This is a genomic window from Viridibacillus sp. KH_047, from assembly GCF_057838945.1.
On record NZ_CM174479.1, the window covers coordinates 346,029 to 576,714 of the forward strand.

The 230,686-nt window shown below is 37.3% G+C and carries 192 protein-coding genes, 27 tRNA genes, 9 rRNA genes, 1 pseudogene and 7 riboswitches (1 of these 236 running past the window's edge); of the genes and pseudogenes, 183 read left to right on the forward strand and 46 right to left on the reverse strand.

Features of this window, described 5'->3' with window-relative positions:
* From cshA to AC3IS5_RS01820, 3 genes are all read left to right on the forward strand, one after another.
* A protein-coding gene (gene cshA, locus AC3IS5_RS01810) for a degradosome RNA helicase CshA (protein ID WP_489426328.1) crosses the window boundary here: on the forward strand, positions 1-311 show its 3' end. 1,264 nt of this gene lie to the left of the window's left edge; only the last 311 of its 1,575 coding nucleotides appear in the window; its start codon lies beyond the left edge, outside the window; the stop codon is at positions 309-311.
* 172 nt (positions 312-483) lie between these two features.
* The gene (locus AC3IS5_RS01815) at positions 484-963 is read left to right on the forward strand and encodes a PH domain-containing protein (RefSeq protein WP_489426329.1); all 480 of its coding nucleotides are present in this window, start codon (positions 484-486) and stop codon (positions 961-963) included.
* Positions 956-2,533 carry a PH domain-containing protein gene (locus AC3IS5_RS01820; protein WP_489426330.1) on the forward strand — a complete coding sequence of 526 codons (1,578 nt, stop codon included), beginning with the start codon at positions 956-958 and terminating at the stop codon, positions 2,531-2,533. The genes AC3IS5_RS01815 and AC3IS5_RS01820 overlap by 8 nt, the downstream gene beginning before the upstream one ends.
* Positions 2,534-2,570: 37 nt before the next feature.
* Here AC3IS5_RS01820 and AC3IS5_RS01825 read toward each other — a convergent pair whose 3' ends face one another.
* Positions 2,571-3,185 (reverse strand): rhomboid family intramembrane serine protease, encoded by a 615-nt coding sequence (locus AC3IS5_RS01825; RefSeq protein WP_489426331.1) that lies wholly within the window; start codon positions 3,183-3,185, stop codon positions 2,571-2,573.
* 67 nt (positions 3,186-3,252) lie between these two features.
* On the opposite strand from AC3IS5_RS01825, the gene acpS reads away from it, so the two are divergent.
* From acpS to tsaD, 26 genes are all read left to right on the forward strand, one after another.
* Positions 3,253-3,606 carry a holo-ACP synthase gene (gene acpS, locus AC3IS5_RS01830; protein WP_053419214.1) on the forward strand — a complete coding sequence of 118 codons (354 nt, stop codon included), beginning with the start codon at positions 3,253-3,255 and terminating at the stop codon, positions 3,604-3,606.
* A gap of 57 nt (positions 3,607-3,663) precedes the next feature.
* A complete protein-coding gene (locus tag AC3IS5_RS01835) occupies positions 3,664-4,833 on the forward strand; it encodes a LolA family protein (RefSeq protein WP_489426332.1) in 1,170 nt (389 codons plus the stop codon).
* 70 nt (positions 4,834-4,903) lie between these two features.
* Positions 4,904-6,022, forward strand: coding sequence for an alanine racemase (gene alr / locus AC3IS5_RS01840; protein ID WP_489426333.1), 1,119 nt, complete (start codon positions 4,904-4,906; stop codon positions 6,020-6,022).
* Between the two features lie 178 nt (positions 6,023-6,200).
* Positions 6,201-6,482, forward strand: a complete 282-nt coding sequence (locus AC3IS5_RS01845) for a transcriptional regulator (protein ID WP_489426334.1) — start codon at positions 6,201-6,203, stop codon at positions 6,480-6,482.
* A 4-nt stretch (positions 6,483-6,486) separates the two neighbouring features.
* A complete protein-coding gene (locus AC3IS5_RS01850; RefSeq protein WP_038185900.1) occupies positions 6,487-6,837 on the forward strand; it encodes a type II toxin-antitoxin system PemK/MazF family toxin in 351 nt (116 codons plus the stop codon).
* Positions 6,838-7,046: 209 nt separating this feature from the next.
* A complete protein-coding gene (locus AC3IS5_RS01855) occupies positions 7,047-7,388 on the forward strand; it encodes an STAS domain-containing protein (RefSeq protein WP_489426335.1) in 342 nt (113 codons plus the stop codon).
* Entirely contained in the window at positions 7,375-7,845 is a 471-nt protein-coding gene (gene rsbW, locus AC3IS5_RS01860) for an anti-sigma B factor RsbW (RefSeq protein ID WP_489426336.1), read from the forward strand. Before AC3IS5_RS01855 ends, rsbW begins: the two co-directional genes overlap by 14 nt.
* Positions 7,823-8,605, forward strand: coding sequence for an RNA polymerase sigma factor SigB (gene sigB / locus AC3IS5_RS01865; RefSeq protein WP_489426337.1), 783 nt, complete (start codon positions 7,823-7,825; stop codon positions 8,603-8,605). The genes rsbW and sigB overlap by 23 nt, the downstream gene beginning before the upstream one ends.
* 319 nt (positions 8,606-8,924) lie before the next feature.
* On the forward strand, positions 8,925-11,087 hold the full coding sequence (locus AC3IS5_RS01870) for a Tex family protein (protein ID WP_489426338.1): 2,163 nt from the start codon (positions 8,925-8,927) through the stop codon (positions 11,085-11,087).
* 65 nt (positions 11,088-11,152) lie between these two features.
* Complete coding sequence (locus tag AC3IS5_RS01875; protein ID WP_489426339.1) at positions 11,153-11,608, forward strand: SprT family protein; 456 nt, start codon at positions 11,153-11,155, stop codon at positions 11,606-11,608.
* A gap of 102 nt (positions 11,609-11,710) precedes the next feature.
* Positions 11,711-11,785, forward strand: a tRNA-Asn gene (locus AC3IS5_RS01880).
* 3 nt (positions 11,786-11,788) lie between these two features.
* Positions 11,789-11,863 (forward strand) — tRNA-Glu (locus AC3IS5_RS01885).
* 10 nt (positions 11,864-11,873) lie between these two features.
* A tRNA-Asp gene (locus AC3IS5_RS01890) sits at positions 11,874-11,950 on the forward strand.
* A 9-nt stretch (positions 11,951-11,959) separates the two neighbouring features.
* Positions 11,960-12,034: transfer RNA gene (locus tag AC3IS5_RS01895), tRNA-Gln, on the forward strand.
* A gap of 19 nt (positions 12,035-12,053) precedes the next feature.
* Positions 12,054-12,129: transfer RNA gene (locus AC3IS5_RS01900), tRNA-Lys, on the forward strand.
* Between the two features lie 58 nt (positions 12,130-12,187).
* A tRNA-Leu gene (locus tag AC3IS5_RS01905) sits at positions 12,188-12,274 on the forward strand.
* Positions 12,275-12,302: 28 nt separating this feature from the next.
* Positions 12,303-12,379 (forward strand) — tRNA-Arg (locus AC3IS5_RS01910).
* A gap of 26 nt (positions 12,380-12,405) precedes the next feature.
* Positions 12,406-12,479: transfer RNA gene (locus tag AC3IS5_RS01915), tRNA-Gly, on the forward strand.
* A gap of 148 nt (positions 12,480-12,627) precedes the next feature.
* Positions 12,628-14,180: ribosomal RNA gene (locus tag AC3IS5_RS01920) — 16S ribosomal RNA — on the forward strand.
* A 184-nt stretch (positions 14,181-14,364) separates the two neighbouring features.
* A 23S ribosomal RNA gene (locus AC3IS5_RS01925) occupies positions 14,365-17,294 on the forward strand.
* Between the two features lie 63 nt (positions 17,295-17,357).
* Positions 17,358-17,473: ribosomal RNA gene (gene rrf, locus AC3IS5_RS01930) — 5S ribosomal RNA — on the forward strand.
* Together the 16S, 23S and 5S rRNA genes with 9 tRNA genes alongside form the textbook arrangement of a ribosomal RNA operon.
* Before the next feature lie 457 nt (positions 17,474-17,930).
* Positions 17,931-18,007: transfer RNA gene (locus AC3IS5_RS01935), tRNA-Asp, on the forward strand.
* A 150-nt stretch (positions 18,008-18,157) separates the two neighbouring features.
* Complete coding sequence (tsaE, locus tag AC3IS5_RS01940; RefSeq protein ID WP_053418966.1) at positions 18,158-18,610, forward strand: tRNA (adenosine(37)-N6)-threonylcarbamoyltransferase complex ATPase subunit type 1 TsaE; 453 nt, start codon at positions 18,158-18,160, stop codon at positions 18,608-18,610.
* Positions 18,607-19,308 (forward strand): tRNA (adenosine(37)-N6)-threonylcarbamoyltransferase complex dimerization subunit type 1 TsaB, encoded by a 702-nt coding sequence (gene tsaB, locus AC3IS5_RS01945; protein ID WP_489426340.1) that lies wholly within the window; start codon positions 18,607-18,609, stop codon positions 19,306-19,308. The genes tsaE and tsaB overlap by 4 nt, the downstream gene beginning before the upstream one ends.
* Before the next feature lie 11 nt (positions 19,309-19,319).
* Positions 19,320-19,763, forward strand: a complete 444-nt coding sequence (rimI, locus tag AC3IS5_RS01950; protein WP_489427800.1) for a ribosomal protein S18-alanine N-acetyltransferase — start codon at positions 19,320-19,322, stop codon at positions 19,761-19,763.
* The gene (tsaD, locus tag AC3IS5_RS01955) at positions 19,763-20,782 is read left to right on the forward strand and encodes a tRNA (adenosine(37)-N6)-threonylcarbamoyltransferase complex transferase subunit TsaD (RefSeq protein WP_489426341.1); all 1,020 of its coding nucleotides are present in this window, start codon (positions 19,763-19,765) and stop codon (positions 20,780-20,782) included. The genes rimI and tsaD overlap by 1 nt, the downstream gene beginning before the upstream one ends.
* A 377-nt stretch (positions 20,783-21,159) precedes the next feature.
* Here tsaD and abc-f read toward each other — a convergent pair whose 3' ends face one another.
* Positions 21,160-23,100: a ribosomal protection-like ABC-F family protein gene (abc-f, locus tag AC3IS5_RS01960; RefSeq protein ID WP_489426342.1), complete on the reverse strand. Its 1,941-nt coding sequence runs from the start codon at positions 23,098-23,100 to the stop codon at positions 21,160-21,162.
* A 126-nt stretch (positions 23,101-23,226) separates the two neighbouring features.
* Between abc-f and AC3IS5_RS01965 the strand changes: the two genes are divergently transcribed.
* From AC3IS5_RS01965 to tatC, 3 genes are all read left to right on the forward strand, one after another.
* Positions 23,227-23,865, forward strand: coding sequence for a redox-sensing transcriptional repressor Rex (locus AC3IS5_RS01965; protein ID WP_193737630.1), 639 nt, complete (start codon positions 23,227-23,229; stop codon positions 23,863-23,865).
* Positions 23,866-23,946: 81 nt separating this feature from the next.
* Positions 23,947-24,141: a twin-arginine translocase TatA/TatE family subunit gene (locus AC3IS5_RS01970; protein ID WP_489426343.1), complete on the forward strand. Its 195-nt coding sequence runs from the start codon at positions 23,947-23,949 to the stop codon at positions 24,139-24,141.
* Between the two features lie 17 nt (positions 24,142-24,158).
* Entirely contained in the window at positions 24,159-24,932 is a 774-nt protein-coding gene (tatC, locus tag AC3IS5_RS01975; RefSeq protein WP_489426344.1) for a twin-arginine translocase subunit TatC, read from the forward strand.
* An 89-nt stretch (positions 24,933-25,021) separates the two neighbouring features.
* On the opposite strand, the gene AC3IS5_RS01980 is transcribed toward tatC, so the two are convergent.
* On the reverse strand, positions 25,022-25,732 hold the full coding sequence (locus AC3IS5_RS01980; RefSeq protein ID WP_489426345.1) for a CPBP family intramembrane glutamic endopeptidase: 711 nt from the start codon (positions 25,730-25,732) through the stop codon (positions 25,022-25,024).
* A gap of 186 nt (positions 25,733-25,918) precedes the next feature.
* Here AC3IS5_RS01980 and groES point away from each other — a divergent pair, with 186 nt between their 5' ends.
* Together groES and groL are read left to right on the forward strand one after the other, a co-directional pair.
* The gene (gene groES / locus AC3IS5_RS01985) at positions 25,919-26,203 is read left to right on the forward strand and encodes a co-chaperone GroES (RefSeq protein ID WP_489426346.1); all 285 of its coding nucleotides are present in this window, start codon (positions 25,919-25,921) and stop codon (positions 26,201-26,203) included.
* Positions 26,204-26,240: 37 nt separating this feature from the next.
* Positions 26,241-27,866, forward strand: a complete 1,626-nt coding sequence (gene groL, locus AC3IS5_RS01990; protein ID WP_489426347.1) for a chaperonin GroEL — start codon at positions 26,241-26,243, stop codon at positions 27,864-27,866.
* 67 nt (positions 27,867-27,933) lie between these two features.
* On the opposite strand, the pseudogene AC3IS5_RS01995 reads toward groL, so the two are convergent.
* Both AC3IS5_RS01995 and AC3IS5_RS02000 read right to left on the reverse strand, forming a co-directional pair.
* A pseudogene (locus AC3IS5_RS01995) lies at positions 27,934-28,116 on the reverse strand (site-specific integrase); the annotation flags it as partial.
* 368 nt (positions 28,117-28,484) lie between these two features.
* The gene (locus AC3IS5_RS02000) at positions 28,485-28,802 is read right to left on the reverse strand and encodes a DNA alkylation repair protein (RefSeq protein WP_489426348.1); all 318 of its coding nucleotides are present in this window, start codon (positions 28,800-28,802) and stop codon (positions 28,485-28,487) included.
* A gap of 412 nt (positions 28,803-29,214) precedes the next feature.
* On the opposite strand from AC3IS5_RS02000, the gene AC3IS5_RS02005 reads away from it, so the two are divergent.
* Entirely contained in the window at positions 29,215-29,919 is a 705-nt protein-coding gene (locus tag AC3IS5_RS02005; protein WP_489426349.1) for a class I SAM-dependent methyltransferase, read from the forward strand.
* A 36-nt stretch (positions 29,920-29,955) separates the two neighbouring features.
* Here the strand turns inward: AC3IS5_RS02005 and AC3IS5_RS02010 are convergent, their stop codons facing one another.
* Positions 29,956-30,801 (reverse strand): DUF2268 domain-containing putative Zn-dependent protease, encoded by an 846-nt coding sequence (locus AC3IS5_RS02010; protein ID WP_489426350.1) that lies wholly within the window; start codon positions 30,799-30,801, stop codon positions 29,956-29,958.
* Between the two features lie 176 nt (positions 30,802-30,977).
* On the opposite strand from AC3IS5_RS02010, the gene AC3IS5_RS02015 reads away from it, so the two are divergent.
* Positions 30,978-31,256: a hypothetical protein gene (locus AC3IS5_RS02015; RefSeq protein ID WP_489426351.1), complete on the forward strand. Its 279-nt coding sequence runs from the start codon at positions 30,978-30,980 to the stop codon at positions 31,254-31,256.
* A gap of 277 nt (positions 31,257-31,533) precedes the next feature.
* Here AC3IS5_RS02015 and AC3IS5_RS02020 read toward each other — a convergent pair whose 3' ends face one another.
* Positions 31,534-32,931, reverse strand: a complete 1,398-nt coding sequence (locus AC3IS5_RS02020) for an alanine/glycine:cation symporter family protein (RefSeq protein WP_489426352.1) — start codon at positions 32,929-32,931, stop codon at positions 31,534-31,536.
* Between the two features lie 596 nt (positions 32,932-33,527).
* On the opposite strand from AC3IS5_RS02020, the gene AC3IS5_RS02025 reads away from it, so the two are divergent.
* The gene (locus AC3IS5_RS02025) at positions 33,528-33,692 is read left to right on the forward strand and encodes a hypothetical protein (protein ID WP_489426353.1); all 165 of its coding nucleotides are present in this window, start codon (positions 33,528-33,530) and stop codon (positions 33,690-33,692) included.
* Between the two features lie 107 nt (positions 33,693-33,799).
* Here AC3IS5_RS02025 and AC3IS5_RS02030 read toward each other — a convergent pair whose 3' ends face one another.
* Positions 33,800-34,516 (reverse strand): 3-ketoacyl-ACP reductase, encoded by a 717-nt coding sequence (locus tag AC3IS5_RS02030; protein WP_489426354.1) that lies wholly within the window; start codon positions 34,514-34,516, stop codon positions 33,800-33,802.
* A gap of 348 nt (positions 34,517-34,864) precedes the next feature.
* Here AC3IS5_RS02030 and AC3IS5_RS02035 point away from each other — a divergent pair, with 348 nt between their 5' ends.
* The 4 genes from AC3IS5_RS02035 (at position 34,865) to AC3IS5_RS02050 (ending at position 37,841) form a co-directional block, all read left to right on the forward strand.
* Positions 34,865-35,434, forward strand: a complete 570-nt coding sequence (locus AC3IS5_RS02035) for a manganese efflux pump (RefSeq protein ID WP_489426355.1) — start codon at positions 34,865-34,867, stop codon at positions 35,432-35,434.
* Between the two features lie 474 nt (positions 35,435-35,908).
* Complete coding sequence (locus AC3IS5_RS02040; protein ID WP_489426356.1) at positions 35,909-36,313, forward strand: MerR family transcriptional regulator; 405 nt, start codon at positions 35,909-35,911, stop codon at positions 36,311-36,313.
* Between the two features lie 115 nt (positions 36,314-36,428).
* Entirely contained in the window at positions 36,429-37,457 is a 1,029-nt protein-coding gene (locus AC3IS5_RS02045) for an LLM class flavin-dependent oxidoreductase (protein WP_489426357.1), read from the forward strand.
* A 198-nt stretch (positions 37,458-37,655) separates the two neighbouring features.
* Positions 37,656-37,841, forward strand: coding sequence for a hypothetical protein (locus AC3IS5_RS02050; protein ID WP_489426358.1), 186 nt, complete (start codon positions 37,656-37,658; stop codon positions 37,839-37,841).
* Positions 37,842-37,892: 51 nt separating this feature from the next.
* On the opposite strand, the gene AC3IS5_RS02055 is transcribed toward AC3IS5_RS02050, so the two are convergent.
* A complete protein-coding gene (locus AC3IS5_RS02055; protein ID WP_489426359.1) occupies positions 37,893-39,515 on the reverse strand; it encodes an N-acetylmuramoyl-L-alanine amidase family protein in 1,623 nt (540 codons plus the stop codon).
* Between the two features lie 1,032 nt (positions 39,516-40,547).
* Between AC3IS5_RS02055 and AC3IS5_RS02060 the strand changes: the two genes are divergently transcribed.
* Positions 40,548-42,476 carry an acyltransferase family protein gene (locus AC3IS5_RS02060; RefSeq protein ID WP_489426360.1) on the forward strand — a complete coding sequence of 643 codons (1,929 nt, stop codon included), beginning with the start codon at positions 40,548-40,550 and terminating at the stop codon, positions 42,474-42,476.
* Positions 42,477-42,628: 152 nt separating this feature from the next.
* Here AC3IS5_RS02060 and AC3IS5_RS02065 read toward each other — a convergent pair whose 3' ends face one another.
* From AC3IS5_RS02065 to AC3IS5_RS02085, 5 genes are all read right to left on the reverse strand, one after another.
* Positions 42,629-44,182: an alanine/glycine:cation symporter family protein gene (locus tag AC3IS5_RS02065; protein WP_489426361.1), complete on the reverse strand. Its 1,554-nt coding sequence runs from the start codon at positions 44,180-44,182 to the stop codon at positions 42,629-42,631.
* Between the two features lie 400 nt (positions 44,183-44,582).
* Positions 44,583-45,806: an NAD(P)/FAD-dependent oxidoreductase gene (locus AC3IS5_RS02070; RefSeq protein WP_489426362.1), complete on the reverse strand. Its 1,224-nt coding sequence runs from the start codon at positions 45,804-45,806 to the stop codon at positions 44,583-44,585.
* Complete coding sequence (locus AC3IS5_RS02075) at positions 45,799-46,137, reverse strand: (2Fe-2S)-binding protein (RefSeq protein ID WP_489426363.1); 339 nt, start codon at positions 46,135-46,137, stop codon at positions 45,799-45,801. The genes AC3IS5_RS02070 and AC3IS5_RS02075 overlap by 8 nt, the downstream gene beginning before the upstream one ends.
* A complete protein-coding gene (locus AC3IS5_RS02080; protein ID WP_489427801.1) occupies positions 46,134-46,388 on the reverse strand; it encodes a (2Fe-2S)-binding protein in 255 nt (84 codons plus the stop codon). The genes AC3IS5_RS02075 and AC3IS5_RS02080 overlap by 4 nt, the downstream gene beginning before the upstream one ends.
* 93 nt (positions 46,389-46,481) lie before the next feature.
* Positions 46,482-48,179 carry a sigma-54 interaction domain-containing protein gene (locus AC3IS5_RS02085; RefSeq protein ID WP_489426364.1) on the reverse strand — a complete coding sequence of 566 codons (1,698 nt, stop codon included), beginning with the start codon at positions 48,177-48,179 and terminating at the stop codon, positions 46,482-46,484.
* Between the two features lie 330 nt (positions 48,180-48,509).
* Here AC3IS5_RS02085 and AC3IS5_RS02090 point away from each other — a divergent pair, with 330 nt between their 5' ends.
* The 5 genes from AC3IS5_RS02090 to AC3IS5_RS02110 all read left to right on the forward strand — a co-directional run bounded on the left by AC3IS5_RS02090 (position 48,510) and on the right by AC3IS5_RS02110 (position 54,148).
* Positions 48,510-49,682, forward strand: coding sequence for an NAD(P)/FAD-dependent oxidoreductase (locus tag AC3IS5_RS02090; RefSeq protein ID WP_489427802.1), 1,173 nt, complete (start codon positions 48,510-48,512; stop codon positions 49,680-49,682).
* Positions 49,682-50,722 (forward strand): proline racemase family protein, encoded by a 1,041-nt coding sequence (locus AC3IS5_RS02095; protein ID WP_489426365.1) that lies wholly within the window; start codon positions 49,682-49,684, stop codon positions 50,720-50,722. The genes AC3IS5_RS02090 and AC3IS5_RS02095 overlap by 1 nt, the downstream gene beginning before the upstream one ends.
* A complete protein-coding gene (locus AC3IS5_RS02100; RefSeq protein ID WP_489426366.1) occupies positions 50,723-51,625 on the forward strand; it encodes a proline racemase family protein in 903 nt (300 codons plus the stop codon).
* 22 nt (positions 51,626-51,647) lie between these two features.
* Positions 51,648-52,541 carry a 4-hydroxy-tetrahydrodipicolinate synthase gene (gene dapA / locus AC3IS5_RS02105; RefSeq protein ID WP_489426367.1) on the forward strand — a complete coding sequence of 298 codons (894 nt, stop codon included), beginning with the start codon at positions 51,648-51,650 and terminating at the stop codon, positions 52,539-52,541.
* Positions 52,542-52,654: 113 nt separating this feature from the next.
* Positions 52,655-54,148 carry an aldehyde dehydrogenase family protein gene (locus tag AC3IS5_RS02110; protein WP_489427803.1) on the forward strand — a complete coding sequence of 498 codons (1,494 nt, stop codon included), beginning with the start codon at positions 52,655-52,657 and terminating at the stop codon, positions 54,146-54,148.
* 121 nt (positions 54,149-54,269) lie between these two features.
* Here AC3IS5_RS02110 and rpoN read toward each other — a convergent pair whose 3' ends face one another.
* Positions 54,270-55,562: an RNA polymerase factor sigma-54 gene (rpoN, locus tag AC3IS5_RS02115; RefSeq protein WP_489426368.1), complete on the reverse strand. Its 1,293-nt coding sequence runs from the start codon at positions 55,560-55,562 to the stop codon at positions 54,270-54,272.
* 309 nt (positions 55,563-55,871) lie between these two features.
* On the opposite strand from rpoN, the gene opp3b reads away from it, so the two are divergent.
* The 4 genes from opp3b to AC3IS5_RS02135 are packed head-to-tail and all read left to right on the forward strand — an operon-like array spanning position 55,872 to position 60,201.
* A complete protein-coding gene (gene opp3b / locus AC3IS5_RS02120; protein WP_489426369.1) occupies positions 55,872-56,798 on the forward strand; it encodes an oligopeptide ABC transporter permease in 927 nt (308 codons plus the stop codon).
* Complete coding sequence (gene opp3C, locus AC3IS5_RS02125) at positions 56,798-57,832, forward strand: oligopeptide ABC transporter permease (protein ID WP_489426370.1); 1,035 nt, start codon at positions 56,798-56,800, stop codon at positions 57,830-57,832. The genes opp3b and opp3C overlap by 1 nt, the downstream gene beginning before the upstream one ends.
* 12 nt (positions 57,833-57,844) lie before the next feature.
* Complete coding sequence (locus AC3IS5_RS02130) at positions 57,845-59,830, forward strand: ABC transporter ATP-binding protein (protein WP_489426371.1); 1,986 nt, start codon at positions 57,845-57,847, stop codon at positions 59,828-59,830.
* Complete coding sequence (locus AC3IS5_RS02135) at positions 59,830-60,201, forward strand: DUF3899 domain-containing protein (protein ID WP_489426372.1); 372 nt, start codon at positions 59,830-59,832, stop codon at positions 60,199-60,201. The genes AC3IS5_RS02130 and AC3IS5_RS02135 overlap by 1 nt, the downstream gene beginning before the upstream one ends.
* A gap of 96 nt (positions 60,202-60,297) precedes the next feature.
* Here AC3IS5_RS02135 and AC3IS5_RS02140 read toward each other — a convergent pair whose 3' ends face one another.
* A complete protein-coding gene (locus AC3IS5_RS02140; RefSeq protein ID WP_489426373.1) occupies positions 60,298-61,959 on the reverse strand; it encodes a peptide ABC transporter substrate-binding protein in 1,662 nt (553 codons plus the stop codon).
* Positions 61,960-62,140: 181 nt separating this feature from the next.
* Here AC3IS5_RS02140 and AC3IS5_RS02145 point away from each other — a divergent pair, with 181 nt between their 5' ends.
* Positions 62,141-63,220, forward strand: coding sequence for a M24 family metallopeptidase (locus tag AC3IS5_RS02145; protein ID WP_489426374.1), 1,080 nt, complete (start codon positions 62,141-62,143; stop codon positions 63,218-63,220).
* Positions 63,221-63,303: 83 nt separating this feature from the next.
* Here AC3IS5_RS02145 and AC3IS5_RS02150 read toward each other — a convergent pair whose 3' ends face one another.
* On the reverse strand, positions 63,304-65,337 hold the full coding sequence (locus AC3IS5_RS02150; RefSeq protein WP_489426375.1) for a Na+/H+ antiporter: 2,034 nt from the start codon (positions 65,335-65,337) through the stop codon (positions 63,304-63,306).
* A 258-nt stretch (positions 65,338-65,595) separates the two neighbouring features.
* On the opposite strand from AC3IS5_RS02150, the gene AC3IS5_RS02155 reads away from it, so the two are divergent.
* From AC3IS5_RS02155 to AC3IS5_RS02190, 8 genes are all read left to right on the forward strand, one after another.
* Positions 65,596-66,987 carry a protoporphyrinogen oxidase gene (locus AC3IS5_RS02155; RefSeq protein ID WP_489426376.1) on the forward strand — a complete coding sequence of 464 codons (1,392 nt, stop codon included), beginning with the start codon at positions 65,596-65,598 and terminating at the stop codon, positions 66,985-66,987.
* 143 nt (positions 66,988-67,130) lie between these two features.
* Entirely contained in the window at positions 67,131-67,259 is a 129-nt protein-coding gene (locus AC3IS5_RS02160; RefSeq protein WP_489426377.1) for a hypothetical protein, read from the forward strand.
* A 106-nt stretch (positions 67,260-67,365) separates the two neighbouring features.
* Positions 67,366-67,472: riboswitch (SAM riboswitch) on the forward strand.
* Between the two features lie 73 nt (positions 67,473-67,545).
* On the forward strand, positions 67,546-69,405 hold the full coding sequence (locus AC3IS5_RS02165) for a bifunctional homocysteine S-methyltransferase/methylenetetrahydrofolate reductase (protein WP_489426378.1): 1,860 nt from the start codon (positions 67,546-67,548) through the stop codon (positions 69,403-69,405).
* A complete protein-coding gene (gene metH / locus AC3IS5_RS02170; RefSeq protein ID WP_489426379.1) occupies positions 69,386-72,820 on the forward strand; it encodes a methionine synthase in 3,435 nt (1,144 codons plus the stop codon). The genes AC3IS5_RS02165 and metH overlap by 20 nt, the downstream gene beginning before the upstream one ends.
* A gap of 280 nt (positions 72,821-73,100) precedes the next feature.
* Positions 73,101-74,153 carry a Delta(5) desaturase DesA gene (gene desA, locus AC3IS5_RS02175; RefSeq protein ID WP_489426380.1) on the forward strand — a complete coding sequence of 351 codons (1,053 nt, stop codon included), beginning with the start codon at positions 73,101-73,103 and terminating at the stop codon, positions 74,151-74,153.
* Positions 74,154-74,251: 98 nt separating this feature from the next.
* Positions 74,252-75,391, forward strand: a complete 1,140-nt coding sequence (locus AC3IS5_RS02180; RefSeq protein WP_489426381.1) for a sensor histidine kinase — start codon at positions 74,252-74,254, stop codon at positions 75,389-75,391.
* Positions 75,384-75,989: a response regulator transcription factor gene (locus AC3IS5_RS02185; protein WP_193737584.1), complete on the forward strand. Its 606-nt coding sequence runs from the start codon at positions 75,384-75,386 to the stop codon at positions 75,987-75,989. Before AC3IS5_RS02180 ends, AC3IS5_RS02185 begins: the two co-directional genes overlap by 8 nt.
* A 253-nt stretch (positions 75,990-76,242) precedes the next feature.
* A complete protein-coding gene (locus AC3IS5_RS02190) occupies positions 76,243-76,797 on the forward strand; it encodes an NADPH-dependent FMN reductase (protein WP_489426382.1) in 555 nt (184 codons plus the stop codon).
* Positions 76,798-76,872: 75 nt separating this feature from the next.
* Here AC3IS5_RS02190 and AC3IS5_RS02195 read toward each other — a convergent pair whose 3' ends face one another.
* Positions 76,873-77,628: an ABC transporter permease gene (locus AC3IS5_RS02195; protein WP_489426383.1), complete on the reverse strand. Its 756-nt coding sequence runs from the start codon at positions 77,626-77,628 to the stop codon at positions 76,873-76,875.
* Positions 77,625-78,356, reverse strand: a complete 732-nt coding sequence (locus AC3IS5_RS02200) for an ABC transporter ATP-binding protein (RefSeq protein WP_489426384.1) — start codon at positions 78,354-78,356, stop codon at positions 77,625-77,627. The genes AC3IS5_RS02195 and AC3IS5_RS02200 overlap by 4 nt, the downstream gene beginning before the upstream one ends.
* Before the next feature lie 362 nt (positions 78,357-78,718).
* On the opposite strand from AC3IS5_RS02200, the gene AC3IS5_RS02205 reads away from it, so the two are divergent.
* The gene (locus AC3IS5_RS02205; RefSeq protein WP_489426385.1) at positions 78,719-79,210 is read left to right on the forward strand and encodes a methylated-DNA--[protein]-cysteine S-methyltransferase; all 492 of its coding nucleotides are present in this window, start codon (positions 78,719-78,721) and stop codon (positions 79,208-79,210) included.
* 313 nt (positions 79,211-79,523) lie between these two features.
* Here the strand turns inward: AC3IS5_RS02205 and AC3IS5_RS02210 are convergent, their stop codons facing one another.
* A complete protein-coding gene (locus AC3IS5_RS02210) occupies positions 79,524-80,069 on the reverse strand; it encodes a phosphoribosyltransferase family protein (protein ID WP_489426386.1) in 546 nt (181 codons plus the stop codon).
* Positions 80,070-80,491: 422 nt separating this feature from the next.
* On the opposite strand from AC3IS5_RS02210, the gene AC3IS5_RS02215 reads away from it, so the two are divergent.
* The 7 genes from AC3IS5_RS02215 to AC3IS5_RS02245 all read left to right on the forward strand — a co-directional run bounded on the left by AC3IS5_RS02215 (position 80,492) and on the right by AC3IS5_RS02245 (position 91,447).
* On the forward strand, positions 80,492-81,961 hold the full coding sequence (locus AC3IS5_RS02215; RefSeq protein ID WP_489426387.1) for a nicotinate phosphoribosyltransferase: 1,470 nt from the start codon (positions 80,492-80,494) through the stop codon (positions 81,959-81,961).
* 13 nt (positions 81,962-81,974) lie between these two features.
* Positions 81,975-82,802, forward strand: coding sequence for an NAD(+) synthase (gene nadE, locus AC3IS5_RS02220; RefSeq protein WP_489426388.1), 828 nt, complete (start codon positions 81,975-81,977; stop codon positions 82,800-82,802).
* A gap of 396 nt (positions 82,803-83,198) precedes the next feature.
* On the forward strand, positions 83,199-84,149 hold the full coding sequence (locus tag AC3IS5_RS02225; RefSeq protein WP_489426389.1) for an AAA family ATPase: 951 nt from the start codon (positions 83,199-83,201) through the stop codon (positions 84,147-84,149).
* 44 nt (positions 84,150-84,193) lie between these two features.
* A complete protein-coding gene (locus AC3IS5_RS02230; protein WP_489426390.1) occupies positions 84,194-85,363 on the forward strand; it encodes a DUF58 domain-containing protein in 1,170 nt (389 codons plus the stop codon).
* A complete protein-coding gene (locus AC3IS5_RS02235; protein ID WP_489426391.1) occupies positions 85,360-87,588 on the forward strand; it encodes a DUF4129 domain-containing transglutaminase family protein in 2,229 nt (742 codons plus the stop codon). Before AC3IS5_RS02230 ends, AC3IS5_RS02235 begins: the two co-directional genes overlap by 4 nt.
* A gap of 33 nt (positions 87,589-87,621) precedes the next feature.
* A riboswitch (purine riboswitch) is annotated at positions 87,622-87,723 on the forward strand.
* 140 nt (positions 87,724-87,863) lie between these two features.
* Positions 87,864-89,417 (forward strand): glutamine-hydrolyzing GMP synthase, encoded by a 1,554-nt coding sequence (gene guaA, locus AC3IS5_RS02240; RefSeq protein ID WP_489426392.1) that lies wholly within the window; start codon positions 87,864-87,866, stop codon positions 89,415-89,417.
* Between the two features lie 401 nt (positions 89,418-89,818).
* Complete coding sequence (locus AC3IS5_RS02245) at positions 89,819-91,447, forward strand: Na/Pi cotransporter family protein (protein ID WP_489426393.1); 1,629 nt, start codon at positions 89,819-89,821, stop codon at positions 91,445-91,447.
* A 127-nt stretch (positions 91,448-91,574) separates the two neighbouring features.
* On the opposite strand, the gene AC3IS5_RS02250 is transcribed toward AC3IS5_RS02245, so the two are convergent.
* Positions 91,575-92,198: a pentapeptide repeat-containing protein gene (locus tag AC3IS5_RS02250; RefSeq protein WP_489426394.1), complete on the reverse strand. Its 624-nt coding sequence runs from the start codon at positions 92,196-92,198 to the stop codon at positions 91,575-91,577.
* Between the two features lie 199 nt (positions 92,199-92,397).
* Positions 92,398-92,499: riboswitch (purine riboswitch) on the forward strand.
* Between the two features lie 128 nt (positions 92,500-92,627).
* Here AC3IS5_RS02250 and AC3IS5_RS02255 point away from each other — a divergent pair.
* The 18 genes from AC3IS5_RS02255 (at position 92,628) to purD (ending at position 115,218) form a co-directional block, all read left to right on the forward strand.
* Positions 92,628-93,944 (forward strand): NCS2 family permease, encoded by a 1,317-nt coding sequence (locus AC3IS5_RS02255; protein ID WP_489426395.1) that lies wholly within the window; start codon positions 92,628-92,630, stop codon positions 93,942-93,944.
* Positions 93,945-94,451: 507 nt separating this feature from the next.
* Positions 94,452-96,004: ribosomal RNA gene (locus AC3IS5_RS02260) — 16S ribosomal RNA — on the forward strand.
* Between the two features lie 184 nt (positions 96,005-96,188).
* Positions 96,189-99,118: ribosomal RNA gene (locus tag AC3IS5_RS02265) — 23S ribosomal RNA — on the forward strand.
* A gap of 63 nt (positions 99,119-99,181) precedes the next feature.
* Positions 99,182-99,297: ribosomal RNA gene (rrf, locus tag AC3IS5_RS02270) — 5S ribosomal RNA — on the forward strand.
* A 687-nt stretch (positions 99,298-99,984) separates the two neighbouring features.
* On the forward strand, positions 99,985-101,184 hold the full coding sequence (locus AC3IS5_RS02275) for an NAD(P)-dependent malic enzyme (RefSeq protein WP_489426396.1): 1,200 nt from the start codon (positions 99,985-99,987) through the stop codon (positions 101,182-101,184).
* A gap of 166 nt (positions 101,185-101,350) precedes the next feature.
* Positions 101,351-101,539 carry an NETI motif-containing protein gene (locus AC3IS5_RS02280; RefSeq protein WP_489426397.1) on the forward strand — a complete coding sequence of 63 codons (189 nt, stop codon included), beginning with the start codon at positions 101,351-101,353 and terminating at the stop codon, positions 101,537-101,539.
* A gap of 96 nt (positions 101,540-101,635) precedes the next feature.
* Positions 101,636-101,734, forward strand: a riboswitch (purine riboswitch).
* A gap of 148 nt (positions 101,735-101,882) precedes the next feature.
* A complete protein-coding gene (purE, locus tag AC3IS5_RS02285; protein WP_489426398.1) occupies positions 101,883-102,371 on the forward strand; it encodes a 5-(carboxyamino)imidazole ribonucleotide mutase in 489 nt (162 codons plus the stop codon).
* Complete coding sequence (purK, locus tag AC3IS5_RS02290) at positions 102,368-103,483, forward strand: 5-(carboxyamino)imidazole ribonucleotide synthase (protein WP_489426399.1); 1,116 nt, start codon at positions 102,368-102,370, stop codon at positions 103,481-103,483. The genes purE and purK overlap by 4 nt, the downstream gene beginning before the upstream one ends.
* Before the next feature lie 18 nt (positions 103,484-103,501).
* Positions 103,502-104,797, forward strand: a complete 1,296-nt coding sequence (purB, locus tag AC3IS5_RS02295; protein WP_489426400.1) for an adenylosuccinate lyase — start codon at positions 103,502-103,504, stop codon at positions 104,795-104,797.
* Positions 104,798-104,813: 16 nt separating this feature from the next.
* Complete coding sequence (gene purC / locus AC3IS5_RS02300; protein WP_489426401.1) at positions 104,814-105,530, forward strand: phosphoribosylaminoimidazolesuccinocarboxamide synthase; 717 nt, start codon at positions 104,814-104,816, stop codon at positions 105,528-105,530.
* Positions 105,527-105,775 (forward strand): phosphoribosylformylglycinamidine synthase subunit PurS, encoded by a 249-nt coding sequence (gene purS / locus AC3IS5_RS02305; protein WP_489426402.1) that lies wholly within the window; start codon positions 105,527-105,529, stop codon positions 105,773-105,775. Before purC ends, purS begins: the two co-directional genes overlap by 4 nt.
* Before the next feature lie 2 nt (positions 105,776-105,777).
* Positions 105,778-106,464, forward strand: a complete 687-nt coding sequence (gene purQ / locus AC3IS5_RS02310; protein WP_489426403.1) for a phosphoribosylformylglycinamidine synthase subunit PurQ — start codon at positions 105,778-105,780, stop codon at positions 106,462-106,464.
* Positions 106,448-108,679 carry a phosphoribosylformylglycinamidine synthase subunit PurL gene (purL, locus tag AC3IS5_RS02315; RefSeq protein WP_489426404.1) on the forward strand — a complete coding sequence of 744 codons (2,232 nt, stop codon included), beginning with the start codon at positions 106,448-106,450 and terminating at the stop codon, positions 108,677-108,679. The genes purQ and purL overlap by 17 nt, the downstream gene beginning before the upstream one ends.
* Positions 108,655-110,079: an amidophosphoribosyltransferase gene (gene purF, locus AC3IS5_RS02320; RefSeq protein ID WP_489426405.1), complete on the forward strand. Its 1,425-nt coding sequence runs from the start codon at positions 108,655-108,657 to the stop codon at positions 110,077-110,079. The genes purL and purF overlap by 25 nt, the downstream gene beginning before the upstream one ends.
* A 13-nt stretch (positions 110,080-110,092) precedes the next feature.
* Positions 110,093-111,154, forward strand: a complete 1,062-nt coding sequence (purM, locus tag AC3IS5_RS02325) for a phosphoribosylformylglycinamidine cyclo-ligase (RefSeq protein WP_489426406.1) — start codon at positions 110,093-110,095, stop codon at positions 111,152-111,154.
* Entirely contained in the window at positions 111,147-111,716 is a 570-nt protein-coding gene (purN, locus tag AC3IS5_RS02330) for a phosphoribosylglycinamide formyltransferase (RefSeq protein ID WP_489426407.1), read from the forward strand. The genes purM and purN overlap by 8 nt, the downstream gene beginning before the upstream one ends.
* Before the next feature lie 93 nt (positions 111,717-111,809).
* On the forward strand, positions 111,810-113,345 hold the full coding sequence (purH, locus tag AC3IS5_RS02335; protein WP_489426408.1) for a bifunctional phosphoribosylaminoimidazolecarboxamide formyltransferase/IMP cyclohydrolase: 1,536 nt from the start codon (positions 111,810-111,812) through the stop codon (positions 113,343-113,345).
* Positions 113,346-113,961: 616 nt separating this feature from the next.
* Positions 113,962-115,218: a phosphoribosylamine--glycine ligase gene (purD, locus tag AC3IS5_RS02340; protein WP_489426409.1), complete on the forward strand. Its 1,257-nt coding sequence runs from the start codon at positions 113,962-113,964 to the stop codon at positions 115,216-115,218.
* A 53-nt stretch (positions 115,219-115,271) separates the two neighbouring features.
* On the opposite strand, the gene AC3IS5_RS02345 is transcribed toward purD, so the two are convergent.
* The gene (locus AC3IS5_RS02345; protein WP_489426410.1) at positions 115,272-115,772 is read right to left on the reverse strand and encodes a hypothetical protein; all 501 of its coding nucleotides are present in this window, start codon (positions 115,770-115,772) and stop codon (positions 115,272-115,274) included.
* A 183-nt stretch (positions 115,773-115,955) separates the two neighbouring features.
* On the opposite strand from AC3IS5_RS02345, the gene AC3IS5_RS02350 reads away from it, so the two are divergent.
* The 19 genes from AC3IS5_RS02350 to AC3IS5_RS02440 all read left to right on the forward strand — a co-directional run bounded on the left by AC3IS5_RS02350 (position 115,956) and on the right by AC3IS5_RS02440 (position 139,841).
* Positions 115,956-117,686 carry an adenine deaminase C-terminal domain-containing protein gene (locus AC3IS5_RS02350; protein ID WP_489426411.1) on the forward strand — a complete coding sequence of 577 codons (1,731 nt, stop codon included), beginning with the start codon at positions 115,956-115,958 and terminating at the stop codon, positions 117,684-117,686.
* Between the two features lie 11 nt (positions 117,687-117,697).
* Positions 117,698-118,741 (forward strand): DUF3048 domain-containing protein, encoded by a 1,044-nt coding sequence (locus tag AC3IS5_RS02355; RefSeq protein WP_489426412.1) that lies wholly within the window; start codon positions 117,698-117,700, stop codon positions 118,739-118,741.
* Positions 118,742-118,762: 21 nt separating this feature from the next.
* A complete protein-coding gene (locus AC3IS5_RS02360; RefSeq protein ID WP_038178690.1) occupies positions 118,763-119,083 on the forward strand; it encodes a YerC/YecD family TrpR-related protein in 321 nt (106 codons plus the stop codon).
* A 210-nt stretch (positions 119,084-119,293) separates the two neighbouring features.
* Positions 119,294-119,980 (forward strand): heptaprenylglyceryl phosphate synthase, encoded by a 687-nt coding sequence (pcrB, locus tag AC3IS5_RS02365; RefSeq protein ID WP_489426413.1) that lies wholly within the window; start codon positions 119,294-119,296, stop codon positions 119,978-119,980.
* Positions 119,981-120,032: 52 nt separating this feature from the next.
* Complete coding sequence (gene pcrA / locus AC3IS5_RS02370; protein WP_489426414.1) at positions 120,033-122,276, forward strand: DNA helicase PcrA; 2,244 nt, start codon at positions 120,033-120,035, stop codon at positions 122,274-122,276.
* A 22-nt stretch (positions 122,277-122,298) separates the two neighbouring features.
* Positions 122,299-124,305 carry an NAD-dependent DNA ligase LigA gene (ligA, locus tag AC3IS5_RS02375; RefSeq protein WP_489426415.1) on the forward strand — a complete coding sequence of 669 codons (2,007 nt, stop codon included), beginning with the start codon at positions 122,299-122,301 and terminating at the stop codon, positions 124,303-124,305.
* A 14-nt stretch (positions 124,306-124,319) separates the two neighbouring features.
* Positions 124,320-125,462 (forward strand): CamS family sex pheromone protein, encoded by a 1,143-nt coding sequence (locus tag AC3IS5_RS02380; protein WP_489426416.1) that lies wholly within the window; start codon positions 124,320-124,322, stop codon positions 125,460-125,462.
* 287 nt (positions 125,463-125,749) lie between these two features.
* A complete protein-coding gene (gene gatC / locus AC3IS5_RS02385) occupies positions 125,750-126,043 on the forward strand; it encodes an Asp-tRNA(Asn)/Glu-tRNA(Gln) amidotransferase subunit GatC (RefSeq protein ID WP_038178678.1) in 294 nt (97 codons plus the stop codon).
* Positions 126,044-126,065: 22 nt separating this feature from the next.
* Complete coding sequence (gatA, locus tag AC3IS5_RS02390; protein ID WP_489426417.1) at positions 126,066-127,529, forward strand: Asp-tRNA(Asn)/Glu-tRNA(Gln) amidotransferase subunit GatA; 1,464 nt, start codon at positions 126,066-126,068, stop codon at positions 127,527-127,529.
* 1 nt (position 127,530) lies between these two features.
* Positions 127,531-128,958, forward strand: coding sequence for an Asp-tRNA(Asn)/Glu-tRNA(Gln) amidotransferase subunit GatB (gatB, locus tag AC3IS5_RS02395; protein WP_053418878.1), 1,428 nt, complete (start codon positions 127,531-127,533; stop codon positions 128,956-128,958).
* Positions 128,959-129,285: 327 nt separating this feature from the next.
* A complete protein-coding gene (locus tag AC3IS5_RS02400) occupies positions 129,286-129,846 on the forward strand; it encodes a thioredoxin family protein (RefSeq protein ID WP_489426418.1) in 561 nt (186 codons plus the stop codon).
* A 235-nt stretch (positions 129,847-130,081) separates the two neighbouring features.
* Entirely contained in the window at positions 130,082-130,993 is a 912-nt protein-coding gene (locus tag AC3IS5_RS02405; RefSeq protein ID WP_489426419.1) for a diacylglycerol kinase, read from the forward strand.
* 325 nt (positions 130,994-131,318) lie between these two features.
* Positions 131,319-132,665 carry a cytochrome ubiquinol oxidase subunit I gene (locus AC3IS5_RS02410; protein ID WP_489426420.1) on the forward strand — a complete coding sequence of 449 codons (1,347 nt, stop codon included), beginning with the start codon at positions 131,319-131,321 and terminating at the stop codon, positions 132,663-132,665.
* Positions 132,662-133,687 carry a cytochrome d ubiquinol oxidase subunit II gene (locus tag AC3IS5_RS02415; protein ID WP_489426421.1) on the forward strand — a complete coding sequence of 342 codons (1,026 nt, stop codon included), beginning with the start codon at positions 132,662-132,664 and terminating at the stop codon, positions 133,685-133,687. Before AC3IS5_RS02410 ends, AC3IS5_RS02415 begins: the two co-directional genes overlap by 4 nt.
* Positions 133,688-133,702: 15 nt before the next feature.
* Positions 133,703-133,810, forward strand: a complete 108-nt coding sequence (cydS, locus tag AC3IS5_RS02420) for a cytochrome bd oxidase small subunit CydS family protein (RefSeq protein ID WP_427735691.1) — start codon at positions 133,703-133,705, stop codon at positions 133,808-133,810.
* A gap of 223 nt (positions 133,811-134,033) precedes the next feature.
* The gene (gene rlmD / locus AC3IS5_RS02425; RefSeq protein WP_489426422.1) at positions 134,034-135,395 is read left to right on the forward strand and encodes a 23S rRNA (uracil(1939)-C(5))-methyltransferase RlmD; all 1,362 of its coding nucleotides are present in this window, start codon (positions 134,034-134,036) and stop codon (positions 135,393-135,395) included.
* Between the two features lie 489 nt (positions 135,396-135,884).
* Complete coding sequence (locus AC3IS5_RS02430; protein ID WP_489426423.1) at positions 135,885-136,853, forward strand: tRNA dihydrouridine synthase; 969 nt, start codon at positions 135,885-135,887, stop codon at positions 136,851-136,853.
* A gap of 716 nt (positions 136,854-137,569) precedes the next feature.
* Positions 137,570-138,829, forward strand: a complete 1,260-nt coding sequence (locus tag AC3IS5_RS02435; RefSeq protein ID WP_489426424.1) for an MFS transporter — start codon at positions 137,570-137,572, stop codon at positions 138,827-138,829.
* Between the two features lie 505 nt (positions 138,830-139,334).
* Entirely contained in the window at positions 139,335-139,841 is a 507-nt protein-coding gene (locus tag AC3IS5_RS02440; protein WP_489426425.1) for a YehS family protein, read from the forward strand.
* Positions 139,842-140,157: 316 nt separating this feature from the next.
* On the opposite strand, the gene AC3IS5_RS02445 is transcribed toward AC3IS5_RS02440, so the two are convergent.
* The gene (locus tag AC3IS5_RS02445) at positions 140,158-141,249 is read right to left on the reverse strand and encodes an NAD(P)-dependent alcohol dehydrogenase (RefSeq protein WP_489426426.1); all 1,092 of its coding nucleotides are present in this window, start codon (positions 141,247-141,249) and stop codon (positions 140,158-140,160) included.
* Between the two features lie 234 nt (positions 141,250-141,483).
* Here AC3IS5_RS02445 and AC3IS5_RS02450 point away from each other — a divergent pair, with 234 nt between their 5' ends.
* The 3 genes from AC3IS5_RS02450 (at position 141,484) to AC3IS5_RS02460 (ending at position 145,183) form a co-directional block, all read left to right on the forward strand.
* Positions 141,484-142,374, forward strand: a complete 891-nt coding sequence (locus AC3IS5_RS02450; protein WP_489426427.1) for a LysR family transcriptional regulator — start codon at positions 141,484-141,486, stop codon at positions 142,372-142,374.
* Between the two features lie 364 nt (positions 142,375-142,738).
* Positions 142,739-142,923, forward strand: a riboswitch (Lysine riboswitch).
* A gap of 169 nt (positions 142,924-143,092) precedes the next feature.
* Entirely contained in the window at positions 143,093-143,809 is a 717-nt protein-coding gene (locus AC3IS5_RS02455) for a cysteine hydrolase family protein (protein WP_489426428.1), read from the forward strand.
* Between the two features lie 15 nt (positions 143,810-143,824).
* A complete protein-coding gene (locus tag AC3IS5_RS02460; protein ID WP_489426429.1) occupies positions 143,825-145,183 on the forward strand; it encodes an APC family permease in 1,359 nt (452 codons plus the stop codon).
* Between the two features lie 159 nt (positions 145,184-145,342).
* Here the strand turns inward: AC3IS5_RS02460 and AC3IS5_RS02465 are convergent, their stop codons facing one another.
* Positions 145,343-145,552 (reverse strand): alpha/beta-type small acid-soluble spore protein, encoded by a 210-nt coding sequence (locus AC3IS5_RS02465; RefSeq protein ID WP_489426430.1) that lies wholly within the window; start codon positions 145,550-145,552, stop codon positions 145,343-145,345.
* Between the two features lie 468 nt (positions 145,553-146,020).
* On the reverse strand, positions 146,021-146,572 hold the full coding sequence (locus AC3IS5_RS02470; RefSeq protein WP_489426431.1) for a DJ-1/PfpI family protein: 552 nt from the start codon (positions 146,570-146,572) through the stop codon (positions 146,021-146,023).
* Positions 146,573-146,811: 239 nt separating this feature from the next.
* On the opposite strand from AC3IS5_RS02470, the gene AC3IS5_RS02475 reads away from it, so the two are divergent.
* The 3 genes from AC3IS5_RS02475 to AC3IS5_RS02485 all read left to right on the forward strand — a co-directional run bounded on the left by AC3IS5_RS02475 (position 146,812) and on the right by AC3IS5_RS02485 (position 149,232).
* Positions 146,812-147,240, forward strand: a complete 429-nt coding sequence (locus AC3IS5_RS02475) for a S1 domain-containing RNA-binding protein (protein ID WP_053418864.1) — start codon at positions 146,812-146,814, stop codon at positions 147,238-147,240.
* Between the two features lie 186 nt (positions 147,241-147,426).
* Entirely contained in the window at positions 147,427-147,675 is a 249-nt protein-coding gene (locus AC3IS5_RS02480) for a YkuS family protein (RefSeq protein ID WP_053418863.1), read from the forward strand.
* 227 nt (positions 147,676-147,902) lie between these two features.
* A riboswitch (SAM riboswitch) is annotated at positions 147,903-148,003 on the forward strand.
* A 107-nt stretch (positions 148,004-148,110) separates the two neighbouring features.
* Positions 148,111-149,232, forward strand: a complete 1,122-nt coding sequence (locus AC3IS5_RS02485; RefSeq protein ID WP_489426432.1) for a 5-methyltetrahydropteroyltriglutamate--homocysteine S-methyltransferase — start codon at positions 148,111-148,113, stop codon at positions 149,230-149,232.
* 66 nt (positions 149,233-149,298) lie between these two features.
* Here AC3IS5_RS02485 and AC3IS5_RS02490 read toward each other — a convergent pair whose 3' ends face one another.
* Entirely contained in the window at positions 149,299-149,793 is a 495-nt protein-coding gene (locus AC3IS5_RS02490) for a L,D-transpeptidase family protein (protein ID WP_489427804.1), read from the reverse strand.
* Between the two features lie 300 nt (positions 149,794-150,093).
* On the opposite strand from AC3IS5_RS02490, the gene AC3IS5_RS02495 reads away from it, so the two are divergent.
* From AC3IS5_RS02495 to AC3IS5_RS02585, 19 genes are all read left to right on the forward strand, one after another.
* Entirely contained in the window at positions 150,094-151,989 is a 1,896-nt protein-coding gene (locus AC3IS5_RS02495) for a PrkA family serine protein kinase (RefSeq protein ID WP_489427805.1), read from the forward strand.
* 293 nt (positions 151,990-152,282) lie between these two features.
* Positions 152,283-153,446 (forward strand): sporulation protein YhbH, encoded by a 1,164-nt coding sequence (yhbH, locus tag AC3IS5_RS02500; RefSeq protein ID WP_489426433.1) that lies wholly within the window; start codon positions 152,283-152,285, stop codon positions 153,444-153,446.
* A 62-nt stretch (positions 153,447-153,508) separates the two neighbouring features.
* Positions 153,509-154,909 carry a SpoVR family protein gene (locus AC3IS5_RS02505; RefSeq protein WP_489426434.1) on the forward strand — a complete coding sequence of 467 codons (1,401 nt, stop codon included), beginning with the start codon at positions 153,509-153,511 and terminating at the stop codon, positions 154,907-154,909.
* 177 nt (positions 154,910-155,086) lie between these two features.
* Positions 155,087-155,389: a YunC family protein gene (locus tag AC3IS5_RS02510; RefSeq protein ID WP_489426435.1), complete on the forward strand. Its 303-nt coding sequence runs from the start codon at positions 155,087-155,089 to the stop codon at positions 155,387-155,389.
* A 220-nt stretch (positions 155,390-155,609) separates the two neighbouring features.
* On the forward strand, positions 155,610-156,314 hold the full coding sequence (locus tag AC3IS5_RS02515; protein WP_489426436.1) for a DUF421 domain-containing protein: 705 nt from the start codon (positions 155,610-155,612) through the stop codon (positions 156,312-156,314).
* Between the two features lie 214 nt (positions 156,315-156,528).
* Positions 156,529-156,834, forward strand: coding sequence for a S8 family serine peptidase (locus AC3IS5_RS02520; RefSeq protein WP_489426437.1), 306 nt, complete (start codon positions 156,529-156,531; stop codon positions 156,832-156,834).
* Positions 156,835-156,935: 101 nt separating this feature from the next.
* Positions 156,936-157,811 carry a radical SAM/SPASM domain-containing protein gene (locus tag AC3IS5_RS02525; RefSeq protein ID WP_489426438.1) on the forward strand — a complete coding sequence of 292 codons (876 nt, stop codon included), beginning with the start codon at positions 156,936-156,938 and terminating at the stop codon, positions 157,809-157,811.
* Positions 157,812-158,215: 404 nt separating this feature from the next.
* A complete protein-coding gene (locus tag AC3IS5_RS02530; RefSeq protein ID WP_489426439.1) occupies positions 158,216-159,385 on the forward strand; it encodes an aminotransferase-like domain-containing protein in 1,170 nt (389 codons plus the stop codon).
* Between the two features lie 224 nt (positions 159,386-159,609).
* Positions 159,610-159,804, forward strand: a complete 195-nt coding sequence (locus AC3IS5_RS02535) for a hypothetical protein (protein ID WP_489426440.1) — start codon at positions 159,610-159,612, stop codon at positions 159,802-159,804.
* A gap of 396 nt (positions 159,805-160,200) precedes the next feature.
* Positions 160,201-161,463 (forward strand): alpha/beta hydrolase, encoded by a 1,263-nt coding sequence (locus AC3IS5_RS02540; protein WP_489426441.1) that lies wholly within the window; start codon positions 160,201-160,203, stop codon positions 161,461-161,463.
* Positions 161,464-162,062: 599 nt separating this feature from the next.
* Positions 162,063-163,289 carry a peptidase gene (locus tag AC3IS5_RS02545; RefSeq protein WP_489426442.1) on the forward strand — a complete coding sequence of 409 codons (1,227 nt, stop codon included), beginning with the start codon at positions 162,063-162,065 and terminating at the stop codon, positions 163,287-163,289.
* Between the two features lie 745 nt (positions 163,290-164,034).
* Positions 164,035-164,631, forward strand: a complete 597-nt coding sequence (locus AC3IS5_RS02550; protein WP_489426443.1) for a VanZ family protein — start codon at positions 164,035-164,037, stop codon at positions 164,629-164,631.
* A 57-nt stretch (positions 164,632-164,688) separates the two neighbouring features.
* Positions 164,689-164,841: a Fur-regulated basic protein FbpA gene (locus AC3IS5_RS02555; RefSeq protein WP_083446317.1), complete on the forward strand. Its 153-nt coding sequence runs from the start codon at positions 164,689-164,691 to the stop codon at positions 164,839-164,841.
* Positions 164,842-165,054: 213 nt separating this feature from the next.
* Positions 165,055-166,875 (forward strand): asparagine synthase (glutamine-hydrolyzing), encoded by a 1,821-nt coding sequence (gene asnB, locus AC3IS5_RS02560; protein ID WP_489426444.1) that lies wholly within the window; start codon positions 165,055-165,057, stop codon positions 166,873-166,875.
* Positions 166,876-166,907: 32 nt separating this feature from the next.
* Positions 166,908-167,903: a C39 family peptidase gene (locus AC3IS5_RS02565; protein WP_489426445.1), complete on the forward strand. Its 996-nt coding sequence runs from the start codon at positions 166,908-166,910 to the stop codon at positions 167,901-167,903.
* 131 nt (positions 167,904-168,034) lie between these two features.
* Positions 168,035-169,255 carry a carboxylate--amine ligase gene (locus AC3IS5_RS02570; RefSeq protein ID WP_489426446.1) on the forward strand — a complete coding sequence of 407 codons (1,221 nt, stop codon included), beginning with the start codon at positions 168,035-168,037 and terminating at the stop codon, positions 169,253-169,255.
* Positions 169,256-169,258: 3 nt separating this feature from the next.
* On the forward strand, positions 169,259-169,960 hold the full coding sequence (gene cuyB / locus AC3IS5_RS02575; RefSeq protein ID WP_489426447.1) for a cysteate racemase: 702 nt from the start codon (positions 169,259-169,261) through the stop codon (positions 169,958-169,960).
* 100 nt (positions 169,961-170,060) lie between these two features.
* The gene (locus tag AC3IS5_RS02580; protein WP_489426448.1) at positions 170,061-171,206 is read left to right on the forward strand and encodes a DEAD/DEAH box helicase; all 1,146 of its coding nucleotides are present in this window, start codon (positions 170,061-170,063) and stop codon (positions 171,204-171,206) included.
* A 2-nt stretch (positions 171,207-171,208) separates the two neighbouring features.
* Positions 171,209-172,438, forward strand: a complete 1,230-nt coding sequence (locus tag AC3IS5_RS02585; protein ID WP_489426449.1) for an aminopeptidase — start codon at positions 171,209-171,211, stop codon at positions 172,436-172,438.
* Between the two features lie 263 nt (positions 172,439-172,701).
* Here AC3IS5_RS02585 and AC3IS5_RS02590 read toward each other — a convergent pair whose 3' ends face one another.
* The 3 genes from AC3IS5_RS02590 to AC3IS5_RS02600 all read right to left on the reverse strand — a co-directional run bounded on the left by AC3IS5_RS02590 (position 172,702) and on the right by AC3IS5_RS02600 (position 174,343).
* Positions 172,702-172,830 (reverse strand): hypothetical protein, encoded by a 129-nt coding sequence (locus tag AC3IS5_RS02590; RefSeq protein ID WP_489426450.1) that lies wholly within the window; start codon positions 172,828-172,830, stop codon positions 172,702-172,704.
* A 58-nt stretch (positions 172,831-172,888) separates the two neighbouring features.
* The gene (locus tag AC3IS5_RS02595; protein WP_489426451.1) at positions 172,889-173,158 is read right to left on the reverse strand and encodes a hypothetical protein; all 270 of its coding nucleotides are present in this window, start codon (positions 173,156-173,158) and stop codon (positions 172,889-172,891) included.
* A gap of 114 nt (positions 173,159-173,272) precedes the next feature.
* Positions 173,273-174,343 (reverse strand): M20 family metallopeptidase, encoded by a 1,071-nt coding sequence (locus tag AC3IS5_RS02600; protein ID WP_489426452.1) that lies wholly within the window; start codon positions 174,341-174,343, stop codon positions 173,273-173,275.
* 147 nt (positions 174,344-174,490) lie between these two features.
* Positions 174,491-174,596, forward strand: a riboswitch (TPP riboswitch).
* Positions 174,597-174,730: 134 nt separating this feature from the next.
* Between AC3IS5_RS02600 and thiT the strand changes: the two genes are divergently transcribed.
* Together thiT and map are read left to right on the forward strand one after the other, a co-directional pair.
* Positions 174,731-175,291, forward strand: a complete 561-nt coding sequence (gene thiT / locus AC3IS5_RS02605) for an energy-coupled thiamine transporter ThiT (RefSeq protein WP_489426453.1) — start codon at positions 174,731-174,733, stop codon at positions 175,289-175,291.
* A 207-nt stretch (positions 175,292-175,498) separates the two neighbouring features.
* Positions 175,499-176,251, forward strand: coding sequence for a type I methionyl aminopeptidase (gene map, locus AC3IS5_RS02610; protein ID WP_489426454.1), 753 nt, complete (start codon positions 175,499-175,501; stop codon positions 176,249-176,251).
* A 58-nt stretch (positions 176,252-176,309) separates the two neighbouring features.
* On the opposite strand, the gene AC3IS5_RS02615 is transcribed toward map, so the two are convergent.
* Positions 176,310-177,038: a tryptophan-rich sensory protein gene (locus tag AC3IS5_RS02615; RefSeq protein ID WP_489426455.1), complete on the reverse strand. Its 729-nt coding sequence runs from the start codon at positions 177,036-177,038 to the stop codon at positions 176,310-176,312.
* 221 nt (positions 177,039-177,259) lie between these two features.
* On the opposite strand from AC3IS5_RS02615, the gene AC3IS5_RS02620 reads away from it, so the two are divergent.
* The 3 genes from AC3IS5_RS02620 (at position 177,260) to AC3IS5_RS02630 (ending at position 180,436) form a co-directional block, all read left to right on the forward strand.
* Complete coding sequence (locus AC3IS5_RS02620; RefSeq protein WP_489426456.1) at positions 177,260-178,030, forward strand: polyphosphate kinase 2 family protein; 771 nt, start codon at positions 177,260-177,262, stop codon at positions 178,028-178,030.
* Positions 178,031-178,093: 63 nt separating this feature from the next.
* Positions 178,094-179,884, forward strand: a complete 1,791-nt coding sequence (locus tag AC3IS5_RS02625; RefSeq protein ID WP_489426457.1) for a M3 family oligoendopeptidase — start codon at positions 178,094-178,096, stop codon at positions 179,882-179,884.
* 6 nt (positions 179,885-179,890) lie between these two features.
* Positions 179,891-180,436 carry a GNAT family N-acetyltransferase gene (locus AC3IS5_RS02630; protein ID WP_489426458.1) on the forward strand — a complete coding sequence of 182 codons (546 nt, stop codon included), beginning with the start codon at positions 179,891-179,893 and terminating at the stop codon, positions 180,434-180,436.
* Positions 180,437-180,598: 162 nt separating this feature from the next.
* Here AC3IS5_RS02630 and AC3IS5_RS02635 read toward each other — a convergent pair whose 3' ends face one another.
* The 4 genes from AC3IS5_RS02635 to AC3IS5_RS02650 all read right to left on the reverse strand — a co-directional run bounded on the left by AC3IS5_RS02635 (position 180,599) and on the right by AC3IS5_RS02650 (position 184,039).
* On the reverse strand, positions 180,599-181,159 hold the full coding sequence (locus AC3IS5_RS02635) for a beta-class carbonic anhydrase (protein WP_489426459.1): 561 nt from the start codon (positions 181,157-181,159) through the stop codon (positions 180,599-180,601).
* 72 nt (positions 181,160-181,231) lie between these two features.
* Complete coding sequence (gene mreBH, locus AC3IS5_RS02640) at positions 181,232-182,239, reverse strand: rod-share determining protein MreBH (RefSeq protein WP_489426460.1); 1,008 nt, start codon at positions 182,237-182,239, stop codon at positions 181,232-181,234.
* 240 nt (positions 182,240-182,479) lie between these two features.
* Positions 182,480-182,614, reverse strand: coding sequence for a hypothetical protein (locus AC3IS5_RS02645; RefSeq protein ID WP_489426461.1), 135 nt, complete (start codon positions 182,612-182,614; stop codon positions 182,480-182,482).
* Between the two features lie 192 nt (positions 182,615-182,806).
* The gene (locus tag AC3IS5_RS02650) at positions 182,807-184,039 is read right to left on the reverse strand and encodes an aminopeptidase (RefSeq protein WP_489426462.1); all 1,233 of its coding nucleotides are present in this window, start codon (positions 184,037-184,039) and stop codon (positions 182,807-182,809) included.
* Positions 184,040-184,230: 191 nt separating this feature from the next.
* Here AC3IS5_RS02650 and motA point away from each other — a divergent pair, with 191 nt between their 5' ends.
* From motA to AC3IS5_RS02670, 4 genes are all read left to right on the forward strand, one after another.
* Positions 184,231-185,034: a flagellar motor stator protein MotA gene (gene motA, locus AC3IS5_RS02655; RefSeq protein ID WP_489426463.1), complete on the forward strand. Its 804-nt coding sequence runs from the start codon at positions 184,231-184,233 to the stop codon at positions 185,032-185,034.
* The gene (gene motB / locus AC3IS5_RS02660; protein WP_489426464.1) at positions 185,018-185,803 is read left to right on the forward strand and encodes a flagellar motor protein MotB; all 786 of its coding nucleotides are present in this window, start codon (positions 185,018-185,020) and stop codon (positions 185,801-185,803) included. The genes motA and motB overlap by 17 nt, the downstream gene beginning before the upstream one ends.
* A gap of 94 nt (positions 185,804-185,897) precedes the next feature.
* A complete protein-coding gene (locus AC3IS5_RS02665; RefSeq protein ID WP_489426465.1) occupies positions 185,898-186,989 on the forward strand; it encodes a carbohydrate kinase in 1,092 nt (363 codons plus the stop codon).
* Positions 186,990-186,992: 3 nt separating this feature from the next.
* Entirely contained in the window at positions 186,993-187,901 is a 909-nt protein-coding gene (locus AC3IS5_RS02670) for a pseudouridine-5'-phosphate glycosidase (RefSeq protein ID WP_489426466.1), read from the forward strand.
* Between the two features lie 56 nt (positions 187,902-187,957).
* On the opposite strand, the gene AC3IS5_RS02675 is transcribed toward AC3IS5_RS02670, so the two are convergent.
* Positions 187,958-188,182 (reverse strand): DUF1128 domain-containing protein, encoded by a 225-nt coding sequence (locus AC3IS5_RS02675; RefSeq protein ID WP_489426467.1) that lies wholly within the window; start codon positions 188,180-188,182, stop codon positions 187,958-187,960.
* A gap of 71 nt (positions 188,183-188,253) precedes the next feature.
* Entirely contained in the window at positions 188,254-189,639 is a 1,386-nt protein-coding gene (locus AC3IS5_RS02680) for an alanine/glycine:cation symporter family protein (protein WP_489426468.1), read from the reverse strand.
* 210 nt (positions 189,640-189,849) lie between these two features.
* Between AC3IS5_RS02680 and AC3IS5_RS02685 the strand changes: the two genes are divergently transcribed.
* Together AC3IS5_RS02685 and AC3IS5_RS02690 are read left to right on the forward strand one after the other, a co-directional pair.
* Positions 189,850-190,200 (forward strand): YtxH domain-containing protein, encoded by a 351-nt coding sequence (locus AC3IS5_RS02685; protein ID WP_489426469.1) that lies wholly within the window; start codon positions 189,850-189,852, stop codon positions 190,198-190,200.
* Positions 190,201-190,223: 23 nt separating this feature from the next.
* Positions 190,224-191,165, forward strand: coding sequence for a YihY/virulence factor BrkB family protein (locus AC3IS5_RS02690; protein WP_489426470.1), 942 nt, complete (start codon positions 190,224-190,226; stop codon positions 191,163-191,165).
* 22 nt (positions 191,166-191,187) lie between these two features.
* Here AC3IS5_RS02690 and AC3IS5_RS02695 read toward each other — a convergent pair whose 3' ends face one another.
* From AC3IS5_RS02695 to AC3IS5_RS02705, 3 genes are all read right to left on the reverse strand, one after another.
* Positions 191,188-193,092, reverse strand: a complete 1,905-nt coding sequence (locus tag AC3IS5_RS02695) for a heavy metal translocating P-type ATPase (RefSeq protein WP_489426471.1) — start codon at positions 193,090-193,092, stop codon at positions 191,188-191,190.
* Between the two features lie 244 nt (positions 193,093-193,336).
* Positions 193,337-194,872 carry a fumarate hydratase gene (locus AC3IS5_RS02700; protein ID WP_489426472.1) on the reverse strand — a complete coding sequence of 512 codons (1,536 nt, stop codon included), beginning with the start codon at positions 194,870-194,872 and terminating at the stop codon, positions 193,337-193,339.
* Positions 194,873-195,000: 128 nt separating this feature from the next.
* Entirely contained in the window at positions 195,001-195,189 is a 189-nt protein-coding gene (locus tag AC3IS5_RS02705; RefSeq protein WP_038178566.1) for an SE1561 family protein, read from the reverse strand.
* Positions 195,190-195,615: 426 nt separating this feature from the next.
* Here AC3IS5_RS02705 and AC3IS5_RS02710 point away from each other — a divergent pair, with 426 nt between their 5' ends.
* Together AC3IS5_RS02710 and AC3IS5_RS02715 are read left to right on the forward strand one after the other, a co-directional pair.
* Positions 195,616-196,791 carry an MFS transporter gene (locus AC3IS5_RS02710; RefSeq protein ID WP_489426473.1) on the forward strand — a complete coding sequence of 392 codons (1,176 nt, stop codon included), beginning with the start codon at positions 195,616-195,618 and terminating at the stop codon, positions 196,789-196,791.
* 128 nt (positions 196,792-196,919) lie between these two features.
* Positions 196,920-197,807, forward strand: a complete 888-nt coding sequence (locus AC3IS5_RS02715; protein ID WP_489426474.1) for a D-alanyl-D-alanine carboxypeptidase family protein — start codon at positions 196,920-196,922, stop codon at positions 197,805-197,807.
* 268 nt (positions 197,808-198,075) lie between these two features.
* Here AC3IS5_RS02715 and rlmD (AC3IS5_RS02720) read toward each other — a convergent pair whose 3' ends face one another.
* The 3 genes from rlmD (AC3IS5_RS02720) to AC3IS5_RS02730 are packed head-to-tail and all read right to left on the reverse strand — an operon-like array spanning position 198,076 to position 201,251.
* Positions 198,076-199,446 carry a 23S rRNA (uracil(1939)-C(5))-methyltransferase RlmD gene (gene rlmD, locus AC3IS5_RS02720; protein WP_489426475.1) on the reverse strand — a complete coding sequence of 457 codons (1,371 nt, stop codon included), beginning with the start codon at positions 199,444-199,446 and terminating at the stop codon, positions 198,076-198,078.
* A 33-nt stretch (positions 199,447-199,479) separates the two neighbouring features.
* Positions 199,480-200,301: a polysaccharide deacetylase family protein gene (locus AC3IS5_RS02725; RefSeq protein ID WP_489426476.1), complete on the reverse strand. Its 822-nt coding sequence runs from the start codon at positions 200,299-200,301 to the stop codon at positions 199,480-199,482.
* 50 nt (positions 200,302-200,351) lie between these two features.
* Positions 200,352-201,251 carry a TIGR01777 family oxidoreductase gene (locus tag AC3IS5_RS02730; RefSeq protein ID WP_489426477.1) on the reverse strand — a complete coding sequence of 300 codons (900 nt, stop codon included), beginning with the start codon at positions 201,249-201,251 and terminating at the stop codon, positions 200,352-200,354.
* A gap of 181 nt (positions 201,252-201,432) precedes the next feature.
* On the opposite strand from AC3IS5_RS02730, the gene recX reads away from it, so the two are divergent.
* From recX to AC3IS5_RS02745, 3 genes are read left to right on the forward strand one after another with little or no spacing between them, the layout of a single operon-like run.
* Positions 201,433-202,242, forward strand: coding sequence for a recombination regulator RecX (recX, locus tag AC3IS5_RS02735; RefSeq protein ID WP_489426478.1), 810 nt, complete (start codon positions 201,433-201,435; stop codon positions 202,240-202,242).
* Entirely contained in the window at positions 202,235-202,561 is a 327-nt protein-coding gene (locus AC3IS5_RS02740; RefSeq protein WP_038178552.1) for a YfhH family protein, read from the forward strand. Before recX ends, AC3IS5_RS02740 begins: the two co-directional genes overlap by 8 nt.
* A gap of 1 nt (position 202,562) precedes the next feature.
* Entirely contained in the window at positions 202,563-202,823 is a 261-nt protein-coding gene (locus AC3IS5_RS02745; RefSeq protein ID WP_053418815.1) for a YfhJ family protein, read from the forward strand.
* A 538-nt stretch (positions 202,824-203,361) separates the two neighbouring features.
* On the opposite strand, the gene AC3IS5_RS02750 is transcribed toward AC3IS5_RS02745, so the two are convergent.
* Positions 203,362-204,339, reverse strand: coding sequence for a metal-dependent hydrolase (locus AC3IS5_RS02750; RefSeq protein WP_489426479.1), 978 nt, complete (start codon positions 204,337-204,339; stop codon positions 203,362-203,364).
* 127 nt (positions 204,340-204,466) lie between these two features.
* On the opposite strand from AC3IS5_RS02750, the gene mutY reads away from it, so the two are divergent.
* The 9 genes from mutY (at position 204,467) to AC3IS5_RS02795 (ending at position 214,098) form a co-directional block, all read left to right on the forward strand.
* On the forward strand, positions 204,467-205,540 hold the full coding sequence (mutY, locus tag AC3IS5_RS02755) for an A/G-specific adenine glycosylase (protein WP_489426480.1): 1,074 nt from the start codon (positions 204,467-204,469) through the stop codon (positions 205,538-205,540).
* A gap of 65 nt (positions 205,541-205,605) precedes the next feature.
* Complete coding sequence (locus AC3IS5_RS02760; protein WP_489426481.1) at positions 205,606-205,794, forward strand: gamma-type small acid-soluble spore protein; 189 nt, start codon at positions 205,606-205,608, stop codon at positions 205,792-205,794.
* Between the two features lie 136 nt (positions 205,795-205,930).
* The gene (gene ntdP / locus AC3IS5_RS02765) at positions 205,931-206,476 is read left to right on the forward strand and encodes a nucleoside tri-diphosphate phosphatase (RefSeq protein WP_053418811.1); all 546 of its coding nucleotides are present in this window, start codon (positions 205,931-205,933) and stop codon (positions 206,474-206,476) included.
* Between the two features lie 56 nt (positions 206,477-206,532).
* Positions 206,533-208,281: an ABC transporter ATP-binding protein gene (locus tag AC3IS5_RS02770; protein WP_489426482.1), complete on the forward strand. Its 1,749-nt coding sequence runs from the start codon at positions 206,533-206,535 to the stop codon at positions 208,279-208,281.
* Positions 208,282-208,459: 178 nt separating this feature from the next.
* Positions 208,460-209,479: an ABC transporter ATP-binding protein gene (locus tag AC3IS5_RS02775; protein WP_340705668.1), complete on the forward strand. Its 1,020-nt coding sequence runs from the start codon at positions 208,460-208,462 to the stop codon at positions 209,477-209,479.
* Positions 209,454-210,437 carry an ABC transporter ATP-binding protein gene (locus tag AC3IS5_RS02780; protein WP_489426483.1) on the forward strand — a complete coding sequence of 328 codons (984 nt, stop codon included), beginning with the start codon at positions 209,454-209,456 and terminating at the stop codon, positions 210,435-210,437. The genes AC3IS5_RS02775 and AC3IS5_RS02780 overlap by 26 nt, the downstream gene beginning before the upstream one ends.
* 31 nt (positions 210,438-210,468) lie before the next feature.
* A complete protein-coding gene (locus tag AC3IS5_RS02785) occupies positions 210,469-212,082 on the forward strand; it encodes an ABC transporter substrate-binding protein (protein ID WP_489426484.1) in 1,614 nt (537 codons plus the stop codon).
* Between the two features lie 97 nt (positions 212,083-212,179).
* Positions 212,180-213,184: an ABC transporter permease gene (locus AC3IS5_RS02790; protein ID WP_390011932.1), complete on the forward strand. Its 1,005-nt coding sequence runs from the start codon at positions 212,180-212,182 to the stop codon at positions 213,182-213,184.
* 26 nt (positions 213,185-213,210) lie between these two features.
* Positions 213,211-214,098, forward strand: coding sequence for an ABC transporter permease (locus AC3IS5_RS02795; RefSeq protein ID WP_390011951.1), 888 nt, complete (start codon positions 213,211-213,213; stop codon positions 214,096-214,098).
* A gap of 51 nt (positions 214,099-214,149) precedes the next feature.
* Here the strand turns inward: AC3IS5_RS02795 and AC3IS5_RS02800 are convergent, their stop codons facing one another.
* Positions 214,150-215,241 (reverse strand): FUSC family protein, encoded by a 1,092-nt coding sequence (locus AC3IS5_RS02800; RefSeq protein ID WP_489426485.1) that lies wholly within the window; start codon positions 215,239-215,241, stop codon positions 214,150-214,152.
* Positions 215,242-215,431: 190 nt separating this feature from the next.
* Here AC3IS5_RS02800 and bcp point away from each other — a divergent pair, with 190 nt between their 5' ends.
* From bcp to perR, 3 genes are all read left to right on the forward strand, one after another.
* Entirely contained in the window at positions 215,432-215,905 is a 474-nt protein-coding gene (gene bcp / locus AC3IS5_RS02805) for a thioredoxin-dependent thiol peroxidase (protein WP_489426486.1), read from the forward strand.
* 2 nt (positions 215,906-215,907) lie between these two features.
* The gene (locus tag AC3IS5_RS02810; RefSeq protein WP_489426487.1) at positions 215,908-216,852 is read left to right on the forward strand and encodes a D-2-hydroxyacid dehydrogenase; all 945 of its coding nucleotides are present in this window, start codon (positions 215,908-215,910) and stop codon (positions 216,850-216,852) included.
* Positions 216,853-217,099: 247 nt separating this feature from the next.
* A complete protein-coding gene (gene perR / locus AC3IS5_RS02815; protein WP_489426488.1) occupies positions 217,100-217,543 on the forward strand; it encodes a peroxide-responsive transcriptional repressor PerR in 444 nt (147 codons plus the stop codon).
* A 117-nt stretch (positions 217,544-217,660) separates the two neighbouring features.
* On the opposite strand, the gene AC3IS5_RS02820 is transcribed toward perR, so the two are convergent.
* Positions 217,661-218,017: a YgzB family protein gene (locus AC3IS5_RS02820; protein ID WP_489426489.1), complete on the reverse strand. Its 357-nt coding sequence runs from the start codon at positions 218,015-218,017 to the stop codon at positions 217,661-217,663.
* Positions 218,018-218,157: 140 nt separating this feature from the next.
* Between AC3IS5_RS02820 and AC3IS5_RS02825 the strand changes: the two genes are divergently transcribed.
* The 25 genes from AC3IS5_RS02825 to AC3IS5_RS02945 all read left to right on the forward strand — a co-directional run bounded on the left by AC3IS5_RS02825 (position 218,158) and on the right by AC3IS5_RS02945 (position 229,747).
* Entirely contained in the window at positions 218,158-219,033 is an 876-nt protein-coding gene (locus tag AC3IS5_RS02825) for a nucleotidyltransferase-like protein (protein ID WP_489426490.1), read from the forward strand.
* 354 nt (positions 219,034-219,387) lie between these two features.
* Positions 219,388-220,940 (forward strand): 16S ribosomal RNA (locus AC3IS5_RS02830).
* A 96-nt stretch (positions 220,941-221,036) separates the two neighbouring features.
* Positions 221,037-221,113 (forward strand) — tRNA-Ile (locus AC3IS5_RS02835).
* Between the two features lie 14 nt (positions 221,114-221,127).
* Positions 221,128-221,203: transfer RNA gene (locus AC3IS5_RS02840), tRNA-Ala, on the forward strand.
* A 96-nt stretch (positions 221,204-221,299) separates the two neighbouring features.
* Positions 221,300-224,229: ribosomal RNA gene (locus tag AC3IS5_RS02845) — 23S ribosomal RNA — on the forward strand.
* 136 nt (positions 224,230-224,365) lie between these two features.
* Positions 224,366-224,481: ribosomal RNA gene (gene rrf, locus AC3IS5_RS02850) — 5S ribosomal RNA — on the forward strand.
* 11 nt (positions 224,482-224,492) lie between these two features.
* A tRNA-Asn gene (locus AC3IS5_RS02855) sits at positions 224,493-224,567 on the forward strand.
* 5 nt (positions 224,568-224,572) lie between these two features.
* Positions 224,573-224,664, forward strand: a tRNA-Ser gene (locus AC3IS5_RS02860).
* A 22-nt stretch (positions 224,665-224,686) separates the two neighbouring features.
* Positions 224,687-224,761: transfer RNA gene (locus tag AC3IS5_RS02865), tRNA-Glu, on the forward strand.
* Positions 224,762-224,776: 15 nt separating this feature from the next.
* Positions 224,777-224,852, forward strand: a tRNA-Val gene (locus AC3IS5_RS02870).
* Positions 224,853-224,874: 22 nt separating this feature from the next.
* Positions 224,875-224,951, forward strand: a tRNA-Met gene (locus tag AC3IS5_RS02875).
* A 3-nt stretch (positions 224,952-224,954) separates the two neighbouring features.
* Positions 224,955-225,031: transfer RNA gene (locus AC3IS5_RS02880), tRNA-Asp, on the forward strand.
* Between the two features lie 29 nt (positions 225,032-225,060).
* A tRNA-Phe gene (locus tag AC3IS5_RS02885) sits at positions 225,061-225,136 on the forward strand.
* 7 nt (positions 225,137-225,143) lie between these two features.
* Positions 225,144-225,219 (forward strand) — tRNA-Thr (locus AC3IS5_RS02890).
* Positions 225,220-225,228: 9 nt separating this feature from the next.
* Positions 225,229-225,312, forward strand: a tRNA-Tyr gene (locus AC3IS5_RS02895).
* A gap of 12 nt (positions 225,313-225,324) precedes the next feature.
* Positions 225,325-225,398: transfer RNA gene (locus AC3IS5_RS02900), tRNA-Trp, on the forward strand.
* A gap of 17 nt (positions 225,399-225,415) precedes the next feature.
* A tRNA-His gene (locus AC3IS5_RS02905) sits at positions 225,416-225,491 on the forward strand.
* A 44-nt stretch (positions 225,492-225,535) separates the two neighbouring features.
* A tRNA-His gene (locus AC3IS5_RS02910) sits at positions 225,536-225,611 on the forward strand.
* Between the two features lie 6 nt (positions 225,612-225,617).
* Positions 225,618-225,689 (forward strand) — tRNA-Gln (locus AC3IS5_RS02915).
* 8 nt (positions 225,690-225,697) lie between these two features.
* A tRNA-Gly gene (locus tag AC3IS5_RS02920) sits at positions 225,698-225,772 on the forward strand.
* A 12-nt stretch (positions 225,773-225,784) separates the two neighbouring features.
* Positions 225,785-225,858 (forward strand) — tRNA-Cys (locus tag AC3IS5_RS02925).
* A 42-nt stretch (positions 225,859-225,900) separates the two neighbouring features.
* Positions 225,901-225,982: transfer RNA gene (locus tag AC3IS5_RS02930), tRNA-Leu, on the forward strand.
* 794 nt (positions 225,983-226,776) lie between these two features.
* Entirely contained in the window at positions 226,777-227,994 is a 1,218-nt protein-coding gene (locus AC3IS5_RS02935) for an ATP-grasp domain-containing protein (RefSeq protein WP_489426491.1), read from the forward strand.
* Positions 227,995-228,010: 16 nt separating this feature from the next.
* On the forward strand, positions 228,011-228,451 hold the full coding sequence (locus AC3IS5_RS02940; protein ID WP_489426492.1) for a CotY/CotZ family spore coat protein: 441 nt from the start codon (positions 228,011-228,013) through the stop codon (positions 228,449-228,451).
* A 255-nt stretch (positions 228,452-228,706) separates the two neighbouring features.
* Positions 228,707-229,747 (forward strand): YheC/YheD family endospore coat-associated protein, encoded by a 1,041-nt coding sequence (locus AC3IS5_RS02945; RefSeq protein ID WP_489426493.1) that lies wholly within the window; start codon positions 228,707-228,709, stop codon positions 229,745-229,747.
* Positions 229,748-230,019: 272 nt separating this feature from the next.
* On the opposite strand, the gene AC3IS5_RS02950 is transcribed toward AC3IS5_RS02945, so the two are convergent.
* Positions 230,020-230,559: a helix-turn-helix domain-containing protein gene (locus tag AC3IS5_RS02950; protein ID WP_489426494.1), complete on the reverse strand. Its 540-nt coding sequence runs from the start codon at positions 230,557-230,559 to the stop codon at positions 230,020-230,022.
* Positions 230,560-230,686 lie beyond the last annotated feature (127 nt).

Sequence of the window (230,686 nt, forward strand, 5' to 3'; positions counted from 1 at the left end):
TGACTAAAGAGCCTGATGATACACCAATCAAAATCACTGAAGAACGCCCATTACCACAACGTGGCGGACGTTCAGGTGGTGGCGGTAGTCGTGGCGGTCGCTCAAGCGGCGGCGGTGGCGGTTACCGTGGCGGTCGCTCAAGTGGCGGCAGCAGTCGTGGTGGAGAACGCGGTGGACGTGGCGGAGAACGCGGTGGAAGCCGTGGAGAACGTGGCGGAGATCGTGCTCGTCGTGAAGGTGGCGGTCGTCGTGAAGGCGGAGCTAGCCAAGGTGGACGCACTCGTGCACCACGCAAACGTAGCGAAGACTAAAATTTATTTATTAAAGCTATCCCATTTCGGTGGGATAGCTTTTTTGTTTACTCTATATTGATTTAGACTTAACTATTGGACAGTTCACCTGCCTCTCTGTAGACTGAAAATAAATGAAACATTTCTTACTATTCAAACGTAAAAGAGATATAAGAGAAGAGAGGTGGACAAAGTGAGTGTAGAACCAAAATATCAAATATCAAGAAAAGGTCTAACCGTATGGCGTGTTTACGGTATCATTCAATCACTAATTGTTTTATTAATAGTCGCAGGCGTTGGAGCGTTAACGTGGTTTTTTGAATGGTATTGGTGGATATACATAATCTGCGCAGTAGTGCCGTTTGTTTTTGCATTTTTATTTATTTATCTATTTCCTAAAATACGTTGGGATCATTGGCGTTACGAAGTACGTGAACAAGAAATTGAAGTGCAACATGGGCTGTTTATTGTTGTTAGGACATTAGTGCCGATGGTGCGTGTACAACATGTTGATACTTCTCAAGGTCCAATATTAAAGCGTTATGGATTAGCTGAAATGACAATCTCAACAGCAGCAACAACACATACAATTCCGGCTCTCGTTATGGCTGAGGCAGATGATTTACGAGCGCGTATATCTGAATTAGCAAGGGTGGCGGAAGACGATGTCTGATGAAAAATTTAAATTACACCCAATATCAGCTGTTATAAATTTCATCACAGGTTTAAAGGATTTAATATTACCGTTTGTCATTATTTTTGTTAGTAATGGATTTAAGTTGAATTTAGATCCGCATGATGAAGAGTTTTGGGCGGATCTCGTACCATTAGCGATTGTTGGGCTCTTATTAATATTAAATTTAATTAGTGGGATTGTGAAATGGCGACGCTTTGTTTACTGGTTTGAAGATGGTGAACTGAGAGTAGAGTATGGGCTCTTCGTGAAAAAGAAACGTTATATCCCATTTGAACGGATTCAAAGCTTGAATTATCAAGAGGGAATCTTTCATCGACCATTTGGGCTTGTTAAGGTCAGTGTAGAAACAGCTGGTAGTAATGATGGGAAAGCAGAAGCGGAATTGACTGCTATTACGCGAACTGCTGCAGATATGATTGAAATTGAGATGAAACGGACAAAGAAGGAGAAACGACAAGTATCTACCCTAAACAAATCAGTAGATGAAATTGGTCATGACTATTTATCTGAAGCTGATGTCAAGCTAGTCGCAAATCAACAAAAACAATTTATTGAAGAGAATATTCAAAGAGATGTTATCTTCAACATGTCTATAAAGGACTTACTTGTTTTAGCAACTACATCAGGTGGTGTTGGTGTGGTATTTTCAGGTTTGGCAGCTATAGCATCGCAGTTTGGAAATATTATTCCGTATGATTATTTGTATGGGGAGTTTCAAGCATTTATTAAAGTGGGTGTATTATTAATAGCGCTAGTGATATTTTTTGTGTTACTTGTTGCTTGGGCCTTATCTGTGGTTCTAACATTATTGAGTAATTATGGGTTCATTGTTGAACGTGAAAATGACAAGCTTATTATTACGCGGGGGTTATTAGAGAAAAAGCGTATAACTATTCCTATTAATCGAATTCAAGGTATTAAAATTGTAGAGAATCCACTGCGTCAAATGTTTGGCTATGCAACGGTTGTTGTAGAAAGTGCTGGAGGTGCAGTGCTTGATAAAGATAAGAAAATTATTCTTATGCCACTTGTGAAAAGTGGCCAAGCAATAGCTCCATTACAACAATTGTTCCCGGAAATCAATTGGTTACCAATGTTAAAACGCTCTCCTAAAAAAGGTCGTCCATTTTACTATCGCATAGATTTTTTATGGATGCTACCATTAATAGCGTTAGTAAGTTACTTTTTCTTCCCTTATGGATTATTGTCACTAATCATTATTCCGTTAGCGATGTTACTTGGCATGTGGCAGCATAAGACTGCAGGCTATTCTGTAGAGGGGCATCAACTAACAATTAGTTATCGTTCATTTAGTAGGACAACAATCTTCATGGAGAAAAAACGTATTCAGCAGATGAGTTTGCGACAAACGTATTTCCAAAGAAAAAAAGGTGTTGCTTCAATTGGAACGACGATTATGTCAGGTTCAATGGGGTCATCAGCTGTGATTGCTCATTTTGAAAAAAATGATATGGAAAAAATAATGGCTTGGTATAAACCGAATACGAAACAGGTTCATGATGAACGGCAGGTTTATGGGCCATAAGAAAAAAGCTGTTGAGTAAGAAACTCAACAGCTTTTATTATTTTTTCTTTTTTATCCGCCAATTTAAAATTCTGCGTGGATGGAAGTCGATTAGACCGATAACGAAACCAGTTAGCAAACCAACAATGTGTGCAGTTGCATTAACATTGGATTGTAGGAATGTCATTATAATACTAACGATGATAATAGGCATGAATGTTTGCTTTAATTGCGGCATGGTATTTCTTGTATAATAGACTAGTGCAGCAAATGCACCGAAAATACCAAATATCGCACCACTAGCTCCAACACTGATGTAGTTTGGTGGCTGTATTAAATAGGTTGCTACATTACCTAAAAGTCCTGCGAAAAAATAGATGGTGAAGAATCTCATCTTCCCTGCAATTTTTTCGAGTTCAGGACCAAATAAATAAAGCCAGAACATATTAAATAGCAAGTGTAGAAAACCTGCATGAAGGAAGATTGGAGTCACTAGTCGCCAATATTCCCCGTCGGCAATTAAAAAGTTTGCACCGGCACCTAAGTTGAATACGTTATCTCCAACGATAGGTATAACACCCATTGCATAGACTAAAATATTCAGTGCAATTATTAATGAGACGACAGGGTAGTATTTTATGTACTGTGAAAAATTTTCTCTACGATTAAACATCTATTCACCTCAATTTTGTATAATTATTATACATTGTTTTAGCTAATGAAAGAAAGGAGAACCTTATATGATAAAAGGAATCGGATTAGATATCGTCGAAATCAAACGTGTCAAACGATCCAATGATCTCAGTGAAAAATTTAGACAGCGTATTTTAACAAATAAGGAACTCGCTATTTTTGATACATTAAAAGCACGCCGCCAAATGGAATTCTTAGCTGGGAGATTCTCTGCTAAAGAAGCTTACTCAAAAGCAAATGGAACGGGTATTGGTAAGAGTTGTGGCTTTCTAGACATCGAAGTCTTACCTAATCAGTTGGGTCAACCGACTCTTTATTTTAAAGGGAAAAGTGTAGATGGTTATGTTAGTATAACCCATTCAAAAGAATATGCTGCAGCTCAAGTAATCCTTCTAGCATAAACGCTTAGCTTGTTTCATAAGATATCTTAACGGATAGAATTGAGAAGGGATGGGAAATTGCGAAAACGTTTTATAGTAGTTGCGTTACTTATGATTGTATCACTGGTTTTGGGAGCTTGTGGTTCAAATTCAAAGGAAGCAGTTTTGAAAAAAACGAGTAATAAATGGACTGAAACTAAGGGGTATGATTTGACTGCTCAAATGGAGATTAAATCAGGTGCAGAACCTCGTACTTATGATGTCAATGTATGGCATACAAAACCTGATTTTTATCGTGTAGCCGTTGCACAACAAGGTGAAAAAGATTCGCAAATGATTATTCGTAATGAAAATGGTGTATTTGTTGTAACACCCTCTATGAAAAAGACGTATAAATTCCAAAGTGATTGGCCGAAACAAAATAGTCAGGCTTACTTAATCGGTGCACTTGCTGAAGATTTAAAAGCTGACGAGAATGCGAAGATGACAGAATCAGACAAGTCTTATGTCTTTGAAGTCAAGACACGTAATAATCATTCGAAGATGTTACCTTATCAGCAAATCTTTATTGATAAAAAGACATTACTTCCAACTAAAGTTTCGGTATTAAATGAAGCGAAGGAAGAACAAATTGTTATTACATTCAAGAAAATCTCGCTTGGAACGTCAAGAAAAGGTACAGACTATGCAGTAGAGGATTTCTCTAAAAAAGGCGCGAATGATAAAGGGACAACTGATGGAACAGCAACAAAAGAAAATGCAACTGATGAAAAAGCTGACGGAACCACAACTGAAAAAGAAAATGCTAAAGATGACTCTGGAAAAACATCAGAGAATACAACTGGAGAAGACAAAGCAGGGACTAAAAGCGTAACGGGTGATGCACAAGCAGGAGCTGAAATTGAAAATCCTGAATTCCAAACACATTACCCAGTTCTTAAATGGGATAATGTCAAACTGACTGATGAAAAAACAGTTGCAAGTGCAGATGGTGAAAGAAGAATTTTGACATTCGAAGGTGACAAGCCATTCACAGTGATTGAACAAGCTGCTAATACAAATCCACTCTCTGTTCCGGTATTTGCACCAGGAGATCCTGCTGATTTAGGGTTTACTATTGGAGCAATTACAGATAATTCGATTAGCTGGGAGAAAAATGGGGTATCTTTCTTTATAGCGACAAATTCTTTAACTCGTGAAGAGATGGTGGAAGTTGCATCATCTATGGTAAATGGCGAAGTAAAATGATGAAACATTTGACCTGACCTTTTTCAGGGCGGATAATAGAAAAAAATCCATTTTTAAAGAGGGATCATCTATGTATCAGCTTCAAAATTTCCGCCCTACTAAGGCAATCATTGAATTAGAAAATATTCAGTATAACATCAAACAACTGCGTGAACACTTACATACTACGACAGAGATTATTGCAGTTGTTAAAGCGAATGCATACGGTCATGGTGATTTACAGGTAGCAAATGCGGCGTTGCAGGCGGGAGCCTCAATGCTAGCTGTTGCAACTCCTGAGGAAGCACTTCATTTAAGAGAGTTTATAAAAGAAGCCCCAATATTAATTTTAGGAGCAACACCGGTATATTTTGCAACTTTTGCTGCACAATATGATATATCTCTAACTGCGTTTTCGTTAGATTGGGTAAATGAAGTTGCGAAACAAGCGATGAATTTTAAAAAAGCTTTGAAGCTACATATTAAAATTGATAGTGGTATGGGACGTATCGGCGTTAGAAAACAAACTGAGTTAACAGCATTATATAATGCCATCGATGCGAACAAGCACTTTTTAATCGATGGCATGTTCACTCATTTTGCAACAGCAGATGAAGAAGATTCTACTCAATACAACGAACAATTAGCAACGTTCGTATCATTTGTTGAGAGTTTACCTAAGAAGCCGCGTCTTGTACATGCTGCCAATACAGCTGCGACACTAAATAAAGAAAATGTACAATTCGATGCCGTCAGATTTGGTATTTCTATGTATGGACTAGCACCATCACCATATGTGGATAAGCATCTACCATTTTCTTTGAAACCTGCTTTGTCACTTGAAAGTGAACTTGTTCATGTGAAGAAAATTGAACAAGGTGATAGAGTGAGTTATGGTGGCAACTATGTAGCAACTGAAGAAGAGTGGATTGGTACAATGCCGATTGGCTATGCGGATGGTCTATTACGAGGACTTGCCGGTCAAGAAGTATTGATACAAGGGAATCGCGTTCCGATTATTGGACGTATATGCATGGATCAATGTATGATCAAGCTACCATATGAAATGTCGGTTGGAGAAAAGGTTATATTAATTGGTCAACAACAGCAAGAGGAAATTCATATGAAAGAATGGTCAGAAAGACTTCAGACAATTGTATATGAAATACCGTGTATGTTAACATCAAGAATTCCAAGGATTTATAAATAATTTCAACAACTTTAAGTCTTTAATAACAATGATTGCAGCCGACAAATAAAAACATTTCCACCCACAATGTCAAATTCTTACCTTTCTTGTCTATTCAACAATTAATTTCAATGTTAAGATAGGGATAAGTTGAAAGTTGAATTGAAAAAGATGGAATGTTTTGTCGGAGGTGCTGGCCGTGAATAAGAAGAGGATAAGTGAAGTTATCTTAGAGCTACCTAAGCATAAGATGGCTGAGAATATTGAACAAGCTTATAGACAAGTTACGACAGAATGCGATGAATTCGTTTATACACCAACAAAGAGATACAAAAGAGAATACAAACAAAATCAAATACGAGAAGCAATGGTTAAAGGTTATATAGAGATGTCACAAATTAACTTATCCATATGTAGCGAATGTCTACATTTAGAGTATGAAGCAGAACATATGGTGGAGCGTCTCGTAAGCGGAGGATGAAAACTTGATCGTAAAACGTGGTGACGTTTTTTTTGCTGATTTATCACCAGTTATCGGGTCTGAGCAAGGTGGTACAAGACCCGTTCTGGTTATTCAAAATGACATAGGAAATCGTTTCAGCCCAACAGTAATTATTGCGGCCATTACTGCGCAAATTCAAAAGGCAAAACTACCAACTCATGTCGAAATAGATGCTAAGCAGTATGGTTTCGAAAGAGATTCAGTCATCTTACTTGAACAATTGCGTACAATAGATAAATCACGATTGACTGATAAAATAACACAACTTGATGATCCCTTAATGGAAAAAGTAGAAGAAGCATTAGAAATTAGCTTGGGACTTTTGAAATTCTAACGGTATACATAAATGTTAAGCACTGAAGTGGATCTCACTTTGGTGCTTTTTTTATTTGCCGATTGTCATTGTTATTCTGATGAGAGGGTGGATACGGATTACATTTAATGCAAGAGATTTAAAAAAACTAACGAAAAGGTTTAATGCTAGCGTAATAGGGTAATATATGAGTACTTGAACTAGATTAGTAGATGGAAGGAGATTTTAATATGGATTTCAAACTAGAAACTGTAGATGTACAAAAAAGTATAGCTTATGTCAAAGGTGAAATAGATGCTTTCACTGCACCTAAGCTTCGTGAGCAACTAAATAACATTAAATTAACTGAGAGTATCCAGATTGAATTAGACTTTCATGAAGTAGTATATATGGATAGTACAGGACTAGGTGTCATCGTTGCTTTTTATAAAAACGTAATTAGCGTCGGTGGAGATGTGAAATTAAGAAGGTTATCACCACGTTTATATCGCTTGTTTAATATAACTGGACTAAGTGACATTATGAATATTGAAGAAGAGGGGAAGGCGACTACTAACCATGAAGGAATTTGATTACTTTGAAATGAGAATACCAGCAAAGCCTCAGTATGTAGGGGTTGTACGATTGACCATTTCAGGTTTAGCGAATCGAATTGGCTTTTCTTATGATGATATTGAAGATTTAAAAATTGCCTCTAGTGAAGCGATTACCAATGCTATTCAACATGCTTATGAAGAAGATGATGACGGTGAAGTTGTAGTAGGATGTGCGTTATATAAAGAAAAAATTGAAATCATGGTAGCGGATTATGGTTATAGCTTTGATTTTAAGGAAGTGAAAAAAAGGGTAGGACCTTATCATGAAGAAGAAGATATTCAATTTATTCGAGAAGGTGGCCTAGGTCTTTATTTAATTGAAACTCTAATGGATGAGGTAAAAGTGCTTAACGACAATGGCGTTACTGTTTTAATGACAAAATATGTCGCCAGAGAGCAGGTGACTGACAATGTGGAAAAAATCACCCTCTAAATCAGCCTCAAAAGAACAAGTTATAGAATGGATTAATAGATATCAAGAAAATGAAGATAATGAAGCGCAAACCAATTTGGTTTTACAATATAAATACTTAGTTGAGTCGCTTGCAAGAAAGTATTCAAAAGGTGGTTCTTACCACGAGGATATTGTCCAAGTAGGTATGCTTGGGTTACTTGGGGCTATTAGAAGATTTGATGTGTCTTTTGGTCGTAACTTTGAAGCTTTTGCAGTTCCTACAATCATCGGTGAGATAAAGCGTTTTTTACGCGATAAATCATGGGATGTCCATGTGCCAAGGCGTATTAAAGAGCTTGGGCCACGTATCAAGTCCGCAGTAGAACAACTGACAATAGAATTCCAACGTTCCCCGCGTGTAAATGAAATTGCGGAGTACTTGGGAGTTGAAGAAGAAGAAGTATTAGAAGAAATGGAGATGGGACGGGGTTATCAAGCATTGTCGATGGATTATACGATGGAATCCGATTCAGATGGTAGTTCTATGACCCTTTTCGATATTGTTGGTGATGAAGATGAGGGGTATGAAAAAACAAATCGACGTATGATAGTGGCTGAAGCTATGGCGGTTTTAACAGAAAAAGAAAAGCATATCATCCAGCTTACATATTTGGATCAATTAAGTCAGAAAGAAGCAGGAGAAAGTCTGGGGATTTCTCAAATGCATGTTTCTAGATTACAGAGGAAAGCGATAAAAAAGCTACAAGAGGCTGTTGGTACCACCAGTAGTATCCATTAAAAATTCAATTTAGATTAGAATAATGGTTTAATGATAGTTATAAATACAGGTTTATGTAATACAAGAATCCCTATCTATGCCATACTCGAAGTAATAAAATGGCGCGGCGTTGGAAGACTGGACACCTTATTAAAGCGGTGATGGTTGGCGAAAGCCAAAATAACAATAGAAACTTTGATGTTAGGAGTCTGCTCTTTTGGAGTAGGCTTTTTATTTATTGTGAAATAATAGAATTTAAGGTGATGCAATGCAACGTGACAAAGGTTTTTATAATTACCTATATGATAATATAAATAGGATAGAGAAAGGTTGTGACTGAATGGACAACAAAAAAATGCAGCAATTAATTTCGAAAGAACTTAGCATCCGACCAAAACAAGTAGAATCGGTTATCGAATTGCTAGAAGGTTCAAATACGGTGCCGTTTATAGCGCGCTATCGTAAAGAAGCAACTGGTTCACTTGATGAAGTCCAAATTAAAGCAATCGAAGACCGTTATCATTATTTACAACAACTACAACAACGAAAAGAAGAAGTGCTTCGCCTTATCGATGAACAAGGTAAACTAACTGAAGAACTTAAAAAAGATATAGAGGCGGCAACCATTTTAAAACGAGTGGAAGACTTATATCGTCCCTATAAACAAAAACGTAGAACAAAAGCGACAATCGCTAAAGAAAAAGGGTTAGAGCCTTTAGCGGATGAATTGATGAAATTTGCGGCAACTTCACTAGCTGATTTAGCTGCACCATATATCAATGAGAATGTGGAGTCAGTTGAGGAAGCATTGCAAGGTGCTAGCGATATTTTAGCAGAGCGTTTTGCAGATGATGCTGCTATTCGTGAGAAAATTCGTAAACTATCATGGCAAAATGGCAAGATTCTTTCCGCAGTGAAAGATCAAAATTTGGACGAAAAATCAGTTTATGAAATGTACTATGAATACGAAGAACCAATTAATAAAATTGTTCCTCACCGCATATTAGCTATTAATCGCGGTGAAAAAGAAGACATTTTGAAAATTAATATAGCTGTACCAGTAGAGCGTGTTCATCAATTGATGTGTACAGAATGGATTCCGCGTACATCCTCACCAGCAGCTAAACAAGTTGAATTAGCCATTGAAGATGCTTACAAACGATTAATTCAACCTTCAATTGAAAGAGAATTGCGTGGAGAGTTGACGGAGAAGGCGGAGGCTCAAGCGATTCATATTTTCTCTGAAAATTTACGTAATCTGTTATTACAACCGCCACTAAAAGATCGCTTTGTATTGGGACTGGACCCAGCATATCGAACGGGTTGTAAATTGGCTGTAGTGGATGACACGGGTAAAATGCTTGAAATCTCTGTTATCTATCCACATCCGCCAAAAGCAGATCCTGTTCAAGCTAAAAAGGTATTCAAGGATATATTGCAAAGGTATCCGATATCTATTATCGCTATTGGTAATGGGACAGCCTCCCGCGAGTCAGAGCAGTTTGTAGCAGAATGTTTGAAAGAGTTAAATAGTGAAACTGCGTTTGTTATTGTTAATGAAGCTGGAGCAAGTGTATATTCCGCATCGGAAGTAGCGCGGGAAGAGTTTCCGGATTTGCAAGTTGAGCAACGCAGTGCCGTTTCAATTGCGAGAAGATTACAAGATCCGCTGGCTGAGCTTGTGAAAATTGAACCGAAAGCAGTAGGTGTGGGGCAATATCAACATGACGTATCTCAGAAGAAGCTTGCAGACTCTTTAACGTTCATTGTTGAAACAGCTGTTAACCAAGTTGGTGTAGATGTGAATACTGCATCATCTTCACTTTTACAATATGTATCGGGGTTATCAAAAACAGTTGCAGAAAACATTGTTAAAGTTCGTGGTGAAAATGGGAAATTTACAGCTCGTACACAGTTGAAGAAAATTCCGCGCCTAGGGGCTAAAACGTATGAACAAGCAATCGGTTTCTTACGAATTTCTGAAGCGAAAAACCCATTGGATGCAACGGGCATTCACCCAGAGAGTTATGACCTAGCAAACAAACTACTCGAAGTAGCTTCTATTAAGAAGGAACAACTAGGAACAGCGGAGGCTGAACAAGCGCTAGCTAACTTAGATATTTCAACTTTAAGCTCGCAGTGGGATGTAGGAGAAGTAACATTAAAAGATATCATTGATACATTGATGAAACCATCACGTGATCCACGCGATGCCTTCCCGCAACCATTGTTGAAGAAAGATATTTTGAAAATGGAAGATTTGCAACCAGGAATGGAGATGCAAGGGACAGTACGCAACGTAGTGGATTTCGGTGCATTTGTCGATATTGGTGTTAAACAAGATGGTCTTGTCCATATTTCTAAATTAAAAAACGGCTATGTAAAACATCCTTTAGATGTAGTAGCTCTTGGTGACATTGTAACAGTATGGGTAGAAAAGATTGAGAAAGATAAAGGGAGAATTGCATTAACTATGCTTCCCCCAGCAAAACAAATCGATTAAAATAGCAGAAAAATAAACCTCGCATTAAAGCGAGGTTTATTTTATAGAAGAAAGGGAAGGATAATATGACAGATGAAGAACTACAAAACCTTGTAATAGAAATCTCTATAAACGTATTCCATAAGCCTTTTAGACATCAAGCCTATTTTAATAAGCGATTACGTTCTACTGGCGGTAGATACTTATTACAATCACATAATATAGAGATTAACCCGAAATCCTTTGAAAAGTTCGGTATACAGGAAGTAGAAGGAATTATTCGTCATGAGCTATGTCATTATCATCTTCATATAGAAGGAAAGGGGTATAAACATCGTGATGCAGATTTCCGCATTCTATTAAAGAACACGAATGCTCCTAGATACTGTTCTAATTTAACAGGTATAAAGGGAAGAAGCTCTAATAAAAGTTATACCTATATATGTGTAAAATGCGGTACAAACTATGTTAGGAAAAAAAGAATGAACCCTTCTAAATACCGTTGTAGCAAGTGTTCAGGGCGCATCAAGGAAAATGGTTAAAAGTTTTTTTAGAAAAACGCTTGACCTTTTCTGAATACCTGTCTATAATAATAAAAGTCGACAAGGTGATGACGACAAAATGTAACAAAATGCAACATGTTTTCCGAAGTAGCTCAGTGGTAGAGCATCCGGCTGTTAACCGGACGGTCGTAGGTTCGAGTCCTACCTTCGGAGCCATATGGCCCCTTGGTCAAGCGGTTAAGACACCGCCCTTTCACGGCGGTAACACGGGTTCGAATCCCGTAGGGGTCACCAAATTTTATATGGTCCGGTAGTTCAGTTGGTTAGAATGCCTGCCTGTCACGCAGGAGGTCGCGGGTTCGAGTCCCGTCCGGACCGCCATTTACTTTTTGGGGTATAGCCAAGCGGTAAGGCAACGGATTTTGATTCCGTCATGCCCTGGTTCGAATCCAGGTACCCCAGCCATTTCCATTCTTCAAGCTACGAGTCATTAGCTCAGTTGGTAGAGCATCTGACTTTTAATCAGAGGGTCGCAGGTTCGAATCCTGCATGACTCACCATTTTAACTTGACATTATGTTTTAAGGTGATATAATATAACCTACACGTCAATTAAAATGCGGCCGTGGCGGAATGGCAGACGCGCTAGGTTGAGGGCCTAGTCGAGGTTTACTCGGTGGAGGTTCAAGTCCTCTCGACCGCACCAAACACTTACAATATATAATATACGATATGCGCCCGTAGCTCAATTGGATAGAGCGTCTGACTACGGATCAGAAGGTTGTGGATTCGACTTCTGCCGGGCGCGCCATATTTTTTAAAAATTATAATTTCAACGCGGGTGTAGTTTAGTGGTAAAACCACAGCCTTCCAAGCTGTTGTCGAGAGTTCGATTCTCTTCACCCGCTCCAATATAATTTATGAACCTTGAAAACTGAACATGCAAGACGTTAATCAATAAATGTTTTTGAACATCAACTCTGTTGGTGGATCAAAACAAAAAAATAGATATCATCTTCGGATGATACGCTAGCAAAGCTAATGAGCTTTCAAACTACTTTTATGGAGAGTTTGATCCTGGCTCAGGACGAACGCTGGCGGCGTGCCTAATACATGCAAGTCGAGCGAATGATGAAGAAGCTTGCTTCTTCTGATTTAGCGGCGGACGGGTGAGTAACACGTGGGCAACCTACCTAGTAGATTGGGATAACTCCGGGAAACCGGGGCTAATACCGAATAATCCATTTTGTCACATGGCAAAATGCTGAAAGGCGGTTTCGGCTGTCACTACTAGATGGGCCCGCGGTGCATTAGCTAGTTGGTGGGGTAACAGCCTACCAAGGCAACGATGCATAGCCGACCTGAGAGGGTGATCGGCCACATTGGGACTGAGACACGGCCCAAACTCCTACGGGAGGCAGCAGTAGGGAATCTTCCACAATGGACGAAAGTCTGATGGAGCAACGCCGCGTGAGTGATGAAGGTTTTCGGATCGTAAAACTCTGTTGTAAGGGAAGAACAAGTACGTTAGTAACTGAACGTACCTTGACGGTACCTTATTAGAAAGCCACGGCTAACTACGTGCCAGCAGCCGCGGTAATACGTAGGTGGCAAGCGTTGTCCGGATTTATTGGGCGTAAAGCGCGCGCAGGTGGTTTCTTAAGTCTGATGTGAAAGCCCACGGCTCAACCGTGGAGGGTCATTGGAAACTGGGAGACTTGAGTGCAGAAGAGGAAAGTGGAATTCCAAGTGTAGCGGTGAAATGCGTAGAGATTTGGAGGAACACCAGTGGCGAAGGCGACTTTCTGGTCTGTAACTGACACTGAGGCGCGAAAGCGTGGGGAGCAAACAGGATTAGATACCCTGGTAGTCCACGCCGTAAACGATGAGTGCTAAGTGTTAGGGGGTTTCCGCCCCTTAGTGCTGCAGCTAACGCATTAAGCACTCCGCCTGGGGAGTACGGCCGCAAGGTTGAAACTCAAAGGAATTGACGGGGGCCCGCACAAGCGGTGGAGCATGTGGTTTAATTCGAAGCAACGCGAAGAACCTTACCAGGTCTTGACATCCCAATGACCGCTCTAGAGATAGAGTTTTCCCTTCGGGGACATTGGTGACAGGTGGTGCATGGTTGTCGTCAGCTCGTGTCGTGAGATGTTGGGTTAAGTCCCGCAACGAGCGCAACCCTTGATCTTAGTTGCCATCATTAAGTTGGGCACTCTAAGGTGACTGCCGGTGACAAACCGGAGGAAGGTGGGGATGACGTCAAATCATCATGCCCCTTATGACCTGGGCTACACACGTGCTACAATGGACGATACAAAGAGTCGCTAACTCGCGAGGGTATGCTAATCTCATAAAATCGTTCTCAGTTCGGATTGTAGGCTGCAACTCGCCTACATGAAGCCGGAATCGCTAGTAATCGTGGATCAGCATGCCACGGTGAATACGTTCCCGGGCCTTGTACACACCGCCCGTCACACCACGAGAGTTTGTAACACCCGAAGTCGGTGAGGTAACCTTTATGGAGCCAGCCGCCGAAGGTGGGATAGATGATTGGGGTGAAGTCGTAACAAGGTAGCCGTATCGGAAGGTGCGGCTGGATCACCTCCTTTCTAAGGATAATTACGGAAACAGATCTTGGATCTGTCGATTAACGTCTTGCGTTCAGTTTTGAAGGCTCATTGTAAAATGATCTTCAAAACCTTGTTCTTTGAAAACTGGATAAAACGACATTGAAGCAAATTAAGTAACACATTTTTTATTATTAAGTTTTTTAGGCTTAATAACTAACTTTTAGGTTAAGTTATTAAGGGCGCATGGCGGATGCCTTGGCACTAGGAGCCGAAGAAGGACGGCACTAACACCGATATGCTTCGGGGAGCTGTAAGTGAGCTTTGATCCGGAGATTTCCGAATGGGGGAACCCACTGTTCGTAATGGAGCAGTATCTTGACGTGAATACATAGCGTCTTGATGGCAGACCCAGGGAACTGAAACATCTAAGTACCTGGAGGAAGAGAAAGAAAAATCGATTCCCTGAGTAGCGGCGAGCGAAACGGGAATAGCCCAAACCAAGAGGCTTGCCTCTTGGGGTTGTAGGACACTCTATATGGAGTTACAAAGGAATGAGTTAAATGAAGCGGTCTGGAAAGGCCCGCCAGAGCAGGTAACAGCCCTGTAGTTGAAAGTTCATTCTCTCTTGAGTGTATCCTGAGTACGGCGGAACACGTGAAATTCCGTCGGAATCTGGGAGGACCATCTCCCAAGGCTAAATACTACCTAGTGACCGATAGTGAACCAGTACCGTGAGGGAAAGGTGAAAAGCACCCCGGAAGGGGAGTGAAATAGATCCTGAAACCATGTGCCTACAAGTAGTTAGAGCCCGTTAATGGGTGATAGCGTGCCTTTTGTAGAATGAACCGGCGAGTTACGATTACATGCGAGGTTAAGTTTTAGAAGACGGAGCCGTAGCGAAAGCGAGTCTGAATAGGGCGAATGAGTATGTGGTTGTAGACCCGAAACCAGGTGATCTACCCATGTCCAGGGTGAAGGTAAGGTAACACTTACTGGAGGCCCGAACCCACGTACGTTGAAAAGTGCGGGGATGAGGTGTGGGTAGCGGAGAAATTCCAATCGAACCTGGAGATAGCTGGTTCTCTCCGAAATAGCTTTAGGGCTAGCCTCGTGATAGAGAATCCTGGAGGTAGAGCACTGTTTGAACTAGGGGTCCATCCCGGATTACCGAATTCAGACAAACTCCGAATGCCAGTGATTTATGCACGGGAGTCAGACTGCGAGTGATAAGATCCGTAGTCAAAAGGGAAACAGCCCAGACCACCAGCTAAGGTCCCAAAGTAATTGTTAAGTGGAAAAGGATGTGACGTTGCTTAGACAACCAGGATGTTGGCTCAGAAGCAGCCATCATTTAAAGAGTGCGTAATAGCTCACTGGTCGAGTGACGCTGCGCCGAAAATGTATCGGGGCTAAACAATTCACCGAAGCTGTGGATGGACATCTTAGATGTCCGTGGTAGGAGAGCGTTCTAAGTGCTGTGAAGTCAGACCGGAAGGACTGGTGGAGCGCTTAGAAGTGAGAATGCCGGTATGAGTAGCGAAAGACGGGTGAGAATCCCGTCCACCGAATGACTAAGGTTTCCTGAGGAAGGCTCGTCCGCTCAGGGTTAGTCGGGACCTAAGCCGAGGCCGATAGGCGTAGGCGATGGACAACAGGTTGATATTCCTGTACCACCTATTTACCATTTGAGCAATGGGGGGACGCAGTAGGATAGGGTAAGCATGCTGTTGGTTATGCATGTTCAAGCAGTGAGGCGTGAAATGAGGCAAATCCCATTTCTATAACGTTGAGCTGTGATGACGAGGACGTATGTCCGGAGTTCCTGATTTCACACTGCCAAGAAAAGCCTCTAGCGAGGTAAAAGGTGCCCGTACCGCAAACCGACACAGGTAGTCGAGGAGAGAATCCTAAGGTGTGCGAGAGAACTCTCGTTAAGGAACTCGGCAAAATGACCCCGTAACTTCGGGAGAAGGGGTGCTCTAGTAGGGTGAAAGCCCGAGAGAGCCGCAGTGAATAGGCCCAGGCGACTGTTTAGCAAAAACACAGGTCTCTGCAAAACCGTAAGGTGACGTATAGGGGCTGACGCCTGCCCGGTGCTGGAAGGTTAAGAGGAGTGCTTAGCGCAAGCGAAGGTGCGAATTGAAGCCCCAGTAAACGGCGGCCGTAACTATAACGGTCCTAAGGTAGCGAAATTCCTTGTCGGGTAAGTTCCGACCCGCACGAAAGGCGTAACGATCTGGGCACTGTCTCAACGAGAGACTCGGTGAAATTATAGTACCTGTGAAGATGCAGGTTACCCGCGACAGGACGGAAAGACCCCGTGGAGCTTTACTGTAGCCTGATATTGAATTTTGATACATCTTGTACAGGATAGGTAGGAGCCAGAGATTCCGGAGCGCCAGCTTCGGAGGAGGCGTTGGTGGGATACTACCCTAGATGTATTGAACTTCTAACCCATGCCCCTTAGCGGGGTAGGAGACAGTGTCAGGCGGGCAGTTTGACTGGGGCGGTCGCCTCCTAAAGAGTAACGGAGGCGCCCAAAGGTTCCCTCAGAATGGTTGGAAATCATTCGTAGAGTGTAAAGGCATAAGGGAGCTTGACTGCGAGACCTACAAGTCGAGCAGGGTCGAAAGACGGGCTTAGTGATCCGGTGGTTCCGCATGGAAGGGCCATCGCTCAACGGATAAAAGCTACCCCGGGGATAACAGGCTTATCTCCCCCAAGAGTCCACATCGACGGGGAGGTTTGGCACCTCGATGTCGGCTCATCGCATCCTGGGGCTGTAGTCGGTCCCAAGGGTTGGGCTGTTCGCCCATTAAAGCGGTACGCGAGCTGGGTTCAGAACGTCGTGAGACAGTTCGGTCCCTATCCGTCGTGGGCGTAGGAAATTTGAGAGGAGCTGTCCTTAGTACGAGAGGACCGGGATGGACACACCGCTGGTGTACCAGTTGTTCTGCCAAGGGCATCGCTGGGTAGCTATGTGTGGACGGGATAAGTGCTGAAAGCATCTAAGCATGAAGCCCCCCTCAAGATGAGATTTCCCATTACGCAAGTAAGTAAGATCCCTCAAAGACGATGAGGTAGATAGGTTCGAGGTGGAAGTGTGGCGACATACGGAGCTGACGAATACTAATAGATCGAGGACTTAACCAAATTTTACTTAACAAACTTCAATGTAATTTATCCAGTTTTGAGAGAACAAGTTCTCTAATATAGTCTAGTGATGATGGCAAAGAGGTCACACCCGTTCCCATGCCGAACACGGAAGTTAAGCTCTTTAGCGCCGATGGTAGTTGGGGGTCTCCCCCTGTGAGAGTAGGACGTTGCTAGGCAAATTAAAGCACAGCTGATTTAATCAGTTGTGCTTTTTTATTTTTCAAAACATAATGTATATAAGATTTATATATCATTGAATATAATTTTTTATATTGTTATAAGTTTGACTGGTTTTATTGCATGTCTCAGTGGTGATGGTTTAGTAGAATCATTCCTAAAGTCTAGTTTTATTCATAAGATAATTAATATTGATCCAGAATTGCATGGCAAGAAAAATTCATTATTTAAGAAACTTTGAGACTTACAACTTTTGAATATTACTTTTTAATAGAGAGTTTATGTAACCTCATTATTAAATTATTAATGATAGATAGTTTAAAGTGTTAGAAATACTAGAATCATACAATATTAGCTGGATAAAGTGAAAATATTTTATGTAAAAGTAGTTTTTTTTTGAAAAACTATTGCTAAAGCATAGATTAGCTGATATAATAAATCTTGTCTTAAAGAAATGGTCCGGTAGTTCAGTTGGTTAGAATGCCTGCCTGTCACGCAGGAGGTCGCGGGTTCGAGTCCCGTCCGGACCGCCATTTACTTTTACTTATAAATTCAAATGTAAACACAGCTAATGTAGCTGTGTTATTTTTTTATGTCTAAAAAATTTTTAGCCCGTTCACTTTGAACATTTGCGATGCTTTAGGTAAACTATAGTTAATGTAAGTTTGAGAGGATAAGGTCGAATGACAATGGAGATATTGGTTAATTCATTAGAAGAAACAAAAAGTCTTGCTTTGAAACTGGCTGATTTGCTGGAAGCACAGGATACGATTACACTTGAAGGAGATCTTGGCGCAGGTAAGACAACTTTTACACAGTCTTTGGCTAAGGGATTGGGAATTACACGTACAGTGAATAGCCCAACCTTTACAATTTTAAAGCAATATGAAGGTAGGTTGCCATTCAATCATTTAGATGTCTATCGACTAGCTGATAGCGATGAAGATTTAGGCTGGGATGAGTTGTTTTTCGGTGATGCTGTGTCTGTAATAGAATGGGCTCATCTTATTGAACAAGATCTACCTGCTGAACGACTAGGAATTGAAATCCATCGAATAGATGAGAATAAAAGACGATTTTTATTGAAACCAATCGGTAAGCGTTATGAACGATTGTGTGAGGAGTTAATGAAATGATTTGGTTAGGAATAGATACATCGAATTCCCCATTAGCTGTGGCCATTGTAAAAGATGGTCAAGTTGTAGCGGAGGAAGTAACGAATATTAAATTAAATCATTCAATTGGGGCTATGCCAGCGATTGAGCGATTGTTTGAAAGAACTAAGATGAAACCAGCCGAAGTTGATGCAATTGCAGTTGGTGAGGGTCCGGGTTCTTATACAGGTGTGCGTATTGGTGTTACAATCGCTAAGACACTTGCTTGGACGCTGAAAAAACCACTAGTTGGTATTTCTAGCTTAAAGCTCTTAGCAGCAAATGCTGCACTTTATAATGGAGTTGTATGCTCTATTATCGATGCGAGAAGACAAAATGTCTATGCAGGAGCTTATAATACGACGGCAGACCTAACGTCAGTAGTTGAGGATGGGCATTATAGCTTGCAAGGCTTACTTGAAAAATTAAAGGATTTAAATGCACCGGTAATGTTCGTTGGACATGATGTGGATTTATTTTGGGAATCAATTCAAGCCCAATTAGGAAATCATGCAGTACGTGCACCTTTTACATTAGATCTGCCTAGTGCTAGTCAGCTTATTCAATTGGCTTCACAACAAGAATTGCCTGATATTGAAGCTGTACATTCATTTGTACCTCAATATCGTCGTTTAGCTGAGGCTGAGGCAAATTGGATAAAAGAGCAGAAGGGTCAGTAATAGGTGAAAAGATGATTACTTATCGAGAGATGACAGTGACGGATGTACCAGCAGTGTATGCAATTGAAGTTGAAGTATTTCCATCACCGTGGACGATGGATTCTTTTTATCATGAAATGACTACAAATACACAAGCTACCTATGTTGTTGCTGTGGACGGCACAGAGCAAATTATAGGGTTTTGTGGCATGTGGATTGTATTAGATGAAAGTCAAATTACAAATGTGGCAGTAACAGCATCTGCTAGGGGTTTAGGAATAGGTGAAGGGCTAATGCGTGAAGCAATTCGTATCGCTCGTGAACGGGCAGTTGTCGTCATGAGTTTAGAAGTACGTGTTACAAATACAGTTGCCCAAAATCTTTATCGTAAACTTGGCTTTCAAGATGGAGGTATCCGTAAAGGATACTATACAGATAATCAAGAGGACGCTCTTGTCATGTGGGTGAATTTATAATGGAAAATCGATATATATTAGGGATCGAAAGTAGTTGTGATGAAACAGCAGCTTCTATTGTCAAAAATGGGTGTGAAATAGTGTCAAATGTAGTGGCATCTCAAATTGAGAGTCATAAACGTTTTGGTGGTGTTGTACCTGAAATTGCTTCAAGACACCATGTAGAGCAAGTGACACTAGTAATTGAAGAAGCATTAGCGCAGGCAAATCTGAAGCCAGAGGATTTGGATGCGGTAGCTGTAACGGAAGGTCCTGGATTAGTTGGTGCACTTTTAATCGGTATTAATGCTGCGAAGGCTTTTGCATTTGCTAATGGCCTCCCATTAATAGGCGTGCATCATATTGCAGGGCATATTTATGCGAATGCTTTAATGCAGCCGATGGAATTTCCTTTACTTGCTCTTGTCGTATCTGGTGGACATACTGAGCTTGTTTTCATGAAGGAACATGGCTCATTTGAATTGATCGGAGAAACACGCGATGATGCTGCTGGTGAGGCTTATGATAAGGTAGCTCGCGTATTGAATATTCAATACCCAGGTGGTCCGCACATTGACCGTATGGCGCATGAGAGTGATGAAGCAGTTAAATTCCCTCGAGTTTGGCTGGAAGAGGATTCATATGATTTCAGTTTTAGTGGTTTAAAATCTGCAGTGATTAACTATAAGCATAATGCAGAACAACGAGGCATCGAAGTGAATCCATTGCATGTTGCCAAAGGGTTCCAAGATAGTGTTGTAGAAGTATTAACAGCGAAAACATTACGAGCAGCGCGCCAGTATAATGTGAAGCAAGTAATTGCAGCTGGAGGAGTTTCCGCTAATAAAGGTCTGCGTAAATCATTAGAAGAAACATTCGCTAATGAAGGTATTCCTTTTTATGTGCCGCCACTTAAGCTATGTACAGATAATGCGGCGATGATTGCAGCTGCCGGTACATTTATGTTTGAGGCTGGAAAACGTAGCGATATGGGAATGAATGGACGCCCAGGTATGGAATTAGTATCTTGGCATAAATAAGATCACTTCTATTTACTAAAACTAAATTGTGTATGAGAAAAGATTACTTTCGTCAGAAAGTGATCTTTTTTTCATAAAATGGGAACACGGGTCGAAAAATGCGAACATTCGTACTTATGCACAATCTGTGGATAAGTTGTGGATAATATGTGTGTTTTCAATATATAGTGTTGTCTTTTACACAACTAAATGTGTGCAAAATAAATTTATACTGTGAATAATGTGTATAACTATATTGATATGTTGGAAATAAAGGATTTGTAATGTGTATAACCCCGTGGATAAAATATACTTAAAATTTCTTCTTGACCTATATATGGGACGTGAATTGTTCTTGTACGACAAAAACCGCGTGTTCATCGACACGCGGTTTTCTTTTAAAACATTTCAAGTTGTTCGTTTAGTTCTAGCCATTCCATTTCAGCTGTTTCGTGCTCTTCTTTGGTTTCATCAAGTTGATGTTGAAGGGCCATTACTTTTTCGTGATCAGGAAAGATTTCTGGATCGCACAGTTGCTCTTCTATGAAACGGATTTGCTCTTCATAGTTTGCCATACTATCTTCAATCTCTTCAATTCGTCGACGAATTTGGCGTTCTTTCTTTTTCGCGTCCTTATCGATTTTTCCATTTGTAGTCACTTTCTCTGGAGCTTGCTCTTTTGAAAGAGGCATTGCCGCAAGTTTTTCAGCTGCTAATTCTTCAAGCTCTTTTTTCTTCTCTAAAAAATAATCATAATCACCTAGATATTCAAAGCTTCCATCAGCTGATAAATCAATAACTTTTGTAGCAATACGATTAATGAAATAACGGTCGTGCGAAACAAATAGTAATGTGCCTGGATAATCGATGAGCGCATTTTCCAATATTTCTTTACTATCTAAGTCTAAATGGTTCGTCGGTTCATCAAGAATAAGGAAATTACATTTTTGTAGCATTAGTTTCGCGAGTGCAAGACGTGCTTTTTCTCCACCCGATAAATCTTGTACGATTTTACTAACGTCATCACCAGAGAATAGGAAGCGACCTAGCACTGTGCGAATGTCTTTTTCGTTCATCAATGGCCATTCATCCCAGAGCTCTTTTAAAACAGTTTTGTTGCTTGTAAGTTTCGCTTGCTCTTGGTCATAATAACCGATTTGAATATTCGTACCATAATGAATGTCTCCTGCAATCACAGGTTTGTCCTTCACAATGGTTTTTAGTAGTGTAGATTTACCAACACCATTTGGTCCAACAAGCGCGATGCGATCTTCGCGGAAAATACGCATATTAATATGTTGAGATACTAATTTCCCATTATAGCCTATCGCCACATCATTCACTGCCAGTACATCATTACCGCTTTGTCGGTCGATGCCAAAGGTAAATGTTGCTGATTTCTCATCGCCATCAGGTGAATCCATCCAATCCGTTTTCTCTAGCACTTTACGTCGGCTTTGAGCCATTTTCGTCGTGGAAGCACGAGCAATATTTTTTTGGATAAAGACTTCTAATTTTGCTTTTTCATCTTGTTGCTTTTCAAATAGTTTCATATCACGTTCATAGTTTTTCGCCTTCTCATCTAAGTAGCGACTATAGTTACCTGTGAACTTTGTGACATGATGACGAGAAACTTCGTACACAATAGATACAACTTGGTCCAAGAAATAGCGGTCATGTGATACGATTAAAATAGCGCCGTCATAATTTTTTAAATAGTTTTCAAGCCAGCTTAATGTTTCGATATCTAGATGGTTTGTCGGTTCATCCAAGATTAGCAAATCAGGCTTTGTTAAAAGAAGCTTTGCAAGGGCAAGACGCGTACGCTGTCCACCAGAAAGGGCGGAAATATACTTATCATAATCAGCTGGATAGAATTGCATACCATGCAAAACGGAGCGTGTATCGGCTTCGTATTGATAGCCACCTTGCTCTTTGAAATCATGCTGTAACTGATCGTACTCAGCCATTACCTTAGCATAAGTTTCTGCATCATCATACACAGCTGGATCAGCCATTTTATGTTCTAAGTTTCGTAACTGCTGTTCTTGTTTTTTTATTGGTTCGAAAATAGTCATCATCTCTTCCCATATAGTTAGAGAAGATTCTAAACCAGCATGCTGTTCTAAATATCCTAGTCGAACATCTTTTGGCATAATGATATCACCAGAGTCATAAGAAAGCTGACCCGCGATAATTTTCAGTAATGTAGATTTACCAGCGCCGTTACGACCAACAAGTGCAACACGATCTCGATGCTGCACTTCTAGCTTAACACCACTTAAAATTTCGTCCGCAATGTAAGATTTATATAATTGATTGACTTGTAAAACAATCATTTTAGACACCTCAGTTCAATCTTAGTTTATCGGATTGCGCAGTAGGGTGCAATGAGATAACTTTACAGGAGAACAATCGTCATGTAATATTGAAACGATTTCGGATTGATTGCAGGAGGAAACTGTGTGAAACACGAATCAACTAAAATTCCACAAGCTACGACAAAAAGGCTTCCTCTCTATTATCGATTTATTCAAAACTTCGCTAAAGCAGGGCAGGAACGCGTCTCTTCAAAAGAATTAAGTGAAGCGATGAAAATTGATTCTGCGACCATTCGTAGAGACTTTTCTCATTTTGGAGCGCTTGGCAAAAAGGGCTACGGCTACGATGTCCAAAAAATGCTAGCGTTTTTTAGAAATATTTTAGACCAAGATGAGCGCATGAATGTAGCCCTAATAGGGGTGGGGAATTTAGGGAATGCCTTTTTGAAATATAACTTTCAAAAGAATCATAATACGAAAATTGTCGTTGCATTTGATACAAAAGCTCCACTAGAAGGTAAAATGATAAGTGGTATACCTGTGTATCATCCAGATGCGTTAGAGGACAAGTTTGTTGAGTACGGAGCAGAGCTTCCAATCTTAACAGTACCGTCACGCTCTGCTCAGATGATGACAGATCGTCTAGTGAAGATGAATGTTAGAGGTATATTAAACTTTACACCGATTAGAATATCAGTACCGGATTCAATCCGGGTGCATACAATTGACTTATCTATCGAGTTACAAACACTCATATATTTCATGCGAAATGATGAAGAATAACTCGAAATATTCACATAAATAAAATAGCAAAATTTAGCGAAATGAGTTAAAATAAGAACATATTATGAGGAGGTGTCTGTTATGGGAATTGGCGCTGGGAGTGCTATTATCATTGGGATTGTAGCCCTACTTATTTTCGGACCGAAGAAATTACCTGAGCTTGGAAAAGCAATGGGTTCTACTCTCCGCGAATTCAAAAACGCTACTAAAGGTTTAGCAGATGACGAAGATGAATCAAAAAAAGTTATCGAAACTAAAAAAGTAGAAGAAAAATAAGTTAGGATGTTAGTTGGATGAACAATAATGAACTAACGATTATCGAACATATAGAAGAAATAAGAAAACGGTTATACATAGTTGCCGTTTTCTTTGTTATTAGTGTGGTTGGTAGTTTCTTTTTAGCGGAACCGTTAATCCACTTTTTACAATTTAATAGTGAAGAAGCACAACAATTACAATTGCATTCATTTAAAGTAACAGATCCTGTCAAAGTCTATTTTCAAGTTATTTTCATTTTATCCGTTATCATAACATCACCTATTATTTTGTATCAGATTTGGTCATTTATTAGTCCAGGTTTATATGAAAAAGAACGTAGAGTAACATTGAGCTATATTCCTTACAGTGTGTTACTTTTCTTAGGCGGAGTAGTCTTTTCTTACGAAGTATTATTCCCTTATATTATTAAGTTTATGATGCAAATGTCTGTTGAATTAGATATACAACAAACGATAGGGATCAATGAATATTTCCAATTTTTAATGCAAATCACCTTGCCGTTTGGTGTAATATTCCAATTACCGATAGTGGTTTTATTCCTTACACGTTTAGGCATAATCACACCAATGATGTTGGCTAAAGTACGGAAATACGCGTACTTTATCTTACTAGTCATTGCTGCTATCATTACACCGCCAGATATTATGTCTCATATGTTTGTAACATTACCACTTTGTATTTTATATGAGATTAGTATTCTTATTTCTCGCGTAGGCTACCGCAAGTACTTAAGAGCAGAACAGCAACGCCAGATTGAATTAGCAAAAAACCCTTCGACTGATGAATAATCAGTTGAAGGTTTTTTTTATGGGAAATATACATTATATAAAATACATACAAAAAAACCTACTCAACAAAAGAGTAGGTTGTGCAAATCTTACTGTCCTAAAAACTTCATAAGATCATCTTGATAAAGCTGAACTATTGTCACAAAGCCGTTTAGCATCATATGCGCAATAATCGATGTAATAATGCGTTGTGTCTTATGGTATAGAAACGCGAATATAAAACCGGAAATCGCATACAGTATGATGTGTGAAAAGTCGAAGTGGATAACAGCAAAGACAATTGCACTCACAGCAGCAGCGATAAAGAAATTAGTTTTTCGGAAAATTGAACCGAAAATAACACGACGGAAGATAAATTCCTCTAAAATTGGTCCAAACACTACAATTCCTATAATAGCTACTGGAGCCACATCTGCAATTTCGATTAAATTGGCTGTATTTTCTGAGCCAGTTTTTATGCCTAGGCCTTGTTCGATTAGAGCGCCGACTGTTTGGCCAAAGAATACGAGGAAGAAGCCAATTATACCCCAGCCAATTGACATAGGAATGGAAGCTTTTTCACCTTTAAAAACTTGCCAAAAACCTTTGTCTCGCCTAACAAGAATGAGTGAAACGATTAGAGCAGTACCCATACTGATGAATATCCACCAACCTTGGGTCATTAGAATAGCTGTCTTTAAACTAAGGTCAGGATTCATTTTTTGTATGAGCTTGAGAAGCGGTTTCAAAAAAAGAATAGATGACAGTTGCATAATAATGTAGACAATCAAAACAAAAAATGCGGTTTTCTTTGATTTCAAATTTAAAATCCTCTCTTAAAAAAGGTATTATCTCTATTGTAGAATACTCGCTTTCGAAAACAAAATAATTTATGCTTCATACTTGCAAAAAAAGACGGAATTCTTTATTATTAGAATTGTGTTAGCACTCATGACTTAAGAGTGCTAATAAAATATAAATTCCACATTTCTAGGAGGTTGTTTCACTTGTTAAGACCATTAGGTGATCGCATTATTATCGAATTAGTCGAAGTAGAAGAAAAAACAGCATTCGGCATCGTCCTTCCAGACTCTGCAAAAGAGAAACCTCAGGAAGGTAACGTTATCGCAGTAGGTACTGGCTTCTTGACTGACAGTGGTACAACTGTTCCACTTAACGTAAAAGAAGGAGACCGCGTTATCTACTCTCAATACGCTGGTACAGAAGTAAAATATGATGGTAAAGAATATTTAATTTTACGCGAAAGCGATATTTTGGCTATTATCGGCTAATAACTGAAACTAAAAACTATTCAGGGGGTACGCATCAATGGCAAAAGATATTAAATTTAGTGAAGAAGCACGCAGCTTAATGCTTCGCGGTGTAGATAAATTAGCAGACGCTGTTAAAGTAACATTAGGACCTAAAGGACGTAACGTCGTTCTAGAAAAATCTTTCGGCTCACCACTAATCACAAACGATGGTGTAACGATCGCAAAAGAAATCGAGTTAGAAGATCCATACGAAAACATGGGTGCAAAACTTGTATCTGAAGTTGCTTCTAAAACTAACGAAATCGCTGGTGACGGTACTACTACGGCAACAGTTCTTGCGCAAGCAATGATCCGTGAAGGATTGAAAAACGTTACAGCTGGTGCTAACCCAGTCGGCATTCGTAAAGGTATCGATAAAGCGGTTGCTACAGCTATTACTGAACTACAAACTATTTCTAAACCAGTTGAAAACAAAGAAGCTATCGCTCAAGTAGCAGCTATCTCTGCAGCTGACGAAGAAGTAGGCGAATTAATCGCAGAAGCTATGGAACGCGTTGGTAACGACGGCGTTATCACTATCGAAGAGTCAAAAGGCTTCACTACTGAACTTGATGTAGTAGAAGGTATGCAATTCGACCGTGGTTATGCATCTCATTACATGGTGACTGATACAGATAAAATGGAAGCTGTCCTAGACAACCCATACATCTTAATCACTGACAAGAAAATCGCTAATATCCAAGAAATCTTACCAGTACTTGAACAAGTTGTTCAACAAGGTAAACCACTTTTAATCATTGCTGAAGACGTAGAAGGCGAAGCACTTGCTACATTAGTAGTGAACAAACTTCGTGGTACATTCAATGCAGTAGCAGTTAAAGCTCCTGGATTCGGTGACCGTCGTAAAGCTTTATTAGAAGATATCGCAATCCTAACTGGTGGACAAGTAATCACTGAAGATATCGGTTTAGATCTTAAACAAACTTCAATCGATATGCTTGGTCGCGCAGCGAAAGTTGTTGTAACTAAAGACCACACTACAGTAGTAGAAGGCGCTGGCGAAATCGGTTCAATCGAAGCTCGCGTAGGCCAAATTCGTGCACAATACGAAGAATCTACTTCTGAATTCGATAAAGAAAAACTACAAGAACGCCTTGCTAAATTAGCTGGTGGTGTAGCAGTAATCAAAGTTGGTGCTGCAACTGAAACAGAACTTAAAGAACGTAAACTACGCATTGAAGATGCTCTAAACTCAACTCGCGCAGCAGTACAAGAAGGTATTGTAGCTGGTGGTGGTGTTGCACTAGTAAGCATCTATAACAAAGTAGCTGAAGTTGCAGAGGCACACGAAGGCGACGTAGCAACTGGTGTTAAAATCGTTCTTCGTGCTCTTGAAGAACCAGTTCGTCAAATCGCTAATAACGCAGGTCTTGAAGGTTCAATCATCGTAGACCGCCTAAAACGCGAAGAAAACGGCATTGGTTTCAACGCAGCAAACGGCGAATGGGTTAACATGATCGACGCTGGTATCGTAGATCCAACTAAAGTAACTCGTTCAGCACTACAAAACGCAGCATCTGTAGCAGCTCTATTCTTAACTACAGAAGCAGTTGTAGCAAACATTAAAGAAGCAGCAGCTCCTGCAATGCCTGATATGGGCGGCATGGGCGGTATGATGTAATAAGCCCCTGCAACCTTTGATATATAAGGGTTTGTATGTAAGGTGAAAGTGAAATGCTAACATTTTGCTAACATAGAGGATTATAATAGAGGCTTCTCATTAGTTGTGTAAACTTTTGGGAAGCTTCTTTTTTTATTTCTTTCGTTATATGAAGATAAACGTTTTTAGTTGTTTCATCAACACAATTTCCCAATCGATTCATAATTTCTTCTAATCCTACTTTAGCCTTTGCAAGTAACGACGTATGTGTGACTCCGTGGCTTTCTAACCATTTCAATAGATGAAACAAATCTTTGGTGAGGGTAGGGAGATGTGGAAAGATTTTAGAGTTGAGAAAATCAATAGAAAATCGAAATTTGCATTGGACACATAAAGCCAATCAAAGGTATTTAATTCATATATATAATAGCAGTGTATTTTTTGCGTAATGAAAAACCATCATATACAAGCTTGTGATTGATTTCTTATATATAATGGCGTAGTTTTAATGATCAACAATTGGGCGAACTTGTTGGATTTGATAATAAGAAGGGATTCGTAATTGTAATGTTTGTCTCGATTAAGCATTATGTTTTCTTAAAGTATTTCCTCACCGCTGCTATCATCTATCTAAAAAATCTAAGGCTGATCGAACTGATTTTGTTCAAATTGTTCATTAGGATTGACTGCTACTTGCGACGGCGAAGTGCCCTCTCCAAATTTTAAGCGCTTAGCAGTAGCGATAAAGCTTTGCTCATCTTCTATTAAACCACATGCTCCACAATGAACGCGCAATTCGCTCCCATTGTATTGTATTTGCAGTTGTTCCGGATTATCATACTGTTGGATGATCTCCCCACTCTGTGGATCTAATTTTATATAAATGGGGGTCTGTTCAATAATAGCAAAGCGAGTACGGTTAGTTCGACATTGTGGGCATAAATACGGTTGACTCATAATTTTAACTCATCCTTTCTTTTCGATTCCATATTATCTTCCTACAAGAGCTTATCATTTATTCAAAAATGTGAATCTCACTCAAAAAAATTCCTTTTTGAAAAAGATTGAAATTCCTAAACCAAACTATGCAGTGGAATACCTGCCTCAAATCTTTTGTATTTACCAACAACAAACCTAATAGCTTAACTAAATAGTAGAAATATAATCTATACCAAAAGTTTAATACTCTAAATTTTAAATATCACTTTCTTATGAAAGTAAAAGCAACCCTGCAATCACTGCAAGGTTGCTTTTTTGTATCAAAAATTATTATTACTATGAAGTAATATTTTCGTTAAGTGCTTACTCTATACATCTACATATCTAAAGAGCAAGCATACTATAACCTTATAAATAGGGGGGATATCCAGTGTCTAACGCTTACTTAGACTTATTAGCTTACTTTGGAATTGGTGGTGCACATCCTGGTGGGTTTAATCTAACCCAAACTATATTGGAAGACGCAAATATTCAGCTAAGTGAATCCGTACTAGATGTAGGTTGTGGTACAGGGCAGACATCAGCTTTCTTGGCAAAACGATTTAATTGCCAAGTGACTGCAATAGATAAGCATCCAATTATGATAGAAAAAGCAGTGGAACGATTCAAGAATAATCCAGCCTCAGTTAAAGTAGTGGAAGGGGACGCGGAATGTTTGAATTTTGAGGATGACTCCTTCGATTTCATCATCGCTGAATCTGTTATCGTGTTTACGGATATTGAAAAGACTTTACATGAACTTGCTAGAGTTATGAAAAGTAATGGAAGGATAATTCTTCTTGAAATGACAGCAGAAAAGAACCTGTCGAAAGAATTACAAAGGACTGTATGCAACTTATATGGTATCAAAGAAATTTTAAGTGAAGAAGAGTGGCGGGAAAAGCTACATCAAGCTGGATTTACCCGTATTGAAATAATCGATACACCATCTGAACTTAGTCCAAGTGAAGTAGATGATATTAATCAATCGGATAACATAAAAAAAGAACTCTTTGATTTATTGGAAGAGCATAACGAATTAATAACTCATTATCGTCATTTCATAGGTTATCGTGCTTTTAAATGCTATTTCTAATTTAACTAAAAAAAGAATGGAAATGGCATTTAATAGTTACTCATCAATTGCAAATTTGGAACCGGCAATTATTTCGTCAGAGGATTTATAATATAACTCGCCTTTTTTAAAGGGACCGTGATTTTGTTGATAGCTATCAACAATCTGAAAGCCTAGATGATAACCAATCCATTTTGGAAGTGGGCCTCTAGATTTACCATATAAAAAAGGGTAATGATTATTTATGTCTTGAACATTTAAAGAAGGTATAAAGCGTCGTTTCCATATAGCAGAAGCGTCTTCAAATGAGTAGAGATTAACCCAAGGACCAAGCCATTTTTCACCATATAAATCTTTTACTGCATATTCTCCAAGACCTTCAATGATGAGTGAATCTTTTAACGTAATTTTATTCGAAGCCAAATCTAAATGTTTTATGCGACAAACATGGTTATATTCATGGGCTAATAAAGCCTTTAGCTCTGTTATTGGAAGATCTACAGATACAAATAAAAATAATGCCCCACTATAGGCCACACCGTTTTTATTTGGTGTTTGTTTTCCTGATTTCATATTTGCGTTTTTTATAGGGAAAATATAGATTGAAACTTTTGGACCCTTCCATAATCCCCGTAAATACTGATATTCTTGCTCGACAATTTGCCAAACTTTCTGATTTTCTAACGCCTTCATGGTGCTCTTTAAGTCGGTCCATTCATATGGCTCAAAAAGTCCATAATTCTGAAGTTCATATTGCCAGACTTCTGGATTGGCTTTAGGCTTTAATCCTTCGAGCGGTCCACATAGTGTCTCACATTGTATGTAAGATGCGCCTTTACCAGACTGCTCCTCACATAGTTCGATAAATTCATAAAGCCAAGGTTGCGTTTTTATCACTGACATATATCTCCTCCTTTTAGTTTTGATGTCTTTTATTATATGTTTGGGATTCTTCATTGCTTTTCATAAATATAATTTGCTACTAATCCTTTATTCACTAGACGATTGTCCATTACGATAATTTATCACTCCCATATACTAGCAGAGCATACTTGTATGTAAATAGTCGTGGGAGGAGGATGAAAATGAATCAAATATATGATCAATGTTGTAGATTTCATGGAAGAATGGTGAGGATTAATTGCCATGATGGTAGAGTTCATGTAGGAGAAATTACCAGAATTAATAGAGATATGGTCTGGATTCGACCTACTAGAGGTCTTGGTGGATTTGGTTTAGGATTCTTTGGAGAAGGTTTTGGATTCAGAGGTGGATTCGGACGTGGATTCGGAACTGGATTTGGTATAGCTCTTGGTGCAATTGCTGGGATCGCATTAGTTTCAGCATTCTTCTGGTAAAACATATTCTATCTTACTCAAACCAATTACACTATTTAACAAGCATAGTATAACTGCCATTAATCGATTTCTTGCAAATTAATAAGGGAAATGGGGCAAACACTAGCTTTGGCTGAACGATATAGCCATAAAATGGGGAGCAAATTGAACTGCACTCAATTGTTAAGCGTAAACTGGCAATTGAGATGCAGTTTTTTTGTATTTAAGCACCTTTATAATATAAAATAATATTTTTCCATAAAAAAACGTGCAAGCAAGTGCTGCACGTTTTTGTTTCTTATCTATCTTCTTCTTCCCAACATTCCGTATTTTTTAATCCCGGAATTGATTTTGCATAAAACGATGGGTTTTTCCCTTGTTTACGTTGTTTAGTAAAGTCATCCAATACACGGAAAGCTACTTTTCCTAGTAAGATAATGATGATGATATTTAACATCGCCATTAGTCCCATAAATAAATCGGCTAAGTTCCAAACAAGTGATACATGAGCTACAGAACCGAACATGACCATTCCTAGAACTACTAAACGATAACCAGTTAACCATCCTTTATGTGCGTTCATAAATTCGATATTTGTTTCGCCATAATAGTAATTTCCCACAATCGAACTAAATGCGAAGAAAATAATCGCAATTGCTATAAAGTATGGAGCCCAACTTCCTACATGTACAGCGAAGGAATTTTGAGTTAGGACAATTCCGTTATCTGGTCCTGTTGAATATAGACCTGCCAAAATAATAATGAAAGCAGTAGCGGAACAAATAACAATTGTATCGAAGAATACGCCTAGGCTTTGAACGAGACCTTGTTTTGCCGGATGTGAAGTGCTTGCAGTAGCAGCTGCATTAGGTACACTACCCATACCAGCTTCATTTGAAAATAAGCCTCGACGTACACCTTGCATAATCGCAGCCCCTATAGCTCCTCCAGCTGCTTCTTTCAAGCCGAATGCCTCAGATAATATTAAGTTGAAGACTGAAGGGATTTCAGAAATATTAGTCACGACAACGTAAAGAGCGATGAGTAAATAGAAGATGGCCATAACGGGTACAATTACTTGTGTAACTTTCACAATTCTATGTACACCACCAAAAATAATCATAGCTGTTAACACAACTAATACAATCCCAATGATATAAGGTTTGATATTAAATGCTTCACCAACTGAAGTAGCAATCGTATTGGACTGCACCGCATTAAATATAAAACCAAAGCTTAAAGTTAAAAGAATACTAAAAACTATTGCCAATTTACGTTGGCCAAGCGCTTTTTCCATGTAGTAAGCAGGACCGCCTCGGAAAGATTTTCCATCTCTTACTTTGTAAACCTGTGCAAGTGTACTTTCAATAAACGCGGTAGCCATTCCGATAATGGCGATAATCCACATCCAGAATATAGCTCCAGGTCCACCGACCCCGATAGCTAGTGCTACTCCTGTTATATTTCCTGTACCTACACGAGAAGCTGTACTAATAGTAAAAGCCTGAAACGCGGAAACGCCCTCGTCTTTTTCTTTTTTCTCCATTATTAAACGGAACATTTCGCCAAACATACGAAACTGTACAAATTTAGTCCCAATCGTAAAATACAAACCAGCACCTAGTAGTAATACGATTAATATATATGTCCATAAAACATTATTTGTTTCATCAACTATATTCCCGATCCATTCCATTTATCTGCCTCCTTTATTGCATACTTTTAAGTTTATAACACTTTTTAATAAACAATCAACTTAAAAGGGAAAATAAGTGCGGTTAGTCTTTGACTTAATATTTTTATTTGATGAATAATATTAAAGTCATGAGCAAAGTTAGATTTATGTTGATTACAAAGTTATCTTTCGAGTGTTGCTTAATCCATAGTAATGATTCTCGCTAATTTATTTTGTCTTTCTTCATATTTAAATAAGTTTAATTTTTATAGCACTATAATGTGTTGATGGTGGACCAATCGCGGAACCAGCAGTTGCTGAATATGTGATTAACAAAGTGGACGGTATTTGTGGTTTTTTCGGTACTTCAAGTATAGAGCATTTCGCTGCAGAAAAAGAAAAAGAGAACAATTAGAAGCGTTCAAAAATATGCGTCCTTAATTTGCTAAGTAAGAGAGAGTTACTTTTTTAAATGATAATAATTTACTCTTGCTCAAAATGAAAATCTAAAGCAACCTTGCAGATACTTAGCAAGGTTGCTTTTACATATCATCTATCTTCTGCATAATCCATTTTTCCGTGGAAAGACTATATTTACAGAAAGGATGAGTGTTTAGATGGAGGAAAATAAATACGCACAACTTAATCATGAACAATTGAGAGAAATTAATGAAATGGAAGAGAAATTGGGTGTAACTCTGATTGCCTACGATACATCTGCAACTCAAACTAATAGGTCAACATCCTTTAACACTGCATCTTCTGAAATAAATCCGTCTTAGAATCCCATTACTCATGGGCAGTGGTTAGTAAGAGTATAAGCTGAAAATCAAAAGAAACTCCTCATCTTATGAAAAAGGTGAGGAGTTTCTCTTTTTTATACAAATACTTATGGATTTGTTGACCATAAACCAGCTGATTTTAGAAGAACTCTTGGGTGCAATTTAAGTTGAGCAACCATAAAGTCTGCAATATCTTCCGGCTGCATTACTTTATCTGGATTTCCATCAGTTAAATTCAGTTCGACTGCCATATCAGTAGCTACAGTGCTTGGTGTTAAGGTACTAACACGAATATTGTGTTTTCTTACTTCAAGCATTAATGATTCACTTAGAGCTATAACAGCAGCTTTTGAAGCACTGTATGCACTAGTAACAGGTGCCCCTTTTTGACCAGCTGTTGAAGAGATATTAATGATATCACCAGTTTGGCGTTCAATCATTTCTGGAAGAACAGCACGTGTTATGTAATATACGCCCATGACATTTACTTGGATGATTTTAGCCCACTCTTCTGGATCTAGTTCAAGGAAGTTTCCGAATTTAGAAATACCAGCGCTGTTTACTAAAATATCGATAGCACCAAGTTCCCCGTGAATTTTTTCGACTGCTGCATTTGCTTCATCGATATTCGATACATCCCCAGTTGCAATGGCTACCTTCACTCCATATTCTTTTAGTTCAGCCACTACATTTTCTAAATTTTCAAGAGTACGTCCAATTAAGCCAATGTTAATGCCTTCTTTTGCGAAAGCAATTGCCGTAGAACGGCCAATTCCACGTCCTCCACCAGTTATAAGCGCTGTTTTACCATTAATATTTTGCATCTATATCTCTCCCTACTAATTATAAGATTGTACAAATTTTAATTTAGTATTCATATATGGTACCTTGACCGAACGTAAATGTATATCATTTTGCTTTGTAGGCGTTGTCTAACACACTGTAAAATGATTACGAAAATATAGTTATGTACTTCAACTAAAACTAATCAGTTGCTTTGTAGCAGAAACTTGCGCAGCTAAACAAATGATTTATATAAAATCATAACGTGGATGTGAATTTTAGTATTGATGTTTTATATGGAAGGGCGCATTCAAATTCATTTAAATGCACCCTTTAATTATTTATGCATATGATTTAAAGAATGAGTGTATCGTTACAAGGAGGTCATTATGCATTGGGTTACCATTCTACTTATGGGGGTTGCAGCTAATCTAGACAACTTAGGCATTGGTCTAGCTTATGGGGTTAAACAAACAAAAATCCCTATGATTTCAAACATTACTATTGCGTTTATGGCGATGGTCATAACGTATATAGCGGTAATCGCGGGTTCTGAGGTGACCAGATATATTTCGACCCATAGCGCTAGCCTTATAGGGAGCTTTTTGTTGTGTGGAATTGGGCTTTGGACTCTATTGTCCTCAAGGTTCAAAAATCAGGAATCTTTGAAAAATCCTGAAACAATGGATAGAGATATGAATCGAATTATTTCTATTAAAGAATCGATGCCTCTAGGGTTGGCTCTATCTGCAAACTGTCTTGCAGGAGGGATAGGGATTGGTGCCAATGGTATTTCAGCTATATGGACAGTTGTATCAATTGGTTTATTTTCACTAATTACGATTGGAGTAGGTAACCATTTTGGCTCATTATTAACCAATACTTTTATTAGTAAATATTCCACTGTGCTTTCAGGATTATTGCTTATCTGTATCGGGATATTTGAGATGTTCATTTGACTACAAGGACGCCCTAAATCTAATTGGATTTAGGGCGATTTTTTATGAGTTTATTTGAATGCTAAATGTAGGTGACAAATACACTTTAAATAAAAGAACTATAAGTCCATTAAATAAAGTAAGAGAATTAAAAATAAAATAGTTCCAGTGATTATATAATGTCGCCAATTATTCTTCCCATAAAGAGCTAGGCCATTAAGTATTCTTGATACAAATATTAGGAATCCAGTTGCAACTAACCAGGTGAAGGACAAAGCACTAAATAAGGTTATTATGCCTAAAGCTAAAAAGAAGAGGTGACTTATTGCGAAAAAAGTCAGCGAAATCTTTTGAGAAATACTAACTGTTATGCTCTGTTTTAAATTTCCAATTATTAAGGCAACCAAGCCAATAATGCATACCATAGAATATAATATTATTATTAAACTACTAACCAATTTCATCCATCCTTTCATATTTATTAAAGGATAGAATATGGGGTTAACCCCACGTCAACCAATTACTTTTTTAGGGGCTGAAGCAGTGAAAATTAGTGAATTCATAAAACAAGTGAATACGACAAAGGATACAGTTCGCTACTATGAGGAATTGGATTTAGTGAAACCGGATTGGATCAATGGAATAAGGGATTATTCAGTAAAAGATATTAATGATTTTCATGCAATTAAGGAGATGCAGTTAATTGGATTTACATTAAAGGATGTACAGGAAATATTCAATTTAAAGCGAACTGATGGCTGCGGGTCAGAAAAGTTAATTCAAGGATTATTAAATAGCCTTGATCTGGAACTAGAATCCGTACTAAAAGAAGAACAAGAACTTCACCATAAAAAAAATAAAATTACAACAATGATGTTGGAATTAAATCAGTTAAAGTAATCCTATGTAGAGCATTTTGTAGTGTAGGAGAAGAGGTTTACAAAATAAAAAGGATTTTAAAGTAACAGATTCATCTATCAATCATATTCTAATCTCACAATGAGGAGTTGGCAAAATGGAGTTTGGAGTATATACCTTTGCTGATTTAGGAGTCGATCCTCAAACAGGAAAGTTGGGCAATGCAAAGGACCGTTTGCAAGAGATATTACAAGCCGCAAAACTTGCGGATGAAGTTGGACTTCAAGTATTTGGAGTAGGTGAGCATCATCGACTTGATTATGCAATTTCTTCAGTGCCAGTAGTATTAAGTGCAATTTCTCAGCAGACAAAAAATATAAAGTTAACAAGTGCAACAACCGTCCTTAGTACTGTAGATCCAGTTCGATTATATGAAGATTTTGCAACTTTAGATTTATTATCGAATGGTCGTGCGGAAATTATGGCAGGACGTGGAGCTTTATTAGATTCATTTCAATTGTTTGGTTACAATCTTGAGCAATATAACGAATTATTTGAAGAGCATCTTGAATTGTTTTTAAAGTTAAATAGTGAAGCTACTATTACATGGAAAGGAAATCACCGTCCTGCCTTATCCAATGCAGAGATTTCCCCACGAGCGACAAATCCCATTCCTGTATGGGTTGGTGTGGGAGGTACACCAGCAAGTGCGAAAAGAGCTGGGCGTTATGGGGTAGGGATGGCAATTGTTATTCTCGGAGATGAGCCAAAATGTTTTGTACCTTTAGTAGAGGATTACAGAACAGCTTTTAATGCAGCGGGCCATCCAAAAGAACAGTGTCAATTAGCTATAACGGGTCATGGTTATTTTACTGAAGATGGAAAGCAAGCGAGAGAGAAATTTTATACTTATTTTAATAATTATTGGACATATGTTAACAAACAACGTAATATGTTTTTTCACTTAGATCGTGAAGATTATGATCAAATGACATCCCCAGATGGCTCTTTGTTTATTGGAGAACCAGATGAAATTATTGAGAAGATATTAAAACAGCATGAATTACTAGGTCATTCTCGCTTTTTAGCACAGCTAGACATCGGTGCGCTTCCTTACAAAGAAGTAGCTAAGTCAATAGAATTACTAGCGACTAAAATAATGCCAGGGGTTAATAAATATATATAAATCTCAAAAGGGCTGTTCCGTCATTATGAAGGGGCAGTCTTTTTGGTTTTAATTTAATAGTGAATGCATTATTAAAAATAGTTTTCATTAGATAAGTGAAGTAATACTAAGAAGTAGAAGAGCTAAATTGAGTAGACATGCTATAATAACTAACAAAGAGTCGGCGATTTAAAAGCTGATGCGAAGGGTATGTTAGCTGTGAATCCTATCTTAAAACTATTAGGGATTATTTTATTTCTATTTATTATTTTGAAATTTGGTATGTCAATTATGAAATTGTTCGTTACACTTCTATTTTATAAGTATTTTATTATTGCATTCATCATTGCAGGGATTACATTTTTTATCTATAAAACATCACCATTTAAACAGAAAAATAAATAATAGGACAAAAAAGGAAACGCCTCTGATTAGAGAGGCGTTTCCTTTTTTAATTTACTTGTTAAAATAATTTATCAAACCATTTGTAATTCCGTTTGCGGCAGAATTACGGAAAGTAGCCGTTTTTAAAGTTTGTACTTCTTGCAGATTCGTGATGAAACCTAATTCAACAAGGACCCCGATTTGTGGATTTTCTCTTAGTACATACAAATTTTGGTATTTGTGTCCGCGATTAACCATGTTCGGTAGTGAGCTGCTCATTCCCTGTTTGACGTACGAGGCAAGAGTACTGTCTTTTCCTTTTGTATATAGAACGCTGAAACCACGAGCTGAAGCTGTAGCAGAATCATGATGAAGACTTATAAAAGCATCCGGCTTCATCATATTTGAAAAGGCAACGCGGTCATATAATGTAGGGAAAATGTCCGTAGTTCGTGTCATTTTCACTATAGCACCCGCAGCTTGCAATTTTGATCGCAAAGCTAATGCAGCTTGAAGATTTAAATCTTTCTCTAGTACACCGTTTGCGACAGAACCTGAGTCTGATCCTCCATGACCTGCATCAACGACAATAACCTTACCACTTAAAGAACCACCTGATGAATTTGTCCCATCATTTGATACAGGCTTTGTAGGTTTAGATTTTGTGATTTTACCGTAGCTACCAGAAACCCAACCGGTTTTACCTGTAGCATATGTAATTTTAATCCAGTTATTGCTCGATTTATCCAAAATCTTAAATGAACTGCCATATTTAACAGCGCTCAATTTTGTTGCAGTTGCTGAAGCACTTTTACGAACGTTTAAAGAATCAGCTGTAATAGTAAAGTATTTTCCGATATCAGTTGAAGGTACTACTGTCCCTGTATTTGAATTACCATTCGATGAAGTGGTTGTTGGCTTTGTTTTTGTGATTTTACCATAGCTAGTACTTGCAGAAACCCAACCTGTTTTGCCTGTAGCGTATGTAATTTTAACCCAATTATTACTAGACTGTGCAAGAATTTTATATGAGCTATTTTTTTTAATTACTGCTAGTTTTGTGGAACTAGCTGAAGCACTTTTTCGAACATTTAATGAATCAACTTTTACGGTAAAATATTTACCAACATTAGCAGTTGGAGTTGCTGCTGGTTTTACTGTTGAATCATTTGAACTGCCAGTAGATGTGCTTTTCTTAGTCGTAATAGAGACATACGATTTACTAACCCATCCTGTATACTTACTCGTTTTGATTTGTACCCAGTCATTTTTTTCAGCGATGACTGTTCCTGATGTTCCTTTAGATAACTTACCAAGACTTTTATACGAAGTACCAGCTCCGCTACGAATGTTTAAATTACTTACTGTAGCGACGGCTTTTTTTGTAGTACTGGACGTTGCTGTCGTTGAGACTTTCTCAACATACTTAGAAGAAACCCAACCTGTTGTATTGATAGATTTCACTTTTGTCCAAGTACCCTTAGTAGAAATCTTTGTTACCTTGTTGCCTTTTTTTAAAACTTTCACAACTTTGTAGTTCGTACTTGGACCTGATCGCATATTGAGTGATTCAGCATTCACTTTCATAGTGACGGTTGATGCGGCGTTTGCTTGTCTTGCACCGACAAAGGAAGGAATGATTAATATGCTACATAGGAGAAGTAAAAACATGAATTTGAATCTAGTATTTTTCATTCTATACCTCCTCATTCGCTATATTAATGCTTATTTAGTAAAAAAGGCGTATTTTAAATGAAACGTGAGAATTTTATATTATTTGTTACTTAAATGTAATGGTTTTTTAATAAAATTAATCTATATATAACTATTAAATCACATTCGAATATGATATGTAAAAATGAATCCATATAACCAATTAAATATAAATAAGTGACTAAAGTATTGTTCTTAATCTGGAATTTTTGGTAAGTAAATAGAATCATTTGATTTAAATGTCTTTTATGAAAATATCTATTTTTCTGAAATAATATAGAAGGTTTGAGAGGCTTGCTGAAGTATTAAAAGTACCTGAAAAAATATACAAAATTAGTTTTTTTGCGTGGTAGTAGAGGTCTTAAGGTATCGTATCTGGGCTTATAAAATCAAAGTGCAGTGCATTGGAAAAAGAGAGATATGTTAAACAAAAGTCAATATCGCGGTTGTACTTTAACGCGAAAAGGAAATATTTTAATAATAATAGGGTAGGAGCTAAAGTACAATGAATCTATGGAATTGCTAGTGAAATATGGAAAGTGTAATGGGTTTTTAGACTATATATAATAATGGATTCATATTTAACATGTAGATTACATACGTTACTTTTTAACATACTACATTATAGATAAATTCGCACTATATTATTATTGGTAAGTTATTCCGGGTTTTGGGCTTTATACATATCATAATTTAAAAAAACATACCAAAATGAGCTCTAAATCTATAAAAAGCTGCCTTTTAGATTTACTTTAAAGTAAATCGGAAAGGTAGTTTTTTATTGGGTTTAATTTGAAAATAAATAGGAGAAAGTACTTTTTGAAATTAAGTAGTTATATTTATGAATAAATAGAGAGTTTGCTATAAAATGCTAGGAGCAGTATAGAAGTAATAAGATTTAACTAATAAATTATTATATTTTTTGCAGAAAAAACTATATTTTAAAAACTATTCTATTGATTAATTCGTCAAATATAAATAGAAAACAGTAGTGCGTATTTAGGGGGTAGTGTAATGCCAAAGCCAGTAAAAGATAATCGCAGATATATAAGTGGTTTGGACGGACTAAGGGCTTTGTCAGTGTTGGCGGTCGTCTTATATCATCTACATTTTAAGTCAGTAGACGGTGGATATTTAGGTGTAACCATTTTCTTTGTTTTGTCAGGTTATTTAATAACAGATTTACTAGTAAATGAATGGGAAAAAACAGGCAGGATTGATCTGAAAGGATTCTGGATCCGGCGATTTAGAAGGTTAATCCCAGCATTATTTATCATGTTAATCCTAGTTGGTACATGGATTACGCTTTTCCAGAGAACGTTTTTAGTAGGGCTACGTTCAGAAATTGTAGCGGCAGCATTATATGTTAGCAACTGGTTTTACATAGCACAAGATCATTCGTATTTTACATCGTTTGCTCCGCCATCCCCGTTGCAACATATGTGGTCACTTGCAGTAGAGGAACAATTTTACATATTATGGCCAATTATTATGATGATTGGTTTGAAGTTAGTTAAGAATAGAGGAAATCTTGCAATAGGTATTTTCATAGGGGCACTTGTATCTGCTATTTTAATGTTAGTAATGTATGAACCAGGTATAGATCCTAGTCGCGTTTATTATGGCACAGATACTCGAGCATTTTCAGTATTAATAGGAGCAGCATTGGCATTTGTATGGCCAAGTAGGAAGCTAGCTAAAAATGTCACGGATGATGCAAAAAAACTTCTTAACATTGTAGGAATCATTAGTTTTGCTTTATTAGTATTGATGATGATGACGATGGATGAGACAGGTTCATTCTTATATATGGGCGGTATGCTATTAGCTTCAGTTGTGACTGCTATATTAATTGCAGTTATAGTTCATCCGGCAAGTTTTATAGGAAATCTATTTAGTTTTAAACCTCTTATTTGGATAGGGGTACGCTCTTACGGTATATATATTTGGCATTTCCCGATTATTGTTTTAATGGGAGCAGGGGTTGGATATGAGGATGTTAGCTCTTTCAAAGTGATGGTCATTATTGGCTTAACACTACTATTTGCTGGTTTATCTTGGCGATTTGTGGAGGACCCGATTCGCAGAGGTCAATGGCGGATATGGCTAAGAAATTTTCAATCGAAAGAATGGTCATGGTCTTGGTCTCAATGGGAATTACCTTATCGTATTGGCTCAGCAATAGGTGGCTGTGTACTGATTATTTTCATTCTAGGGATGATTTTCACGCCAACTAAGCAGTCTGCGAGTGAACAATTGGAAGAACATTTAATAGCAGAACAAAAAAAACTCGAAAAAGTACAACAAGAACAGAGTATAGAAGCAGAGAAAGCTAATGAAGAGAGAATGAATCAAGAGGAAGAAGAGAGACGCGAAGAAGCGAAGGCGAAAGCTGAAGCAGCAAAAGAACAAGTTGAAGCTTTAGAAAGGGAAAAGGCTAAAAAGGAACAGGAAATACCAATCGATATAACAGTTAGTGCAATTGGTGATTCGGTTATGTTAAGTGCTGCTACGGAGTTACAGAAGAAAATACCTCAAATTATTGTTGATGCACAAATAGGTCGTCAAGTATATGATGCTTCGAAAGTTGTGACGGATTTAAAAAGCGAAGGTAAACTTGGACAAGTTGTTGTGATAGGTCTTGGCTCTAATGGTGATTTTAGTACAACACAATTAGATGCGTTATTAAAAGCCATTGGCAAGGAACGTACAATTTACTTGATAAATACAAGGTTGCCGAGGGATTGGCAAGACGGGGTAAATAAAAAATTAAGTGAAGCTGCAAGAAAAAATAATAATGTAACATTAGTAGATTGGTATAGCGAAACAAATACTGGTAAAGACATCTTCTATCCAGATATGATTCATCCAAATGAAAAGGGTGGGGAATTTTATGCCACAATTGTTCGCGAAGCTATAGCGCAATCTATGAACGATAAGTGAAAATTAACAAATAAAAAAACGGCATATCTAGATTATTAAAAAGCCTCCAAAAGTTGAAGTTCTAACTTTTGGAGGCTTTTTGCAAAAATAGATATAGATATTCAATAATAGTACGTTAAGTTATAAACTACACATGTTCTTGAATCGAGCCATTATTTGTTGAGAGGTGTTTTACTTTTTACTTTATCTTCTTTATTAATTAATGAATTGGCATGCTCAATAACAGCTTCCTTAGGATCGAGCATTGCAGTCAATCCATTTTTACTATTCAGTTCATCACATTTATTAATCCAAAAATCAGCATTTTCAATACCAACTTTTCTTGGATCAAATATCGGATCCAAACCAGCTTTTTTCTGACTATCATAGTCTTTCAATACTTTTAAGGCGGGCTTAGAAAGTAACAAAATAGCGGCTAAATTAAGCCAAGCCATACTTCCGATACCTAAATCACCTAATGCCCAAATGAAGGAAACAGATTCTACACTTCCAATATAGACCATACCTAATAATCCAATTTTCAACACAAAATTTAGCCAACGGAATTTTGTGTGTTTGTCTAAATATACTAATGTTGTTTCAGCGATATAGTAATAGGCCATTAAAGTCGTGAAAGCAAAGAAGAATATTGCAATTGATATGAATATGCCTCCGAACCCTGGTAATACGGCCTCTACAGCGGATTGTGTATAAATAGGGCCTGCATCGATTCCTTTCATATTATCTACAATTGGTGCCTTACCTTCAGGTGTTACGCTATACATACCTGAAATCAATATCATAAAGGCTGTTGCTGTACAGACGACAATTGTATCAATATATACAGAAAATGCTTGTACAAGACCTTGCTTAGCAGGGTGAGATACTTCAGCTGCTGCAGAACTATAAGTTGCCTCGCCAACACCTGCTACGTTTGAGAATACCGCTCTACGGACACCCCATGAAATGGCCGCTCCTACAATACCACCAAATGCTTCATGTGCACCAAATGCACTTGAGATGATAAGAGAGAACATAGCTGGAATTTCTGAAAAGTTAGCAAATAATACAATAAGTGTCACTGCTACATAACCGATAGCCATAAAAGGAACTGCTTTGTCAGCAACTGTTGCAATACGTTTAACACCACCGAAAATGATAAACCCTAAAAGCACTACGATAATAAGACCAGAAACATTTTTATTGATACCGAAAACGTTTTCAAAACCTGATGCAATACTGTTTGATTGAATGCCTGGCAGTAAGATACCATAAGATATTGTCACAACAATAGCAACTAATATCGCAAACCACTTAATCTTCAATCCTTTTTCAATAAAGTAAGGTGTTCCCCCGCGATATTGAGTACCTATTTTACTTTTATAAACTTGAGCAAGTGTAGATTCGATAAAAGCACTGGCACCCCCGAGTAAAGCCATAACCCACATCCAGAATACTGCACCTGGTCCACCAAACGCGATTGCTGTAGCCACACCTGCAATATTCCCAATACCAACCCTTCCTGATAAAGCTAAACAGAAAGCTTGGAAAGAAGAAATGCCATGTTCAGAATTTTTACCTTCAAATAGTAGCATTATCATTTCTTTGAAGTATCTAAACTGTACAAACTTTGTCATAACCGTAAAAAATAAACCTGCACCTAAAGCAAATATAACTAGTCCTGTACTCCATACCTGATCTGCTAACCAAGTTACGATAGTCTCCATCTTGACTCCCCCTCATGATTGTAAATAGAATTTAAAACAATAAATAATTGATACCAATGGCTGCATTAGTGGCGTATATGATCGAAGCATCATGATGTATAACTCTACATAGTTATTTGGTGAACTAGATAATTTCTTAGTAATAAAATAGATGAAGGAATAAAGTACTTATTCAAAATTGCCTCCTTTGTAAAAGTAAGTTCAGTTGACATAGGATAGTAGTGGTTGAGATTTACTGTTGGAATATATTCACGGTCCTTTCTTAATCAAAATAAATAATTCCTACTTGAGATATAGTTAATGCAATTTCTGTGCCAAGATTTTTTGGGGTTACTTTGAAAATAAAAAAAGAGCCACTCCATTTGTTAAGCTAAACTTCAAATGGAGGAGCTCTTTTTTTTTAATTTTTTACTAGTTTTATATCCTGTTGATGTTTTATCCAGTATTGCTGTAATTTTCGCTTTCCAATGTTGATATCCGGGTGGAATTGAATAAATGCATTTTCTCTAGTTGAGTTCAATTGTTTAAGCGCATCTTGTATCTCTTGTTCTAGATTGCCATTATAATTTTTATTGGCAATTGTTAAACCCGCTAAATGTCCTTGTTTAATAGCAATTTTAGCACCTTCAATCCCTGTGATATTGCCAGCTACGTAAAGGCCATCTAGAACCGTTTCCATCGTCTCATTATGTAGGGGAACATAGCCACCAAGTTCTTCAATCCAATGGAATGGACAGCCTGCTAAAGCAGCTAATTCTGCTAAAGGATATAAGCCACCAGCGATGCAGACAAAATCAGCACTAATTTTTGTTTCTGTACCAGGGATTATTTCGCCTGATGGACTAATATCTGCTAGGACAACACCTTCTACAGAATTATTACCATAAATCTCAATAACAGCTTTACGAAGCATAATTGGAATATCCCACATTTTCATGCCTTTTTTAGGATAGAAGGTGATGCCCATTTTTTTTAGAAAATCATTTTTCATTAATTTACTTCCCATTTTTACTAATTGGGAAGGAGCCATATGTGCCACATTTAATAAGGAATTCATAACGGCTAGAGGATTCCCAGTTTCCTCCGTTACCTTTGTTAGCTTAGGTAAGGCAATACATGCAACTTCTATATTTGCTATTTTTAACTCCATTGCAATCGCAGAAGAAAGTACATTGACACCTACGATCACGCCTTTATTCCCTGGTTTAACACGATGAACATTTGTCATAACTTGAGCAGCGCCTACAGACATTACACCTGGTAGCGTCCACCCAGGTATAGGGATTGCCGATTCAGCAGCACCTGTCGCTAATAATAAATTTGGTGTTGTATAGGTATGTTCATTAGTATATACAACCCACTGGCTATCAATTTTTTCAATATTAGAGACTGGAGTACTTAATTTAAAATCAACACCTAATGCTAGTGCGCTATTGTAAAGGTTTGCGGATTCCTTGACGCCATTCCACCAGCCACCTGTTGGTTCTTCGTATAATTGACCAAGTAATCTACCACCTGCTTTCATATATTCATCAATGACAGTTACTTTTAATCCTTGTTGTGCCATGGAGATAGCCCCAGATAAGCCTGCTGGCCCTGCACCGATTACGATAGCATTATTCATTATTAGCCCTCCAATCACGAACAGGTGTCGGTAATTTTCCACCACTTATGATGTCCATATTCTCCTCTAAAGGTGTTAAACATGCACGTACTCCTTGTTGGCCGTTAACATGTACTCTGCATTCGAAACAATGTCCAATATTGCAGTAAATACCTCGTGGTGTCCCGCTCTCCTCGTGATAACGGATTGTACGAATACCGTTTGCCAATAAAGCAGCAGCAATAGATTCTCCTAATAAACCTGTTAGTGTTTCACCGTTATAAGTAAATGAAATTGTTTTTAAGTCATTTAATCGCCCTAATACCGGGTGATCTATAATACGCATTGTCATTTATTTACACCTCCTAAGTCTCCAAAGTGAATTGGACGAATGGGTGGCTGATATTTTAAGGAAACTTGTTTCTCGTTTCGCGGTTGAACTTTATTAGCTATACTGTCGACCAAATTGCGGCATGTTCTACCTCCACAGTAGCCCATACCAGCTCTAGTGCGGAGCTTTAGTTCGCGGGCTGTGCAATCGTAGGTTGTTGCTGTTTCGACCAATTCCCCGTATGTTACTTCTTCACATCTACAAATTATCATGTTGTTTTCTGACAATAAGCTCACCACTTTCAAAAATGTTTGCAATATATTCTTAAAAATAAATGCAAGAACTATGCCAAAAATCAACAATAGTTATTTTATGCCTAATTTATTGAGACGGTTGTAAAGTGTAGCGCGGGTGATACCAAGATTTTTTGCACATGTATTTTTATTCCCATCGGCTTTATGTAACTCTTTAAGTAATATATCTTTTTCGTATTCCTGTAATTGAAGATTCAAGGGGAAGGAATCGTATTGTTTCAAAGAATCGCTCTCCTCTTTTTTACTATTGGTAGGGGAGGGAGCATGTAACTCGATTGGTAAGTCCTCAGATTTTATTATTCCGTTATCAGAGAATACAACAAGTCTTTCAACGACGTTTTTTAGTTCACGAATATTTCCTGGCCATGAGTAGTCCATTAGATTTTGTAGTATGTCTTGAGAAATACCGTGAACAGGGCGGTTGTACTTAATAGAAATTTCATATAAGAAATAATGGGTTAATTCGATTATGTCGCTGATTCTTTCACGTAGAGCAGGAATTTTAATGTTGACTACGTTTAAGCGATAATATAAATCTTCTCTAAACTTTCCTTCTTTTATAAGCTCCATAAGATCACGGTTAGTAGCTGCAACAACATGAAAATCAACTTCAATTTCCTTTGTTCCCCCAACAGGATAGAATTTCTTTTCTTGCAGAAGCCGTAAGATTTTAACCTGCATATCGAGTGGCATTTCACCGATTTCATCTAAAAACAATGTTCCGCCCTTTGCAAGTTCTACTTTTCCTTTTTTCCCTTTTTGATCTGCTCCAGAAAATGCCCCTTTTTCATAACCAAAGATTTCACTTTCAAATAGTCCTGGTGGAATGGCACCACAGTTAATAGCTATAAACGGAGCTTTATCATCTTCTCTAATAGTGTGAATGGCTTTAGCAAATAACTCTTTTCCGACACCGCTTTCACCATTAATCAAAATGTTGGCATGTGTTGTAGCAGCCTTTTTTACTCTATCTAATGTCTTTTTTAGTGTAGGGCTATTTCCTTTTATGTAAGTGAAGGGATTATCAGCGTTTTTTACTTTTCTTACTGCTTCTTCTAGAGAGAATAATTTTTCTGAAGTCTCGTAAAGCTCATTATTTAAACGAATTTGATTTGTAATATTCGCTTCTGAGACAACTGCTCCAATTATAGTATCTTGCCAAATTACTGGATTTGAATTAATTAGTACCACTAAATCTTCTCGTGGCTGATGCTGAGCGTGTTGAATAGATGTACCTTTTTGCAATGAATTTAGAATTTCGAGGTGTTCAGCCTGGAAAAAATCAGTGATAGGTCGACCTAATACATCACGTTCCTTTAACGTAAATAACTCCTCTGCACCTTTTGTCCAATATAATATGTTCTGATTTTCATCAATAACTGTGCAAGATTCATCAATCGTATTTAAAATCGTATCAAAAAATATATTAGCCTTTATGTGCTCTGTAAATAAATTAGAAAGTAATAGAGTGCTAGTAGTATAGCCGATAATTTCATCATCCATAGTAAATAAAAAAGGCTTATTATGCTTACAAGCATTAAGAATAGTTGGCATCGGAGTATCAAAAGAAAAGATATCGCAAAAGATCTGTGAATTATCTAATTTAATAAATATTTCCCCAGTATCATTACGAAAAAAAGTTTGTTCTGAGGAATTAGTTTGTAATGAAGAGGTTAAAAGTTCTTTTGAATCAAGAATTGAAAAGTTTTTTGATAAGAGCTTAAGAAGTAATTTTTGTTCATTATTCATAAATATCCCCTACCTTAATTGTAAAATAAATTAGAATTGTCTAATTTATTTTACACAATATAAGAAAAAATAGAAAGTTAATCCAACTATTCTAAAAGTTTCGCTAAAAATTGGTTGTTTCATATTTATAATGATTGTACTTTAGCAATCAAATAAGCTGAATGCTAAATAGATAATTCAATCCAACTGATATAGAGCGGTTTTTAATACTAATTAATTTATCTATTTTTATTAAATCAGTGATATCTTCTGAGCAAAATTAAAAATTGGCACGGTTCCTGCATAATATATTGCTGACGGAAAGAAAAAGGAGGAGACATAGTGAGTGCTATACAACATCGAGATATTGTTGTGATAGGTGGTGGGATCATTGGTGCAGCAATCGCGTATTATGGCTCTAAAGCAGGTTTAGATATAACAGTACTTGAAAAAAATGAACTGGCTAGCGGAACATCTTCAAGATGCGACGGCAATATTTTAGCAATAGATAAAGATCCAGGTTTTGATAGTCAAATGTCTTTGAAAAGCCAGGAACTTGTTCATAAATTGAGTAATGAATTAGAAATTCCTTTTGAATATAGGAATCCTGGTAGTATTTTAGTTTGTGAAAATGATGCTGAAATGGAAGCAGCAAATCAATGGGTGAAAAAGCAACAAGAAGCTGGTTTAGATTTCAAAATGTTAGATCGACAAGATTTACGCAACGAATCAAAGTATTTTGCAGATGATTTATATGGGGGACTAGAGTGTGCAACCGACTCAACTGTAAACCCGTATATGCTGACGTTTTCTATGTTTCATAGTGCAGAAAAGCAAGGTACAAGAATTCATAAAAATATTGAAGTAAAGCATATAAAGAAAGATCCGGATGGTCGCTTTACAATCGAAACGTCAAATGGCATCTTTTCAGCAAATAAAGTAGTTAATGCATGCGGAGTTTGGGCTCCGAAAATTGGAGAAATGTTAGATTTACATATCCCCATCATACCAAGGAAAGGTCAGCTTATTGTGGCATCTCGTCAAGAGCCGGTTGGTCTGCGTAAAGTGATGGAATTTGGTTATTTAATATCGAAATTCGGTGGAGAAAGACAGGTGGATAAAGCGACTGAACAATATGGCGTTGCTTTAGTTTTTGAACCAACAGAGAGTCAAAATTTTTTAATTGGTAGTAGCCGCCAGTTTGCTGGATTTGATACAAGAGTAGACCATGAAGTAACGAAGTATATAGCAAAGAGGGCAGTTCGTTTTTATCCTAAAATGGCTGATATGACAGTAATTCGAACGTATGCAGGATTACGACCATGGACAGTGGATCATTTACCTATAATTTCTGAAGTTGAACATATTCCTGGATTTTATATTGCAGCAGGACATGAGGGTGATGGTATTAGTTTAGCAGCTGTGACTGGGAAATTAATTGAAGAAATGCTTACTGAAAAAGCTACTTCTGTTCCAATTGAACCTTTAAGATTACAACGTTTTAGGGAAAGGATGTTAACCTAATGAATCTGCAAAGATTATTTACAACCGTTGATACTCATACAGGAGGGAATCCAACACGAACATTAGTTAGTGGGTTACCACCATTAAAAGGTAAAACTATGTCTGAAAAAATGCTCTACATGCAACAAAACTATGATTGGATTAGAAAATTTTTGATGAATGAACCTCGTGGACACGATGTGATGTCCGGTGCTTTTATTACGGACCCTTGTCATCCAGATGCAGATGTTGGCGTAATTTATGTAGAAACGGGCGGTTATTTACCGATGTGTGGACACGACACAATTGGTCTGTGTACAGCATTGATTGAAACGGGAATGGTGCCGGTTGTAGAACCGTATACAAATATTAAAGTAGATACACCTGCAGGATTAGTAGATGTACAAGTGATGGTGGAAAAAGGCATAGCAAAAGAAGTAACTTTTGCTAATGTTCCAGCATTTTTATTGAAGTCTATTGAAATTGATGTGGAAGATATTGGGGAAGTGAAATGTGATATTGCTTATGGTGGGAATTTTTATGGAATTATAGATGCTCGATCATTGGATCTACCATTAGTTGAAAACAATGCATCTACCATTATCGACATAGGTATTCAAATTCGTAACGCTATAAATGAGCGTGAAGATATTGTGCATCCTGAATTTCCGTTTATCCGTGGTCTAACACATATTGAATTTTTTACAGATCCGGTTCATCCAACGGCAGATGTGAAAAATACAGTAATTGTTCCTCCAGGTGGAATTGATCGTTCACCTTGTGGAACAGGGACTTCTGCAAAACTGGCTACATTGTTTAGTAAAGGTGAAATTGGCATAGATGAGCTCTTTGTACATGAAAGTATTGTGGGCACTCTATTTAAAGCGAGAGTATTAGAAAAAACGAAAGTTAAACAATTAGATGCTGTGATCACTGAAGTAACCGGTTCGGCTTGGCTTATGGGTATGCACCGCTTCTTCTATAATGAACGTGACCCTTTAAAAGAAGGGTTCCTACTTATTCCACCTATGGAACATGAAACAGAGAAAGAAGGTGTCTAAATGAAGTTTGAGAAAATGTTTAGCACGATTGATGCGCATGTTGCGGGCGAAGCATACCGTATCGTAATTCAATCACCAATCACCTTTGCAGAAAATAACATTAAAATGAATCACGAAAAACTACAATCACAATTTGAAAATACTAAAAATCTGTTGCTAAAAGAACCTAGAGGCCATCGAGGTATGCACGGATGCATCGTTCTACCATCGGTTGTAGCAGATTTTAGCCTACTATTCTTTACTCATGAAGGAGTAAGCAATTTTAAATGCGAGTCTTTAATTGCAACTTTAACAGGACTATTAGAAACAGGGAATTTACAACAAAAATCTTCAAACCTTTATACCATTGAAACAGTGAACGGAATTTTTGAGTTACATGCTGAAATAGCTGATGGTGAAGTTATTGCTGTAACACTTCGTCACTCAAGTGATTTAATAGTTGAGAATTCTCAGGATACGCCTCTAATAGTAATAGATGAAGAGAGACAGTATGCAATATATGAGAAGGAGAATGAAGCTCAAGAAATTACTTTGGAGAATTTAGCTTCACTTAGTAAATGGGGCAAGGGAAAAATTCGTAACTTAATGGAAAAAGGTATAAATGTTACGGGTGTTGTTTTAATAGAACAAGATGCTGAAGATATTTCTCAAGTACGCTCAGTAACATTTGAGAGTGATGGCTATATTTTACGCTCACCAGGTATCGATAGTACTCTTGCGATCGCAAAAGTGTATCAGAAAGAAGTATTACAAAACTCAAGTATTTTTAACAGTACATTTATAGTGCAAAAGGATTCAAGTAAATCGCTTTATACTATTTCAACAGAAGCTTTTGTGACAGGTATACATCAGTTTATATTCGATCAGGAAGATCCGTTAGAAAACGGTTTTATATTAGCTTAAACAAATTTGAGGAGGAAATAACATGACAAAATTAGAAGGCGTTTTTCCAGTATTAATCACACCTATGTTCGACAATGGTGAAGTGAATTGGGAAGGATTCAAAAACAATATTGAGTATTTTGTTGCACAAAATGTAGGTGGTATCACGATTAATGGTAGTACAGGAGAATTTGTTAGTTTAACAAAAGAAGAACGTTTTAAAGCTGTAGAAATCGCTGTTGCACAAGTAAATGGTCGTATACCCTTAATTGTTGGTACAGCAGCAGAAACGACTGCTGATGCAATTGAGTTTACAAAACAAGCTGAAGAAGCAGGTGCTGATGCAGCATTATTAATCAATTCATACTATGCTCATCCAAAAGAAAATGAAATCTACGAGCATTTCAAAGAAGTCGCAGAATCTGTGAAATTACCAATCATGATTTATAATAATCCATTCACATCTGGCGTAAATATTAGCCAAGAAACGATTTTACAAGTCGGTCGTGACGTAGAGAATATTACACATATTAAAGAATCAAGTGGCGAAATCCGTAAAGTACGTGATATTACACGCCAAGGTAAAGGCTTTATCAAAACATTCTGTGGTGCAGATGATTTAGTATTAGAATCATTCCTAGTTGGAGCGACAGGATGGATTTCAGTAGCAGGTAATATCGCGCCAAAATTAGCGGTAGAACTATATGAGAGTGTGCAAAATGGCGATTTAGATAATGCTTGGTCAGTATATGATCGCTTATTACCATTATGTAACTTCCTAGAGGGTTCAGGAAAGTATGTGCAAATCGTTAAACGAGCAATGGAGATTAAAGGATTAGCGGGTGGTCCGGCACGTAAGCCACGCTTACCATTGACAGAGGAAGAGGACGCACAATTACAAGAGCTTATTAAAAATGTAGAAACAGTACCACAATAGTTTAATAGAAAACTATAAAAGGAATATATAGATATAGAGAAAATAATCCTCTCTTAGTGAACAACTAAAGGAGGATTGTTTTGAATGAATTTCTTATGGAGGGAGCAAGAGAAATGACAACAATTAATTATAGTCTAAAAGAAAAAGTAGTAGAATTTCTAAACGGAACCATTGGCTTGTATATTAACGGAGAATACGTACCATCGATTAGTGGGGGAAAGATAGACGTTATTGACCCTGCTACAGAGGACATCATCACACAAGTATGTGAGGCTCAAGCAGAAGATATTGATGTAGCAGTATCTGCAGCTCGCAAAGCTTTTGATGAAGGTACATGGACGAAATTAGAAGCAGCAGAGAGATCACGTCTTATGTACAAATTTGCAGATTTATTAGAGGAACATCGTGAGGAACTTGCACAATTAGAGTCACTTGATAATGGTAAACCATATGAAGTGGCTTTGGCAGATGATATCGATGGTACAATTCAGCATTTTAGATATTATTCAGGGTGGGCAACAAAAAGTTTAGGTAATACAGTTCCAGTATCTCCTGATTACGTAACTTATACGGTTCACGAGCCTGTAGGTGTTGTAGGGCAGATAATTCCGTGGAATTTCCCGTTAGCGATGGCCGCTTGGAAACTTGGAGCTGCTCTGGCAGTAGGTTGTACCGTAGTGATTAAGCCGGCGGCAGAAACGCCATTGTCATTATTATACGCGGCTAAATTATTTAAAGAAGCGGGCTTCCCAGATGGTGTTGTAAATGTTGTTCCAGGATCAGGTCAAGGAGCAGGTGGAGCAATTGTAGAGCATCCTCATGTTGATAGAGTGGCGTTTACAGGATCCACTGCGACGGGTAAAAAAGTAATGGAAACAGCTGCTCAGCAAATTAAAGGCGTGACATTAGAACTTGGTGGTAAATCACCAAGCATCATTTTAGAAGATGCTAACTTGGAAGAAGCTATTGAAGGTGTATTCAATGGGATTATGTACAACCACGGTCAAAACTGTAGTGCATGCTCACGCTTATTTATTCACCGCAAACATCATGATAATGTTGTTGAGGAATTAGTGAAACGAGCTAAAAACTTAAAACTAGGACGTGGTTTAGAGCCTTCAACAGATATGGGTCCATTAGTATCTGCAAAACAGCAAAATACTGTATTAGGCTATATTGAAAAAGGAAAAGCTGAAGGTGCAAAATTAGTTACAGGTGGCGGCAAGCCATTTGATAAAGGTTATTTTGTAGAACCTACTATTTTTGTAGATGTTGAAGATCATATGACTATTGCTCGTGAGGAGATTTTTGGACCAGTACTTGCTGTATTTGTATTTGATACAGTTGATGAGGTTATTCGACGTGCGAATGATAGTGACTATGGTTTAGCTGCTAGTGTGTGGACTGAGAATATTAAAACAGGTCATTATATCGCCAATCGTTTACAATCAGGGACAGTATGGATTAATGATTTTGGTCTTGAATGGGAAACAATGCCGTTTGGAGGCTATAAAAAATCCGGTGTTGGTAGAGAAATGGGCGGAGAATATGGTCTAGCAAACTACACTGAGGTTAAGAGTGTATTTGTGAATATTAAACGTTCATAACAAATCGACTTTTAAATAAGATGCTTTAGCACATTGTAAAATTAAGAGTAACATTTCAATATTAGTATTAAAGAAAATGCTCGATATCCTATTTAGGATATCGAGCATTTTGTAGTTGAAGTTAAAGCTCCTTACGCTTACTAGCAGAAGGAATCCTCATTTCCTCCCGGTATTTATTGATAGTTCTCCTAGAAATTGTGATGCCATATTCGGAGTTAAAATATTCTGCCATTTTTTGGTCGGAATATGGTTTTATTTTATTTTCTTCAGCAATGAGCTGTTGCAAAAGAGTCTTTACTTTTTCTTGTGAAATCGTATGGCCATCTTTTGTTTCTAGTTTGGATGTAAATAAGTTTTTAAGTTCAAATGTACCAGTTGGTGTTTGAACAAACTTATTGGTTGTTGCTCGACTTACGGTAGATTCATGCATTTCTATAGCTTCTGCTACTTCTTTTAAAGTAAGTGGTTGTAAAGCAGAAAAGCCTTTAAGAAAAAATTCCTGCTGCTTTCCTAAAAGTACCTGCATGATTTTAATAATTGTATTACGACGTTGTTCGATGCTGTTAATGAGCCAATTATAGTTTTTATAATGCTCATTAATATATTTTTTTTCATCACGATTTGCAGTTGGTAAGTTCATGTAAAAACTATTTAAATGGATATTTGGTAGGTAGGTATCATTTAAATGGAATAGTAATTGTTGATTATGTTCTTCCACAATAATATCTGGACGCAAATATTCCGTTGTGTCATTACTCATAACAGCACAGGGTTTCGGGTTCAAGGTTTTAATCAAATCATTACATTCTTTTATTTCTGCGAGTGAAATACGCATTTTATTGGCAATAACTTGCCATTTTTTCTCTGCTAATAAATTTAAATGTTCATTAATAAGAATAGTAAGTTGTTGGTGTTCAGGATATCGATCACGAGCTTGTAAGGTTAGACATTCTTCTAATGTACGGGCACCAATACCAGAAGGACCGATTTGTTGTAATAGTTGTATTCCTTCAGTAATTTCTTTTGTTTGAGCAGTGGTATGTATATGATCCGTTTGGAAGTATCCTTGATCATTTAAATTATAAATAATGTATTTTAACTGTTTTTGTATACAGGCATCATTGAAATTAAGTTTTACTAATTTATATAAATAATCTCTAAAATCAATTTCAGCCTTATATGTAATATCTGTAGTTTCTTTTCTTGAGTGATTTGAAAAAGTGTACATAGGTAACTTCTCGACGTATTGATCATCTGCTTTTTCTTGAAGTTCAATTAAAGGGTTCTCTAATTCTTGTTGCCGAATAAATTGTTCTAAATCATCATTAGAGTATTGAAGTAACTCGATTGACTGTCTAAGTTGAACTGTCATTAACATTTTCAATTCCTGACGTTGTTGAATTACAAGTTCCATATAATCCCCCTCTAATCTAATTCAACCATTATTTGATTATTGTAGCACATGTTCTATTTCCTAAAATATAAGTTTTTCTATGAAAATATACCATAGAAGAATTTGTTTGGATTTAAATTTTCAGTATTTTTCCATTTAAAGTAAATAAAATAGTGGTTAATGTAGTTATTCACTAATGATAGATTATTTTGAATTTAAAATCAAAATATGTCGTGTTGTGTCGGTAGAAACTCGAAGTGGCATGAAGATTGCATATAATAATTTATGAAAACGATGGATTTCAATTTAATGGGAGATGGGGGGTATTTTATGTTTCGCTATATTATGAGTAGGATTGGTTATATGTTTGTTACATTGTTTATCATTATTTTATTATCGTTTGTATTAATGCAGACGTTACCTGGGTCACCTTTTAATGATGAAAAATTGCCACCTGCACAAAAAGAATTATTATACGAAAAGTATGGGTTAGATAAGCCGGTAGCCGAACAGTTTGTAATTTACTTGAAAAATTTATCACAAGGGGATTTAGGTGTTTCCTTTACCTTTGATAATCGTCCAGTAACGAAGATTATTAGTGAACGCATTGGCGCATCAGCCGTTTTAGGGATACAAGCGATTCTATTAGGGACGATGGTAGGTTTATTATTAGGTATTTTAGCTGCATTAAGACATAACTCATTTTGGGATTATGGTGCCATGTTAATAGCAGTATTGGGTATTTCAATTCCGTCATTTGTATTTGCAGGGTTTTTACAATATTGGGTAGGGGTCAAACTAGAGTGGTTACCAATTGCCTTTTGGGGAGGATTTGAATATTCAATTTTGCCGACATTTGCGCTGTCAGTAAGTGTTGTTGCAACGATTGCTAGATTTACAAGAATCGAAATGTTAGAAGTCTTAGGACAGGAGTATATTATAACTGCAAAATCAAAAGGGCTATCCAGTTTCGAAATCATAGGTAAGCATGGAATAAGAAACGCACTTATTCCCATTATTACAATTATCGGACCACTTATTGTTAATACTATTACGGGCTCACTTGTTATTGAGAAGATTTTTAGTATACCAGGATTGGGCGAACAATTTGTAAATTCAATTATTACGAATGACTACCAACTGATTATGGGAACTACTATTTTTTATGCTGTTCTCTTCATAGTAGTTGTATTAATTGTAGATATTTTATACGGCTTTATTGATCCGCGTATTAGAGTAGCGGGGGGGAATCGATAATGGTAATAAAACATGATGAAAATTTAAAAGAGAAAAAGTATACACCTGATTTATTTGAACCATCCAATCAAGATGCAATAAAAAGAGAACAAATCATGAGACCTGAGCAATCCTTTTGGCAGGATGCCTGGAATAGGCTGAAAAAAAATAAAGCCGCTTTTTTAGGTTTACTGATTATTGTAGGTGTCATTTTATTGGCGATATTTGGCCCCTATATGAACAGTCATGGTTATGACGAACAAGATTTAAACCGCACTAATTTGCCACCAAAGATTCCTGTGCTAGAGAATATTTCATTTTTAGGGGTTGATGGCAAGGATATTCGTAATGTCGATCAATATGCTTCTAAAAACGTTGATGAGTTCTTTTGGTTTGGTACAGATGAATTGGGACGAGATTTATGGACGAGGATTTGGCAAGGGACTAGGATTTCGTTATATATTGCTTTTTTAGCAGCCACTATTGATTTAATTATTGGCGTAGCATATGGCGCGGTATCTTCATTTTATGGAGGAAGACTTGATACATTGATGCAACGCATTATTGAAGTTCTAGTTGGGATTCCAGGTTTAATTGTCAATATACTATTGATCTTAATACTAAAGCCAGGGATTCTTTCCATTACATTAGCAATGGTTATCGTAGGTTGGATAGGAATGGCCCGGATTGTCCGAGCACAAATACTAAAGCTGAAAGGTCAAGAATATGTATTAGCTTCTAAAACTTTAGGTGCGAGCAACCAGCGTTTAATATGGAAACATTTGATACCCAATACATTTGGTCCAATTATTGTGGTTACAACATTCACTATTCCAGGTGCTATTTTTACAGAGGCTTTATTGAGCTTTATTGGTTTAGGATTACAGCCGCCTGTCGCCTCTTTAGGAACCATTGTGAATGATTCTTATAAATTATTGCGAATATATCCACATGGAATGATCGTATCGTCAATCATAATTAGTTTAATCATGATTAGCTTCAATTTATTAGGTGATGGTTTACGGGATGCGTTTGACCCTAAAATGAGAAAATGAGGGGGATGAAACATGGATAATATACTTCAAGTGAAAAATCTTCATGTATCTTTTGATACATATGCAGGAGAAGTACAGGCTGTACGAGGTGTTTCTTTTGATTTGAAGGCTGGTGAAACACTAGCGATTGTAGGTGAATCAGGTTCAGGGAAATCTGTAACATCAAAAAGTTTGGTGCGATTAAATCCCCCTGATTCTACGAGGGTAAAGAACGGTGAAATCCTGTTTGAGGGAAGAAATATCTTGAATATTACTGAGCAAGAAATGCGTAAAATACGTGGCGCAGATATTGCGATGATTTTCCAGGATCCGATGACTGCATTAAATCCAACGATGACGATTGGAAAACAGATTGCGGAGAGTATCCGAAAACACACTAGTATGGGCGGTGCCAAGGTTAAAGAGCGAGTAATTGAGCTCCTTCAAATGGTTGGAATAAAAGATGCTGAAATTCGTATAAAGCAATATCCACATCAATTTTCTGGTGGGATGCGACAACGTATTGTCATTGCAATGGCGTTAGCATGTGAGCCTAAGATTATTATTGCGGATGAACCGACAACCGCATTAGATGTTTCAATTCAAGCGCAAATACTGGAACTTTTAAAACATATACAACAGCAAATGGGTCTATCTATTGTATTTATCACACATGATTTGGGTGTTGTAGCAAAAATGGCTGATCGTGTTGCAGTTATGTATGCAGGCAAGATTATTGAAATCGGCTTAGCAGATGAGGTTTTTTATAAAACAACACATCCGTATACCAAGGGATTACTTGCAGCCATGCCTAGACCAAATATGATGTCAGATGAACTCTATTCAATCCCAGGCTCTCCGCCAGATTTACTAAATCTCCCTCAAGGTGATGCATTTGCAGAGCGCAATAAACAGGCGTTGAAAATAGATTTTTTAGAAGAACCGCCTTTATTTCAGATATCAGATACGCATTTTGCTGCGACATGGCTATTGCATGAACTTGCACCAAAAACAGCGCCATTAGAAAATAAATCTGTGGATCCAATACCTAGTAATCATGCACTAGAAAAGGATCGTATTGCAAAGGAAAATCTGATTTTAGTTAAAGGATTAAAGCAGTATTTTAAATTGGATAAGCATAATACTGTAAAAGCAGTTGATGATATCAGTTTTAGTATATATAAGGGCGAAATTTTTGGTTTAGTAGGTGAATCAGGATGCGGAAAATCAACGACAGGTCGCTCTCTCATTAAACTAAACGATATGACTGAGGGAGAAGTAATAATTGATGGAAAGGATATTAGAAAAGTGAAGTCTAAGAAGGAGTTACTGGAGTTTAATCGTAAAGTTCAAATGATTTTCCAGGATCCTTATTCTTCTCTCAACCCGAGGATGAAAGTCGCTGACATAATTGCAGAAGGGCTTGATATTCATCAGCAAAATTTAGGGCAGCGTCAAGAAAAAGTACATGAATTACTTGAAACTGTAGGCCTAAATAAAGAGCATGCTAATCGCTACCCTCATGAATTTAGTGGTGGTCAGCGCCAACGTATTGGTATTGCAAGAGCTCTAGCAGTGGAACCAGACTTTATCATTGCGGATGAACCAATTTCTGCGCTAGATGTTTCGATTCAAGCGCAAATAGTAAATCTGCTAAAGAAGTTACAAAAAGAAAAAGGGCTTACTTATTTGTTTATTGCTCACGATTTATCGATGGTGAAATATATTAGTGATCGAATTGGCGTAATGTATAGAGGGAAAATTGTAGAGATGGCTAGCAGTGAAGAATTATATGAAAATCCAATACATCCTTATACAAAATCATTACTATCGGCATTACCACTGCCTGATCCATTGTTAGAAAGAGAGCGTAAACGTATCATCTTTGATGATAAATCTCATGAAGGTAGAAATCGAGAAAATGAAATTCTAAGAGAAGTTAGAGAAGGGCATTTTGTGATGTGCACCGAACAAGAATATGAAGAGTATAAGAAAAATCTTGAGGTGGTGGTTCATTAATGTCTTTTAAAGATGTTTATAGAATCGTAATTTGTATGTTGATTTCTATTGTCTTGTCAGTCGTATTTATCTATGTGTTTGGGCAAACGAATGTATTTCTGAGTATATTAAACAATTTATTTATCATAGCATCTATATTGTTAATAATCGGTGGAGGATTTTTTGTTCTTCAAGGGGGATTCTTCAATGGTATTACTTATAGTTTTAAACGATTTTTTAGTCGAATAACTAGATTAGGAGAGTATGCTACAGCAATTGACGGAGAAGTTGAATATACTTCAGTTTTTTCAAGTGATTACACGTATCCCATATTAATAGCAGGGGGCATTCAATTTATACTCGTATTGTTAATTTCAGTTGTTTATTTTTAAAAAAAGAGATGTGAGCAATTTGCTCACATCTCTTTTTTGTATGTCCTATTATGATTGTATTTTCTATGCGAAATGACTTGGTTAGTTAATCACTCTCTATTTTTCAATGTATGCCCATTTGTAACTCATATCTGCAGAGAATGGATGCTCATAAAGGTTTTTCACATAAGGTTTCGTCAAGCGGCTAATACCTATTTGGTAAGTTGGTGCGAATGCGACATCATCTAGCATTAACTTCTCAGCTTGTTGCATTAATTCCCAACGTTTTTTAGTGTCGACAGTTACTTTCGCTTCTTTGATAAGTTTATCAACGCTACTATTACTGTAGTTAGATTGATTGTATGGTGCACCTGTCTCAAATAAATCGATATACGTCATAGGATCTTGGTAGTCGGGTCCCCAGCCACCATAATCTAAGTCAAAATCGACTTTAGCTTCTAAAGCTAATTTTTGTTTGTTAGGTTGCATATTAATAGTTAGTTCAATACCTTTTAAGTTTTTTTCAAGTTGATTTTTAATGTATTCGACTGCGCTTTTAGTTTGTGCAGTATCGTAACTTAGTAATTCTAGAGTCACTTTGTCAGTACCTAATTCTTTTAAGCCTTTCGCCCAATATTCTTGAGCCTTTTTAATATCAGTTTTGTTCATATCACCATTGCCATCACGGAAGTCTTTACCATCGGGGCCTGAAGATAAACCTTTTGGTACTAGGAAATATGCAGCGATAGAACCGTTTTTCATAATGACATTTGCCATAGATTCTTTATCCCAACCCATATCGATAGCTTTACGGATATTTTGATTAGATAGATATTTATTTTTGTGATTAATACGTAAAAAGTATGTGTTAGGTTTTAAGAAAGTTGAGAATTCTGGGCTATCTTTGTATTGATCAACAAATTCACTTGATAAAGTAGCAGTATCAATTTCATTTGCCTCGTATAGATTCATAGCAGTTGCCGTATCTTTAACGATTTTTTGGTTAATTGTAGTTAGTTTTACAGTATCTTTATCCCAATATTTTCCATTCTTTTTAAATGTCCAACCTTGACCTTGTTTCCATGATTCTAATACAAAGGGACCATTGTATATCATTTTGTCAGTTTCAAGTGCATACTGGTCACCTTGTGCTTCCGTGAATTCTTCATTTTGTGGGAAGAATGGTGCGTAAGTTGTTAAGCTTAAGAAATATGGAATTGGTCTTTCTAGTTCGATTTCTAATGTATAGTCATCTACTGCTTTAATTCCAAGTTGATCAATTTTACCATAAAGTGGGTCGTTTTTATCTTGAATTTTTACAGCATTTTTAATGTCTAGCATTAGATAAGAATAGACAGCTTGTGTTTCGGGATTAATAGCCTTTGACCAAGCATAAATAAAGTCGTGTGTCGTAACTGGAGCATCATTACTCCAAACAGCATCTTTGCGAAGTTTGAAAGTATAAGTCTTACCATCTTCGGATATTTCATGTGACTCGGCGATACCTGGAACTGCTTCGTTTTCAGGCCCGATGCGATATAAGCCTTCATAAACAGAGTTCATAGCAGTTACTGCTAAGGCGTCTAAGCTACCGAGTGTACTCATCGTTGTTAAATCTCCTGACGCAGATAGATTTAATACTTGTTCAGCCGTTGAACTGTTAGGGTCATTAGCTTTTTCACCTTCCGTTTTAGTAGCTTCATCCTTACCGTAGCAGCCTGTTAAAATAATCATTAAAGAAAATAATAACGTGAAAGAAAACAAAAATTTCTTCTTCATAAAATAAGCCCCCCTATTTTAAAATCCCAACAAACGAAAGGAATCATATCCTCCTTCTGAATGTGAGTCGTAGTAATAGTATGCAATATTCATGCCTATATTTTTATTTAGGTACAAATTTAGTGGAAGACTGGCATAATACTTGCAACATGTTAAATATTAAATTATTGGAGGGTTGAAAATGGGGAAATTAGAAAAGCTAAGAGCCGTATTAGAAGAGCAAGGGTTGGAAAGTTTAATTGTGACAAATGATCAAAATCGACGTTACTTAACAGGGTTTACAGGGAGTGCAGGAACTGTGTTGGTAACAAAAAACAAAGCATTTTTATTTGTGGATTTCCGCTATGTTCAACAAGCACAAGATCAAGCAACGGACTTTACTGTGCAAGAAATTGACCGCGCTGTTATGTATGAAGTAATTTCTGATACATTACAGGAAGAAAATATTAGTAGAGTTGGATTTGAGGAAAAGAATATTACGTATTACTTACATTCATTTTTTGCTAAGCATATTCAAGCAGAACTTGTACCCGTTTCAGGTGCAGTAGAAAAATTACGTATGATTAAATTACCTGAAGAAATTGAAAAGATTAAAATAGCGGCAAGTATTTCTGATGCAGCATTTACGCATATATTAGATTATATAAAACCAGGCATATCAGAAATTGATATTGCCAATGAACTAGAGTTTTACATGCGAAAAAAAGGAGCTACTTCGTCTGCTTTTGATATGATTATAGCTTCAGGGCATCGATCAGCATTACCACATGGTGTCGCTAGTAATAAGTTAATAGAAGAAGGGGATATCATAACGCTTGATTTTGGGGCTTACTATGATGGCTATCGTTCAGACATGACACGTACAATTGCTATAGGACAACCAACAGAAGAAATGAAAGAAATCTATAATATTGTTCATGGTGCACTAGAAAATGCACTGACTCATATTAAAGTAGGCATGACTGGTAAAGAAGCTGATGCTTTGACAAGACAATATATAGAAGAAAAAGGATTCGGAAAGCAATATGGACATGGTTCTGGACATGGGATAGGGTTAGATATTCATGAGGACATTTTCATGTCTCCAGTTTCGGAAGAGTTATTACAAGAAGGAATGGTGTTAACTGTTGAACCTGGTATTTATCTACCTAATATAGGCGGAGTTCGTATTGAAGATGATGTGTTAATTAAAAAGGATGGAATAGAAATTTTGACTACTTCTCCAAAAGAGTTAATTATTTTATCTATGTCTATAAAATAAGACAGTTGTCAAAAAATCTATACAGTACAAAAAAGAACGACTGATATTATCAGTCGTTCTTTCTTTTATGTTTTTCTATTATGTTATTCGATCACTTCATACAATGAAATGCTCTCAATATAATTTACAAATCTTCGCAGCTCTTTTTCTTCTGCTCGTTCAATTTCACCGGCTTCGTACATTTTCTGAATTTCCATACGTTCAGTTTCGATTAGAAGAGCCCGTAATTCTTCTTTTATTTCATCGCGTCGTTCAGAATTTTGAATGACGGATTGTTTCATCCTATCCATGATTTTGCGATACTCGTAAATAATAGAATTTACAAGATCAGGATTTTCTTCAGATTTAGCATATTGTTCTAAAGCATCTATACCTGCACCTATAGCGCGCATACGCAACTCTTTCTTTTGGCGGAAATATTCAATGCGTTTATCTTTATTTAGACTGTATATTTTTCTAGAAGTTCGCCAGTGAAGTAAAATTTTATATAGGAGGGCAATGACTTTAGGACGATTTGGATTACAAATATTTTTTTCGCGTTCTTTAAAAGCAATTTGGCAGGCAGAATATATATCAGGGTCTAAATTTTGTTCCTTTTGAGTCATTTCTATATACTCTTTTTCTGCTTTTAAGCCGAGTAAACGCAGTCTCTTTATTTGTTGCTTACGTTCTTTCGAAACTAACTTTTCTGCATTGAACTCTACATCGATTTGATTAAACATTAATTTATATTCGTCTATTAATTCAAAAGCGACAGTTTGGTTTTCTTCAGTCATCACTGTATTGATTTTACGAATTGAAGCAATCAGCAAGCGTTTCTTTGCTTCATTGAAAGTGAGTTTTCCTTCACGTATTTCTAAAATTTCTTCTTCATCAATTAAAAGAGGTAAGAAAATTGTAGCAATCAGCAATGTAAATAAAATAACACTAGATGCTAAAAATAAAATCAGCGAGCGTTCTGGAAACAAATTTCCGTTATCGACTAGTAAAGGAAGGGATAAGACCCCTGCCATTGTGACAGCACCGCGTACGCCTGTTAAGCTTGTCAGTAAACTCGTTTTCAGACTAGGTTTTTCTATTTCTTGAATTGCGTCTTTTTTATATTCATAGTAAGAAAAAGCGTATGACCAAATGAAACGAATACCTAAAATAACAAAGCCAATGGCAATGGAGTAACCGATGATTTTCCAGTTATTCATAGATGGATTCTCTAGTGTTTCTGTCATAGACAACGGAATATTCAATCCAAGTAACAAGAATACGACCCCGTTTAAGATAAACAGTACGATAGACCAAGTGTTTTCTGTTATTAGTTGTTCTTCTGCAATTAAAGTCTCCGTATGATCTTTTACAAGTGCATGTACAATACCACCTACAACAACTGCAATAACCCCGGATGCATGGAAAACATCTTCAGCAATTAAGTAAATAATAAAAGGTGTTAGTAGCTGTAATAGTGAATGGAAAACGACATCATGGATGCCCTTCTTCCGAAGGGTAAAGCGCACCTGTGTAATTACGACGGCTAAGATTAGACCAAGAATAGCTCCGGCTAAAAATGTATAAGTAAATTCAAAAAGAGCTTCCTTAATTGAAAAATACCCTGTGACAACAGCAGCCACGGCGAATTTGAAAGCAACTAAGCCAGAAGCATCATTAATAAGTGATTCACCATGAACAAGATTTAAAATCTTCTCGGGTATTTGGATACGCTTTGCAATACCGTTTACTGCTACTGGATCTGTTGGCGATAAGATAGCTGCAAGTGCAAATGCGGCAGCAAGTGGTATATCAGGAATTAGCCAATGAATAAAGTAACCACCGCCAAGTGTCGTGAGAAGAACTAATATAATGGCATTCCCAAGAATAGGCGCGCGCATTCTCCATAGTTCTTCTCTAGGGAAATTGCGTCCATCATTATACAAAAGTGGGGCAACAAAAAGTAATAAAAACCATTCGGATTCAAGCTGGAGCGTCATTTCATTAGCGAATATAGCTAGTAGAACGCCAAGTGCTATTTGGATTAGTGCTGTAGGTATAAATGGAATAAAATATCCAATTGCATTTGATAATAACAGGCAATTTAATAGTAAGAGGATTGTAATTAATAAATCCATAAAAAACTCCCTTCAAAAAAGTATCGATAGAAAAGTAAGTAGTTATTCATTACCCTTTGTCAGAAATAAATGTACGGTATAAAGAAGCTTTTAAGACTATATGAAAAGACCACGTTAAATTTGACAAAGTTGTAATCGTTCACAAATATTTACGTGAATATGTGATAGATATCATGACAGTTTCAAAAATGAAAGTTTATACTAGAACTACAAATGAACATTTTATTTAAGATAAAGTCCCTGTGAGGAGTGAATATATTGAAAACAGTTGTTGTAGTTGGTGGCGGTATAACAGGCCTTTCTACTGTGCATTATTTACAAAAGGAAAAAGAGAAAAAAGGATTAGATATAAATTTAGTATTGGTAGAAAAGAATGACTACTTAGGCGGTAAAATGCACTCTGTAGAAAATGACGGCTTTATTTTGGAGACGGGTGCGGATTCGATTGTTGCGCGTCATTCAAGTGTTATGCCTTTAGTAGAAGACTTAGGGTTACAAGATGACCTTGTATATAATGGTACAGGAATTTCGTATATTTACACAAATAATACATTGCACGCGATTCCAGCAGACAGCGTTTTTGGCATTCCTACAAGTATAGAGTCCCTTGAAAGTAGCACATTAGTTTCGGCAGAGGGAAAAAAAGAGGCGTTAAAAGATTTAGAATTGCCTAATGAACATTTTACAAAAGATAGCTCAATCGGTGCTTTCTTAGAGTATTTTTTAGGAAAAGAACTTGTTGGAAAGCAAATAGCGCCAGTATTATCAGGGGTATATTCAGGGAAATTAGATACGCTGACAATGGCTTCAACATTACCGTATTTACTCGATTATAAAGAGCAGTACGGAAGTATTATTAAAGGGTTTGGCGCACATAAAGAAGAATTTCAAAAAGCAGCAAATAAAAAATTCATATCCTTTAAAAATGGATTATCTTCTTTGTTTAATCGTTTTGAGGAGAAGTTAACAGACATTACAATACTAAAAGGCGTTTCAACAAATCATATCGAAAAAAGCGGAGCCAAATATAAACTGACGTTTCATAATCACGAAGCAATTGAAGCTGAGTTCATCGTGTTAACAACACCACATGATGTAACTAAAAAGCTATTAAAAGATCCAAATTTGGATGAGGAATTTAATGAATTTAGCAACGCCTCACTAATTACGATTTATTTAGGCTTTGACATTCCTGACAGTCAATTACCTGCAGACGGTACTGGTTTTATTGTGTCTGAAAACAGTGACGTCAAATGTAATGCTTGTACATGGACAAGCCGTAAGTGGAGCCATACTTCAAAAGATGGCAAATTGCTTGTGCGTTTATTTTATAAAAATTCAAACCCGGATTTTGAGAATATGAAGCATTTAAGTAAAGAAGAATTAACTAAAATTGCATTAGATGATATTGCAAAAAGCTTGAAGATAAAAGCAGAGCCTACTGTTATAGATGTGACAAAATGGAATGATTTAATGCCTGTTTATCATCTTGGTCATGCAAAAACAGTAGAAGCCCTATCAACTAAAATGGCTTCTTCATATGACAATATATTACTAGCAGGTTGTTCTTATTACGGTGTAGGTATTGGACCGTGTATTAAGAACGGGAAAGAAACAGCAGAATCGATTCTAGCAAAATTAACAAGGTAGATAGAAAAGAGCTAAAGAGATACCAATTTCTTTAGCTCTTTTTTTTAGGATAAATTTTAACAGTATGTCAAACTGCTTGAAAATGCTAAATGAATTGTTACTTTAAAATGAATGAGTAAAAAGAAGGGCGAAAAAAGGGAAGTTTGATTTTAGGCATCCTCTTGTTAGTAATTGGTTTAGTATTCATTTTCTATCAACCAATCATGGGGTATTTCATTTCGAATATGTCGAAGGCAACGATTGAGCAACAAGACATAGCATTAACGATTTAAAATATACTTATAATACAGAGTTTTGCTACAATTACAAAAATACTCTTGACGATATTCTTTTATAGGGTTATGATTCTTTTAATTATTCAAACAATTAAATAAATATTTCTTATCAAGAGAAGCTGAGGGACTGGCCCTTTGAAGCTTCAGCAACCAGCCATCTGGTCAGGTGCTAACTCCAGCGGATTTACAGATTGTCCGAAAAGATAAGAAGGAGCGAATAGCGTAATCGTCAAGCCTTCTTATCCATGAGAAGGCTTTTTCATGTAGAAAGGAAGGGATATTAATGGGATTACTTGAAAAATTGCATACACAAGTGTTAACAGCTGACGGTGCGATGGGCACTTTATTATATTCTTACGGAATTGACTATTGTTATGAGGAATTAAACATTACCAAGCCTGAAGTGATTGAAAATATACATCATCAATATATTAAAGCAGGCGCTGACATTATTCAGACTAATACGTATACAGCGAATGCCATTAAATTAGAACGTTATGGTTTAGAAAGCTCAGTAAAGGAGTTTAATGAATCGGCAATCGCCATTGCAAAACGTGCTGCAGCACCAGGCGGCCAATTTGTCTTAGGGACAATTGGTGGTATTCGCGGTATTCGTAAAAGTGAAGCGACACTAGATGAGATTATAGCTGCATTAGATGAGCAGGCGGGGTATCTATTAGCTGGTAATCCTGATGGTTTATTACTAGAGACGTACTATGATTTTGAGGAACTTTCATCTGTAGTGAAACATTTGAGAAAATTAACTGATGTACCAATCATCTCTCAAGTATCGATGCATGAACCAGGTATTTTACAAAATGGCTTATTGTTAAATGATGCACTGCACCAATTAGAAGCTTTGGGTGCAGATATTGTCGGAGTAAACTGTCGTTTAGGCCCCCATCATACAATCCAAGCGTTTGAAGATGTTGAATTACCATCCAAAGCATTCCTATCTGCATATCCAAATGCTAGTTTGCTAGATTTAGAAGATGGCAAAATTGTTTACGAATCAGAGGCTGATTATTTTGGTCGTGCTGGTGTTTTACTACGTGACCAAGGTGTTCGCTTAATTGGTGGATGTTGTGGTACGACACCGAAGCATATAGAAGCTGTGAAAAAACGTATTGCTGACCTACCCCCAATTGAATATAAAGTTGTAAAGAAGAAAAAAGCAATCGAGATTAAAGAAGCGACTCCTGATCATCATGAGCCACTTCACGAAAAGGCGAAAAGAGAACGTACAATAATTGTAGAGCTTGATACACCTCGCCATCTTGATACGACTGCCTTTATAGAAGGTGCACAAATACTCAACGCAACAGGTATTGATGCTGTCACTATGGCTGATAATTCATTGGCATCCCCTCGTATTAGTAACATGGCAATGGGCTCAATTTTGAAAACGCAAAATAGTATTCGTTCCTTGGCTCATATTACTTGTCGTGATCGCAATCTCATCGGCTTGCAATCGCATTTAATGGGTCTAGATGCATTAGGTATTAATGAAATTTTAGCGGTCACTGGAGACCCTACAAAAGTGGGGGATTTCCCAGGTGCAACTAGCGTTTACGATGTCTCAAGTTTAGAATTACTTCAATTAATCAAACAGTTGAATGAAGGAATATCATTCTCAGGTAAACCTTTACGTAAAAAGGCTAATTTCTCTATTGCAGCTGCATTTAATCCTAATGTACGAGTGCTTGATAGAGCCGTAAAAAGATTAGAAAAGAAAATTGAGTGTGGAGCAGATTATTTCATCACACAGCCTGTATATACGAAGGAAAAAATAATAGAGATATATGAAGCTACGAAACATTTAGAAACCCCTATCTTCATAGGAGTCATGCCACTAACTGGTATTCGAAATTCAGAGTTTTTACATCATGAAGTACCGGGGATTAAGCTCTCTGATGAAGTACTTGAAAGAATGCGCGCAACGGGTGATGATAAAAACCTTGCAACAGCAGAAGGTATAGCTATTGCTAAGGAATTAATTGATACTGCCGCAGAGTTATTCAACGGCATTTATATCATTACGCCATTTACACGTTACGACATGTCAGTAGAATTGATTCATTATATTCAAGAGCTAGACAAACAGAAAGTAGGAGATCACAACTATGTTAAAACAACCAATTAAAGAACGACTCCAACAACATATTCTTATACTAGACGGTGCAATGGGGACTATGCTCCAAAATGCTAATTTAACACCCGAAGATTTTGGTGGGGATGAATATGATGGCTGTAATGAATATTTGAATATTACACGACCTGACGTAATCGAAAATGTACACCGTGCTTATCTAGAGGCGGGTTCAGATATTATTAGTACGAATACATTTGGTGGGACTCCTGTTGTGTTAAATGAATATGCTCTGGGTGATCAAGCGCATGAAATTAACGTATTAGCAGTGCAAATTGCTAAAAAAGTAGTGGATGAAATATCAACACCTGAATGGCCTCGATATGTTGCTGGCGCAATCGGACCAACGACTAAAACCTTATCAGTAACGGGTGGTATTACATTTGATGAGCTATTACATGACTTTTACGTGCAAGCAAAGGCATTAATTGAAGGCGGAGCGGATTTATTATTACTTGAAACAAGTCAAGATATGCTGAATGTTAAGGCTGGTACTCTAGGTATTAAACAAGCATTTGAAGAGCTTGGTAAAGAGCTGCCTGTGATGATCTCGGGAACAATTGAACCTATGGGAACTACTCTGGCAGGGCAAAGTATTGAAGCCTTTTATATTTCAATTGAACATATTAAACCATTATCAGTAGGGTTGAACTGTGCTACCGGACCTGAATTTATGACAGATCATTTACGCTCGCTTTCAGAATTAGCAACAAGCTATGTTAGTTGTTATCCGAATGCAGGATTACCAGATGAAGAAGGGCATTATCATGAAACTCCAGAATCCTTGTCTAAAAAGCTTGAAGGTTTTGCAGATAAAGGTTGGTTAAATATCGTTGGGGGTTGTTGTGGTACGACGCCGGAACACATTAAATCAATCCGTAAAGTAGTAGAGAATAAGCAGCCCCGCCAAATGCCTGAAGCCGAGCATGGGCATGTCGTAGCAGGAATTGAACCGCTTATTTATGATGATTCAATGCGCCCATTATTTGTAGGAGAACGTACAAATGTTATTGGTTCACGAAAATTTAAGCGTTTAATTATAGAAGGTAAATTTGAAGAAGCGGCAGAAATTGCTCGTGCCCAGGTGAAAAACGGTGCGCACGTAATGGATATTTGCTTAGCAAACCCTGACCGTGATGAACTTGAAGATATGAAAAACTTCATGACGGAAGTGGTAAAGAAGGTTAAAGTTCCCCTTGTAATCGATTCAACGGATGAAAAGGTAATCGAAGAAGCATTGAAATATTCCCAAGGGAAAGCAATCATAAACTCTATCAATTTAGAGGATGGAGAAGAACGTTATGATGCGGTTTTACCAATAGTGAAAAAATACGGTGCATCTATCGTTATCGGAACAATTGATGAAAAAGGAATGGCCGTTGACCGCCATAGTAAATTGAAAGTTGCTGAACGTTCTTATGACCTGCTAGTGAACAAATGGGGAATCGCACCAGAAGACATTATTTTCGATCCTCTCGTATTCCCAGTTGGTACGGGGGATGAACAATATATAGGAGCAGCTGAAGAAACGATTGAAGGTATTCGCTTAATCAAAGAAAAAATGCCTCGAGTATTAACTATTTTAGGTGTTAGTAATGTATCCTTTGGTTTACCTCCAGTTGGACGGGAAGTATTAAACGCTGTGTATCTATATCACTGTACACAAGCCGGGCTAGATTATGCAATTGTAAATACAGAGAAATTAGAGCGATATGCTTCAATTCCAGAAGCTGAGATTAACTTAGCAAATGATTTAATCTATAAAACAAACGACAAAACACTTGCTGATTTTACGGATTTCTATCGTGACAAAAAGAAAGAAAAGACCGAAGATGATATTCCGAAAACAGTACCAGAGCGACTAGCGTATTACATTATTGAAGGTACAAAAGAAGGACTAATCCCTGATTTAGAAGCTGCGATGAACATGTATGATTCACCGTTAGAAATAATTAATGGACCTTTGATGTCAGGGATGGCTGAAGTTGGACGTTTGTTCAATGACAACCAGCTAATCGTAGCAGAAGTACTACAAAGTGCTGGAGTTATGAAAGCATCTGTATCATTCCTAGAACAGTTCATGGAAAAAAATGAAAATGACACTGGTAAAGGGAAAGTAATATTAGCAACGGTTAAAGGTGATGTACATGATATCGGAAAAAACCTTGTTGATATTATTTTAAGTAATAACGGTTATAAGGTAATTGATGTTGGTATTAAAGTTACACCCCAAGCACTAATTGAAGTTATTAAAAAAGAACATCCAGATATTGTTGGATTATCGGGATTACTCGTAAAATCAGCACAACAGATGGTTATTACTGCACAAGATTTCAAGGATGCAGGCATCATTACTCCAATGCTTGTAGGTGGAGCGGCATTATCAAGACGCTTTACCGAAACGAAAATTGCAGCAGAATACGATGGTCCAGTTATGTATGCAAAAGACGCAATGCATGGGCTTGAGTTAGCTAACAGACTGCAAAGTAAAGATAAAGGTGAATTGCTACATGAGTTAGAAGACGCAATTGAAAAACGTGCAGCATCAGAAGAAAAGCGCGCTTCAAGACCAGCTGTTGCTGTAGCAGAAAAACCGATTAAAACAGTACGTTCAGATGCACCGGTTTTTGTACCGACTGATTTACGACGTCACGTATTAAAAGACTATTCAGTATCTCATTTGTATCCATATGTGAATATGAGAACATTAATTGGCCATCACTTAGGTTTAAGAGGATATAGTGATGAAATGCTTGAAAAAGGTGACTCTCGAGCAGTTGAGTTATACGAATTAGTAACAGAATTCTTGGAATCAGGTATGTTAAATCCATCAGGTATGTATCAATTCTTCCCTGCACAAGCAGATGGAGATGATGTTGTCATTTATGATCCAAAAGATAGTAAGACCGTTATTGAGCGCTTTACTTTCCCACGTCAAAATAAGACGCCGTACTTATGTTTAGCTGATTTCTTGAAAACAGTTGATAGTGGAGAAATGGATTATGTTGCTTTTATGCAAGTAACGGCTGGGCACGGCGTACGAGAGGCTGCATCACGTTTGAAAGAGCAAGGGAAATTCCTTGAAAGTCATGCATTCCAAGCAACAGCTCTGGAATTAGCAGAAGGTTTTGCAGAACGCATCCATCAAGAAATTCGAGACCAATGGGGGTTCCCAGATGCCACAGATTTCACAATGCGTGACCGTTTTGCAGCAAAATATCAAGGACAGCGTTTTTCATTTGGCTACCCAGCATGTCCAAATTTAGAAGATCAATCGAAACTATTTGGTTTGATCAAACCAGAAGATATAGGTGTACATCTTACAGAGGAGTATATGATGTCGCCAGAAGCATCCGTATCAGCAATTGTTTTTGCACATCCTGATGCAAGATATTTCAATGTAGAATGAAAAAAAGCGAGATGGATTTAAGTCATCTCGCTTTTTGCATTTCTTTTAGATAGATTATATGTGTTATTTCGAGTAAAAAAACAAAATCCATCCTTATTATTTAATGATAACTGTTAAACAAAGTAACGATTATCAAGTGTATTTCAAATCTTGTTACCAAGTATTAAGACTTGCTATATGACAGATGTCATATGTTAATCATGACAACTATATCTACTGTCATGTAACTATAAGTTTTAAGATGAGAATATATAAAGCGAAGAAAAGTGAGGGACATCACATGAATAATATAGAAAAGACGAAGCAATTACGTAAAGACGTCGCACCGTTCGCTAAGTCTCATTTGAATAAAAGTATTATGCAAATGGTTAACACTTTGCTACCACTAATAATCTTATGGACAGCAGCGTATCTATTAGTTCCAGTTTCTGTTTGGGCATCGGTTGGTTTAAGTATAATCGCAGCAGGTTTTGTAGTTCGTACATTCATTATATTTCATGATTGTACTCACGGGTCATTTTTTAAAAATAAAAAAGCAACAGATATCGTTGGTACAATAACAGGAGTATTAACATTGTTTTCTTATGAAAAATGGAAACGTGAACACGCAATTCACCATGCAACAAGTTCAAATTTAGATAAACGTGGTGTTGGTGACATTTGGGTAATGACAATTGATGAGTACATTGCAGCATCAAAAATGGAGCGATTCAAATATCGTGCTTACCGTAACCCGCTTGTAATGTTCGGATTGGGCCCACTATATTTAGTTTTAGTTTCAAGTCGTTTTAATCGTAAGGATGCAAAACGAAAAGAGCGTATGAATACGTATTTATCAAATGTTATTATCGTAGCATTAGCAACTACGCTTGTGATGACTGCCGGATGGACTGCATTTTTAATCGTACACGGTACGACGATGTTTGTAGCTGGGGCATTAGGAATTTGGTTATTCTACATTCAACATACATTTGAAGATTCTTATTTTGAAGAAGAATCTGAGTGGGATTATGTAAAAGCAGCGATTGAAGGAAGTTCATATTATAAATTGCCACTAGTTTTACAATGGGTAACAGGTAATATTGGTTTCCATCACGTACATCATCTATCACCACGTGTACCTAATTACTTATTAGAAGAAGCACATGAAAAAGTACCACCACTTCAAAAAGCAACAACAGTAACTATCAAAACAAGTTTAGAATCATTACGTTATAAATTATATGATCCATCACATAAAGCCTTTGTGACTTTCAAATCTGTACAAAGGTTAGTAGATGAACATGATCGTTTGTCAAAAAATCAAGAGGTACCTATGAAAAAAGCAAGCTAAGTATGAAAAACGGTCATTTCTTTAAACAGAGATGGCTGTTTTTGTTTGTACGACATTTGATATAATAGGGGCAATTAGATGGGGCGGTGAATGAATTTATGCTGAGCTGGTTTAGTATTTTCCCGAAAAGTCCTTGGCTAAGTATCTATGCTTGGGTTATTTTCTGTTTACTACCGTTCTTTTTCATATTTAGGTCATCTTCATTTTTAGAAATAACGATAGGAATTTCAATTTTACTTTTATATTTTGTTTCATATCGTTTTTCACATAGATCACACAATGGACTCGTATATATGTGGGTATCCTTTGAAATGATAATTAATGTTGCGATGACATTACTTTTTGGTTATGTTTATCTCTCATTATTTACGGCATTTTTTATCGGGAATATCCGTAATACTGTAGGGTTTTATATTATGTATGGCTTACATATCGCTTTTACAATTGGCGCGATAGTAGCAGGATTTTTCATTGAAATTGATTTGTTTCTTCCTCAAATTCACTTTATCATTATTTCGGTTATTGGAACGGTCCTATTACCGTTTAATTTATATAACTGGAATAGACGTGAAAAGCTTGAGGGACAACTTGAGTCGGCAAAAGAACGTATTTCTGAGCTTAGTATCTATGAAGAGCGCCAGCGTATTGCGCGCGATTTGCATGATACCCTCGGGCAAAAGCTTTCTATGATTGGTTTGAAAAGTGATTTGGCTGCACGTTTAGTGGAAAAGGATCCACAGGCAGCAGTGATGGAATTAAAAGATATCCGCCAAACAGCGAGCATTGCGTTGAAGGAAGTACGTGAACTTGTCGCAGATATGCGCACAGTGAAGTTACGTGATGAACTTGTCCGTATCCAGCAAATTTTAGATGCAGCTGAAATGGAATTGACGATTGTAGGAGACCCTAATTTTGATAAAGTTCCAACAATCGTTGAAAACGTTCTAAGCATGTGTTTAAAGGAAGCTGTTAATAACATAGTAAAACATAGTGATGGATCGAAGTGTGAAATTACATTCGTCCAAAATAAAAATGAATTACAGATTATCATTGCAGATAATGGCGTTGGCCTATCAGCCAAAAAAGAGAAATCAGAAGGTAATGGTTTAAATGGCATGCGGGAACGATTAGAGTTCGTCAACGGCAATCTGCAAATTACTGAACAAAACGGCACAGTGCTTAACATTACTGTACCTGTCGTCATCACACATCAAAAAGGAAGTGACCAACATGATTAAAATCGTCATAGCTGAAGATCAAGGTATGCTATTAGGTGCTATGAAATCTTTACTCAATATGGAAGATGATATGGAAGTAGTCGGCATTGGAAAAAATGGAGCTGAAGCTGTTGCGCTTGTAGAGGAGCATAATCCAGATATTTGTATTATGGATATTGAAATGCCCTTGAAAACCGGATTAGATGCTGCTGAAGAATTACAAGATCATCCTTGTAAGATTATCATCTTAACTACTTTTGCACGTCCAGGTTATTTCGAACGCGCTCGTAAAGCGGGTGTGCGTGGTTATCTATTAAAAGACAGTCCCATTGAAGAACTTGTAAATTCTATCCGTGTAATTATGGAAGGCAGACGGCTATATGCACCTGAATTAATCGATATTGTCTATGAAGAGACGATTGAAAATCCGCTCACAGAACGTGAAAGTGAAGTACTAGAGCTAGTAGCGGAGGGTAAAACGACGAAGGAAATAGCGGGGGAGCTTTTTCTTTCGCCCGGTACCGTGCGAAACTATATTTCAACCATCTTAGACAAACTAGAAGTAAGCAATCGAATTGAAGCTATCGCTCGTTTTAAGGAAAAAGGATGGAACAAATAGAGCGAAAAGCTGGCTAAGTGAGTTTTATATAAATCCATATTGTAAATTAATCAGCATCTCCTTGTGAGGTGCTTTTTTGTTGGAAAGATTACGAATGTAGGAGCGAGTAGGTTAAAAGGAAGCTCGAGTATGTTAATTCAATAAAATACAAGTTGTTTTTCGTCACTGAGTCAAATTGGTGGAATATTCTATATATAGGGTATATGCTTTACTCGTTACAAAATTTTGAAATAGAAAAGGAAGTAGACATTAAATGACTATTAAAGTAAAAGCAATTATAGGTTCAACTAGCTCAACTTCAAATAATTTAAAAATTGTAAACTTTATGAAAAAACGATATTCAAACAAACTGGATATTACACCAGTTTTAATTAATGATGTTGAAATGTTCTCAATTGATATTGAAAACAATCCACCAGCTGGTGCGACAGCTTTTAAAGCGGATGTTAAAGATTCTGATGCAGTATTATTTGCTGTTCCTGAATATAACTATTCAATTCCAGGTGCATTGAAAAATGCAATTGACTGGTTATCACGTGGTGGTGATTATACAATCAAAGATAAACTGGGATTCATTGTAGGTTCATCAATGGGTGTTTTAGGAAGTGTTCGTGCCCAAATCCATTTACGTGAAATACTTTTAAATCCAACTTTAGGGCCAGTACTACTACCAGGTAATGAAGTATATATAGGAGCAGTTCATACAAAGTTAAACGAAGCTGGTGAACTAACAGATGAGAAAACAATTGCATTCCTTGATACGGTTGTAGAAAACTTTATTGCTTTTTACGACAAACATTCTAAATAATATATGGCTCCCCAGTACATATTATTATGACAAAAAAGCTTCTTCTCTAAGACGTATGGAGAAGAAGCTTTTTAATTAAAATTTTTCTTTCAACATTTGCATGCGACTGTTAAACAATGTTGGATAGGACAAAAAACCAAGGAAAATACTTGATACAGCCGCTGTCGTAAGCAAGATAAAAACGATTAGTAATTGAAACTGAACTGCCTGGATAGGGTCAGCTCCAGCAATGATTTGACCACTCATCATGCCGGGAAGTTGTACAAGTCCAATAGTTTTTTGGCTTTCTATCGTTGGAATCATGCTTGCTTTTATCGCACTAATTAATTGATGATGAATAGCCTGTTTTGGTGTTCCACCTAACGATAAAATAAGCTCTACTTGATCACGATGAGCGTGCATTTCAGCTGTGAAACGATTTAAGAATAAAATGGATAGTACCATGGAATTCCCGATGATCATACCACTAATTGGAATAATATATTGTGCAGTTGCGGGTACAATGTGGAAGCCTAGTAGTATGGCTTGCGTCAATACTTCAACAGTCAGTAAAGTAACAGCAATTTTCCACGTAATCCCGTCAATGGACTTACCTTTTTTACGTGCGTTTAATGTAGCAGTCCCAATCATCAAAGCAATCATTAAGAATACGTAGATAAAATGATTGGAATCAAAAACAAATTTTAATACATAGCCGACAGCAAGTAACTGGATAATGGAGCGTATCGTTGCAATAAATGTATCTTTTTCTAATCCGAGTTTTAAAGTTTTTGATAAAATTAGTGGTATAAGTACGAAAATCAACGTTAAGGATAATGCCAAATAGCTCACTTAATCACTCCTTGTACAAAGCGTTTTACAAGCTCACCTTGAGGGTCTTCTAATAGTTTGCTATTTCCAGCCTCAATAACTTCACCTTTCATTAAAACCCAAGTATAGTGACCTATTTTTAATGCTTGCTCAAGATTATGTGTAATCCAAATCATCGTCACGTTATATTTTTCGTTGATTTTGACGATTAGTGCTTCTATTTCTTTTAATGAAGCACGATCTAGTGCAGATGTAATTTCATCGAGTAACAAAATTTCAGATTGATTGACTAGGGTTCTAGCAATCGATACTTTTTGGCGTTGTCCACCGGATAAATTATCTGCATCTTTATGTAAAAAAGAGCGTTCCAAACCTACATCTTCTAAGTACGAGATAGCATCTTCTTCAGGTAATTTTTTGTTTTGCAATGCTAATGGAAGCTCTAAATTTTCAAAAACTGTGCCTTTGATCATAGGAGCAGCTTGCAATGCCATTCCGACATTTCTCCGTAAATCAATTGGGTCATAATTAGTAATGAGTTTATTATGAATGAAAATTTCACCAGCACTAGGGGAGATTAAACCGTTGCACATTTTGAGTAAAGTTGTCTTACCCGCGCCAGATGGGCCAACGAGTGTTGTGATTTTTCCCTTTGGAAAGGATCCAGTAACTTTTTTTATTATTTTAGAGTCACCAATTTGAAAATCAACATGATTAAAATGTATAGCTGGCTCATATACATTATCCATTTGTAAGCCTCCTGAATAAAGTTCTTTACACTAAATGTACCATAGTTGAAGAATAATCTTCTATTTTAGAAGGGTTAAGCGTTCATTATTAAAGCAAGCAATGCTCCATTTTTTGTTAGCAACGTGTGGGATTTTCAAATTCTTGCTTTTACAATCTAAAACCACACTTTCACCTAACAACATTTGGTGTATTATAATTATACTTAAAAATTAAGGTTGTTTTTGCATCCTACCGAAGAACAATCTACATTAGCGTGCTATATCTTGAATAGGTGCGAATCAAATGTATCGTATTTTATTACATTATTAATAAAAATGATTGGTGTAATACCAAAGTCTTAACTAAAAAGGGGAATATTAGCATGATAAAAGAAATTTATTGGACATGTTTTCAATATGAGGATTGGAGAATTTATTTAGCCGCTACAGACCAGGGGCTTAGTTATGTAGGTATTAGTATGGATGAGTTGGAAACGATGTCTGCAAAAAGGTTTAAACAGTATACCTTAATAGAATCTGATGGAAAATTAGAAACGCATAAAAAAGAATTGCTAGACTATTTTAAAGGTGAGAAAAGGGAATTCGTGATGCCTCTAGATACAGGAGGTACAGAGTTTCAACAAGCTGTTTGGAAAGCTTTACAAGGAATTCCTTATGGCGAAACAACAACTTACTCAGCAATCGCCAATCAAATAAATAATCCAAAGGCAGTGCGAGCTGTAGGTACAGCAATTGGTGCAAATCCAATTTTGATAATCGTACCATGTCATCGCGTTATCGGAAAAGATGGTCAACTTACAGGTTTTCGTAGCGGACTAACGATGAAAAAAGCACTACTTGCATTAGAAAAATGAAATACATGAGCTATGAAAACAGAGAAACTATTTTACCAATTTGATGCAATAAAATCGAGTTTCTTCCTATATAAATAGTAACAATAATATAAATTAATAATGTCAATTCAAATCATCTTGAAGGGGTTTTATAGTTCACATAACCTAGTTATGCTTGTCTGATTAAAGTCGTTTCGGATAATAAAACTACTTCAATTAAGACTTGAACTCCTTAATCCCTTAGTGTGAGAATCGTACATTTTATTAGCGTAAATAAAATTTTGACAAAATTAAAAGCCACTTCAAAATTGAATTGGCTTGTGAATTTGTAAGTTTATTGGTTATGAGGGAAGAGTGGCAATTCTCCTAAGAAAATAATGTCATCCCGTTTAATAGCATCACCTTCTGCTATAATAGCGGCTTTTGCAACAACTCGACCACCGGCTTTTGTCACAAGCTCTTCTAAAACTTTAATAGACTCACCAGTGCTAATAACATCATCAATAATTGCAACCCTTTTATATTTTAAAAAGGCAACATCATGGAAATCTAGACAAAGGATTTGTTTTTCTTCTGTCGTAATTGATTTCACTTCATGGATAAGTGGTTCAAGCATATAGGTTTTTAATGATTTACGCGCTACGACATAACGTGGTAATTTCATCCGCTTTGAAAGTTCATATACTAAAGGAATCCCTTTTGCTTCTGCTGTAATGAGTAGATCTACATCAGGTAGCTTTTCAGCAAGGGCAGTTGCTGCAGCATCCACCATCTCTATATCACCTAATAAAACAAAGCTAGCTATAGAGAGATTTTCTTTAATTTGAATAATGGGTAAATGACGCTTTAAACCTGCGACATGTAATTCATAAGTTTTCATTGCATAAAATCCTCCGATTTACAAAATAACTAATGAGACAATTTCAAAAAACACCCGATGGTTTATATAAATAGGTCTCTAATAGTCTTTAAATTTTCAGATGATTTAAGTTGTAATAATGTGCATCATCAAAAAATAACGTGACCATTCCTAAATATAGCAATATCACGATGAATACCTAAATATTTTTAATACACTTTACTGGAAGTATACGGGATTGTTCGATTCAAAAACAATGTTATCACCTTTAAAACTAATGTTCAAATTTGTAGTTAATGGATTACTGAGAAGATTTAGAAATTTACAGTGAAATTAATGAAGAAATATACGGTTCACGAGATAGAATAGCGGTTTTCAAAACATGTTTAACGTTAAATAGTGTATACTATGACTAATTACGATGGTGGAAGAAGGGACTAAGTATGAAGTCGAAATATCCAGATGATAGCTTAGCGCTACATACAGACTTATATCAGATAAACATGGCAGAATCTTATTGGGCGGATGGTATACATAATAGAAAATCAGTGTTTGAGCTGTATTTCAGAAAATTACCATTTGGCAACGGTTTTGCAATTTTTGCTGGTCTAGAAAGAATGCTGGAATATTTACGTGATTTCCGTTTTAGTGAAAGCGATTTAGAGTATTTGCAAAATGATTTAGGTTATAGCGAAGATTTTATCGAGTATTTAAGAGATTTACGCTTTACCGGAGATGTGTATTCAATGGTTGAAGGTGAACTAGTCTTCGGTAATGAACCGATTGTGCGTATTGAAGCGCCTTTAGTAGAAGCACAATTAGTTGAAACGGCTCTACTGAACATTGTTAATTATCAAACATTGATTGCTACAAAAGCAAGTCGTATTAAGCAAATTGTAAAAGACGATGTGGTAATGGAATTTGGTACACGTCGTGCTCAAGAGATGGATGCAGCCATTTGGGGTACACGTGCAGCAATTATAGGTGGATTGGAATCAACAAGTAATGTGCGTGCAGGTAAATTATTTAATTTGCCAGTTGCGGGCACTCATGCTCACTCACTTGTTCAAGCTTATAAAAACGACTACGAGGCGTTTCATGCTTATGCAAGACGTCATAAAGACTGTGTGTTTTTAGTTGATACGTATAATACTCTTAAATCAGGAGTTCCAACTGCAATCAAAGTAGCAAAAGAACTGGGCGATAAAATTAACTTTATGGGTATCCGCTTAGACAGTGGAGACATTGCATTTTTATCAAAAGCAGCACGTAAAATGTTAGATGACGCTGGATTCCCAAATGCCAAAATCGTTGTATCAAATGATTTAGATGAATATACTATTTTGAATTTAAAAGCTCAAAATGCAATGGTTGATATGTGGGGTATTGGTACAAAATTAATTACTGGTTACGATCAACCCGCTTTAGGTGCAGTGTACAAAATAGTAGCTATTGAAAAAGAAAATGGACAAATGGAAGATACCATTAAAATTTCTGCTAACGTTGAAAAAGTGTCTACGCCTGGGAAGAAAAAATTATATCGCATTATTGATCGTGAAAATGGTAAAGCTGAAGGTGACTACATTACGATGTTTGATGAAGATCCTCAATTGGAGGAACGTATTAAAATGTTCCACCCAGTTCATACATTCATCTCCAAATTTGTCACTAATTTCGAAGCTAAAAATTTACACACGAAAGTAGTAGAAAATGGACAAGTAATCTACGAAAGTCCTTCTGTACAAGCAATGAGAGAGTACGCGACCGAAAATTTAGACTTATTATGGGATGAATATAAGCGTTCTTTGAATCCTGAGGAATATCCAGTCGATTTAAGCCAAAAATGCTGGGATAATAAGATGCGTAACATTCAAGAAGTGAAAGATATGGTTGAACAAATCGAGCTTGGTTAAGGAGGTAAGTAGTATGTCAAATTTACAACAACAAATTATTGAAGAGTTACGAGTTTTACCAATAATTGATGTACAAGGAGAAATTCGTCGTTCAGTAGATTTCCTAAAAGCATACGCACTTAAGCATTCTTTCGTAAAGGGTTTCGTTTTAGGTATATCTGGTGGTCAGGATTCGACTTTAAGTGGTAAATTAGCGCAAATGGCAGTAGACGAACTAAATGCCCAAGTAGGTAAAGATCAATACTCTTTCTGGGCAGTGCGTCTTCCATACGGAGTACAATCTGATGAACAGGATTGCCAAGACGCAATTGATTTTATCCAACCTACAAAAGTCTATACTGTGAATATTAAAGCAGCTGTAGATGCTGGTGTACAAGCTTTGGCTGATGCGGGAGTTGTACTTTCTGATTTTGTAAAAGGGAATGAAAAAGCACGCGAACGTATGAAAGTTCAATTTGCAATTGCAGCAACAAATGCCGGGATTGTCATTGGGACAGACCATGCGGCAGAAGCCATTACGGGATTCTACACTAAGTTCGGTGATGGTGGATCAGATGTTGTGCCGATATTCCGTTTAAACAAGCGCCAAGGTAGAGCATTACTTGTGGAGCTTGGATGTCCGAAGCATTTGTACGAGAAAACACCAACAGCAGATTTAGAAGAGGAACGACCTTCATTACCCGATGAGGTTGCACTAGGTGTGACATATGATCAAATTGATGATTATTTGGAAGGTAAAGTAATTCCTGATGAGGCTCGTAAAGTCTTAGAAGGGCATTACTTACGTTCGCAACATAAACGTCACCTACCAATAACTGTGTATGATGATTTTTGGAAGTAATTAAATAATATAGATGAGCCGAATCCTGAAGTGAGGATTCGGTTTTTTTATTACCCCAACCGAAGGACGTGCATTTGTGAAATATATTAGAAACATACAATTAATTAATAAAACTGTCACCTAATATTTATTGAAAATTCTGCTCTAAAGTATATTTTAAAATTATAAGAAAAAGGGGTTAGTAAAGAGCATTAAGGCGCAATAATAGTAAGGAACTAAAAAGATAAATTGAGCTAATAATTATTCTACTCTTTGTTTTGTTAAAGGTTTGTAATCAAAAGAAATCTAATGGTCATGGTATAATAAGTCCAATTATATTAAGGGATGCGGTTCATAAGGCTTATTTTTTGTCTAATGGATTAAAACGATAGACTTTGTAAAGTGGAGGTTCAATTGATGGAAACACAAGAAAAGCTTCAAGAGGTCGTACGTAATATTGAAAAGGTCATGATAGGTAAAAAGCATATAGCAGAATTGAGTGTAGTATCGTTGCTTGCTCAAGGGCATGTATTATTAGAGGATGTACCTGGAGTTGGTAAAACTATGATGGTACGGGCTTTGGCAAAATCAGTAGGAGCACAATTTAAGCGTATTCAATTTACACCAGATTTATTGCCTTCTGATGTTCTAGGTGTATCCATTTATAACCCAAAAGATATGGAATTCCATTTTCGACCGGGGCCAATCATGGGCAATATCATATTGGCTGATGAAATTAATCGTACTTCTCCAAAAACGCAGGCTGCATTACTTGAAGGTATGGAAGAGGCTGCTGTGACAATCGATGGTGAAACATACAGTATCCCAAAACCTTTTTTTGTAATGGCAACACAAAATCCGATTGAATATGAGGGAACCTATCCATTACCAGAGGCACAACTCGATCGATTTTTGTTGAAGATGAAAATGGGTTATCCATCTTATGATGATGAAATTGAAGTACTACGTCGTGCTGAACAAGGTAAGCCAATCGATTTTTTAACATCTGTCATTACCATAGAAGAATTAATTACTTTGCAACAACAAGTAAAAGATGTTTTTGTTGATGAAGTTGTGAAAGGTTATATTGTTGATTTATCTCGTGCAACTAGAGAAAACCAATATGTATATTTGGGTGTTAGTCCACGAGGCTCCATTGCATTGATGAAAGCTTCGCAAGCATATGCATTACTTCGTGGTCGTAGTTTTGTTACACCTGATGATGTACAGTTTTTAGCACCATTTGTATTCTCGCATCGTATAATGCTAAGGCCTGAAGCTCGTTATGATGGAGTTTCACCTGAAGAAATTATTGGACGCATTTTAATTAATACAGTTGTGCCCATTAAAAGGTCTGCAAATCAATGACAATAAGTAGATTACGATATGTTTCAGGGAGAATCATACGCCTGATGCTAGTCGTTTTGCTACTGCTTAGTACACTAGCATTTGGCATCATAGAAGGCGGTTTTGTAATCTGGTTTGTCTTTTTCATGTTACTTCCTTTCTCAACATATTCATTGTTGTTGTTTTTTACACCTTTAAAAAAAATGAAAATAGAGCGCAGTATTGAACAGGAACATATGAGAAACGGTGATTCATTGAAGATGACAATGACTCTAAAGCGCAATAATAGATGGCCTATTGTATATGCAGTTATTCGTGAAGCGAAGCCTAGTGAAGTATTGGTAAATGCAATGATGCAACCAATGCAAAGGTTATTGTTAGTTGGATTTAAAAAGGAAGTTAAGTGGACATATGAAATTGAAGAAATACCGCGAGGAGAACACTATTTACAAGGTGTTGAAATAACAGTTAGTGATTTCTTTGGCTGGATTAAAAAAACGCAAATCATCCCTGCGAAACGTACGGTTGTTGTGTATCCAAACGTGACGAAAATGATTTTCAGACCCCTTGATATGGGCATGCAAACTGGAACTGGACCGGTATCTTCTGCAATTGTACGGGATACGACAATGGTGTCAGGATTGCGCGAGTATCAACCTGGAGACCGGATTTCTTGGGTACACTGGAAGACATTTGCGAAAACGGGAGAGCTTCGTACGAAAGAGTTTGAAGATCAACAATCACAAGATTTATGCCTAGTGCTAGATTGTTCACCATCAGCATTATTTGAAGATCAAGTTGAATTTGTTGCCTCTATCTTGGATGCGAGTGTTCGTCAGCAAATCACGATGGCATTTTTGTCGGCAGGTAGAAATCGTATGCTTTTTGAAGCCATTCAAACAGAAAGCCAATTGAAAGAGGTTATGTTCCATTTGGCGAGTGTACAAGATGATTTAGGAGATTCAGTCAATCGTTTGTACGGACAAGATCGTACGTTAGCGAATGCTGCTCAAATTCTTTTTGTGACAAGTGAGCTTACAACAGAGTGGCTTGATATTTTAACAAAGGCATCAAAGTCATCACGTGCCTGTCTTTGCTTTGTTATTCGAAGTAAAGGACAAGTTATGTCCACCCAGGAACAGGCTATGGAGAAATTAGCTCGCACACGTGGTATTAGAGTTAATACGATTGCTAAGGAACAATTTACAGAAGCTTTTACGGGGGTGTTGAAATGACAGAGCACCCTATAAAGAGAATGATTGGATTAGTGGCGCTCTACATTGTGATTTTCTTCATGTTAAGAGAATGGCTTCTGCCTATCGTTATTTTGACTAATACAGGTCATCTAAACTTATTCTTATTATTCGTAGCTATCTGTCTGCTGGCGAATATAGTCCGTTTAAATGGTTGGATATCGGCTATTATAAAATCTGCCTATATATTATGGTTTTTAATGTACGTTTATACAGGAACGAAAGTATTTTCAATTGAGAGTGTACTAACATTAAGTAGTGATCTTCAAAATAGTTGGTTAGCATTGATACAAAGAGATTGGAACGGTGTGGCGAACTCTTTCCGCAGTATCTTATTTTTTATCTTGCTTTGGATGACGATTTATCTAATTCACTATTGGGTGACGGTGAAGCATACTATTATTCATTTCTTATTCGTAACGATTATATTTTTAGCTTTGTTAGATACTTTTAGTGAGTATAATGCGAAGTTTGCCATTATAAGAGTTATGTTTTTAGGATTACTTTTACTAGGTACTTTATATGCTAATCATTTATTTGAGACAAATGCTGTGGAGAGAAAAGGAACAAAGTATATCGCTGTTCTAATTCCGTTAGCGGTTATGCTTATTGCGAGTACTGTATTTGCCTATGTGATGCCGAAAAAAGGCCCGATGGTAACTTTACCGAAATCACTTTCTACTCTAATAGATCAACAAGGTAAAGGTAGTTCTGCTATTGGAAGAATTGGTTATGTTGAGGATGATAAAAAGCTAGGTGGACCATTTGAAATGGATGCTCGCATCGTCTTTATTGCAAAGGCTGATAGTAAACAATATTGGAGAATTGAAACAAAGGATATTTATACTTCTAAAGGATGGGAACGTAAAAAGGGTGATGTTTATGTCGAGGTCTTTAATCAAAATGAGAATATCCCTTTAACTATTAAACCAGGAAGTAAAAAGGATCAAACTACTGCAGAAATTGAAATGAAGAAAGATTTTAAATTCATTATGCAGCCATATGGTTTGATGGCGGTTAATAATGTAGAACCAGATGTATCTTTCTACCGAGAAATAGACGGTGAAAAGATTCGTTCTTTAAAGGATGAAAATGAAATTGCATTAGAGGCGTATACGCTATCCTATAGTTCACCAAAATATAGTTTGAAGGCACTCAAGAAAACAAATGCAAACGATTTGAAAAAGTTATCGAAGGATTATAATACTTATTTGCAATTACCTAAAACTTTGCCGAAACGAGTGAGGAAACTTTCAAAAGACATTACGAAAGATGAAAAGAGCTTATACGGTAAGGCTAATGCAATTGTAGATTATTTTAAATATAACAATTATGTCTATAGTCGTGACAAAGTGGCGATTCCGGGGAAACATGATGATTATGTTGATCAATTTTTGTTTGATACAAAAATGGGCTATTGTGATAACTTCTCAAGTTCAATGGTTGTCATGTTGCGCTCTATTGGTATTCCAGCACGCTGGGTAAAAGGTTTTTCTGAAGGTGAAGAAATACAGAGTGTTGCAGGTGAACAGAATGAATTTGTCATCACAAATAATAATGCTCATTCATGGGTAGAAGCATATTTGCCTGGAATAGGTTGGATGTCTTTTGAACCTACTATAGGCTTTGAAGGTTTTGATAATGTGTTAGATGATGTGAAAAATCAACAACAGCCTACACCGATCAATCCCAAAAAAGAAAACAAAGAAGAAAAGAAAAAACAACAAAGAGCTGAAAAGAAGAAAGAAGAAAAACCAAAAGAAGAGAAGCAGAAGCAAGAAAAAGATAAAAAACAAGCTCAAAAAGAAAAAACAAAAGAACCTATAATAAGTAAGGAATCTGCAATAGTGATAGCAATAATTATTGGAGCTTTGTTAGTGCTAGCTTTAATTCTAGTATTATTACGTAGAAAGTGGATACCAAAAGCAATAATTACTTATTATCGTATGAAAAAACCCGAGAATATTTCCATAGATCAAGCTTACCATCAATTGTTGAAACAATTAGAGCATGCTGGTTTGAAAAAGGGGAATGGGCAGACCCTACAAGACTTTGCGAAGTATGTAGATGAACGCTTAAGTACTAAGCATATGAGTAAAATAACTGCTTTATATGAGCAACAAATTTATAGTAATAATTACACTCAATTAGATTGGTTAGATATAAAAGAAAGTTGGGAATATTTAATCAATCGTACAAGCGGTTGATTTTAAGTGTTACAACATGTAAAATTGAGAAAAATTAAATATATTGATTACCCTCATATATGTTCGAAAATAAGGTTCGGATGTCTCTACCAGGTTACCGTAAATGACTTGACTATGAAGGTGAATGACAGCGTGGTTAATCCATGTACTAGCATTCACCTTTTTTGATGTAGAGCATAAGGACGCGTAGGATGTAATTTCACACGCGTTCTTTTCGTATAGAAATGTTAAAATGAGTAGGTAAACAGTTATTAATATTAGAAGAGGTGGAAACGTTGTCAGCTAGTTCAATTTTACAAGATCAAGAAAAGATTATCGTTCTTGACTTTGGTAGCCAATATAATCAGCTTATTACTCGCCGTATTCGTGAATTCGGAGTTTACAGCGAATTGCATGCACATACTATTACTGCAGAAGAGTTAAAAGCAATGAATGCTACAGGGATTATTTTCTCTGGTGGCCCTAACTCTGTATATGATGAAAATGCATTCCATATCGATGAAGAAATTTTTAATTTAGGTCTTCCTATTTTAGGGATTTGCTACGGTATGCAATTAATGACACATGCTTTAGGTGGGAAAGTTGAAAAAGCTGCACACCGTGAGTATGGTAAAGCAGAAATTCAAGTATTGAATGACAATGCATTATTCGGCGAATTACCAAAAGAGCAAGTTGTTTGGATGAGCCATGGTGATTTAGTAACTGTAACTCCTGAAGGCTTTGAAACAATTGCGACAAGTGCTTCATGTCCAATTGCCGCAATGGCTAACGCTGAGCGTAAATTCTACGCAGTTCAATTCCACCCAGAAGTACGTCACTCAGTGTACGGAAATGACTTATTACGTCAATTCGTATTCGATGTTTGTAACGCTAAAGGCGATTGGTCAATGGAAAGCTTCGTTGAAGTTGAAATTCAAAAAATCCGTGAGCAAGTTGGCGACAAAAAAGTTCTTTGTGCACTTTCTGGTGGCGTAGATTCATCAGTTGTTGCTGTTCTTATCCACAAAGCGATTGGTGACCAATTAACTTGTATGTTCGTTGACCACAACTTAAACCGTAAAGGTGAAGTTGAACAAGTAATGAAAACTTTCACAGAAGGTTTCAACATGAACGTTATTAAAATCGATGCTCGTGAACGCTTCATGAGCAAATTAGCTGGCGTTTCAGATCCTGAGAAAAAACGTAAAATTATTGGTAACGAATTTATCTACGTATTCGATGAAGAAGCTTCAAAACTTGAAGGTATGGATTTCCTTGCACAAGGAACTCTTTACACTGATATTATTGAGTCTGGTACAGCAACTGCACAAACAATTAAATCTCACCATAACGTAGGTGGATTACCTGAGGATATGCAGTTCGAACTAATCGAACCATTAAAAACATTATTCAAAGACGAAGTACGTGCACTAGGTTCTGAACTTGGACTAGCTGATGAAATCGTATGGCGTCAACCATTCCCAGGTCCGGGTCTTGCTATCCGCGTACTTGGTGAAATAACAGAAGAAAAATTAAAAATTGTACGTGAATCAGATGCTATCTTACGCGAAGAAATCGCTAAACATGGTTTAGATCGCGACATTTGGCAATACTTCACAGTACTTCCTGATCTGAAAAGCGTAGGTGTAATGGGTGACCAACGTACTTACGATTATGCAATCGGTATCCGTGCTGTAACGTCAATCGACGGTATGACTTCTGACTGGGCACGTATCCCTTGGGAAGTTTTAGAGAAAATCTCAGTACGTCTAGTAAACGAAGTTGATCATATCAACCGCGTACTGTATGACATTACATCTAAGCCACCAGCAACTATAGAGTGGGAATAATAATATTAAAGCTTGGAGAGCCTACATTAGTAGGTTTTCCGAGCTTTTTTTGTTTGCGTAATACCAGTCTTGATACCAATATGCTTTATGCCATGACACAATTGAATTTAAGGATATAGTGAATGCATATGTAGAGGGAAATAAGGAAAACTAACGTCAAAGGACGCACCTATAAATAAAAAAACTTATGCAGTACATTGACTGTGTTATATAAGTTTTTTATAAAATAGATAAAAAATTCTATAAACTTTTAGCTTATCACAAAAATATAAAGAAATTTGCCGAAATTACGACCGAATTGTAAAGGCAGTGTAAAGAGCATGTAAAAACTCTGTGAAAAGCCAACACAGAAAGCCAGCATTTTTTATAATAAATGTGATAAAACATGAAGGAGTGGCAGCATGGAGTTAAACTGGCAAGAAATGATTTTTCAATTCCTGGGTGGACTAGGGCTCTTTTTATTTGCGATTAAATACATGGGGGATGGTCTGCAAAAAGCAGCCGGAGACCGTTTAAGAGATATATTAGATCGTTTTACGACAAATCCATTTATGGGTGTCTTAGTCGGTATTTTTGTCACAGTACTTATTCAGTCGAGCTCAGGGACAACCGTTATTACGGTCGGTTTAGTCAGTGCAGGCTTTATGACATTACGACAAGCGATTGGTGTCATTATGGGTGCGAATATCGGGACGACGGTTACAGCCTTCATCATTGGGATTAATGTAGGGGAATATGCTTATCCTATTATGGCACTTGGGGCAGTTTTGCTGTTTTTCTTTAAGAAAAGTAAGATTCAAAATATTGGTCAAGTATTATTTGGCTTCTCAGGTTTATTTATCGGTCTAGAGTTGATGTCGAGCGGTATGAAGCCATTACGTGATTGGCCGGCCTTTATTGATTTAACATTAAATATGAGTGATTCTCCGATACTCGGTGTTATTGTTGGTGCAATATTTACGCTAATTGTACAATCATCTTCTGCAACAGTGGGTATTTTACAGGGCTTGTATGCAGAAAACTTAATAACGCTTCAAGGTGCGTTGCCGGTACTTTTCGGTGATAATATCGGAACAACGATTACGGCGATACTGGCAGCATTAGGGGCTTCTGTTGCAGCGAGACGTGCAGCGGCAACACATGTATTATTTAATGTAGCTGGTTCAATCATTTTCTTGCTCGTGCTGGGGTTATTTACGAATTATATAGAATGGATTACTGGCATATTAGGCTTAGAACCTAAAATGCAAATTGCCTTCGCACATGGAACGTTCAACGTTGTCAATACACTTATTCAACTACCGTTAATAGGCGTATGGGCTTATGTCGTTACCAAGTTAATACCGGGTGAGGATACTATTGTCGAATATAAACCGAAGTATTTAGATTACTCGTTAATTACTAAATCACCAGGTATTGCGTTAGGACAAGCAAAACAAGAAGTGGTTCGTATGGGAGATTTCGGTGTACAAGGATTATCATCAGCAATGGACTATTTAAAAACGCTAGATGTGAAGCAGGCAAGTACAGCGGCACAATTAGAAGAGGCAATAAATAATCTCGATCAAAAAACAACGGATTATTTAGTAAGTTTATCGAAACAATCATTATCAGGTGCAAATTCTCATATCCATCATGCACTACTTGAAAATATTCGTGATATTGAACGTGTTGGTGATCATGTAGAAAACCTAATTGAGCTTATTGATTATAAAGAATCAAATCGAATAAAACTTAGTCAAGAAGCGACACAAGAGCTAGAGAAAATGTTTGAGCTTGTCATTGATACAGTAAAAATAGCAATGCAGGCGCTGGATACACGTGATGTGTCGTTGGCACAGCAAGTGAGATCACAAGAAGAACGTATTGACGAAATGGAACGTAGTTTACGTAAACATCATATTCGTCGATTAAATGAAGGTATTTGCTCGGGTTCAGCAGGTATTGTATTTGCTGATATTATTAGCAATCTAGAACGTATTGGCGATCATGCTAACAACATTGCTGATACGATTTACGAACATGAATAAGGTGATAAGCATTCTTTCGGGAATGCTTATTTTTTTGCCCTAATTTTCAGAGGATACAGTAGAATGCATAAGGTATACGAAAATAACCGTATCTCCTAATCGAAGGAAGACGGTTATTTTGCAATTCTTATTGAATATTAATGCCAAGGATAGCGACGATTGCAGTGGCCTGATCATGACGAATTGATAAACCTTTTGCTAATGTTGGATCTAAGTTGATTTGTTCGAAATAACAAGACGACAAATCAATTCCTTTTAAGTTTGTATCAGAAAAGTCAGCTGCGTTTAGTTCCATCCCTTGAAACGTGACTTGAGTTAACTTTACATCTTGTAAAGTGCTTTCGTTTAATTGGCCATCTTTAAAAGCAACTGCATGCATTTTCGATTCTGAAAAAGTACCATAGTTTAAAAGACAATCGAGTAATTCAACATTTTTGAGCTGTGTACGAAAGAAGCTAGAACCAATTAGTTTGCATGTATCAAATTTGACTCGATAAAAAACAGATTCTGCAAAATTACAATTTGATAAATCACATTTTGCGAAAATGACATCTAAAAACTCCATTTTAGTAAAATCATCTGTTAGGAATACACAATTCTCGAATTTAACTTCATTTAATTGGCGCGTACCAAAGCGACAATCGATTTGACATCCTTTAAGTAAAGAGTTCGCTTCAATTTCCTCTAGCATCATCTCTTCATTTTCGATTGTTGTTAAATAATGTTGCGAAGGTTCTATGATTTTAGGCATATTATAATTCCTCTCCAATCCACTTTGTATCATTTTATCAGTAATACTCTAGATACACACTTAATAAATTGCTAAAACATGTATTGTAATTATCTAGTAACTTGGGATAAATCGCCTTATTCACGAACTATAATGAAGAAGAATGTGAAAATGTTCGGAAAAACTATTGAAAATGAAAACTAAGAATGATATATTATCTACTATAAACAAATAACGTCGTCGTATAATGTCGGGAATATGGCCCGAGAGTATCTACCAAGTTACCTTAAATAACTTGACTACGATTAAAAGAAATTGGCTTTGCTGATTCTTTTATAACCTTGTGAGTGTGAATACTTAGCAAGGAATCGTAGACATTCGACTATTTCTAATTAGTTGCATGTCTTTTTTATTCTCTAAGATGTATAAGACGACATACGGAGGATTATCATGAAAAAGTATTTCCAGTTTGAAGAACTTGGAACAAATTATCGTCGTGAGATAATAGGTGGTATTACAACATTCTTAGCGATGGCATATATTTTAGCGGTAAACCCAATGATTTTAGGAGACGCTGGTATGGATAAAGGTGCTGTGTTTGTCGCTACAGCATTAGCAGCAGCGGCTGGTTCGTTGGTGATGGGGATCTTTGCGAACTTTCCGATTGCATTAGCACCCGGCATGGGGCTTAACGCATTCTTCGCTTACACAGTAGTATTAACATATGGTATTCCGTGGCAAACAGGTTTAACTGGTGTATTCTTCTCAGGTATTATTTTCATTATCTTATCTTTAACAGGTGTTCGTGAAACAGTTATTAATGCTATTCCAACACAATTAAAATATGCAGTATCAGCAGGTATCGGTTTATTTGTAACATTTGTTGGTTTAAAAGGAGCAGGAATTATTGTTTCTGATCCAGCCACACTTGTTACTTTAGGTGAATTTAAAGGAGCAACATTATTAGCGGTATTTGGTATCGTTTTAACAGTTGTCCTAATGGCTAAAAATATTAAAGGATCCATTTTTTTAGGGATTATTATTACAGCAATTGTTGGTATGATTTTCAACTTAATCGCTGTACCAACTGCTGTTGTATCAGGTATTCCTGATGTATCTTCAACTTTTGGGGTAGCGTTAGATCCTATTATTGACGGATTTTCAAATGGATTCAAAGAATTATTCAATGTTCAATTCTTAATCGTTGTACTAACATTTTTATTCGTAGATTTCTTTGATACAGCTGGAACATTAATGGCTGTAGCAAACCAAGCAGGATTAGTTAAAGATGATAAGTTACCACGTGCGGGCCGTGCTTTAATGGCAGATGCAATTGCAACAACAATCGGTTCTTTATTTGGTACATCAACAACAACTGCTTACGTTGAATCTTCATCAGGTGTAGCTGCTGGAGCAAGATCAGGTTTCTCGGCAGTTGTCACAGCAGTATTATTCTTGCTAGCAATGTTTTTCTTCCCGCTATTAGATGTAATTACTTCGGCAGTAACTGCGCCAGCACTAGTAATTGTTGGAGTATTGATGGTTTCATCATTACGTTTAATCGAGTGGGATAAATTCGAAATTGCTGTACCGGCATTCTTAACAATGATCATGATGCCATTAGGTTACAGTATCGCAACTGGTATTGCAGTGGGTTTCATCTTCTACCCTATCACAATGTTACTAGCAGGTAGAAAGAAAGAAATTCATCCTTTGATGTATGTATTGTTCTTTGTCTTCCTTGCGTACTTCATCTGGGTTCGATAATTAAAACGCTATTATATAGAAGAAGCTCCCTCCAAATGGTAGGGAGCTTCTTCTATATAAAGAGAGTTAAAGAGTCTTTTATTAATTAATAAAACTTTTTAACAGAAAACTATTGCAACATATCACATAGGATGATATAGTAAGTAACGTTGTCACTGAGACAATGAAATTACAGCTTAAACGCTTAGTTAAAACTCTTTATACAAAGGTGTTGACAACAAGGTAGTAAGTTGTTATGATATAAAAGTTGCTGATTGAGCAGCGGTATTACATCCAGGGAAACAACTTAAAAAGAAATTTTAAAATAGTTGTTGACAACGAAAAGTTATCCTGATATAATAAGTGAGTCGCTAATGCAGTGGCAAACAAAATGAACCTTGAAAACTGAACATGCAAGACGTTAATCAATAAATGCTTTTGAACATCAACTCTGTTGGTGGGTCAAAACAAAAATAGATATCATCTTAGGGTGATACGCTAGCAAAGCTAATGAGCTTTCAAACTACTTTTATGGAGAGTTTGATCCTGGCTCAGGACGAACGCTGGCGGCGTGCCTAATACATGCAAGTCGAGCGAATGATGAAGAAGCTTGCTTCTTCTGATTTAGCGGCGGACGGGTGAGTAACACGTGGGCAACCTACCTAGTAGATTGGGATAACTCCGGGAAACCGGGGCTAATACCGAATAATCCATTTTGTCACATGGCAAAATGCTGAAAGGCGGTTTCGGCTGTCACTACTAGATGGGCCCGCGGTGCATTAGCTAGTTGGTGGGGTAACGGCCTACCAAGGCAACGATGCATAGCCGACCTGAGAGGGTGATCGGCCACATTGGGACTGAGACACGGCCCAAACTCCTACGGGAGGCAGCAGTAGGGAATCTTCCACAATGGACGAAAGTCTGATGGAGCAACGCCGCGTGAGTGATGAAGGTTTTCGGATCGTAAAACTCTGTTGTAAGGGAAGAACAAGTACGTTAGTAACTGAACGTACCTTGACGGTACCTTATTAGAAAGCCACGGCTAACTACGTGCCAGCAGCCGCGGTAATACGTAGGTGGCAAGCGTTGTCCGGATTTATTGGGCGTAAAGCGCGCGCAGGTGGTTTCTTAAGTCTGATGTGAAAGCCCACGGCTCAACCGTGGAGGGTCATTGGAAACTGGGAGACTTGAGTGCAGAAGAGGAAAGTGGAATTCCAAGTGTAGCGGTGAAATGCGTAGAGATTTGGAGGAACACCAGTGGCGAAGGCGACTTTCTGGTCTGTAACTGACACTGAGGCGCGAAAGCGTGGGGAGCAAACAGGATTAGATACCCTGGTAGTCCACGCCGTAAACGATGAGTGCTAAGTGTTAGGGGGTTTCCGCCCCTTAGTGCTGCAGCTAACGCATTAAGCACTCCGCCTGGGGAGTACGGCCGCAAGGTTGAAACTCAAAGGAATTGACGGGGGCCCGCACAAGCGGTGGAGCATGTGGTTTAATTCGAAGCAACGCGAAGAACCTTACCAGGTCTTGACATCCCAATGACCGCTCTAGAGATAGAGTTTTCCCTTCGGGGACATTGGTGACAGGTGGTGCATGGTTGTCGTCAGCTCGTGTCGTGAGATGTTGGGTTAAGTCCCGCAACGAGCGCAACCCTTGATCTTAGTTGCCATCATTAAGTTGGGCACTCTAAGGTGACTGCCGGTGACAAACCGGAGGAAGGTGGGGATGACGTCAAATCATCATGCCCCTTATGACCTGGGCTACACACGTGCTACAATGGACGATACAAAGAGTCGCTAACTCGCGAGGGTATGCTAATCTCATAAAATCGTTCTCAGTTCGGATTGTAGGCTGCAACTCGCCTACATGAAGCCGGAATCGCTAGTAATCGTGGATCAGCATGCCACGGTGAATACGTTCCCGGGCCTTGTACACACCGCCCGTCACACCACGAGAGTTTGTAACACCCGAAGTCGGTGAGGTAACCTTTATGGAGCCAGCCGCCGAAGGTGGGATAGATGATTGGGGTGAAGTCGTAACAAGGTAGCCGTATCGGAAGGTGCGGCTGGATCACCTCCTTTCTAAGGATAATTACGGAAACAGATCTTGGATCTGTCGATTAACGTCTTGCGTTCAGTTTTGAAGGCTCATTGTAAAATGATCTTCAAAACCTTGTTCTTTGAAAACTGGATAAAACGACATTGAAGCAAATTAAGTAACACATTTTTTATTATTAAGTTTTTTAGGCTTAATAACTAACTTTTAGGTTAAGTTATTAAGGGCGCATGGCGGATGCCTTGGCACTAGGAGCCGAAGAAGGACGGCACTAACACCGATATGCTTCGGGGAGCTGTAAGTGAGCTTTGATCCGGAGATTTCCGAATGGGGGAACCCACTGTTCGTAATGGAGCAGTATCTTGACGTGAATACATAGCGTCTTGATGGCAGACCCAGGGAACTGAAACATCTAAGTACCTGGAGGAAGAGAAAGAAAAATCGATTCCCTGAGTAGCGGCGAGCGAAACGGGAATAGCCCAAACCAAGAGGCTTGCCTCTTGGGGTTGTAGGACACTCTATATGGAGTTACAAAGGAATGAGTTAAATGAAGCGGTCTGGAAAGGCCCGCCAGAGCAGGTAACAGCCCTGTAGTTGAAAGTTCATTCTCTCTTGAGTGTATCCTGAGTACGGCGGAACACGTGAAATTCCGTCGGAATCTGGGAGGACCATCTCCCAAGGCTAAATACTACCTAGTGACCGATAGTGAACCAGTACCGTGAGGGAAAGGTGAAAAGCACCCCGGAAGGGGAGTGAAATAGATCCTGAAACCATGTGCCTACAAGTAGTTAGAGCCCGTTAATGGGTGATAGCGTGCCTTTTGTAGAATGAACCGGCGAGTTACGATTACATGCGAGGTTAAGTTTTAGAAGACGGAGCCGTAGCGAAAGCGAGTCTGAATAGGGCGAATGAGTATGTGGTTGTAGACCCGAAACCAGGTGATCTACCCATGTCCAGGGTGAAGGTAAGGTAACACTTACTGGAGGCCCGAACCCACGTACGTTGAAAAGTGCGGGGATGAGGTGTGGGTAGCGGAGAAATTCCAATCGAACCTGGAGATAGCTGGTTCTCTCCGAAATAGCTTTAGGGCTAGCCTCGTGATAGAGAATCCTGGAGGTAGAGCACTGTTTGAACTAGGGGTCCATCCCGGATTACCGAATTCAGACAAACTCCGAATGCCAGTGATTTATGCACGGGAGTCAGACTGCGAGTGATAAGATCCGTAGTCAAAAGGGAAACAGCCCAGACCACCAGCTAAGGTCCCAAAGTAATTGTTAAGTGGAAAAGGATGTGACGTTGCTTAGACAACCAGGATGTTGGCTCAGAAGCAGCCATCATTTAAAGAGTGCGTAATAGCTCACTGGTCGAGTGACGCTGCGCCGAAAATGTATCGGGGCTAAACAATTCACCGAAGCTGTGGATGGACATCTTAGATGTCCGTGGTAGGAGAGCGTTCTAAGTGCTGTGAAGTCAGACCGGAAGGACTGGTGGAGCGCTTAGAAGTGAGAATGCCGGTATGAGTAGCGAAAGACGGGTGAGAATCCCGTCCACCGAATGACTAAGGTTTCCTGAGGAAGGCTCGTCCGCTCAGGGTTAGTCGGGACCTAAGCCGAGGCCGATAGGCGTAGGCGATGGACAACAGGTTGATATTCCTGTACCACCTATTTACCATTTGAGCAATGGGGGGACGCAGTAGGATAGGGTAAGCATGCTGTTGGTTATGCATGTTCAAGCAGTGAGGCGTGAAATGAGGCAAATCCCATTTCTATAACGTTGAGCTGTGATGACGAGGACGTATGTCCGGAGTTCCTGATTTCACACTGCCAAGAAAAGCCTCTAGCGAGGTAAAAGGTGCCCGTACCGCAAACCGACACAGGTAGTCGAGGAGAGAATCCTAAGGTGTGCGAGAGAACTCTCGTTAAGGAACTCGGCAAAATGACCCCGTAACTTCGGGAGAAGGGGTGCTCTAGTAGGGTGAAAGCCCGAGAGAGCCGCAGTGAATAGGCCCAGGCGACTGTTTAGCAAAAACACAGGTCTCTGCAAAACCGTAAGGTGACGTATAGGGGCTGACGCCTGCCCGGTGCTGGAAGGTTAAGAGGAGTGCTTAGCGCAAGCGAAGGTGCGAATTGAAGCCCCAGTAAACGGCGGCCGTAACTATAACGGTCCTAAGGTAGCGAAATTCCTTGTCGGGTAAGTTCCGACCCGCACGAAAGGCGTAACGATCTGGGCACTGTCTCAACGAGAGACTCGGTGAAATTATAGTACCTGTGAAGATGCAGGTTACCCGCGACAGGACGGAAAGACCCCGTGGAGCTTTACTGTAGCCTGATATTGAATTTTGATACATCTTGTACAGGATAGGTAGGAGCCAGAGATTCCGGAGCGCCAGCTTCGGAGGAGGCGTTGGTGGGATACTACCCTAGATGTATTGAACTTCTAACCCATGCCCCTTAGCGGGGTAGGAGACAGTGTCAGGCGGGCAGTTTGACTGGGGCGGTCGCCTCCTAAAGAGTAACGGAGGCGCCCAAAGGTTCCCTCAGAATGGTTGGAAATCATTCGTAGAGTGTAAAGGCATAAGGGAGCTTGACTGCGAGACCTACAAGTCGAGCAGGGTCGAAAGACGGGCTTAGTGATCCGGTGGTTCCGCATGGAAGGGCCATCGCTCAACGGATAAAAGCTACCCCGGGGATAACAGGCTTATCTCCCCCAAGAGTCCACATCGACGGGGAGGTTTGGCACCTCGATGTCGGCTCATCGCATCCTGGGGCTGTAGTCGGTCCCAAGGGTTGGGCTGTTCGCCCATTAAAGCGGTACGCGAGCTGGGTTCAGAACGTCGTGAGACAGTTCGGTCCCTATCCGTCGTGGGCGTAGGAAATTTGAGAGGAGCTGTCCTTAGTACGAGAGGACCGGGATGGACACACCGCTGGTGTACCAGTTGTTCTGCCAAGGGCATCGCTGGGTAGCTATGTGTGGACGGGATAAGTGCTGAAAGCATCTAAGCATGAAGCCCCCCTCAAGATGAGATTTCCCATTACGCAAGTAAGTAAGATCCCTCAAAGACGATGAGGTAGATAGGTTCGAGGTGGAAGTGTGGCGACATACGGAGCTGACGAATACTAATAGATCGAGGACTTAACCAAATTTTACTTAATAAACTTCAATGTAATTTATCCAGTTTTGAGAGAACAAGTTCTCTAATATAGTCTAGTGATGATGGCAAAGAGGTCACACCCGTTCCCATGCCGAACACGGAAGTTAAGCTCTTTAGCGCCGATGGTAGTTGGGGGTTTCCCCCTGTGAGAGTAGGACGTTGCTAGGCATACTAAGGCACAACTGATTTTATCGGTTGTGTCTTTTTTATTTGTTTTTTTAAAACCAAAGGCTATGACTGATTGAAAATAGAACATCTAGAATTCTAAGGGATATATGTCGGTGCTGTTGGATTATATGAAAACCAATTGCTAGGTATATAAGAAATCAAGAAACGATAGATTACTTGTGAGAGAGTAAGTGCCAATGAGATTGCAGCCATCCATAAAAACAGATTAGAAAAAATAGTTTACGGTAAATTGAAAGGATCCTTAGCTGTTTGCAAGCAAAGAGGTCGAAATCAAAACCTCCTGTTGAACAAGTAATTTTAGTTTTGTTTACTACGATTTTGTAAATAATCTATTATGATATTAAATATGTATTCTTTAACTAATCCGGTGATAATGTTCGACTTTTAAAAATCAAATAGCGACAATTGTTTGCAATATTTTACATAAATAATTTCCACATTAATACATAAATAAATAGTCATTAGGAAAAATATAAAATAAATTGACAGAATTTTCGGAATGAACTATGATATATTCTTATAACGTTCAAATAGAAATCTATAAATAATCTAAGATATGCATGATTTTTTTGTTTTGTGTTAATATAGAAAATGAAAAATGAAAAATATCCTTTGTTATGTATGATATTTTCTATTTTGTGTTAAAAAATGAATCGGGGGAAAAGTATGAGTGAATTAAAAAATAATGCGTTAGCAATGCATAAAAAAAATAGAGGTAAGATTGAAGTAATTTCCAAAGTGGAGATTAATACGATAGATGATTTAAGTTTAGCTTATTCTCCAGGAGTTGCTGCACCTTGCATGGAGATAGCGAAGGATCCAACTGCAGTTTACGATTATACGGCAAAGGGTAATTTAGTGGCTGTTGTAACAGATGGTACAGCTGTATTAGGGTTAGGTAATATCGGTCCTGAAGCTGCATTACCTGTTATGGAAGGTAAGGCAATTCTTTTTAAAAAGATGGCTAACATCGATGCTGTACCTATCTGCTTAGATACTACAGATGTAGATGAAATCGTACGAATTGTAAAAGGAATAAGCCCAACATTTGGAGGCATCAATTTAGAAGATATAGCAGCTCCTAGATGTTTTGAAATAGAAGAGAAACTACGTAAAGAATGTTCTATACCTGTATTTCATGATGATCAGCATGGTACAGCGATTGTAGTTGGTGCTGGTCTAAGTAATGCCTTAAAGGTTATTAATAAGGATAAGAGCAATGTACGTATTGTTATAAATGGTGCTGGAGCTGCGGGTGTAGCTATCTTGAAAATATTGAAACAAATTGGCTATGAACATATAATAATCTGTGATTCCACAGGTATTATCTATGAAGGTCGCGAAAATGGGATGAATTCGGTAAAACATGACCTTGCTAAAGTGACGAATAGTGAGGGACGAAAAGGATCATTAAGGGAAGCGCTTATTGGTGCAGATATTTTCATCGGAGTATCTGTTGCAAATATTTTGGATGAAGAAATGATACAGAGTATGAATCATGACCCTATCATTTTTGCACTGGCTAATCCAAATCCAGAAGTATCTTATGAAAATGCTATGCGATGGGGTGTGCGTATTTTCGCAACAGGTCGTTCGGATTATCCTAATCAGGTAAATAATATGTTAGCATTCCCTGGGATTTTCCGTGGAGCATTGGATGTTCATGCTTCAGAGATTAATGAGGAAATGAAATTGGCGGCTGTATTTGCAATTGCTTCTTTAATTGATGAAAATGATTTAGCACAAGGTACGATTATTCCGGATGCTTTAGATGAACGTGTAGCTCCTATAGTTGCGAAGGCTGTTAGTGAAGCTGCAATCAAGACTGGTGTTGCTAAAAAGCCTGTAGCTGTCGAAAATAAATAAAGTAAAGTAAAAGGGTGTCCAAAGAGTCGATAAAACGACTTTTGTAGGACATCCCTTTTTTTATTGATTTTAATAGAAAAGATATCATAAATTCTTAAAGATTTGCGAGTAAGAAATGAGGAAAGAAAGCTATAATAAGGGTAATGTTATTTAAGGAAGTGAAAGTGTGAGTAAAAAGCAAGTATGGTTCGAAGTGGAAGAAAACGAAACGATTGATGCGTGTTTACAACGCATGAAAGAGGCTGGTTATATGCCGATTGCACGAAAAGAGGAACCTCTTTTTGAAATGAGAGACGGAAATCCTTTCCCAGTTCGTCAAATAATACGATTTAAAGGTATGTTATGCGAAGATTAACTAGAAAATGAATCTAAATACGAACGATACTCATTAACTAAAATTTATCGTTCGTATTTTTACGTTGACTTGTACTCGTGCAATTGTTAAAATGTGAGAAGGAAAACATCGAATCCCCATATATTCTAAGGAATTGGCCTTAGTGTCTCTACCCGACACCGTAAATGTCGGACTATGCGGGAAAGCAACTTTTGGAATGAGAGTGAAAGGTGTGACACAATTGCGTACAGCTAATGTTTCTAAGCCCAACTCTTTTGTTAAGTCCTCAAGTAAATTGCTTTCACGCATGTCTGTGTGAAGTATTTTATTTGGGGACTTTTATTTGTTTAAAGGAGCGGAATGTATGAGTTCAAAAATTGGCGTGATCATGGGAAGTTCAAGTGATTGGGAAACAATGAAACATGCGTGTGATGTATTAGATGAATTGCAGATTCCATATGAGAAAAAAGTGGTATCGGCACATAGAACACCAGATTTGATGTTTGAATATGCACAGGAAGCTCGTACAAGAGGCCTTCATGTCATTATTGCTGGAGCAGGTGGTGCAGCACATTTACCAGGTATGGTAGCAGCAAAAACAACTCTACCGGTTATTGGTGTACCTGTTCAATCAAAAGCATTAAATGGGCTAGATTCTTTATTATCCATCGTGCAGATGCCAGGTGGTGTTCCAGTAGCGACTGTAGCTATTGGTAAAGCTGGTGCGACAAACGCAGGATTACTAGCAGCACAAATTCTATCTACAACAGATTCTGAAATTACAGAAAAAATAGAAGCACGACGCCAAGCAATGGAAATGAAAGCTCTAGAAAGTTCAGGTGAGTTAGAGTGACGAAAATTTATCCTGGTCAAACTATTGGTATAATCGGTGGCGGTCAACTTGGTCGTATGATGGCAATGGCTGCAAAGGAAGCTGGTTTTAAAATCGCTGTACTTGAGCCGACAATGGATTCACCATGTGGTCAAGTTGCGGATATTCGTATTGTTGCCCCGTATAACGACGAAGCGGCATTAGAAGAGCTTGCAGAAGTGAGTGACGTTATTACATTCGAATTTGAAAACATCGATTATGCGGGTTTGAAAAGATTATCTGAAATTGCTTATGTACCTCAAGGTGCTGAACTTGTACGTATTACGCAGAACCGTATTCTTGAAAAAGCTGCAATTAATGAGGCTGGATGTCCAGTCGCAACATACATAAATGCTGAAAGCTTCGAGGAGCTTCAGAGTAAAATCGAAATTGTTGGTTATCCTTGCGTCGTAAAAACTGCAAGAGGTGGTTATGATGGGAAAGGCCAACAGACGCTACGATCAGAAAATGATCTGCCATTAGCGAAATCTTTATTTGAACATTCTGCTTGTGTAGCCGAAGCATTTGTACCATTCGAGAAAGAAATTTCTGTCATCGTACAACGTAATGTTCAAGGAGAAACGTATTGCCTTCCTATTGGAGAAAATATTCATGTGAATCATATTTTACACGAAACGATTGTACCGGCACGTATTACAGAAGAAACTGCTAAACGAGCTACTGAAGAAGCAGAAAAAATTGCGAATCATCTTAAATTAGTGGGTACACTAGCTGTAGAACTATTTGTTTTAGAGGATGGACAAGTTATTATTAATGAGTTAGCACCACGTCCACACAACTCAGGACACTATTCGATTGAGGCCTGCAACATTTCACAATTCCATCAGCATATACGTGCTGTATGTGGTTGGCCATTACGTAAACCACAATTATGGTCGCCTTCGATTATGGTTAATGTCCTTGGACAACATGTCGTACCACTGAGTAATTCTATTTCAAAATACTCTGACTGGTCTATTCATTTATATGGTAAGCAAGAAGCAAAACATAATCGTAAAATGGGCCACGTTACAATCATGACTAACGACATTGAAAAAACGTTAACAGAAATTAATGATTCCCACATTTGGTAGGAATAGAAGGAGAACAATATGATAGCACGCTATACTCGTCCAGAAATGGGCGCAATTTGGACAGAAGAAAACAGATATCAAGCTTGGTTGGAAGTTGAAATCTTATCATGTGAGGCTTGGGCAGAACTTGGGGATATCCCGAAAGAGGATGTTGTGAAAATCCGTGAGGGTGCAAGTTTTGATATCGACCGTATTTTAGAAATTGAAAAAGATACTCGACATGATGTAGTTGCATTTACACGTGCTGTTTCTGAAACTCTAGGGGAAGAACGTAAATGGGTACATTACGGTTTAACTTCTACGGATGTTGTAGATACTGCTCTTTCTTATTTAATTAAACAAGCTAACGAAATTTTACGTAAAGATATTAAAAACTTTATCGAAATTTTAGAGAATAAAGCGAAAGAACATAAATACACAGTTATGATGGGCCGTACACACGGTGTTCATGCTGAACCAACTACATTCGGTTTAAAACTCGCATTATGGTTAGAAGAAATGAAACGCAATTTAGACCGCTTCGAAGCATCAGCTCAAGTAATCGAAACAGGTAAAATTTCTGGAGCGGTTGGTACTTATGCTAATATTAATCCATTTGTTGAAAAATACGTTTGCGAAAAATTAGGCCTTCAAGCAGCTCCTATTTCTACTCAAACGTTACAACGTGACCGTCATGCACAATACATGGCAACTTTAGCTTTAATCGGATCTTCAATTGAGAAATTCGCAACTGAAATTCGTGGTTTACAAAAATCAGAAACACGTGAAGTAGAGGAATTCTTCGCAAAAGGTCAAAAAGGCTCTTCTGCAATGCCTCACAAACGTAATCCAATCGGTTCTGAGAATATGGTTGGTATGGCTCGTTTACTTCGCGGTTATATGATGACAGCTTATGAAAACGTGTCACTATGGCATGAACGTGATATCTCACATTCATCAGCAGAGCGTGTAATCTTACCAGACGGTACAATTGCTCTAAACTATATGTTAAATCGTTTCGCAAACATTGTGAAAAACTTAACGGTATTCCCTGACAATATGAAACGCAATATGGGTCGCACATTTGGCCTTATCTATTCACAACGTGTATTACTTGCTTTGATCGACAAAGGCCTTGCACGTGAAGAAGCGTACGATACAGTACAGCCCCTAACTGCTAAAGCTTGGGACGAACAAGTGCAGTTCCGTGGACTAGTTGATGCTAGTGAGAAAATCACTGCTCATTTATCAAAAGAAGAGTTAGATGATTGCTTTGATTACAATCATCATCTACAACATGTAGATACAATTTTTGAACGTCTAGGATTAAACTAAACCGGGGGAATTAACAGTGGAAAAAGGTCAACTTTTGTATGAAGGAAAAGCTAAAAGATTGTACTCAACAGCAGAAGAAAATATTCTGTTTGTTGAGTACAAAGATAGTGCTACAGCATTCAATGGTGAGAAAAAAGAGGAAATCGCAGGTAAAGGTATTTTAAATAATAAAATTACTACTTTAATTTTCGATAAATTAAAGTCAGCGGGAATCGAATCTCACTTTGTTGAACAAATTTCAGAAAACGAACAGCTTGTAAAAAAAGTTGACATTATTCCAATTGAATTGGTTGTCCGCAATATTGCAGCAGGTAGCCTTGCAAAACGACTTGGATACGAAGAGGGTACAACTCTTCGTCGTCCAATCGTTGAATTTTATTACAAAAACGATGATCTTGGAGATCCACTCATCACAACAGAGCATATTGATATATTGAATATTGCTACACCAGAAGAAGTACAAGCTCTTTATGACAATGGCTTAAAGGTGAATGAAGTTCTCCGTCCATTATTCCAAGAAATCGGCGTAACTCTAGTAGACTTCAAACTAGAGTTTGGTCGTGATGCTAGTGGGCATGTGCTATTAGCAGATGAAGTTTCACCAGATACTTGCCGTCTTTGGGACATAGAAACAAATCAAAAACTTGATAAAGACGTTTTTCGTCGAGATCTTGGTAATTTAACAGATGTTTATAAAATCATATTAGCTCGCCTAGGAGGACTATCAAAATGAAAAAGGTAAAAGTTTATGTAACATTACGTGAAAGTGTATTAGATCCACAAGGTTCTGCAGTGAAAGGCTCATTACACACAATGGGATACAAAGAAGTTGCAGACGTTCGTATTGGTAAATATTTAGAATTACAAATCGAACCATCTGATCGTGATTTAAATGTAGTAGTAAGAGAAATGTGCGAAAAACTACTTACAAATACTGTTATAGAAGACTACCGTTTTGAAGTCGAGGAGGCTAACTAACTATGAAGTTCGCAGTACTCGTTTTCCCAGGATCGAACTGTGATTTAGATATGTATCACGCAATTAAAGACGAGCTTGGTGAAGAAGCAGAATATGTATGGCACGATACAAAAGATTTAAGTAGCTATGACGGTATATTATTACCAGGTGGATTCTCTTACGGAGATTACCTACGTTGTGGTGCAATTGCTCGCTCTTCAAATGTTATGACTGAAGTAGTAAAAGCTGCTGAAGCAGGTAAGCCAATCCTTGGCGTTTGTAATGGATTCCAAATTTTAACTGAGGCAGGCCTACTTCCGGGTGCCCTTCTACGCAATAAAAACTTGAAATTCATGTGTCGTACTGTTGATTTAAAAGTAGTTAACAATAATACAAAATTTACAAATCAATATGCAAAAGATGAAATTATTAAAGTACCTATCGCCCATGGTGAAGGAAATTATTACTGTGACGAAGATACTTTGCAATCATTAAAGGACAATAACCAAATTGTTTTCACTTATTCTAGCGAAAATCCAAATGGTAGTTTAGAAGATATTGCAGGAATCGTCAATGAACGCGGTAATGTACTTGGTATGATGCCTCACCCAGAGCGCGCAGTGAACGAATTAATCGGTGGCGCAGATGGACTTGCAGTATTTAAATCAATCGTCAAACAGTGGAGGGAAACACATGTCAATCAAGCTTGAACCAACACAAGAGCAAATTAAAGAGCAAAAACTCTATGCACAAATGGGCTTGTCCGATGAAGAATTTGCGTTAGTTGAAAGTATTCTAGGACGTCTACCGAACTGGACTGAAACAGGTCTGTTCTCAGTAATGTGGTCAGAGCACTGCTCATATAAAAACTCTAAACCGGTGCTACGTAAATTCCCAACTACAGGACCTCGAGTATTACAAGGCCCTGGTGAAGGTGCAGGAATCGTCGATATCGGCGATGACCAAGCCGTTGTGTTCAAAATGGAATCACATAATCACCCGTCTGCAATTGAACCTTATCAAGGTGCAGCAACAGGTGTTGGCGGTATTATCCGTGATGTGTTCTCAATGGGTGCACGCCCGATTGCTATGTTAAACTCTCTACGCTTTGGTGAGTTGAAAACTCCACGCGTAAAATATTTGTTTGAAGAAGTAGTAGCAGGAATTGCAGGCTACGGTAACTGTATCGGTATTCCAACAGTTGGTGGAGAAATTCAATTTGATGATTGTTACGAAGGTAATCCATTAGTAAATGCTATGTGTGTCGGTTTAATCGATCATAAAGACATTCAAAAAGGGATTGCTTCAGGTGTAGGTAACCCAGTAATGTACGTTGGTGCTAAAACAGGTCGTGATGGTATTCACGGTGCCACATTTGCTTCTGAGGAATTAAGTGAGTCATCAGAGGAAAAACGCCCAGCTGTACAAGTTGGTGATCCATTCATGGAGAAATTACTTCTTGAAGCTTGCCTAGAATTAGTGAAATTTGATTCACTAGTTGGTATTCAAGATATGGGTGCTGCAGGCTTAACTTCATCATCTGCCGAAATGGCTTCTAAAGCAGGTTACGGTATTGAGATGAACTTAGATCTAGTACCTCAACGTGAAACAGGTATGACAGCTTACGAAATGATGCTTTCAGAATCTCAAGAGCGTATGTTAATCGTTGTGAAAAAAGGTCATGAAGCTGAAATCGTTACTTTATTCGAGAAGTACGGTTTAGATGCTGTAACAATCGGTCATGTAACTGACGATAAAATGCTACGCCTTATACATAAAGGAGAAGTTGTAGCAAATGTTCCTGCTGATGCCCTTGCAGAGGAAGCACCTGTTTATAACAAACCATCAGCAGTACCAGCTTACTACAATGAATTCCAAGCAATGGAAAATGTAGAGCCTACAGTAGCTGACTATAAAGAAACTTTAATCTCACTATTAAAACAATCTACAATTGCTTCTAAAGAGTGGGTTTATGACCAGTATGATTATCAAGTACGTACATCAACAGTTGTAGCACCAGGATCTGATGCAGCAGTAGTACGTGTACGTGGTACGAACAAAGGTCTTGCAATGACAACTGACTGTAACTCTCGTTATATTTACTTAGATCCAGAAGTTGGCGGGAAAATTGCGGTAGCAGAAGCAGCCCGTAACATCGTTTGTTCTGGTGGTAAGCCACTTGCAATTACAGATTGCTTGAACTTTGGTAACCCTGAAAAACCAGAAATCTTCTGGCAAATCGAAAAATCAGCTGACGGTATTTCAGAGGCTTGTTTAGCATTAGAATCACCAGTAATCGGTGGTAACGTTTCTCTTTACAATGAGCGTAGTGGAGTAGCTGTTTATCCAACGCCAACAATTGGTATGGTTGGTTTAGTAGAAGACTTAGCTCACGTTACAACACAACAAGTTAAAGAAGCGGGAGACTATATCTACTTAATCGGCAATACAAAAACTGAATTTGGTGGATCTGAACTTCAAAAAATGCAAAATGATGGTCGTATTTTTGGTCTAGCACCAGAAATCGATTTAACTGTAGAAGCAGAACGTCAAGATGCATTATTAAAAGCTATTCAACAAGGTTTAGTTGCATCTGCACACGATGTTGCTGAAGGTGGCGTAGCTGTTGCATTAGCAGAAAAAACATTCGGTACAATTTTCGGAGCAGAAATCATCTTAGAAGGTTCGGCAGTAACTGCTTTATTTAGTGAATCGCAATCACGTTTCTTAGTTACAGTTAAAGCTGAAAATGCACAAGCGTTTGAAGTAGCTGTAAAAGATGCTCGTAAAATTGGTGTTGTTTCAGCAGATGCCGCATTGAGTGTTCGTGGTGAAGACGGTTCTACATTAATCGAAGGTCCAGTAGCAGAATTCCAAGATGCTTGGAAAGGGGCAATACCATGTTTGGTGAACTCAGAGGCTTAAATGAAGAATGTGGCGTGTTTGGGATTTGGGGTAATGAAAACCCAGCGCAGCTTAGTTATTACGGTTTACATGCATTACAACATCGTGGTCAAGAAGGAGCAGGGATTGTTGTCAAAGATGGCAAGCAATTTCGCGCTGTAAAAGGCGAAGGCCTTGTAAATGATGTATTTAGTGAAGGTAAATTAGAAGGCTTAAAAGGACAAGCAGCAATAGCTCATGCACGTTATACGACAGCAGGAGGCGGCGGAATTGAAAATGTTCAGCCGCTGCTGTTCCGCTCATCAACAGGCAGTTTATCAATTGCACATAATGGTAATTTAGTTAATGCAAATCACTTAAAGCAACATTTAGAACGTCAAGGTAGCATTTTTAACTCAACTTCTGATACAGAAGTACTTGCTCACTTAATTAAAAAAAGTACGCATCCGACATTTCTATCAAAAGTGAAAAATGCGCTTACTTTGTTAAAAGGTGCATTTTCAATCTTGATGTTATCTGAAGAAGGTTTAATCGTAGCTCGAGATCAGCACGGTTTACGCCCTTTAGCACTTGGTAAATTAGGTGACAGCTGGGTTGTTGCTTCTGAAACTTGTGCATTCGATTTAATTGGTGCAGAATTCGTTCGATCAGTAGAACCAGGAGAATTAATTGTCATAAATGATTCTGGTGTGAAAAGCGACCGTTTTGTAGAACCAGCTAAACGTGCAATGTGTGCAATGGAATATGTATATTTAGCACGACCAGATTCAGAAATTGGTGGCATAAACGTGCATATGGCACGTAAACGTATGGGTAAAACACTTGCTAAAGAATGTGCTCATATTGAGGCAGATGTTGTAACCGGTGTTCCAGATTCAAGTATTTCTGCAGCGATTGGTTTTGCAGAAGAGAGTGGGATTCCTTACGAATTAGGCCTTATTAAAAACCGTTATGTTGGTCGTACGTTCATTCAACCGACACAAGAGTTACGTGAACGTGGTGTGAAAATGAAATTATCTCCAGTACGTCAAGTTGTTCAAGGAAAACGTGTTGTAATGGTAGATGATTCAATTGTTCGTGGTACAACTTCAAGACGTATAGTTAAAATGTTGAAGGAAGCTGGAGCAGCAGAAGTACATGTTGTCATCAGTTCTCCACCAATGACAGACCCATGCTACTACGGTATAGATACATCTTCATCAGAAGAACTTATAGCTTCTAGTCATAGTGTTGAAGAAATCCGTGATGCAATTGGTGCTGATACGGTAACGTTTTTATCTGTTGAAGGCATGGTAGAATCTATTGCTCGTCAACACGAAGGTCCGGAACGTGGTCTATGCTTAGCATGTTTTACTGGAAAATACCCAACTGAGATTTTCCCGGATACTATCTTGCCACACGAAAAAGAACTTATACGTTAAGGAGACGATCTACATGTCAAAAGCATATGAACAAGCAGGCGTTAATATTGAAGCAGGCTATGAAGCAGTCCAAAGAATGAAATCACATGTTGAACGTACAGCAAGAAAAGGCATCATGGGTTCATTTGGTGGCTTTGGCGGCATGTTCGATTTATCTGAATTAAACTTGAAGGAACCAGTTCTTATTTCTGGTACTGATGGTGTTGGGACAAAATTAAAACTAGCGTTTATGGCTGATAAACACGATACAATCGGAGTAGATTGCGTAGCAATGTGTGTAAACGATATCGTTGCACAAGGTGCAGAGCCATTATACTTTTTAGATTACGTAGCAGTTGGTAAAGCTGAACCTGCTAAAATTGAGCAAATTGTTAAAGGTGTTGCTGATGGTTGTGTTCAAGCGGGTGCTGCGTTAATCGGTGGCGAAACAGCTGAAATGCCTGGTCTGTATGAAGAGGATGAATATGATTTAGCGGGCTTTGCGGTAGGTGCTGCTGAAAAAGCAAACATCGTAACAGGTGAGAAAATTTCAGAAGGTGACGTACTTGTAGGTCTAGCTTCTAGCGGTATTCACTCAAATGGTTATTCACTTGTCCGTAAAATTGTTTTTGCTGATAATGGCTTTACACCTGAAACAATTGTTGAAGGCTACGAGAACCTAGGACCGATTGGTGAAGCTTTATTAGTACCAACAAAAATTTATGCAAAACCTGTTTTAGCAATGCTAAAAGAGTGTGAAGTGCATGGTATGGCACACGTTACAGGTGGTGGTTTCTACGAAAACCTACCTCGTATGATGCCAGAAGGACTAGCAACTGAAATTGATTTAGGCACTTGGCCAGTATTACCTGTCTTTGAATTCTTAAAAGAGAAAGGTAATCTACAAGAGCGTGATTTATATAATGTTTTCAATATGGGAATTGGATACGTACTTTCAGTACCAGCTTCTGAAGCGGCTCGTATTATCGAGGTTGCGGAACAGCATGGTGAAAAAGCGTATGAAATTGGTCGAGTTGTGAAAGGTGAAGGTGTTCTTTTCAACGGTAATCATGATGGGAGCCTAACTCATGAGTAATATCGTTTCCATCGCAGTTTTCGCATCAGGCAGCGGTTCTAATTTTCAAGCTATTCAAGAAGCAATTGAACGCGGTGAACTAAATGCGAAAATTGAGCTCGTTGTCACAGATAAGCCTGGTGCTTATGTTGTAGAACGTGCTAAAGCAAAAGGTATCCCTGTATTAGCACTAAGTCCTAAGGATTTTGGTTCTAAGGAAGCTTATGAACAAGCTATTTTAGCTAAGCTACAAGAGTGTGAAGTGAAATGGATCGTTCTTGCGGGATATATGCGTTTAATCGGTGAAACATTATTAAATTCCTATACTTCGAAAATTGTTAATATTCACCCTTCTCTATTACCTTCGTTTCCAGGAAAAGATGCCATTGGACAAGCAATGGAACATCGTGTGAAAGTAACGGGTGTAACAGTTCACTTTGTAGATGCGGGGATGGATACAGGTCCAATTATTGCGCAACGTGCTGTAGCAGTCACTGACGGTGACCGCGTGGCAACTGAACAAGCAATTCATGCTATTGAGCATGATCTTTATAAAGAAGCATTACAGGAAACTTTAAAATAAATAATTAAGTGGAACCAGAGCTTCGTGCTTTGGTTCCGATTATATACTACATAAGAATTACAACTTGCTTTCAAATCTAAGGAGGAAATAATCGTGACGAAACGTGCATTAATCAGTGTCTCTGATAAATCAGGTGTTTTAGAATTTGCTAAGGAATTAGAGGCATTAGGCTATGAAATTTTATCAACAGGCGGTACAAAAAAACATTTACAAGAAAACGGTGTAGCAGTAACTGCTGTTGACCAAGTAACAAACTTCCCAGAAATTTTAGGTGGACGTGTTAAAACATTGAACCCGCTTATTCATGGTGGATTACTTGCAAAACATGATGATCCTGAACACCAAGCGCAAATGGCTGAACATGGTATTCAACCAATCGAAATCGTTTGTGTAAATCTATATCCATTCGTTGAAACAATTTCAAAGCCTAATGTAACAATCGTCGATGCTATTGAAAATATTGATATTGGTGGTCCAACAATGCTTCGTTCGGCTGCTAAAAATCAAAAATATGTAACTGTTATCGTCGATTCAAATGATTATGCAACTGTATTAGCAGAGCTAAAAGCAGAAGGTCAAACAACACTTGAAACACGTCGTCGTCTAGGTGCAAAAGTATTCCGTCATACAGCGGCTTACGATTCTTATATTTCTAACTACTTAACAGAATACACTGGTGAAGAATTCCCAGAGCAAATGACTTTAACATACGAATTAAAACAACCACTTCGTTACGGTGAAAATCCACATCAAAAAGCAGCTTTCTACCAAAAGCACTTAGGCTCAGATTTCTCAATCGCATCAGCTGAGCAATTACACGGTAAAGAACTTTCTTACAATAATATTCAAGATGCAAATGCAGCACTTCAAATTATCAAAGAATTTGACGCACCAGCTGCAGTAGCGGTTAAACATATGAACCCTTGTGGTGTTGGTACAGCTGAAACAATATCTGAAGCATTCGCTAAAGCATATGAAGCAGATTCAACTTCAATCTTCGGAGGTATCATTGCGTTGAACCGTGAAGTAGATTTAGCAACAGCAGAACAGCTTGCTGGAATCTTCTTAGAAATTATCATCGCTCCTGCATTTACTGCTGAAGCGCTTGAAAAATTATCTGCGAAGAAAAATATTCGCTTATTAACAATTTCATTTGCACAAGAAAAACGTGATGCATTCAACATAGTATCTGTTGAGGGTGGCTTACTTGTTCAAGAGCCAGACCGTTTCGGCTTAAAAGATGGAGAAGTAAAAGTAGTAACAGACCGTGAACCAACTGAAGAAGAATGGGCAGCAATGAAACTTGGTTGGTCAGTAGTAAAACACGTTAAATCAAATGCCATCGTTGTAACTGATGACAAAATGACATTAGGCGTTGGTGCTGGTCAAATGAACCGTGTAGGCTCAGCGAAAATCGCATTAGAGCAAGCTGGTGAAAAAGCACAAGGTGCAGCACTTGCATCAGATGCATTCTTCCCTATGAATGACACTGTAGAAACTGCCGCTAAAGCAGGCATCACAGCAATCATCCAAACAGGTGGCTCAATCAAAGACCAAGATTCAATCGACAAAGCAAACGAATACGGCATCACAATGGTATTTACAGGAGTAAGACACTTTAAACATTAAATGCTGAAGGCGCTCGCCCAGCTGCGAGGTCGTTGTAAGGCGGAAGCCAAAGTCGCTCTTAGACTTTGAGCGCCCGACTGAAACGACCCGAGTAGCTAGCGCCTGAAGCTGGATATGCTAGTTAAGGAAGGCAACCTAAATGCGCGACGTCGTGTCGCGACGGTTGAATGACCAGCATCCTGCTGGCTCAAGGCGCTCGATCATCGGCGACAAGCACTGGAAGGCTCGAATCAAAGGCGCTTTTTGCCTTTGACCGAGAGACTGAAGTGACCTCGGGCCGATAGCGCCTTGAACCGGATATCTGAATAAGGAAGGCAACCTAAATGCGCGACGTCGTGTCGCGACGGTTGCATGACCAACATCCTGTTGGCCCAAGGCGCTCGCCCAGCTGCGAGGTCGTTGGAAGGCGGAAGCCAAAGTCGCTCTTAGGCTTTGAGCGCCCGACTGAAACGACCCGAGTAGCTAGCGCCTGAAGTTGGATATCTGAATAAGGAAGGCAACCTAAAAGCGCGACGTCGTGTCGCAATGGTTGCATGACCAACATCCTGTTGGCCCAAGGAACACAACGATAATACATCGGCGTGTTCCATTAATTTATAAGTAGGGGGAAACATCAATGAAAGTACTAGTTATTGGTAGTGGCGGTCGCGAGCATGCAATTGCTAAACAATTTGCAAATGCAGCATCCGTTGAGAAAGTATTTGTAGCTCCAGGTAACGATGGTATGAAAAATGATGCAGAGTGTGTGGCGATTGACGTTTTCAACTTTGCGGAACTTATAGCTTTTGCTAAAGAGCAGTCAATCGACTTAACATTTGTCGGGCCTGAACAACCTTTAGTAGCTGGTATCGTAGATGCTTTTCAAGAAGCAGGTTTGCGCATTTTTGGCCCAACAAAGGCGGCAGCTAAAATAGAAGGTAGTAAATCATTTGCAAAAGAACTAATGCAAAAATATAATATCCCGACAGCAGCTTCCGCAACATTTACTGAAGCAGATGCTGCAATTGCATATGTGAAAAAAATGGGGGCACCAATTGTTGTAAAAGCAGATGGTCTAGCTGCCGGAAAAGGTGTAATCGTTGCATTAACTGAAGAGGAAGCGATTGAAGGCATCAAAGACATGATTGGTAATCAACGTTTTGGCGATTCTTCTTCTCGTGTAGTAATTGAAGAGTTCCTTGATGGGGAAGAGTTCTCTTACATGTCATTTGTACATAATGGTCAAATTTATCCAATGGTTATTGCACAAGACCATAAACGTGCATATGACGGTGATAAAGGTCCAAATACAGGTGGAATGGGTGCTTACTCTCCAGTACCTCAAATTTCTGATGCGGTTGTTAAACGTGCATATGCTGAAGTAGTCGTACCAACTGTACAAGCGATGACAACTGAAGGTGCACCTTTCACTGGGATTTTATATGCAGGACTTATTTTAACTGCTGAAGGTCCAAAGGTAATTGAATTCAATGCACGCTTTGGTGATCCTGAAACACAAGTTGTATTACCACGTATGGCTTCTGATTTTGGAGAATTCATGATGGCGTTAATGAATGGAGAACCTTATACATTGGAATGGTCGAAAGATGCAATGCTAGGTGTAGTAATTGCTTCTGAAGGATATCCAGGCGATGTAAAAAAAGGTGCGAAATTACCGTCACTTGAAAAATTATCAGCAAACTTCGATGTGTTTCATGCCGGAACAAAGCTAGTAGGAGAAGACTTTGTAGGAAATGGTGGACGTGTACTACTAGTTACTACAAAGGCTACATCATTAAAAGAAGCACAACAACAAGTATATGAAGGTCTATCTAAAGAATCTTGGGCGGGCTTTTTCCACCGTTCGGATATTGGTTGGCGTACAATGAAGTAAAACGAAAAGCTGCCCGATTTTTAGGTCGGACAGCTTTTTGTATAGTATGGGAATTATGAATTAGTTGAGTTAGATTGACTATTATTATTGTTCTGTTTTTGATCATTTGACTGATTTTTAGAGTTGCTGTTTTGTGAATTATTCTTTTCACCATTGTTATTGGAGTTACTATTCGAATTACTATTCGAATTACTATTGGAATTAGTATTAGCATTCGAATTACTATTGGAATTAGTATTAGCATTCGAATTTCCACCAGCAAAATCTTTCATCAATTGATCAATATTCGGAATAATACTTGCAGCTTGGCCACCAAAAGCACTTGCCATAGAACTATCCATTACGGATTTCATAGTGGAGTTCATCATTGCCTTTCTTGGACAATACTTTAAAATACCTTCCGCTGTTTTATAAGCACCGAAAATAATCATCAATCGACCACTAGTACAATTAGAATTGCGCGAAATTCTACCGATACCAAATGCTGTCATAGTTATACCACATGTTAACTGCATAAAAGCATTCCTCGTACTTAAGTTTTCTGATTGTGTCAATTAAGTCACCCTCCTATACAAATTTTCCCACAAAATACTACTAAAAACTTTGCTTTCCTAAAGTGCTGTGATACGATAATTCAATAATGCTAAAACAGTATTAAATCCTATTTTTGACATAAATTAAATAATCGATTTAACGAGCATATAAACAAAAAAGGAAAGCGAAAGGAGATGGATGTAATGCCAGAACCCTCATGGAAAATCAGTCAAATCCGTCAACAAATAGCCATCATTGATGGTAAAGAAGCACCTAATTTAGTAATTAAAAACGCGCGTTATTTACATGGCGTATATAAACAATGGATCCAGGGGAATATTTGGATTGATAAAGATCGTATTATTTACGCAGGACCTAAAATGCCACCAAACACAGCGACAACAGAGATTGTTGATGCTGAGGGACAGACGATTGTTCCAGGTTACATTGAACCACATGTTCATCCATTTCAGCTTTATAATCCCCAATCCTTTGCGGATTATGCAGCGCAACGTGGAACGACGACGTTTCTATCTGACAACTTGACGCTATTTTTGGCAATTAAAAACAAGAAAGCGTTTACAATTTTAGATCAATTAAAGCAACTGCCATTCTCATTCTACTGGTGGGCTCGATTTGATTCGCAAACGGAGCTTGAAAATGAACATGATCTCTTTACGACAAAAGCAATTAATGATTGGCTTGAACGAACAGATGTCATGTTAGGTGGGGAGTTAACAGGTTGGCCAAGATTACTAGCAGGCGATGACCAAATGCTATATTGGTTAAAACTCGCAAAAGCACATGGTAAAAAAATTGAAGCACATTTGCCGGGTGCATCTGAAAGAACCTTAGTCCGCATGAAGCTTTTTGGTGCTGATGGGGACCATGAATCAATGACTTTAGAAGAAGTGGAAAATCGTATTTTACATGGATATGCAGTAACTTTACGTCATTCTTCAATCCGTCCAGATTTACCAATACTTTTGAAAGATATTGTTGAGAAGAAATTGAATATTTTTGATCACTTAATGATGACGACAGATGGTGCTACACCTTCATTCCATAGAGATGGTGTGATGGACAAATGTGTTCAAGTAGCCCTTGATGCTGGAGTGGCGCCGATCGATGCCTATCAAATGGCATCTTACAATGTTGCGCGCTATTATAATATGAGTAATTTACACGGAATTATAGCAACAGGACGGTATGCTACTCTGAACTTTTTAGAAAATGAATTTAATCCAGTTCCTGTAAGCGTATTGTCAAAAGGTGTTTGGTTAAAACGCGACAATCAAAAGGAGTTCACTCTACCATCAATCGATTGGTCAGCGATGGGCACACTCGATTTGAGATTTGATTTATCTGATGATGACTTTCAATTCTCGATGCCATTTGGGATCCAGTTGGTGAATGATGTTATAACGAAACCATATAGCGTATCCGTTCATACGAATGAAGGTAAACTTCACACGGATCACGATGAATGCTATTTAATGCTAGTTGATAAAAATGGAAAGTGGCGTGTAAATACTTTGCTAAAAGGGTTTGCAACACATCTTCAAGGATTTGCATCCTCTTACTCAAGTACTGGCGATATAATCTTAATAGGAAAAAATACAAAAGATATGTTAATAGCCTTCAATGAAATGAAAAAAATGAAGGGTGGTATCGTAATTGTTGAAAATGGGCGAGTTTTAGAAAGCCTACCACTTTCAATTGGAGGAGGATTATCCGCCGAGCCTGTTGAAGTATTAATAGAGCAAGAATTAGCTCTAAAGAAGGCGTTACAAGAACGAGGCTATAATCTGGGTGATGCTATTTATACATTGCTATTTTTACAATCTACACATTTACCTTATATTCGGATTACTCAACGCGGTATTTTCGATGTGATGAAGAAAACCGTTCTATTCCCGTCCGTTATGAGATAGGAGGAAATCTTTTGAAAAAGAAGTTGATGGTGGGGCTATTAGTACTTGGCGTTTTTATCGTCGGATGCTCTAAGGAGAAAGAAGAAAAAGAAGTAAAGAAGGAACCAGAAAAAACGGAAGTACAAGCGGAAGCAGAAGTTGAGAAAAAGACATATTTCACACCGTTCACTGGTTTAGAGGTAGAGCAAAAACCAAAAATGCGGCCAGTGATGGTGACGATTAATAATCATCCGCAAGCACGTCCTCAATCTGGTCTAACTTCGGCTGATCTAGTTTATGAGATGGTAGCTGAAGGGAATATTACACGTTTGCTTGCAGTATTCCAAAGCGAGTTGCCTGAGAATATGGGTCCTGTAAGAAGTGCAAGAGATTATTTTGTTGAGCTAGCAAAAGGGTTAGATGCATTTTATATTGCACATGGATATAGTCCAGAGGCGAAAAGGGTGTTAAGTGCTGGTGTAGTGGATAATATTAATGGGATGCAATATGATGGTTCATTATTTCAACGATCAGCGGATCGAGTAGCGCCACACAACTCCTATATTTCAGAAGAAAATGTAAAGTTAGGATTTAAAAAGGTAGGAGCTTCATTAAAAATGCACAAAAAAGTACCTTTCTCTTTTTATGAGTCTGCTGAAGATGTTAAAATAGAAAAGGATATTTCGAAAGTAGATATTCGTTATGGTGTTGATGAACAATTCCATAACACATATACTTTTAATGAAGACAGTAAATTATATGAACGTCAATCTGGCGGCGTAGTTACTAAGGATTTATTAAACGATGAATCTGTACAAGTTGCCAATGTATTATTCTTTGAAGTGAATCAAAGTACTGTTGATCAAAAGGGACGTCAATCGCTTGATTTGACTTCAGGTGGAAATGGTTATGTATTTCAAGCTGGACAAAAGTTAGATGTCAAATGGCGAAATGTAGATGGTGTATTAGTACCATATGCAAATGATCAGCCTGTTAAATTAGTGCCTGGTAAGTCGTGGATTCACCTTGTACCTTCCAATCCTGGATTAGCAAAAGCGGTCACATATGAACCTTAATGAGGAAAGGGGGAATGAAGCATGCAAATTGAAAAAATTAAAGGTCATCAAACAGAACAACTATTTAAAGCAGTTTTGGAGTTAAATGACATAGAAGAATGCTATAAATTCTTTGATGATCTATGTACAATAAGCGAAATCCAATCTTTAGCACAACGTTTTGAAGTAGCGCATTTATTACGCCTGAAAAAAACGTATGAAACAATCAAAAAGGAAACAGGTGCTTCCACAGCAACAATTTCTCGTGTACGCCGTTGTTTTGATTACGGAAATGATACATATGATGAAATGCTTGGTCGCCTTTATCCAGATGAAAAACCTTTTCTAGCGCCTAAAGACTGAGAAGTTGTTTAACAAATATAATGAAACCGACTGAGCAGATATCTGTTCAGTTTTTTTCTTGTGAAATAAATTTTTGATAAATTCTTTCTAGCCTTTTCGAATATTCAATTGAGGCCACGTTTGACTAATGTATACTGGTAATTAGAGAAAAACTTGGTTACTCTTTGGCTAAGTCAAATAGATATTAATATTACAGATAGGTGGGTTAAAATGGAGTTTCAAAATTGGCGTCATGTATTTAAAGTAGATCCCGCAAAACCAATGACAGATGAAGTGCTAGAGCAATTGTGCGAATCAGGCACAGATGCAATAATTGTTGGTGGTACAGATGATGTGACAATAGATAATGTATTAGATTTATTGGTAAGAATTCGACGTTTTATAGTGCCAGTCGTTTTAGAAATTTCTAATTTAGAATCCGTTACACCAGGTTTCGATTATTACTTTATACCAACAGTATTAAATAGCAGTAACACCACATGGGTAAAGGATTTACATCATCAAGCGATTAAAGAATACGGCGATATTATGATGTGGGACGAGCTTTTTGCAGAAGGCTATTGCATATTAAATGCAGATTGCAAAGCTGCAAAAGTGACGGAGGCAAATACTGAGTTAGATGCAGAAGACGTAGTAGCTTACGCAAGAATGGCTGAAAATCTGTTCAATTTACCTATTTTTTATCTAGAATATAGTGGTGTTTACGGGAATCCTAATGTAGTAAAAGATGTTCAAGCAGTTTTAGAAAATACACGATTATTTTACGGTGGAGGTATTTCTAACCCTGAACAGGCAAAGGAAATGGCGCAATCAGCTAATACCGTCGTAATTGGCAATATTATTTATGAAGATTTAAAAGCAGCGCTTAGTACAGTAAAAGCAGTGAAAGAAATATAAAACTATAGTATAATCAAGAACAAATGTTTGTATTGTAAAAAGGTGGTGCGTTATGGAACAGCTAACGAATAATTTATTAAAAGGAATGAACCCTGAACAGGCAGAGGCTGTGAAAACAACAGAAGGCCCATTGTTAATAATGGCCGGAGCAGGATCAGGGAAAACGCGCGTACTAACTCATCGTATCGCGTATTTAGTAATTGAAAAAAAGGTTTATCCTTCGAAAATATTAGCCATCACATTCACGAATAAAGCGGCTCGTGAAATGAGAGAACGTATCGATGGGTTACTAGGCAACGGCACGGGTGCACAAATGTGGGTATCTACATTCCACTCTATGTGTGTTCGAATTTTACGCCGTGATATCGATCGTATTGGTTACAACAAAAACTTCTCCATTCTAGACACAACGGATCAATTGACAGTAATTAAAAACGTTTTAAAAGAGTTAAATATAGATCCTAAACGTCATGATCCACGCTCTATGTTAAATGCGATTAGTTCTGCGAAAAACGAATGTATCGATGTTGAAACATATAAAGCACAAGTGAGTTCAACAAACCCATATGAAAAAACAGTAGCAGATGTATATGAAGGTTATCAAAGACGATTGCGAAAAAACCAATCATTAGATTTTGATGATTTAATCATGATCACTATTCGTCTATTCCAACAGGTACCTGAAGTATTAGAGTATTACCAAAATCGATTCCAATACATTCACGTGGATGAATATCAAGATACGAACCATTCTCAATATCAATTAGTTCAAATGCTTGCGAAGAAATTCCAAAACATTTGTGTTGTTGGTGACTCTGACCAATCAATTTATCGTTGGCGCGGAGCAGATATCCAAAATATTTTATCTTTTGAAAAAGACTATCCTAAGGCAAAAGCGATCATGTTAGAACAGAATTATCGCTCATCTGCACGCATCCTTCAAGCGGCTAATGACGTCATAAAAAATAACTCAAGTCGCTATCCAAAAGAACTTCGTACAGAAAATGCTGAAGGTGAGAAAATTGCTATTTCACGTTCTTATGATGAGAAACAAGAAGCGCAATTTGTCGTACAAACAATTCAAGAACTAATGTTAAAAGATAATCGCTCACTTGATGATTTCGCAATTCTTTATCGCACGAATGCACAATCGCGTGCAATGGAAGAGGTGCTGGTGAAGTCGAACATGGCTTATACAATTGTTGGTGGTACGAAGTTCTATGATCGTAAAGAGATAAAGGATTTACTAGCATACCTACGTTTAATTGCTAATAATGACGATGATTTATCTTTAGCGCGAATTATTAACGAACCAAAACGTAGTATTGGTGCGACTTCTTTTGATCGTATGGCACAATTCGCATTCGAACAAGATCGGTCTATTTTTGATGCATTAAGAGAAGTTGACTTTATGGGCTTGCCTGCAAGAGCAGCTAACGCAGCAGCAAAATTCCATGCGATGATTTCGGACTTTACGCGAATGCAGGAATTTTTGTCTGTGACAGAATTAGTTGAGCAAGTACTCGAAAAATCGGGCTATCGTGAGATGTTGAAAACTGAAAAAACGATTGAAGCAGAGAGCCGCTTAGAGAATATCGATGAATTCTTAACAGTTACAAAAGCATTTGAAGCCCAAAGTGAAGATAAAACACTTGTTGCCTTTTTAACAGATTTAGCTCTTATAGCAGATATTGATTCTCTTGATAAAGAGGATGAGTCTAAAGGTAGCATTGTTTTAATGACTATGCACTCTGCAAAAGGTTTAGAATTCCCAGTCGTGTTCATCATCGGTATGGAAGAAAATATCTTCCCACACTCACGTTCATTGCAAGATGAAGATGAAATGGAAGAGGAGCGTCGCCTTGCTTATGTAGGTATCACACGTGCTGAACAAAAACTATTCTTAACTTGTGCACAAACGCGTACTATTTTTGGACGTAGCAGTTATAACAATCCATCTCGATTCTTACAGGAAATTGATAACGGAATTATTGAAGATGTTTCGGCTAACAATAGTAGTAGTACAAGTGCTGGACGTTCACCACGTCAGTCTGGATTTGTTACATCAACAATACAGCCAACTCGTACAGTAGTGACAAAACCAGCTTATACACAATCTGGTGGAGAAAAACTTGGCTGGGCTTCTGGCGACAAAGCATCTCATAAAAAATGGGGTGTCGGTACAGTTGTTAGTGTCCGTGGTGAAGGAGAGAATGTTGAGTTAGATATTGCATTCCCAAGCCCAACAGGTATTAAACGATTATTAGCAAAATTTGCGCCTATCGAAAAAGTATAGGCACAGTTGCGGAGGAAAATGAATGGACAAAATACAACTGGAAAAGCGTGTAGCTGAACTCAATGAGCTTCTTCATGAATATGGACATGCCTATTATGTACTGGATAAACCGGTTGTTTCAGATGCAATTTACGATCAATTATTAAATGAACTCATTGCAATTGAACAAGAAAATCCGGATTTAATCTATCCGGATTCACCTACACAACGTGTAGGTGGGGACATATTACAAGGTTTCAGAAAGGTTACACATGACTATCCAATGCTTAGCCTTTCAAATGCTTTTAACGAAGTAGATTTGAATGACTTCGATCGTAGAGCTCGTGCTATTATTGGTGACAATTTTAATTATATTTGTGAATTGAAAATCGATGGTTTAGCGATTTCTCTTCGCTACGAAAATGGTGTTTTTGCTATAGGCTCAACACGTGGTGATGGTCAAATTGGTGAGGATATTACAGAAAACTTGAAAACGGTTCGTTCTATACCGTTACGTTTAAAAGAGCCAGTATCCATTGAGGCACGTGGAGAATGTTATATGCCAAAACGCTCTTTCACAAATCTAAATAAAGCACGTGCAGAAAAAGGCGAAGAGTTATTTGCAAATCCTCGTAATGCAGCTGCTGGATCGCTTCGTCAACTAGACCCTAAAATTGCTGCGAGTCGTAATTTATCGACTTTCATTTATGCTATCGGAGGTAATGGTGAGGCTTACAATTTAGACAGCCATAGTGAAGCATTAGATTACATGGATAAATTAGGATTTCATACGAATCATGAACGCAGAGCATGCAAGGATATTAAAGAAGTAATGGCTTATATCGAAGAATGGACTGAAAAACGTCCGGAATTACCATATGAAATTGATGGAATCGTCATAAAAGTAAACCGATATGACCAGCAAGAGGAGTTAGGTTATACAGCGAAAAGTCCACGTTGGTCTATCGCATATAAATTCCCCGCTGAAGAGGTGGTCACTAAAGTTTTAGACGTTGATTTGACTGTAGGTCGTACAGGTGTTGTTACCCCTACAGCTATATTAGAACCAGTTCTTGTAGCAGGGACGACTGTTGGACGTGCAACATTGCATAATGAGGACATTATTCGTGAAAAAGATATTCGAATCGGAGACCAAGTTATTATCCGTAAAGCTGGTGATATCATCCCTGAAGTTGTTTCCGTATTGTTTAATCAACGTAGTGAAGATTCGGTTCCTTATGAAATGCCGACACATTGTCCGGCTTGCGACAGTGAGCTTATTCGTTTAGAGGATGAAGTTGCACTTCGCTGCGTGAATCCACAATGTTTCGCTCAAATTTCAGAGGGGATGGCCCATTTTGTATCACGAAATGCGATGAATATTGATGGTTGCGGAGAAAAAGTTGTAGAGCAATTATTAAAATCTGAACTTGTAAAAGATGTATCAGACCTATATAAATTAAATGTAGAAGAACTAATTCAATTAGAGCGTATGGGCGAAAAGTCAGCAAATAATTTAGTGACAGCTATTGAAAATTCGAAAGAAAATTCAATGGAACGCTTATTATTCGGCTTAGGTATTCGTCATGTTGGCGCAAAAGCAGCACGCGTATTATCTGAAGAATTTGGTTCTATGCAGAATTTAATGAAGGCTACAACAAATGAACTTGTGAATGTAAATGATATTGGTGAGAAAATGGCTGAATCATTGCTTTCATATTTTGAAAATGAAGAAGTCCAAGCATTAATACAAAGGCTTTCTGATGCAGGTGTGAACATGGACTTTAAAGGTAAAAAAGTAAATGTGGCTGATATAGAGAGTATATTTTCAGGCAAGACAGTTGTTTTAACCGGTAAATTAGAACAATTGACACGACAAGATGCAAAAGAGAAAATAGAACAGTTAGGCGGTACAGTTACTGGAAGTGTAAGTAAAAAAACAGACCTAGTAATCGCCGGAGAAGAAGCAGGCTCAAAACTAGCAAAAGCTGAAAAACTTGGCATTGAAGTTTGGGATGAAAACCGCCTTCTTCAAGAATTAACTGTGTAAAGGAGATCAAGATCATGAAACGACTTCGCTGGATACCGGCGATGATTGTTGTCACCATGCTTGCAGGTTGCGTTCCATCATTAAAGAATGACACGGAAGTAGTACAAAGCGATGCTAAAGACAAGGAAGAAGCAACGATCATTCCTAATATGCAAATTGATGACCAATACTATCGTACTCTTTTACCTTATAAAGCAAGTGCAAGTAGAGGTTTGATTGTTTCAAACATTTATTCAAAATATGATATTACAGAAGCAGAAAGTGGACTATTACGCTTATCTCAAAACGCATTTGACCCAGGAAAGTACTTTTTCCAGGAGGGGCAGTATATAGATAAGGAAACTGCCACTTCATGGCTTGCACGTAGTTCTCAAACAGATGACGGATTAAACCCTGCTACTACCAAAAGTATGTCGCCAACAGAACGTGCTAAAAAGGCTCCTATCTATTTGGCGCATATCGTAGAACAAAACTACCTTGAAAAAGCAGGGAAAAATAAAGTAAAGCTTGCTGGTGTTTCAATCGGCTTGGCTCTTAACTCTATTTACTATTATCAAAAAGAAGATTATGGTGCAACATATGAAGAACCAATACCAGAACAGGTTTTAACAAAACAGGGAGAAAAAATTGCTGCCCAAGTCATTCAACGATTACGTCAAAAAGAGGGTCTAGAAAATGTGCCAATGGTTGTTGGACTATTTAAACAGCAAAGTCGTAGCGCCATTGTTCCGGGCACATATATCTCTTACGGTATTGTTGATGAGGGATCTAATAAAATCTCAGAGTGGAAATCGGTTCAAGAGGAATATGTCTTGTTCCCAACAAATGATAGTGAAGAAAATTACCGTGAGATGAATCAGTATTTTAAAAACTTCAAACAAGATATTGAAAAGTACTTCTCTAACTATACAAATGTTATTGGAACAGGCTTCTATCAAGATAATAAAATTAAGAAGTTAAACATAGATATTCCGATTAAATTTTACGGTACTTCTGAAATTATTGGTTTCACACAATTCATGGCTGGTGCAGTAAATGATCAATTCCCTAAAGGTTTAAAGGTCGAAGTTAATGTGACTTCTGTCAACGGACCAGAGGCATTAGTAGTAAAAGATGCTAATTCAAGTGAGCCATATGTTCATATATATAATGATTAGTTTTTAATAGAAAGAGTGCGACAAATCTGTCGCACTCTTTTACTTTAGTAGAAAGTATTAAAATCATACTTATTTGTGTCGATAAATTGTATAATCTGAAGGTAGTCAATTATCTCTATTCATTTTGCTATAATGGATTATGAGTATAATAAGGTTGTTAATAAAGGAAAGAAAAGCCTTTATTTTCAAGCGTTTGGCGTCACTTTAGCGAAAAGTATCGCCTTGCATAAATATTACTAAAAATGATATTATTATCGGTATGGTTATTGAATTCGGAGGTGTGAAGAATGGCGAATATTACAAAAGAAGAAGTTAAGCACGTTGCTAACTTAGCTCGTCTAGCTATTACAGAAGCTGAAGCTGAAAAGTTTGCACAACAATTAGGTGCGATTACTAAATTTGCAGAGCAACTTAATGAATTAGATACTACTAATGTTGAACCAACAACACATGTCTTACCACTTGTAAACGTTTTACGTGAAGACGTTGCAGTGAAAGGTTTAGATCGTGAAGTTATGATGTTAAACGTAAAAGAACATGTTGACGGTTTAGTTAAAGTACCACCAATCATTACAGAATAATAGTCAGTAAGGAGGGCCACATATGACATTGTTTACAAAATCAGCACAAGAGTTACAAGAACTTTTAAAAACAAAAGAAATCTCAATCGCTGACTTAACAGAAGAAGCTTACAAACGTGTAGCTGCACTAGATGGTGAAGTAGGCGCGTTTTTAGCACTAAATGAAGAAAAAGCAAAGGCACAAGCAAAAGAAATGGATGAAGTTCCTTTTGAAGAAAGAGGACCACTATTCGGTCTACCTATCGGTGTTAAAGACAATATTGTCACTGAAGGCTTAGAAACAACTTGTGCAAGTAAAATTCTAGAAGGCTTCAACCCAATCTATGACGCAACAGTTGTCAATAAATTACGTGAAGCTGGAATGGTAACAATCGGTAAATTGAACATGGATGAATTTGCAATGGGTTCTTCAAATGAAAACTCAGGTATCAAACCAGTTCGTAACCCATGGAGTCTTGACCGCGTACCTGGTGGATCTTCAGGTGGTTCAGCAGCAGCTGTAGCAGCGGGAGAAGTACCATTCTCATTAGGTTCTGATACAGGTGGTTCAATTCGTCAACCAGCATCATTCTGTGGTGTTGTTGGGATGAAACCAACTTATGGTCGTGTATCTCGTTACGGTTTAGTAGCATTCGCCTCTTCACTTGATCAAATCGGGCCAATTACTCGTAATGTACGAGACAATGCATTATTACTTGAAGCAATCTCAGGTGTAGATGCTAATGATTCAACTTCGGCAAACGTTGAAGTACCAAGCTTTGTAGAAGCTCTTACTGGTGATGTGAAAGGTCTTCGTATCGCTGTACCTAAAGAATATTTAGGTGAAGGTGTTGGAGAAGCGGCACGTCAATCAGTTCTTGATGCACTTAAAGTATTAGAAGCTCAAGGCGCAACTTGGGAAGAAGTATCACTTCCTCACTCTAAATATGCATTAGCAGCATATTACATCCTTTCTTCTTCTGAAGCATCTTCAAACTTATCACGTTTTGACGGTATCCGTTTTGGCTTCCGCGCTGAAAACGTTACAAACCTAGAAGAACTTTACAAAGAAACTCGTGCTCAAGGTTTCGGAGATGAAGTAAAACGTCGTATCATGCTTGGAACTTATTCATTAAGTGCAGGTACTTATGATGCTTACTACAAAAAAGCACAACAAGCTCGTACATTAATCAAAGAAGATTTCGATAAAGTTTTCGAAGAATTTGATGTAATTCTTGGACCTACAACTCCAACTCCAGCATTCAAAATTGGAGAAAATGTTGAAGATCCTATGACTATGTACGCTAACGATATTTTAACGATTCCTATTAACTTAGCAGGTGTACCAGCTATCTCAATTCCATGTGGATTCGAAGATGGTCTACCACTAGGTTTACAAATTATTGGTAAATACTTCGATGAAGCTACAATTTACCGTGTGGCAGATGCTTTCGAAAAAGCAACTGAATTCCACAAAGAAACTCCTCAAATTTGGGAGGTAAAATAATATGAACTTTGAAACAGTCATTGGTTTAGAAGTACACGTAGAGTTAAAAACAAACTCTAAAATCTTCTCTGGTTCACCAAACCACTTTGGTGCTGAACCAAATACAAACACAACAGTAATTGACCTAGGTTACCCAGGTGTTTTACCAGTTGTAAACAAAAACGTTGTAGATTACGCAATTCGTGCATCTCTAGCACTTAATATGGAAATCGAACAACATACTAAATTCGACCGTAAAAACTATTTCTACCCTGATAATCCGAAAGCTTACCAAATTTCACAATTTGATAAACCAATCGGTAAAAACGGCTGGGTTGATATTGAAGTAAACGGTGAGAAAAAACGTATCGGTATTACTCGTCTTCATATGGAAGAAGATGCTGGTAAACTTACTCATGGTAAAAACAGCTCTCTAGTTGACTTTAACCGTCAAGGTACACCACTTGTGGAAATCGTATCTGAACCAGATATCCGTACTCCAGAAGAAGCATACGCTTACCTTGAGCAAATCAAATCAATCATCCAATATACAGGCGTATCTGACTGTAAAATGGAAGAAGGCTCACTTCGTTGTGACGCCAACATCTCAATCCGTCCATACGGCCGAGATGAATTCGGTACAAAAACTGAATTGAAAAACTTAAACTCATTCAACTTCGTTCGTCGTGGTCTTGAGTTTGAAGAAAAGCGTCAAGCAGCTGTATTAAATGCCGGCGGTGTCATCGAGCAAGAAACTCGTCGTTTCGATGAAAAAACAGGTAAAACAATCCTTATGCGTGTAAAAGAAGGCGCGGACGATTACCGTTACTTCCCAGAGCCAGACTTAGTTGATATCGTAATTGACGATGCATGGTTACAACGCGTAAAAGATGAAATCCCTGAACTACCAGCAGCTCGTAAAGTTCGCTATGTTGAAGAACTAGGCTTAACTGCATACGATGCAGGTGTGTTAACATTGCAAAAAGACATCGCAGATTTCTTTGAAGCAACAGTAGCAGCTGGAGCAGACGCAAAACTTGCTTCTAACTGGTTAATGGGTGAAGTATCTGCTTACTTAAACGCAGAACAAAAAGAATTAAAAGATACTGCTTTAACACCAGAAGGACTTGCAGGTATGGTTAAATTAATCTCTGCAGGTACAATTTCTTCTAAAATCGCTAAAAAAGTTTTCAAAGAGCTAGTTGAAAACGGTGGCGATGCAGAAAAAATCGTTAAAGATAAAGGTCTTGTTCAACTTTCTGATCCAACAGCTTTACTTAAAATTGTTACAGAAACTTTGGACAATAACCAACAATCAATTGAAGACTTCAAAAACGGTAAAGATCGTGCAATTGGCTTCTTAGTAGGTCAAATCATGAAAGCTACTAAAGGACAAGCTAACCCACCAATGGTTAACAAAATCCTTCTTGAAGAAATCAACAAACGCTAATTTAAAACTTTCAAAGACTGCTTGGGCATCCGTGCCTCAAGCAGTCTTTTTGCTATAGTAGATAAAAAGTAAGGGGCATTCATTGACGATCACGAGCTGAAGTTACTATGTTATTAAGTGCAGCTGGTCAAGTTGAAATTTGCCAGATAGTCGATCCACTCATGACAGTGCGCTTCGTTTTAGCAAAATCAATTCTAACTCAATTTAATATGAAGTTAATTTAAAACGAGTGTAGTGCAGTAATAATATCTTATTTGAGATTAGCATGTTTAGAACTTTGCCAAAAATTCATAAAACATTTACACTATTTTCAAGGGGGTTTTACATATGAAAACTGAACAACAATATTTTAACGAAGCAATTTCAATTCAAGATTATATGGATAGTATGACAACGCATAAGGATAACAGCTTTAAAGTTTATAATAATTACCATCTACCTGAGGATGAAGCATTCATTTCTTTACTGGTATCTAAAAAACCACATATTTTAACAATAACAGAAGACTGGTGTGGTGATGCGATGATGAACAATCCAATCATCCGCAAAATTGCAGAGGCAGCTAATTTAGAAATGCGTTGTGTTTACCGTGACCAAAATTTAGAGTTAATGGATCAGTATTTAACAAACGGTGGTCGCTCTATTCCTGTTTATATCATTTTAAGTGAAGCAGGAGAAGTGCTTGGAAAATGGGGACCACGTGCACCACAACTACAAGAATATGTGTTAGCAAAAAAAGCCACACTACCTGCACAGGACGATCCTACATTTGTAGAAAAACAAAAGGAATTATTCTCAAGTATTACTGAAGAGAATGCTTCAAATGAAGAAGCTTGGGGCTGGGTGTATGATGATTTCCGTAAAGTTGTAACAGACACTTTAAAATAAAACCGTCATTTGCACAATAAGGATGATTCTGTATAATGAGATTGAAAGCTTTTCATGTTTGGACTGCTTCAAACTGAAAATTTGATATCACATTATAAAAAATAAAGGGCTGCCTAAACGAATTTAATATAAACGTTGAGACAGCCTATTTTGAGCCTTAAGTACTTTTGGGAACATTCCTCTGAATTTTTCCGTTAACATATTTAGAAAATTGTAGAGCAAAGAAGGTAATGATATGAAACGAGCACGAATCATTTATAACCCCACATCGGGTAGAGAAATTTTCAAAAAGCATCTACCTGAAGTATTAGAAAAATTAGAAGTCGCCGGCTATGAAGCCTCTTGTCATGCTACTACCTGTGCAGGCGATGCAACTACTGCTGCAAAGGCAGCAGTTGAGCGTAAATTTGATGTGATCATTGCTGTAGGTGGAGATGGTACATTAAACGAAGTTGTCGCTGGGGTTAGTGCATTTGAAGAGAGACCTAAAATTGGATTAATACCGATGGGGACAACAAATGACTTTGCACGTGCGGTACATATTCCACGAGATATAAGTCAAGCTGTAGATATTATTATCAAAGGTGATACTATTCCAGTGGACGTAGGATTAGTGAATGATCGTCATTTTATCAATATTGCTGGTGGCGGTCGTATTACTGAACTGACTTACGAAGTACCTAGTAAGCTTAAAACAATGATTGGACAACTGGCTTATTATTTAAAAGGAATTGAAATGCTACCGTCTATAAAAGCTTCTAAAATGCGTATTGAATACGATGGGGAAGTATTTGAAGATGAAGCAATGATGTTCTTAATCGGTTTAACAAATTCAGTAGGCGGATTCGAAAAATTATCTCCAAACTCAAGTATTAATGATGGCTACTTCTCCATGTTTATATTAAAAAAATGTAATATCGCTGATTTTATCAAGCTTGTTTCACTTGCAGTTCGAGGAGAACATTTTAAAGACCCACATGTTATCCATGCAAAGGCTAGTCATGTGAAAGTGACTTCGGATGAAGTAGTACAGTTAAATTTAGATGGTGAATACGGTGGAGATATTCCTGCTGAATTTAGAAATTTAAAAAGACATATTGAAGTTTTTGTACCAATTGATGATATTAGAGAACAAGATAGACCATAATATAATGAATGTTTTAAGACTAGAAGCCATGCTGCTTTCTAGTCTTTTCTTTTATTTAAAACGTGAAATGCAAATTCTTTGCTTAAGATAAATATCAATTCACATTTTAAACATTCTTTTATCATATTTTGAACATGAATACGTGATAAATCTGTCACGTTCGGAAGTTAGAATACAGGTTGCTATGGGTATAATAATAAGTAAGGGAGAGTGCGCTATGTATAAAACACATGAGAAGAAACTAATCTGGTTAAGCTTTATCGTAGCAGGTATTATGCTGCTGTCACTCGTCGGACGTATTTTCGGAAGCTGAGGAGGAACGATCATGGAAAATGAAAGTGCTGTATTTTTTAGTCGTATCTTAACGGAGCTTACATTATCTTTCCATATCATTTACGCTACGATTGGCGTAGGTGTCCCATTGATGATTATGATTGCACAATGGGTAGGGATTAAGAAGAATGATGAGCATTATATTCTACTTGCAAGGCGTTGGGCGCGTGGATTCGTTATTACCGTTGCAGTTGGTGTAGTAACAGGTACCGCTATTGGTTTGCAGTTATCGCTATTATGGCCTAACTTCATGCAGCTAGCAGGTAATGTTATTGCATTACCACTTTTTATGGAGACATTTGCGTTTTTCTTTGAAGCAATTTTCTTAGGTATTTATTTATACACTTGGGACCGTTTTGAAAATCAAAAGAAACATTTATTATTATTAATTCCTGTTGCAATTGGTGCATCGATGTCAGCAGTCTTTATTACAATCGTGAATGCATTTATGAATGCGCCACAAGGCTTTGATGTCGTAGATGGTCAGCTCGTCAATATACAACCAATTTTAGCGATGTTAAACCCCGCAATGCCAACTAAAGTAGCTCATGTGGTCGTAACAGCCTACATGACAGCAGCCTTTGTTTTAGCAGCTATTGCAGCATTTAAAATGCTTAAAGGGTCAAATCACATTTATCACAAAAAGGCATTGTTCTTATTAATGAAAATTGGTTTAGTATTTGCCGTTGCCTCAGCAATCATTGGAGATTTCTCTGCAAAATACTTAGTAGAATATCAACCAGAAAAATTAGCGGCAGCTGAGTGGCATTTTGAAACTTCGAAAAATGCTCCACTTGTTCTATTTGGTGTAACCGATGGTGAAGAGGTGAAGTATGCCATTAAAGTACCTTATGCTTTAAGTTTTTTAGCACATTCAAATCCTACAGCTGAGGTTATTGGGTTAAATGAATTTCCAGAAGATGAAACACCACCACTTTACATTCACTACTTGTTCGATACGATGGTCATGATCGGTATGTTCATGGTATTAGTGTCAGCAGCGTATGTATTAGGTAAAATTCGAGGTTGGTCTTTTGTAAGTACTAAATGGTTCCGCAGGGTCATTGTTGCAGGAGGACCGTTATCTATTATTGCCATTGAAGCTGGCTGGTGGCTTGCAGAAGTTGGTCGCCAACCGTGGATTTTACGTAAGTATATGAAGGTAGCAGAGGCTGCTACAACAAGTGATCATGTGGACATTATGCTGATATTATTCTGTGGCCTATATATTATTTTAGGTGTTGGTAGTGTCGTTGTACTTCGTCGCATGTTCCGTCACAATCCAATTGAACAAGAAATTGAAGATCGCAAAGCTGAAAAAGGCGGTGACTTCTCATGACATTAGAAATTCTAGGGATTTCTGTATTATGGCTGTTTTTACTTGGGTATTTAATTATTGGTTCGATTGACTTTGGTGCAGGATTTTTCAATGCTTATGGTGTATTAACTGGGCGAGAACATATTTTAACGAATATTATTCAACGTTATTTGTCACCAGTATGGGAAGTAACGAATGTATTCTTAGTATTCTTTTTCGTGGGAGTTGTTGGTTTCTTCCCGAAAACAGCTTTTTATTACGGGACAACATTACTCGTGCCAGCAAGTATTGCGATTATTCTCCTTGCTATTCGTGGTAGTTATTACGCGTTTGAATCGTATGGGTCACGGGGACATAAAGGTTATTCGTTTATGTACGGAGCAGCAGGATTGTTAATCCCAGCTTCATTATCAGTAGTGTTAACGATTTCTGAAGGTGGCTTTGTATCGATGGTGAATGATAATCCAGTGCTGGATTATCATGCATTGTTCACAAGCCCATTAACTTGGAGTATAGTCGTGTTGGCAATAGCGGCTGTTTTATATATATCAGCGGTATTTTTAACTTGGTATGCAGATAAAGCTGGAGATCGCAAAGCTACAAAGCTTCTAAGAAAATACGCGCTTATTTGGGCGGGGCCATTAGCAATTTCTGTTATTGGGATTATGTTTGAGTTAAGTAAACATAACGTCGAACATTTTAATCGCATGATGGATATTGGTTGGATGTTCGGTCTGTCAGCAATCATGTTTGTCATTACAGTATGGTTTATTTGGAAGCAACAGCATTATAGCTGGGCACTAGGCTTACTTGTTGGTCAATTTGCATTAGCATTTTTTGCCTACGGTATCTCACATTATCCATATTTACTTTACCCATATTTGACTATATATGATAGCTTTACGAATCCAGCAATGGCAACTGCTTTAGTAGTTGCTTTCGTGCTAGGACTTTTACTGCTAATACCATCAATATATTTGCTCTTGAAGTTATTCTTATTCAACAAAGATTATATTCGTGGAAAAAAAGACCATCATGCATAAGGGAGGATTTTCAGAATGGTTAATTTTCTAATTTTCTATGCACCATTTATCATTTTAGCAGCATCCATTGCCGTAGCCTTCTTTGTAGCATTAAAAGATGGGCCAGTTACGAAAGGTGAATAATTAACTTTTTAAATCCAAGTGTCGATTCTGGCACTTGGATTTTTCTGCATCTAGCTTCGTCTGCCACACCCTCGAGGCCGCTTCAAACACTCAAATGAAGTCAAAAAGCGATTCCACATGAGTGTTCTTCACCGCTTGACGGGTGTGAACGGGCACTCGGCGCTTTTGTTCCTTCTAAGAGGTCATGGTACAATAGAAGAACTGAAATGGAGGAAGTACGAAAATGACAGCACCAGTAAAGAAAAATGACCGCTTGACGGTTTATATAGAAGACTTAACGCATGACGGAGCAGGGGTTGCTAAAATCGATGGTTACCCACTTTTTATCCAAGGTGGACTGCCTGATGAAACTGCTGAAGTCCATGTATTGAAAACACTAAAAAACTACGGCTTTGCAAAAATTATCAACATTACAGAACCTTCACCTGACCGCGTCGCGGCACCATGCCCTGTATTTGCACAATGTGGCGGTTGTCAGCTACAGCACTTATCATACGAAGGTCAATTGAAATGGAAAGAAAAAATGGTCCGTAATGTCATGACTCGTATCGGTAAGATTGACGCACCAGTGTTACCTGTTAAAGGTATGGACAATCCATGGAACTATCGCAATAAAGCTCAAATTCCATTTGGCCTAAACGGTGAAGCACCGATTGCAGGCTTTTACAAAACAAAATCACATGATATCGTCGATACAGATCGTTGCCTAATCCAAACGGCAGAGGCAGACGCCATTTTAGAAGGCTTAAAACCACGTCTTTGGAAGTTAGGTATTAAACCATATGATGAGCAAACAGGACAAGGTATGCTACGCCATGTAGTAGTACGCAAAGGCCGCGCAACAAACGAAGTAATGGTAGTACTTGTAACGAAAAAGCGCAAATTCCCGCAAGCTGAAGCAGCAGTGGAATTAATCAAGCAACTCGTACCAAATGTAACATCAATTATGCAAAATATTAATGGTGAAAAAACAAACGTTATCTTCGGTAACGAAACGCTAAAACTATGGGGCAATGACACCATTGAAGATACAATTGGTGACGTACGCTTTGAGATTTCAGCGCGTTCATTCTATCAAGTAAATCCTGAGCAAACAGAAGTACTTTATAAGCAAGCTTTAGATTACGCAGACCTAAAAGGGGACGAAACAGTGATCGATGCTTACTGTGGCATTGGTTCAATTTCATTATTCCTAGCACAAAAAGCGAAATCTGTAATGGGTGTGGAAATCGTACCGCAAGCAATTGAAGATGCGAAACGTAACGCTGAACTGAATGGCTTTATAAATACGTATTTCGAGGCAGGTCCAGCAGAAGAAGTCATTCCACGCTGGTACAAAGAAGGCAAAACAGCAGACGTTTTAGTAGTCGATCCACCACGCAAAGGTTGCGACGAAGCATTGTTAAATACCATTTTAGAGCAACGTCCAAAACGTGTTGTGTATGTATCTTGTAACCCAGCTACATTGGCAAGAGATTTAAGGATTTTAGAAGATGGTGGCTATAAAACACAGGAAGTGCAACCTGTGGATATGTTCCCACATACGGCGCATTGTGAAGCGGTCGCTTGGTTGGAGCTAGTTTAATTAAACAGTAAAATGAAAAAAGCAGATGGTTCAGAAGTATGATAATGTACTTCTAAATAATCTGCTTTTACTTTTACATTTCTCAAATAAATCAAGCTAATATTGTGGGGGGAAATGTATCAATATAAAATGAAATCGTGATTTTTTTATATTACCCTTTCTTAACGAAAAATACCGTTCAATAACAAGGTCATTATAAAAAGTGAAAATGCCAACTATATTTTTTTCAACATGAAAATATAGTTAAGAGAACATTGTATGAAGATAAATTAATAAAGCTAGGTTATACTTTAAAATGATTTAATGACTTTAACTAGCAGACATCTATGGAATGTCCACATATATTCCTAACACTGTTAGGGACTGGTGGGATTAATCTATTAAATATTAAACATGGCATAAGTAATAAAGAAATAGAAACATTTTAGTTATTAATTTTGGGATGAGCGTTTGACTATGTACCCATAATGAGAGGATTTGAAATTAAATATGACAGAGAATTTTTGGGAGAGTTTACCGAAGCCGTTTTTTGTACTTGCACCAATGGAAGATGTAACAGATGTTGTTTTTCGTCACGTAGTAAGTGAAGCCGGTCGACCGGATGTATTTTTCACAGAGTTTACAAACTCGGATAGCTATTGTCATCCAGAGGGCATGAAAAGTGTGCAAGGCCGTTTGGTTTTTACAGAAGATGAACAGCCAATGGTGGCACATATTTGGGGGGATAATCCCGAATATTTCCGTCAAATGAGTATTGGCATGGCAGAGCTAGGATTTAAAGGCATCGATATTAATATGGGCTGCCCTGTACCGAATGTGGCAACGAGAGGGAAAGGTAGTGGCCTTATTCTGCGTCCAGAAGTTGCGGCAGAACTTATTCAAGCAGCAAAAGCGGGTGGACTGCCTGTCAGCGTGAAAACACGAATTGGCTATAACGAGATAAATGAGTGGGAGGAGTGGCTAACGCATATTTTAAAGCAGGATATTGCGAACATTTCTATTCATTTACGTACAAGAAAGGAAATGAGCCAAGTAGATGCGCATTGGGAGCTAATTCCGGAAATCAAAAAATTACGTGACCGTATCGCACCGAATACGCTACTAACAATCAATGGAGACATTCCTGACCGTCAAACTGGGATGCAGCTTGCTGAACAATATGGTATTGATGGCGTTATGATCGGGCGAGGTATTTTTAAAAATCCTTTTGCTTTTGAAAAAGAGCCAAAAGAGCATAGCAGTAAAGAGTATCTTGATCTTTTAAGACTGCAGCTTGATCTTCAAGATCAATATGCGGAAGTACTACCACGATCAATGACAGGGCTTCATCGCTTTTTCAAAATTTATGTCAAAGGATTCCCTGGAGCTGCTGAATTAAGAAATCAATTGATGAACACGAAATCAACAGATGAAGTGCGTGCATTACTTGATAACTTTGAATCAAACAATGTTGATTGACGATAGAATGATGTAACTGAAAAAAAAGTTAGAGCTTATTAAGCAGTAAATTGGCAGGGATGAATGCGGTATTGAACCCACCAGCACCACATATACCCAACACATGTTGAGTGTTGTGCATGGCTCGAATTGAAATGAATTTTTGTGTAACGCGTCTGATAGTAATTAGGATCAGGGACGTTAGGGTAAAGAATTTAACTTAATAGATATTTGAAATGTTAAAAACAGACGGTTTAGAAGTGTTATAATGCACTTCTAAACCGTCTGTTTTACTATGATTTTATGAATTAGGCGAGTTAAGATAGAAAATCTAACTTAAGCGGTCGCGTGGTAGAAACTAGTATTGTAAAGCAAAAATAGATTCTCTTGCTATATGAAATAAAGTTGTACAAACCGTGTGGATAAAGGATGGAGAAAAGGGGTTATCCCAATCTCTCCATCCTTTATCCACTTTTTGTTTGTGAACGAAGTATAGATTGAGAAGAAGATGATAAGAAGTATCTTATGTATGATGGGTTGAAATTTGGTGAAAAGGTTAGGGGGGCTCAAGATTCTGTGCAGAGGCGATAAAATCCAAGATTCAAGCTTTTTTATTAAACTTAGTGAACTAAAACATTTCCACCCCAATTCAAATTATAAAATAACTCTGGAAAACAGTTTTTTACCGTTACATGAATACATATATATAGACTAAAAGCTAATAGGAGTAGTGATCATTGGACAAACAAAATAGCAGATACAGATGGATTGTATTTGTTTCTGTATTGTTTACTTACTTGTTAATGGCGAGCCAACGGACTGCTCCGGGATTGATTACGGATCAATTGATGAGGGATTTTAATGTAACTGCATCAACGATTGGGTTATTGACGAGTATACAATTTTTAGTGTACACGAGTTTGCAAATTCCGATGGGGATTTTGGCCGATCGTTTTGGCCCAAACTTTTTTCTAATTATCGGTGCCATACTTACAGGTTTAGGTACAATCATTTATAGTCTTGGTACACATGAATTCGTCCTTTTCTTTTCCAGAATATTAACTGGGATAGGGGATGCGACTATATGGGTTAATATGGTGCTAATTTTGGCCCAATGGTTTCATACAAAGGAATTTGTGAGATTAATTGGGCTGGCGGGAATGACAGGAAGTCTTGGTTTCTTATTGGCGACAGTCCCTTTCTCCACATTGATACTTTTACTTGGTTGGAGAGCAGCATTTTTCTCAGCAGGACTATTATTATGTTTATGTGGATTTCTCCTTTATATTGTACTTGTAAAAAAGCCTAAACGAATCTTTTTGGATGAACCGGTAGTTGTAACAGTAGAAGTACAACGCGAAAAAACAGTAGTTTTATTGCGGAGAATTTTTTCAAATCGGCAAGCATGGGCACTATTCTTTTGTCATTTTGGAGTAGTTGGAGGTTATGTAGGGTTTATCAGTTCTTGGGCAGTACCATATGGGATGAATATGTATGAAATGACACGCTCAGATGCAAGCCAGCTGATTATGGTTGGTCTCATCGGGGCACTTATTGGAGCTCCCCTAACTAGTTGGATTTCAAGCCGGTTAGAAACAATAAAAAGGCCATATATTGTCGTTCATAGCACGGTTTTATTGGGTTGGTTTTCTTTCCTTTTATCTAATGGGCATCCGTCATTTTTCTTACTAATTATACTATTCTTTATCATTGGATTTGGATATGGGTCAAGTGCATTAACTTTTGCAGCTGTACGTCAATCTTTCCCTATAAAGGAATCCGGCATTGTTTCTGGAGTTGCGAATACGGGTGGCTTTCTAAGTGCTGTCTTGCTACCAATCATTTTTGGATATATATTGGATCATTTTCAAGCTACTACAGGTAATCAAGTTGATGGATACTATTATGGTTTCATTGCGCCTGTTATCTTCTCCATAGTTGGCTTGATTGGATTGATTTCATATAAGGAAAAGCGTCAGCATTCCCGTTTTGATTGATAGCATATTAATCATATGACTTTATTCAGTTTATATTGAAGAAGTCTAAATTCAAAACCACATACTGTGCGATGCTATAAAAGACCATGGATTTAAAAATTCCCTATGGTCTTTTTTATAATTGTTTAATTATAAAAATAACAAATGGTTAGTATAGATTAGTTAGTGAACGAGAAAATAATGATGTGTGAGTACTAGCTCAATTCAATTTTGAAAAAGCTATAAAAGAGAATACGACATAACTTGAAATAAACGCTAGTTCTTGTGAAAATGGAGATTGTAAAAGTGTTTACACTTATTTGTAGAGTAGTATGTCTTTATCACTCTTTTTGAATAATTTAGGTGATGTAATTATAGATGTCGACTCCTAAAGCTAATTGATAGAAATCGAATTTTTTTTAGGTACTACTAACAACGTTGTGTATATACGTGTTAAGATTCTTAAAGGACAATTAAACTGCTGAAGCGATGAAGAAAAAAAGCAATAGTATGAGGTGCATTATAAATGGATAACAATGATATTTTAATTAGAACAAGGTACGCTCTAGATATAAAAAATAGAGATATGGTAGAGATATTTAAGCTTGGTGGTATGGAAGTATCAAGAGAAGAAGTACCAAAGATACTGACAAAATCAAAAGATGAATTTGATGATGAAGTTAACGTAGAAGAAAATGACGATCAGATAAAATGTGATTATAAAATGTTAGAGTCATTTTTAAATGGCTTCATTACTTTTAAAAGAGGAAAACAGGATGCAAAACCAGGGCAACCAAAAGCTCCTGAACCAACTAAGGATCATGTGAATAATATGCTTCTGAAAAAATTGAAAGTAGCACTACAATTAACAACAGAAGATATGTTGGATATCCTTGATGATGGCGGTATAGCTGTTTCAAAAGGTGAATTAGGCGCTATCTTTAGAAAACCAGGGCATAGAAATTATAAAGAGTGCGGCGATAATTTCGCACGTAAATTCTTAAAAGGATTGGCTGTTAGGTATAGAGCGTAATGGAATAGCATATTTAATTTTCACAAAAAGCCTCTTTCACGGAAAGGGCTTTTTGTGTTTTAACGATTAACTTTGTAATAATACAATCACAAATATTGAGGATGTTTTTTTCAAATGTATGATTATTTATGTTTAGATAAATTTATCTCCTATGTGGTATGTGCCTGCATGCGACACATTGCGAAGCTGTCGCGTGGTTGGAATTAGTTTAATATATATCAGAATTTTTGTTGGTTTTGATTTTTAGCTAATACAATAAAACCCAAACAAAACTAGAAAGGTCTAAATTTGTGTGGGTTAATGTTAACAACTAAAACTATTTGGCGATTTTTACTATTGGTTTAATTGTGATACCTGTTTTTGAATCTTCAAATGCTTGATTAATGTCTTCGAAGTCATAGAATTTTACTAATTTATCGAATGGGAATTTTCCTTCTTTATAGTAGTTCACTAATTTAGGAATGTGTTGTTGCGGTACTGAATCTCCTTGAACTGTACCAACGATAGATTTACCTTCCATTAGAATATCATTTGTAAAGTTAATTGTTACATCTCCACCCATACCAACGATGGCAACTTTACCTGATACGCGTAAAGCAGCAATTGATTGTTTAATTACTGGTGTTGCACCTGTTGTTTCAACAGCATAGTGAGACCCACCGTTTGTAATTTCTTTGATTTCTGTTACAACGTCCATTTCTTTACCATTAAGTGTATGAGTAGCACCAAGTTCTTTTGCAAGATCTAAACGACTTTGGTGAAGATCAACAACAATAATATGCTTTAGTCCCATGATTTTAGCAGCCATCACTGCACTTAAACCAACTGCACCACCACCATAAATAACAATAGAAGTACCTGGTTCTGAACGTAAACTATTCATGACTGTGCCACTACCAGTTTGAATACCACATCCTAATGGACCTAATAATGCTAAATCAACGTCTTTATCTACTTTTACAACATTGTTTTTATTGGCAACTGAATACGTTGCAAATGAAGATTGACCAAAGAAAGACGAAACTGAATGATGATGTTGATGAATACGGTTATCACCATCTTTTGATTTACCACCAAAATTAAGTTCTACTGTTCTTTCACATAAGTTTTGGTGTCCAGTTAAACATTGTGAACATTCGCCACAATAAGCATATGAAAGAACAACATGATCTCCGGGTTGTACATTTGTAACACTAGAACCAACCTTTTCTACAATACCAGCACCTTCGTGTCCAAGTACTGCTGGAAATGGAGCGCCTTTCCCATTGATTGATTCTGCATCAGTGTGACAAACACCTGTAGCGACTATTTTAATAAGAACTTCATCAGAACCTGGTTCCATTAATTCTACTTCTTCAATTTTTAATGCTTCTCCAACATTGTGTGATACTGCTGCTTGGATTTTCATAATAACTTCTCCTTTTAATCACGCCTTTATAGCGAATATTGTATAATTAAATGTGTCAATTTATCGAACAATTCCATCATATGTTTTAAATGAAAGTGTTTCAATAACCGCTAAGTACTTACATATTCCATTAGGGTTATAAGTGTTGTTTTGGTAATAAATTGTGGTAACATGTACACAAAATGATTGAAAATTAATGTTTTACTATACGGTATAAAGGGGGAGGTTTTTTTTTTGCAGTTACTCCAACTAGAATACTTTTTAATAGTTGCTGAATATCAACACATGTCAAAAGCTGCAGTTGAACTAGAAATTTCTCAGGGCTCACTGAGTAAATCGATTGCCAGGTTAGAGCAAAACTTAGGGATACAGTTATTTGATCGGAAAGGGAAACAAATACAATTAAATAAGTACGGCAAGATTTATAAAGAAAAAGTAGAAAAAGCACTACAATTATTAGAGGATGCCGAAAATGAGATATATGATTTAGCAGGATTAGGAAATGCGGATTTTTCACTAGGTGTTATGACATCTGGATTTTTGCCTAAATTAGTGGGTGGATTTTTATCGCAAAGACCAAATACAAAAATGAGTCAACATGTTATGTCAGATGATGAAATGGTAGCATCACTTAAAGATGAAAAAACTGATATTTGTATTTCAACATCTCAAATAAAAGACAAAGAAATTGAATGGGTTCATTTATTTAATGAAGAAGTTTATTTATTAGTATCTGAAAAACATCGTCTTGCCACTAGGGAGTTTGTAAGTTTAGAAGAGTTAAAAAACGAATCATTTATTACATTCCCAATTGGCTTAAATTGGCGAGTTGTAACAGACTCTTTTTGTAAGCAAGCTGGATTTATTCCGAATATAAAGTTTGAGGGAAAAGAATTGTCGATTATTTTAAACTTAGTCAAAGAGAATCTAGGGATTACTTTTTTTCCTAAATATGCATATACCGATGAAGAATTAACACACTTGAAAAAAATTAGGTTAATTGAACCTTATTGTTATCGACCGGTTGGTCTAGCCTGGTTAAAAGGAAAAACATCTAAACATGCAGTCTTACAATTCAAAAAATATCTAATGGAATTTTTAAAGAAAGAACATATGACCACTTAATAAATTTCCATACGAAAGTTCTGTTTAAGTAACTGTGGCCCATGCTTGAATGATAAACAATAAATAGATTTCTTCAACATATAATGGCTATTGTTTAAGCGTACTATTTATAAATTAAATAACAAATGATTGGTTTCTGAAATTAACCAATCATTTTACATAAACCCACCAGCATCCATTGTGTTGCCACATACACTCCACACATGTAGAGTGGGTGACTTAGTTGGAATTGGGATAGAGTAAAAACATAATTAAATATATTGTGCTAAGTCTACTTTTGTAATTATTACAAAAATCTGTATTGACAGAAAAATCTTATAACAATATAATGGTCTTAATAATTAAATAAACCTCACTTTTTTGATTGTGAGGTAGAGGTGCGATATTTATTAGCGAATAGTAGAGTCAGAGAAGACGAAGAAGCTATTCAGAAGGGAATGTCGCCGAAGCATGCAATGGATTCTCATCATTACGTGCTGGGTCTGTGGTGAAAAACCACAGGACTGTCTTAATGAACTTCCCGGTTTATTAAGTTGTGCTATCTCATAAGAGACAGGGTTGGGGACTTTAGAATGACTACATCATTTTTGGTTTCTTAATCAGAAATGATGTAGTCATTTTTTATTGTCTGCAAGAGATTCTTTAGCACATAGAGGATCTCTTTTTTATTTAGTTAAAAACTAATTTAGCTTATAGGAGCTTAATGGAGGAACGTATAATGGAAAAACAACAAACACTTTATTATGATTTTATTCCGACGGGTGAAGAAAAAATGAAATTAGATCCAGCAACAACAGCGCTTTTAGTAGTTGATATGCAACATCAATTTATTAGCCGAGATGGATTGGATGCTCAAATTGCACGAGAAAAAGACATGTTTGATAAATGGACATATTTCTTTGATCGTATTGATAACTTAACGATTCCAAACAATAAAAAACTACTAGACTTTTTCCGCGAAAATAGTTTAGAAGTAACTTTCGGTCGTATTGCATGTCATCATAAGGACGGACGTGACCGTTCCCCTGTACAACGTCGCCCAGGTTGGAACAATATTTTATTACCAATCGGTGATCCGGGAGCAGAAATGGTAGATGAATTAAAACCATTAGACGATGAAATCGTAGTAAATAAAACGACAGACAGTGTTTTAAGTGGCACAAATTATGAATTTTTACTTCGCAACATGGGTATTGAAACGGTTGTTTGTACAGGAGTTGTGACAGACCAATGTGTAGCTTCAACTGTACGAAGTCTAGCTGATGCAGGCTTTGAAGTGATTCTAGTTGAGGATGCATGTGCAGCTGCTACGCAACAACTTCATGATGCAGAAATTATGATTATGAATCAAATTTATTGCCAAGTAATGAGCACAGTAGAAGTCATTGATTTGATTACAGAAGAAATTGAACAACGTGCAGTAGTTCAAGGGTAGAGAGGAAGCTTTTAAATGAGTAATGTTCAGAGCAATACAACTCAAGGAAATGTAGCTCCTCATTTTAAACGTGTTCTCACACTGAAAGATTTAGTAATCTATGGTATCGCGTTTATGACACCAATTGCTCCTGCTTATATATACGGCTTTGCGGCAGAATCAACAGGCGGTATGCTACCGTTAGCGTATTTAGTCGCGATGGTAGCGATGATGTTTTCTGCATATAGCTACGGTCGAATGGCTGCGGCGTTTCCAATTGGTGGCTCTACGTATACATATACACAACGTGCGATTAACGCACATTTAGGTTTTTTTGCAGGATGGGCGATGTTTATGGACTATGTATTAGTGCCATTAATTGTCTTCATGGTCGGTGCATCCTATGCGAATGCATTAATTCCAGCGATTCCATACTGGGCGTGGGTATTACTTATTGCCGGTATAATTACTGTTGTAAATGTCCTGGGAATCGGAATAGCTGCTAAAACCAACCAACTCCTTGTAATCTTCATGGGGATTGTTGTAGTCATTTTTGTGATTTTCTGTATGAAAGCGATTGTTGTTGAAGATGGTGTATTTTCTTTAATTTCGATTACACCATTCTTTAATGATGAGACGTTCGTAATGACAACGATTATTTCTGGTGCAGCGATGGCCTGCTTCTCGTTCTTGGGATTTGACTCAATCACAACATTATCAGAAGAAGCAGTAAATCCAAAAGATGATATTTGGAAAGCGGCTATTCTTTCTTGTTTAATCGGTGGGGTTATTTTTATCGTACAAGCTTATGTTGCACAACTGGTATGGCCAGATGTAACTAGCTTCAGCTCAGCTGATACAGCTCTATTTGATATTGCAAATGCTGCAGGTGGTGCACTGCTTGCAACACTTTACACAGTAGCTATTATTGCTTCGACATTTACAGCAGGTATAACTGGTCAGGCAAGTGCTTCACGTTTAATGTTTAGTATGGGACGTGATGAAGTACTTTCAAAGAAATTCTTTACACATTTACACCCGAAATATAAAACACCGGTCTATAATATTTTATTATTGTGTAGCATTAGTATAGTAGGTGCGATTTTTTTACCAATTGACCTAGTTGCAGAATTAATGAACTTTGGTGGTTTAGCAGGTTTTATGCTCGTTAATTTATCCGTAATTGTGTATTATTATTTCCGTAAAAAAGAGAAGAAATTTATTCGTTACTTTTTAATTCCGGCTCTTGGATTTTTAATCTGTTTCTACTTATTTATCAATCTGTCACCAATGACGTTAAAAATAGGATTTATTTGGTTAGCTATAGGATTTGTTTATGCGCTAATTACAACAAAAGGATTTAAAAAATATCCTCCAAGTTTTAAAGAGATATAGTTTTTAGTTAAATATCATAAGTAGTAAAACAACTATGTTAATAAGAAGAGATTAATGGATAAGGAAAAAGCGGGAGAAAGTAGTAATAAACTATATTCAGTAAGGTAATCCAAAGTAAAAAGGTAGAGCATAATAACTCTACCTTCTTACTTTGGATTTTTATTGTCCAGAATTTCCTTTTACTTGGTTTTCAGCCATTTGAACTAGTCGTTTAGTAATTTCTCCACCAACTGAACCGTTTGCGCGAGAAGAAGCTTCTCCTCCAAGTTGTACACCAAACTCTTGAGCAATTTCATATTTCATTTGATCAACCGCTTGTTGAACACCTGGTACTTCAAGTTTATTTGAACTTCGGTTATTTGAAGCCATATCTATCACCTCCTTGTGATATTAGAATGGACAAAGATTTGTTTTTAATACATATAGTGAAGAGGTGAAAAGTCCATCCTACATGTTGTTTTAGGCTGCTATAGCAATATAAATATCTATTTCAAAAAACAAAAAAATTAAAGTAAGCTTTTGAAGGAAGGGATTTTAAATAGTATTTTTGAAATAAAAAATATAGTTAATTACAAAAGTATATTCTGTGAAACGAATGGAAAAATAATAAATGCAGGCAGAATAAGTGTGGTAGAGTTTAGTAACAGAAAGTGTAGAATGGCCAATTGAGTTACACACTAAAAAAGCCATCATATTCAGAAAAATTCCAATGGCCAAATGATTATTGTTTATGAATGAGGTTTATGAGGAAGTGAATCAGTAGCTATAAAGAAACGTATCCAAAATACATTAAGATATTTTGGATACGTTCTTTTGTCTCTTTTTTAATAACAAATTTTATTGATTTAGTTGTTTAATGAATTCTCTCATAAATCCTGGTAGATCTGGCCATGCATGTCCGGAAATGAGGTTTCCTTGAACATGGAGAGGGTCTTCAATATAAGTTGCTCCTGCAGCTTCTACATCTGGTTTACATGCGATATAAGCCGTTAATTCCCGACCTTTTAAGTATTGAGAAACAGTTGTTAAAATGAGACTAGCGTGGCAAATTGCTGCAACTGGTTTATTTGCCTCAAAGAAATGAGCGACGATCTTTGGAACATTTTCATTTAATCGAATGTATTCAGGAGCTCTTCCTCCAGGTATAATCAATCCATCATACTCTTCAGGCTGTACATCCTCAAACGCCAAATGAGATTCAATAAGGTATCCTTTACTCTCAGTATAAGTATCCCAACCAATAAAATCATGAACGACCGTTTGTAAGTTTTTCTTCGATGGAGCAGCTATTTGCACATCATAGCCCTCTTCAAGACAACGAAAATACGGATAATAAATCTCCAAAGCTTCAACGGCATCTCCAGCTAACAATAATACTTTCTTTGACATTAGTCATTTCCTCCTCTCAAAAATGGACTTTCGCCTTCACTTATATATTCTGAGTATATTATTGATTCCCTCTATTGCGTGCAATTTATTTATTAATCTAATGGTGCCAGCCACCAATACTACTTAAGTTATTAGTATTAAATTGAATATATTGTTGATATTAAATAATATCACGGATGACTGGCATCAAAAAAAAAATTTGATATAATAAAGTATAGTATTTATTAGGAGGAAATGGATTGTCAGTAGAAATTGGTAGTAAGGTACAAGGTAAGGTTACAGGAATCACGAATTTTGGTGCGTTTGTTGAGTTACCGGATAAGGTGACAGGGCTTGTGCACATTAGTGAAGTTGCAGAAGCTTACGTAAAAGATATTAATGAACATCTTAAAGTTGGGGATCAAGTAGAAGTAAAGGTCCTAAGCGAAAAAGAAGGAAAAATTGCCCTATCTATTAAAAAAGCGATTGATAAACCTGTTGAAAGTACGTCTTCTTATACGAAGCGCCCATATCGTCAGAAGGATAATCGCCAACGAGGTAATTTCCAACCGAAGGAAACCTTTGAAGATAAGATGGCTAAATTCTTAAAATCAAGTGAAGATAACTTATCTACTCTAAAACGCAGCACCGAGTCTAAACGCGGTGGCAGAGGCGGAAGAAGAGGGTAATGATAGATAGCTGAAGAAACGCACATCTTTTAAGATGTGCGTTTTTTTTTATTTTATGGACCATTGTCATCGACACTACTTATACAAGATATCTTATTATGGGGTTTTGTCTTTGTTTTAGTTGAAATTGTATACATAAATATAAGTAGAAACGGACATCTTATCAACTAGGAGGTGAACCCTACTATGTCGATAATCGGTGTAGAGCAATCATTAACGAATGTATCAGAGGCTTTGCTTGCAAAGGGATATGAGATCGTTGAACTGAAACATGAATCAGATGCAACGGGTGTAGATTGTTGTGTCATTACAGGGTTGGACAATAATGCACTGGGCATTCACGATACGTCCATTCAAGGTTCAATCATTGAAGCGGCGGGCCTATCCGCAGATGAAGTCTGTCGGAAAGTAGAAGAAAAACTTAATCTACATTAATAAAACAATGCCAGGTCTAGGATAGAGACCTGGCATTGTTTTATTATGCGGTACCCTAAACTACTTAAATCAATAGAATTAAATAAAGTATATGACTAATTTCAAATCTACGTAATAATAAATATTTAACATGATAAAACTTGGATTGAACAGGTAAATAACACTAAATATTGACAATCTATGGATATACATGTAGATTGATAACAAGTAATTAAAAATATGTAATTTTCTTATTTAGAGAGATGGAGGGACTGGCCCTTTGATATCTCAGCAACAGACTTTTTTTGCACTGTGCTAATTCCAGAAGCGTAACGCTTGAAGATAAGAAGAGTAACAGCTATGAAGCCAATCTCTTCTTTTTTTTAGAAGGGGTTTTTTTATACCCCGAAAAGCTAAGTGAAAAACATAAATTTAACTTCAGAGGGGTTGTCCATTTTGACTAACACAATAACTAAAGCACCATTTCGAGCAGACCATGTAGGGAGCTTTCTTCGTCCACAAGTACTTAAAGATGCAAGAGCACAATATCAACAAGGTCAGATAACTAAAGAAGAATTACGATTAATTGAGGATATAGAAATTGCAAAGCTTGTTGAAAAACAAAAAGAAGTCGGTCTATCTGCTGTCACAGATGGTGAATTTAGAAGAAGATGGTGGCATTTAGACTTTATCAGTGCGATTGAGGGGATTCGTGTTTATGAAAAAGACCTTTCTGGTGCTTTTAATGGGGCGATGAAAAAAGCGGAGGCATACACGGTCGATTCGAAATTAAATTTCCCTAAAGACCATCCATTTTTACAAGACTTTAAGTATTTGAAAAGTATTGCCGGTGAGCATGTTGCGAAAATTACAATCCCAGGGCCTAATATGATTTTTTACTCAGGTGTAGTTGGAAGCGAACCGTATATAAGCAATCCTTCATATGCTTCACTCGATGATGTGGCTAAAGATATTATTAATGTATATCAAGATGCGATTCAAGCTTTTTATGAAGTAGGATGCCGCTATTTACAATTAGATGATACAAGCTGGGGAGCTTTGTTCAGTGATGTTTTTCGAGATAAGATAAAAGAACAGGGATTTGATCCAGATGAATTAGTGAAAAAGTTTGCTGATATTACTGTTGAAGCACTAGCAAATAAACCGGAAGATATGGCGGTTACGATTCATATTTGTCGCGGGAATTTTAAATCTTCTTGGTTATATCAAGGTGCATATGAGCCGATCGCAAAAGAGCTATTTTCACGTGTGAATGTGGATGCCTTTTTCTTAGAATTTGATAATGAACGATCAGGAGATTTTAAACCTTTGCGATTCATTAAAGATCAAAATGTCGTTTTGGGTTTGATTACTTCCAAGACTTCTGAACTCGAGGATGAAGATGAAATTAAAGGAAGAATCGAAGAAGCAACGAAATATGTGAATATCGATCAGCTTTGTTTAAGCCCACAATGTGGCTTTGCCTCTACTGAAGAAGGCAATCTATTAACGGAAGAACAGCAATGGGAAAAATTACGTCATGTTGTACGTATCGCTAAAGACGTTTGGGATAAATAGATTTTATAATAAGGACTAACTACAAAGTCAGCTATCAATGACTATTGCGGGTAGTCCTTTTTACTATTACGGATGTATAAAAACCGCAGTCCCAATCGGAATAATACTTGCTAATTCTTCTACATCTTCATTATGCATGCGAATACAACCATGAGATACGGCTTTACCAATTGAACTTGGATCATTTGTGCCGTGAATTCCATACGTATCTTTTGATAAGCTCATCCACATCGTTCCGAATGGGCCTCCAGGGTTAGGTGCTTTATTAATGATAATAAAATTCCCTACAGGTGTATTGGTTAACATTTTTCCAACCGCAATGGGATATTGCTTTTGTAAAACACCATCTTTATATAATCTAAGCCAACGATTGTTCAGTGAAATATCAATTTGATATGGAATTGTATTAGGATCAGGAAAACCTGGAATAACAATAGGCTGGCCAATATAAAGTACATTTGGATTGATAGATGGGTTCGCGCCAATAATTGCGGATAGCGGTGTGCGATAATCTCTAGAAAGCTGAAACAGTGTTTCACCTTGTTTAATCGTATGAATCAGTGTAATCACCTCCAAAGTTGTTACAGTATATTATATGTTTGTTACATATGGGGTTTCATAATGACACATTAACATTCACCAGCTTTTTAGAATGATTAGCAGAAGATGTAAAAACTGCTGCCAACTTAAAAATTGGTCTTTAGTAGGATTAGTGAGAATTTAACTAGTTAAATGCATGCTCCATTAGCTACTTCAAGATTTCCTTAAGGAAGAATCCTCAACAATGACTCATTATTGGGTATCATTATTTCTCTAATTTCATACTATGTTATAAATCAGGCTAAGAATGGAGGGAAGGCTATAGACATTTTAAGTAAGTTTAAGGTTTATCGTGAAGAAGAAAACAGACTAAAGTGGGAAGGTTCGTTTGCAGATTACTTAAACATTGTGAAAGAAAGGCCGGAAGTCGCTCAAACAGCTCATTCACGTGTGTACAATATGATTAAAAGTTCTGGATTAGAAGAAAGAGACGGACAAAAATTATTTAACTTTTTTGGACAAGAAATTTTCGGGCTAGAAACAGCAATTGAGCGATTGGTAGAGGAATACTTTCATCCTGCGGCACGAAGATTGGATGTTCGCAAGCGGATTTTATTATTAATGGGACCCGTAAGTGGAGGGAAATCGACAATTGTGACTTTGCTAAAGCGAGGACTTGAGCAATATTCACGAACGGATGAAGGCGCGATATACGCAATAAAAGGATGTCCAATGCATGAAGACCCACTCCACCTAATTCCACATCATTTGCGCAAAGATTTTTTTGAAGAGTATGGTATACGCATTGAAGGTAATTTATCTCCTTTAAACACGATGAGACTTGAAAAAGAATATGATGGTCTTATTGAAAATGTCATGATTGAACGTATTACATTTTCAGAAGATAAACGTGTGGGAATTGGGACATTTACACCTTCTGATCCGAAATCTCAGGACATTGCCGATTTAACTGGTAGTATTGATTTTTCAACGATTGCGGAATTCGGTTCTGAATCAGATCCTCGTGCCTACCGATTTGATGGGGAACTAAACAAAGCAAACCGAGGCATGATGGAATTTCAAGAAATGCTTAAATTAGATGAAAAGTTTTTGTGGAACTTATTATCATTAACACAAGAAGGCAATTTTAAAGCGGGTAGATTTGCATTAATTAGTGCAGATGAGTTAATTGTTGCCCATACAAACGAAACTGAGTATCGATCTTTTATTTCAAATAAAAAGAACGAGGCACTTCACTCAAGAATTATTGTGATGCCTATTCCATATAATTTAAAAGTAAGTCAGGAAGAACGAATTTACGAGAAAATGATTAATGAAAGTGATATGGCACATGTTCATATTGCCCCTCATGCATTAAAAGTCGCTGCAATCTTTTCCGTATTAACTAGGCTTGAAACACCGAAAAAGCAAAGTATTGACCTTGTGAAAAAGATGCGTATGTATGACGGAGAAAATGTAGAAGGATATAATTCAGTTGATGTAGAGGAATTGAAAAAAGAGTATCCAAATGAAGGTATGAATGGTATTGACCCTCGATATATTATAAATCGAATTTCATCTGCCATTATTCGAAAAGAAGTACCGTCCATAAATGCATTGGACGTATTACGTTCACTTAAAGACGGACTTGACCAACATGCTTCGATTTCTCAGGAAGATCGGGAAAAATATACGAATTATATTGCAGTTGCAAGAAGAGAGTACGATGAGATTGCGAAGAATGAAGTTCAAAAAGCATTTGTTTATTCGTACGAAGAATCTGCAAAAACACTAATGAACAATTACCTCGATAATGTTGAAGCATATTGTAATAAAAATAAAATTCGAGATTTCCTTACTGGAGAAGAAATGAATCCAGATGAAAAACTAATGCGATCCATAGAAGAACAAATAGGCATTTCGGAAAACGCGAAGAGGGGATTCCGAGAAGAAATATTAATTCGTATTTCGGCCTATGCAAGAAATGGAAAGAGATTCGAATATCATTCTCATGAAAGATTACGCGAAGCGATTCAAAAGAAATTGTTTGCTGATTTAAAAGATGTTGTGAAAATTACAACGTCCTCAAAAATGCCTGACGAATCTCAACTTAAAAAGATTAATGAAGTTGTTGCAAGGCTTATAGATGAACACGGGTATAATTCAACTTCTGCAAATGAATTATTACAATATGTAGGTAGCTTGCTGAATAGATAACCTTAAGAAAAGAGTCAAACGAATAATATTTCTTCTTCTTAAATAAGGGGTGTCCAGATAAACTTTAGGGCACTCTTTTTTATTTACAAAAAGAAGTCAAATAATTCTAAAAACTAACATATTATAAGGAAAGTGCCTTCCAATTTTGAGGAATCTCACATAAGAAGTAGAACTTACAGGGAGTCGTACTTAATAATGCAATACCAAGAAAAAACGTTCTTTTTAATCAGGGTGTAAAGTCGGTTGCTAATAGGCTTAGGCGAATTTGATTTTATAGATGGGTGAGGATAAAAATGAGCGAAAACCAGGATAACCGCTTTGTCATCTCTCAGGAAAATTGGTCCCTCCATCGTAAAGGGTACCAAGATCAACAACGCCATATGGAAAAAGTAAAAGATGCTATTAAAAATAATTTACCAGACTTAATAAGTGAAGAAAGTATTGTTATGTCAAATGGTCGTGAAGTTATTAAAATTCCTATACGATCTCTTGATGAATATAAAATTCGCTATAACTACGATAAGTCAAAACATGTTGGTCAAGGACAAGGTGATAGTCAGGTAGGCGATGTAGTAGCACGAGGTCCAAGTCAAGGTGATAAAGGTAAAGGTGCAGGGAATGGTAAAGAAGCAGGTGACAAACCTGGAGAAGATTACTATGAGGCAGAAGTCAGTCTTGAAGAAATAGAGAGTGCCTTATTTAAAGAGTTAGAGTTACCAAATTTGAAAGAAAAAGAAATGGCAGATATTACAACCGAGAAAATTGATTTTAACGATATTCGTAAAAAAGGTCTTATGGGGAATATCGATAAGAAGCGTACGATTTTAAATGCGATTAAACGTAATGCTATTAACGGAAAAGCGGAGATTACTCCTATCCATAATGATGATTTACGTTTTAAAACTTGGGATGAAGTGACAAAACCTGAATCGAAGGCAGTAGTCCTTGCAATGATGGATACAAGTGCTTCGATGGGCAATTTTGAGAAGTATTGTGCAAGGAGCTTTTTCTTTTGGATGACAAGATTTTTGCGCTCCAAGTACGAAACAGTTGAAATTGAATTTATTGCACATCATACAGAAGCAAAAGTAGTGTCAGAGGAGGATTTCTTCTCAAAAGGGGAAAGTGGAGGAACTCTTTGTTCATCCGCCTATAAAAAGGCATTAGAACTTATTAAACAGAAATATAACCCAGCTAGATATAATATTTATCCTGTCCATTTTTCAGATGGTGAAAATATGTCAACAGACAATGAGACGTGTATGAAATTGGTTCAGGAATTAATGAAAGTATCCAGTATGTTCGGATACGGAGAAGTAAATCAACATAATCGTTTTTCTACATTAATGTATAACTATAAAAAAATCGATGATCAGAAATTTCGCCACTATATTTTGAGACATAAAAGTGACGTTTATGAAGCACTAAAAAGCTTTTTCCAAAAAGTTGAGTCTTAAGCGAGAGATGAATGGTGCCAAGCACTCATTCCCTAATAATAGACACGGGGGGATTTTGATAAATGGAAAAAGAGCTTCACCAAGCGATTGAAGAAATTACGGAAATTGCGACTGGTTTTGGTCTAGACTTTTACCCGATGCGTTATGAAATATGCCCTGCAGATATTATTTATACATTTGGGGCATACGGTATGCCTACTCGCTTTTCCCATTGGAGTTTCGGTAAACAATTTCACAAAATGAAGCTACAGTACGATTTAGGTTTAAGTCAAATTTACGAGCTCGTCATAAACTCAAACCCTTGCTATGCATTCTTACTTGATACCAATAAGTTAACACAAAATAAGCTAATCATTGCGCACGTTTTAGCGCACTGTGACTTTTTCAAAAATAACGTTCGCTTCTCCAATACAAGAAGAGATATGGTCGAGAGTATGACAGCTACGGCTGAACGAATTGCCAACTATGAAATGCTCTACGGAAAAGATGAAGTAGAAGAGTTTTTAGATGCTGTTTTAGCTATTCAAGAGCATATTGATCCATCTATACAACGACCCAAGTTGTTAACCTATGAAAACGATATAGATGAAGATGAGGATGTTGTCCGTAAAACGCCTTATGATGATCTTTGGAGAATAGACGAAAAAGAAAAAGAAGAGAAGACAATACGACAAAAAAAGAAACAGTTTCCACCATATCCAGAAAAAGATCTGCTACTATTCATCGAGCAATATAGTCGGGAATTAGAGGAATGGCAAAGAGACATATTAACGATGATGCGTGAGGAAATGCTCTATTTTTGGCCCCAATTAGAAACGAAAATTATGAATGAAGGCTGGGCTTCCTTCTGGCATCAACGTATTATGAGAGAGCTAAATTTAACAACGGATGAATCGATTGAATATGCCAAGTTAAATGCAGGTGTAGTTCAACCTTCAAAAACGACGATTAATCCATATTATCTAGGACTGAAAATTTTCGAAGATATTGAGAAGCGATACGATTCCCCAACGGAAGAGATGCGGAAATTAGGCGTGAAACGGCACTCCGGTCGAGAGAAAATGTTTGAAGTAAGGGAAGTCGAATCGGACATTTCCTTTATCCGAAACTATTTAACCAAAGACTTAGTGAAGCAAGAAGATCTTTATTTATTTGAAAAAAAGGGCAATGAATATAAAATTACAGATAAAGATTATGAAAATGTACGTGATCAACTCGTATCAATGCGTGTGAATGGCGGCTTCCCATATATTGTTGTGAAAGATGGAGATTACTTACGAAATGGTGAATTATATTTAGTCCACGGATTTGAAGGGATGGAGCTCGATACTCGCTATTTAGAAAATGTATTACGATATATTTATCAGCTGTGGGGGCGCCCTGTTCATGTAGAAACATATAATGAAGAAAAGGTAGTTCTCTATTCATATGATGGTAAAAAAAATTCACGGAGATTCTTATAAAGCTAAATATGAAACTATTGAGCCCTTGAATTGATATATTTAAGGGCTTTATATGTTGCATACCTAAATGTAGAAAGATAGGCATGTAAATAGTATATATATTTAATAGAACATGCAAAATAATTCGAACAACTTTTTGCCCAGTTTCATATGTATATAGAGGAAGGGGCGAATTAGATGATTTCAACTGAAACAATTAATATTGAGGGTTCTATATTCAAGGCTGTTACTGTAAGTTTACCTAAAACGACATTGTTAACGGTTTCGAATGATGTAGGTTATATTATGTGTGGTGCGTTAGATGTAGGACTTTTGAATACGAAATTAGCTGATCGTAAAATAGTTGCTGGTCGAGCAGTTGGTGTGAAGACAATTGAACAATTGTTGAATGCACCTCTTGAGTCAGTAACCCTTGAAGCAGAGCAATTTGGCATTGTTAAAGGAATGGTTGGATCAGAGGCATTATTGAAAATGATTTAAACGATCTTCTAAAACTAAGCAATGAATAGTAGTAATGATGTTAAGTTAAGGTAGAAATCATTATAATAAGTGATCTAATGGGTCGGTCTTCATTACTTAAAGTAATAGAAGGCTGACCCATTTATTTTTAGATGAAGAATTATGGTATCAAGCTTTTCTTATAAAACGTAAGTTAATGGAGATAATAAGAAAAGTAAAAGGATTGAGAGGATGTATCGCTATGGACTTTTTTCATGCACAAGAAACGCTTACGGCAATTCAATGGATTCTCCGATCAATTGTTGCTTTTCTTTTTTTACTCATTGCAGCGAAAGTTATGGGGCAACGTTCTATCTCTCAGTTGAGATTACTCGATTTTGCTATGGCAATATCTGTAGGAAATATCATTGCCCATCCCTTGTCAGATGAAGGGTTAGGGATGAAGGGTTCCCTTATTACCATGTCAACTTTAGTTATTTTATATTCAGTAGGCGTATACTTGAGCCTTAAATGGGTCCCGTTTCGACATATAATAGATTCCTCACCATTCCCACTTATTAAGGATGGACAAATTGTTTCTAAAAACTTATCAAAGGCTAGGATTTCCGTCGATTTACTTTTATCTGAATTAAGAAAAGAAAAAATAGAAGATATTCAAAAGGTTGCTCTAGCTTTATGGGAGCCAGATGGAACTATTTCAAGCTTTTTATACCCTCAATACCAAACATTAACTCGAGCAGATATGAAAATAGCACCTGAAGCCTTTTCTTTACCTACAGTACTTATTAAAGAGGGTAAGATTGATTACTATGAATTGAAGAACTTAAATATTAATGAAGATTGGCTTAAAGACAGAGTCATATCCATGTTTAACGTAGATGTTAAAGATGTATTATTAGCAACAATAGACCAAAACGATAATTTGCAAGTGTTTCTGTACAACTGAAGACGGTCATCCAAGTAATTCTTGTTATGTTTAAAATAGATAGGGTTTTATCCAATATTTGGTGGATTCCTTATCTGTTGAGATAAACAACGGAAACTAAAAAAGAACATTTACTATTAAAAGAATGTAAATTTCAAAATAATATATATTAATTGGTATAAATGATATACCTCGTTAAATAGAAAATAAGGAATGCTATTTAAGGCGGGTTATTGTGAAATCTATTATAAAAAAAGTAGTAGTAGTTTTAGCAAGCTTTGCATTGTTATTTTCACTAGTTAGTAGTTTAAAAGTAGACGCGAAAACTAAATCTATTGTAGCTAAATTGCACTCGCTTAGCCAAAATGAACGAACGTCCAAAATTGAAAAGACTGCGAATTATAGTGAAGACACAATTATTATTAAATATTCAAGTTCGCTAAGCGCTAGTGATCATCACAAAGCTGGCGGTACAGTTGTAAATCAAATAAAAGGACTTAATTATGTAGCTAATTCATTAAAGAATAGAAAAAGTGTGTAATCTCTCCGTCTTCGTTGTTGAAAAACTGTTCTTTATCATTGATATTGATTAAAATAATTATAGTACCTTAATATATACAGAACTGGAATGGTGAACAAGTCTTGAAAACATTTAAAAAAGTTTATGTAGAAATTACAAGCGTCTGTAATCTGGCGTGTAGCTTCTGTCCGCCAACGAGTCGAAAGGCGAATATTATTAAGCTAGATGCATTCAATAATATACTTGATCAGATCAGGCCGCATACGAAATATATTTACCTACATGTAAAAGGAGAACCTCTTTTACATAATAAAATCGACCAATTACTTGATGCAGCACATGCTAAAGGGTTTAAAGTGAATATCACAACAAATGGAACACTGATTAAAAAGAATCGAGAGAAATTATTAGGAAAGCCTGCGTTACGCCAAATCAACTTCTCATTACATAGCTTTGACGGACATGAGGGGTCAGAGAATCGCGAAAAATACTTAGGAGATATTCTTGAATTTGTGCGTGATGCGGCGGAACAAAACATCATCATATCGTACCGATTATGGAATCTACAAAAAGACCAGGTTACCGATTTAGAGAAGAGAAGAAACCGTGAAACGTTAGATATATTAGAGCAGGAATATAATTTAGACTTTAAAATTGAAGAAAAAGTACAGCCAGGAAAAGGCGTTAAAATTACCGATCGTGTTTATTTAAACCAAGATCATGAATTTCAATGGCCGAGCTTGCAAGCCCCTGAGGATGAAGGGAAAGGATTTTGTCATGCACTTCGCAGTCAAGCAGCGATTCTTGTTGACGGTACCGTAGTCCCATGTTGCTTAGATGGAGAAGGTGTCATAAATTTAGGTAATATTAATAACAAACCATTCTCTGAAATCGTAGAAAGTGAGAGAGCCAATAATCTCTTTGATGGATTCACTAGAAGAGAAGCAGTTGAAGAATTATGCAGGAAGTGCGGTTTTAGACAAAAATTTGGAATGTAAGAGCAATAGCTTCAAAGATTTTAAGTTTATATCATGTCAGCTACAGGCAATATAAAAAAGCATCTCTTGTGAGATGCTTTTTTGTTTTGGAATTAGATTGAGTGAGATAAAAGAAAGAGCGAGTAGGTTAAAAGAGAGCTCGAGTGAGTCAAAAGAAAGCACGAGTAGATTAAATAAGAGAGCGAGTAAGTTAAAAGCAATCACAAGTAAGTCAATTATGATAATAAAATAGAATTTTTCTGCTCCAATTAATCTACAAGTACAAAGCATCTAATCTAATAAAACTGTAAATTCACCTTAATTTACGAGAAAATATTGACAATTCACAATGTTATGTGATTTGCTATAATAATATAAAAATATAAACGGAATATAGTTGAAGTAGTTTAAAAGGAGAATTGATGATGGTGCAAATTTTTTCAGATAGAGTATTACAAGCAGATAGTTCTTTTATAAAAGATATTTTAAGTTTGACTGAGGTAGAAGATATTATTTCATTTGCAGGAGGGTTACCAAACCCTATTTCATTCCCAATGAAAGAGTTCCAAGAATCGATTAATCGTGTTTTACAAGAATCTGGCGACAAGGTATTCCAGTATTCAGGGACTCAAGGGTATTTACCATTACGACAATGGATTGCAGACCGTTATAAAAAACGATTTGGTATGGATGTTACAGCAGATGATATTTTAATTACAACTGGTTCTCAACAAGGACTAGATTTAATGGGAAAAGCTTTAGTAAATAAGGGGGATAAAGTAGCTGTTGAAAGCCCTTGTTATCTTGCTGCTATTCAAACCTTTGCACTTTTTGAACCTGAGTTTTTACCAATTAGCCTTGAAGATGATGGCTTAAATTTAGAAGAGCTTGAAGCAACTTTACAAAATAACGATGTGAAATTATTGTATACAGTCCCTAATTTCCAAAATCCCACAGGTTTAACTTACTCAAAAGAGAAACGTGAGGCAATTTTTGAAATCATCAAGAAGACGAATACAGTCTTAATTGAAGACGATCCGTATGGTGAACTTCGCTTTGAAGGAGAATCATTACCTTACATTGCAGGTGGTAAAACGGAAAATAGTGTACTATTTGGCTCTTTTTCTAAAACGTTATCACCAGGTATGCGTATTGGTTATTTATGTACAAAAAATAAAGAGCTAATGGGCCATTTAATCGGAGCGAAACAATCGTCTGATTTACATACGAATGTACTTGCGCAATATGCTATATATGATTATTTAAAGAATAATGATTATGAAGCGCACATTAGCAAAATTACAGCACTATATAAACAACAGTGTGATGCTATGATAGCGGCGATGGAAAAATATTTACCCGCTCATGTTTCTTTCACAAAACCAGAGGGCGGTATGTTTTTATGGGCAGATTTGGGAGAAGGCGTCTCTTCAGTAGAAGTCTTTAAACGAGCAACTGAGAAGAAAGTGGCTTTCGTTCCTGGTGATCCATTCTATACGAATATTAAAGGAGCAGGAACTTTGCGCCTTAATTATACGAATTCTGATCCAGAAACAATTGAGGAAGGTATTAAAAGACTGGCTTCCGTTTTATAAAGAAAACAAGAAATTTCAATAAGGCAATTACTATTAGCCAAATAGAAGAAGGTAGAACCCTAGGAGATAGATCTGGTTCTGCCTTCTTTTTTTGGACCAAACAACGAAAGTTAGAAAAGTATGGTAAAATTCGTTGACAATTTGTGACGAAATTGTGTACAATGAATAAAGACACATTTTCGTCACATTTATAATTAAGATGTTTGAAAATTGGGGGATGCACAATGAACTTTTCAGATGTGATTTTAATCGCTATTGCATGTATGAGTATTCCACTCATCGTTGCTATTTTTATGGACATTTTCTATGCACAGAAGAAACAGCGTCAATTTTCGTTACGACGTATGTCTTTATGGTACATTTTATTTTTTGGCATTTCTTTCATACCATCCATTTTTTTAGTTATACCGAACTCATAATTTATTTCAAAGTCTTCCGATTGGAAGACTTTTTTTTGTACCTAAATGATGGCGAGGTAAGTGGCTTAGATGAATAATGTGAAAGTTAATTCCATAACATATATAGCACTGAAGAAATGAATACAAAAAAGGATGTTTATTTTCACAAGAATAAACATCCTTTTTTCTGTAAGTAAAGATATATTTATGTTATTCATCTTGAAATAAAAATCCACTTAACATATAGCAATCTCGGTTTATTTATCAAACCAATTCCACTTGTGAAAATACATAATATTTCCATAAATTATTTGAAATTATCAGTTGGATTTGTGATACTAAAGATAGAACAGATTGAACAAAGGTAAAGCTTATGTATTTATTATTTGAACTAGGTAGAAAAGGAGTTTATTAATAATGAAGAAATATGTAATGTGGCTCTGCGTGCTAATCTTTTTAGCAGCTTGTTCTAAGGGAGAAAGTCCTGAGGTTAAGAAAGGTGTGAATGAGGATATGCTAGGACAATGGCAAGGGAATATTGAAATTCCACAATCACCATTAGAAATTATTTTATCGCTGAAAGAGAAAAGTGGTACTTTATCTGTTCCTGCCCAAGGGGTAAAGGATTATCCATTTAAAGAAGTTTCATATGACGGCAATAAAGTTTCGATTACAATCGATTTACAAGGTTCGAATATCGTAATAGAAGGTAAGTTACAAGATAATTTAATAACAGGAACATTTAAGCAAAATGGTAATGCACTACCTGTTCAATTAACTCCCTACAAAGAGGAGAAGGCAAGTTATGAATCCATTAATATCCCAGTTAACGGAGGGAATCTAAAGGCAGCTTTGCAACATCCTGAAAAGGAAGGCTCATATCCATTAGCGATTATAATAGCAGGGTCTGGTCCGACCGACAAAGATGGAAATACTATAGGCGCTGGTAAAAATAATAGCTTAAAAATGCTAGCTGCAGACCTAGCTAAACAAGGGATTGCATCTATTCGTTATGATAAAAGAGGAATTGGCGATAATGCGCCATTAACAACAAAAGAAGAAGATTTATCAATAGAACAATATGTAGAAGACGTTAACCAAGTTATTAAATACGCAGTATCAGAAAATAAATTTAAAAGCATTCATATTATTGGTCATAGTGAGGGTTCTTTAATAGGCATGCTAGCAGCACAGAATAGCGACATTGCTTCGTTTACTTCAATAGCAGGTGCAGGGCGTCCAGCAGATGTTATTTTGCGCGAACAGTTAGAAGGCAAATTAACATCGGTTCTTACAAAAGAAACTACTGAAATCCTAGAATCATTAAAAGAAGGCAAGCCTGTAGCAACCATATCAACAGAATTACAATCATTATTTAGACCTTCTGTTCAGCCGTATCTTATGTCTTGGCTAAAGTATGATCCAGCTAAGAGCATTCAAAAAGTAACAGCACCTGTCTTAATCATTCAAGGAGCACACGATATTCAAGTTCCAGTAAGCGATGCGAAAATATTAAAGGCGAATAAAGAAGAGGCTAAACTAATGATTGTAGATGAGATGAATCATATTCTAAAAGATGCACCAGAGGAGATACAAGGAAATATGGCTACTTATTCTAATCCGACACTTCCGTTATCTACAGAATTAGTTGAGGCGATTACAGAATTTATACAGGAGTAGAAGTCCGGCTTTGTTGAAGTAAAGTGTGGAATGATATTCCCTTTGTAGAGATTTTAACAACAGAATTGTATTATTACGATAGTAAAACATAATATAAAAAGACTGAACGCTGCGAACGTTCAGTCTAGTGGCTAGTAACCGCAGATGAAGCGGTTGGTCCGAGGTCAATAATAACCGTCAAACCTTATGTGGAGGGGACGGTTATTTCTTTTTTAATAGAAAAAAGAGTACCGACAACAAAACTGAAAGGAATGCTATCCATCCAACTGAGAGTTGAATCAATAAACTTATTATTTCGTAAGTTGTCAATAGTATCACCCCCAATCCCTTGGAAGTGACCAACCGCCCAACCTGCACAACTAGTTATCGTTATTTTACCAGATAAGGAATTAGTATTCTAATATTTTCCTTGAATTTATACATAATGGTATAATTTAGGCGCTAAGATGTAGTGAACCAACATTTTTATTGTGACATACGGTTTTCTTAAAGTGGAATTAAATGATGTGAATAAATTTATTGAAGACTGTGTTGTAAATGGAGGAAGGTTTGAAAAGTACGGAGTAAAAATACTATTTCTTAAATTGGAGGAATATAAGTTGAAAAAAGTTTTAGTAACAGCATCTATCATATTGATGTCAGCGCTCACGGTGACATCAAGTGCACAGAGTGTTATAGCCAAGCCAATTCATAATGGTCAAGGGCTCGCTCAGAATAAAGTGAAAACTTCTCCAGGTACAGTCGGTCGAATTACAAATTATGCAAACGATAAGACTGGCAAATTTATTACTGTAACTGGACATGGGCTTGTTACAACAGATCAAAATGAAATAATTCTATCTATTAATAAAAGTACTAAAATTATCGATTCAAAAGGTAAAAAAGTGTCTTTGAAAAAAATTATCGAAGACAAAAAGACTGTTACGGCATTTTATGATCCTAAAATTACGAAGAGTTTTCCAGCGCGAGGAAAAGCACTAAAGCTAGTTGTTCAAGATCAGGACTTTACGGGAATTAATGGCACAATATCTGAAGTGAATGAAAGTGGGATTGTCGTAGAAGGTACAGATATCTACACAACGAATAAGGATAAAATTGTTTTGCATTTCGCTGATAAAGCTCAGATATTAGACCAGAATGGAAAAGCAATAAAAGTAAGTGCAATTAAACCAGGCATGACTGTCAAAGCATTCTATGGACCAGCTGTTACGATGAGTATTCCGGCTCAATCGACAACGGATTATGTCGTTGTTAACTTGGCAAATGAAGAGGTGGTTCAAGAAGAGGCTGTAGGAACAATCGGTATTATTACAAATGTAGAAGATAAAAAGTTCACTGTGATTGGGAATCCTATGAAAAAAGGCGGAGTGGATTATGTTATTCTATCGGTGGATGAGAACACTCAAATCGTCAATCAAGCAGGTAAGTCATTAACGTTAGAATCTTTAAAGTCTGATGTTCGCATTGAGGCCTACTACGGTGAAATGATGACCATGATATATCCAGCTCAAACACACGCAAAGAAAATTGTTGTGAAAGAAACGGAACACAATAAAGTTGAAGGTACAATTGTCTCATCGAATAGTACGACGAAAGATCAGTTGTATATCAATGTCGGCTCTGACCAAACTACAAATAATGATGTAATTCTGAACATCTTGAAGGACACAAAAGTAATCTCATTGCTAGACGTGGGAACAGAATTGCGAGTAGGTATGAAAATTTCGGCATACCATTCCCCAATGATGACGAGATCATTTCCAGGAATCACAAATGCTGAGATTGTGATTGTAACTTTTGATGACAAAATAGTGGTTCCTAAATAATGGAGTATGCAGGTTATACGAAATAATGAAATAAAATCCATTTATTGAAAATTCACTATCAGAATTGTATAATAGGGGTAGAAAAGCATACCATAATAAGACCGAACGCTGCGAACGTTCAGTCTAGTGACTAGTCACCGCAGAAAAAGCTGTTGGTTCGAGGTCAGAAATAACCGTCAAACCTTTTGTGGAGGGGACGGTTATTTTTTTTGAAAAAATAACCTGCAAAAATGAAATTAAAGATACTTTTTCTTACTAATCAAGCATCTCACATATGCTCGATTTTTTTTATGGGCAAAGTGGTCTAATTGAATAGAGAAAAGAAGGAGAAAACAGCAAATTGTTATGGTATATAATTACATTGGGTCATGGTGAATGGACTTAATTAATTGAATAGTAGAGAGAAGTGACCTATAAAAAAATTGAACATTTTATAGATGAAAGTATTCAGTTTTTTATAAGGTCGAATCTTACATATCCTTGTCAGCACTGAATTTGTAAAGAGATAAGAGGCTATTAAATTTAATGTTTATTGCTCACAAGAAAAAGCATAATATGCTATAGTTAAGTTAATCGAGATTGTTTAAATATGGTATTTGTATAAGACGATTCCCCTGTCTTAAGGTGAGCAAATTAATATTAAATTATTTTGATATAAGATTGTAATTGAATTTTAATATTATCTTGCAACTAAATCCTATATAATTTGTCCTGTTAAATAGAAAGTATGAAATGAGTGAAAAGGTTGTCAGATATACTGTATTACCTACTTGAAATGATCCCTGTTATGATTGTAGCGATTCCTTTTGTCGTTTATTTACGATTCAAGTCTCGCAAAAGAAAAGGGAATCCTCCGACTAATATGTGGCATGAAATAGGATTTTTGTTCTTTTCTGTGTATGTAATTGGTTTGTTTTATGAAACAATCGTACCTAGAAATGGAATAAGTCTACAGCATTTTCAAATGCGCTTCCAAGAGGATATGATTTTAGGTGTAAATTTAAAGTTGTTTCAAGTGTTTAAGGATGTGTATAACGCTATTCATTATTTAGATTTATGGCAGCCGTTTTTCATTAACTTTCTTGGTAATATAGCCATTTTCATGCCAATTGGTTTTTTACTACCACTGTTATGGCGCAAAATGGAGATGTTTCCTTTTGTTTTTATTACAGCGTTGGGTTTAACTATCTTTATCGAAACGATGCAACTACCACAAATGCGTAGTACTGATGTAGATGATCTTTGGTTAAATACATTGGGCGCGGTATTAGGTTATCTTGTATACAAAGGGATGAAAAAGGGTATTCCAAGTATCGGGTTAAAATGTAAGCAAATTGTTTAATATACGAACTTTCGGGTATGGGTAATAGAGCAATTTAAGTAAGAAGGGGTTTTTTATATGATTGAACAAAGAGAACAATTAGAAGAAAGTAAAAAGATGCACATTATAGATGATTTAATGGCTTTAGGTGTTTTTAAAGTTAATGACCAACAGCTTTATCAAGTATCAATAGAGGAGCTTGTGGAAGAATATCAAAAGCATTGTCAATAAAAGATTGCTACTAGGTGGCAGTCTTTTTCAATTTTGTGAGAAAATAGTATAATGATCGTGGATATTAGGCGACAAAATGACTTTATCATCATAGACAAACATTGGAGAAATCGAGAAAATAGCGTATAATTACTATGTGATTTTTATTATAAAGCAAACTAGTGCATATTAAAATATAAGACTGAATGTAACAAGATAGGAGAATTTAGATATATGTGTGGATTTACAGGATTTATAGGTGAGGTTTCAAACCCTGACGTAGTGTTAGAAAATATGATGAACCAAATTATTCACCGTGGACCAGACTCTGCAGGTACTTTTACAGATAGTGAAGCTGCACTTGGTTTCCGTCGTTTAAGTATTATTGACTTAGAAAATGGCAGCCAGCCTTTGTATAATGAAGACCAATCTTTAGTATTAATTTTCAATGGTGAAATTTATAACTATCAAGATATCCGTAAAGACTTAGTAGAAAAAGGGCATACATTTACAACTGAAACAGATAGTGAAGTTTTAATTCATGGTTATGAAGAATACGGTACTAAATTAGTAACTAAATTACGTGGTATGTTCGCATTCGTTATTTGGGATCGTAACAAAAAACGAGTATTTGCTGCACGTGATATGTTCGGTATTAAACCATTTTATTATGCCCATATGAACGGTACTTTAATGTTCGGTTCAGAGATTAAAACCTTCTTGCCACATCCACATTTCGATAAAGTATTAAATGAAAAAGCGTTAAAACCATATTTAACATTCCAATTCCCAGTGTTAAACGAGACATTCTTTAAAGGTGTCTTCAAATTGCCAGCAGCTCACTATATGACTTACGAAAACGGCAAATTGACAACTACTCGCTACTGGGAACCGAAATTTAATCCTGAAGAGCGTCCACTTGATGAAATCGTAGAAGAAATCGATAGTGTCGTACGTGACTCGATTAAAGCACACAAAATCTCAGATGTTAAAGTTGGTTCATTCCTATCAAGTGGTGTTGACTCAAGCTATGTAGCATCTGTTTTAAAGCCAGATAAAACATTCACGGTAGGCTTTAGCGCTCAAAACTTCTCTGAAATTGACACTGCAAAAGAGCTATCTAAAGAGCTTGGTATTGAAAATGTCAATGAAGTACTTGATCCAGAGGAATGCTTTAACAAAATCGACGAGATTCAATATATTATGGATGAGCCACATTCAAACCCATCAATCGTACCACTTTACTTCTTAGCAGAGCTTGCACGCAAACATGTAACAGTTGTGTTATCTGGTGAAGGTGCCGATGAATTATTCGGTGGTTACGAAGAGTATGATGAATCAGCATCTATGAAAAAATATAAAAAAGTACCAGGCTTCATCCGTCGTCCTGTATCTGAAGTTGCGAAAATGCTTCCAGAAGTTAGAGGTAAACACTTCTTGATGAAAGGTGGCTTACCAGTAGAGGAAACGTTTATTGGACAAGCGCATATTTTCGAAGAGCAAGAAGCAGCTAATATTTTAACAGCAAAATATAACGATGCACCATCTGTCAAAGACATCGTGATGCCTGTTTATAAAAAAGCAGCGGGCGAAGACGATTTAACGAAAAAACAAATCTTAGACTTAAATTTATGGTTAGTCGACGATATTTTATTAAAAGCAGATAAAATGAGTATGGCGCACTCAATTGAATTGCGCGTACCGTTCTTAGACAAAGAAGTAATGAAAGTTGCTTCGAAAGTGCCGTCTCGCTACCGTGTTAATGATGTTGATACGAAATATGCATTCCGTGTAGCTTCTAAACGCGCATTGCCTGAAGCTTGGGCTAACCGTAAAAAAATCGGTTTCCCAGTACCAATTCGTTTATGGATACAAGAAGAAAAATACTTCAACAAGATTAAAGAATCATTTGAATCTCCAGAAGCTGCACAATTCTTTGACCAACAAGCAATTGTTAAATTATTAACAGACCATTACGAAGGTAAAGCGAAAAATCAACGTAAAATCTGGACAATTTATATGTTCTTAGTTTGGTACAAAAAATATTTTAGCTAAAAACAAGTGATAAGCAGAAGGGATCATCAGCATTGGATAAGAGAGGTAAAATGCCAATGAGGCTGCTCCTCTTTTGCTTTGTACTGCTGGTAGCAGTGAGCGGTTGCAATAACATTTCCACAGCAAAAGAAAAGCAGCAAGATGAGGGCATAAAAGTACTTATTGTTGAATTCGGCAGCCGCACGCCGATACCTGATATGAAAGTGACCGTCCGAGATATGGAGACGAATGAGGATGTAACGACAGCGAATGGAAATATAGAAGGAGAAGCTATTGTTACAGATTTACAGGAGGGGCATCAATATTTGTTTGTCCCTTCATCAATTTATACAGATGAAAGTAAGCAAGAAAAAAGTGTTGGTAAACTTGTGACGATTCAAGAAGATATGGGCTATGTAGTATTGGAGACGTATTTTGAACGTGAGGAGCAGCAATTAGATGTGCCGATCATAATGCAAAACCCTGAACTACCCCATGGATGTGAAATCACAGCTTTAACTGCAGCACTTAATTATTATGGGTTAAATCTTTCAAAAACAGATATGGCTAAAAACTATTTACCAAAACAAGAGATTGTTGAAAAAGGGAATAAACGCATAGGTCCTGATCCAGCAAAAGCGTATGCGGGTGATCCATTTAATAAACTTACAGGTACCTATGTTTTTGCGCCAGTGATTGAAAAGGCAGCAAAGAAAATAGCAAAAGACAAGAACGTCTCGTTGAAAGTAGAAAATGTAAGTGGTCAAAGTGCAGAGGAAATAATCTCACTCGTACAAGAGGGAGTACCTGTTGTAGTTTGGGTTACACTTGATCTATCTAAGCCTACTTTTAAAGAGGGCTGGTGGATTAAGGGAACTAATAGAAAACTGGATATGTATCGTAATCTTCATGCTGTTGTTCTAACTGGGCAAATGGATGATAAAGTAATTGTGATGGATCCGTTACACGGCTATGTTTCTCACGATGAAACTAGCTTTTTCAAAAGTTTTAAGAAACTCGGATCACAAGCTGTTGCAATTTGGAAGTAATCATCACAGGGGGATTGACCTCTGTGATTTTTTGATAAGGGTGCATAAGTCGTATATGAACATTCAAAAAGAATTTGCGAAATATGTTACACTAATGGCAAAACAATAGAATATAAGTGAGATGATATACAATGGCAGAACAACCATTTTTACCAATATTAATCGGATCCGATATGAATGCATACGGAATGGCTCGTGGATTTTATGAAGCATACGGCATTAAACCAATCGTTATCGGTCGTTCACATTTAACTGCAACACAAAATAGTAGTATTCTACACTTTGAACAAGTACCCAATATAAACAAACAAGAAAATTTTGTAGATGAATTGGTGAAAGTTGCAAAGAAATATTCTCATAAAAAATTATTACTACTAGCTTGTGGCGATGATTATGCAAAACTAATTATTAAAAACAAACCAGAGTTAATCAAATATTTCACAGTGCCATATATTGATGAATCATTAATGGATCAAATTTTGTTGAAAGAAAACTTCTACAAAATGTGCGAGAAATATAATTTCAGCTATCCAAAAACTGATACGTGCACGTACGAAACATATGAAAGCTATGATGTGAAATTTAATTACCCTATTATTATTAAAGCGTCTAACTCAGTGGAATACTGGGCATGTAGCTTCCCAGGGAAGAAAAAAGTATTCGTTGCACATGATGAAGCGGAGAAAACTGCAATATTAAAAGCTATTTATAGCTCAACATATAAAGACCATCTAATTATTCAAGAATTCATCCCTGGTGATGATTCGTATATGCGAGTATTGAACGCTTATGTTGGACAAGATGGTAAAGTGAAATTGATGTCTCTTGGTAATCCAATCCTTGAAGAGCATTCACCAGAAGGAATTGGTAGCTATGCAGCTATCATTAACACATATGATAAAGAAATTATGGACCGAGTACGTTTCTTCTTAGAGGATATCGGTTATACAGGCTTTGCTAACTTCGATATGAAGTACGATTCTCGTGATGGTGAATATAAATTATTCGAAATCAATTTACGTAACGGTCGTAGTAGCTATTATGTAACAGCAAGTGGACATAACTTGATGAAGTATGTAGCAGATGACCGTATGTTAGGCAAAGATTTAGGTTTAACGTATGCGAAAGAGAAGCATTTATGGATGATTATTCCTAAAGGAGTTCTATTCAAATACGCTCAAAACGAGGAACTTAAAGCAGAAGCCAAACGTTTAATCAGAGCGGGTAAAATGACGAATTCGTTATTTTATAAAAAGGATTTTAACATTAAACGTTGGTTTAAATTAACGCTTAACAATTTAAACTACTACCGTAAATACAAAAAATATTTTAACAACAAAGGTTTGTCTTAATTCATGAATAAAAAAACATTAGGTATTATTGGTGGAGTAGGACCACTTGCAACAATGCTTGTAGGGGAAATGATTGTCCGCAGAACGAAGGCTTTCACAGATCAGGAACATGTACATTTCATTATAGATAATGATACGCGTATTCCTGACAGAACAGCTCATATTCTGAATCCATCTGAACCAAGTCCGGTACCTTTAATGGTTGAGGATACGCATAAGCTAGCAACTGCTGGAGCGGAGCTAATTGCAATTCCTTGTAACACAGCACATACATTTTATGATGAGCTACAAGAAAACTCACCAGTACCAGTACTTCATATGATTCGAGAAACAGCTAATAAAGCAAAGCAACTCGGTGCAAAACGCGTTGGAGTATTAGCAACAAGTGGTACCCTTACCTCTGGCGTGTATCAACATGCATTGGAAGAGGTTGGATTAGAACCAGTTATTCCAAATGAACAGCTGCAAAAGCAAGTCATGTCTATCATTTATGACTATGTGAAAGCTGGAAAAACCGTTACACGTAACGAATGGAATTTGATTGAAGAAGCGATAAAAGCTGAAGGCTGTGATCGTATTATTTTAGGATGTACAGAGCTCTCAATTGTGAACCGTGAGCTTACTCTTGATGATTCTTATATTGATTCGTTACTTGTACTTGCTGATTGTGCTATTGTTAGTTGTGGATATGAATTACTAGATTAGAGCGCAAAAACCTGTCCTTTCATCTCAATTAAAGGGCAGGTTTTTATATAAAAACTATATTTCACATTATTAAATGTGAATGAGAGAAGGTGGAACAGCAATGTCTTTTTTAACATTATTAAATGAAGATTTACAAAAAAAATGGACTTTTGAACATACAATGCCAATCCAAGATGAAATGATTCCTGCATTACTGGAGGGCAAAGACGTCGTAGCAGAATCTCCAACAGGAACAGGTAAAACACTTGCGTATCTTTTACCAATATTACAAACAGTTGATGGTTCTAAAAAAGCGACACAAGCATTAATTATCGCTCCATCACAAGAGTTATGTATGCAAATTGTTGAAGTTATCCGTACATGGGTTGCAGGAACGAACATTACAGTTGTTCCATTAATAGGTGGTGCAAATCCACAACGTCAAATTGATAAACTAAAGAAAAAACCAACAATCGTTGTCGGAACACCAGGACGTCTAAATGAATTAGTAAAAGCAAAAAAACTAAAGCTTCATGAACTAACGAAAATTGTCCTTGATGAAGGTGATCAACTTCTAAGTCGTGACTATCGCGTATTAGTGAAATCATTTATCGATGGAGCAAGTCATGATCGCCAAGTTGCTGTTGTTTCTGCAACAATTACGGAGGAAATCGAGCTAGTTGCTGCACGTATGATGAATGAGCCTGTACGCTTCAAAGTTAGCTTAGATGAAATGCCAAACCAAGGCAAAGTAACACATTCATTTATGAAAATCGAAGAGAGAAATAAAACAGAAATGTTACGTAAGCTTTCAAATGTAGAAGGATTACGTGGTTTAGCATTTGTAAATAATTTAGATCAATTATTGATGAAAGAAACAAAATTATCATATCGTGCTGCACCAATTGTTGTTTTACACTCAGAAATGAAAAAAGAAGAACGTAAAAAAGCACTAGATTCGTTCCGTAAAGGCGAAGCGCGTGTTTTAATCGCTACAGATGTAGCTGCACGTGGATTAGATATTGAAGGTCTAACACATGTAATACATGTAGATGTACCACATACAATGGAGCAATACTTACATCGTTCAGGCCGTACAGGACGTGCAGGAGCAGATGGTGAAGTATTAACATTGCTTGCACACCATGAAGAGCATACGTATCGTAAATGGACTCGTGAGTTGCCATCAAAACCCGTTGAAAAAACGTGGACAGCTGGAAAATTAATCGAAGGAACAACAAAACCTACTGTGAAAAGGGGCAAATAAGAATGTCATTCCAGGAGAAATTAGCACAATTTGCTGAGCTTGCTGTAAAAGTAGGCGTTAATATTCAAAAAGGTCAAACACTTCTAATTAACACAACTACAGATACAATTGAGTTTACACGCTTAGTTGTAAATGAAGCATATGCAGCAGGAGCAGGCCGCGTTACTGTCAATTTTTCTGATGGAGAGATTGACCGCGCTTTTTTTGATAATGCTCCTGAGGATGAATTCGCAAAATACCCCCGTTGGATTAGTGAACAGCGTGACGAACTAATCGAACGAAAAGGTGCCTTATTATGGATTGATGCCGCAGATCCAGATTTATTATCGGGTGTCCCTGTGTCTAAGTTATCTGCACAACAAAAAGCAGCAGGTAAAGCATTAGCGAATTACCGCAATGCTGTTATGAATGATAAAGTTGCATGGGCAATCATTGCCGTTCCGTCGAAGCAATGGGCAGCGAAAGTATTCCCGAATGTAGAAGCTGATAAGCAAGTGGAAGCCTTATGGGAAGCAATTTTCAAAACAGTTCGTATTGGCGATGGAAATGCTGTTGAAAACTGGCATGGGCATTTAGAAAATCTAAACACTCGTGCTGCAATACTGAATGCTAAACGCTTTGCAAAACTTCACTACACAGCACCAGGAACTGATTTAACAATCGAATTGCCTGACAAACATATTTGGCAAACTGGTGCTAGTAAAACACCAGAGAATACTTCATTTGTGGCTAATATGCCGACGGAAGAAGTATATACAATGCCATCAAAATATGGAGTTAACGGAACTGTATCAAATACAAAACCACTTGTCTTCCAAGGCAATATCATTGATGACTTCAAATTAACATTTGAAAATGGCGAAATCGTCAAAGCTGAAGCTGGCGTGGGCAATGATCTATTACAAGAATTGATCAAAGCTGATGAAGGTTCAAAATATCTTGGTGAAGTAGCATTAGTGCCACATGAATCACCAATCTCTGCATCGAATATTCTTTACTTCAACACATTATTTGATGAAAATGCTTCGAATCATTTAGCTATTGGTGAAGCATATCCAACATGCTACGAAGGTGGTAGTGCACTATCTCCCGAACAGCTGGAAGAGCACGGTATTAATACTTCTATTACACATGAGGATTTCATGATTGGTAGTGCCGACATGAATATCGACGGTGTTTTAGCAGATGGTACAGTAGAACCAATCTTCCGCGAAGGTAGTTGGGCATTTTAAATAAATGAGTAAAAACTGGTACGCCTCCTTGATGGGCGTACCAGTTTTTTTGTTGTAAAGTGGGGGATGTTTAGCTGTAATTTGGAATAGGGGAGGACATGAATATTCTGCTAAATAACAAACAGGTGAGTTAGCGCAACAAACAACTGAGTTAGTGCAACAAACGACTCAGTTAGCGCAACAAATCCCAGAGTTAAAGCAACAATCACAATTCCATAAAAAAACCCCTATGCATGGATTTATCCGCATAAGAGCAATTAATATTATGGTTTATATCTTGTTGTGGGCGCTTGTTTTAATTTTGCTTTACGAGAATCAATAACTTTAATAACGATTGGATAAATAATTGGCGCTAATTTAATAGCAGTTTTTACTACGTTTCTTACTTTCATTTAGTAGCACTCCATTTCTTATAAGCTAATAATAATTTATTCCCATTGATGCTTCATCTTAAACGCGTAGTACACGAACCCCTTGGATGATATTCCAAATGATCACTGCTACAGATAGTAGGATTTCTAAAATGATAAACGAGATTATTAAAATAGGACCTGTACTAATAAAATTATCAGAACCACTGCCATAAAATCCAAATACGATAAAGAAAATAATGAAACCGATAATGGATGGGATAATGAGTAAAAGATGTGATATGAATGCTCTTTTCGCATGGTTTTTTACACTCGAATCAGCACTGATAAAATAAACAATTACTGGCAAAATAAATCCTGCAAAAAAAATACTAAAATAACATAATGCCGACATTACTCGATTGTTATCCAGTCCAAGCACCTCCATTCATATTATTATCTACGCTAGAACACCCAAAAAGATTCAACTCAATGCATGTGCTTTTATTATATTTGCGTAACGGTATACAGATGAAATGCTGACATATTCAGCGGGACCATGCCAATCTGCTCCAGTTGGGCCGAATTCAATGGCTCCTACGCCATCTGCAGCATAAAATCGAGTATCAGCAGATCCATGTTGTCCAAATAGCTTGGCCTGCTTGTCGCAAACTGCAGCAGTTGTTTTTATTAATGATAAAACAAATGGATCATCAGCATTTGTTGTAACTGCGGGAGCAATACTGTGAATAATGATTTCAGCTTGGATTTTTTCTTCATCTAGAATTTTTTGAATGTCATGTAGAATAACTTCAGCTGATTGTCCTGGAACATATCGGATATCATAACGTACATTGCACTGATCTGGGACGACATTAAAACGTTCTCCTGCTTGTATTGTAGCCAAATTAATCGATGGAGAATCATAAAATTCATTACGAGCAATTGTTATTGGTGATTCTAACAGTTTTGAGTGGAAATGCATGGCTTGTAAAACAGCATTTAGCCCCTCCCAAGGACGACTACCATGTGATGCTTTACCCTTGAATTGAATTTCGAATTGAAGAATGCCTTTTGCTTGTAAACCAATTTGCAATTGTGTAGGTTCACCACAAATAACAAATTGACCATTATACCCATTACGGGCAAGCCATCCTGATGTATTTTCACCACCAGTTTCTTCGTCTGTCACCAGATGAAGTTGAAGGCGTCTCGGCAGCTTGTCAGCTGATTTAGATAGTTCTACAAAGCTGAACATCATCGCCGCGACTCCAGCTTTCATATCAGCAGCTCCACGGCCGTATAATAGGTCACCATCTATAAATGGGGTGAATTGTTCAATTACTGCTGGGACGACATCGACATGGCCGTTCCAGATAAGACAATCTGCGCCTTGCCCAATTTCAGCTGTTAAAATATCAAGTCCATTATTTTGATGTAGGTTAACATCTATACCTTGTTGCTCGAGCCAATTAGCACAAAATTGTAAAGCTTCATTTGCCCCAATAGGTGTATCACTTTTATATGTAATTAACTTTTTAAGTAAATCAATCACTTAATTACAACTCCTCTCATTAAATCCCATTTTGTTCATTATATACATGTTTGAAAGAGATCTCTCAAACATTTCAGAGTAATCTATTGAAATAAGAGAATTGTTTAAGTACAATAGGGTTGTTCTATAATTACAATTAAATGATGTATTTACCACAAGGGGAGCCGAAATGGTCGGCTGAGAGTGAACCCAAAGTTCTAACCCTTTGAACCTGTAAGTTAATGCTTGCGTAGGAATGTGGATAGAAACCGACATATAACCGATGTCAGGACCTGTCCTGATGTCGTTTTTTTGTTGCCTAAAGTTTTACTATCTAGAGCCCATTTGCAATTGGGATACGTTGAGGTCTTGTGTGTTCTACATCAGAACTACGGGAGGATATTTATTTTGGATAAAAAGAAATTGTTGTTTTTAATCGAGATTGCGATTTTTGCTGCAATCGGTTTAATTTTGGATCAGTTGTCATTTAAGCTATGGGCTCAAGGTGGTTCTATTAGCCTGGTTATGGTACCAATTGTCTTAATGGCATTCCGATGGGGTGTATCAGGTGGTTTAATTACCGGATTTTTAATTGGTTTATTGCAAGTGGCGATGGGTGCTTCAATTTTTACACCCATTCAAGGATTTATCGATTATTTTATAGCATTTACTGCTGTCGGACTTGCTGGTGTGGTGAGACAACCAGTGTTTGCAGCGAGTAAGCAATTAAACAAAAAAGCAATGACTTTGTATATTGTGTTAGGTACAACACTTGGGGGTTTATTGAGATACCTTGCTCATACTACAGCAGGGATTGTCTTCTTTAGCGAATATGCAGGTGATCAAAATGCATATTTGTATTCTATAATTTATAATGGTACGTATATGTTGCCAGCTACTATATTAACAGCGGTTGTAGCTGTACTTTTATTTACATCAGCACCTCGTTTATTACAACAAAAAAATTGATACACAAAAGAGGATTCCTTAATAGATGGGATCCTCTTTTAGTACTTTCAGTGACGCAATTTCATATATCTAATATAAGAATTAAACAAAATTATTCTAAATATATAGACATTTGAAATAGCAAGATACTCGATTTTCATGTTCTTCATTTTGCAAAAAAAGTGTTATAGTAGAGAGTAGACATATGAGAAGAAGGGACCGTATAAAATGATAGCTATAACTCAAGAAGAAATTGCAGGATTGAAAAAATCCGGACGTGTGATGGCCCAAATCCGTGAAGCAATGAAGGCAGCAACAAAACCAGGAATTACAACTAAAGAATTAGATGAAATTGGTGGCCGTTTATTTGAAGAAAATGGAGCCGTTTCAGGACCTAAAAGTGAATATGATTTTCCTGGATACACATGTATAAGTGTGAACGAACAGGTTGCACACGGTATTCCAGGGAACCTTATGTTAAAAGAGGGAGACCTTATTAATATTGACGTTTCTGGTCATGTTGATGGCTATTTTGCAGATACTGGCGTGTCATTTGTTGTAGGTGATGGATCTTACCCAGAAATCGATAAACTTTGTCAAGTTGCAGAAAGTGCATTTGATCGTGCGATGACGAAAGTAAAACCAGGTGCTCGTTTAAACCAAATTGGTAAAGCAGTTGAACGTGAAGCAAAAGCAAACGGTCTAGCGGTTATTATGAACTTAACAGGTCATGGTATTGGCCGTTCACTTCATGAAGATCCACAACATGTATTAAATTATTTTGATGCATGGGATCGCACAATTTTAAAAGAAGGTATGGTTTTAGCTGTTGAACCGTTCATCTCTCAAAAAGCAGAACATATCGTTGAATCAGGTGATGGTTGGACATTTATAACGCCTGACAAATCACTAGTTGCACAATATGAACATACAATCATCGTAACAGATGGTGAACCTATTATTACAACTAAATTAGATTAAAATAATAAAAAAGCCTCCCTTGAATTTTCGTCAAGGGAGGCCTTTTTGTTTTCTACAGTTATTTAGAAGGCTTTTGCTTTTTTATAAATAAGATTCCTGCCAATAAGACACCACTTAAAAAAAGTGCTGCGGTCGTTACTAGTAATTCCTCAAAGCCATTTTTTATCGCAATCCCTATATAAGCCCAAATGAAGACGATAGGAAAATAAATATCATAATGGTGGAAACGAATATGAAGTGCAATAGCGGTACCTAGGGTAAGCATAATAACAGCCCACAAAGGATTACTTAAACCCAAGCCATTCCAATGATTATGCGTTAAAACAAAAGAGATATTTGTGATTGTTGCTACGCACATCCAAGCAAAGTAAATGGAAATGGGTATGCGTTTTGACCATGTTTGTTCATCATTACTATATGAAAAATATAGAAGTGCTAAACAAGTTAACAATAGAAGCATTACGACAACCGTAAGTTGGAAGTAATTATAATGCCACAGGAAAATCCACAAAATATTAAGTAGTGAACTGGCTGTAAATAACAGTGTTTGTTGAATAGAAATCGTGTTCTTACTCTGATAATTGAACCAATGCTTATAAATCCAGTAAGCTAAAATTATGTATATAAAGCCCCAAATAGTAAAAACATATCGTGCTGGAGTGAAAAGAACCGTATAACTTTCGGAGATTTCGCCAGTAGTTTGACCATTTAGTGGAAGAATATTAGCAGCTAAGTTCACGGTTACCATTGCAATATAAGCGATGGTAATAATAATTAATCTCCCCAATAAAATCTCCTCCTTCATGTTGGGAATAGTATGGAAATCTGAGCTTTGTTGCACTCCAAAGTAGAAAAGTATCTCGTTATCCATTGCGTAAATATACAAACAATCTCTACCAATTTTAAATCATATATATAAAGTATACATTCGATTAGTTAGAACAACAAATATCATTTCAGAAGAATTTGCTGTAAAATAATAGTATAAATGTTAAAGGAGAGGTTAAAGTGAGTAAACGCATTGAAGATATGAAATTAGATAAACATCTAAACGATAAACCTTCCTACAAAAAGGAACTAAAAAAATTACAATTTGAACTTTTAAATATTCAACAGTTCTTGTTTAATCATAATATTGGGCTTGTGTTAGCATTTGAAGGAATGGACGCAGCTGGCAAAGGTGGAGCCATTAAACGCTTAACACAGCGACTGGATCCTCGTGGGTATATTGTACACCCAATTGCGGCACCGCAACCCTTCGAACTGAAATACAACTATCTACATCGCTTTTGGACGCGCATACCTTACAAAGGGCAAATCGGTATTTTCGATCGTTCATGGTATGGGCGAGTACTAGTAGAACGTATTGAAGGCTTTGCTAAACAAGAAGATTGGCAACGTGCCTACGAAGAAATTAACCAATTTGAAAAACTACTTACAGATGATAACTATATCGTAGCAAAATACTGGATTCAAGTGTCAAAAGAAGAACAATTAAATCGATTTAAAGAACGACAAGAAGATCCTTATAAAAAATGGAAATTAACAGATGAAGATTGGCGAAATCGTGACAAGTGGCCACTCTATGTTGAAGCAGCAAATGATATGTTCAAGAAGACAGATAAACCTCATGCACCGTGGATTTTAATATCTGGTGAGGATAAAAAGTACGCACGAATTCAAGTGTTAAAAGAAGTAATTGCACATGTCACAAGAGAATGTGAACGAAGAGGATTACAAATTACTGATCCTTCTGAAACTATTAGCGAAGAAGTCTAACTATTTCGGTTCCGGAAGTATTATACTGAATATGTAAGATAATTTGGTAATGGAGGCTTGAATATGACAAATGATAAATTTCCAGAAGTATGGGATTTAGAGAGCGTATTTGCAGGAGGTAGTAATTCAGAAGAATTAAGAATCCAATTAGACAGAATCCAAGTTGAATTAGAAGAACTACAAAATGCAGTTTCAAGTATTGTAGCAGAAGATTCTAAATCCATTTTAAATGTTCTAGAATTAATGAAAGAAGTATATATTAATATGGGGCAAACCGGTTCATTTGTATCGTGTTTACAAGCACAAGATATGACTGATAAAAAGGCATCTTTACTACGAAGTGAAATTTCATCATTAGCTGCGAATTTCGCTCCAATTAAATTGCAATTTCAACAAGTACTAAGTGCCATAGAAGAAGAAAAGTGGACAGAACTACTTGCTACTGAGGAGTTATCACAATTTAATTTCACTTTAAACGAATGGCGAGATGAAACTAAATTAAAACTTTCTGAGCAGGAAGAGAATATTATTTCCGCATTAAAGGTAGATGGTTATAATGCTTGGGGAGAAATGTATGATCTATTGATTAGCGATATTAAAATTCCTTTTACAATTGATGGTGAGGAAAAAGAGCTTTCTGTAGGTCAAGCAAATAACTTAAGTTCACATCCAGATGCTACAGTGCGTCAAGCGGCTTATGAAGCTCTTGAAAAAACCTGGACTGAAAAAGAGGAATTCTTTGCAAAAACGTTGAATCATATAGCAGGGTTCCGGTTAGCTACATACAAAAAAAGAGGTTGGGATTCGGTATTACAAGAGCCACTTCAAACTAACCGTATGCAGCCTGAAACGATTGATGCAATGTGGAGTGCAATTACAGACCATAAAGCACCTTTCGCAGAATATTTAAAGCGTAAAGCAGAGCTATTAAACACAAGTACAATGGATTGGTTCAATTTAGATGCTCCAATTACTGCATCAACTGAAACGATTTCTTATCAAGAAGGTGCAGCATTTGTTATCAAAAATTTTGGAAGATTTGGCAAGAATCTAGAAGCTTTTGCTACACATGCAATTGAAAACGGCTGGGTTGAAGCTGAAAACCGCCCAAATAAACGTCCGGGTGGATTTTGTACTGGATTACCATTAACGAAGGAATCACGTATTTTCATGACTTATAGCGGTACTATGTCTAATGTTGCAACATTAGCTCATGAACTAGGTCATGCATTCCATACGTATGCATTACGCCCAATTCATACTTTGAATACTGGCTATGCAATGGGTGTTGCAGAAACAGCTTCTACATTTGCTGAAATGATTGTTGCAGATGCAGCTGTTCAAGAAGCAAAATCAGAAGATGAAAAAATAGCATTACTTGAGGATAAAATTCAGCGCAGTGTAGCATTCTTCATGAATATTCATGCTCGATTCTTATTTGAAACACGTTTTTATGAAGAACGTGAGTCAGGGATAGTACCAGCTCATCGCTTGAATGAAATAATGGAGGAGGCACAGAAGGAAGCTTATGCAGGTGCGCTGAATGTTGCTCATCCTCACTTCTGGGCTTCAAAATTACACTTCTATATGACAAGTGTGCCGTTTTATAATTTTCCATATACATTTGGCTATTTGTTCTCATTAAGTATTTATGCTAAAGCAAAAGCAGAAGGTAGTAGCTTTGAAGATAAATATATCTCTTTATTACAAGATACAGCTGTTATGTCTGTAGAAGATTTAGCGATGAAACATTTAGGTGAGGATATTACAGAAAAGGCATTCTGGGAAAAGGGAATTCGTATATGTGAACAGGATGTTGAACAGTTTTTAGAATTAACCACTCAAAAAGGGTGATCTGACATGATGTTTCTTGAAGGAAATCGCTGCTATTTACGAACATTAGATGAAGCCGATGTTTCGGCATTCACAAATCTAGTAAAGCGTAATAAGCGCTATTGGTCGATTTATGAGCCATTACATGAGGATGAGTTTTATACAGAACACACTCAAAGAAAGAAAATTATTGAGTCTATTCAGCGTATGAGACTCAACCGCGAGTATAGTTTCGCAATATTTGCAATGGGAACGTCGGATCTTGTAGGACATATTTCGATTTATTCTATCAAGAGATTACCATTTGCAAGTGCTTTTGTCGGTTATTCAGTAGATAAGCGTTATGTTGGCCAAGGAATTGCATCTGAGGCACTAGAACTAGTAGTTAAATTCGCCTTTGAAGATTTGTCGCTACATCGAGTAGAAGCTTATGTATCGCCTAAAAACATTGGCTCTGTCCGCGTTTTAGAGAAAACAGGATTCCAACGTGAAGGATTATTAAGAAAGCTATTGTACATTAATGGAAACTGGGAAGATCATTATTTGTATTCATATATAGATGATGATTTTTGAAAGGGCAAGGCCGTCTGGCGGAGATGGAAAAGTACTGTCAGAGGAATGCTGTACGGAATGAAATAATTAGCGAATCATTTCCTGGGAAATGCGTCGATTTCTGTTTTAAAAAGAAGAAGCGAGTGTCACTTGAAAAGTGACACTCGCTTTTTGTCATATCAATTATTTTGAACCGTCTTCAACTACATCAAGACGACCAGTGCTTGGATCAATTACTAAACCATGAACGGGAATAGAGTCGATAACTAGAGGATGACTTCGAATCATTTCAACACTATTTCGAACGTTTTCGGTTACATCATCAAAGCCTCTTAACCATTCATGTAAGTTTGCACCAGAGTAATTTAGAAGATCAATCGTATCTTGAGAGACACCACGATCAACCATTTTAGCTAACATGTTGTCAGGGTTAACTGCACTCATACCACAATCGTAATGCCCAATAACAAAAATTTCATCTGCTTGTAACTCATAAATTGCAACAAGTAGACTACGCATAATACCGCCAAATGGATGATTTAATGTTGCACCCGCACTTTTAACGATTTTGACATCGCCATTACGTAAATTCATCGCTTTTGGTAATAGTTCCACAAGGCGAGTATCCATACATGTTAAGATAACAAAATGCTTATCTGGGAATTTACTTGTAATAAAAGGCTCATAGTGCTTTTCTTCTACAAAGGTTTCATTGAATGTAAGAATCTCATTTATAATGGACATTAAACCGTTCCCCTTTCCTTACATACTTATTTTAGAATAACTATTCAGAAAAGAGAATAAGTTTTAACGAATTTATGAATTCAATTTTTGTAAAAGGTTCATTGTATCTAGAGAGCGTCCAGTACCAATTGCAACAGATTCTAATGGTGATGGAGCTAGAATAACAGGAACAAGTAGTTCATCTGAAAGCCATTCAGGCATACCTTTTAAAAGAGAACCGCCACCTGTTAATACAACGCCACGGTCTACAATATCTCCAGATAACTCTGGTGGACAGCTTTCTAATGTTCTACGGATAACCTCTAAGATTGAAAGAAGAGATTCTTTTAGACAACTTTGAATTTCTTCTGAATTTAATGTGATCGTTTTTGGTAAGCCAGTAACGATATCTCTACCGCGTACTTCCATGAACTCTTTGTCATGTTGGATTAAAGCATAACCAATTTCTTTCTTTATATTCTCAGCAGTATGTTCACCGATTAGCACGCTGTATTCCTTACGTGCAAAATGAATGATTTCTTCATTCATTCGGTCGCCACCTAGTTTCATAGTGTTTGAAGTAACAACGCCACCAAATGAAATGATTCCAACCTCTGTTGTTCCTCCACCGATATCAACGATGACACTTGCGATAGGTTCACTAACAGGAAGGTCAGCACCGATTGCAGCAGCAACCGGTTCCTCGATTAAGAAGACTTCTTTAGCACCACATTGTTTTACAGCATCTTTTATAGCTAAGCGCTCAACTGAAGTAGCTCCAGAGGGAGTGCAGACAATTACACTCGGTTTACGGAGTGAGCCACCAATAATTTTTCCGACCTTTTGCATAATGACTTTAATCATTTCGGTAGTCATATCAAAGTCGGCAATGACACCATCACGAAGCGGACGGATTGCTTGAATATTCGCGGGCGTTTTACCGATCATATTCTTCGCTTCAGTACCGATTGCGATGACTTCATTTGTAGTTGTATTTATTGAAATAACTGATGGTTCATTTAATAAAATCCCTTTGTTTTTTGTATATACTAACGTATTGGCTGTGCCAAGATCGATTCCAATTGCAGTTGTTGAAAACATTGTATAGTTCCTCCCTTATAACATTGCCTCATAAGTATAGAGGAAAAACGATAAAACCCCTATGTTACATTTTGGAAGTTGTAAATCGTAGAAAGAAAAAATATGATATTAGTATTTTATAATAATCAATTTTTGGAAAATGTAGAGGGATTTAGGTTTATTGTGTCACAAGTTTGTTACAAAATTGTGAGGAAAATATAAAAAAACAGTTACTTTTAAGTAACTGTTTAGGATTAAAAGTTAGTTTTTTGGTTTTGGATCAACAAGAGATGCAGTTGAAGTATCTAATCCTACTAGTAAATAGTGAATAAGGATTCCACCAGTAATTAGGATAAGAGCTGAAAATCCTAAAACTGTTACTATAAATGTACCCATGATAAAACTCCTCTCTACCATTATTAAAGATTCATTATCTACCAGTATACATGATATTATGTTACAAGATAAGTCTAATTTATGGATTACCATTTTACCAATGCCTTATATGTACGTAAGTTGTACACTTAAGTAGAATTTAGTGTGAAAAATGAAAGTTATATTGTGTTTTATAGAATACTTGTTGGAATATTAAAATGCCCAGCTTCCTTGGCGGAATATTGGTTCTACATTGTTATCTTCCGTAATACCGTCTATATCCATTTTGTCAGAACCAATCATAAAATCTACATGTGTTAAACTTTGGTTTAAGCCATTCTCGGCAATCTCTTCACGAGACATGGTTTTACCACCTTCTATGTTGAAAGCGTAAGCACTACCAATAGCCAAATGGTTGGAAGCATTTTCGTCAAACAGTGTGTTATAGAATAATAGACCTGATTGTGAAATAGGTGAATTGTGCGGAACTAAAGCAACTTCACCTAAATAATGTGAACCTTCGTCAGTAGCTACAAGTTGTTTTAGTACTTCCTCACCTTGCTCAGCAGTTACATCCACGATTCGACCGTTTTCAAAGGTAATTTTAAATTGATCTATAATATTGCCACCATAGCTTAATGGTTTAGTACTAGAAACATAACCGTTAACACCAGTTTTAAAAGGTGCAGTGAATACTTCTTCTGTAGGCATATTAGCCATAAACTCTTTACCGTTCTCATTGATACTTCCGCCACCACACCATAAATGATTTTTAGGAAGCTCGATTGTAAGATCTGTTCCAGGCGCACGGTAATGTAATTTATGGTATTTTTTTTCGTTTAAATAGGATACTTTGTCGTGCAGTGATTCATCAAGTGTTTTCCAGGCTTGGATTGGATCTGCTACATCAACTCTTACAGCTTTGAAAATAGCGTCCCAGAGTTGCTCAACTTGTTGATCTTGAGGTAGTTCAGGGAACACTTTGGCAGCCCAATCTTTAGAAGATGCTGCAATAACATTCCAACTGATTTTATCAGATTGTGCATATTCTCTATATTTACTCAAGGCTTTACCCGTAGCTTTTTGGAATGCAGAGATACGGCTAGATTCAATCCCTGCTAGTAAATCTGGACTTTGCGAAACAATGCTTATGAAAGCAGCACCTTGTTCTGCTAACCAATTGCGTTCTTCTGTTTTCCAATGTGGGTAAAAGTCAAAAGAGTCTGCAGGAGCTAACTCATAACGTAAACGATTAATTTGATCATCCGCGAAATCAACAAATACTTGTTTAGCACCAGCCGCATAAGCCTTTTTAGTAATTAAACGGACTAACTCTACATTATCAATAGAAGTGCTAATGTAAAGAAATTGATTTGGTTGGATGTTGACACCTATTTTAACAGCAAGTTCAGCATAACGATCTAATTTCTCATTGAATGAAATCATGACGACATTCCTCCTTAATTTAAGTTAATTGTAACAATTTTTGAAAGATTATAAAAGAAAAAGTCAAGGACCATATTTTTGTCCTTTTCACGAAATTTCGGCAAATATCTTCTATTGTTTGCAATAGATTATTAAAATAATGAAATATAAACCGAAATAAAAAAAAGAATGACGATTTTGGGGGTACTAAAATGGATTTATCATCGATTATTGGTTTAATAATAGCTTTTGTTTCGCTATTAGCAGGAATGTATTTTAAAGGTGTTACTCCTGATGCATTACTGAATCCAGGAGCGATACTTATTATCATCTTCGGTACGATCGCAGCGATTACGATCGCATTTCCTAAGAGTGAACTAAAACGTATACCTAAGCTGTTTGGTCTTATCTTCAAGGAGCAAAAGTTAGTAAGTGATGTAGAGATTATTAAAATGTTTTCACAATGGGCAGATTTAGCTCGTCGTGAAGGGCTACTTGCACTTGAAAGCAAAGTATCCGAAATTGATGATCCGTTTTTGAAAAATGGATTGACTTTGGCTATTGATGGTCAAAATGCAGATTATATCCGCGACGTCTTAAACGAAGAAGTGGAAGCGATGGAAGATCGCCACGCAAGTGGAGCTTTGATTTTCTCGCAAGCAGGTACATATGCCCCGACTTTAGGGGTACTTGGTGCAGTAATTGGGCTTATCGCGGCACTAAGAGATTTAAACGATATTGATAAATTGGGACATGCTATTTCAGCAGCGTTCGTAGCGACACTTCTAGGTATCTTCACAGGATATGTATTATGGCATCCATTTGCAAATAAGTTAAAACGTAAATCTAGCCAAGAAATTCGTCAAAAAACAATGATGATTGAAGGTATTTTATCGGTTCTAGAAGGTGAAGCTCCTCGCGTAATCGAACAGAAATTGGCATCTTATTTAACCAAAGAAGATCGCTCTCAAATAATGGACGAAAGCGGGGCGAGTGGCCTTGGCAAAGAGATCTAAACGAAGAAAAAGGCATGAAGAACATACAGATGAATCTTGGCTAATTCCATATGCCGATATCCTAACATTATTATTAGCGCTCTTTATCGTCTTATTTGCTTCTAGTACCGTCGATGTACAAAAAATGCAACAGCTTTCTACAGTTTTTAGTTCTATCTTCGATTCAGGTGATGGCGTTTTTGAGCAGCCATCACCAGTTGAACCACAAAAGCCAAAAAGCTCAGAAAAAGATAGTGACTCAGCATATTTAGAAGATCAAGAAGCCTTATCGCAGATAAAAGGGAATGTAGATGAATTTATTGCTGTGAATGAGCTTGAAAAGCAATTCGCAACAAAGCTAACAGATGAAGGATTACTCGTTACAATTCGTGATAGTATTCTCTTTGATCCAGGTAAAGCTAATGTAAAAGAAGAGTATCAGAATATTGCGAAAGAATTATCCGAGTTACTTGTATTCGATCCAGCGCGTCATGTCATCATTACAGGATATACAGATAATGTACCTATGAATAATGCAGAATTTGCTTCGAACTGGGAGCTAAGTGTTATGCGAGCAGTTAATTTCTTGAAATTAGTTGTAGATGAAAATGCTAAACTTGATCCAGCATTCTTTAGCGCAAAAGGATATGGAGAAAATGAACCTGTTGCATCTAATAAGACGGATGAAGGTCGTGCAAAGAATAGACGCGTAGAGGTACTTATTCAACCTTTAGTGAAAAAGGATGGTACAAATACAAACGAAAAAGAAACATCAGCAAAATCAGAATAAGAAAAAACGATATGTATTTTACATATCGTTTTTTTTTTTTGACATTCTTAAAACAAAAGTTTATAATCTAAACAAATGTATTGAGGGTGATGACATGAATGAAAAAGAGTTAATGATCCTAAAGCTTATTCGCCAAAACCCATTTTTGTCCCAACAAGAAATGGCTGAAGAGTTAAAGATGTCTAGACCCGCTTTAGCGAATATTATCTCAGGATTAACACGTCAAGGTAAAATTGTCGGGAGGGCGTATATATTGCCGGAAGAAAATGAAGTGATTTGTATCGGTGGAGCTAATATGGACCGTAAGTTTCATATTAAAGGTAAAGCTCAGTTGGGTACGTCTAATCCTGCTGCCGTTACTCAAAGTATCGGTGGAGTAACTCGAAACATCGCCGAAAATTTAGGACGCCTAGGACACCATGTATCACTTATAACAGGTGCAGGTAAGGATTCAGATTGGAACGCTATTAAGGAAGCTTCAGCAAGCTATATGAATGTTTCTAACGTAGAACAATTCCAAAACGCTTCAACGGGTTCCTATACGGCAGTTTTAGATGAGCAAGGAGAAATGCTTTTAGCTGTAGCGAATATGGATGTATATGATCTATTAGTGCCAGAGTTGCTGATGAAGCACGAGGCAGCGATGTCAAATGCAGCATGTATCGTTATGGATTTGAATTGCCCTAAAGAAACAATCGAGAGTATCAAAGAACTTGCATTGGTGAGACAAATACCATTTGTATTAATTCCAGTATCGTCACCTAAGATGGATCGTATGCCAAAAGATTTAAATGGCGTAACATGGTTTATCTGTAATCGTGATGAAGCAGAAACCTATTTGGATAGTACGATCACTTCAGAGGAAGACTGGAAGAAGGCAGTACAAGCTTTATTGGAAAAAGGCGCCGAAAATGTAGTTATAACAGCAGGCAGTAGAGGTGTCTATGCAGCGTCTAAAGATCTCGCTGTGAAGAACTATGCTGCAATTCAAATTGATCATGTTGAAGATGTAACTGGTGCAGGAGATGCTTTTGTAGGGGCATTGCTACATAGCTGGATTCTACAAGAGCCCTTCGCTGAAAATATTCAAAATGGTTTGATGAATGCAGCAAAAACTTTACAAAGTGCATTTACAGTAAGACCAGAGTTATCTGCAAATAAATTAAAAAATGAGCTGGAGGAATAATTCATGAAACAATACTTATCATTCTCAGAAGAAGTAAAAGCTGCACAAGAGAAAGGGCTACCAATCGTAGCATTAGAATCTACAATCATTTCACACGGTATGCCATACCCACAAAACGTTATTACAGCACGTGAAGTAGAACAAATCATCCGCGATAACGGTGCAGTACCAGCAACAATTGCAATTTTAGACGGTAAAATCAAAATCGGTCTTTCTGATGAAGAATTAGAAGTACTAGGTAATTCACCAGACGTTGCAAAAACATCTCGTCGTGACCTTGCTTATTTACTAGCAACAAAACAAAAAGGTGCTACAACTGTAGCTGCAACAATGATTTGTGCAGAATTAGCTGGCATTGAAATGTTCGTAACAGGTGGTATCGGTGGTGTTCACCGTGGTGCTGAAACAACAATGGATATTTCGGCTGACTTAGAAGAACTTTCACAAACAAATGTTGCAGTAGTATGTGCAGGTGCAAAATCTATTCTAGATATCGGATTGACTTTAGAATACCTTGAAACAAAAGGTGTTCCAGTAATCGGTTATGAAACAGACTTAGTACCGGCATTCTACACACGTGAAAGTGATTTCGCTGTAAACTTCCGTGCAGATAATCCTGAAACAGTTGCAGAAACATTACGTGCAAAATGGGATCTTGGACTTAAGGGTGGAGCAGTAATTGCTAATCCAATTCCAGAAGCAGATGCAATGGATCACGATTTCATCACGAACATCATTGAAACAGCATTGCAAGAAGCTAATGAAAATGGTATTAGTGGTAAAAAAGTAACTCCATTCTTATTAGGTAAAGTAAAAGAATTAACAGAAGGCAAGAGCTTGGTAGCCAACATCGCATTAGTAAAACATAATGCAGTAGTAGGTTCTAAAATTGCTGTAGCTTTAAATAAATAATTAGATGAAAAAAAGCTAGGAACAAAGCCATTATATTATGGCTGTTCCTAGCTTTTTTATGATTTTCGAAGTGAGCCTAATTCAGTTACGATTGCTTGCATCTCACTTGGGCTAAATGCGTCACGTTTCATAACCATTTCATAAAGATAGACAAGGTCTTCGTATTGCTCGGTATCAAAATGCTCTGGTTTCATTGCATCGGCATTAACCATACGAAGTTTATCTTTGATCATATCAATCATATAGATGACATTCTCAGTAGAGGGTTCAGTTAAATTCATAGGATTCCCTACCTTTCGTTCCATACATAGTATCATTTCATGCAATGTATGGAATGTCAATTACAAATTGATTAGGCTTTTGCAGATGATTGCTCAGCTTTGTTATTTAATTTTTCTTCTTTCTCTTCTTTTAGCTTTTCTTTAATACGTTTCGTTTCAAAAACAACTATCCCTGATAAGCCAATAAGACCAATTAAGTTTGGAATGGCCATTAAGCCATTTGCAACATCAGAGAATGTCCAAACGATATCAAGTGGAATAGTTGCACCGATAAATACGAAACCTACGAAAATAATACGGTAAATTAAAAGAGCAAACGGATTTTTAAATAAATACTGGAAACATTTCTCTCCATAGTATGCCCATCCTAAAATAGTAGAAGAAGCAAAGAAAATTAATCCGATTGCTACAACAATTGGTCCCCAACTACCTAAGAAGTGACCAAATGCTTGAGTTGTAACTGCATTAGCTTCTAATTTTGGGTTTGTATAAACACCAGACATAACAATTGTTAAACCAGTGATTGAACAGATTAAGAATGTATCAAAGAAAACTTGTGTCATTGAAATAAGTGCTTGTCGACCAGGCAAATCTGTTTTCGCAGCAGCAGCAGCGATTGGAGCAGAACCTAGACCCGCTTCATTGGAGAATACTCCACGAGCAACACCATAGCGGATTGCGGCACCGATTGCCCCACCTGCAGCAGCTTCTCCAGAGAATGCCATTTTAATAATTGTCATGAATGCTTCAGGTACAGCAGTAATATTCATAATAATAATAATTAAACCAGAAGCTAAATAGAAAACAGCCATAACAGGAACAAAAACAGCTGTTACTTTCCCGATAGATTGAATTCCACCTAGAATTACAAGACCTACAAAAATAGTTAAAATAATACCAGTAATCCATGGATCAATTTTAAAAGTAGAATTTACAACTCCAGCAACTGAGTTGGATTGTGTACCGTTACCGATACCAAATGAAGCTAACACACCGAATAACGCGAATAATACAGCTAACCATTTCTGTTTAAGACCATGCTCAAGATAATACATCGGTCCACCGGCCATTTGTCCCTTCGAATCTTTTACGCGGAAGCGGACTGCTAATATAGCCTCACTATACTTAGTTGCCATACCAAAGAATGCAGAGAACCACATCCAAAATATAGCACCAGGTCCACCGAGAACAACTGCTGTTGCAACCCCAACGATATTCCCGGTACCAACTGTTGCAGCAAGTGCCGTTGTCAAAGCCTGGAATTGTGAAATATCACCTTCTGCATCTGCAGAGTGTTTTTTAGAGAATACAAGTCTAAGAGCTGTTGGTAATAGTCTAAGTTGTAATACACCCACTCGAATAGTGAGATAAATCCCTGAACCGACGATTAAGACAATTAATGGAATACCCCATAATACGCCTGATATCGAACCTAAAATCTCATTTAACTTATCCATTTAATAATTCCCCCTCAAACACTATTTTTGTAAAATATTCCTCCTATTTCTATTAATTTCCCTATCATATACTATTATTCTTAATTTTCTGTCTATAAGTCAAGAAATATTTTTTAAAGAGATTACATTGTATAGCCATCACTTTAGTTTTATTGTTAAAGTAGAAGGGCATACTATTTCAAAGGGATTAAATGCAAGGAGGAATTTATTATGTCGAATAAGTTATTTGTAGGAATCACAATTGGTGCACTTGCTGGAGCAGCAATTAGTATGTTGGATCGTAGTACTCGTGAGAGCACATGTAAGAAAGCTAAAAGCATTTCAAATGATGTTAAGTATTATGCAAAAAATCGCGATGAATTTGTTGAAAAAGTACAAAACAAAGTGGAAAAGTATCAAACTTTATATGATTCATTTTCAACCGAAAAAGATTATTTAATGGAAAAAGTTGATGAAATTCGAACATATACACCACAAGTAAAAAATCTAATAACGGATACTAAAAATGCATTTGTATCTCCAAAAGAAAAAGAGGAAGATCCTAACATAATTCATCTTTGACCTGAACAAAGGGGGAGAGATCAATGAGTAGAAACAATCGTGATGATTCAAAGTCTTCAACTGTATTTGATAAGGTGAAGATGATGCAAATAGAGAAAAGGGATAAGGATGAAAAGGTTAATGATATAACGACATCAAAAGGCTTTTTGATGGAGATTATACAGCGGATAAAAAATGATGATATTTCGGGCTTTAGTGCGCAGTTAGCGTATTTCTTCCTATTATCTTTTTTTCCATTACTCATTTTCTTAGTGACATTACTACCGTTTTTAAATATTGATCCAGATCAAATTTATTTATTTTTGAATGCCATTTTGCCTGATCAAGTGTACTCATTGATAATTGGGACAATTAGTGAAGTTTTAGAAAATAGGAACGGTGGATTATTGTCGATAGGTATTATCGGTACGATTTGGTCAGCATCTAAAGGTGTAGATGCGTTGATCAAATCAATAAACCGTTCTTATGATAAAAACGAAACAAGGCCATACATTATAGCGAGATTTGTGTCTGTAATTTTCACGTTTTTATTAGTAGGATTGATTATTGTGGCATTGCTACTATCAGTCTTTGGTAGGCAGATTGGTGTTATACTATTCTCTTACTTTGGGTTAGCGGTAGATTTCTTGAAGATTTGGAATAGTATTCGTTCGATCATACCACCTCTATTGATTTTCACAGTATTAACAACAATGTATTGGATTGTACCTAATATAAAGTTGTATTTACGCAGTGTATTACTCGGTTCGGCTGCTGCGACGGTTGCATGGATAGTGTTATCTTATGGATTTTCTTACTATGTTAGTAATTTTGCGAATTACTCTGCAACATATGGTAGTATCGGGGGAATTATCATATTAATGTTATGGTTATATTTCACAGGCATGATTTTAATGGCCGGTGGACAAATTAATGCCATTATGCAGAAGAGACTAGAAATATTGGAAGTACGAAAAAAAGAGTGACCTTAAATGGTCACTCTCTTTTTTATATGTTTTTATTTAACAGTCTCAAACCGTTTAAAATCACTAAAATTGTACTACCTTCATGTCCGATAACACCTAAAGGTAAATCTACTACTTGTAGGAAGTTTGAGATAATAAGCAAAGCAATGACCGAAATAGAAAATGCAATATTTTGCTTAACGGTTTTTTGCATTTTACGCGACAGTTTAATTGCATAAGCAATTTTAGAAAGGTCATTTTTCATCAATACAACATCCGCTGTCTCTAATGCAACGTCTGTTCCTTCACCCATTGCAATCCCTGTAGTAGCTGTTGCAAGTGCAGGGGCATCGTTAATACCGTCACCAACCATTCCGACATGTTTGTACTTGGCCATTAAATCTTTCATATGTTGTACTTTTGTTTCAGGCAAGCACTCTGCAATATAAGCATCAACACCTGCTTCTTTGGCGATCACTTTAGCGGTATTCTCATTATCCCCAGTCAACATAATTGTGTGAATACCTAGCTCTTTTAGCAGGGCAATTGCACGTTTTGCTTCTTCACGAACCGTATCTTTCATTGCAGCGATGGCAACAATTCCTTTTTCATCACGAACGAAAATAACTGTTTTACCTTCATCCGCTAATGTAAGTGCAATCCCATTAGCAAAACGCACTGCATCTTCACGACCAACGAAATCAGCTTTCCCTACCTTATAAGCAATGTTATCTACAACTGCTTTCATACCCCAACCAGGAACATCTTCAATTTGAGCTTTATCGAAGGATTTTAGTCCTTGTTGTTTCGCATAAGCCGTAATCGATTGTGCAAGAGGGTGATTTGATTGTGATTCAATACCAGCGACTATAGAGAGCATTTGTTGCTGATCAATACCATCACGAACTATAAACTCAGTGACGATTGGTTTACCTCGTGTAAGTGTCCCTGTTTTATCAAATGCGATGGCATTTAATACACTTAAATTTTCTAAATGAACGCCACCTTTAAATAGAATGCTGCTTTTCGCCCCATTAGAAATGGCCGATAGTGTAGCTGGCATTATAGATGCCACAAGAGCGCAAGGTGATGCAACAACTAGTAATACCATTGCGCGATAAAATGTAGTTGTCCAATCCCAATCCAGTAAGAAGTGGGGGATGAACATCATTAGCAAAACGGCGATTAAAACAAGTTTTACATAAGTACCTTCAAAACGTTCAATAAATTGCTGAGAAGGTGATTTCTCATCTTGAGCAGATTGTACAAGGTCAATGATTTTCTGGAATAGAGATTCGGAGTTTGGTTTCGTCATTTCCATAGTCACGGCACCACTCATATTGACAGTACCTGCAAATACTTCGTCACCTTCAAGCTTAGTAACAGGTATTGCTTCACCGCTAATCGCAGCCTCATCAATCGCGGTAGTACCTTCAAAAATCACTCCATCCGCTGGAACTCGTTCACCTGGTTTAATAAAAAGGCGATCACCTTTTTTTAAAGTAGAAACAGAGACGCGAGTTAGTTCACCTAGTTCATTTACTAGCCATGCTTCTTCAGGTTGTAAATTCATAAGTGCTGAAATTTCTTTGTGACTTTTATTCATTGCGTATGTTTCAAGTGCGCCACTCACCGCAAAGATAAAGATTAAAATTGCGCCCTCAGTCCAATAACCAATAATTGCTGAACCGACTGCTGCTAAAATCATAAGAAATTCTACATTTAGTTCCTTATTAGCAATTGTTTCTTCAACGCCTTCTTTTGCTTTTGCGAAGCCACCAATTATAAATGCAAAGACATAAACAAGTATAGATAAAGTGTTCATATCATTTTTCCCTAATAACCAAGCAATTAATATGAAGACACCTGAAGAGAGAGCTGCAATGAGTTCAGCGTGTTCTTTCATATTCTCAATTAGCGAGTGGTTTTGTTGTTTTATAGTTTCCATTGTTATACCTCCTGATAATGAATATCAATATCAAAACCTCTTTTAATGAATAAAACTGGCTTACCACAAGGGCTTGCCAGTCATTTTTACAATCATTTTTAATTTAGAATTATTATAACATAGAGTATATAATTGGGGAAGTGCATTGTTTAATAAATGTTAGTTTAAGAGAAAATGTGCATGTAGAAAATAAAAAAACTCTCGAAAACTATAAATAGCCTCCAAGAGTTTCGTAAAGATTCTATTAAAATACGCGTTCAGCGTGTATTGCTAATTTATCAAGAGATGATTTTTGAACGTCTGCGTGTAATGAGTTACCGTGAGAGTCCATTGTTACGACAGCTGTGAAACCTTCAACTGATAAGTGCCACATTGCTTCAGGAATACCAAATTCCATTAAGTCTACGCCATCGACTGATTTGATACAGTCCGCATAGTATTGTGCAGCGCCACCGATTGCATTTAAGTAAACGCCTCCGTGTTCAGCTAAAGCAGAAAGTGTTTTTGGCCCCATACCGCCTTTACCCATAACTGCGCGAATACCAAATTTTTTCATAATATCGCCTTGGTATGGTTCTTCACGGATAGAAGTTGTTGGACCAGCAGCTTTTACTGTCCAATTATCATTTTCGTCTTTTGCCATTACTGGACCACAGTGATAAACGATTTGTCCGTTTAAATCGACTGGAGAGTCATGACTCATTAAGTGATGGTGGATAGCGTCACGGCCAGTATACATACGACCAGTGATTTTAACTACATCACCAACGTTTAATGAACGAATTTGTTCTTCAGAGATTGGTGCTGTTAATTCAACAACTTTTTTCTCCGATTTTGGTTCTTCTGTTTGTGGTTCGTCTTTGAACGAGATTTTCTCACCGTCTTGGTAATGCCAGTTTTTGATTTCACCAGTAGTAGCGTCAACATCGATTGCCATACGACGGTAAGCCCAACAGTTATAAGCTACAGATACGTAGAATGATGCTGGGATACGGTTCATAACGCCAACTTTACAGCCAAGTAATGTTGCCTCACCACCGAAGCCCATTGTACCAATACCTAATGTATTAGCTTTTTCAAGTATGTAATCTTCTAATTTAGCCAAATCAGGATTTGGATTTGTGTCATCAACATGACGGAATAATTGTTCTTTTGCTAAATCATATCCAGATGAGCGGTCTCCACCAATCCCAACACCGATAAATCCAGCTGAGCAGCCTTGACCTTGTGCTTGGTATACAGAGTGAAGAACACATTTACGGATACCATCTAAGTCACGACCAGCGCGTCCAAGTCCTTCTAATTCAGTAGGTAAGCTGTATTGAATATTTTTGTTTTCACAGCCGCCACCTTTTAAGATTAACTTAATTTCGATGAAGTCATTTTCCCATTGTTCAAATTTCATAACAGGGAGACCTTCACCTAAATTATCACCGCTGTTTGCACCAGTTAATGAGTCTACTGAGTTTGGACGAAGTTTAGCATCAGCAGTAGCACGAGCGATTGCTTTTTTGATTACTTTTTTGATTTCAATTTGGTTTACACCAACAGGAGTTTTAATTTTGAATGTTGGAAGTCCAGTATCTTGACAGATAGGTGAAATATTATCGTCAGCCATATGAATGTTAGTAGCGATTGTATCTAAACTCATAGCAGCACGAGTACCAGCATTTTCAGCATCTTTCGCTTTTTTTATTGCGCGGCGTACATCTTTTGGTAAGTTTGTAGATGTTTCAGTTACTAAATCATAAATGCTTTGTTCAAGCTTTTCTAAATTCATGTAAATTGCCCCCTCAAATAAGGAAATGTTTTAATTCCAATACTCATTATACCCTTTTCAAAATATGAAAAAAAGAGCGTGAATTCACGCTCTTTTTTAAATTGATAAAAATTATTCATTTTCATTAATTAGTTTTCAGGTCTGTCATTGAATTGATCCATTTTTTCTTCTAAATCGTCCATCATCTGAATAAGGCGATCGATATCTTCTAATTCAGTAGTTTCAGGGTCAATTGCGTCTAGCACTTCTAAAAAGATTTGAAGACGTTCTTTTAGGTAGGTCACTTGTTGATCTTTATCTGTAATTGATTTACCCATCATTACACCTCATTTCTTCTACCCAATAGTAGCTGATTTATATAGTTTTTTCAATTGAATTACGGAAATACTAGGACTTATTAAATGTTTTAATGTTATTTATATTTAGAAAATTTACATTATTTAAGTATTGTGATAAAGTGAATATAAGAATAGGAAAGGAGAATAATTAGAAAAGCAAATTGAAAAACCTGTAGTAGAGGGAGGGAGATAGCAGTTAAAGGCGAACTACCGCTAAGGATTTAAAGGCAACTGCAAATTAAAATGAATAATAGTCATTGTTAGAGGGCTCAGTACACATGTTATCAATGTGAACTGGGCCTTCATTTTTTATGGAGAAAAGCATATCAGCATCCAATCGAGTTATGATAATATTGTACAAGAATTAAGTAGCACTTAAATTGAAATATTCGCAAGGAGGAAGAAATGGAGCATAGTATTAATTTTAAAAAGAGAAGATTTTGGATTTTGGTAATTATGGTCTCCATTTCGGGATTCTCTCAAGGGATGTTATTGCCGCTTGTGTCGGTGATTTTTGAGCAGGATGGTGTTTCTTCTGCTTTGAATGGTTTGAATGCAACAGGTTTATATATTGGAACATTATTAATAGCCCCTTTTATCGAACAACCGTTACGCAAATTTGGATATAAACCAATTATTGTGATAGGTGGAGCACTCGTCTTTTTATCTTTACTCATGTTCCCGTTATGGAAAAGTATAACGTTCTGGTTTATATTACGATTGCTGATCGGTATTGGGGATCACGCATTACATTATGCAACACAAACGTGGATTACAAGTACGGCTCCAGCAAATCGACTTGGTAAAAGTATCGCAATTTATGGCTTATCATTTGGTCTAGGTTTTGCATTCGGACCTTTATTTGTACCATTGATGAACATTTTCGAGGCATTACCATTTATCGTGTCATCGGTTCTTTGTTTAGTAGCATGGTCACTTATTTTCTTATTGAAAAATGAGCGTCCAGAGGCGATTCAAATGACAAGTGTAGATGAAAAAGCATGGGGACGTTATGTATCGGCCCTGAGATATGCTTGGGTAGCATTTTTACCACCATTTTGTTATGGCTTTTTAGAATCCTCTTTAAATGCATTGTTCCCGGTTTATGCACTACGACTATCATTTGATGTAGCAATGTTATCTTTTATTTTGGCAGCTTTCTCAGTGGGCGGGATTATCTCTCAAGTGCCATTAGGTATGCTTGGAGATAAGATTGGACGTCGCAGAATTCTATTAATTGCCTTAGCAGGTGGGGGAACGATTTTCGGTATCGGCAGCTTTCTTGAGGGATCTGAAATTTTGGTAGCTGTTGTCTTTTTATGTGCCGGATTATTTGCAGGTTCATTATTCTCATTAGGAATTACATATATGACAGATTTAACTCCAAAAGAATTGTTGCCAACTGGTAATTTACTATGCGGTATATTTTTTAGCTTAGGTAGCTTGAGTGGACCATTTTTAGGCGGTCTTTATTTACAATTTGTTACCCAATATAGCTTCCTTTTACTTGTATCAATCATGTTACTTGGTGTGTTTTTCATTTCTTTAATTGGTGGAAGAACAGTAAAGCGATCTATATAATTTAGGGTCTTTGTTACTTTTTAAGTAACAAAGACTTTTTAATTTGAAAAATTAAGAAAAAAATCAGATTTCCTTTAATCTTCCTTCATTTCTATTTGGTTTAATAGAAGTGAAAGGAGAGGTTTCAAGTGAAGAAGAGAAAGTTGAAATTAAGAATTAAATTAGTGATGGTTCTATTAGTATTAGGTTTACTATGGATTGCTAATTTATTTATAGATGAAAGGCAACAAGTAACGCAGGCTGAACCGGGGCTATTTAGTGAAAATGCCATTTTAGTTGATTTAAATAGTGGAAAGGTTTTGCTTGATAAACAAAGTGAAATGGAAATATATCCTGCATCTTTAACGAAAATGATGACCGCCATTGTAGCAATAGAGAACTTATCTGATTTAGAACATCGAATCACAATTCCAAGTGTGATGTTTGATAAGATTCGTGCTGAAAATGCCTCGGTAGCAGGATTTGTAGCACAAGAGCAAGTGACAGTACGTGATTTATTATACGGGAATATGTTACCTTCTGGAGCAGATGCGTCGATTAGCTTAGCCATTGCTGTTTCAGGCTCAGAGAAAGCCTTTGTAAAGTTAATGAATGACAAGGCAAAAAGCATTGGTATGAATAATACGCATTTTATGAATGCTACAGGTTTACAAGATACTGAGCACTTTTCAACTGCTAAAGATTTATCGAAATTACTACGTTATGCTTTACAGGATGAAACATTCTATAAAGTGTTTACGGCAAAGCGTTATACTACTTCAGCAACAAATGTACATCCAGATGGCATTCCTTTTTATAGCTCAATGTTTGAAAAGCTCCCCTCCATTACTATTGAAGGTGGAATGATTTTAGGTGGCAAAACAGGCTATACAGATAAAGCAGGGCTTTGTTTGGCAAGTTTAGCTGAGAAAGATGGTAAGCAGTATATATTCATTACAACGGGAGCACCTGGAGATCATAATACGGAGCAGTTTCATATGACTGATGCTCTTGCTGTTTATAATCAAATATTCTAATGAGTTGGATTGTACTTGTGAGTGCGATCCTTTTTTCGTTGCGGCGGTGGAGTTGTCAGAAGAGATTACATAGATTTGATGAATATACTTTATGAATTCGATATCCATGCAAATTGTCAGTTAGTAGATTTGGCAAAACTTATACGTATGACTCTTACAATGTGATGATTGATGCCAACAGTGGTTGACGCCAAATCTAGAGCAATCGGGGTATTAAGTAATAATAAAAAAGACTGAAGCTCATAAGAACTTCAATCTTTTTAATGGATTATTTCAATGTTAATAATGTGACTGATTCAACATGAGCTGTTTGGGGAAACATGTCAATCGGTTGAATATATTCAATGTTATATACCTTTGTAAGCTCCTGTAAGTCCTTTGCTAAAGTCGATGGATTACAAGAAGTATAAACAAAGCGTTTTGGTTTAACTTGTAAAATTGTATTTAGAAGGCTTGGTGCAAGACCGGTTCTTGGAGGATCTACTGTTAGTACATCTGGCACGAATTTTTCTTTGCGCCATTTTGCTAACCATTCTTCAGCGGAGCCTGTCACGTATTTAACATGGTCAAAGCCATGCTTTTTGGCGTTTAGCTTAGCATCTTGAATACTTTCTGGAATAATATCCATCCCACGTACTTCTTTTGCATCCTTTGCCAACCAAAGACCGATTGTACCAACACCACAATAAGCATCAACAACAGTCTCTCTGCCTGTTAATGCAGCTGCTTTTTTAATCTCATTATAGAGATGGACAGTCTGTGTAGGGTTAAGTTGGAAGAAGGCACGTGCTGATAAATCAAAAGCAAGTTCACCAAGTTCTTCATGAATCGTCTCTTTTCCAGCTAGTGTATATGTCTCGTCACCAAAGATTAATGAGGTTTTTTCAGCATTAATATTTTGCACGATGGATACAACAGCTGGATCAATTTGTTTTAATCGTTCGACAAGCTCTTCTTTTTTAGGGAAGTTTTTACGTGTCGTAATAAGCACGAGTTGTATTTCACCTGTTTTTATTCCAGTACGAACAACAATTGTACGTACAATTCCTTTTGAGCGACCATCGTAAATAGGGATGTTAAGCTCATCTAAAATACGTTTTGTAGCCGTTGTGATTTTCGTTGTTGCAGGGTGTTGTACAACGCATTCTTCAATATTCAACAGTTTATGGCTATTGGCAGAATACAAACCAGCAAGCACTTTATTGCCAGGCTTCCGTACTTGGAATTGGCTCTTATTTCGATAATGCCAAGGATCGTCCATGCCCATTGTAGGACGCACATCGATTTTGTTTGCTTGTGATTTTACATACTTTGTTAGAGCTTGAACGATGACATCTCGTTTTGCTGCTAACTGCCCTTTGTATGTTATATGTTGTAATTGGCAACCGCCACATTCCTCATAAACTGGACATGGTGGTGTTTGGCGTATCGGTGATTTTTTGTGAATTTTCACAACTTCTGCTTCTGCAAAGTTACGATTAACCTTCGTCACTTGTGCGATGACGTCTTCACCAGGAAGAGCGCCTTTGACGAAAACAACGTTACGTTTATAGTAGCCGATTCCTTCACCATTAATGCCGAGCCTTTTAATTGTTATATTAAGTTTTTGTCCCATTTCCATAATTGATTGTTGCGTCAAAAATTACACGTCCTTTTTCGCTATGTTCCTTCATTATAACGAACGGTCGTGTGTTTTGAAAGAACCAGCTAAACCTGCTTCTTTGTTTACAAGATTATTAATGGAATCAAATCGATAACCTTTTTTGCGTGCAGCTTCGATGAATTTTGGTAAAGCTTCCGCATTATCAGGCGATACTGTATGCATGAGGACGATAGCACCAGGGTGTAGTTGTGACATAAGGTTGTCATATGCATATTTCCAGCCTTGAGGTTTGTCTTTAAGCCAGTCTTTAAAGGCAACTGACCAGAAGATGTGTCGGTAGCCAGCATCATTACCTACTTGAAGCAGTTTTTCGTTAAAGGTGCCTTCAGGTGGTCTTGCAAAAATAGTTCGTTCAACTTTTGTAATCTCTCTTAGCTTATCATCGAACTTCTTCCATTCCTTTAATATTTCTTCTTCACTTAGTCTTGCCATATTCGGGTGGCCATATGAATGGTTACCAATATCATGACCTTCATCTATCATACGTTTAACAAGTGGGGTAGCACTCGTTAAATAATGACCTGTCAGGAAAAATGTCGCTTGAATTTTCTCCTTTTTTAAGGTGTCGAGTATGCTTGCTGTATAGCCATTTTCATAGCCATTATCGAAGGTTAGATAAATGACCTTTTCATCAGGACTTCCTTTATAAAGAGCCCCGTACTTTTCTAAGGTTTGATCGAGTGCTGCACCAGCTTCTGCCGGTTGTTCGTTCTGAGCTTTTTTTAAACCCCAATGAAGTTCATCTGCAGAAGCGCTAAACGGATTGACGATAGCACCAATAAAAACAATAGCACTTGCAATGACAATTCCGAGCAAATGGTTTTTCCACATAAAAACGCAACCTTTCTATTTTTAAGGTAGGTTGCGCTAAGGATTGATCTTTATGCGTACAAATTTTCTAACGCAGCTTCTAATGTTGGATATTCAAAATGAAAGTTTTCTGTTAGTAAAACTTTAGGTAAAACCTGCTGTCCTTCTAAAACGAGATTACTTTTTTCACCTAATGCAATTTTTAGTAAAAATGATGGAGTAGGAAACCAATGTGGTCTACCAAGAACGGATGAAATTATTTCGCCTACTTGCTTCATCCTAATTGGATTAGGAGCTGTTACATTAAATGGTCCTACAATACGATCATTTTCTAATGCAAAACATAATGCAGATGCGACATCTTTGACATGTACCCAAGATACCCACTGGGAACCAGAACCAACTGTACCACCTACATAAAGTTTATATGGTAAAACCATTAGAGAAAGTGCACCAGCATCTTTACCTAAGATGACACCAAAGCGAGCCATAGCTACACGAACTCCAAAGTTTTCGGCTTTTTTTGCTTCTTGCTCCCAGTGTTTGACGGTTTTACCTAAAAAGTCTTTTGCCACTTGAGGTGAGCCTTCTGTGTAGGTAGCAGCTTTTGAAGATGGATAGATGCCAATTGCACTGGCATTAATCAGTACTTTAGGTTTCACATCAAGTGTTTCAATAATACGTAGGACTTCCTTGGTGGCAGTAATGCGACTGTCGTAGATATCCTTTTTACGCTTATCTGTCCAGCGTCCTTCATTTAAAGAAGTACCAGCTAGATTAATAAAGGCATCTATACTTTGTAAATGTGCTTCAGGCATTGCATTTTCTGTTAGCCATTGTATATAGTGAATACCATTTGCTTCATAGCTTTTTTTCCGCGTTAAGATAAAAATGTCATGACCTTGTTGCTGTAAAAGTTTTGTAAGCTCAAGTCCTACAAAACCAGTGCCACCTGTAATTGCAATTTTCATAATTTTAACGTCCCTCCGTGTAAGATTGGGTAGTGAAAAAACATGAACTATTTGATTGCTTTAATCAAATCAAGTGTAATAGCTTTCCATACATATGTATGCTTTCATTATATATAAGTATAGATGAAATGAAGGTAACTTAGAAAAGATGTATACTATATTTAAGTGAAGGAGTGTTTCGATGACTCGAGTAATCACAAAAATTACGCGCCAAAAGAAAAACCAAGAGCGCTATAATATTTTTTTAAATGAAGAATACGCTTTTAGTGTTGATGAAACCATTTTAATTCAGTTTGGCCTGACAAAAGGTAAAGTGATTGAAGGGCTCGAGCTAGATGAGATTGCCTTTGATGATGAAATTCAAAGAGCGTATAATCGTGCGCTGGGCTTTCTAAGTTATCAAATGCGCAGTGAATATGAAGTGAGAAAGAAGCTTCTTGACTTAGAATTTGGAGAGGCCGTTATTCAAGAGGCTATTCAAAAATTAAATAAACATGGTTTTTTAAATGATGCCACATATACAAAAGCACTTCTTGAAACGAAGAAGAAGACTGCCAAAAAAGGCCCTCGTGCAATTAGACAAGATATGCAGAAAAAGGGTATTGATAAAAAGTTACAAGAAGAAGTGCTCGAAACCTTTTCTGAGGAAGAGCAGCTTAGTATTGCCTTGAAGTTAGGAGAGAAGGTAGCTTTTTCTGAACGACGTAAAACGCCGACTCAAGTAAAACAGAAAATTCAAGATAACTTAATGCGAAAAGGCTATTCCTTTGCGATAATAGAGCAAGTACTTGAACAAATTGAATTTTCACGAGAAGAAGATGAATGGCAACAAATGATTCAAGTGCAAGGTGACAAAGCATGGCGTAAATATGCTACGAAATATAGCGGATATGATCTGCATATGCGTGTAAAGCAAACTCTATATCAAAAAGGCTTTCCAGCTGATATTATAGAAACTTTCATAGAAGAGAAGGAGCAAGAGAATGGATAAAAAATATAGCGATATGACACCATCAGAATTACGAACAGAAATCGCAACATTAAAAGAAAAGGCGAGAAAAGCAGAGCAACTGGGCATTCTCAATGAATTTGCTGTTTATGAACGAAAAGCATTGATGGCTCAAGCATTTTTATTGAACCCAGACGATTTCAAACCTGGCGAAATGTATCGTATAGAAGGTGATCCAGGTGTGTTCTTTCAATTAGAATATTTAAAAGGACGCTTTGGATGGGGATATCGACTTGGTGGCGATCATTATGAAGAAGCTTTACCAATCTCAATGTTAACACCAGTAAAGGAAGGTATGTAAATTGGAAGCAATAGTAGATCAACTTGTAATGGAACTAAAAGATAGTAACGAATTACTAACAGAAGAACGTGCACGCGTGTGGATCGAATTATTATGGTCTGATTTTGAAGCGACATACGCAAAAGCTGGTTATGATTATCAAGGTACTGAAATGACTGAGAAAATCATTCGCCAATGGATTCAAGGCTACGGTCATCAACTACATGAATTCGCAGGACGTAATCCAAAATACGCTCACTTACTAGATGCAACTGACAACTGATTACAATAAACTGACCGCTACGTTAATGTGTAGCGGTCAGTTTATTGAGGATGTTTATTAATTGGTAGCATTTTTTGAATGAGATACTTGATTAAAATTTATAATATTTATCAAGCAACTTCATTATAAACACGAAAAGCTGCCGATTTTGGCAGCTTTTCTAAAGGTTGGATAAATAAAAGGGATATCTAGGGTTTGAAAGACTAGAAATACAACGGTCTTAGGACGTGAATATTCTGCTAAATAACAAAGAGGCGAGTTAGCGCAACAATCACTTGAGTTTGTACAACAAAGAGTGAAGTTAGCGCAACAAATAGTAGTGAAAATGCAATAATCACTTGAGTTAGTGCAACAGTTGGCTTCCGCCCTCCAACGTGTTTCGCAGCTGAACGAGCGCCTTCAGCATTTAAGTATATCCAGCTTCAGCGGCCAGCCCCTCGAGGTCACTTCCACCTTCTCGGACGAAAACTGAAAAGATGTTTTCGATTCGAAGGTTCCAGTGCTTGTCGGGGCTGAACGGGCCGCTTCAGCATTTAAGTTAATCCACGAGCATTTTCTTTCTTAGTTTGTCTTCGCTAAATATCCAGCCTGTGTACGATTGGATGACATCAAGATTGTCGTTTAGTAGTGCGACGGCGACGAATGGATAATGATTTTCGCTTCGATAACGTAGATCGATTAATCGTACTTCATGGTAATTATTTTCAAGCTCGCTTACTTCCCAACGGTATAAGGGAGAGAATGATACGAATGCAGCTAAATTGGAATCTTCTAATGCTGCGTGGAATAATGGAGTGTCTGGTAGTGGTTCTATTGGGAATTTATCGTATATGGTGATAGAGCGCCCATATGCACGTCCGACGTAGTGAGTGGAGCTAGAGTTGACTGCAACGCGCCATTGAAAAAAGCGCATTGTTGGTGAAAGTATTATTTTTTCGGCATCTGGAATGGTATTTTTAACAGCATGTTTAACGGATTGCTGTAAGGTAAAGCGGATTAAATAGTAAATCACAATAATGATATATAAACTAGTTATAGTCCCAACGGGATCAAAACCAAAGGCCCATAGCATTAGTGCTATTACATGTAATCCGAAAATTATAGGATCGAATGTGTTAATAACCCCGAGTGCAATCCATTTCTTCGAGAGTGGCCGAAATGCTTGTGTTCCATAAGCATTAAAAATATCAACAAAAACGTGAAGAAAAACAGCCAAAAATGTCCAAAGCCATAGATGCAATATATTAGCACCTTGAAATAACAAAGATAACACGCCTGTAATTAAAATAGGCCATAATATAACAGCGGGAATTGAATGTGTGATCCCGCGATGGTTCCGAATATAAACAGCATTATTACGCAATTTTAAAACTGTATCGATATCGGGTGCTTGTGATCCAATGATTGTTGCTGTAATAACTGCAGCTGTTGTCATGGAACTATCTGCTACTACTGGGTCAGCTAATGCTAAACCACCTAGTGCAATACCCATTACTAAATGTGTCCCTGAATCCAAAAATAATCAGCTCCTTAAATATTGGGAGAGAAATTATTGCAATTTTATTAGATAAAATAATCAGTTGGTTTACATTTTATAGCTTAATGCATTTTTAAAATAAATCGAAAATACCTAGGAGGAAAAAGTGTACTATCAATATAAACATCAATTCCAACAAGCATTAGTCGAGTGGTTTAAAAAAGAAAAACGGGATTTACCGTGGAGAAAAACGAACGACCCTTATAAAATTTGGGTGTCAGAAGTGATGCTTCAACAGACAAGAGTCGACACGGTTATCCCATATTATGAACGATTTTTAAGTGAATTTCCAACAATTCGACATTTGGCAGACGCACCTGAGGAGAAGTTGTTGAAGCAATGGGAAGGGCTAGGATACTATTCACGTGCACGCAATTTACAAGCAGGTGTTCGAGAAGTGGTCGAAAATTATAACAGCAAAGTACCCGATAATAGACCAGAAATTTCGAAACTAAAAGGTGTTGGCCCGTACACTGCAGGAGCGGTTCTTAGTATTGCCTATAATAAAGCGGAGCATGCTGTTGATGGCAATGTTATGCGTGTACTAAGCAGAGTTTTACTAATTGAAGAAGATATTGCACTTCCAAAGACGAAAAAAACGTTTGAAAATGCAGTTATGGAACTCATTGACCCAATTCATCCATCCGAATTTAATCAAGGGTTGATGGAGTTAGGTGCGATGATTTGTACTCCGACTTCTCCTAAGTGTTTATTATGCCCGGTAAGAGAATTTTGTACAGCTTTCAATGAGGGGAATCCGGAGAGTTTACCTATTAAAACGAAAAAAACAAAGATGAAGCACATTCCTTATGATGTGTATGTTGTAAGAAATACTAAAGGCCAATTTTTAATCGAAAAACGTCCTGAAAAAGGTCTACTAGCGAATATGTGGCAATTTCCAATAATTGAACAAAAAACAGATACCGATACTACAAACGAAACAATATTAGCTGAACAATATAGCTTAAACTTATTATCACGCGAAAAATTAACTTCATTCAAACATATTTTTTCACATTTAACTTGGCATATAGAAAGTTACTTTGTTAGTTGTGAGGAACAACAAATCATCCCGGATAATTGCCAATGGTTCACGATTGAAGAGATGGCTGATTTACCAATGCCAGTACCAATGCAAAAAGTGTGGCAAAGATATCAAATCGAATCATCAAATTTTTAAAGAAAATATTACCAAGAATAAATATCTCCAAGCTACGCAAATTAGATAGCACGGAGGTGATTTCCATGAAAAAGAATCAAAACAGTGCAAACAAATCACAAAACAATGCGCAAAACAATGCGCAAAACATGTTTGAGGAGTTTGGAGCTGAAACTGATTTCAGCGAAGTAGCAAAGCAAAATAATAAAGCTGAGCAAAACAAGCAAAAAGCTTCGGGTAAATTTGCTAATAATAATCAAAATAACTCGAACTAATCATGGGACACACCCTAATGAGCGAAGGCTTTTGGCCTTCGCTTATTTTTTGCTACACGTTTTTAATCATGATTGTTATAATGTTAAGCAAAGAGCGCTTTTCCAATAAGTGTTTATCGAAAAGGTGGGCATTAGCATGGCGATTCCATTAGAAGGTGAAACAATACAAATACATAGTTATAAACACAATGGCCGTATCCACCGTGTCTGGCAAGAAACGATGGTATTGAAAGGCACAAAAAATATAGTCATCGGAGCGAATGAACGTACACTCGTAACGGAGGCGGATGGTAGAACATGGTTAACACGTGAACCGTCCATTTGTTACTTTCATGCAGAGCACTGGTTTAATATTATTTGTATGTTGAGAGAAGATGGAGTATATTACTACTGTAATATGAGCTCTCCATTTGTTTTTGATAATAACGCTATTAAGTATATTGACTATGACTTAGATGTAAAAGTGTTTCCCGATATGTCTTATACTTTACTTGATGAAGATGAGTATGAACAACATAAGGAGGAAATGAGTTATCCATCTGTAATTGATCAAATATTGAAATCAAATGTTGATAAGTTACTTAGTTGGATTCACCAAAGACGTGGACCATTTGCGCCTGACTTTATAGAGGCTTGGACGAGCCGTTATCAATTTCAAAGAAAGCTTCATGATAATGACTAATAAAAGCCTGTTGGTGAAAACCAGCAGGCTTTTCACTTGAAAAAGGGAGTGACTTTTTGGACAGTATTAAACGCTATATGCGATTCGTAAAGCCTTATAATTGGGAGATTCTATTAACACTTGTTATAGGAATTGTAAAATTTGCAATCCCATTATTTATTCCGATATTAATCAAAATTGTGATTGATGATATTGTGATGGCTGAAAATTTAACAAGCGATGAAAAAACATTACAGCTATTCTATTGGCTTGGCGGAACAGCTGTTGTATTTTTTGTCTTAAGACCACCAATAGAATATTATCGCCAATACTTTGCTCAGCATGTGAGTAATAAGATATTATATGATATTCGCAAAGAATTGTATGGACATCTTCAAAAGTTAAGCATGAACTATTATGCAAATTCACGTGCTGGTGAAATCATTTCACGTGTTATTAATGATGTGGAGCAAACGAAGAATTTTATCATGACCGGTCTGATGAATGTTTGGCTGGACTTAGCAACAATTCTAATCGCTATTGGGATTATGCTAACATTAGATGTGAAATTGACGTTAGTAACATTAATCGTCTTTCCATTCTACGCGATTTGTGTAAAATACTTTTTTGGTAGATTACGTGATTTAACACGCAAACGCTCACAAGCATTAGCAGGAGTACAAAGCTATTTACATGAACGTGTTCAAGGAATGAGCATCATAAAAAGCTTCACATTAGAGAAGCATGAACAGAAAATTTTCGATGAGACAAACGGGGAGTTTTTGGACAAGGCACTTGATCAAACCAAATGGAATGCTAAAGCTTTTGCTGTGATTAATACGATTACTGAAGTAGCTCCGTTACTCGTTATTGGATTTGCAGGTTATATGGTTATTCAAGGACCGCTTTCTGTTGGTGCGATGGTAGCGTTTGTTGCATATATCGATCGCCTATATGGGCCGTTACGTAGACTTGTAACTTCTTCAACAACACTAACTCAATCGATCGCCTCGATGGATCGCGTATTTGAGTTGATAGATGAGAAATACGATGTGGAAAATCAATCAAATGCAGCTGCACTACCGCCACTAAAAGGTGATGTACAATTTGAAAAAGTATCATTCCGATATACCGAAGATGAACAGAATGTATTGAACAATGTAAGTTTCAATATTCAAGCAGGACAAACAATTGCGCTTGTTGGAATGAGTGGTGGAGGTAAATCAACGATAGTAGGGCTAATACCGCGATTTTACGATGTGGTGGAAGGTGCTATAAAAGTTGATGGAGTTGATATTAAAGAGGCAACTATCCATTCGTTACGCTCACAAATTGGAATCGTACTCCAGGATAATATTCTATTTAGCGATTCTGTAAAATCAAATATTTTAATGGGTCGACCAGATGCTTCTGATGAAGAAGTAATTGCAGCAGCTAAGGCAGCTAATGCTCATGATTTCATCATGTCACTACCAGAAGGTTACGATACGAAAGTTGGAGAACGTGGTGTTAAATTATCTGGTGGACAAAAACAACGAGTTGCTATTGCCAGAGTCTTTCTAAAAAATCCACCAATCCTTATTCTGGATGAAGCAACTTCAGCTTTAGATTTAGAAAGTGAATCACTAATTCAAGAATCATTAGACAAATTAGCTCATGATAGAACAACAATCGTCGTAGCTCACCGTTTATCAACAATCACACATGCCGATCAAATTCTAGTTATAGATCATGGTGAACTAAAAGAACAAGGTACACATGAGCAATTGATAGAACAACAAGGTATTTATCATAACTTGTTCCATATGCAAAGACTAGATGCATAATAAGTAGTAATATAGCATGAAATAAAGACTTCTCATTCGTGGGAAGTCTTTATTTTTTGTCATAAAAATACTTAAATATGAAAAGTATTGCAATTTTTCAAATTAACAGTATAAAATAGATAAAAAGAATTGAATATTTAGAAAATATCGAATTATCGAATTTGGAAGGAGGGACTATATGAGTGATCGTAAAGAATTACTACGAGTGAGAGGACTTCAGACGACATTTTTCACAGATGATGGTGAAATCCCTGCAGTAGATAATATTAATTTTTCGGTAAGAGAAGGTGAAATACTTGGCATTGTAGGAGAGTCTGGCTGTGGCAAGAGTGTAAGCGCTTTATCGATTATGGGGCTTGTACCATCTCCGCCGGGTAAAATTACAGGTGGACAAATAGAATTTGATGGCAAGGATTTAACTAAGCTTTCTCAAAAAGAAATGCGTAAAGTACGAGGGAAAGATATAGCAATGATTTTCCAAGAACCAATGACGTCACTGAATCCACTATTTACAATAGGGAATCAATTGATGGAAGCAATATTAATCCATCATAAAGATTGGTCAAAAAAACAAGCTAGAAATCGGGCAATTGAAATGATGAAGTTAGTAGGTTTACCAAGAGCTGAAGAGTTAATAAAGGAATACCCACATCAATTATCTGGTGGTATGCGCCAACGTGTGATGATAGCGATGGCACTTGTTTGTGATCCGAAAGTACTTATAGCAGATGAACCAACTACAGCATTAGACGTAACGATTCAAGCACAGATTTTACAATTAATGAAAGACCTAAATGAAAGATTGAATACAGCAGTTATTATGATTACACATGATTTAGGTGTTGTCGCAGAAACTTGTGAACGAGTTGTCGTTATGTATGGCGGTCAAGTAGTAGAGGAAGGGCCAGTCAAATTAATATTCAACGACCCACAACATCCATATACAAAAGGACTTATTCAATCTGTGCCAGATATGCGCTTTAAAAAACAACGGTTATATTCTATACCTGGAAACGTACCAAAACCGGGATCCGTTAATACTGGTTGCCGTTTTGCTGCTCGCTGTGAATTTGCATTTGAGCAATGCCGTGTAGAAAATCCAAATTTATATCAAACAAGCCCAGAGCATAAGACGAGATGCTTCTTGCACGAAAGAAAGGAGGTGTCTGCAGTTGACAGAGCCGTTGTTGAAAGTTAAAGGGTTGAAGAAATACTTTCCAATCCGCAAAGGGATGCTGGGAAAAGTATCGGGCCAAGTAAAGGCGGTAGATGATGTTTCTTTTTATGTGAATGAAGGAGAAACACTTGGGATTGTAGGCGAATCCGGCTGTGGTAAATCTACTACAGGACGTATGCTTATGAGATTGCTAGAGCCAACAGAAGGAAGCATTGAATTTGACGGTAAATTACTATCTGATTTAACAAAAGAGGAAATGCGTAAAGCCCGCCGTGAAATTCAAATGGTTTTCCAAGATCCTTATGCCTCATTAAATCCTCGGCATTCAATAGGCAAAATTCTAGAGGAGCCTCTAGTTGTTCATGGTATTGGAGATGCAAAAGAACGTAAGAAAAAGGTCAATGAATTTCTGGAAATAGTTGGTCTAAGTAGTTACCATGCAAGACGATATCCCCATCAATTTAGTGGGGGGCAAAGGCAACGTATTGGTATAGCCAGAGCGCTAATGACTAATCCGAAATTGATTATTGCAGATGAACCTGTTTCAGCTCTAGACGTTTCGATTCAAGCTCAAGTTTTAAATTTGATGCAAGATTTGCAAAAAGATTTAAAGCTTACTTATATATTTATAGCGCATGATTTAGGGGTTGTTCGTCACATTAGTGACCGTGTAGGTGTCATGTATTTAGGGAAGATGGTTGAGTTAGCAGATAGTGAGTCTTTATATAGCAAACCATTGCATCCTTATTCAAAGGCTTTATTATCAGCAGTTCCTGTACCGGATCCAAACTTTACACGGGAGCAAATATTGATAACAGGGGACATTCCAAGTCCTTCAAATCCTCCTGCGGGATGTACGTTCCATACAAGATGTCCATTTAAAATGGATATTTGTTCAAAAACAGTACCTGTATTAAAGGAAGTTGAGAAAGGTCATTCTGTTGCTTGTCATTTATATAATGAGCAAGGTCAACAATGATAATAGAGCAAAGTGTGGAGGGGTTATGTATATGAGGAAAAAGAGATGGTTAGCGCTAGGCTTGATGTTATTACTAGTGTTGTCTACAGCATTAGCAGCATGTTCATCCGATGAAAAGGATGATGTTAAGGGCGATGATAAAGGCGGCGGAGAGAAAAAAGAAAAAACGTTAGTCTTTGGTCGCGGGGGAGATTCTGTATCACTTGATCCTATTGCTACAACAGAGGGAGAGACTTACAAAGTAACAGAGAACTTATATGAAAAACTAATCAATTTTGGTGAACAAGATACAACATTAAATCCTGGTTTAGCTAAGTCTTGGGAGGCTGCTGAAGACGGTTTAAGCTACACATTTGACTTACAAGAAGGCGTAAAATTCCATGATGGCACTGATTTTAACGCTGATGCAGTAGTGAAAAACTTTGAACGCTGGATGAACGGCGATGCAGAGAAATTCCCTTACTTTAAATCAGTATTTGGTGGCTTTAAAGATGATAAAAGTCTAGTAATCAAATCTGTGAAAGCTGACGGCGATTTAAAAGTAGTTATCACTTTAAAACAACCTCAAGCTCCATTCTTGAAAAACCTTGCAATGAGTCCATTCGCTATTGCGAGCCCGACGGCATTTGAAAAGTTTGGTGATAAGTTTGGTGATAATCCAGTAGGTACTGGACCATTCAAATTTGTCTCTTGGAAGCGCAACGATTCAATAACAATCGAGAAGAATCCTGAGTACTGGCAAGAAGGACTACCGAAGCTTGATAAAGTAGTATTTCGTTCTATTCCAGACAACTCTGCTCGTTTAAATGCTTTAACTACAGGTGAAATCGATTTAGCAGACGGTATTAGTCCGTCAGATGCAGCATCGATTGAAAGTAATGCTGATTTACAATTACTTAAACGTCCATCTATGAACATTGGTTATCTTGGTTTAACTGTAACGCGACCACCTTTTGATAATGTAAAAGTTCGTCAAGCGATGAACTATGCAATCGATAAGCAAGCGATTGTTGACGCATTCTTCGAAGGTCAAGCTGAAGTTGCGAAAAACCAAATGCCGCCAGTAATTGGTGGTTACAATGACGATGTTAAAGGCTATGAATATGATCCAGAAAAAGCTAAGGCTCTATTAAAAGAAGCTGGTTATGATGGTAAACAAATTGAATTATGGGCAATGCCTGTACCACGTCCGTATATGCCAGATGGCCAAAAAATTGCTGAAGCAATTCAAAAGAATCTAGCTGACGTTGGTATGAAGAGTAAAATTGTTTCATATGAATGGGGCGTATATTTAGATAAAGCTGAAAAAGGGGAAGCAGATGCATTCTTACTTGGCTGGACTGGCGATAACGGAGATGCTGATAATTTCCTATATGCTCTTCTTGATGAGGATAGCATTGGCAGTAATAACTACACTTACTACAAAAATTCTAAAACACACAAGTTATTAATTGAAGCTCAAACAGAAGTAGATGAAGAGAAACGTAATGCGCTATACAAAGAAGTCCAAGAAATCTTTAATGAAGAAGCACCATGGGTTCCACTGGCTCACTCTACACCACTTTTAGCTAGTAAGTCAGATGTTATTAACTTATTACCACATCCAACTGGTTCTGACAGATTGGAAAAAGTAGATTTTAAATAAGCTAGACAACTAAACTACGCCTTTCGCTTATTTGGCGGAAGGCGAGTTTTTTCAAACGAGAGTTATTCTACATAATTGAGATGGAGAGGTGAAGAAGATGCTTCACTATATTGGAAAAAGACTGTTACAGTTAATCCCGGTTTTGCTCGGAATGACCTTTATTGTATTTTTAATTATTCGTGCAATTCCAGGCGATCCTGCTCAAGTAATTTTAGGACAGCAGGCTACAAAAGAAGCGAGAGCGGCATTGCGAGCAAGCCTAGGATTGGATAACCCTTGGTATATTCAGTTCGTCAATTATTTAGGTGGTTTATTGACAGGTGATTTAGGTGAGTCGATGCGTACGAAAGCAACAGTATCAAGTGAATTGTGGCCGTATTTAGCAGCGACATTTGAATTGGCTCTTTTTGCAATGATTTTAGCAGTAATCATTGGAGTGAATGCAGGAATTGTTTCAGCATGGTTCCAAAATTCTTGGTTTGATTATTTTGCAATGATTTTAGCACTTATCGGTGTATCTATGCCTATTTTCTGGTTAGGTTTAATGGGGCAGTGGGTATTTGGTATTCAAATGGATTTACTCCCTACATCAGGTAGAGAGGACGCCAGGAATCCTGTCGATCCTATTACGTACTTGTATATTGTAGATACGATTATTCATGGACGATTTGACCAGCTTTGGGATGTGTTAAAACATTTAATATTACCTGCAATTGCATTAGCGACAATCCCGATGGCAATTATTGCGAGAATGACTCGCTCAAGTATGCTTGAAGTGATGCGTTCTGATTATGTTCGAACAGCACGAGCTAAAGGGCAAAATATGTTCTGGGTTGTTTATAAACACGCTCTCAAAAATGCCATCATTCCTGTATTAACAGTAATTGGTTTGCAAATGGGACTATTATTAGGTGGGGCTATTTTAACAGAGACAATCTTTAGTTGGCCTGGTATTGGTCGCTACATTTATGATGCTATTGGATACCGTGATTATCCGGTTATACAATCCGGTATTTTAGTGATTGCTTTTGTTTTTGTTATGATCAATTTAATCGTAGATATTTTATATAGTTTTATAGATCCGAGGATTAAATATGACTAGGAAGGGAGGAGTTCGATATGTCTGAAATGGCACCGAATGCAACTATAGATGTAGTTATTAAACAAGATCAATCGGTTGGTCCATGGAGAGAAGCATGGCGTAGCTTTAAGAAAAGTAAAGCTGCGCTTGTAGGGGCAGTAATTGTTGCGTTCTTCATCCTTCTAGCTATAGTTGGTCCATTTTTTGTTCCAGAAGGAATTAATGACCAAGTGTTAAAGAATCGTTTACAACCACCATCTGCTGAGCATTGGTTTGGTACAGATGATTTTGGGCGGGATATTTTTTCACGGGTTGTTCACGGCGCTAGAATATCATTATGGGTTGGTTTTTCTTCAGTTATTGGTTCAGTTGTAGTCGGAAGTATGTTGGGGATTATTGCTGGTTATTATGGTCGCTGGGTTGATACCATCATCTCACGAATTTTCGATATTATGTTAGCATTCCCAAGTATATTACTTGCTATTGCAGTTGTATCAATACTTGGTCCATCTTTGCAAAATGCTTTAATTGCTATTGCGATTATCAATGTTCCGAACTTTGGAAGACTCATTCGTTCGAAGGTATTGAGCATTAAGCAGGAAGAGTATATTACTTCTGCAAAAGCGATTGGTATGAAGGATGCTCGGATTCTTTTTTCACATATCTTACCGAATTCGATGACACCGGTTATTGTGCAAGGAACACTTGCCGTCGCATCTGCAATTATTGAAGCGGCTGCACTTGGCTTTCTTGGGCTTGGAGCAGAAGCGCCTACACCAGAGTGGGGTAAAATGTTAGCTGATGCACGTATCTATTTAATCAATGCTCCTTGGACTATGATTTTCCCAGGTTTAGCGATTATGTTAACTGTTCTAGGGTTTAACTTAATGGGTGATGGTTTAAGAGATGCTCTTGATCCTAAAATGAAAAACTAAACGAAAAAAGCATCCAATGTATCAAGTAAAACGATACATTGGATGCTTTTTTTAGAATATGCTGTCTTCAATTTCAAGTTTAATTTCATCACCATGGTGATTTTGATACGACATAATAAGCATATCTAAATGCTCTAAGTTTTCTTCATAATCTAAAATACGAGAGAGTATATGCAGTAAATGATAGCTTGAAAATTCTTCGTCCTCATCATTTTCGCGTGAAATTGCAATTTGTTCTGCGAAAATATCCATTACTTCGTTTCTTTGTAAATATTCCTCTTGACCAATCCAAGCCTTATGATCAGGCTTTAGTTTCCCAGAATATTTCAAAAAGAGTTGTTCGTGATAAGTAAGTAGGAAATCTAAGCGTTCTTGAATCATAATATGAAATTGCTCAGGAAGTTTTGATAACTCATTTTCATGTAAATGTAGTCTTTGTAAAACTTCTAAACTTTTTTTTGATGTTGTAATCATTTGTCTATAAACAACAAGCTTTCTTGCTTTTACATGCTTTTCATTTTTTATATACCTACGTTCTTCCTTATAAAATGAATATAACTGATTGAGCTTTAAATGATGCTCTTTTAATTTTCGCAAAGATTGTTTTGTTGATGTATGTTCAGATGCTTGACGAACTGCAAGACGAGTCCAGCGAATAATTTCATCCTGTAACAGATTGATGGATTGAAATAACTTTAGTTCATAGCGAGGTGGTAAAAAGACAAGGTTGACGATAAAAGCGGCAAGTACCCCGATGAGTACTGTAACAAATCGAATCAAACCGAAAGTAAGAAAATCACCGTCTTGGACTTCTAAAATCGCGATGACGGTTACAAGAGATAAGGAAATACAATTTTCCAAACCAAGTCGAATGACGATAGAAATAGTTATGATAGCAGCTAATCCAACGGCTACATATTGATGGCCGAATAGTAAACCAAATGAAACAGCTATTGCAGCACCGATTAAATTTGATTGTACTTGTTCTAGAATTGTTAAATAAGAGCGATAAATAGATGGTTGGATTGCGAAAATAGCAGCAATGCCGGCAAAGACGGGTGATGGTAAGTTAAGCAAATTTGCAATATAAAGTGCAAATATAATAGCTAAACCTGTTTTTAAAATACGGGCACCTAATTTCATTTGAAATGGGTAACCTCTCTTTCTGTATACTAGTATTCCGCTACTTTAACCGATTACCTCAAGATGGTCAACAAACGGATTATTCATGAGCTTCATTAACTTATGACGGTAACCTATAGTGTAGACAAAAAAACGACGTTTCTTCAAAAAATTGATACAATTATTGTAAAAGTGAATAGGGGGATTAAATATGACAGTATTAGAAGGACAACAAGCACCAAATTTCACTCTAAAAAATGAACAGGGCGAACTGGTATCACTGGCAGATTACAATAGAAAGAAATCGGTAGTGCTATATTTTTACCCAAAAGATATGACACCTGGTTGTACTACAGAGGCATGTGATTTTAGAGATTTCCATAGTGATTTTTCAGATTTAAATACTGTTATTTTAGGAGTAAGTCCTGATGATGAAAAAAGACATGAGAAATTTATAGAAAAGTATGGTTTACCATTTTCGCTATTAGTAGATGAGGATCATGCGGTTGCGGAAAAATATGGCGTTTGGAAATTGAAGAAAATGTACGGCCGTGAATATATGGGTATCGAACGCACTACTTTTATAATAGATGAAAATGGGGTAGTTATTAAAGAGTGGCGCAAAGTCCGAGTGAAGGGACATATTGAAGAGGTGTTAACTTATATACGAGAGAAGGGGGAATAATTATGATAGTATATTTTACTTTTGATCCAAGACCCGATTTAAAAGAGGGGCTACTACAAGATTTTCCTACTATTGAATTTATCTTTCATGACAATATAGACCATACTGTATTAAAAGAGGCAGAAGTTGTAGTTACTTATGGTGAAGATATTGAAGCGCAGCAAATCAGGTTAGCAGAGAAGCTAAAATGGATAATGGTTGCTTCTGCAGGGATAGAGAAAATGCCTCAAAAGGAAATTGCTGAACGTGGTATTGTTGTTTCTAATGTACGTGGCATTCATAAAATTCCAATGGCAGAATCTGTACTAGCTCATGTTCTATCATATAAAAGAGGACTAGCATGGATTTATGAACAAGAGCAAAAAGCTCAATGGAATCGTAAGTCTAAAGCAACGGAGCTTCACGGTTCTACCGCGCTTATTTTAGGACCTGGCGCAATCGGTTCCGAGATTGGCCGATTGTTGCAAGCTTTTGGCGTACATACAATAGGATGTAATCGCTCAGGAAGTAAGGCAGATTATATGGATGATATGATTTCTTTTAGTGCATTGCAAAAGGCATTACCAAGCGCTGATATAGTTATTTCAGTTTTACCAAGTACTGCAGATACTCAACATTTATTAAAGAGTGAACATTTTGAAGCGATGAAAGGCAGTGCATTATTTATGAACTTCGGCCGCGGCGATTTAGTGTCAACAGCTGTATTGATAAATGCATTGAATGCAGGAGAAATCGCACATGCAGTATTAGATGTATATGAAGAAGAACCACTACCAGAAGATCATCCTTTTTGGCAGATGAGTACTGTTACTGTTTCGCCTCATGTTTCAAGTCATTCTTCTCGGTATTTGGAGCGTAGTTTAGAAATTTTCAAACCTAACTTAAAAAAGTGGATAGAGGGAGATACAGAACTTATTAACAAAATGGATATTACTAGAGGCTATTAGTCAGGAACTTTTATCGTTGTAGAAGAAAGTATCATTAATCAGGAGCAATTGAGAATGATATAAGGGATTAAATGATATATTTTTGATAATTAGAGCTGATTTTTGATGGTTAATAAATAATACTGGATTAAAAACACGAACAAAAAGGTGACTCGTAGATGGATATGTTGACATTTGCCCTAGTTTTTAAGTAAACTAATTATAACAATTATAAACTAATAATTTTTATGAATTGAGGTGCATGGCGATGACTGAAGTGCAATTGAAAAGCGCTCTAGACACGCTAAAGACAACAGGCGTAAGGATCACCCCCCAACGTCATGCTATTTTAGAGTATTTAATCGAAACAATGTCACATCCAACTGCTGATGAAATATACAAAGCACTTGAAGGGAAATTCCCTAATATGAGTGTAGCAACGGTTTATAATAATCTTCGTGTATTCCGAGAATCAGGTTTAGTGAAAGAATTAACATATGGTGATAGCGCAAGTCGTTTTGATTTTGTTACAAATAAGCATTATCACATTATTTGTGAAGGTTGTGGGAAGATTGTAGACTTCCATTACCCAGGACTTGATGAGGTTGAACATTTCGCCGCTAGTGTCACTGGCTTCAAAATCAACTCACACCGTATGGAGATTTATGGAACTTGTCCAACGTGTTCTGAGCAAGCTACGAAAGTTCAATAAGTAAGGGAGCTACTTAACTGTCAAGAATGACACATAGGTAGCTTCTTTTTATGGTAAACTATATAATGCTTTTTTGATAAAAAAACCCCGTTACAATTTAGTAACGAGGCGAAGGAATTAATCTTTACGATTTGTGCGATTGTTTAGTGATTGATCAAACTCTTGTCCTTCTAATGAAGGATCTAAAGTAAGCGGTTCATTGCAATACATACACATATCTACACGTCCAAGCACTTTCGTGTGTTTATGGCAACCCGGACATTCTACTAATACTGCTCGGGTTGAAAGGAATCCAATCCATCCATATACAAAAGTACTTCCAAGAATACAGAGGATACCTAGTGTCATGAAGATAATAACTAACCATTGGTGTTCTCTGAAGAAAATGGCACCGTACATGATGATAAAGCCAATAAATATGAGAGATAAAGCAAATGAACGGATTTTATTTATCTTGTTTTTATATGGTTTCATTTGTAAGCCTCCTAATCTACAACATACTATAACACAAAATGATATCGTAATATGAAGTGAAAATTTTATGCAGGAATCTTATTATTTTTGTCGAACGTTTAAGACAGAGTAAATTGACTATTGACTATAGGAGGATCATTATGGAGCAGCTACTACGACCCATATACCAAGAACGAGCAAGTCACCCGAATACAATAGGTGTAATTTTAATAGAAAAAAGGGAAGAAGTAAGCCCGATAACAGATACATTCGATACGATACTTCTTATTATAACGAAAGAAAGTGACCGACCAGTATTTACAAAACATTATACTTTTAAAAATAAAAAAGCTGCTATGCACATCATTACTGAGAAGCAGTTAAACAAATGGTTATTAGTAGGAACTAATAAGAAGATAGTCGACTGGCTATTCTTTGGAAAAGTATTATTTGATCGGAATGAGTATCTCTCAAATTTAAAGAAGGAACTGAAGGAGTTCCCTTTTTATGGTCGGAAAATAAAAATGGGTATCGAGTTTGCAAAGTTAATACGAAGATACTTAGAAGGTAAAGTATGCTTCGAAGAGAGAAACTACTTAGATGCCTATAATCATGTAGTTGAATCATTGCATCATTTAGCTCGTCTTGCTGTAATGGATAATGGACTGTACCCCGAGGTTACAGTATGGTCGCAAGTAAAACAAATTGATCCAGCCATTTACAAATTATATGAAGAACTTATTACAAGTGAAGAATCATTAGATAAACGTTTAGAGTTATTATTTTTAGCAAGTGAGTTCTTTATTCATTCTCGTACTGCAGATGGTGCAACGCATGTAATAGAAGTAATGTCTCAAAAAGACTTTTGGACAATTCAAGAATTGCATGAACAAGAGGAGCTAAAAAACTATTCAGTTAACCTTGAAGTTTTCATCGAATACTTAATAGATAAAGGTTACATCTCTGTAGAGCGTGTAGAGACTAAGGGAAATAACATATATCATAGAGACTATAAGGTTGAAGAAATCGTTGATTAGTTGTATATTAATTGAGGCGTTTAAAACGTCTCAATTTTTTTTAGAAAAAGTGTTGACATGAGCATCGACACTATTGTATTATATTAATTGTCGCTAAGACGTGTTGTTAAAACTTAAAACTTTCAGTCGAAAAACTTTTTTAAAAAAGTTGTTGACATCAAAAAAGAAAGGTGTTAAGATATTAAAGTCGCTGAAACAAACAACGACAACAACAAAATGAACCTTGAAAACTGAACATGCAAGACGTTAATCAATAAATGTTTTTGGACGCCAACTTTGTTGGTGGATCAAAACAAAAAATAGATATCATCTTCGGATGATACGCTAGCAAAGCTAATGAGCTTTCAAACTACTTTTATGGAGAGTTTGATCCTGGCTCAGGACGAACGCTGGCGGCGTGCCTAATACATGCAAGTCGAGCGAATGATGAAGAAGCTTGCTTCTTCTGATTTAGCGGCGGACGGGTGAGTAACACGTGGGCAACCTACCTAGTAGATTGGGATAACTCCGGGAAACCGGGGCTAATACCGAATAATCCATTTTGTCACATGGCAAAATGCTGAAAGGCGGTTTCGGCTGTCACTACTAGATGGGCCCGCGGTGCATTAGCTAGTTGGTGGGGTAACGGCCTACCAAGGCAACGATGCATAGCCGACCTGAGAGGGTGATCGGCCACATTGGGACTGAGACACGGCCCAAACTCCTACGGGAGGCAGCAGTAGGGAATCTTCCACAATGGACGAAAGTCTGATGGAGCAACGCCGCGTGAGTGATGAAGGTTTTCGGATCGTAAAACTCTGTTGTAAGGGAAGAACAAGTACGTTAGTAACTGAACGTACCTTGACGGTACCTTATTAGAAAGCCACGGCTAACTACGTGCCAGCAGCCGCGGTAATACGTAGGTGGCAAGCGTTGTCCGGATTTATTGGGCGTAAAGCGCGCGCAGGTGGTTTCTTAAGTCTGATGTGAAAGCCCACGGCTCAACCGTGGAGGGTCATTGGAAACTGGGAGACTTGAGTGCAGAAGAGGAAAGTGGAATTCCAAGTGTAGCGGTGAAATGCGTAGAGATTTGGAGGAACACCAGTGGCGAAGGCGACTTTCTGGTCTGTAACTGACACTGAGGCGCGAAAGCGTGGGGAGCAAACAGGATTAGATACCCTGGTAGTCCACGCCGTAAACGATGAGTGCTAAGTGTTAGGGGGTTTCCGCCCCTTAGTGCTGCAGCTAACGCATTAAGCACTCCGCCTGGGGAGTACGGCCGCAAGGTTGAAACTCAAAGGAATTGACGGGGGCCCGCACAAGCGGTGGAGCATGTGGTTTAATTCGAAGCAACGCGAAGAACCTTACCAGGTCTTGACATCCCAATGACCGCTCTAGAGATAGAGTTTTCCCTTCGGGGACATTGGTGACAGGTGGTGCATGGTTGTCGTCAGCTCGTGTCGTGAGATGTTGGGTTAAGTCCCGCAACGAGCGCAACCCTTGATCTTAGTTGCCATCATTAAGTTGGGCACTCTAAGGTGACTGCCGGTGACAAACCGGAGGAAGGTGGGGATGACGTCAAATCATCATGCCCCTTATGACCTGGGCTACACACGTGCTACAATGGACGATACAAAGAGTCGCTAACTCGCGAGGGTATGCTAATCTCATAAAATCGTTCTCAGTTCGGATTGTAGGCTGCAACTCGCCTACATGAAGCCGGAATCGCTAGTAATCGTGGATCAGCATGCCACGGTGAATACGTTCCCGGGCCTTGTACACACCGCCCGTCACACCACGAGAGTTTGTAACACCCGAAGTCGGTGAGGTAACCTTTATGGAGCCAGCCGCCGAAGGTGGGATAGATGATTGGGGTGAAGTCGTAACAAGGTAGCCGTATCGGAAGGTGCGGCTGGATCACCTCCTTTCTAAGGATTATTACGGAAACAGATCTTGGATCTGTCGATTAACGTCTTGCGTTCAGTTTTGAAGGTTTATACTTCAATTATATATTTTCCTAAAAGGGGCCTATAGCTCAGCTGGTTAGAGCGCACGCCTGATAAGCGTGAGGTCGATGGTTCGAGTCCATTTAGGCCCACCATATTTTCTCTTTTTGGGGCCTTAGCTCAGCTGGGAGAGCGCCTGCCTTGCACGCAGGAGGTCAGCGGTTCGATCCCGCTAGGCTCCACCAATATTGTTCTTTGAAAACTGGATAAAACGACATTGAAGCAAATTAAGTAACACATTTTTTATTATTAAGTTTTTTAGGCTTAATAACTAACTTTTAGGTTAAGTTATTAAGGGCGCATGGCGGATGCCTTGGCACTAGGAGCCGAAGAAGGACGGCACTAACACCGATATGCTTCGGGGAGCTGTAAGTGAGCTTTGATCCGGAGATTTCCGAATGGGGGAACCCACTGTTCGTAATGGAGCAGTATCTTGACGTGAATACATAGCGTCTTGATGGCAGACCCAGGGAACTGAAACATCTAAGTACCTGGAGGAAGAGAAAGAAAAATCGATTCCCTGAGTAGCGGCGAGCGAAACGGGAATAGCCCAAACCAAGAGGCTTGCCTCTTGGGGTTGTAGGACACTCTATATGGAGTTACAAAGGAATGAGTTAAATGAAGCGGTCTGGAAAGGCCCGCCAGAGCAGGTAACAGCCCTGTAGTTGAAAGTTCATTCTCTCTTGAGTGTATCCTGAGTACGGCGGAACACGTGAAATTCCGTCGGAATCTGGGAGGACCATCTCCCAAGGCTAAATACTACCTAGTGACCGATAGTGAACCAGTACCGTGAGGGAAAGGTGAAAAGCACCCCGGAAGGGGAGTGAAATAGATCCTGAAACCATGTGCCTACAAGTAGTTAGAGCCCGTTAATGGGTGATAGCGTGCCTTTTGTAGAATGAACCGGCGAGTTACGATTACATGCGAGGTTAAGTTTTAGAAGACGGAGCCGTAGCGAAAGCGAGTCTGAATAGGGCGAATGAGTATGTGGTTGTAGACCCGAAACCAGGTGATCTACCCATGTCCAGGGTGAAGGTAAGGTAACACTTACTGGAGGCCCGAACCCACGTACGTTGAAAAGTGCGGGGATGAGGTGTGGGTAGCGGAGAAATTCCAATCGAACCTGGAGATAGCTGGTTCTCTCCGAAATAGCTTTAGGGCTAGCCTCGTGATAGAGAATCCTGGAGGTAGAGCACTGTTTGAACTAGGGGTCCATCCCGGATTACCGAATTCAGACAAACTCCGAATGCCAGTGATTTATGCACGGGAGTCAGACTGCGAGTGATAAGATCCGTAGTCAAAAGGGAAACAGCCCAGACCACCAGCTAAGGTCCCAAAGTAATTGTTAAGTGGAAAAGGATGTGACGTTGCTTAGACAACCAGGATGTTGGCTCAGAAGCAGCCATCATTTAAAGAGTGCGTAATAGCTCACTGGTCGAGTGACGCTGCGCCGAAAATGTATCGGGGCTAAACAATTCACCGAAGCTGTGGATGGACATCTTAGATGTCCGTGGTAGGAGAGCGTTCTAAGTGCTGTGAAGTCAGACCGGAAGGACTGGTGGAGCGCTTAGAAGTGAGAATGCCGGTATGAGTAGCGAAAGACGGGTGAGAATCCCGTCCACCGAATGACTAAGGTTTCCTGAGGAAGGCTCGTCCGCTCAGGGTTAGTCGGGACCTAAGCCGAGGCCGATAGGCGTAGGCGATGGACAACAGGTTGATATTCCTGTACCACCTATTTACCATTTGAGCAATGGGGGGACGCAGTAGGATAGGGTAAGCATGCTGTTGGTTATGCATGTTCAAGCAGTGAGGCGTGAAATGAGGCAAATCCCATTTCTATAACGTTGAGCTGTGATGACGAGGACGTATGTCCGGAGTTCCTGATTTCACACTGCCAAGAAAAGCCTCTAGCGAGGTAAAAGGTGCCCGTACCGCAAACCGACACAGGTAGTCGAGGAGAGAATCCTAAGGTGTGCGAGAGAACTCTCGTTAAGGAACTCGGCAAAATGACCCCGTAACTTCGGGAGAAGGGGTGCTCTAGTAGGGTGAAAGCCCGAGAGAGCCGCAGTGAATAGGCCCAGGCGACTGTTTAGCAAAAACACAGGTCTCTGCAAAACCGTAAGGTGACGTATAGGGGCTGACGCCTGCCCGGTGCTGGAAGGTTAAGAGGAGTGCTTAGCGCAAGCGAAGGTGCGAATTGAAGCCCCAGTAAACGGCGGCCGTAACTATAACGGTCCTAAGGTAGCGAAATTCCTTGTCGGGTAAGTTCCGACCCGCACGAAAGGCGTAACGATCTGGGCACTGTCTCAACGAGAGACTCGGTGAAATTATAGTACCTGTGAAGATGCAGGTTACCCGCGACAGGACGGAAAGACCCCGTGGAGCTTTACTGTAGCCTGATATTGAATTTTGATACATCTTGTACAGGATAGGTAGGAGCCAGAGATTCCGGAGCGCCAGCTTCGGAGGAGGCGTTGGTGGGATACTACCCTAGATGTATTGAACTTCTAACCCATGCCCCTTAGCGGGGTAGGAGACAGTGTCAGGCGGGCAGTTTGACTGGGGCGGTCGCCTCCTAAAGAGTAACGGAGGCGCCCAAAGGTTCCCTCAGAATGGTTGGAAATCATTCGTAGAGTGTAAAGGCATAAGGGAGCTTGACTGCGAGACCTACAAGTCGAGCAGGGTCGAAAGACGGGCTTAGTGATCCGGTGGTTCCGCATGGAAGGGCCATCGCTCAACGGATAAAAGCTACCCCGGGGATAACAGGCTTATCTCCCCCAAGAGTCCACATCGACGGGGAGGTTTGGCACCTCGATGTCGGCTCATCGCATCCTGGGGCTGTAGTCGGTCCCAAGGGTTGGGCTGTTCGCCCATTAAAGCGGTACGCGAGCTGGGTTCAGAACGTCGTGAGACAGTTCGGTCCCTATCCGTCGTGGGCGTAGGAAATTTGAGAGGAGCTGTCCTTAGTACGAGAGGACCGGGATGGACACACCGCTGGTGTACCAGTTGTTCTGCCAAGGGCATCGCTGGGTAGCTATGTGTGGACGGGATAAGTGCTGAAAGCATCTAAGCATGAAGCCCCCCTCAAGATGAGATTTCCCATTACGCAAGTAAGTAAGATCCCTCAAAGACGATGAGGTAGATAGGTTCGAGGTGGAAGTGTGGCGACATACGGAGCTGACGAATACTAATAGATCGAGGACTTAACCAAATTTTACTTAACTAACTTCAATGTAATTTATCCAGTTTTGAGAGAATAATAAAAAACTTTTCTAAAATAGCAAAAAACACTTGCTAAACTTTAAAAAAGATGATATAATTATTCTTGTCCTTAGGTAATACAATAGTCTAGTGACGATGGCAAAGAGGTCACACCTGTTCCCATGTCGAACACAGAAGTTAAGCTCTTTAGCGCCGATGGTAGTTGGGGGTTTCCCCCTGTGAGAGTAGGACGTTGCTAGGCGATCATATTATTCCGAAGTAGCTCAGTGGTAGAGCATCCGGCTGTTAACCGGACGGTCGTAGGTTCGAGTCCTACCTTCGGAGCCATTTTTGGAGAGCTGTCCGAGTGGCCGAAGGAGCACGATTGGAAATCGTGTAGGCGAGTAACCTTGTCTCAAGGGTTCAAATCCCTTGCTCTCCGCCATACACATTATCATTTATTATATGGCCCCTTGGTCAAGCGGTTAAGACACCGCCCTTTCACGGCGGTAACACGGGTTCGAATCCCGTAGGGGTCACCATTTATAACATTATACGGAGGATTAGCTCAGCTGGGAGAGCACCTGCCTTACAAGCAGGGGGTCGGCGGTTCGATCCCGTCATCCTCCACCATTTAAATTAATAATACCATTATCGCGGGGTGGAGCAGTTCGGTAGCTCGTCGGGCTCATAACCCGAAGGTCACAGGTTCAAATCCTGTCCCCGCAACCAAATGGTCCGGTAGTTCAGTTGGTTAGAATGCCTGCCTGTCACGCAGGAGGTCGCGGGTTCGAGTCCCGTCCGGACCGCCATTTTTAAAAAAAGAATATTAAATTATTATGGGTCAGTAGCTCAGTTGGTAGAGCATTAGATTGAAGCTCTAAGTGTCGGCGGTTCGATTCCGTCCTGACCCACCATAATAATGCCGGTGTAGCTCAGTTGGTAGAGCAACTGACTTGTAATCAGTAGGTCGAGGGTTCGACTCCTTTCGCCGGCACCATGTTTTTCTGGAGGGGTAGCGAAGAGGCTAAACGCGGCGGACTGTAAATCCGCTCCTTCGGGTTCGGCGGTTCGAATCCGTCCCCCTCCACCATTTTTTTATTTTAGGGGCATAGTTTAACGGTAGAATAGAGGTCTCCAAAACCTTTGATGTGGGTTCGATTCCTACTGCCCCTGCCAATTTAAATTATATAATGGCGGTTGTGGCGAAGTGGTTAACGCACCTGATTGTGGTTCAGGCATTCGTGGGTTCGATTCCCATCAGTCGCCCCATTTAATTTTTGACAATAAAATAATTCAGATATAATAATATTATGGCGGTTGTGGCGAAGTGGTTAACGCACCTGATTGTGGTTCAGGCATTCGTGGGTTCGATTCCCATCAGTCGCCCCATATTATTGGGGTATAGCCAAGCGGTAAGGCAACGGATTTTGATTCCGTCATGCCCTGGTTCGAATCCAGGTACCCCAGTTAAATTTGCGGAAGTAGTTCAGTGGTAGAACACCACCTTGCCAAGGTGGGGGTCGCGAGTTCGAACCTCGTCTTCCGCTCCATTTTCTATTTACGGCGGCATAGCCAAGTGGTAAGGCACAGGTCTGCAACACCTCTACCACCGGTTCAAATCCGGTTGCCGCCTCCAATTATTTTTAAAATAACTACATATGATCTATAATAATATTATGCCGGTGTGGCGGAATTGGCAGACGCGCACGACTCAAAATCGTGTTCTTTCGAGAGTGTCGGTTCGACCCCGACCACCGGTATCCTAAACTATATATACATTAAGACTCTAGCTTATGTGCTAGAGTCTTTTTTTGTGTTTTTTGAATACGACTATTTTTATCAAAGATCCTTGCAGTGATTTAAAGGAGGTATTCAATGAGAAAGAGCGCATTAACAGAACAACAATTAACATTCATTCAGACGTTATTTTAGAGCCTATTATACACGCGGCCATAGGGATGCAACAATCATGTTCTATAGTAATGAATTAACTGCTGCTAAGAAAGTGATAGGAAAAGTACTCGTAAAATTCACTCACATGACTTAGAGGAGTTTATCATACAGAGTAAGGAATTATCTAAAGATTGTCACGATTAACACACGCTTACGTGTTCTCAGAATTATTTGTAAGCCAAGAAAAAATTTGAATGGTCAGCATTCAAAATCATTTTACGAAGTACGATAGCAGCAGGTATAGATGTCTTAATCCTAATGACGATAGTAGGATATACGGACAAATCTATGGGGAAATGATATTCTTCAATTTAAACATAAGAAGTTTGGGTCTTTAAAGGGCTTGAAAATATAAAGGAGAGTATAGAAAAAGAGCGTGCTTATAGTCTATGGCGGAAGAATTACAAACTATAAATTTTCCTAAGGGTTACTTGTCGATTTTGCTCTGAAAAAGTAGAGTTTTAGTTAAATTAAATTATTCCAATTATAAATTATTTATTCATAGTTAATTTGACCTAAACAAATCAAGTCGCCATTGAATAAACTATTTTTAAAGACTAAAATGCCAATAAAGACACTAGAAAGGTTGATAAGCAAATTTATGAAAACAATTATTTTTATAGGTAGTAATAAATCCGGTTCAAGTAGAGAGGCAATGAAGGCCGCTGAAAGGCTAGGGTTTTTTACTATATTATTAACCGATAGGAAACGGTTCCTTGAAAACAGACTTGATTTCCCCGAAGTTCACCAAATGGTTCTGACTGAATTGAGTAATCATAATTTGTTAAAAGAAAATATAAGAGCAATACAAGCACAAGGAAAAAAAATAGAAGCTATATTGAGTTTTATTGATCCTTATGTCCATGTAGCAGCAAAGCTGTCAAAAGAATTTGATTTGACTGCAGTGTCCCCTGAACCTTTAGAGAAAATGGAAGATAAGCTTTCAACACGTGAACTTTTAAAAGATCTTCCGGTATCCCCCTATTTTGTAAAGTTTGAAAAAGATGATTCCTTAGAAGACTTTATCGATAATCAAAAAGGGTTATTTCCTCTCATTGTAAAAACCCCCGTTTCAACTGGTTCTAAAGATGTGTTATTTGCCAAAGATGACAAGCAATTAGAACAATCCATTAATGCATTATTAATGAAAGGGAACAGAGAGTTATTAATTGAGGAATATTTAGAGGGTCCTCAATATTTGATTGAAGCTTGTGTGTACAAAGGAAAAGTTCATATTATTGCAGTCCTTGAACAAGAAATAACGTTTTTCGACCGTTTTATTGTTACTGGTTATTGTTTGTTGGGAGATATGGACAAAGCCCTTTACAATAAAATCTATGAAACCGTTTGTTTGGTACTGGAACGTTTTAATTTGAATAATGGATCTTGCCATTTAGAAATGCGATTAATTAGTAATGAATGGAAACTAATTGAAATAAACCCTCGGATATCAGGGGGAGCAATGAATCGAATAATTGAAACGGCCTATGGAATTAATTTAGTTGAAGAAACCATAAAGATTTTTTTAGGACAAGAGCCTAATCTCGAAAAAAAATACAAAAGATTTGTATTTGCACAATATTTAACAAGTGTATCTACTGGTACTTTAATAAAGGTAACAGGAAAAAATCGTTGTTCTCGGATAGACGGGGTGGAGGAAGTTTTTATTAAGCCTAAAAAAGGGAAGGTATTACATCCACCTTTATCTATGGGCGATCGCTATGGATATGTGTTGGCTTCTTCAGAAAATAAAGAAGAAGCAATCAGGACTGCTAAGGAAGCTGCAAAGGAAATCCGTTTTTATATTGAACCTATTTAATTGGAGTGGATAAAAAATGATAGATGGCCGACATGAAAAAAAAGAAGAAGATGAGTCCGTTTGTAATCTGAAACCTACTTTGAAAAAGATTTATGAAACTCAGAACAAGGCAAAATTACCAATCTTTCGAGGTATACTTCAGGAAACCATCCCATTTATTTTATATTCCTCAGCAACTGCTGAACCTTATTTTGCCTTTGGTACTACCACGACCTCACAATCCCTATTTAGAACTTGTTTTTTCCGTATTGAGGATTTAATTGACTCGAATGTCTCCCTATCATTATTACGTCCAATTGATATAGAAGGAAATTGTTTAGACACTATACACATTCCGTATCGATTAGAAAAAACGAATATTAAAGTGATTGTATGCATACATGAATTTTCCGGTATTCAGTGTATCAGCCCTAAATTAATAGATCGTCAAAGTATCATTGTTGAACAAAAGTGCTAGGAACAAAAGACGAATTAGCATTTTCGAATCTTTGATCCATCGGTCTTACTAAGCATCTTTAGATATTTAACAAACTTGATTGGAATTTGGAATGCATGCTTTTGGGTTTATTTTGCATGTATCTTTGTAATTGTACAGAGAAAATCATAAATTAATAATATAGGATATAGGTGTTCATAAAAAGAAGAATACTGGATAGTCTTTTCAAATAATTTTCTTAGAATGGTATCTTTTATTAAGGAGAGATGGAAAAATATGATCTTAATTGGAATGCTGCATCATAGAGCAGAACCTGAGAAAGTAAAGAAGGCCTATGCCTATTCTGTTGTGGCTAAAGCTGAAGGTGTGGAATTTTTTTACTTTACAGCTGGTAAAGTTGATATTGAAAACCAAAAAATTATCGGGAAATATTATGAAAATGGTGTGTGGATTGAAAAGGAATATCCATTTCCAGATGTCATTTATAATGCAAGTTATCCCTTAGGTGAAAAAGCAGAGCAAACCTTCGACTATTTATCTGAGAGGATTACATTTACTAGTCATTCAATCGGAGATAAATTGAGTGTCCATAAAAGGATTAAGGAAGGTGAGGATTTTAAACAATACCTGATTCCAACACTCGAACTAACTAATGTCAAATATTTACTGGATATGATTAATCTATATCCAAAAATCGTTATGAAACCTATTTCTGGCCACCAAGGTGAGGGCATCCTTTTCATTGAAAAAGAAGATGATAAATTCAAAATTAATGACTCAGGCAAAATCTCAATTTATACGAAAGAAGAGTTATTAGACTTGGCGTTACTTAAAATTCAGGAACAAGAATATATAGTTCAAAGGTTTATTTCAAGTCAGATAAAATCAGGCCATGTATTCGATTTCCGTTTGCATGTACAAAAAAATGGAGAAGGAAAATGGGTCATAACATCAATATACCCCCGTATAGGACCTTTGGGCAGTATTACATCTAATTTAGGTAGTGGGGGTTATACTGCTTATCTTGATCATTTTTTACAAAAAGAGTTTAATGATGACTGGTTTAATGTCAAAAGATTACTTGAGCATTTTTCATTAAGCTTTTCTAACCATTTTGATTCATTATACGATGATTTCCCACTCGATGAATTAGGAATCGACGTTGGAATCGATGAAAACCAAAGATTGTGGTTATTTGAAGTAAATTGGCGGCCTGGAATCCCAATAATATTTAATAGTGAATTAGACGTAGCAAGAAACACGATTCATTACGCCAAATATTTAGCCCTTAATAACAAGAACTTGTCTTCGAATTGAGGTTTAGAGAAATGTAACTGCCTTTACTTTTGGAGAAGGTAGTTTTTTAATAGAAATTTTATCTGGACTGCATACAACATTAGGTAAATAAAAAAATTTGTTTTTGAACTAGCGGAGGCTTTACTCGAAGATCAATGAGCTGCGTAGACTGCTCTTTTTTCTTGTTCTTAGGTTTCTACAATATTTGAGGACTAAAAAAAGAGGAGGGAAATTTCTCTCCTCTTTTATTATTATTTAGTAGTTATAGAAACAAAATCAGGATTTATTGATTTTTATTCCGAAGAAACACATAAAAATTTAACAGGTTTGCTTGCGAGATTCAACCAATAATGCGGACTACTAGAGTCGATGATAATGGAGTCATGTTCGTTTAAATGATATTCTTCATCATTTATTTGTACGGTCAGCTTGCCATCTAAAACATACAGAAATTCTTTTCCGTGATGAGTAAATTGATTCCCCTTGTTTTCTCCCGGATTTAGAATTATAAGAAGTGGGTTAAAGCCAAGGCCTGTATGATTGCCGGATAGGTCTTTGTAAATGAATTGGTTGACGGTCAAATCCGCACTGTTATTAATTCCTCGAATGACAGTCGGCTGATTTTGTTCTGTTTCTGTGTTGAAAAAGTAACTAGGATTTACTTGAAGTACTTCGGATATTTTCTTGAGCGATTCTAGTGTTAGAGATGATTTCATACGCTCAACTTGTGATAGAAAACTGATGGATAAATCAGTCTTGTCTGCAATTTCCTTAAGGGTTAATTTTCTTTCTTTTCGTAGGCTTTTTATTGTATCTCCAATTGTTTTGTCCATAACAATACCTCATCTCAATGTATGTAAAGCATACACCATTATATATTTTAAAAATAAAGTTGACAGAATATTATCTCTAATCTAATATTAGGTTATCGTAATTTAAGTAATACTTCAAAAGTATTGA

Bases quoted from the DNA above. Each gene is read 5' to 3' on its own strand.
- AC3IS5_RS01820 (WP_489426330.1), top strand. From the start codon at position 956: ATGTCTGATGAAAAATTTAAATTACACCCAATATCAGCTGTTATAAAT.
- AC3IS5_RS01825 (WP_489426331.1), bottom strand. From the start codon at position 3,185: ATGTTTAATCGTAGAGAAAATTTTTCACAGTACATAAAATACTACCCT.
- acpS (WP_053419214.1), top strand. From the start codon at position 3,253: ATGATAAAAGGAATCGGATTAGATATCGTCGAAATCAAACGTGTCAAA.
- alr (WP_489426333.1), top strand. From the start codon at position 4,904: ATGTATCAGCTTCAAAATTTCCGCCCTACTAAGGCAATCATTGAATTA.
- AC3IS5_RS01855 (WP_489426335.1), top strand. From the start codon at position 7,047: ATGGATTTCAAACTAGAAACTGTAGATGTACAAAAAAGTATAGCTTAT.
- rsbW (WP_489426336.1), top strand. From the start codon at position 7,375: ATGAAGGAATTTGATTACTTTGAAATGAGAATACCAGCAAAGCCTCAG.
- sigB (WP_489426337.1), top strand. From the start codon at position 7,823: ATGTGGAAAAAATCACCCTCTAAATCAGCCTCAAAAGAACAAGTTATA.
- AC3IS5_RS01870 (WP_489426338.1), top strand. From the start codon at position 8,925: ATGGACAACAAAAAAATGCAGCAATTAATTTCGAAAGAACTTAGCATC.
- AC3IS5_RS01875 (WP_489426339.1), top strand. From the start codon at position 11,153: ATGACAGATGAAGAACTACAAAACCTTGTAATAGAAATCTCTATAAAC.
- tsaE (WP_053418966.1), top strand. From the start codon at position 18,158: ATGACAATGGAGATATTGGTTAATTCATTAGAAGAAACAAAAAGTCTT.
- tsaB (WP_489426340.1), top strand. From the start codon at position 18,607: ATGATTTGGTTAGGAATAGATACATCGAATTCCCCATTAGCTGTGGCC.
- rimI (WP_489427800.1), top strand. From the start codon at position 19,320: ATGATTACTTATCGAGAGATGACAGTGACGGATGTACCAGCAGTGTAT.
- tsaD (WP_489426341.1), top strand. From the start codon at position 19,763: ATGGAAAATCGATATATATTAGGGATCGAAAGTAGTTGTGATGAAACA.
- abc-f (WP_489426342.1), bottom strand. From the start codon at position 23,100: ATGATTGTTTTACAAGTCAATCAATTATATAAATCTTACATTGCGGAC.
- AC3IS5_RS01970 (WP_489426343.1), top strand. From the start codon at position 23,947: ATGGGAATTGGCGCTGGGAGTGCTATTATCATTGGGATTGTAGCCCTA.
- tatC (WP_489426344.1), top strand. From the start codon at position 24,159: ATGAACAATAATGAACTAACGATTATCGAACATATAGAAGAAATAAGA.
- groL (WP_489426347.1), top strand. From the start codon at position 26,241: ATGGCAAAAGATATTAAATTTAGTGAAGAAGCACGCAGCTTAATGCTT.
- AC3IS5_RS02000 (WP_489426348.1), bottom strand. From the start codon at position 28,802: ATGAGTCAACCGTATTTATGCCCACAATGTCGAACTAACCGTACTCGC.
- AC3IS5_RS02010 (WP_489426350.1), bottom strand. From the start codon at position 30,801: ATGTCAGTGATAAAAACGCAACCTTGGCTTTATGAATTTATCGAACTA.
- AC3IS5_RS02015 (WP_489426351.1), top strand. From the start codon at position 30,978: ATGAAAATGAATCAAATATATGATCAATGTTGTAGATTTCATGGAAGA.
- AC3IS5_RS02020 (WP_489426352.1), bottom strand. From the start codon at position 32,931: ATGGAATGGATCGGGAATATAGTTGATGAAACAAATAATGTTTTATGG.
- AC3IS5_RS02025 (WP_489426353.1), top strand. From the start codon at position 33,528: ATGGAGGAAAATAAATACGCACAACTTAATCATGAACAATTGAGAGAA.
- AC3IS5_RS02030 (WP_489426354.1), bottom strand. From the start codon at position 34,516: ATGCAAAATATTAATGGTAAAACAGCGCTTATAACTGGTGGAGGACGT.
- AC3IS5_RS02035 (WP_489426355.1), top strand. From the start codon at position 34,865: ATGCATTGGGTTACCATTCTACTTATGGGGGTTGCAGCTAATCTAGAC.
- AC3IS5_RS02040 (WP_489426356.1), top strand. From the start codon at position 35,909: ATGGGGTTAACCCCACGTCAACCAATTACTTTTTTAGGGGCTGAAGCA.
- AC3IS5_RS02045 (WP_489426357.1), top strand. From the start codon at position 36,429: ATGGAGTTTGGAGTATATACCTTTGCTGATTTAGGAGTCGATCCTCAA.
- AC3IS5_RS02055 (WP_489426359.1), bottom strand. From the start codon at position 39,515: ATGAAAAATACTAGATTCAAATTCATGTTTTTACTTCTCCTATGTAGC.
- AC3IS5_RS02060 (WP_489426360.1), top strand. From the start codon at position 40,548: ATGCCAAAGCCAGTAAAAGATAATCGCAGATATATAAGTGGTTTGGAC.
- AC3IS5_RS02065 (WP_489426361.1), bottom strand. From the start codon at position 44,182: ATGGAGACTATCGTAACTTGGTTAGCAGATCAGGTATGGAGTACAGGA.
- AC3IS5_RS02070 (WP_489426362.1), bottom strand. From the start codon at position 45,806: ATGAATAATGCTATCGTAATCGGTGCAGGGCCAGCAGGCTTATCTGGG.
- AC3IS5_RS02075 (WP_489426363.1), bottom strand. From the start codon at position 46,137: ATGACAATGCGTATTATAGATCACCCGGTATTAGGGCGATTAAATGAC.
- AC3IS5_RS02080 (WP_489427801.1), bottom strand. From the start codon at position 46,388: ATGATAATTTGTAGATGTGAAGAAGTAACATACGGGGAATTGGTCGAA.
- AC3IS5_RS02085 (WP_489426364.1), bottom strand. From the start codon at position 48,179: ATGAATAATGAACAAAAATTACTTCTTAAGCTCTTATCAAAAAACTTT.
- AC3IS5_RS02095 (WP_489426365.1), top strand. From the start codon at position 49,682: ATGAATCTGCAAAGATTATTTACAACCGTTGATACTCATACAGGAGGG.
- AC3IS5_RS02100 (WP_489426366.1), top strand. From the start codon at position 50,723: ATGAAGTTTGAGAAAATGTTTAGCACGATTGATGCGCATGTTGCGGGC.
- dapA (WP_489426367.1), top strand. From the start codon at position 51,648: ATGACAAAATTAGAAGGCGTTTTTCCAGTATTAATCACACCTATGTTC.
- AC3IS5_RS02110 (WP_489427803.1), top strand. From the start codon at position 52,655: ATGACAACAATTAATTATAGTCTAAAAGAAAAAGTAGTAGAATTTCTA.
- rpoN (WP_489426368.1), bottom strand. From the start codon at position 55,562: ATGGAACTTGTAATTCAACAACGTCAGGAATTGAAAATGTTAATGACA.
- opp3b (WP_489426369.1), top strand. From the start codon at position 55,872: ATGTTTCGCTATATTATGAGTAGGATTGGTTATATGTTTGTTACATTG.
- opp3C (WP_489426370.1), top strand. From the start codon at position 56,798: ATGGTAATAAAACATGATGAAAATTTAAAAGAGAAAAAGTATACACCT.
- AC3IS5_RS02130 (WP_489426371.1), top strand. From the start codon at position 57,845: ATGGATAATATACTTCAAGTGAAAAATCTTCATGTATCTTTTGATACA.
- AC3IS5_RS02135 (WP_489426372.1), top strand. From the start codon at position 59,830: ATGTCTTTTAAAGATGTTTATAGAATCGTAATTTGTATGTTGATTTCT.
- AC3IS5_RS02140 (WP_489426373.1), bottom strand. From the start codon at position 61,959: ATGAAGAAGAAATTTTTGTTTTCTTTCACGTTATTATTTTCTTTAATG.
- AC3IS5_RS02145 (WP_489426374.1), top strand. From the start codon at position 62,141: ATGGGGAAATTAGAAAAGCTAAGAGCCGTATTAGAAGAGCAAGGGTTG.
- AC3IS5_RS02150 (WP_489426375.1), bottom strand. From the start codon at position 65,337: ATGGATTTATTAATTACAATCCTCTTACTATTAAATTGCCTGTTATTA.
- AC3IS5_RS02165 (WP_489426378.1), top strand. From the start codon at position 67,546: ATGGGATTACTTGAAAAATTGCATACACAAGTGTTAACAGCTGACGGT.
- metH (WP_489426379.1), top strand. From the start codon at position 69,386: ATGTTAAAACAACCAATTAAAGAACGACTCCAACAACATATTCTTATA.
- desA (WP_489426380.1), top strand. From the start codon at position 73,101: ATGAATAATATAGAAAAGACGAAGCAATTACGTAAAGACGTCGCACCG.
- AC3IS5_RS02180 (WP_489426381.1), top strand. From the start codon at position 74,252: ATGCTGAGCTGGTTTAGTATTTTCCCGAAAAGTCCTTGGCTAAGTATC.
- AC3IS5_RS02185 (WP_193737584.1), top strand. From the start codon at position 75,384: ATGATTAAAATCGTCATAGCTGAAGATCAAGGTATGCTATTAGGTGCT.
- AC3IS5_RS02190 (WP_489426382.1), top strand. From the start codon at position 76,243: ATGACTATTAAAGTAAAAGCAATTATAGGTTCAACTAGCTCAACTTCA.
- AC3IS5_RS02200 (WP_489426384.1), bottom strand. From the start codon at position 78,356: ATGGATAATGTATATGAGCCAGCTATACATTTTAATCATGTTGATTTT.
- AC3IS5_RS02205 (WP_489426385.1), top strand. From the start codon at position 78,719: ATGATAAAAGAAATTTATTGGACATGTTTTCAATATGAGGATTGGAGA.
- AC3IS5_RS02210 (WP_489426386.1), bottom strand. From the start codon at position 80,069: ATGAAAACTTATGAATTACATGTCGCAGGTTTAAAGCGTCATTTACCC.
- AC3IS5_RS02215 (WP_489426387.1), top strand. From the start codon at position 80,492: ATGAAGTCGAAATATCCAGATGATAGCTTAGCGCTACATACAGACTTA.
- nadE (WP_489426388.1), top strand. From the start codon at position 81,975: ATGTCAAATTTACAACAACAAATTATTGAAGAGTTACGAGTTTTACCA.
- AC3IS5_RS02225 (WP_489426389.1), top strand. From the start codon at position 83,199: ATGGAAACACAAGAAAAGCTTCAAGAGGTCGTACGTAATATTGAAAAG.
- AC3IS5_RS02230 (WP_489426390.1), top strand. From the start codon at position 84,194: ATGCTAGTCGTTTTGCTACTGCTTAGTACACTAGCATTTGGCATCATA.
- AC3IS5_RS02235 (WP_489426391.1), top strand. From the start codon at position 85,360: ATGACAGAGCACCCTATAAAGAGAATGATTGGATTAGTGGCGCTCTAC.
- AC3IS5_RS02245 (WP_489426393.1), top strand. From the start codon at position 89,819: ATGGAGTTAAACTGGCAAGAAATGATTTTTCAATTCCTGGGTGGACTA.
- AC3IS5_RS02250 (WP_489426394.1), bottom strand. From the start codon at position 92,198: ATGCCTAAAATCATAGAACCTTCGCAACATTATTTAACAACAATCGAA.
- AC3IS5_RS02255 (WP_489426395.1), top strand. From the start codon at position 92,628: ATGAAAAAGTATTTCCAGTTTGAAGAACTTGGAACAAATTATCGTCGT.
- AC3IS5_RS02275 (WP_489426396.1), top strand. From the start codon at position 99,985: ATGAGTGAATTAAAAAATAATGCGTTAGCAATGCATAAAAAAAATAGA.
- purE (WP_489426398.1), top strand. From the start codon at position 101,883: ATGAGTTCAAAAATTGGCGTGATCATGGGAAGTTCAAGTGATTGGGAA.
- purB (WP_489426400.1), top strand. From the start codon at position 103,502: ATGATAGCACGCTATACTCGTCCAGAAATGGGCGCAATTTGGACAGAA.
- purS (WP_489426402.1), top strand. From the start codon at position 105,527: ATGAAAAAGGTAAAAGTTTATGTAACATTACGTGAAAGTGTATTAGAT.
- purQ (WP_489426403.1), top strand. From the start codon at position 105,778: ATGAAGTTCGCAGTACTCGTTTTCCCAGGATCGAACTGTGATTTAGAT.
- purL (WP_489426404.1), top strand. From the start codon at position 106,448: ATGTCAATCAAGCTTGAACCAACACAAGAGCAAATTAAAGAGCAAAAA.
- purF (WP_489426405.1), top strand. From the start codon at position 108,655: ATGTTTGGTGAACTCAGAGGCTTAAATGAAGAATGTGGCGTGTTTGGG.
- purM (WP_489426406.1), top strand. From the start codon at position 110,093: ATGTCAAAAGCATATGAACAAGCAGGCGTTAATATTGAAGCAGGCTAT.
- purN (WP_489426407.1), top strand. From the start codon at position 111,147: ATGAGTAATATCGTTTCCATCGCAGTTTTCGCATCAGGCAGCGGTTCT.
- purD (WP_489426409.1), top strand. From the start codon at position 113,962: ATGAAAGTACTAGTTATTGGTAGTGGCGGTCGCGAGCATGCAATTGCT.
- AC3IS5_RS02350 (WP_489426411.1), top strand. From the start codon at position 115,956: ATGCCAGAACCCTCATGGAAAATCAGTCAAATCCGTCAACAAATAGCC.
- AC3IS5_RS02360 (WP_038178690.1), top strand. From the start codon at position 118,763: ATGCAAATTGAAAAAATTAAAGGTCATCAAACAGAACAACTATTTAAA.
- pcrB (WP_489426413.1), top strand. From the start codon at position 119,294: ATGGAGTTTCAAAATTGGCGTCATGTATTTAAAGTAGATCCCGCAAAA.
- pcrA (WP_489426414.1), top strand. From the start codon at position 120,033: ATGGAACAGCTAACGAATAATTTATTAAAAGGAATGAACCCTGAACAG.
- ligA (WP_489426415.1), top strand. From the start codon at position 122,299: ATGGACAAAATACAACTGGAAAAGCGTGTAGCTGAACTCAATGAGCTT.
- AC3IS5_RS02380 (WP_489426416.1), top strand. From the start codon at position 124,320: ATGAAACGACTTCGCTGGATACCGGCGATGATTGTTGTCACCATGCTT.
- gatC (WP_038178678.1), top strand. From the start codon at position 125,750: ATGGCGAATATTACAAAAGAAGAAGTTAAGCACGTTGCTAACTTAGCT.
- gatA (WP_489426417.1), top strand. From the start codon at position 126,066: ATGACATTGTTTACAAAATCAGCACAAGAGTTACAAGAACTTTTAAAA.
- gatB (WP_053418878.1), top strand. From the start codon at position 127,531: ATGAACTTTGAAACAGTCATTGGTTTAGAAGTACACGTAGAGTTAAAA.
- AC3IS5_RS02400 (WP_489426418.1), top strand. From the start codon at position 129,286: ATGAAAACTGAACAACAATATTTTAACGAAGCAATTTCAATTCAAGAT.
- AC3IS5_RS02405 (WP_489426419.1), top strand. From the start codon at position 130,082: ATGAAACGAGCACGAATCATTTATAACCCCACATCGGGTAGAGAAATT.
- AC3IS5_RS02410 (WP_489426420.1), top strand. From the start codon at position 131,319: ATGGAAAATGAAAGTGCTGTATTTTTTAGTCGTATCTTAACGGAGCTT.
- AC3IS5_RS02415 (WP_489426421.1), top strand. From the start codon at position 132,662: ATGACATTAGAAATTCTAGGGATTTCTGTATTATGGCTGTTTTTACTT.
- cydS (WP_427735691.1), top strand. From the start codon at position 133,703: ATGGTTAATTTTCTAATTTTCTATGCACCATTTATCATTTTAGCAGCA.
- rlmD (WP_489426422.1), top strand. From the start codon at position 134,034: ATGACAGCACCAGTAAAGAAAAATGACCGCTTGACGGTTTATATAGAA.
- AC3IS5_RS02430 (WP_489426423.1), top strand. From the start codon at position 135,885: ATGACAGAGAATTTTTGGGAGAGTTTACCGAAGCCGTTTTTTGTACTT.
- AC3IS5_RS02440 (WP_489426425.1), top strand. From the start codon at position 139,335: ATGGATAACAATGATATTTTAATTAGAACAAGGTACGCTCTAGATATA.
- AC3IS5_RS02445 (WP_489426426.1), bottom strand. From the start codon at position 141,249: ATGAAAATCCAAGCAGCAGTATCACACAATGTTGGAGAAGCATTAAAA.
- AC3IS5_RS02455 (WP_489426428.1), top strand. From the start codon at position 143,093: ATGGAAAAACAACAAACACTTTATTATGATTTTATTCCGACGGGTGAA.
- AC3IS5_RS02460 (WP_489426429.1), top strand. From the start codon at position 143,825: ATGAGTAATGTTCAGAGCAATACAACTCAAGGAAATGTAGCTCCTCAT.
- AC3IS5_RS02465 (WP_489426430.1), bottom strand. From the start codon at position 145,552: ATGGCTTCAAATAACCGAAGTTCAAATAAACTTGAAGTACCAGGTGTT.
- AC3IS5_RS02470 (WP_489426431.1), bottom strand. From the start codon at position 146,572: ATGTCAAAGAAAGTATTATTGTTAGCTGGAGATGCCGTTGAAGCTTTG.
- AC3IS5_RS02480 (WP_053418863.1), top strand. From the start codon at position 147,427: ATGTCGATAATCGGTGTAGAGCAATCATTAACGAATGTATCAGAGGCT.
- yhbH (WP_489426433.1), top strand. From the start codon at position 152,283: ATGAGCGAAAACCAGGATAACCGCTTTGTCATCTCTCAGGAAAATTGG.
- AC3IS5_RS02505 (WP_489426434.1), top strand. From the start codon at position 153,509: ATGGAAAAAGAGCTTCACCAAGCGATTGAAGAAATTACGGAAATTGCG.
- AC3IS5_RS02510 (WP_489426435.1), top strand. From the start codon at position 155,087: ATGATTTCAACTGAAACAATTAATATTGAGGGTTCTATATTCAAGGCT.
- AC3IS5_RS02515 (WP_489426436.1), top strand. From the start codon at position 155,610: ATGGACTTTTTTCATGCACAAGAAACGCTTACGGCAATTCAATGGATT.
- AC3IS5_RS02530 (WP_489426439.1), top strand. From the start codon at position 158,216: ATGGTGCAAATTTTTTCAGATAGAGTATTACAAGCAGATAGTTCTTTT.
- AC3IS5_RS02535 (WP_489426440.1), top strand. From the start codon at position 159,610: ATGAACTTTTCAGATGTGATTTTAATCGCTATTGCATGTATGAGTATT.
- AC3IS5_RS02540 (WP_489426441.1), top strand. From the start codon at position 160,201: ATGAAGAAATATGTAATGTGGCTCTGCGTGCTAATCTTTTTAGCAGCT.
- AC3IS5_RS02555 (WP_083446317.1), top strand. From the start codon at position 164,689: ATGATTGAACAAAGAGAACAATTAGAAGAAAGTAAAAAGATGCACATT.
- asnB (WP_489426444.1), top strand. From the start codon at position 165,055: ATGTGTGGATTTACAGGATTTATAGGTGAGGTTTCAAACCCTGACGTA.
- AC3IS5_RS02570 (WP_489426446.1), top strand. From the start codon at position 168,035: ATGGCAGAACAACCATTTTTACCAATATTAATCGGATCCGATATGAAT.
- cuyB (WP_489426447.1), top strand. From the start codon at position 169,259: ATGAATAAAAAAACATTAGGTATTATTGGTGGAGTAGGACCACTTGCA.
- AC3IS5_RS02580 (WP_489426448.1), top strand. From the start codon at position 170,061: ATGTCTTTTTTAACATTATTAAATGAAGATTTACAAAAAAAATGGACT.
- AC3IS5_RS02585 (WP_489426449.1), top strand. From the start codon at position 171,209: ATGTCATTCCAGGAGAAATTAGCACAATTTGCTGAGCTTGCTGTAAAA.
- AC3IS5_RS02590 (WP_489426450.1), bottom strand. From the start codon at position 172,830: ATGAAAGTAAGAAACGTAGTAAAAACTGCTATTAAATTAGCGCCAATT.
- map (WP_489426454.1), top strand. From the start codon at position 175,499: ATGATAGCTATAACTCAAGAAGAAATTGCAGGATTGAAAAAATCCGGA.
- AC3IS5_RS02625 (WP_489426457.1), top strand. From the start codon at position 178,094: ATGACAAATGATAAATTTCCAGAAGTATGGGATTTAGAGAGCGTATTT.
- AC3IS5_RS02630 (WP_489426458.1), top strand. From the start codon at position 179,891: ATGATGTTTCTTGAAGGAAATCGCTGCTATTTACGAACATTAGATGAA.
- AC3IS5_RS02635 (WP_489426459.1), bottom strand. From the start codon at position 181,159: ATGTCCATTATAAATGAGATTCTTACATTCAATGAAACCTTTGTAGAA.
- mreBH (WP_489426460.1), bottom strand. From the start codon at position 182,239: ATGTTTTCAACAACTGCAATTGGAATCGATCTTGGCACAGCCAATACG.
- AC3IS5_RS02645 (WP_489426461.1), bottom strand. From the start codon at position 182,614: ATGGGTACATTTATAGTAACAGTTTTAGGATTTTCAGCTCTTATCCTA.
- AC3IS5_RS02650 (WP_489426462.1), bottom strand. From the start codon at position 184,039: ATGATTTCATTCAATGAGAAATTAGATCGTTATGCTGAACTTGCTGTT.
- motA (WP_489426463.1), top strand. From the start codon at position 184,231: ATGGATTTATCATCGATTATTGGTTTAATAATAGCTTTTGTTTCGCTA.
- AC3IS5_RS02665 (WP_489426465.1), top strand. From the start codon at position 185,898: ATGAATGAAAAAGAGTTAATGATCCTAAAGCTTATTCGCCAAAACCCA.
- AC3IS5_RS02670 (WP_489426466.1), top strand. From the start codon at position 186,993: ATGAAACAATACTTATCATTCTCAGAAGAAGTAAAAGCTGCACAAGAG.
- AC3IS5_RS02675 (WP_489426467.1), bottom strand. From the start codon at position 188,182: ATGAATTTAACTGAACCCTCTACTGAGAATGTCATCTATATGATTGAT.
- AC3IS5_RS02680 (WP_489426468.1), bottom strand. From the start codon at position 189,639: ATGGATAAGTTAAATGAGATTTTAGGTTCGATATCAGGCGTATTATGG.
- AC3IS5_RS02685 (WP_489426469.1), top strand. From the start codon at position 189,850: ATGTCGAATAAGTTATTTGTAGGAATCACAATTGGTGCACTTGCTGGA.
- AC3IS5_RS02690 (WP_489426470.1), top strand. From the start codon at position 190,224: ATGAGTAGAAACAATCGTGATGATTCAAAGTCTTCAACTGTATTTGAT.
- AC3IS5_RS02695 (WP_489426471.1), bottom strand. From the start codon at position 193,092: ATGGAAACTATAAAACAACAAAACCACTCGCTAATTGAGAATATGAAA.
- AC3IS5_RS02700 (WP_489426472.1), bottom strand. From the start codon at position 194,872: ATGAATTTAGAAAAGCTTGAACAAAGCATTTATGATTTAGTAACTGAA.
- AC3IS5_RS02705 (WP_038178566.1), bottom strand. From the start codon at position 195,189: ATGGGTAAATCAATTACAGATAAAGATCAACAAGTGACCTACCTAAAA.
- AC3IS5_RS02710 (WP_489426473.1), top strand. From the start codon at position 195,616: ATGGAGCATAGTATTAATTTTAAAAAGAGAAGATTTTGGATTTTGGTA.
- AC3IS5_RS02725 (WP_489426476.1), bottom strand. From the start codon at position 200,301: ATGTGGAAAAACCATTTGCTCGGAATTGTCATTGCAAGTGCTATTGTT.
- AC3IS5_RS02730 (WP_489426477.1), bottom strand. From the start codon at position 201,251: ATGAAAATTGCAATTACAGGTGGCACTGGTTTTGTAGGACTTGAGCTT.
- recX (WP_489426478.1), top strand. From the start codon at position 201,433: ATGACTCGAGTAATCACAAAAATTACGCGCCAAAAGAAAAACCAAGAG.
- AC3IS5_RS02740 (WP_038178552.1), top strand. From the start codon at position 202,235: ATGGATAAAAAATATAGCGATATGACACCATCAGAATTACGAACAGAA.
- AC3IS5_RS02760 (WP_489426481.1), top strand. From the start codon at position 205,606: ATGAAAAAGAATCAAAACAGTGCAAACAAATCACAAAACAATGCGCAA.
- ntdP (WP_053418811.1), top strand. From the start codon at position 205,931: ATGGCGATTCCATTAGAAGGTGAAACAATACAAATACATAGTTATAAA.
- AC3IS5_RS02775 (WP_340705668.1), top strand. From the start codon at position 208,460: ATGAGTGATCGTAAAGAATTACTACGAGTGAGAGGACTTCAGACGACA.
- AC3IS5_RS02785 (WP_489426484.1), top strand. From the start codon at position 210,469: ATGAGGAAAAAGAGATGGTTAGCGCTAGGCTTGATGTTATTACTAGTG.
- AC3IS5_RS02790 (WP_390011932.1), top strand. From the start codon at position 212,180: ATGCTTCACTATATTGGAAAAAGACTGTTACAGTTAATCCCGGTTTTG.
- AC3IS5_RS02795 (WP_390011951.1), top strand. From the start codon at position 213,211: ATGGCACCGAATGCAACTATAGATGTAGTTATTAAACAAGATCAATCG.
- AC3IS5_RS02800 (WP_489426485.1), bottom strand. From the start codon at position 215,241: ATGAAATTAGGTGCCCGTATTTTAAAAACAGGTTTAGCTATTATATTT.
- bcp (WP_489426486.1), top strand. From the start codon at position 215,432: ATGACAGTATTAGAAGGACAACAAGCACCAAATTTCACTCTAAAAAAT.
- AC3IS5_RS02810 (WP_489426487.1), top strand. From the start codon at position 215,908: ATGATAGTATATTTTACTTTTGATCCAAGACCCGATTTAAAAGAGGGG.
- perR (WP_489426488.1), top strand. From the start codon at position 217,100: ATGACTGAAGTGCAATTGAAAAGCGCTCTAGACACGCTAAAGACAACA.
- AC3IS5_RS02820 (WP_489426489.1), bottom strand. From the start codon at position 218,017: ATGAAACCATATAAAAACAAGATAAATAAAATCCGTTCATTTGCTTTA.
- AC3IS5_RS02825 (WP_489426490.1), top strand. From the start codon at position 218,158: ATGGAGCAGCTACTACGACCCATATACCAAGAACGAGCAAGTCACCCG.
- AC3IS5_RS02935 (WP_489426491.1), top strand. From the start codon at position 226,777: ATGAAAACAATTATTTTTATAGGTAGTAATAAATCCGGTTCAAGTAGA.
- AC3IS5_RS02940 (WP_489426492.1), top strand. From the start codon at position 228,011: ATGATAGATGGCCGACATGAAAAAAAAGAAGAAGATGAGTCCGTTTGT.
- AC3IS5_RS02945 (WP_489426493.1), top strand. From the start codon at position 228,707: ATGATCTTAATTGGAATGCTGCATCATAGAGCAGAACCTGAGAAAGTA.
- AC3IS5_RS02950 (WP_489426494.1), bottom strand. From the start codon at position 230,559: ATGGACAAAACAATTGGAGATACAATAAAAAGCCTACGAAAAGAAAGA.